Source organism: Pacificoceanicola algae (assembly GCF_049341065.1).
In the GTDB taxonomy this organism is placed as follows: domain Bacteria; phylum Pseudomonadota; class Alphaproteobacteria; order Rhodobacterales; family Rhodobacteraceae; genus Pacificoceanicola.
The window spans coordinates 1-224,869 of sequence record NZ_JBMPIX010000006.1 but is presented as its reverse complement, the minus strand read 5'-3'; the positions used below and the strand labels follow the sequence as shown (position 1 = coordinate 224,869).

Annotated in this window: 222 protein-coding genes, 2 tRNA genes, 1 pseudogene, 1 CRISPR repeat array and 1 riboswitch (1 of these 227 cut by a window edge); of the genes and pseudogenes, 133 read left to right on the top strand and 92 right to left on the bottom strand. The window is 60.3% G+C overall.

Annotated features, from left to right (window positions below):
• The 9 genes from ACOYQJ_RS11645 to ACOYQJ_RS11605 all read left to right on the top strand — a co-directional run.
• On the top strand, positions 1–44 hold the 3' portion of the coding sequence (locus ACOYQJ_RS11645) for a hypothetical protein (RefSeq protein ID WP_422906189.1). It extends 943 nt beyond the left edge of the window; the window shows 44 of its 987 coding nt (coding positions 944–987); its start codon lies off the left edge, out of view; the stop codon is at positions 42–44.
• A 220-nt stretch (positions 45–264) separates the two neighbouring features.
• On the top strand, positions 265–714 hold the full coding sequence (gene rplK / locus ACOYQJ_RS11640) for a 50S ribosomal protein L11 (RefSeq protein WP_422906188.1): 450 nt from the start codon (positions 265–267) through the stop codon (positions 712–714).
• A gap of 1 nt (position 715) precedes the next feature.
• A complete protein-coding gene (gene rplA, locus ACOYQJ_RS11635) occupies positions 716–1,414 on the top strand; it encodes a 50S ribosomal protein L1 (protein WP_422906187.1) in 699 nt (232 codons plus the stop codon).
• A gap of 124 nt (positions 1,415–1,538) precedes the next feature.
• Entirely contained in the window at positions 1,539–2,039 is a 501-nt protein-coding gene (locus ACOYQJ_RS11630) for a putative pterin-binding protein (protein ID WP_422906186.1), read from the top strand.
• Positions 2,040–2,374: 335 nt separating this feature from the next.
• A complete protein-coding gene (rplJ, locus tag ACOYQJ_RS11625) occupies positions 2,375–2,887 on the top strand; it encodes a 50S ribosomal protein L10 (RefSeq protein ID WP_422906185.1) in 513 nt (170 codons plus the stop codon).
• 75 nt (positions 2,888–2,962) lie between these two features.
• Positions 2,963–3,343 carry a 50S ribosomal protein L7/L12 gene (gene rplL, locus ACOYQJ_RS11620; RefSeq protein ID WP_422906184.1) on the top strand — a complete coding sequence of 127 codons (381 nt, stop codon included), beginning with the start codon at positions 2,963–2,965 and terminating at the stop codon, positions 3,341–3,343.
• A 669-nt stretch (positions 3,344–4,012) separates the two neighbouring features.
• Positions 4,013–8,149: a DNA-directed RNA polymerase subunit beta gene (gene rpoB, locus ACOYQJ_RS11615; RefSeq protein WP_422906183.1), complete on the top strand. Its 4,137-nt coding sequence runs from the start codon at positions 4,013–4,015 to the stop codon at positions 8,147–8,149.
• An 80-nt stretch (positions 8,150–8,229) separates the two neighbouring features.
• Positions 8,230–12,477, top strand: coding sequence for a DNA-directed RNA polymerase subunit beta' (rpoC, locus tag ACOYQJ_RS11610; RefSeq protein ID WP_422906182.1), 4,248 nt, complete (start codon positions 8,230–8,232; stop codon positions 12,475–12,477).
• Positions 12,478–12,600: 123 nt separating this feature from the next.
• Positions 12,601–13,497, top strand: a complete 897-nt coding sequence (locus tag ACOYQJ_RS11605; protein ID WP_422906181.1) for a DMT family transporter — start codon at positions 12,601–12,603, stop codon at positions 13,495–13,497.
• Here ACOYQJ_RS11605 and ACOYQJ_RS11600 read toward each other — a convergent pair.
• A complete protein-coding gene (locus ACOYQJ_RS11600; RefSeq protein ID WP_422906180.1) occupies positions 13,473–14,273 on the bottom strand; it encodes a putative rhamnosyl transferase in 801 nt (266 codons plus the stop codon). The genes ACOYQJ_RS11605 and ACOYQJ_RS11600 overlap by 25 nt on opposite strands.
• 371 nt (positions 14,274–14,644) lie before the next feature.
• Between ACOYQJ_RS11600 and rpsL the strand changes: the two genes are divergently transcribed.
• The 28 genes from rpsL to rpmD all read left to right on the top strand — a co-directional run bounded on the left by rpsL (position 14,645) and on the right by rpmD (position 31,905).
• Entirely contained in the window at positions 14,645–15,016 is a 372-nt protein-coding gene (gene rpsL / locus ACOYQJ_RS11595; protein ID WP_008883423.1) for a 30S ribosomal protein S12, read from the top strand.
• Between the two features lie 12 nt (positions 15,017–15,028).
• On the top strand, positions 15,029–15,499 hold the full coding sequence (gene rpsG, locus ACOYQJ_RS11590; protein WP_422906179.1) for a 30S ribosomal protein S7: 471 nt from the start codon (positions 15,029–15,031) through the stop codon (positions 15,497–15,499).
• Between the two features lie 21 nt (positions 15,500–15,520).
• A complete protein-coding gene (gene fusA / locus ACOYQJ_RS11585; RefSeq protein ID WP_422906178.1) occupies positions 15,521–17,638 on the top strand; it encodes an elongation factor G in 2,118 nt (705 codons plus the stop codon).
• Positions 17,639–17,728: 90 nt separating this feature from the next.
• The gene (tuf, locus tag ACOYQJ_RS11580; protein WP_422906177.1) at positions 17,729–18,904 is read left to right on the top strand and encodes an elongation factor Tu; all 1,176 of its coding nucleotides are present in this window, start codon (positions 17,729–17,731) and stop codon (positions 18,902–18,904) included.
• A gap of 109 nt (positions 18,905–19,013) precedes the next feature.
• Entirely contained in the window at positions 19,014–19,469 is a 456-nt protein-coding gene (locus tag ACOYQJ_RS11575; protein WP_422906176.1) for a hypothetical protein, read from the top strand.
• A 349-nt stretch (positions 19,470–19,818) separates the two neighbouring features.
• A complete protein-coding gene (rpsJ, locus tag ACOYQJ_RS11570; RefSeq protein WP_121631216.1) occupies positions 19,819–20,124 on the top strand; it encodes a 30S ribosomal protein S10 in 306 nt (101 codons plus the stop codon).
• Between the two features lie 13 nt (positions 20,125–20,137).
• A complete protein-coding gene (gene rplC / locus ACOYQJ_RS11565; protein ID WP_422906175.1) occupies positions 20,138–20,980 on the top strand; it encodes a 50S ribosomal protein L3 in 843 nt (280 codons plus the stop codon).
• The gene (gene rplD / locus ACOYQJ_RS11560) at positions 20,977–21,594 is read left to right on the top strand and encodes a 50S ribosomal protein L4 (RefSeq protein ID WP_422906174.1); all 618 of its coding nucleotides are present in this window, start codon (positions 20,977–20,979) and stop codon (positions 21,592–21,594) included. The genes rplC and rplD overlap by 4 nt, the downstream gene beginning before the upstream one ends.
• Positions 21,591–21,887, top strand: a complete 297-nt coding sequence (locus tag ACOYQJ_RS11555; RefSeq protein WP_422906173.1) for a 50S ribosomal protein L23 — start codon at positions 21,591–21,593, stop codon at positions 21,885–21,887. Before rplD ends, ACOYQJ_RS11555 begins: the two co-directional genes overlap by 4 nt.
• 760 nt (positions 21,888–22,647) lie before the next feature.
• Positions 22,648–23,073, top strand: a complete 426-nt coding sequence (locus tag ACOYQJ_RS11550) for a hypothetical protein (RefSeq protein WP_422906172.1) — start codon at positions 22,648–22,650, stop codon at positions 23,071–23,073.
• A 188-nt stretch (positions 23,074–23,261) separates the two neighbouring features.
• On the top strand, positions 23,262–24,104 hold the full coding sequence (gene rplB, locus ACOYQJ_RS11545) for a 50S ribosomal protein L2 (protein WP_422906171.1): 843 nt from the start codon (positions 23,262–23,264) through the stop codon (positions 24,102–24,104).
• A 3-nt stretch (positions 24,105–24,107) separates the two neighbouring features.
• Positions 24,108–24,386 carry a 30S ribosomal protein S19 gene (gene rpsS / locus ACOYQJ_RS11540; protein ID WP_005980699.1) on the top strand — a complete coding sequence of 93 codons (279 nt, stop codon included), beginning with the start codon at positions 24,108–24,110 and terminating at the stop codon, positions 24,384–24,386.
• Between the two features lie 3 nt (positions 24,387–24,389).
• A complete protein-coding gene (gene rplV, locus ACOYQJ_RS11535) occupies positions 24,390–24,770 on the top strand; it encodes a 50S ribosomal protein L22 (protein ID WP_282301848.1) in 381 nt (126 codons plus the stop codon).
• Entirely contained in the window at positions 24,770–25,492 is a 723-nt protein-coding gene (gene rpsC, locus ACOYQJ_RS11530; protein WP_422906170.1) for a 30S ribosomal protein S3, read from the top strand. The genes rplV and rpsC overlap by 1 nt, the downstream gene beginning before the upstream one ends.
• Positions 25,493–25,494: 2 nt before the next feature.
• Positions 25,495–25,908 carry a 50S ribosomal protein L16 gene (rplP, locus tag ACOYQJ_RS11525; RefSeq protein WP_422906169.1) on the top strand — a complete coding sequence of 138 codons (414 nt, stop codon included), beginning with the start codon at positions 25,495–25,497 and terminating at the stop codon, positions 25,906–25,908.
• A 123-nt stretch (positions 25,909–26,031) separates the two neighbouring features.
• Positions 26,032–26,721, top strand: coding sequence for a hypothetical protein (locus ACOYQJ_RS11520; protein WP_422906168.1), 690 nt, complete (start codon positions 26,032–26,034; stop codon positions 26,719–26,721).
• Between the two features lie 62 nt (positions 26,722–26,783).
• Entirely contained in the window at positions 26,784–27,407 is a 624-nt protein-coding gene (locus ACOYQJ_RS11515) for a 2OG-Fe(II) oxygenase family protein (protein ID WP_422906167.1), read from the top strand.
• Positions 27,408–27,602: 195 nt separating this feature from the next.
• On the top strand, positions 27,603–27,809 hold the full coding sequence (gene rpmC, locus ACOYQJ_RS11510; RefSeq protein ID WP_422906166.1) for a 50S ribosomal protein L29: 207 nt from the start codon (positions 27,603–27,605) through the stop codon (positions 27,807–27,809).
• Between the two features lie 3 nt (positions 27,810–27,812).
• Complete coding sequence (gene rpsQ, locus ACOYQJ_RS11505) at positions 27,813–28,043, top strand: 30S ribosomal protein S17 (protein WP_422906165.1); 231 nt, start codon at positions 27,813–27,815, stop codon at positions 28,041–28,043.
• Between the two features lie 83 nt (positions 28,044–28,126).
• The gene (rplN, locus tag ACOYQJ_RS11500) at positions 28,127–28,495 is read left to right on the top strand and encodes a 50S ribosomal protein L14 (protein ID WP_419412380.1); all 369 of its coding nucleotides are present in this window, start codon (positions 28,127–28,129) and stop codon (positions 28,493–28,495) included.
• A gap of 1 nt (position 28,496) precedes the next feature.
• Positions 28,497–28,802, top strand: a complete 306-nt coding sequence (gene rplX, locus ACOYQJ_RS11495) for a 50S ribosomal protein L24 (RefSeq protein ID WP_422906164.1) — start codon at positions 28,497–28,499, stop codon at positions 28,800–28,802.
• Complete coding sequence (gene rplE / locus ACOYQJ_RS11490; RefSeq protein WP_422906163.1) at positions 28,802–29,380, top strand: 50S ribosomal protein L5; 579 nt, start codon at positions 28,802–28,804, stop codon at positions 29,378–29,380. The genes rplX and rplE overlap by 1 nt, the downstream gene beginning before the upstream one ends.
• A 12-nt stretch (positions 29,381–29,392) precedes the next feature.
• On the top strand, positions 29,393–29,698 hold the full coding sequence (gene rpsN / locus ACOYQJ_RS11485; RefSeq protein ID WP_422906162.1) for a 30S ribosomal protein S14: 306 nt from the start codon (positions 29,393–29,395) through the stop codon (positions 29,696–29,698).
• Between the two features lie 15 nt (positions 29,699–29,713).
• A complete protein-coding gene (rpsH, locus tag ACOYQJ_RS11480) occupies positions 29,714–30,106 on the top strand; it encodes a 30S ribosomal protein S8 (protein WP_422906161.1) in 393 nt (130 codons plus the stop codon).
• A gap of 10 nt (positions 30,107–30,116) precedes the next feature.
• Positions 30,117–30,650, top strand: a complete 534-nt coding sequence (gene rplF, locus ACOYQJ_RS11475) for a 50S ribosomal protein L6 (RefSeq protein ID WP_422906160.1) — start codon at positions 30,117–30,119, stop codon at positions 30,648–30,650.
• Between the two features lie 11 nt (positions 30,651–30,661).
• Complete coding sequence (rplR, locus tag ACOYQJ_RS11470; RefSeq protein ID WP_422906159.1) at positions 30,662–31,021, top strand: 50S ribosomal protein L18; 360 nt, start codon at positions 30,662–30,664, stop codon at positions 31,019–31,021.
• Between the two features lie 111 nt (positions 31,022–31,132).
• Positions 31,133–31,711 carry a 30S ribosomal protein S5 gene (gene rpsE, locus ACOYQJ_RS11465; RefSeq protein ID WP_422906158.1) on the top strand — a complete coding sequence of 193 codons (579 nt, stop codon included), beginning with the start codon at positions 31,133–31,135 and terminating at the stop codon, positions 31,709–31,711.
• A gap of 5 nt (positions 31,712–31,716) precedes the next feature.
• Positions 31,717–31,905: a 50S ribosomal protein L30 gene (gene rpmD, locus ACOYQJ_RS11460; RefSeq protein ID WP_419412388.1), complete on the top strand. Its 189-nt coding sequence runs from the start codon at positions 31,717–31,719 to the stop codon at positions 31,903–31,905.
• A 75-nt stretch (positions 31,906–31,980) separates the two neighbouring features.
• Here the strand turns inward: rpmD and ACOYQJ_RS11455 are convergent, their stop codons facing one another.
• Complete coding sequence (locus ACOYQJ_RS11455) at positions 31,981–32,811, bottom strand: Stf0 family sulfotransferase (RefSeq protein ID WP_422906157.1); 831 nt, start codon at positions 32,809–32,811, stop codon at positions 31,981–31,983.
• Between the two features lie 449 nt (positions 32,812–33,260).
• On the opposite strand from ACOYQJ_RS11455, the gene ACOYQJ_RS11450 reads away from it, so the two are divergent.
• The gene (locus ACOYQJ_RS11450) at positions 33,261–34,046 is read left to right on the top strand and encodes an MBL fold metallo-hydrolase (protein WP_422906156.1); all 786 of its coding nucleotides are present in this window, start codon (positions 33,261–33,263) and stop codon (positions 34,044–34,046) included.
• Positions 34,047–34,150: 104 nt separating this feature from the next.
• Complete coding sequence (locus ACOYQJ_RS11445; protein ID WP_422906155.1) at positions 34,151–35,359, top strand: cytochrome P450; 1,209 nt, start codon at positions 34,151–34,153, stop codon at positions 35,357–35,359.
• Between the two features lie 52 nt (positions 35,360–35,411).
• Here the strand turns inward: ACOYQJ_RS11445 and ACOYQJ_RS11440 are convergent, their stop codons facing one another.
• The 4 genes from ACOYQJ_RS11440 to ACOYQJ_RS11425 all read right to left on the bottom strand — a co-directional run bounded on the left by ACOYQJ_RS11440 (position 35,412) and on the right by ACOYQJ_RS11425 (position 38,562).
• A complete protein-coding gene (locus ACOYQJ_RS11440) occupies positions 35,412–35,876 on the bottom strand; it encodes an SRPBCC family protein (RefSeq protein WP_422906154.1) in 465 nt (154 codons plus the stop codon).
• Positions 35,836–36,213 carry an ArsR/SmtB family transcription factor gene (locus tag ACOYQJ_RS11435; RefSeq protein ID WP_422906153.1) on the bottom strand — a complete coding sequence of 126 codons (378 nt, stop codon included), beginning with the start codon at positions 36,211–36,213 and terminating at the stop codon, positions 35,836–35,838. Before ACOYQJ_RS11435 ends, ACOYQJ_RS11440 begins: the two co-directional genes overlap by 41 nt.
• Positions 36,214–36,346: 133 nt before the next feature.
• Complete coding sequence (locus ACOYQJ_RS11430) at positions 36,347–37,618, bottom strand: DEAD/DEAH box helicase (protein ID WP_422906152.1); 1,272 nt, start codon at positions 37,616–37,618, stop codon at positions 36,347–36,349.
• A gap of 305 nt (positions 37,619–37,923) precedes the next feature.
• On the bottom strand, positions 37,924–38,562 hold the full coding sequence (locus ACOYQJ_RS11425) for a hypothetical protein (protein WP_422906151.1): 639 nt from the start codon (positions 38,560–38,562) through the stop codon (positions 37,924–37,926).
• Positions 38,563–38,691: 129 nt separating this feature from the next.
• Between ACOYQJ_RS11425 and rplO the strand changes: the two genes are divergently transcribed.
• From rplO to ACOYQJ_RS11330, 19 genes are all read left to right on the top strand, one after another.
• Complete coding sequence (gene rplO, locus ACOYQJ_RS11420; protein WP_422906150.1) at positions 38,692–39,156, top strand: 50S ribosomal protein L15; 465 nt, start codon at positions 38,692–38,694, stop codon at positions 39,154–39,156.
• 111 nt (positions 39,157–39,267) lie between these two features.
• Complete coding sequence (gene secY / locus ACOYQJ_RS11415) at positions 39,268–40,629, top strand: preprotein translocase subunit SecY (RefSeq protein ID WP_422906149.1); 1,362 nt, start codon at positions 39,268–39,270, stop codon at positions 40,627–40,629.
• Positions 40,626–41,273, top strand: coding sequence for an adenylate kinase (locus ACOYQJ_RS11410; RefSeq protein WP_422906148.1), 648 nt, complete (start codon positions 40,626–40,628; stop codon positions 41,271–41,273). Before secY ends, ACOYQJ_RS11410 begins: the two co-directional genes overlap by 4 nt.
• Positions 41,274–41,691: 418 nt before the next feature.
• Positions 41,692–42,060, top strand: coding sequence for a 30S ribosomal protein S13 (gene rpsM, locus ACOYQJ_RS11405; RefSeq protein WP_422906147.1), 369 nt, complete (start codon positions 41,692–41,694; stop codon positions 42,058–42,060).
• Between the two features lie 15 nt (positions 42,061–42,075).
• Entirely contained in the window at positions 42,076–42,465 is a 390-nt protein-coding gene (gene rpsK, locus ACOYQJ_RS11400; RefSeq protein WP_422906146.1) for a 30S ribosomal protein S11, read from the top strand.
• 114 nt (positions 42,466–42,579) lie between these two features.
• Positions 42,580–43,596: a DNA-directed RNA polymerase subunit alpha gene (locus ACOYQJ_RS11395; protein ID WP_422906145.1), complete on the top strand. Its 1,017-nt coding sequence runs from the start codon at positions 42,580–42,582 to the stop codon at positions 43,594–43,596.
• Between the two features lie 127 nt (positions 43,597–43,723).
• On the top strand, positions 43,724–44,143 hold the full coding sequence (gene rplQ, locus ACOYQJ_RS11390) for a 50S ribosomal protein L17 (RefSeq protein ID WP_422906144.1): 420 nt from the start codon (positions 43,724–43,726) through the stop codon (positions 44,141–44,143).
• A 52-nt stretch (positions 44,144–44,195) separates the two neighbouring features.
• The gene (locus ACOYQJ_RS11385; RefSeq protein WP_422906143.1) at positions 44,196–44,516 is read left to right on the top strand and encodes a hypothetical protein; all 321 of its coding nucleotides are present in this window, start codon (positions 44,196–44,198) and stop codon (positions 44,514–44,516) included.
• Between the two features lie 16 nt (positions 44,517–44,532).
• A complete protein-coding gene (locus tag ACOYQJ_RS11380) occupies positions 44,533–44,655 on the top strand; it encodes a hypothetical protein (protein ID WP_422906142.1) in 123 nt (40 codons plus the stop codon).
• Between the two features lie 44 nt (positions 44,656–44,699).
• Positions 44,700–46,073: a trypsin-like peptidase domain-containing protein gene (locus ACOYQJ_RS11375; RefSeq protein WP_422906141.1), complete on the top strand. Its 1,374-nt coding sequence runs from the start codon at positions 44,700–44,702 to the stop codon at positions 46,071–46,073.
• A gap of 3 nt (positions 46,074–46,076) precedes the next feature.
• Positions 46,077–47,390 carry a replication-associated recombination protein A gene (locus tag ACOYQJ_RS11370; RefSeq protein WP_422906140.1) on the top strand — a complete coding sequence of 438 codons (1,314 nt, stop codon included), beginning with the start codon at positions 46,077–46,079 and terminating at the stop codon, positions 47,388–47,390.
• A gap of 98 nt (positions 47,391–47,488) precedes the next feature.
• A complete protein-coding gene (gene crcB, locus ACOYQJ_RS11365) occupies positions 47,489–47,863 on the top strand; it encodes a fluoride efflux transporter CrcB (RefSeq protein ID WP_422906139.1) in 375 nt (124 codons plus the stop codon).
• On the top strand, positions 47,860–48,921 hold the full coding sequence (locus tag ACOYQJ_RS11360) for an RluA family pseudouridine synthase (protein ID WP_422906138.1): 1,062 nt from the start codon (positions 47,860–47,862) through the stop codon (positions 48,919–48,921). The genes crcB and ACOYQJ_RS11360 overlap by 4 nt, the downstream gene beginning before the upstream one ends.
• Positions 48,918–49,589 (top strand): HAD-IA family hydrolase, encoded by a 672-nt coding sequence (locus ACOYQJ_RS11355; RefSeq protein ID WP_422906137.1) that lies wholly within the window; start codon positions 48,918–48,920, stop codon positions 49,587–49,589. The genes ACOYQJ_RS11360 and ACOYQJ_RS11355 overlap by 4 nt, the downstream gene beginning before the upstream one ends.
• Positions 49,590–49,591: 2 nt before the next feature.
• Positions 49,592–50,299, top strand: a complete 708-nt coding sequence (locus tag ACOYQJ_RS11350) for an ATP12 family chaperone protein (protein WP_422906136.1) — start codon at positions 49,592–49,594, stop codon at positions 50,297–50,299.
• Positions 50,300–50,512: 213 nt separating this feature from the next.
• Positions 50,513–51,529, top strand: coding sequence for an amino acid ABC transporter substrate-binding protein (locus tag ACOYQJ_RS11345; protein ID WP_422906135.1), 1,017 nt, complete (start codon positions 50,513–50,515; stop codon positions 51,527–51,529).
• A 130-nt stretch (positions 51,530–51,659) separates the two neighbouring features.
• On the top strand, positions 51,660–52,880 hold the full coding sequence (locus tag ACOYQJ_RS11340) for an amino acid ABC transporter permease (RefSeq protein WP_422906134.1): 1,221 nt from the start codon (positions 51,660–51,662) through the stop codon (positions 52,878–52,880).
• Between the two features lies 1 nt (position 52,881).
• Positions 52,882–54,180 carry an amino acid ABC transporter permease gene (locus tag ACOYQJ_RS11335; RefSeq protein WP_422906133.1) on the top strand — a complete coding sequence of 433 codons (1,299 nt, stop codon included), beginning with the start codon at positions 52,882–52,884 and terminating at the stop codon, positions 54,178–54,180.
• Between the two features lie 47 nt (positions 54,181–54,227).
• The gene (locus ACOYQJ_RS11330; protein ID WP_422906132.1) at positions 54,228–55,013 is read left to right on the top strand and encodes an amino acid ABC transporter ATP-binding protein; all 786 of its coding nucleotides are present in this window, start codon (positions 54,228–54,230) and stop codon (positions 55,011–55,013) included.
• 24 nt (positions 55,014–55,037) lie between these two features.
• Here the strand turns inward: ACOYQJ_RS11330 and ACOYQJ_RS11325 are convergent, their stop codons facing one another.
• The 16 genes and pseudogenes from ACOYQJ_RS11325 to rpmH all read right to left on the bottom strand — a co-directional run bounded on the left by ACOYQJ_RS11325 (position 55,038) and on the right by rpmH (position 68,751).
• Positions 55,038–55,526, bottom strand: coding sequence for a SixA phosphatase family protein (locus ACOYQJ_RS11325; protein ID WP_422906131.1), 489 nt, complete (start codon positions 55,524–55,526; stop codon positions 55,038–55,040).
• Entirely contained in the window at positions 55,523–56,185 is a 663-nt protein-coding gene (locus tag ACOYQJ_RS11320) for a 4Fe-4S dicluster domain-containing protein (RefSeq protein ID WP_422906130.1), read from the bottom strand. The genes ACOYQJ_RS11325 and ACOYQJ_RS11320 overlap by 4 nt, the downstream gene beginning before the upstream one ends.
• Positions 56,182–57,066: an acetylglutamate kinase gene (gene argB, locus ACOYQJ_RS11315; RefSeq protein ID WP_422906129.1), complete on the bottom strand. Its 885-nt coding sequence runs from the start codon at positions 57,064–57,066 to the stop codon at positions 56,182–56,184. Before argB ends, ACOYQJ_RS11320 begins: the two co-directional genes overlap by 4 nt.
• Positions 57,067–57,120: 54 nt before the next feature.
• Positions 57,121–57,774 carry a ribosome biogenesis GTP-binding protein YihA/YsxC gene (gene yihA, locus ACOYQJ_RS11310; RefSeq protein WP_422906128.1) on the bottom strand — a complete coding sequence of 218 codons (654 nt, stop codon included), beginning with the start codon at positions 57,772–57,774 and terminating at the stop codon, positions 57,121–57,123.
• On the bottom strand, positions 57,771–58,145 hold the full coding sequence (locus ACOYQJ_RS11305; protein ID WP_422906127.1) for an MOSC domain-containing protein: 375 nt from the start codon (positions 58,143–58,145) through the stop codon (positions 57,771–57,773). Before ACOYQJ_RS11305 ends, yihA begins: the two co-directional genes overlap by 4 nt.
• Positions 58,142–59,965 carry a membrane protein insertase YidC gene (gene yidC, locus ACOYQJ_RS11300; protein WP_422906126.1) on the bottom strand — a complete coding sequence of 608 codons (1,824 nt, stop codon included), beginning with the start codon at positions 59,963–59,965 and terminating at the stop codon, positions 58,142–58,144. The genes ACOYQJ_RS11305 and yidC overlap by 4 nt, the downstream gene beginning before the upstream one ends.
• 184 nt (positions 59,966–60,149) lie before the next feature.
• Positions 60,150–61,658 carry a putative bifunctional diguanylate cyclase/phosphodiesterase gene (locus ACOYQJ_RS11295; RefSeq protein ID WP_422906125.1) on the bottom strand — a complete coding sequence of 503 codons (1,509 nt, stop codon included), beginning with the start codon at positions 61,656–61,658 and terminating at the stop codon, positions 60,150–60,152.
• A 95-nt stretch (positions 61,659–61,753) separates the two neighbouring features.
• Positions 61,754–62,620: a tRNA 2-thiocytidine(32) synthetase TtcA gene (gene ttcA / locus ACOYQJ_RS11290; protein WP_422906282.1), complete on the bottom strand. Its 867-nt coding sequence runs from the start codon at positions 62,618–62,620 to the stop codon at positions 61,754–61,756.
• 344 nt (positions 62,621–62,964) lie between these two features.
• Positions 62,965–63,359: direct repeats of the CRISPR family, unit length 29 nt; unit sequence CGGTTCATCCCCGCGTGGGCGGGGAACAG.
• 405 nt (positions 63,360–63,764) lie between these two features.
• The gene (locus ACOYQJ_RS11285; RefSeq protein WP_422906124.1) at positions 63,765–64,718 is read right to left on the bottom strand and encodes a site-specific integrase; all 954 of its coding nucleotides are present in this window, start codon (positions 64,716–64,718) and stop codon (positions 63,765–63,767) included.
• A gap of 309 nt (positions 64,719–65,027) precedes the next feature.
• Positions 65,028–65,348, bottom strand: a complete 321-nt coding sequence (locus tag ACOYQJ_RS11280; RefSeq protein ID WP_422906123.1) for a site-specific integrase — start codon at positions 65,346–65,348, stop codon at positions 65,028–65,030.
• A 403-nt stretch (positions 65,349–65,751) separates the two neighbouring features.
• Positions 65,752–66,783: an IS110 family RNA-guided transposase gene (locus ACOYQJ_RS11275; protein WP_055296358.1), complete on the bottom strand. Its 1,032-nt coding sequence runs from the start codon at positions 66,781–66,783 to the stop codon at positions 65,752–65,754.
• 94 nt (positions 66,784–66,877) lie between these two features.
• Positions 66,878–67,603, bottom strand: coding sequence for a hypothetical protein (locus tag ACOYQJ_RS11270; protein WP_422906122.1), 726 nt, complete (start codon positions 67,601–67,603; stop codon positions 66,878–66,880).
• A gap of 136 nt (positions 67,604–67,739) precedes the next feature.
• Positions 67,740–67,916: pseudogene (locus tag ACOYQJ_RS11265) on the bottom strand (tRNA 2-thiocytidine(32) synthetase TtcA); the annotation flags it as partial.
• 42 nt (positions 67,917–67,958) lie between these two features.
• Entirely contained in the window at positions 67,959–68,195 is a 237-nt protein-coding gene (gene yidD / locus ACOYQJ_RS11260) for a membrane protein insertion efficiency factor YidD (protein ID WP_422906121.1), read from the bottom strand.
• On the bottom strand, positions 68,192–68,584 hold the full coding sequence (gene rnpA / locus ACOYQJ_RS11255; protein WP_422906120.1) for a ribonuclease P protein component: 393 nt from the start codon (positions 68,582–68,584) through the stop codon (positions 68,192–68,194). Before rnpA ends, yidD begins: the two co-directional genes overlap by 4 nt.
• A 32-nt stretch (positions 68,585–68,616) precedes the next feature.
• Positions 68,617–68,751, bottom strand: a complete 135-nt coding sequence (gene rpmH, locus ACOYQJ_RS11250) for a 50S ribosomal protein L34 (RefSeq protein ID WP_012177012.1) — start codon at positions 68,749–68,751, stop codon at positions 68,617–68,619.
• A gap of 284 nt (positions 68,752–69,035) precedes the next feature.
• Between rpmH and ACOYQJ_RS11245 the strand changes: the two genes are divergently transcribed.
• From ACOYQJ_RS11245 to ACOYQJ_RS11235, 3 genes are read left to right on the top strand one after another with little or no spacing between them, the layout of a single operon-like run.
• Positions 69,036–69,770 carry a TVP38/TMEM64 family protein gene (locus ACOYQJ_RS11245; protein WP_422906119.1) on the top strand — a complete coding sequence of 245 codons (735 nt, stop codon included), beginning with the start codon at positions 69,036–69,038 and terminating at the stop codon, positions 69,768–69,770.
• A 3-nt stretch (positions 69,771–69,773) separates the two neighbouring features.
• Positions 69,774–71,192 (top strand): dihydrolipoyl dehydrogenase family protein, encoded by a 1,419-nt coding sequence (locus ACOYQJ_RS11240; protein WP_422906118.1) that lies wholly within the window; start codon positions 69,774–69,776, stop codon positions 71,190–71,192.
• 23 nt (positions 71,193–71,215) lie between these two features.
• Positions 71,216–72,598, top strand: a complete 1,383-nt coding sequence (locus tag ACOYQJ_RS11235) for a sensor histidine kinase (RefSeq protein WP_422906117.1) — start codon at positions 71,216–71,218, stop codon at positions 72,596–72,598.
• Positions 72,599–72,693: 95 nt separating this feature from the next.
• On the opposite strand, the gene ACOYQJ_RS11230 is transcribed toward ACOYQJ_RS11235, so the two are convergent.
• Positions 72,694–72,987 carry a hypothetical protein gene (locus ACOYQJ_RS11230; protein WP_422906116.1) on the bottom strand — a complete coding sequence of 98 codons (294 nt, stop codon included), beginning with the start codon at positions 72,985–72,987 and terminating at the stop codon, positions 72,694–72,696.
• 549 nt (positions 72,988–73,536) lie between these two features.
• Between ACOYQJ_RS11230 and ACOYQJ_RS11225 the strand changes: the two genes are divergently transcribed.
• Both ACOYQJ_RS11225 and ACOYQJ_RS11220 read left to right on the top strand, forming a co-directional pair.
• Positions 73,537–73,613: transfer RNA gene (locus ACOYQJ_RS11225), tRNA-Arg, on the top strand.
• Between the two features lie 145 nt (positions 73,614–73,758).
• The gene (locus ACOYQJ_RS11220) at positions 73,759–74,220 is read left to right on the top strand and encodes an NUDIX hydrolase (protein WP_422906115.1); all 462 of its coding nucleotides are present in this window, start codon (positions 73,759–73,761) and stop codon (positions 74,218–74,220) included.
• On the opposite strand, the gene ACOYQJ_RS11215 is transcribed toward ACOYQJ_RS11220, so the two are convergent.
• Positions 74,217–75,524, bottom strand: a complete 1,308-nt coding sequence (locus tag ACOYQJ_RS11215) for a cytochrome-c peroxidase (protein WP_422906114.1) — start codon at positions 75,522–75,524, stop codon at positions 74,217–74,219. The genes ACOYQJ_RS11220 and ACOYQJ_RS11215 overlap by 4 nt on opposite strands.
• Between ACOYQJ_RS11215 and ACOYQJ_RS11210 the strand changes: the two genes are divergently transcribed.
• Positions 75,516–76,007 carry a tetratricopeptide repeat protein gene (locus ACOYQJ_RS11210; protein ID WP_422906113.1) on the top strand — a complete coding sequence of 164 codons (492 nt, stop codon included), beginning with the start codon at positions 75,516–75,518 and terminating at the stop codon, positions 76,005–76,007. The genes ACOYQJ_RS11215 and ACOYQJ_RS11210 overlap by 9 nt on opposite strands.
• A gap of 206 nt (positions 76,008–76,213) precedes the next feature.
• Here ACOYQJ_RS11210 and ACOYQJ_RS11205 read toward each other — a convergent pair whose 3' ends face one another.
• The 6 genes from ACOYQJ_RS11205 to ACOYQJ_RS11180 form a co-directional block, all read right to left on the bottom strand.
• Positions 76,214–77,272 carry a TRAP transporter substrate-binding protein gene (locus ACOYQJ_RS11205; protein ID WP_422906112.1) on the bottom strand — a complete coding sequence of 353 codons (1,059 nt, stop codon included), beginning with the start codon at positions 77,270–77,272 and terminating at the stop codon, positions 76,214–76,216.
• Positions 77,273–77,319: 47 nt separating this feature from the next.
• Positions 77,320–78,609 (bottom strand): TRAP transporter large permease, encoded by a 1,290-nt coding sequence (locus tag ACOYQJ_RS11200; protein WP_422906111.1) that lies wholly within the window; start codon positions 78,607–78,609, stop codon positions 77,320–77,322.
• On the bottom strand, positions 78,609–79,193 hold the full coding sequence (locus ACOYQJ_RS11195) for a TRAP transporter small permease (protein WP_422906110.1): 585 nt from the start codon (positions 79,191–79,193) through the stop codon (positions 78,609–78,611). Before ACOYQJ_RS11195 ends, ACOYQJ_RS11200 begins: the two co-directional genes overlap by 1 nt.
• A 53-nt stretch (positions 79,194–79,246) precedes the next feature.
• Positions 79,247–79,753, bottom strand: coding sequence for a flavin reductase family protein (locus tag ACOYQJ_RS11190; protein ID WP_422906109.1), 507 nt, complete (start codon positions 79,751–79,753; stop codon positions 79,247–79,249).
• 72 nt (positions 79,754–79,825) lie between these two features.
• Positions 79,826–80,713, bottom strand: a complete 888-nt coding sequence (locus ACOYQJ_RS11185; RefSeq protein ID WP_422906108.1) for an aldo/keto reductase — start codon at positions 80,711–80,713, stop codon at positions 79,826–79,828.
• Positions 80,713–81,867, bottom strand: coding sequence for an LLM class flavin-dependent oxidoreductase (locus ACOYQJ_RS11180; protein ID WP_422906107.1), 1,155 nt, complete (start codon positions 81,865–81,867; stop codon positions 80,713–80,715). The genes ACOYQJ_RS11185 and ACOYQJ_RS11180 overlap by 1 nt, the downstream gene beginning before the upstream one ends.
• 83 nt (positions 81,868–81,950) lie before the next feature.
• On the opposite strand from ACOYQJ_RS11180, the gene ACOYQJ_RS11175 reads away from it, so the two are divergent.
• From ACOYQJ_RS11175 to ACOYQJ_RS11150, 6 genes are all read left to right on the top strand, one after another.
• Positions 81,951–82,652, top strand: a complete 702-nt coding sequence (locus ACOYQJ_RS11175; protein ID WP_422906106.1) for a GntR family transcriptional regulator — start codon at positions 81,951–81,953, stop codon at positions 82,650–82,652.
• Positions 82,633–83,760: a Gfo/Idh/MocA family protein gene (locus ACOYQJ_RS11170; protein WP_422906105.1), complete on the top strand. Its 1,128-nt coding sequence runs from the start codon at positions 82,633–82,635 to the stop codon at positions 83,758–83,760. The genes ACOYQJ_RS11175 and ACOYQJ_RS11170 overlap by 20 nt, the downstream gene beginning before the upstream one ends.
• 201 nt (positions 83,761–83,961) lie before the next feature.
• Entirely contained in the window at positions 83,962–87,747 is a 3,786-nt protein-coding gene (locus tag ACOYQJ_RS11165) for an Ig-like domain-containing protein (protein WP_422906104.1), read from the top strand.
• An 87-nt stretch (positions 87,748–87,834) separates the two neighbouring features.
• Positions 87,835–89,142 carry a TolC family protein gene (locus ACOYQJ_RS11160; protein ID WP_422906103.1) on the top strand — a complete coding sequence of 436 codons (1,308 nt, stop codon included), beginning with the start codon at positions 87,835–87,837 and terminating at the stop codon, positions 89,140–89,142.
• Positions 89,143–89,183: 41 nt separating this feature from the next.
• The gene (locus ACOYQJ_RS11155) at positions 89,184–91,355 is read left to right on the top strand and encodes an ATP-binding cassette domain-containing protein (protein WP_422906281.1); all 2,172 of its coding nucleotides are present in this window, start codon (positions 89,184–89,186) and stop codon (positions 91,353–91,355) included.
• Entirely contained in the window at positions 91,356–92,537 is a 1,182-nt protein-coding gene (locus ACOYQJ_RS11150) for an HlyD family type I secretion periplasmic adaptor subunit (RefSeq protein ID WP_422906102.1), read from the top strand. It abuts the gene before it with no gap.
• 10 nt (positions 92,538–92,547) lie between these two features.
• Here ACOYQJ_RS11150 and dtd read toward each other — a convergent pair whose 3' ends face one another.
• Together dtd and ACOYQJ_RS11140 are read right to left on the bottom strand one after the other, a co-directional pair.
• Positions 92,548–92,991, bottom strand: coding sequence for a D-aminoacyl-tRNA deacylase (gene dtd, locus ACOYQJ_RS11145; protein ID WP_422906101.1), 444 nt, complete (start codon positions 92,989–92,991; stop codon positions 92,548–92,550).
• Positions 92,988–93,884, bottom strand: a complete 897-nt coding sequence (locus ACOYQJ_RS11140) for a carbohydrate kinase family protein (RefSeq protein WP_422906100.1) — start codon at positions 93,882–93,884, stop codon at positions 92,988–92,990. The genes dtd and ACOYQJ_RS11140 overlap by 4 nt, the downstream gene beginning before the upstream one ends.
• A 151-nt stretch (positions 93,885–94,035) precedes the next feature.
• On the opposite strand from ACOYQJ_RS11140, the gene ACOYQJ_RS11135 reads away from it, so the two are divergent.
• Positions 94,036–94,449, top strand: a complete 414-nt coding sequence (locus ACOYQJ_RS11135; RefSeq protein ID WP_422906099.1) for an Hsp20/alpha crystallin family protein — start codon at positions 94,036–94,038, stop codon at positions 94,447–94,449.
• 35 nt (positions 94,450–94,484) lie between these two features.
• On the opposite strand, the gene ACOYQJ_RS11130 is transcribed toward ACOYQJ_RS11135, so the two are convergent.
• Complete coding sequence (locus ACOYQJ_RS11130; protein WP_422906098.1) at positions 94,485–95,570, bottom strand: TFIIB-type zinc finger domain-containing protein; 1,086 nt, start codon at positions 95,568–95,570, stop codon at positions 94,485–94,487.
• 101 nt (positions 95,571–95,671) lie between these two features.
• Between ACOYQJ_RS11130 and ACOYQJ_RS11125 the strand changes: the two genes are divergently transcribed.
• Positions 95,672–96,226, top strand: a complete 555-nt coding sequence (locus ACOYQJ_RS11125) for a hypothetical protein (protein WP_422906097.1) — start codon at positions 95,672–95,674, stop codon at positions 96,224–96,226.
• A 66-nt stretch (positions 96,227–96,292) separates the two neighbouring features.
• Here the strand turns inward: ACOYQJ_RS11125 and ACOYQJ_RS11120 are convergent, their stop codons facing one another.
• From ACOYQJ_RS11120 to ACOYQJ_RS11090, 7 genes are all read right to left on the bottom strand, one after another.
• The gene (locus ACOYQJ_RS11120) at positions 96,293–97,390 is read right to left on the bottom strand and encodes an SPFH domain-containing protein (protein ID WP_422906096.1); all 1,098 of its coding nucleotides are present in this window, start codon (positions 97,388–97,390) and stop codon (positions 96,293–96,295) included.
• Positions 97,391–97,411: 21 nt separating this feature from the next.
• Complete coding sequence (locus ACOYQJ_RS11115; protein WP_422906095.1) at positions 97,412–98,389, bottom strand: DUF2927 domain-containing protein; 978 nt, start codon at positions 98,387–98,389, stop codon at positions 97,412–97,414.
• Between the two features lie 2 nt (positions 98,390–98,391).
• A complete protein-coding gene (locus ACOYQJ_RS11110; RefSeq protein ID WP_422906094.1) occupies positions 98,392–99,591 on the bottom strand; it encodes a toxic anion resistance protein in 1,200 nt (399 codons plus the stop codon).
• 25 nt (positions 99,592–99,616) lie between these two features.
• Positions 99,617–100,513, bottom strand: coding sequence for a 5-bromo-4-chloroindolyl phosphate hydrolysis family protein (locus ACOYQJ_RS11105; protein ID WP_422906093.1), 897 nt, complete (start codon positions 100,511–100,513; stop codon positions 99,617–99,619).
• Positions 100,514–100,687: 174 nt separating this feature from the next.
• Positions 100,688–101,518, bottom strand: coding sequence for a hypothetical protein (locus ACOYQJ_RS11100; protein WP_422906092.1), 831 nt, complete (start codon positions 101,516–101,518; stop codon positions 100,688–100,690).
• A gap of 11 nt (positions 101,519–101,529) precedes the next feature.
• Positions 101,530–101,727 (bottom strand): hypothetical protein, encoded by a 198-nt coding sequence (locus ACOYQJ_RS11095; RefSeq protein ID WP_422906091.1) that lies wholly within the window; start codon positions 101,725–101,727, stop codon positions 101,530–101,532.
• A gap of 74 nt (positions 101,728–101,801) precedes the next feature.
• A complete protein-coding gene (locus tag ACOYQJ_RS11090; RefSeq protein ID WP_422906090.1) occupies positions 101,802–102,617 on the bottom strand; it encodes a pseudouridine synthase in 816 nt (271 codons plus the stop codon).
• An 85-nt stretch (positions 102,618–102,702) separates the two neighbouring features.
• On the opposite strand from ACOYQJ_RS11090, the gene ACOYQJ_RS11085 reads away from it, so the two are divergent.
• Complete coding sequence (locus tag ACOYQJ_RS11085; RefSeq protein ID WP_422906089.1) at positions 102,703–103,152, top strand: nucleoside deaminase; 450 nt, start codon at positions 102,703–102,705, stop codon at positions 103,150–103,152.
• Between the two features lies 1 nt (position 103,153).
• Positions 103,154–103,720 (top strand): rRNA large subunit pseudouridine synthase E, encoded by a 567-nt coding sequence (locus ACOYQJ_RS11080; RefSeq protein WP_422906088.1) that lies wholly within the window; start codon positions 103,154–103,156, stop codon positions 103,718–103,720.
• A gap of 7 nt (positions 103,721–103,727) precedes the next feature.
• Here ACOYQJ_RS11080 and hemF read toward each other — a convergent pair whose 3' ends face one another.
• Genes hemF through clpS form a run of 4 tightly spaced genes read right to left on the bottom strand, consistent with a single transcriptional unit; the run spans position 103,728 to position 106,836 of the window.
• Positions 103,728–104,618, bottom strand: coding sequence for an oxygen-dependent coproporphyrinogen oxidase (gene hemF, locus ACOYQJ_RS11075; protein WP_422906087.1), 891 nt, complete (start codon positions 104,616–104,618; stop codon positions 103,728–103,730).
• A 37-nt stretch (positions 104,619–104,655) separates the two neighbouring features.
• On the bottom strand, positions 104,656–105,456 hold the full coding sequence (locus tag ACOYQJ_RS11070; protein ID WP_422906086.1) for an SDR family NAD(P)-dependent oxidoreductase: 801 nt from the start codon (positions 105,454–105,456) through the stop codon (positions 104,656–104,658).
• Between the two features lie 42 nt (positions 105,457–105,498).
• Positions 105,499–106,488, bottom strand: coding sequence for a class I SAM-dependent methyltransferase (locus ACOYQJ_RS11065; RefSeq protein WP_422906085.1), 990 nt, complete (start codon positions 106,486–106,488; stop codon positions 105,499–105,501).
• Between the two features lie 18 nt (positions 106,489–106,506).
• Positions 106,507–106,836, bottom strand: coding sequence for an ATP-dependent Clp protease adapter ClpS (clpS, locus tag ACOYQJ_RS11060; RefSeq protein ID WP_422906280.1), 330 nt, complete (start codon positions 106,834–106,836; stop codon positions 106,507–106,509).
• Positions 106,837–106,962: 126 nt separating this feature from the next.
• Between clpS and ACOYQJ_RS11055 the strand changes: the two genes are divergently transcribed.
• Positions 106,963–107,661 carry an HAD family hydrolase gene (locus ACOYQJ_RS11055; protein ID WP_422906084.1) on the top strand — a complete coding sequence of 233 codons (699 nt, stop codon included), beginning with the start codon at positions 106,963–106,965 and terminating at the stop codon, positions 107,659–107,661.
• Between the two features lie 249 nt (positions 107,662–107,910).
• Positions 107,911–109,407 (top strand): D-alanyl-D-alanine carboxypeptidase family protein, encoded by a 1,497-nt coding sequence (locus ACOYQJ_RS11050; protein ID WP_422906083.1) that lies wholly within the window; start codon positions 107,911–107,913, stop codon positions 109,405–109,407.
• Positions 109,408–109,569: 162 nt separating this feature from the next.
• Here the strand turns inward: ACOYQJ_RS11050 and rpsU are convergent, their stop codons facing one another.
• Positions 109,570–109,776 carry a 30S ribosomal protein S21 gene (rpsU, locus tag ACOYQJ_RS11045; RefSeq protein WP_007118112.1) on the bottom strand — a complete coding sequence of 69 codons (207 nt, stop codon included), beginning with the start codon at positions 109,774–109,776 and terminating at the stop codon, positions 109,570–109,572.
• Between the two features lie 161 nt (positions 109,777–109,937).
• Here rpsU and ACOYQJ_RS11040 point away from each other — a divergent pair, with 161 nt between their 5' ends.
• Both ACOYQJ_RS11040 and ACOYQJ_RS11035 read left to right on the top strand, forming a co-directional pair.
• Positions 109,938–110,609 carry a COQ9 family protein gene (locus ACOYQJ_RS11040; protein WP_422906082.1) on the top strand — a complete coding sequence of 224 codons (672 nt, stop codon included), beginning with the start codon at positions 109,938–109,940 and terminating at the stop codon, positions 110,607–110,609.
• 60 nt (positions 110,610–110,669) lie between these two features.
• The gene (locus tag ACOYQJ_RS11035) at positions 110,670–111,653 is read left to right on the top strand and encodes an NAD(P)H-quinone oxidoreductase (protein ID WP_422906081.1); all 984 of its coding nucleotides are present in this window, start codon (positions 110,670–110,672) and stop codon (positions 111,651–111,653) included.
• A gap of 35 nt (positions 111,654–111,688) precedes the next feature.
• Here the strand turns inward: ACOYQJ_RS11035 and ACOYQJ_RS11030 are convergent, their stop codons facing one another.
• Complete coding sequence (locus ACOYQJ_RS11030; RefSeq protein ID WP_422906080.1) at positions 111,689–112,543, bottom strand: DUF2189 domain-containing protein; 855 nt, start codon at positions 112,541–112,543, stop codon at positions 111,689–111,691.
• 162 nt (positions 112,544–112,705) lie between these two features.
• Positions 112,706–113,662: a hydroxymethylbilane synthase gene (gene hemC, locus ACOYQJ_RS11025; RefSeq protein ID WP_422906079.1), complete on the bottom strand. Its 957-nt coding sequence runs from the start codon at positions 113,660–113,662 to the stop codon at positions 112,706–112,708.
• Positions 113,663–113,747: 85 nt separating this feature from the next.
• On the opposite strand from hemC, the gene hemE reads away from it, so the two are divergent.
• A complete protein-coding gene (gene hemE, locus ACOYQJ_RS11020) occupies positions 113,748–114,776 on the top strand; it encodes a uroporphyrinogen decarboxylase (RefSeq protein ID WP_422906078.1) in 1,029 nt (342 codons plus the stop codon).
• A 37-nt stretch (positions 114,777–114,813) separates the two neighbouring features.
• On the opposite strand, the gene ACOYQJ_RS11015 is transcribed toward hemE, so the two are convergent.
• Both ACOYQJ_RS11015 and ACOYQJ_RS11010 read right to left on the bottom strand, forming a co-directional pair.
• On the bottom strand, positions 114,814–115,017 hold the full coding sequence (locus ACOYQJ_RS11015) for a hypothetical protein (protein WP_422906077.1): 204 nt from the start codon (positions 115,015–115,017) through the stop codon (positions 114,814–114,816).
• Between the two features lie 90 nt (positions 115,018–115,107).
• Entirely contained in the window at positions 115,108–116,085 is a 978-nt protein-coding gene (locus ACOYQJ_RS11010) for a DMT family transporter (RefSeq protein WP_422906076.1), read from the bottom strand.
• A gap of 132 nt (positions 116,086–116,217) precedes the next feature.
• Between ACOYQJ_RS11010 and ACOYQJ_RS11005 the strand changes: the two genes are divergently transcribed.
• Positions 116,218–117,156 (top strand): ABC transporter ATP-binding protein, encoded by a 939-nt coding sequence (locus ACOYQJ_RS11005; RefSeq protein WP_422906075.1) that lies wholly within the window; start codon positions 116,218–116,220, stop codon positions 117,154–117,156.
• Positions 117,153–117,914 carry an ABC transporter permease gene (locus ACOYQJ_RS11000; RefSeq protein ID WP_422906074.1) on the top strand — a complete coding sequence of 254 codons (762 nt, stop codon included), beginning with the start codon at positions 117,153–117,155 and terminating at the stop codon, positions 117,912–117,914. The genes ACOYQJ_RS11005 and ACOYQJ_RS11000 overlap by 4 nt, the downstream gene beginning before the upstream one ends.
• 30 nt (positions 117,915–117,944) lie before the next feature.
• Here ACOYQJ_RS11000 and ACOYQJ_RS10995 read toward each other — a convergent pair whose 3' ends face one another.
• Complete coding sequence (locus tag ACOYQJ_RS10995) at positions 117,945–119,006, bottom strand: YeeE/YedE family protein (RefSeq protein WP_422906073.1); 1,062 nt, start codon at positions 119,004–119,006, stop codon at positions 117,945–117,947.
• 212 nt (positions 119,007–119,218) lie between these two features.
• On the opposite strand from ACOYQJ_RS10995, the gene ACOYQJ_RS10990 reads away from it, so the two are divergent.
• The 4 genes from ACOYQJ_RS10990 to ACOYQJ_RS10975 all read left to right on the top strand — a co-directional run bounded on the left by ACOYQJ_RS10990 (position 119,219) and on the right by ACOYQJ_RS10975 (position 122,327).
• The gene (locus ACOYQJ_RS10990; protein ID WP_422906072.1) at positions 119,219–119,641 is read left to right on the top strand and encodes a cupin domain-containing protein; all 423 of its coding nucleotides are present in this window, start codon (positions 119,219–119,221) and stop codon (positions 119,639–119,641) included.
• Between the two features lie 66 nt (positions 119,642–119,707).
• The gene (locus tag ACOYQJ_RS10985) at positions 119,708–120,937 is read left to right on the top strand and encodes an MFS transporter (protein ID WP_422906071.1); all 1,230 of its coding nucleotides are present in this window, start codon (positions 119,708–119,710) and stop codon (positions 120,935–120,937) included.
• Between the two features lie 62 nt (positions 120,938–120,999).
• Positions 121,000–121,875: a 50S ribosomal protein L11 methyltransferase gene (locus tag ACOYQJ_RS10980; protein WP_422906070.1), complete on the top strand. Its 876-nt coding sequence runs from the start codon at positions 121,000–121,002 to the stop codon at positions 121,873–121,875.
• A 107-nt stretch (positions 121,876–121,982) separates the two neighbouring features.
• The gene (locus ACOYQJ_RS10975; RefSeq protein ID WP_422906069.1) at positions 121,983–122,327 is read left to right on the top strand and encodes a hypothetical protein; all 345 of its coding nucleotides are present in this window, start codon (positions 121,983–121,985) and stop codon (positions 122,325–122,327) included.
• A 109-nt stretch (positions 122,328–122,436) separates the two neighbouring features.
• Here the strand turns inward: ACOYQJ_RS10975 and ACOYQJ_RS10970 are convergent, their stop codons facing one another.
• Complete coding sequence (locus ACOYQJ_RS10970) at positions 122,437–122,643, bottom strand: DUF1127 domain-containing protein (protein ID WP_422906068.1); 207 nt, start codon at positions 122,641–122,643, stop codon at positions 122,437–122,439.
• A gap of 315 nt (positions 122,644–122,958) precedes the next feature.
• On the opposite strand from ACOYQJ_RS10970, the gene ruvC reads away from it, so the two are divergent.
• The 4 genes from ruvC to ACOYQJ_RS10950 all read left to right on the top strand — a co-directional run bounded on the left by ruvC (position 122,959) and on the right by ACOYQJ_RS10950 (position 125,888).
• Positions 122,959–123,447, top strand: coding sequence for a crossover junction endodeoxyribonuclease RuvC (gene ruvC, locus ACOYQJ_RS10965; RefSeq protein WP_422906067.1), 489 nt, complete (start codon positions 122,959–122,961; stop codon positions 123,445–123,447).
• The gene (gene ruvA, locus ACOYQJ_RS10960; protein WP_422906066.1) at positions 123,444–124,115 is read left to right on the top strand and encodes a Holliday junction branch migration protein RuvA; all 672 of its coding nucleotides are present in this window, start codon (positions 123,444–123,446) and stop codon (positions 124,113–124,115) included. The genes ruvC and ruvA overlap by 4 nt, the downstream gene beginning before the upstream one ends.
• Before the next feature lie 3 nt (positions 124,116–124,118).
• Positions 124,119–125,150 (top strand): Holliday junction branch migration DNA helicase RuvB, encoded by a 1,032-nt coding sequence (ruvB, locus tag ACOYQJ_RS10955; protein ID WP_422906065.1) that lies wholly within the window; start codon positions 124,119–124,121, stop codon positions 125,148–125,150.
• A gap of 114 nt (positions 125,151–125,264) precedes the next feature.
• Complete coding sequence (locus ACOYQJ_RS10950; RefSeq protein WP_422906279.1) at positions 125,265–125,888, top strand: hypothetical protein; 624 nt, start codon at positions 125,265–125,267, stop codon at positions 125,886–125,888.
• 85 nt (positions 125,889–125,973) lie between these two features.
• Here the strand turns inward: ACOYQJ_RS10950 and trpS are convergent, their stop codons facing one another.
• Positions 125,974–127,002 (bottom strand): tryptophan--tRNA ligase, encoded by a 1,029-nt coding sequence (gene trpS / locus ACOYQJ_RS10945; RefSeq protein ID WP_422906064.1) that lies wholly within the window; start codon positions 127,000–127,002, stop codon positions 125,974–125,976.
• A 74-nt stretch (positions 127,003–127,076) separates the two neighbouring features.
• Between trpS and ACOYQJ_RS10940 the strand changes: the two genes are divergently transcribed.
• The gene (locus ACOYQJ_RS10940; protein ID WP_422906063.1) at positions 127,077–127,763 is read left to right on the top strand and encodes a rhomboid family intramembrane serine protease; all 687 of its coding nucleotides are present in this window, start codon (positions 127,077–127,079) and stop codon (positions 127,761–127,763) included.
• Positions 127,764–127,766: 3 nt separating this feature from the next.
• Here ACOYQJ_RS10940 and ACOYQJ_RS10935 read toward each other — a convergent pair whose 3' ends face one another.
• The 5 genes from ACOYQJ_RS10935 to ACOYQJ_RS10915 form a co-directional block, all read right to left on the bottom strand.
• Positions 127,767–129,254: a phospholipase D family protein gene (locus ACOYQJ_RS10935; RefSeq protein WP_422906062.1), complete on the bottom strand. Its 1,488-nt coding sequence runs from the start codon at positions 129,252–129,254 to the stop codon at positions 127,767–127,769.
• Positions 129,251–130,816 carry a murein biosynthesis integral membrane protein MurJ gene (gene murJ / locus ACOYQJ_RS10930; protein ID WP_422906061.1) on the bottom strand — a complete coding sequence of 522 codons (1,566 nt, stop codon included), beginning with the start codon at positions 130,814–130,816 and terminating at the stop codon, positions 129,251–129,253. Before murJ ends, ACOYQJ_RS10935 begins: the two co-directional genes overlap by 4 nt.
• 95 nt (positions 130,817–130,911) lie before the next feature.
• On the bottom strand, positions 130,912–131,505 hold the full coding sequence (locus ACOYQJ_RS10925) for a LysE family translocator (RefSeq protein WP_422906060.1): 594 nt from the start codon (positions 131,503–131,505) through the stop codon (positions 130,912–130,914).
• 44 nt (positions 131,506–131,549) lie between these two features.
• Complete coding sequence (locus tag ACOYQJ_RS10920; protein WP_422906059.1) at positions 131,550–134,363, bottom strand: [protein-PII] uridylyltransferase; 2,814 nt, start codon at positions 134,361–134,363, stop codon at positions 131,550–131,552.
• The gene (locus ACOYQJ_RS10915) at positions 134,323–135,510 is read right to left on the bottom strand and encodes a penicillin-binding protein activator (RefSeq protein ID WP_422906058.1); all 1,188 of its coding nucleotides are present in this window, start codon (positions 135,508–135,510) and stop codon (positions 134,323–134,325) included. The genes ACOYQJ_RS10920 and ACOYQJ_RS10915 overlap by 41 nt, the downstream gene beginning before the upstream one ends.
• Before the next feature lie 95 nt (positions 135,511–135,605).
• Here ACOYQJ_RS10915 and rsmI point away from each other — a divergent pair, with 95 nt between their 5' ends.
• The 4 genes from rsmI to ACOYQJ_RS10895 are packed head-to-tail and all read left to right on the top strand — an operon-like array spanning position 135,606 to position 138,795.
• The gene (rsmI, locus tag ACOYQJ_RS10910) at positions 135,606–136,475 is read left to right on the top strand and encodes a 16S rRNA (cytidine(1402)-2'-O)-methyltransferase (RefSeq protein ID WP_422906278.1); all 870 of its coding nucleotides are present in this window, start codon (positions 135,606–135,608) and stop codon (positions 136,473–136,475) included.
• Positions 136,476–136,491: 16 nt separating this feature from the next.
• On the top strand, positions 136,492–136,905 hold the full coding sequence (locus tag ACOYQJ_RS10905; RefSeq protein WP_422906057.1) for a YraN family protein: 414 nt from the start codon (positions 136,492–136,494) through the stop codon (positions 136,903–136,905).
• Between the two features lie 58 nt (positions 136,906–136,963).
• A complete protein-coding gene (gene gshB / locus ACOYQJ_RS10900) occupies positions 136,964–137,899 on the top strand; it encodes a glutathione synthase (protein WP_422906056.1) in 936 nt (311 codons plus the stop codon).
• Positions 137,896–138,795: an alpha/beta hydrolase gene (locus tag ACOYQJ_RS10895; protein WP_422906055.1), complete on the top strand. Its 900-nt coding sequence runs from the start codon at positions 137,896–137,898 to the stop codon at positions 138,793–138,795. The genes gshB and ACOYQJ_RS10895 overlap by 4 nt, the downstream gene beginning before the upstream one ends.
• Here ACOYQJ_RS10895 and ACOYQJ_RS10890 read toward each other — a convergent pair.
• Both ACOYQJ_RS10890 and ACOYQJ_RS10885 read right to left on the bottom strand, forming a co-directional pair.
• On the bottom strand, positions 138,765–140,279 hold the full coding sequence (locus ACOYQJ_RS10890; protein ID WP_422906054.1) for a YifB family Mg chelatase-like AAA ATPase: 1,515 nt from the start codon (positions 140,277–140,279) through the stop codon (positions 138,765–138,767). The two genes, ACOYQJ_RS10895 and ACOYQJ_RS10890, sit on opposite strands and share 31 nt — an antisense overlap.
• 143 nt (positions 140,280–140,422) lie before the next feature.
• The gene (locus ACOYQJ_RS10885) at positions 140,423–141,286 is read right to left on the bottom strand and encodes a glutathione S-transferase N-terminal domain-containing protein (protein ID WP_422906053.1); all 864 of its coding nucleotides are present in this window, start codon (positions 141,284–141,286) and stop codon (positions 140,423–140,425) included.
• A gap of 214 nt (positions 141,287–141,500) precedes the next feature.
• On the opposite strand from ACOYQJ_RS10885, the gene ACOYQJ_RS10880 reads away from it, so the two are divergent.
• From ACOYQJ_RS10880 to ACOYQJ_RS10855, 6 genes are all read left to right on the top strand, one after another.
• On the top strand, positions 141,501–142,379 hold the full coding sequence (locus tag ACOYQJ_RS10880) for an RNA polymerase factor sigma-32 (protein WP_422906052.1): 879 nt from the start codon (positions 141,501–141,503) through the stop codon (positions 142,377–142,379).
• Positions 142,376–143,170 carry a ChaN family lipoprotein gene (locus ACOYQJ_RS10875; RefSeq protein WP_422906051.1) on the top strand — a complete coding sequence of 265 codons (795 nt, stop codon included), beginning with the start codon at positions 142,376–142,378 and terminating at the stop codon, positions 143,168–143,170. The genes ACOYQJ_RS10880 and ACOYQJ_RS10875 overlap by 4 nt, the downstream gene beginning before the upstream one ends.
• A 55-nt stretch (positions 143,171–143,225) precedes the next feature.
• Complete coding sequence (coaBC, locus tag ACOYQJ_RS10870; protein WP_422906050.1) at positions 143,226–144,431, top strand: bifunctional phosphopantothenoylcysteine decarboxylase/phosphopantothenate--cysteine ligase CoaBC; 1,206 nt, start codon at positions 143,226–143,228, stop codon at positions 144,429–144,431.
• 55 nt (positions 144,432–144,486) lie between these two features.
• Positions 144,487–144,948 (top strand): dUTP diphosphatase, encoded by a 462-nt coding sequence (dut, locus tag ACOYQJ_RS10865; protein ID WP_422906049.1) that lies wholly within the window; start codon positions 144,487–144,489, stop codon positions 144,946–144,948.
• Positions 144,948–145,988 carry a HesA/MoeB/ThiF family protein gene (locus tag ACOYQJ_RS10860; RefSeq protein WP_422906048.1) on the top strand — a complete coding sequence of 347 codons (1,041 nt, stop codon included), beginning with the start codon at positions 144,948–144,950 and terminating at the stop codon, positions 145,986–145,988. Before dut ends, ACOYQJ_RS10860 begins: the two co-directional genes overlap by 1 nt.
• 174 nt (positions 145,989–146,162) lie before the next feature.
• Entirely contained in the window at positions 146,163–148,184 is a 2,022-nt protein-coding gene (locus ACOYQJ_RS10855) for a M3 family metallopeptidase (protein ID WP_422906047.1), read from the top strand.
• 6 nt (positions 148,185–148,190) lie between these two features.
• On the opposite strand, the gene ACOYQJ_RS10850 is transcribed toward ACOYQJ_RS10855, so the two are convergent.
• Positions 148,191–149,210: a TraB/GumN family protein gene (locus ACOYQJ_RS10850; RefSeq protein ID WP_422906046.1), complete on the bottom strand. Its 1,020-nt coding sequence runs from the start codon at positions 149,208–149,210 to the stop codon at positions 148,191–148,193.
• A gap of 33 nt (positions 149,211–149,243) precedes the next feature.
• On the opposite strand from ACOYQJ_RS10850, the gene ACOYQJ_RS10845 reads away from it, so the two are divergent.
• Positions 149,244–149,936 carry a DUF2161 domain-containing phosphodiesterase gene (locus ACOYQJ_RS10845; RefSeq protein ID WP_422906277.1) on the top strand — a complete coding sequence of 231 codons (693 nt, stop codon included), beginning with the start codon at positions 149,244–149,246 and terminating at the stop codon, positions 149,934–149,936.
• Positions 149,933–150,316: a nuclear transport factor 2 family protein gene (locus ACOYQJ_RS10840; protein WP_422906045.1), complete on the top strand. Its 384-nt coding sequence runs from the start codon at positions 149,933–149,935 to the stop codon at positions 150,314–150,316. Before ACOYQJ_RS10845 ends, ACOYQJ_RS10840 begins: the two co-directional genes overlap by 4 nt.
• 3 nt (positions 150,317–150,319) lie before the next feature.
• Here ACOYQJ_RS10840 and ACOYQJ_RS10835 read toward each other — a convergent pair whose 3' ends face one another.
• Complete coding sequence (locus ACOYQJ_RS10835; protein WP_422906044.1) at positions 150,320–151,237, bottom strand: DMT family transporter; 918 nt, start codon at positions 151,235–151,237, stop codon at positions 150,320–150,322.
• A 351-nt stretch (positions 151,238–151,588) separates the two neighbouring features.
• Between ACOYQJ_RS10835 and ACOYQJ_RS10830 the strand changes: the two genes are divergently transcribed.
• From ACOYQJ_RS10830 to ACOYQJ_RS10810, 5 genes are all read left to right on the top strand, one after another.
• Entirely contained in the window at positions 151,589–151,876 is a 288-nt protein-coding gene (locus tag ACOYQJ_RS10830; RefSeq protein WP_422906043.1) for a co-chaperone GroES, read from the top strand.
• A gap of 63 nt (positions 151,877–151,939) precedes the next feature.
• Positions 151,940–153,580 carry a chaperonin GroEL gene (gene groL, locus ACOYQJ_RS10825; protein WP_422906042.1) on the top strand — a complete coding sequence of 547 codons (1,641 nt, stop codon included), beginning with the start codon at positions 151,940–151,942 and terminating at the stop codon, positions 153,578–153,580.
• Positions 153,581–153,790: 210 nt separating this feature from the next.
• A complete protein-coding gene (locus ACOYQJ_RS10820; RefSeq protein ID WP_422906041.1) occupies positions 153,791–154,636 on the top strand; it encodes a diguanylate cyclase domain-containing protein in 846 nt (281 codons plus the stop codon).
• Positions 154,637–154,674: 38 nt separating this feature from the next.
• Entirely contained in the window at positions 154,675–155,304 is a 630-nt protein-coding gene (gene rnhB, locus ACOYQJ_RS10815) for a ribonuclease HII (RefSeq protein WP_422906040.1), read from the top strand.
• A gap of 88 nt (positions 155,305–155,392) precedes the next feature.
• Complete coding sequence (locus ACOYQJ_RS10810; RefSeq protein ID WP_422906039.1) at positions 155,393–156,508, top strand: site-specific DNA-methyltransferase; 1,116 nt, start codon at positions 155,393–155,395, stop codon at positions 156,506–156,508.
• Positions 156,509–156,624: 116 nt separating this feature from the next.
• Here ACOYQJ_RS10810 and ACOYQJ_RS10805 read toward each other — a convergent pair whose 3' ends face one another.
• Positions 156,625–157,080 carry a YbjN domain-containing protein gene (locus ACOYQJ_RS10805; RefSeq protein ID WP_422906038.1) on the bottom strand — a complete coding sequence of 152 codons (456 nt, stop codon included), beginning with the start codon at positions 157,078–157,080 and terminating at the stop codon, positions 156,625–156,627.
• A gap of 163 nt (positions 157,081–157,243) precedes the next feature.
• Here ACOYQJ_RS10805 and ACOYQJ_RS10800 point away from each other — a divergent pair, with 163 nt between their 5' ends.
• On the top strand, positions 157,244–158,116 hold the full coding sequence (locus ACOYQJ_RS10800) for a DMT family transporter (RefSeq protein WP_422906037.1): 873 nt from the start codon (positions 157,244–157,246) through the stop codon (positions 158,114–158,116).
• A gap of 127 nt (positions 158,117–158,243) precedes the next feature.
• Complete coding sequence (locus ACOYQJ_RS10795; protein WP_422906036.1) at positions 158,244–160,205, top strand: methyl-accepting chemotaxis protein; 1,962 nt, start codon at positions 158,244–158,246, stop codon at positions 160,203–160,205.
• Between the two features lie 21 nt (positions 160,206–160,226).
• Here ACOYQJ_RS10795 and aroC read toward each other — a convergent pair whose 3' ends face one another.
• Positions 160,227–161,333: a chorismate synthase gene (aroC, locus tag ACOYQJ_RS10790; RefSeq protein WP_422906035.1), complete on the bottom strand. Its 1,107-nt coding sequence runs from the start codon at positions 161,331–161,333 to the stop codon at positions 160,227–160,229.
• Positions 161,334–161,426: 93 nt separating this feature from the next.
• A riboswitch (TPP riboswitch) is annotated at positions 161,427–161,537 on the top strand.
• Between the two features lie 39 nt (positions 161,538–161,576).
• Between aroC and thiB the strand changes: the two genes are divergently transcribed.
• Genes thiB through ACOYQJ_RS10775 form a run of 3 tightly spaced genes read left to right on the top strand, consistent with a single transcriptional unit; the run spans position 161,577 to position 164,744 of the window.
• Positions 161,577–162,557 carry a thiamine ABC transporter substrate binding subunit gene (gene thiB / locus ACOYQJ_RS10785; protein ID WP_422906034.1) on the top strand — a complete coding sequence of 327 codons (981 nt, stop codon included), beginning with the start codon at positions 161,577–161,579 and terminating at the stop codon, positions 162,555–162,557.
• Positions 162,533–164,050, top strand: a complete 1,518-nt coding sequence (locus tag ACOYQJ_RS10780) for an ABC transporter permease family protein (RefSeq protein ID WP_422906033.1) — start codon at positions 162,533–162,535, stop codon at positions 164,048–164,050. The genes thiB and ACOYQJ_RS10780 overlap by 25 nt, the downstream gene beginning before the upstream one ends.
• Positions 164,037–164,744: a thiamine ABC transporter ATP-binding protein gene (locus ACOYQJ_RS10775; protein ID WP_422906032.1), complete on the top strand. Its 708-nt coding sequence runs from the start codon at positions 164,037–164,039 to the stop codon at positions 164,742–164,744. The genes ACOYQJ_RS10780 and ACOYQJ_RS10775 overlap by 14 nt, the downstream gene beginning before the upstream one ends.
• A gap of 112 nt (positions 164,745–164,856) precedes the next feature.
• On the opposite strand, the gene ACOYQJ_RS10770 is transcribed toward ACOYQJ_RS10775, so the two are convergent.
• From ACOYQJ_RS10770 to petA, 3 genes are read right to left on the bottom strand one after another with little or no spacing between them, the layout of a single operon-like run.
• Positions 164,857–165,708 (bottom strand): cytochrome c1, encoded by an 852-nt coding sequence (locus ACOYQJ_RS10770; RefSeq protein WP_422906031.1) that lies wholly within the window; start codon positions 165,706–165,708, stop codon positions 164,857–164,859.
• 18 nt (positions 165,709–165,726) lie between these two features.
• Entirely contained in the window at positions 165,727–167,064 is a 1,338-nt protein-coding gene (gene petB / locus ACOYQJ_RS10765; RefSeq protein ID WP_422906030.1) for a cytochrome b, read from the bottom strand.
• 12 nt (positions 167,065–167,076) lie between these two features.
• Complete coding sequence (gene petA / locus ACOYQJ_RS10760) at positions 167,077–167,640, bottom strand: ubiquinol-cytochrome c reductase iron-sulfur subunit (protein WP_422906029.1); 564 nt, start codon at positions 167,638–167,640, stop codon at positions 167,077–167,079.
• 212 nt (positions 167,641–167,852) lie between these two features.
• On the opposite strand from petA, the gene ACOYQJ_RS10755 reads away from it, so the two are divergent.
• Complete coding sequence (locus tag ACOYQJ_RS10755) at positions 167,853–168,506, top strand: outer membrane protein (protein WP_422906028.1); 654 nt, start codon at positions 167,853–167,855, stop codon at positions 168,504–168,506.
• 39 nt (positions 168,507–168,545) lie between these two features.
• Here ACOYQJ_RS10755 and ACOYQJ_RS10750 read toward each other — a convergent pair whose 3' ends face one another.
• The 4 genes from ACOYQJ_RS10750 to ACOYQJ_RS10735 form a co-directional block, all read right to left on the bottom strand.
• Positions 168,546–169,148 carry a glutathione S-transferase gene (locus tag ACOYQJ_RS10750; RefSeq protein ID WP_422906027.1) on the bottom strand — a complete coding sequence of 201 codons (603 nt, stop codon included), beginning with the start codon at positions 169,146–169,148 and terminating at the stop codon, positions 168,546–168,548.
• Positions 169,149–169,203: 55 nt separating this feature from the next.
• Positions 169,204–170,136, bottom strand: coding sequence for a tyrosine recombinase XerC (locus tag ACOYQJ_RS10745; RefSeq protein ID WP_422906026.1), 933 nt, complete (start codon positions 170,134–170,136; stop codon positions 169,204–169,206).
• 12 nt (positions 170,137–170,148) lie between these two features.
• On the bottom strand, positions 170,149–170,859 hold the full coding sequence (locus ACOYQJ_RS10740) for a DUF484 family protein (protein WP_422906025.1): 711 nt from the start codon (positions 170,857–170,859) through the stop codon (positions 170,149–170,151).
• Between the two features lie 148 nt (positions 170,860–171,007).
• Positions 171,008–171,700 carry a winged helix-turn-helix transcriptional regulator gene (locus ACOYQJ_RS10735; protein WP_422906024.1) on the bottom strand — a complete coding sequence of 231 codons (693 nt, stop codon included), beginning with the start codon at positions 171,698–171,700 and terminating at the stop codon, positions 171,008–171,010.
• A gap of 253 nt (positions 171,701–171,953) precedes the next feature.
• Here ACOYQJ_RS10735 and ACOYQJ_RS10730 point away from each other — a divergent pair, with 253 nt between their 5' ends.
• On the top strand, positions 171,954–172,367 hold the full coding sequence (locus ACOYQJ_RS10730) for a universal stress protein (RefSeq protein ID WP_422906023.1): 414 nt from the start codon (positions 171,954–171,956) through the stop codon (positions 172,365–172,367).
• Positions 172,368–172,397: 30 nt separating this feature from the next.
• Positions 172,398–172,949 (top strand): hemerythrin domain-containing protein, encoded by a 552-nt coding sequence (locus ACOYQJ_RS10725; protein WP_422906022.1) that lies wholly within the window; start codon positions 172,398–172,400, stop codon positions 172,947–172,949.
• Here the strand turns inward: ACOYQJ_RS10725 and ACOYQJ_RS10720 are convergent.
• From ACOYQJ_RS10720 to ACOYQJ_RS10710, 3 genes are all read right to left on the bottom strand, one after another.
• Complete coding sequence (locus ACOYQJ_RS10720; RefSeq protein WP_422906021.1) at positions 172,946–173,332, bottom strand: VOC family protein; 387 nt, start codon at positions 173,330–173,332, stop codon at positions 172,946–172,948. The genes ACOYQJ_RS10725 and ACOYQJ_RS10720 overlap by 4 nt on opposite strands.
• A gap of 169 nt (positions 173,333–173,501) precedes the next feature.
• The gene (locus tag ACOYQJ_RS10715) at positions 173,502–173,687 is read right to left on the bottom strand and encodes a PLD nuclease N-terminal domain-containing protein (RefSeq protein WP_422906020.1); all 186 of its coding nucleotides are present in this window, start codon (positions 173,685–173,687) and stop codon (positions 173,502–173,504) included.
• Between the two features lie 87 nt (positions 173,688–173,774).
• Positions 173,775–174,110 carry a hypothetical protein gene (locus ACOYQJ_RS10710; protein ID WP_422906019.1) on the bottom strand — a complete coding sequence of 112 codons (336 nt, stop codon included), beginning with the start codon at positions 174,108–174,110 and terminating at the stop codon, positions 173,775–173,777.
• Positions 174,111–174,425: 315 nt separating this feature from the next.
• Between ACOYQJ_RS10710 and ACOYQJ_RS10705 the strand changes: the two genes are divergently transcribed.
• A complete protein-coding gene (locus ACOYQJ_RS10705) occupies positions 174,426–174,638 on the top strand; it encodes a hypothetical protein (protein WP_422906018.1) in 213 nt (70 codons plus the stop codon).
• Positions 174,639–174,697: 59 nt separating this feature from the next.
• Here ACOYQJ_RS10705 and ACOYQJ_RS10700 read toward each other — a convergent pair whose 3' ends face one another.
• Positions 174,698–175,318 carry a hypothetical protein gene (locus tag ACOYQJ_RS10700; RefSeq protein ID WP_422906017.1) on the bottom strand — a complete coding sequence of 207 codons (621 nt, stop codon included), beginning with the start codon at positions 175,316–175,318 and terminating at the stop codon, positions 174,698–174,700.
• Entirely contained in the window at positions 175,315–177,507 is a 2,193-nt protein-coding gene (gene uvrB / locus ACOYQJ_RS10695; RefSeq protein ID WP_422906016.1) for an excinuclease ABC subunit UvrB, read from the bottom strand. The genes ACOYQJ_RS10700 and uvrB overlap by 4 nt, the downstream gene beginning before the upstream one ends.
• Before the next feature lie 371 nt (positions 177,508–177,878).
• Between uvrB and ACOYQJ_RS10690 the strand changes: the two genes are divergently transcribed.
• The 8 genes from ACOYQJ_RS10690 to ACOYQJ_RS10655 all read left to right on the top strand — a co-directional run bounded on the left by ACOYQJ_RS10690 (position 177,879) and on the right by ACOYQJ_RS10655 (position 190,582).
• On the top strand, positions 177,879–178,319 hold the full coding sequence (locus ACOYQJ_RS10690; protein ID WP_422906015.1) for a SpoIIAA family protein: 441 nt from the start codon (positions 177,879–177,881) through the stop codon (positions 178,317–178,319).
• A gap of 276 nt (positions 178,320–178,595) precedes the next feature.
• Positions 178,596–178,907, top strand: a complete 312-nt coding sequence (locus tag ACOYQJ_RS10685; RefSeq protein WP_422906014.1) for an ETC complex I subunit — start codon at positions 178,596–178,598, stop codon at positions 178,905–178,907.
• 304 nt (positions 178,908–179,211) lie between these two features.
• Positions 179,212–181,452 carry a 1,4-alpha-glucan branching protein GlgB gene (gene glgB / locus ACOYQJ_RS10680; protein ID WP_422906013.1) on the top strand — a complete coding sequence of 747 codons (2,241 nt, stop codon included), beginning with the start codon at positions 179,212–179,214 and terminating at the stop codon, positions 181,450–181,452.
• A 21-nt stretch (positions 181,453–181,473) separates the two neighbouring features.
• Positions 181,474–182,730, top strand: a complete 1,257-nt coding sequence (gene glgC / locus ACOYQJ_RS10675) for a glucose-1-phosphate adenylyltransferase (protein WP_422906012.1) — start codon at positions 181,474–181,476, stop codon at positions 182,728–182,730.
• Entirely contained in the window at positions 182,727–184,151 is a 1,425-nt protein-coding gene (glgA, locus tag ACOYQJ_RS10670; RefSeq protein ID WP_422906011.1) for a glycogen synthase GlgA, read from the top strand. The genes glgC and glgA overlap by 4 nt, the downstream gene beginning before the upstream one ends.
• Before the next feature lie 2 nt (positions 184,152–184,153).
• Complete coding sequence (gene glgX / locus ACOYQJ_RS10665) at positions 184,154–186,235, top strand: glycogen debranching protein GlgX (protein WP_422906010.1); 2,082 nt, start codon at positions 184,154–184,156, stop codon at positions 186,233–186,235.
• 51 nt (positions 186,236–186,286) lie between these two features.
• Positions 186,287–188,167, top strand: a complete 1,881-nt coding sequence (locus tag ACOYQJ_RS10660; protein WP_422906009.1) for an alpha-amylase family glycosyl hydrolase — start codon at positions 186,287–186,289, stop codon at positions 188,165–188,167.
• 18 nt (positions 188,168–188,185) lie between these two features.
• Positions 188,186–190,582, top strand: coding sequence for a glycogen/starch/alpha-glucan phosphorylase (locus ACOYQJ_RS10655; protein WP_422906008.1), 2,397 nt, complete (start codon positions 188,186–188,188; stop codon positions 190,580–190,582).
• Between the two features lie 44 nt (positions 190,583–190,626).
• Here ACOYQJ_RS10655 and ACOYQJ_RS10650 read toward each other — a convergent pair whose 3' ends face one another.
• Positions 190,627–192,243, bottom strand: a complete 1,617-nt coding sequence (locus ACOYQJ_RS10650; RefSeq protein ID WP_422906007.1) for an alpha-glucosidase — start codon at positions 192,241–192,243, stop codon at positions 190,627–190,629.
• Positions 192,244–192,514: 271 nt separating this feature from the next.
• On the opposite strand from ACOYQJ_RS10650, the gene ACOYQJ_RS10645 reads away from it, so the two are divergent.
• The 3 genes from ACOYQJ_RS10645 to ACOYQJ_RS10635 all read left to right on the top strand — a co-directional run bounded on the left by ACOYQJ_RS10645 (position 192,515) and on the right by ACOYQJ_RS10635 (position 205,393).
• Positions 192,515–192,922 carry a hypothetical protein gene (locus tag ACOYQJ_RS10645; protein ID WP_422906006.1) on the top strand — a complete coding sequence of 136 codons (408 nt, stop codon included), beginning with the start codon at positions 192,515–192,517 and terminating at the stop codon, positions 192,920–192,922.
• Between the two features lie 112 nt (positions 192,923–193,034).
• Positions 193,035–196,100 carry an FG-GAP-like repeat-containing protein gene (locus tag ACOYQJ_RS10640; RefSeq protein ID WP_422906005.1) on the top strand — a complete coding sequence of 1,022 codons (3,066 nt, stop codon included), beginning with the start codon at positions 193,035–193,037 and terminating at the stop codon, positions 196,098–196,100.
• 197 nt (positions 196,101–196,297) lie between these two features.
• Positions 196,298–205,393: a DUF7933 domain-containing protein gene (locus tag ACOYQJ_RS10635; RefSeq protein ID WP_422906004.1), complete on the top strand. Its 9,096-nt coding sequence runs from the start codon at positions 196,298–196,300 to the stop codon at positions 205,391–205,393.
• Positions 205,394–205,466: 73 nt separating this feature from the next.
• On the opposite strand, the gene ACOYQJ_RS10630 is transcribed toward ACOYQJ_RS10635, so the two are convergent.
• From ACOYQJ_RS10630 to gspG, 7 genes are all read right to left on the bottom strand, one after another.
• Positions 205,467–205,961: a type II secretion system protein M gene (locus ACOYQJ_RS10630; RefSeq protein WP_422906003.1), complete on the bottom strand. Its 495-nt coding sequence runs from the start codon at positions 205,959–205,961 to the stop codon at positions 205,467–205,469.
• Positions 205,958–207,157, bottom strand: a complete 1,200-nt coding sequence (gene gspL / locus ACOYQJ_RS10625) for a type II secretion system protein GspL (protein WP_422906002.1) — start codon at positions 207,155–207,157, stop codon at positions 205,958–205,960. Before gspL ends, ACOYQJ_RS10630 begins: the two co-directional genes overlap by 4 nt.
• 69 nt (positions 207,158–207,226) lie before the next feature.
• Positions 207,227–208,210, bottom strand: a complete 984-nt coding sequence (gene gspK, locus ACOYQJ_RS10620) for a type II secretion system minor pseudopilin GspK (protein ID WP_422906001.1) — start codon at positions 208,208–208,210, stop codon at positions 207,227–207,229.
• Positions 208,207–208,857, bottom strand: coding sequence for a type II secretion system protein GspJ (locus ACOYQJ_RS10615; protein WP_422906000.1), 651 nt, complete (start codon positions 208,855–208,857; stop codon positions 208,207–208,209). Before ACOYQJ_RS10615 ends, gspK begins: the two co-directional genes overlap by 4 nt.
• Positions 208,854–209,231 (bottom strand): type IV pilus modification PilV family protein, encoded by a 378-nt coding sequence (locus ACOYQJ_RS10610; protein WP_422905999.1) that lies wholly within the window; start codon positions 209,229–209,231, stop codon positions 208,854–208,856. Before ACOYQJ_RS10610 ends, ACOYQJ_RS10615 begins: the two co-directional genes overlap by 4 nt.
• The gene (locus tag ACOYQJ_RS10605) at positions 209,216–209,680 is read right to left on the bottom strand and encodes a prepilin-type N-terminal cleavage/methylation domain-containing protein (protein ID WP_422905998.1); all 465 of its coding nucleotides are present in this window, start codon (positions 209,678–209,680) and stop codon (positions 209,216–209,218) included. Before ACOYQJ_RS10605 ends, ACOYQJ_RS10610 begins: the two co-directional genes overlap by 16 nt.
• Complete coding sequence (gspG, locus tag ACOYQJ_RS10600; protein WP_422905997.1) at positions 209,665–210,129, bottom strand: type II secretion system major pseudopilin GspG; 465 nt, start codon at positions 210,127–210,129, stop codon at positions 209,665–209,667. The genes ACOYQJ_RS10605 and gspG overlap by 16 nt, the downstream gene beginning before the upstream one ends.
• Before the next feature lie 110 nt (positions 210,130–210,239).
• On the opposite strand from gspG, the gene ACOYQJ_RS10595 reads away from it, so the two are divergent.
• From ACOYQJ_RS10595 to ACOYQJ_RS10585, 3 genes are all read left to right on the top strand, one after another.
• Positions 210,240–211,013 (top strand): prepilin peptidase, encoded by a 774-nt coding sequence (locus ACOYQJ_RS10595; RefSeq protein WP_422905996.1) that lies wholly within the window; start codon positions 210,240–210,242, stop codon positions 211,011–211,013.
• Positions 211,014–211,118: 105 nt separating this feature from the next.
• A complete protein-coding gene (locus ACOYQJ_RS10590; protein WP_422905995.1) occupies positions 211,119–212,660 on the top strand; it encodes a tetratricopeptide repeat protein in 1,542 nt (513 codons plus the stop codon).
• Complete coding sequence (locus ACOYQJ_RS10585) at positions 212,657–213,883, top strand: tetratricopeptide repeat protein (protein ID WP_422905994.1); 1,227 nt, start codon at positions 212,657–212,659, stop codon at positions 213,881–213,883. The genes ACOYQJ_RS10590 and ACOYQJ_RS10585 overlap by 4 nt, the downstream gene beginning before the upstream one ends.
• A 1-nt stretch (position 213,884) precedes the next feature.
• Here ACOYQJ_RS10585 and ACOYQJ_RS10580 read toward each other — a convergent pair whose 3' ends face one another.
• Positions 213,885–214,397 (bottom strand): tetratricopeptide repeat protein, encoded by a 513-nt coding sequence (locus ACOYQJ_RS10580; protein ID WP_422905993.1) that lies wholly within the window; start codon positions 214,395–214,397, stop codon positions 213,885–213,887.
• 110 nt (positions 214,398–214,507) lie between these two features.
• Here ACOYQJ_RS10580 and ACOYQJ_RS10575 point away from each other — a divergent pair, with 110 nt between their 5' ends.
• A complete protein-coding gene (locus tag ACOYQJ_RS10575; RefSeq protein WP_422905992.1) occupies positions 214,508–214,984 on the top strand; it encodes a type II secretion system protein N in 477 nt (158 codons plus the stop codon).
• A 33-nt stretch (positions 214,985–215,017) separates the two neighbouring features.
• Here ACOYQJ_RS10575 and ACOYQJ_RS10570 read toward each other — a convergent pair whose 3' ends face one another.
• From ACOYQJ_RS10570 to ACOYQJ_RS10560, 3 genes are read right to left on the bottom strand one after another with little or no spacing between them, the layout of a single operon-like run.
• Positions 215,018–216,229, bottom strand: a complete 1,212-nt coding sequence (locus ACOYQJ_RS10570) for a type II secretion system F family protein (RefSeq protein WP_422905991.1) — start codon at positions 216,227–216,229, stop codon at positions 215,018–215,020.
• Complete coding sequence (locus ACOYQJ_RS10565; RefSeq protein WP_422905990.1) at positions 216,226–217,752, bottom strand: GspE/PulE family protein; 1,527 nt, start codon at positions 217,750–217,752, stop codon at positions 216,226–216,228. The genes ACOYQJ_RS10570 and ACOYQJ_RS10565 overlap by 4 nt, the downstream gene beginning before the upstream one ends.
• The gene (locus ACOYQJ_RS10560; protein ID WP_422906276.1) at positions 217,688–219,541 is read right to left on the bottom strand and encodes a secretin GspD/PilQ domain-containing protein; all 1,854 of its coding nucleotides are present in this window, start codon (positions 219,539–219,541) and stop codon (positions 217,688–217,690) included. The genes ACOYQJ_RS10565 and ACOYQJ_RS10560 overlap by 65 nt, the downstream gene beginning before the upstream one ends.
• A gap of 386 nt (positions 219,542–219,927) precedes the next feature.
• Here ACOYQJ_RS10560 and ACOYQJ_RS10555 point away from each other — a divergent pair, with 386 nt between their 5' ends.
• Positions 219,928–220,389, top strand: a complete 462-nt coding sequence (locus ACOYQJ_RS10555; protein WP_422905989.1) for a GNAT family N-acetyltransferase — start codon at positions 219,928–219,930, stop codon at positions 220,387–220,389.
• A 44-nt stretch (positions 220,390–220,433) separates the two neighbouring features.
• Positions 220,434–220,510 (top strand) — tRNA-Arg (locus ACOYQJ_RS10550).
• Positions 220,511–220,721: 211 nt separating this feature from the next.
• Here the strand turns inward: ACOYQJ_RS10550 and ACOYQJ_RS10545 are convergent.
• The 5 genes from ACOYQJ_RS10545 to ACOYQJ_RS10525 all read right to left on the bottom strand — a co-directional run.
• Complete coding sequence (locus ACOYQJ_RS10545) at positions 220,722–222,566, bottom strand: TniQ family protein (RefSeq protein WP_422905988.1); 1,845 nt, start codon at positions 222,564–222,566, stop codon at positions 220,722–220,724.
• A gap of 271 nt (positions 222,567–222,837) precedes the next feature.
• A complete protein-coding gene (locus ACOYQJ_RS10540) occupies positions 222,838–223,239 on the bottom strand; it encodes a hypothetical protein (RefSeq protein ID WP_422905987.1) in 402 nt (133 codons plus the stop codon).
• Entirely contained in the window at positions 223,229–223,579 is a 351-nt protein-coding gene (locus ACOYQJ_RS10535) for a hypothetical protein (RefSeq protein WP_422905986.1), read from the bottom strand. The genes ACOYQJ_RS10540 and ACOYQJ_RS10535 overlap by 11 nt, the downstream gene beginning before the upstream one ends.
• A gap of 260 nt (positions 223,580–223,839) precedes the next feature.
• Positions 223,840–224,235, bottom strand: a complete 396-nt coding sequence (locus ACOYQJ_RS10530; RefSeq protein ID WP_422905985.1) for a hypothetical protein — start codon at positions 224,233–224,235, stop codon at positions 223,840–223,842.
• A gap of 496 nt (positions 224,236–224,731) precedes the next feature.
• Positions 224,732–224,869 (bottom strand): transposase (locus ACOYQJ_RS10525; protein WP_422906275.1); only part of this gene is annotated, 138 nt, incomplete at its 5' end.

Genomic DNA, 224,869 nt, shown 5'->3' with positions numbered 1-224,869 from the left:
GCAAACAGCGCCTTGCGCGGTTTTGGCCGAAATTCCTGCGCTAGCGATGACCGGCGTGCCAGGACACCGCCAAAACCCGTTGCTTTTGCCTATGCGGGGTTGATCGCTTTCCAAAGCTGCGATATGCGCCGGGCTTCGGTGGTCTGCGATGAGTCGCAGGCCGTCGCCATCGTGGGAGGCGAGGGTATCGCGATATCCGGACCTGACCACGCAACTCACCAGCCCCAAGAACGCGTTCGCGGGGTGTTGTAAAGGAGACAGCCAATGGCCAAGAAGCTTGCTGGCAAGATGAAGCTGCAGATCCCTGCAGGCAAAGCCAACCCCTCGCCGCCCGTGGGCCCCGCCCTGGGTCAGCGCGGCATCAACATCATGGAATTCTGCAAGGCGTTCAACGCCAAGACGCAGGAAATGGAGCCCGGCGCGCCGTGCCCGACCGTGATCACCTACTATCAGGACAAGTCCTTCACCATGGACATCAAGACGCCGCCCGCGTCTTACTACCTGAAGAAAGCCGCTGGCCTGAAGCCCGTGGGCAAGCGTAACCGCCCCCGTGGTGCCGAGAACCCCGGTCGTGAGACAATCGCATCCGTGACCGTCAAGCAGGTCCGTGAAATCGCCGAAGCCAAGATGAAAGATCTCTCGGCGAACGACGTGGAAGCGGCAATGAAGATCATCGTTGGCTCTGCCACGTCGATGGGCATCGAGGTTAAGTAATATGGCAAAGCTTGGAAAACGTACCCGCGCAGCCCGCGAAGCTTTTGCTGGCAAAGAAGACATCACCGTCGAAGAAGCCGTCGCACTGATCAAGGGCAACTCGAACACCAAGTTCGACGAGACCGTTGAAATCGCGATGAACCTTGGTGTTGACCCGCGTCACGCTGACCAGATGGTTCGCGGCGTTGTCGGCCTGCCGAACGGCACCGGCAAAACCGTGCGCGTTGCGGTCTTTGCCCGTGGCCCGAAAGCAGACGAAGCTCTGGCCGCTGGCGCAGACATCGTTGGCGCAGAGGATCTGATGGAAACCGTTCAGGGCGGCACCATCGACTTTGACCGCTGCATCGCAACCCCGGACATGATGCCGATCGTCGGTCGTCTGGGTAAGGTGCTTGGCCCGCGCAACCTGATGCCGAACCCCAAGGTTGGCACTGTGACCATGGATGTCGCCGAGGCCGTAAAGGCTGCCAAAGGCGGTCAGGTTCAGTTCAAGGCCGAGAAAGCCGGCGTGGTTCACGCAGGCGTTGGCAAGGTCTCCTTCGACGAGGCCAAGCTTGCCGAAAACATCCGCGCATTTGTCGCGGCGGTTTCTGCAGCCAAGCCGACCGGCGCCAAGGGCACCTACATGAAGAAGATCGCTCTGAGCTCTTCCATGGGCCCGGGGGTTTCCGTCGACGTGTCCAACGCGACCGGCAACTGATCAACGATCACAATTTTTCGGAAAAGGCAGGCCCGCGTGGCCTGCCTTTTTCTTTGTTTGAAAGACTGCGTTAGGGTTTCGGCGGGAGAACAAACAGAGTGTGTCCATGCGATAGGGTCTTTTTATGCTTCGGTTTCTCGTACTTGGGTTTGTCTTGGTCACCGGTTCATTTGGAACGGCGGGCTTGGCGATGGAAGGCCTCAAACCCCCGGCAATTCTGACCGTATCCGGTGCGCTTCCCGCGCGGATGAACACCAACTTGCTGCGGTTTGACCGGGAAATGCTGGCAAGCCGCGGTTGGCACGAATTCCAGACAATCACGTCGCTCGACACTAAAGAGCGTCGGCTTTCCGGAGTGACCCTTGGCGCTTTCTTGTCATCGCTTGGCATTGACGGAGGCACGTTGCGCGCGGTCTCGGCCCAGGATGACGTTCTGGAAATAGCGTTTTCTGATGCCCTGCAACAAAGCGCCCTTTTGGCGTTGGACCTGAATGGACGACCGCTGGGTGTGCAGGAGATGGGTCCGATCTGGCTGGTCTTTCCTGTGACCAAGGAAGAGGCGGCAGAGCGAAATTTCGTCAACCAGACGGTTGTTCAACTGGTCCGGATTGAGATCGCACGCTAGAGGCTGTGCATCAAAGGGGGCGGGGCTAAGAGCGCCCGGTTTCCATCATTTCAAAGTGCTCGTGCCAACCGCCGCAGGAGATGGGTTGGCAAGCTATCCAAAAACAGGTAGCCAGCGCTCTGAGGGCACCTGCGTGATTCGTCGGTGTCCTCTATTTCGTCCGAGACGGTGGGTTGGCCCTGGCCTGTAATTCCTGCCTGAGACGGGAAGAGACATCTCTCCGGGTGCATTCGTGCGCCGGGCTCAAGTGATGCGACGCCCCTCGGACTTCTTGGTTGGCAATTGCCAGCTGGAATGAGCCGGAGGGTCCGCCCTCCACAATTTGGAGTGAAACTGTGGATAGAGCCCAGAAAGAGAAATTGGTCGAGGAACTCGGCCAGATCTTCGAAAGCTCTGGCGTCGTGGTGGTTAGCCGCTACGAAGGTCTCACAGTTGCCGAGATGCAGGATCTTCGGGGGCGTGCACGCGCTGCCGATGCTTCGGTCCGCGTCGCCAAGAACAGGCTCGCCAAGATCGCCCTCGAGGGTTCGCAGTGCGCAAGCATTGCCGCTCTTCTCGATGGCATGACCGTACTGACCTATTCCGAAGACCCCGTGGCAGCTGCCAAGGTGGTCGAGGATTTCGCCAAGGATAACAAGAAATTTGAGATCCTCGGCGGGAACATGGGCGGAACGGCTCTGGACCGGTCCGGTGTCGAAGCCGTGTCGAAAATGCCGTCGCGCGAGGAGCTTATTGCTTCCATCGTCGGCTGCATCGGCGCACCCGCATCGAACATCGCCGGCGCTATTGGCGCACCTGCATCGAACATCGCTTCCATCCTCTCCACTATCGAGGAAAAAGCGGCGTAAGGCAGCTGAAAGGATCTTCGCAGGGTTTAGGCCCACGCGTTGGAACACATCTTATATAACGGAAAGAGTCTCAAAATGGCTGATCTGAAAGCACTTGCTGAGCAAATCGTCAACCTGACGCTGCTTGAAGCACAAGAACTGAAAACCATCCTCAAGGACGAGTATGGCATCGAGCCCGCCGCTGGCGGCGCTGTGATGATGGCCGGCCCCGCAGGCGACGCCGGTGGCGACGCTGCTGAGGAGCAGACCGAATTTGACGTGATCCTCAAGTCGGCTGGCGACAAGAAGATCAACGTGATCAAAGAAGTCCGCGGCATCACCGGTCTTGGCCTGAAAGAAGCCAAAGACCTCGTCGAAGCCGGTGGCAAGGCCGTCAAAGAAGGCGTTTCCAAGGACGAAGCCGAGGAAATCAAGAAGAAGCTCGAAGAGGCAGGCGCCGAAGTCGAGCTCAAGTAATTCCGGCCTTCGGGCTGTTTTTGCAAGGCAAGCGCTCCCGGTCGGGGGCGCTTGTTTTTTTGTGCGATGCCTTTTCAGGGAAGGGGAATTTCCAAGCGACGCTCAACTTTTCGAGAGGCTGGCGGGGTTCGCCCCGAAAAGACGGATTTTGGCGGTGGCCTGAAATGGCGGCTTTGTTCATTGTAAACGCTCTGTTTATCCTGTCTGCATCGCAACTTGACCTTTTGCGCGACTTTTGCCATTGTCTACTAACGGCAAAAGTCAGCAAATCCCCGTAGGGGGACTTGCGTTCTTGTTGTTCACCGAATATTCGGAAGTCTCCCGCGGGTTCGAGCGATTCGAAGCCGCTTTTTGTCTGTTGCAGGCTGTGAGGTGGCTCCGAAGCACTATTGAAACCGCATCCCATAGCCTCCACATCCGGTAATCACACCAGAACATGATGGAAACGCCGAATTTTGGCGTATGGCGCGGACCCGATCAACACTGTCCTGTGCTTGGCAAGCTCCTCTGCGGAGGGTCTTTCCAAGGTAGGAACTTCCGGATCGAGAGACAGGCGGTGGGACGCCCGTCGAGAATGGACCTGAGTTCGTATCGTCACTGACGAGATGCGTCGCTGTGGCCCGACAGCAGAAGTATCCAGGCAGAGAAATGAAAAGGGTGGCCCCACTCATGGCGCAAAGCTTCCTCGGACAAAAACGTCTTCGCCGCTATTATGGCAAGATCCGCGAAGTGCTTGAAATGCCGAACCTCATTGAGGTTCAGAAATCTTCATACAAGCTTTTCCTCGACTCGGGGGATCAGCCCCAACCGCTGGACGGCGAAGGCATCAAGGGTGTCTTCCAATCGGTTTTCCCGATCAAAGACTTCAACGAGACCGCAGTTCTCGAATTCGTCAACTACGAGCTGGAAAAGCCGAAGTATGACGTCGAAGAGTGTATGCAGCGCGACATGACGTACAGCGCTCCGCTCAAGGTGACGCTGCGCCTGATCGTGTTCGATATCGACGAAGATACCGGCGCCAAGTCGGTCAAGGACATCAAGGAACAAGACGTTTTCATGGGCGACATGCCCCTGATGACCCCCAACGGGACGTTCATCGTGAACGGCACCGAGCGCGTGATCGTGTCCCAGATGCACCGTTCCCCCGGCGTGTTCTTTGACCACGACAAGGGCAAGACGCACTCGTCCGGCAAACTGCTGTTCGCCTGCCGCATCATTCCCTATCGCGGCTCGTGGCTGGATTTCGAATTCGACGCCAAGGACATTGTCTTTGCCCGCATCGACCGTCGCCGCAAACTTCCGGTGACCACGCTTCTGTACGCGCTTGGTCTGGACCAAGAGGCGATCATGGACGCCTATTACGACACGGTGACCTACACCCTGCGCAAAGGTGAAGGCTGGGCCACCAAGTTCTTCCCCGAGCGTGTGCGCGGCACCCGCCCGACCTTTGATCTGGTCGATGCCGACAGTGGTGAAGTCATTGCCGAGGCAACCAAAAAGGTCACGCCCCGCGCGGTCAAGAAGCTGATCGACGAAGGCAAGGTCAAGACGCTGCTGGTGCCGTTCCAGGCCATCGTCGGCAAGTTCGCCGCCAAAGATATCATCAACGAAGAAACCGGCGCGATCTACGTCGAGGCTGGTGATGAGCTGACTTGGGAAGTGGACAAGGACGGTGACGTAACCGGCGGTACGCTCAAAGAGCTGGTTGACGCCGGTGTGACCGAGATCCCTGTTCTGGACATCGACAACATCAACGTCGGTCCCTACATGCGCAACACCATGGCGCAGGACAAGAACATGGGCCGCGACACCGCGCTCATGGATATCTATCGCGTCATGCGCCCGGGTGAGCCGCCCACCGTCGAAGCCGCGTCGAACCTGTTCGACACGCTGTTCTTCGATAGCGAGCGTTATGACCTGTCCGCCGTTGGCCGCGTGAAGATGAACATGCGCCTCGCGCTGGACAAGGAAGACACGCAGCGCACGCTGGATCGTGACGACATCGTTCAGTGTATCAAGGCGCTGGTGGATCTGCGCGACGGTCGCGGCGACATCGACGACATCGACCACCTCGGCAACCGCCGCGTGCGCTCGGTCGGCGAGCTGATGGAAAACCAGTACCGCGTTGGCCTGCTCCGCATGGAGCGCGCGATCAAGGAACGTATGTCCTCGGTCGAGATCGACACGGTGATGCCGCAGGATCTGATCAACGCGAAACCGGCAGCTGCCGCTGTGCGCGAATTCTTCGGCTCCTCGCAGCTGTCGCAGTTTATGGACCAGACCAACCCGCTGTCGGAAGTGACGCACAAGCGTCGCCTGTCGGCGCTTGGGCCGGGCGGTCTGACCCGCGAACGCGCTGGCTTCGAAGTGCGCGACGTACACCCGACGCACTATGGCCGGATGTGCCCGATTGAAACGCCGGAAGGCCCGAACATCGGTCTGATCAACTCGCTCGCCACCTTCGCGCGCGTGAACAAGTATGGCTTTATCGAGACCCCATATCGCGTGGTCAAGGACCGTCAGGTCACCGACGAAGTGCATTACATGTCCGCGACCGAGGAAATGCGTCACACCGTGGCGCAGGCCAACGCGACGCTGGACGAGAATGGCAAGTTCATCAACGATCTGGTCAGCACCCGGAAATCCGGTGACTACACGTTGTCGCCCAGCGAAAACGTCGATCTGATCGACGTTTCGCCTAAGCAGCTGGTCTCGGTCGCGGCATCGCTGATCCCCTTCCTTGAAAACGACGACGCCAACCGCGCTCTGATGGGCTCGAACATGCAACGTCAGGCAGTTCCGACCCTGCGCGCCGAGGCGCCTTTGGTGGGCACCGGGATCGAAGAAATCGTGGCACGGGACTCGGGCGCGGCCGTCATGGCCAAGCGTGCGGGCATCATCGACCAGGTCGATGCGCAGCGTATCGTGATCCGGGCAACCTCGGATCTGGAACTTGGCGATGCCGGCGTTGACATCTACCGGATGCGCAAATTCCAGCGTTCGAACCAGAATACCTGTATCAACCAGAAGCCTTTGGTGAAGGTGGGTGACACGGTTCAGAAGGGCGAAGTGATTGCCGATGGTCCCTCGACCGATATGGGCGAATTGGCCCTTGGCAAGAACGTGATCGTCGCCTTCATGCCGTGGAACGGTTACAACTACGAAGACTCGATCCTGATCTCCGAGCGTATTTCGCGCGACGACGTGTTCACTTCGGTGCACATCGAGGAATTCGAAGTCGCCGCCCGCGACACCAAGCTTGGGCCGGAAGAGATCACCCGCGACATCCCGAACGTCGGCGAGGAAGCCCTGCGCAACCTCGACGAAGCGGGTATCGTCTATATCGGCGCTGACGTCGAGCCGGGCGATATCCTTGTCGGCAAGATCACTCCGAAGGGCGAAAGCCCGATGACGCCGGAAGAAAAACTCCTCCGCGCCATCTTCGGTGAAAAGGCCTCGGACGTGCGCGATACCTCGCTGCGTGTGAAGCCGGGTGATTACGGTACAGTTGTCGAGGTGCGCGTCTTTAACCGCCACGGTGTGGAAAAAGACGAACGTGCACTGCAGATCGAGCGGGAAGAGATCGAAAGCCTCGCGCGCGACCGCGACGACGAGCTGGCGATCCTTGACCGCAACATCTATGCGCGTCTGCGCTCGATGATCGAAGGCAAGACTGCGGTCAAAGGCCCGAAAGGTGTGAAGCCGAACTCGGAAATCAACGAGGAACTGCTCAGCTCCCTGACCCGTGGTCAGTGGTGGCAGCTGGCCCTCGGTGAAGAAGAGGACGCCAAGCACGTCGAAGCCCTGCACGAACAGTACGAAGTGCAAAAGCGCGCTTTGGATGCACGGTTCGAAGACAAGGTCGAAAAGGTCCGTCGCGGCGACGATCTGCCCCCGGGCGTGATGAAGATGGTCAAAGTCTTCATCGCCGTGAAGCGCAAGCTTCAGCCGGGCGACAAGATGGCTGGCCGTCACGGCAACAAGGGCGTTATTTCCCGCGTTGTTCCGATGGAAGACATGCCGTTCCTTGCGGACGGGACCCCGGTCGACTTCTGTCTGAACCCGCTGGGCGTGCCGTCGCGGATGAACGTCGGTCAGATCCTTGAAACCCACATGGGTTGGGCCGCGCGTGCCTTGGGCGTCGAGATTGACGAAGCCCTGCAGGACTATCGCCGTACTGGCGATCTGACTCCGGTTCGCGAAGCCATGCGCATCGCTTACGGTGACGAGGTCTATGAAGAAGGCATCAAAGGCATGGACGAAGGCCAGCTTGTTGAAGCTGCCGGAAACGTCACCGGCGGTGTGCCGATCGCGACCCCGGTCTTTGACGGCGCGAAAGAGGCTGACGTCAACGACTCGTTGCGTCGTGCTGGCTTTGACACCTCTGGTCAGTCGATCCTGTTCGATGGCCGTTCGGGTGAACAGTTCAGCCGCAAGGTGACCGTGGGTATGAAGTATCTGCTGAAACTGCACCACCTTGTGGACGACAAGATTCACGCCCGTTCGACCGGACCTTACAGCCTCGTTACGCAGCAGCCGCTGGGTGGTAAGGCGCAGTTCGGTGGTCAGCGTTTTGGGGAAATGGAGGTCTGGGCTCTGGAAGCTTACGGCGCCGCCTACACCCTGCAGGAAATGCTGACGGTGAAATCGGACGACGTGGCAGGCCGGACCAAGGTCTATGAATCGATCGTCAAGGGCGAGGACAATTTCGAAGCCGGCGTGCCGGAATCGTTCAACGTTCTCGTCAAAGAGGTCCGCGGCCTGGGCCTCAACATGGAACTCCTGGATGCGGAGGAGGATGAGTAAGGCACCCACTGCCGACACTCACGCAGGGCGGCCTTGCCGCCTTGCACTCCCCCGCTTCCCTCTGAATTTGTGAGGAACACATGAACCAGGAACTTACCAACAACCCGTTCAACCCTGTTGCACCGGTCAAAACATTCGACGAGATCAAGGTCTCGCTCGCGTCCCCCGAACGGATCCTTTCGTGGTCTTTCGGCGAGATCAAGAAGCCCGAAACCATCAACTACCGTACGTTCAAGCCCGAGCGTGACGGTCTGTTCTGCGCGCGTATCTTTGGCCCGATCAAGGATTACGAATGCCTCTGCGGCAAATACAAGCGCATGAAATACCGCGGCGTTGTCTGCGAAAAATGCGGTGTCGAAGTCACGCTGCAAAAGGTCCGCCGCGAGCGGATGGGCCACATCGAACTGGCCGCGCCCTGCGCCCACATTTGGTTCCTCAAGTCGCTGCCCTCGCGCATCGGCCTGATGCTGGACATGACGTTGCGCGATCTGGAGCGGGTTCTCTACTTTGAGAACTACGTGGTGATCGAGCCGGGTCTGACCGATCTGACCTACGGTCAGATGCTGAACGAAGAGGAATTCCTCGACGCGCAGGATCAGTATGGCATGGACGCATTCACCGCCAACATCGGCGCCGAAGCGATCCGCGAAATGCTGGCTGCCATTGACCTCGAGTCCGAAGCCGATCAGCTGCGCGCGGACCTCAAGGAAGCCACCGGCGAGCTGAAGCCCAAGAAGATCATCAAGCGTCTCAAGGTCGTGGAATCCTTCCTTGAATCCGGCAACCGCCCCGAATGGATGGTTCTGACCGTGATCCCTGTGATCCCGCCGGAACTGCGTCCGCTGGTGCCGCTGGATGGTGGCCGTTTTGCGACCTCCGATCTGAACGACCTGTATCGCCGCGTGATCAACCGGAACAACCGCCTCAAGCGCCTGATTGAGCTGCGCGCGCCGGACATCATCGTTCGGAACGAAAAGCGGATGCTTCAGGAATCCGTTGACGCGCTGTTTGACAACGGTCGCCGTGGCCGCGTCATCACCGGCGCGAACAAGCGTCCACTGAAGTCGCTGTCCGACATGCTCAAGGGCAAGCAGGGTCGCTTCCGTCAGAACCTTTTGGGTAAGCGCGTCGACTTCTCCGGTCGTTCGGTCATTGTGACCGGTCCGGAACTCAAGCTGCATCAGTGCGGCCTGCCCAAGAAGATGGCGCTCGAACTGTTCAAGCCCTTCATCTACTCGCGTCTGGAGGCCAAAGGCCTGTCCAGCACCGTGAAGCAGGCGAAGAAGCTGGTGGAAAAAGAGCGTCCCGAGGTTTGGGACATCCTCGATGAGGTGATCCGCGAACACCCGGTCATGCTGAACCGTGCGCCGACGCTGCACCGTCTTGGCATTCAGGCGTTCGAACCCACGCTGATCGAAGGCAAGGCAATCCAGCTTCACCCGCTGGTCTGTTCGGCCTTCAACGCGGACTTCGACGGCGACCAGATGGCCGTGCACGTTCCGCTGAGCCTTGAGGCCCAGTTGGAAGCGCGCGTGCTGATGATGTCGACGAACAACGTTCTGTCGCCTGCCAACGGCAACCCGATCATTGTTCCGTCGCAGGACATGATCCTTGGTCTCTACTATGTCACCATCATGCGCGAAGGCATGAAGGGCGAAGGCATGATCTTCTCGTCCATCGAGGAAGTCGAGCACGCCCTGACCGCTGGCGAAGTGCACCTGCACGCCAAGATCCAAGCCCGCGTCAAGCAGATCGACGACGAAGGCAACGAGATCGTCAAGCGTTTCGAAACGACGCCGGGCCGCGTGCGTCTGGGTGCGCTTCTGCCGAAGAACGCCAAGGCACCTTTCGATCTGGTCAACCAGTTGCTGCGCAAGAAAGACGTGCAGCGGGTCATCGACACGGTCTATCGCTATTGCGGTCAGAAAGAGTCGGTCATCTTCTGTGACCAGATCATGACCATGGGTTTCCGCGAAGCCTTCAAGGCGGGCATCTCTTTCGGCAAGGACGACATGGTCATCCCCGAAAGCAAATGGCCTATCGTCGAGGACACCCGCGATCAGGTGAAGGACTTTGAACAGCAGTACATGGACGGCCTGATTACCCAGGGCGAAAAGTACAACAAGGTTGTCGATGCCTGGTCGAAGTGCAACGACAAGGTCACCGAAGCCATGATGGCGACGATCTCGGCCGAGCGCCGCGATGCGGACGGTTCCGAAATGGAACCGAACTCGGTCTACATGATGGCGCACTCCGGTGCCCGTGGCTCGGTTACGCAGATGAAGCAGCTGGGCGGGATGCGCGGCCTGATGGCGAAGCCGAACGGCGACATCATCGAAACGCCGATCATCTCGAACTTCAAGGAAGGTCTGACCGTTCTTGAATACTTCAACTCGACCCACGGCGCCCGTAAAGGTCTGTCGGATACGGCTCTGAAGACGGCGAACTCGGGTTATCTGACCCGCCGTCTGGTGGACGTTGCGCAGGACTGCATCGTTCGTCTGGACGATTGCGGCACCGACCGTGCGATCACCGCCGAAGCGGCTGTGAACGACGGCGAAGTCGTGTCGCCGATCTCGGAACGTGTTCTTGGCCGTGTGGCTGCGGATGATGTTCCGGTTCCGGGCACCGACACCATTCTGGTACGTCAGGGCCAGCTGATCGACGAACGCATGGCGGACGCGATCGAAGAGGCGGGCGTGCAGTCGATGCGCATCCGGTCGCCGCTGACCTGTGAAGCCGAAGAGGGCGTCTGCGCCACCTGCTATGGTCGTGACCTCGCGCGCGGCACGAAGGTGAACACCGGCGAAGCTGTCGGTATCATCGCGGCGCAGTCGATCGGTGAACCGGGCACGCAGCTGACCATGCGGACCTTCCACATGGGCGGTGTTGCGCAGGGCTCCTCGCGCTCCTTCCAGGAAGCCAGCCAGAACGGTAAGATCGTGTTCGCCAACCCGGGCACCATCACCAACGCGGCGGGCGAGTTGATCGTTATGAACCGGAACATGACCGTCATGATCATGTCCGATCAGGACGAAGAACTGGCCTCGCACAAGATGGGCTACGGCTCCAAGCTGTTCGTCAAAGAGGGTGACACCGTTGCCCGTGGCGACAAGCTTTATGAGTGGGACCCCTACACGCTGCCGATCATCGCCGAGAAGGACGGTATCGCCAAGCACGTCGACCTCGTGAACGGCCTTGCCGTGCGCGAAGAGACGGACGATGCCACCGGCATGACCCAGAAGATCGTGATCGACTGGCGGGCCGCGCCGAAGGGCAACGAGCTCAAGCCGGAAATCATCCTGATGGATGCCGATGGCGAGCCGGTGCGCAACGATGCGGGCAATCCGATCACCTACACCATGTCGGTGGACGCGATCCTTTCCTGTGAAGACGGGCAAGAGGTCAAGGCCGGTGACGTTGTGGCGCGTATCCCGCGTGAAGGTGCAAAGACGAAGGACATCACCGGCGGTCTGCCGCGTGTGGCCGAACTCTTTGAGGCACGTCGTCCGAAGGATCACGCGATCATCGCGGAAATCGACGGTTATGTGCGCTTTGGCAAGGACTACAAGAACAAGCGCCGCATAACCATCGAGCCGACCGACGAGAACCTTGAACCGCGGGAATACATGATCCCCAAAGGCAAGCACATCCCGGTGGGCGAAGGCGACTTCATCTCGAAGGGTGACTACATCATGGACGGCAACCCGGCCCCGCACGACATTCTGTCGATCATGGGGATCGAGGCTCTGGCGAACTACATGATCGACGAAGTCCAGGACGTCTATCGACTGCAGGGCGTGAAGATCAACGACAAGCACGTCGAAGTGATCGTTCGCCAGATGCTGCAGAAGTGGGAAATCCTCGACAGCGGCGACACTACGCTGCTGAAGGGCGAGCACGTCGACAAGGCCGAATTCGACCTTGCCAACGAGAAGTCCGAGAAGAAGGGCGGGCGTCCTGCCAAGGGCGAACCGATCCTGCTGGGCATCACAAAGGCATCGCTTCAGACCCGTTCGTTCATCTCGGCGGCGTCGTTCCAAGAGACCACCCGCGTTCTCACCGAGGCATCGGTGCAGGGCAAGAAAGACAAGCTGGTTGGTCTTAAGGAAAACGTCATCGTGGGTCGCCTGATCCCGGCGGGCACCGGTGGTGCCACGCAGGACATGCGCCACATCGCGCAGACCCGCGACAACGTGGTGATTGAAGCCCGCCGCGAAGAGGCCGAGGCCGCAGCTGCTCTGGCAGCGCCGGATATGGTCGATGACGTGGTTGGCGGCGACGCCTTTGACACGCTGATCGTCGATACGCCGGAAAGCCGCGAATAAATCGCGGTTCTCGTTGAGACTTCAAAACGCCCCTGCCGAAAGGTGGGGGCGTTTTTCTTTTGATCGTCAGGGAATGTCGCAAATGGCGTGGCTGGCTTTGCGCGGTGCTGGTACAGCGGCCTCATGACCAGTCACTCGGATAACAATCGCGGCGCGATATTGATGATCGCCTCCATGGCGGCTTTCACCTTTGGCGACATCTGCGTGAAAGGGATCGGCACCGCCATGCCGCTTTCGCAATTGCTGACGCTGCGAGGGATGGTATCGACCCTGTTCATCGGGGTGTTGGCGTGGCGGGCAGGGGCTTTGCATTTCCGGTTCCCGGCTCGCGACCGGGCGCTGGTTGCCCTGCGTGCCGTGGCCGAGGTCGGCGCGGCGCTGTTCTTCTTCACCGCGCTGTTCAACATGCCGATTGCCAACGTCTCGGCCTTGTTGCAGATGCTGCCCTTGACCATAACGCTGGGCAGCGCGCTGTTCTTTGCCGAGCCCGTGGGCTGGCGGCGCTGGTTGGCCATTGCGGCGGGGTTCTTCGGGATGCTGCTGATTGTCCGACCGGGTACCGAAGGGTTCAACGTTTACGCCCTATCGGCCTTGGCTGCCGTGGTTTGCGTGACAGTGCGCGACCTGACCACGCGGCGGATCTCGGCGGCGGTGCCGTCATTGTCGGTCACCTTCGTGACCTCGCTGGCGGTCCTGGTCTTTGCCGCGCTCTGGTCGCTCGGACAGGACTGGGTGCCGCTTACGCAGCGCACCACGGCGTTGCTGGCGGGGGCGAGCCTGTTCATCGTTGCAGGCTACACCCTAAGCGTCATGGTCATGCGGGTGGGCGAAGTCGGCTTCATCGCACCGTTCCGCTATACGAGCCTTGTATTGTCCTTGATCCTCGGACTGGTGTTCTTCGGGGAATGGCCAAAGCCTGTTGCACTGCTGGGGGCGACGATCATTGTCGGCACCGGGTTGTATACGCTTTGGCGGGAAACTCGGGTCAGGCGCCGTCAGGCAAAGATGCGTCTGACCTGATCGGCGTCAATCGCAAAACGGTCCCGGAACAAGGTTTCGCCCAAGGCATCGAGGCGCGGCAGTTGGGCGGGTTTTACATGCTTCTTCTGTCGTGAATCGTTGTGCTCGTTATGGCCGCGCACATACATATCCGGCGTGGTAAAGGTTACCGTCGGCATGAACTGATTGATCTTGTTGTGGGCAAAGTTGAGCACCGTCTGCCTGACGCGCGGCTGCACAGCCATGGCCTGGGCCACTCCCCAATAGGGGGTCACTGTCGGCTCGGCGCAAAGGCCCTGCGCATCGGGGCGCGCAACATACCCTCGGTTCCAGTCAAATCCCACCAGCCGGTGTTGATCGACCAGAGCCGCACAATCCCGGGCGGCTTTGCGCAGCAGAGCCACGAAGTCCACCGCGATGGCGTCATCGTCATCGTGGCGAAATTGAAGGCAGGGGCGGTCCATGTCGCGGACCGAATTCATCACTTCCTGACAGACCTGTCGGTGCGGTCCGGGCGGGCGGGCCTCGATCCGGGCCTGTGGAAAATCTTCGGTCAGTTGCAGTAGTCGTGCGATCCAGCGCTCAGGCATCTCTTCGCCGATCAAGATGACAAAGGTGAAATCCGGGTCGGTCTGGGCCTTCAGACCGGGCAGGCAGATGGTTTCGAAGTGGCGAAATCGCTCCTCCATCCGGGCGTCGGACCACAGGTAGGCCATGCGGTCGGCGACCTCTTCATGCTCGACCTGAAAACCGCCCTGCGCTGGGTAGGAAAAGCGACAAAACCCAATGACCTGCATGCTGAATTTCTCTATTGAGGGAAGGGCAAATACACGGCACAAGATTGGCACTGCGCAGCACCCCGCACAATATGAAGATGCGGTTGACATGCTGGGCGACTCCCCATATACGCCAGCCCATCCGGCGGGGGAGACCCTGTGCCGAATTCAGAAGTATTGTGGTCAAGATCCGGGCGACTTAACTGCTCCGATCCTCTGAGAACCCGCCGCGTCGTTCACCTCGGAATGGGAGCGAAGCGGCTTTTTGCTTGTTGCAGGACCGCAACTTGCAGTGAACCCGGTGACCTGCGGACGCGTAGGGCGCCTTGAATTGAACCTCGTCGGGAAGGTCCCGGCGGCACATATGTGAGAAGCACGGGGAACCTTACCTAATGCCCACGATCCAACAGCTGATCCGCAAGCCGCGGCAGCCGAAAGTCAAACGCTCCAAGTCGCAGCACCTGGAGCAATGCCCGCAAAAACGCGGCGTCTGCACACGCGTCTACACCACTACGCCGAAGAAGCCGAACTCGGCTATGCGTAAAGTTGCCAAGGTCCGTCTGACCAATGGCTTCGAGGTGATCAGCTATATCCCGGGCGAAAGCCACAACCTTCAGGAGCACTCGGTGGTTCTGATCCGTGGCGGCCGTGTAAAAGACCTTCCCGGTGTCCGTTACCACATTCTCCGCGGTGTTCTGGATACCCAGGGCGTCAAAGACCGGAAGCAACGTCGCTCCAAGTATGGCGCGAAGCGTCCGAAGTAAGAGGAATTACAGATGTCTCGTCGTCACGCCGCCGAAAAACGCGAAGTCCTGCCCGACGCCAAATATGGTGACCGGGTTCTGACAAAGTTCATGAACAACCTGATGCTCGATGGTAAGAAATCGACCGCCGAGCGTATCGTCTACAACGCGCTCGATCGCGTTGAGAGCAAGGTCAAGCGCGCTCCTGTTGAGCTGTTTCACGAAGCACTCGACAACATCAAACCGTCGGTCGAGGTTCGCTCTCGCCGGGTTGGTGGTGCCACCTATCAGGTGCCTGTCGAAGTGCGCCCCGAGCGCCGCGAAGCTCTGGCCATCCGCTGGCTGATCAACGCCTCGCGCGCCCGCAATGAAAACACCATGGAAGAACGCCTTGCCGGCGAGCTGCTTGACGCAGTTCAGTCGCGCGGCTCCGCCGTGAAAAAGCGCGAAGACACCCACAAGATGGCAGACGCGAACAAAGCGTTCAGCCATTACCGCTGGTAACCCCCGAGAGGTCCTGACCAAATGGCACGCGATTATCCGCTCGACCGGTACCGCAACTTCGGTATCATGGCGCACATCGATGCAGGTAAAACCACCTGCTCCGAGCGTATCCTGTTTTACACCGGCAAATCCCACAACATCGGTGAGGTGCACGATGGTGCAGCCACCATGGACTGGATGGAGCAGGAGCAGGAACGCGGCATCACCATCACCTCGGCTGCGACGACCACGTTCTGGGAACGCACCGAAGATGGCGAAACTGCTGACACGCCCAAGCACCGCCTGAACATCATCGACACCCCCGGCCACGTTGACTTCACCATCGAAGTCGAGCGTTCGCTGGCCGTTCTCGACGGCGCCGTTGCCGTTCTGGACGCCAACGCAGGTGTTGAACCGCAGACCGAAACCGTGTGGCGTCAGGCTGACCGCTACAAGGTTCCGCGCATCGTTTTTGTCAACAAGATGGACAAGATCGGCGCTGACTTCTTCAACTGCGTACACATGATCGAAGACCGCACCGGCGCCCGCGCCGTTCCCGTCGGTATTCCGATTGGCGCCGAGAACGAGCTGGAAGGCTTGATCGATCTCGTCACCATGGAAGAGTGGCTGTGGCAAGGTGAAGATCTGGGTGCGTCCTGGGTCAAGGCGCCGATCCGCGACAGCCTCAAGGATATGGCCGATGAATGGCGTGGCAAGCTGATCGAAGCCGCCGTCGAAGAAGACGACGACGCGATGGAAGCTTACCTCGAAGGCGAAGAGCCTGACGTTGCGACGCTGCGCAAGCTGCTCCGCAAGGGGACGCTGGCCATGCACTTCGTGCCGGTTCTGGGCGGTTCCGCGTTCAAGAACAAAGGTGTCCAGCCGCTGCTGAACGCCGTGATCGACTATCTGCCCAGCCCGCTGGACGTTGTCGATTACATGGGCTTCGCCCCCGACGACGAAACCGAAACCCGCAACATCCCGCGCCGCGCGGATGACAACATGCCGTTTGCGGGTCTTGCGTTCAAAATCATGAACGACCCCTTCGTCGGCTCGCTCACCTTTACCCGCATCTACTCGGGTAAGATGAACAAGGGTGACTCGATCCTGAACTCGACCAAAGGTAAGAAAGAGCGCATCGGTCGTATGATGATGATGCACTCCAACAACCGCGAAGAGATCGAAGAAGCCTTTGCAGGTGATATCATCGCGCTGGCGGGTCTGAAGGACACCACCACCGGTGACACGCTTTGCGACGCCAAAGAGCCGGTTGTTCTGGAAACCATGACCTTCCCCGATCCGGTTATCGAGATCGCGGTTGAGCCCAAGACCAAGGGCGACCAGGAAAAGATGTCCCAGGGCCTTGCGCGTCTGGCGGCAGAAGATCCCTCCTTCCGTGTTGAAACTGACCTCGAGTCCGGTCAGACCATCATGAAGGGCATGGGCGAACTTCACCTGGACATCCTGGTTGACCGTCTCAAGCGGGAATTCAAGGTTGAGGCCAACATCGGTGCCCCGCAGGTTGCTTACCGCGAGACCATTGGTCACGAGGTCGAGCACACGTACACCCACAAGAAACAGTCGGGTGGTTCGGGTCAGTTCGGCGAAGTGAAAATGATCATTTCTCCGACAGAGCCGGGTGAAGGCTATTCCTTCGAGTCCAAGATCGTCGGCGGTTCCATTCCCAAGGAATACATCCCCGGTGTGGAAAAGGGCGTGAAATCGGTCATGGACAGCGGCCCTCTGGCTGGCTTCCCCGTGATCGACTTCAAGGTTACCCTGATCGACGGTAAGTTCCACGACGTTGACTCCAGCGTTCTGGCCTTCGAAATCGCTGCACGTATGTGTATGCGCGAAGGTATGCGGAAAGCGGGCGCCAAGCTGCTGGAACCGATGATGAAGGTCGAAGTGATTACTCCGGAAGAATACACCGGCGGAATCATCGGCGATCTGACATCGCGTCGCGGTCAGGTGTCCGGACAGGAAACTCGTGGCAACGCAATTGCCATCGAAGCCTTTGTCCCGCTCGCCAACATGTTCGGCTACATCAACACGCTGCGTTCCATGTCGTCGGGCCGCGCGAACTTCTCGATGCAGTTCGACCATTACGATCCGGTTCCGCAGAACATCTCCGACGAGATCCAAGCGAAATACGCATAAGCCGGGTGGCGGGCCTTGGGCCCGCCCTACCCAACACCGTAGGGTGGGGTTGACCTCACCGCCTGACACAAAACTTAAGGAGCCAATACCATGGCAAAGGAAAAGTTTGAACGCGGCAAGCCGCATTGCAACATCGGCACGATTGGTCACGTTGACCACGGCAAGACGACGCTGACGGCGGCGATCACCAAGTATTTTGGTGACTTCAAGGCCTACGACCAGATCGACGGCGCGCCGGAAGAAAAAGCCCGCGGGATCACGATCTCGACCGCGCACGTGGAATACGAGACCGATGCGCGTCACTATGCGCACGTCGACTGCCCCGGCCACGCCGACTACGTCAAGAACATGATCACCGGTGCTGCCCAGATGGACGGCGCGATCCTGGTTGTGAACGCTGCTGACGGCCCGATGCCGCAGACCCGCGAGCACATCCTGCTGGGCCGCCAGGTGGGTATCCCTGCCATGGTCGTGTTCATGAACAAGGTTGACCAGGTCGACGACGAAGAGCTGCTCGAGCTGGTGGAAATGGAAATCCGCGAGCTTCTGTCGGCCTATGACTACCCCGGCGACGATATTCCGATCATCGCGGGCTCGGCTCTGGCCGCAATGGAAGGCCGTGATCCCGAGATCGGCGAGAACAAGATCCGTGAACTGATGCAGGCCGTGGATGACTACATCCCGCAGCCGGCACGTGCGGTTGACCAGCCCTTCCTGATGCCGATCGAAGACGTGTTCTCGATCTCGGGTCGTGGTACGGTTGTGACCGGTCGTGTTGAGCGCGGCGTTGTGAACGTTGGCGACGAGATCGAAATCGTCGGCATCCGCGACACCACCAAGACGACCTGCACGGGCGTTGAAATGTTCCGCAAGCTGCTGGATCGCGGTGAAGCGGGCGACAACATCGGCGCCCTGCTGCGCGGTGTTGACCGTGAAGGCGTTGAGCGTGGCCAGGTTCTGTGTAAGCCGGGTTCGGTCAAGCCGCACACCAAGTTCGAAGCCGAGGTCTACATCCTGACCAAGGACGAAGGTGGCCGTCACACGCCGTTCTTCGCGAACTACCGCCCGCAGTTCTACTTCCGCACGACGGACGTGACCGGCACGGTTCAGCTTCCCGAGGGCACCGAGATGGTGATGCCGGGCGACAACCTGAAGTTCGAAGTCGAACTGATCGCCCCGATCGCGATGGAAGACGGCCTGCGCTTCGCCATCCGCGAAGGCGGCCGCACCGTCGGCTCCGGCGTCGTCTCGAAGGTCATCGAGTAATCAGGACGCCTCTGGCGCTTGCCTGCAAACGCCACACGACGAAAAAAGGAAGGGCGCCTCCAAGCGGAGGCGCCCTTTGTGTATTGAGAAAACCGTTTAAGCTGATGGTATGGAAACATTCTCACTCGACACTAATTGCATCATCGACGTGGCAGACGACCGCCCGGGAAAGCAGGCAGTGTTGAACTTGGTGAATTGTCATCGGTTGGGCATGGCCGATGTCGCACTCATTGCTGTTAGCGCATCTGAGCGACAGAAAAGCGGTGGATTTCTGGCATCCTACGCAGACTTCCTAAGGCGGGTTAGGGAACTCGGTCTACAGGGCCTCTCTCACATCGCCGGGATCGGCCACCTTGATATCGGTTTTTTTGACTTTTGTCTTCTTGCAGATGAAACCATGTTGAGTAGGGAAAAAGAACTGCACGACACACTATTTCCACAGATAGCCTTTCTGTCCTCTGACTATCTGGCCGCCTTTGAACCAAAGGGGCTGGACGCGGTTCAAAAAGCTGAACGCAAGTGGCGCAATGCGTGGTGTGATCGTCAGATGACCTGGGCGCATTAAAATTCCGATAGGGACGTATTTGTTACCAGGGATGGAAACTACCAAAAGCGACTTGGTGCTGATCCCCGGTTTGCAAATTTGACCATCGCAACGCCGGAAGAGGCTTTGGCTCAAATCCGGCCTGCAGGGCTTCGCCCGTTCGTGACTTGAAAGGTCTCCGGCACCTTTCATCCGGATTTGCCGAAACCGTCACTCACCTCTTGCCACACCCCCACCCCACAGGTATACGCGCGCAACGGCTCAATGGCCGTTCCAGGGCGGGGTGATTCTCCGCCCTTTAGGTTCGATGAGGGTTTGCGATGGTCGCTGGTCCTCCTCTCAACCTCAATGCCAAAAGTAAGGCTGTTCAATGAACCAGAACATCCGTATCCGGCTCAAGGCGTTTGACTACCGTGTGCTGGACGCCAGCACTCAGGAAATCGTCAACACCGCCAAGCGCACCGGTGCAACTGTTCGTGGGCCCATCCCGCTCCCGAACAAGATCGAGAAATTCACCGTTCTGCGTGGTCCCCACGTGAACAAGAAGTCGCGCGACCAGTTCGAGATCCGTACGCACAAGCGTATGCTCGACATCGTCGATCCGACTCCGCAGACCGTAGATGCCCTGATGAAGCTCGACCTCGCCGCCGGCGTGGATGTCGAGATCAAGGTATAAGGAGGGCACCGGAATGTTGCGCTCTGGAGTAATCGCAAAAAAGGTCGGCATGACCCGTCTCTTCATGGAAGACGGCAAGCAGATCCCCGTCACTGTTCTTCAGCTGGACAAGCTGCAGGTGGTGGCTCAACGCACGAATGACCAGCACGGCTACACCGCCGTTCAGCTGGGCGCGGGCACGGCAAAAGCCAAAAACACCTCGAAGGCCATGCGCGGCCACTTCGCAATTGCGAAAGTGGAACCCAAGCGCAAGGTTGCCGAGTTCCGTGTTGATGCCGATGCAATGATCAACGTTGGTGAGGAAATCACTGCTGACCATTACTTTGAAGGTCAGTATGTGGACGTTGCTGGCACGACCATTGGTAAAGGCTTTGCCGGTGCCATGAAGCGTCACAACTTCGGCGGTTTGCGCGCCACGCACGGCGTGTCGATCAGCCACCGTTCGCACGGTTCTACTGGTCAGTGTCAGGATCCGGGCAAGGTTTTCAAAGGCAAGAAGATGGCCGGTCACATGGGTGCCGCCCGTGTCACCACCCAGAACCTGCAGGTCGTCAGGACCGATGCCGATCGTGGTCTGATCATGATCAAAGGCGCCGTTCCTGGCTCCAAAGGTGGTTGGGTGACCATCAAGGATGCGGTCAAAAAGCCGTTCCCTGAGAACGCCATCATCCCCGCCGCGTTGAAATCCGCCGCTGAAGAAGCCGCCAAAGCCGCTGAAGAAGCCGCTGCAGCCGCTGCCGCCGAGGCCGAAGCCGAAGCCAAGCGTCTGGCCGAAGAGCAAGCCGCCGCCGAAGCCGAAGCGCTGAAGGCAGCCGAGGCCGACATCGAGGCCGAGAAGAAGGAAGGCGACGAATGAAACTCGACGTGATCAAACTGGACGGCGGCAAGGCCGGATCGGTCGATCTGACCGACGAGATCTTTGATCTCGAGCCTCGCGCCGACATTCTGCACCGCGTTGTCCGCTGGCAGCGTAACAAGGCGCAGGCTGGCACGCACAAGGTCAAGACCCGGTCCGAAGTCAGCTACTCGACCAAGAAGATCTATCGCCAGAAGGGCACCGGCGGCGCACGCCACGGCTCCCGCAAGGCGCCGATCTTCCGCAAGGGTGGCATCTACAAGGGCCCGACCCCTCGTTCGCACGCACATGACCTTCCCAAGAAGGTTCGCGCGCTGGGTCTCAAGCACGCTCTGTCGGCCAAGGCCAAGGCAGGCGCGCTGGTGATCATCGAGAACGCGGAAGCCGACGGCAAGACCGCCGCACTGGCCAAGCAGGTCAAGGATCTTGGCTGGAAGCGCGCGCTGATCATCGATGGCGCAGCTGTGAACGAAGGCTTTGCCGCCGCTGCACGCAACATCGAAGGTCTGGACGTGCTGCCCTCGATGGGCGCAAACGTGTTTGACATCCTCAAGCGTGACACTCTTGTGCTCACCAAGGCGGGTGTCGAAGCTCTGGAGGCTCGACTGAAATGAGTGCAAACGCAACGCATTATGATGTGATCCGCAAGCCGATCATCACCGAGAAATCCACCATGGCGTCTGAAAATGGCGCAGTGGTGTTCGAAGTGGCAATCGACAGCAACAAGCCGCAGATCAAAGAGGCCGTCGAGGCTCTGTTTGGTGTGAAGGTGAAGGCCGTGAACACGACCATCACCAAAGGCAAGGTCAAGCGCTTCAAAGGCCAGATGGGCCGTCGCAAAGACGTCAAGAAGGCCTATGTGACCCTCGAAGAGGGCAACACGATCGACGTATCGACCGGTCTTTGAACGGGCGTTGGGTTGTAAACCCACACTACGAAAATTTGAAAGGCCCTCGCAGGGATGCGAGGGCCTTTTTCATTTGCTCGGTTCGCAGGAGCGAAGTTGAGTAATCGACCCTCGCGCCATAGAGGACGCACTCATCTCCAAGTTTTATCTGATACTGTTTCACAAAGTGCTCTGACGGGAGGGAAACTTGGAAGTTGTGTACTTCTTGAGAGAATGGGACTTACCGCAATACTTTGTTGGTCGCGTTTTCGATGGTCCCATCCGGTTTGTTGATCCGAACAGCGATTTTCAACTAAAGATCTTGTAGCAGCCATTATCTCGGCCACGCTTTGGCGTCACCATTTCTGCGACAATCCGGCTGACTTCACCGGACACATCCCAGAAAAAAGCTGCGATCGATGCAATCCAGAAAGCGGATCATCACGCAATTCGGTGGGAGGACTTATCACCGGACAACCAGTGCCTGTGTAATAGGGCGGACGAAAAGCTTCGCAAGAAAAGTCGGCGTTGTCTCTCACTCTGGCGCTGGAAAGACGACGCTGGCGGCAGCCTTAGTTTAGACGACGAAGGCAGTTCGCAAGATGGGCTTTACTGGCGTTTGACAGACGCGGGAAGCTATTGTCATGTACCCAGCCCAAGGGTGCAAACTGTCTCGATGCGGGGAGGCTTCCCAAGGGGGTTGGATCCACAATCTTTGTTCAGCGATTGTTTCCAAGAACTTTGGGCGTCGTATGAGCAAGGGGAACCACTGGCGCATCAAATGCTTCGTGAAGCGCGGCAGATCGCAGGACATAGTCCGCGAGCGGCCTTGCTTATTGCATTCTCTGCTTTTGAAATTGGTATCAAGCAGCACGTTGCAGCCCAAGTGCCAGAGGCATCTTGGCTGATAACGAACGCGCCAACGCCGCCGGTGGACAAAATCTTTAACAAATATCTGGCCGAGTTGCATAAAACCGTTCCTTTTCCGGAAGCTGTGCAGAAACTTCGGCTCGGCAAGCAACTTCAAGAATTTACTAAGGTAAGAAATGCATTAGCTCATCGCGGTGTGTTGGGTCAGGGCGAATTGGTCCGGTATTTAAGTCTCACTCGGAATGCGCTGTATCTCTTGGATTGGTTGCAGGGATGCGAGTGGGCCAAAGATCGATTGGACAACGATTTTCGTGAAGCTTTCTGTCAAAGCGCGTGACGCCCTTGACCCCACCCCCTCAAACCCCTAACAGACCCCATCCGCAGTGCCCCGGGATTCGTTCCGGGGCTTTGCTGTTGTGCCGGGGCCAAGGCCCCAAGGCGCATTCTCCACCGGGGACCTTCGGGGCCCTATACTCGAAATAGGCAGGCCGCAGGGTCTGCCGATGCTAACGGAAGACAGAAAGCATGGCACTCAAGTCGTACAAACCGACGACGCCTGGCCAGCGCGGGCTGGTACTGATCGACCGTTCGGAGCTGTGGAAAGGTCGTCCTGTCAAAGCCCTCACCGAGGGTCTGACGAAAAAGGGCGGACGGAACAACACCGGACGGATCACGATGCGTCGCAAGGGCGGCGGGGCAAAGCGCCTCTACCGCATCGTCGATTTCAAGCGTAACAAATTTGACGTGGGCGCAACCGTTGCCCGTATCGAATACGACCCCAACCGCACAGCCTTTATCGCACTGGTCCAGTACGATGACGGCGAACAAGCCTACATCCTGGCCCCTCAGCGTCTTGCCATCGGCGACCGCGTGATCGCCAGCGCCAAGGCTGACGTGAAGCCCGGTAACGCAATGCCCTTCTCGGGTCTGCCGATCGGTACAATCGTTCACAACATCGAACTCAAGCCCGGCAAAGGTGGCCAGATCGCACGCGCCGCTGGCACCTATGCCCAGTTCGTTGGCCGTGACGGCGGGTATGCTCAGATCCGTCTGAGCTCGGGCGAGCTGCGTCTGGTGCGTCAGGAATGCATGTGCACCGTCGGTGCCGTGTCGAACCCCGACAACAGCAACCAGAACTTTGGTAAAGCGGGCCGTATGCGCCACAAGGGCATCCGCCCGAGCGTTCGCGGTGTCGTCATGAACCCCATCGACCACCCCCATGGTGGTGGTGAAGGCCGGACCTCGGGTGGTCGTCACCCGGTTACGCCTTGGGGTAAGCCGACCAAGGGTAAGCGCACGCGCAACACCAACAAGGCATCGCAGAAGCTGATCATCCGCTCGCGTCATGCCAAGAAGAAGGGTCGCTAAGATATGTCGCGCTCTGTATGGAAAGGTCCGTTCGTTGACGCCTATGTCTTGAAAAAGGCAGAAGCGGCCCGCGAATCCGGCCGTAACGAAGTTATCAAGATCTGGTCGCGCCGCTCGACGATCCTGCCCCAGTTCGTGGGTCTGACGTTTGGCGTTTACAACGGCCAGAAGCACATCCCCGTGAACGTCTCTGAAGACATGATCGGCCAGAAGTTCGGCGAATATAGCCCGACCCGTACCTACTACGGTCACGCTGCCGACAAGAAAGCCAAGAGGAAGTAAGCCATGGGCAAGGATAAGAATCCCCGCCGCGTGGCGGACAACGAAGCGATGGCCAAACTGCGCATGCTGCGCACTTCGCCGCAAAAGCTGAACCTCGTGGCGCAGCTGATCCGCGGCAAGAAAGTGGACAAAGCTCTCACCGATCTGACCTTCTCGAAGAAGCGGATCGCGGAAGACGTGAAGAAATGCCTTCAGTCCGCCATTGCAAACGCCGAGAACAACCACGGTCTGGATGTTGACGAGCTGATCGTCGCAGAAGCATTCGTGGGCAAGAACCTTGTGATGAAGCGTGGCCGTCCCCGGGCACGTGGCCGCTTTGGCCGCATCAACAAGCCGTTCTCGGAGCTCACCATCAAGGTGCGTCAGATCGAGGAGCAAGCCTAATGGGTAACAAGACCAATCCGATCGGTATGCGCCTTCAGGTGAACCGCACCTGGGACAGCCGCTGGTACGCCGACACCAAAGACTATGGTGATCTGCTGTTGGAAGATCTCGCGATCCGCGATTTCATCAACAAAGAGTGCAAGCAGGCCGGCATCGCCCGTGTGATCATCGAACGCCCTCACAAGAAGTGCCGTGTGACCATTCACACCGCGCGTCCGGGCGTGATCATCGGCAAAAAAGGCGCCGACATCGAAGTTCTGCGCAAGAAGCTGGCGGCAATGACCGACAGCGAACTGCACCTGAACATCGTTGAAGTACGCAAGCCGGAGCTCGACGCTCAGCTGGTTGGCGAGAGCATCTCGCAGCAGCTGGAACGCCGTGTGTCCTTCCGCCGCGCCATGAAGCGTGCAGTGCAGAACGCCATGCGTATGGGCGCCCTGGGTATCCGGGTGAACGTCGCTGGTCGTCTGGGTGGCGCTGAAATCGCACGTACCGAATGGTACCGCGAAGGCCGCGTGCCCCTGCACACCCTGCGTGCCGACATCGATTACGCGAATGTCGAGGCGGAAACGCCTTATGGCATCATCGGGATCAAGGTCTGGATCTTCAAAGGTGAGATCATGGAACACGACCCCGCCGCGCGTGACCGTAAGGCACAGGAACTCCAGGACGGCCCCGCACCCCGTGGTGCAGGTGGTGGCCGTCGCGATGACCGGAGGTAATCATGCTTCAGCCAAAGCGTACTAAATTCCGCAAGATGCACAAAGGCCGGATCAAAGGCCTTGCAAAGGGCGGTTCTGATCTGAACTTCGGGACATATGGCCTCAAGGCCGTTCAGCCCGAGCGTGTGACCGCACGCCAGATCGAAGCAGCCCGTCGTGCCATGACGCGTCATATGAAGCGTCAGGGTCGCGTCTGGATCCGCATCTTCCCGGACACTCCTGTGACCTCCAAGCCCACCGAAGTTCGTATGGGTAAGGGTAAAGGTTCCGTGGATTACTGGGCCTGCAAGGTAAAGCCGGGTCGCGTGATGTTCGAAATCGACGGCGTTGCCGAAGATATCGCACGCGAAGCTCTGCGTCTTGCCGCGATGAAACTGCCGGTGAAAACCCGCGTGGTTGTTCGCGAAGACTGGTAAGGTGTAGCGAGGTTGCCCTCGCTGTTCCCAACCGATGAATAAAGGCCCCCGGCGCGTGCGTCGGGGGCTTTTTGCATTAGGCCCAAGCGGGTAGTGTTGACCTGATCAAATGAAGGACGTCGCATGTTTTCATTCCTCCGCCGCAAGCTCTTGCTGGGTGTGAAGTCTGCTGCCGAGCGCGGTAATCCGATTGCCAAAAGCCTGGTTGCCCGCGAGATGCGGCAGGTTCTGGACGCCCTGCCGCCGCAATCCCCGATTGTCCGGGGCGAGTACATGACGCCAGACCTGAGCCGTCCGCTGCCAGAAGAACAGCGCAACGAAATTGTCGGCGAATACGAGATGACCCCGCTAAACCCGGCCAAGATTAGTCCAAAGGCTTTGATTGGCCGCCGGGTCGAAACTGTCATGACCAACCTGGGGAGCTATGGCATGGGGGGCTATGGTTTTTTCGGTCTGTCATTGGGCGAGGACTGGTTGGTTATCCCGCTGGTCGGAGCGGCAGAGTGGATCGAACTCGATGGTCGGATTTTGCAAGATCCGCAGGCCGAAGGGGCGGGGGGAAAGACAGCGTGGATTGTTGGCGGCGACGAAAGCGCCCTGACCGACCGCCTGACCGGTGCGCTGATCCGGTCCGTTGATCTGCGCCGGCATGGTTTGACGATGTCTTTCGGGAACGGGGCCGTTCTGCACATCGACGAAAATCCGAAAACACGGCCCGTTCAGGCAGGCAGCGGGCAACTCCGTGCCTTTCTTGAACACGATGATCTTGCCTCGGCGGTCTTTCTCAGCCCATCGGCCGAGATTTACGTCTGAATGCCACCAGGGCGCGAAAATTCCTGTTCCACGGCTGCCCTTGGCCGTCTACAAGGCGCGATATGACCCAGATACGTTCTCTCTTTGCGACCCGCCTGTACCGCGCCAGCCTTTCCGAGCTTGGCGACCCCATTGACACCGATGAGATGGAGGCCTCCTGCTATTCCATCGCCGAAGATGATGAGGCAGGGCAGGAGTGGTGTGAGAACAACGCCTATCCGGGGTATACGTCTTATGCCTCGCTGACTGATCTGCCCTGGCGCTTTCCGATCTTCGCCGATCTGGTGAAATCGTTGGATCTGCACGTCGCCGCCTTTGCCGAGGATTTGGAGTTTGATCTGGGTGACAAGGCGTTGGTTCTCGAAGATCTGTGGATCAACATCCTGCCCCCGGGTGGCACCCATTCCAGTCATATTCACCCGCATTCGGTCATCAGCGGCACCACCTATGTGGCCATGCCCGAGGGCGCCAGCGCGCTCAAGCTGGAAGACCCGCGGCTTGCCATGATGATGGCCGCGCCGACCCGCCGCAAAAATGCCCGCGAAGAACTGCGCAGCTTCATCTACGAGGCGCCCAAGCCCGGCGATGTACTGCTTTGGGAAAGCTGGTTGCGTCACGAGGTGCCGATGAACATGGCCGAAGACGACAACCGGATTTCCGTCAGCTTCAATTACAAGTGGGACTGACAAAAGCCGCTGCCTTGTCGCCTTTGGCGGCAGCGGGCGCTGGATCGCGCATGGGCCGCCGAAAACCCCTTGCGGCATAGACCCATCACGTCTATAGGGGCGCTTCATCTACGGACTCCACCGGACACAGGGTGACCCTCGCGATTCGCAAAATGGGAGGGGCCTGCCGGTGATGTTGCAACAAAGGAGAGGCGCATGAACGCCCAGGAACTCCGTGACAAGACCCCGGACCAGCTCCGGGACGACCTTGTCCAATTGAAAAAAGAGGCCTTCAACCTGCGTTTTCAGCAGGCCACTGGTCAAATGGAAAACACCGCCCGCATGCGTCAGGTTCGCCGCGACGTGGCACGCGTGAAAACCATTCTCAACGAAAAGGCCGCGTCCGCGGCATCGGAGGCGTAACTCATGCCCAAGCGTATCCTGTCCGGCACCGTGACCTCCACGGCCAACGCCCAGACCGTCACCGTTCTCGTTGAGCGTCGCTTCAAGCACCCCGTCATGCAAAAGACGGTGAAGCGCACCAAGAAATACCGCGCTCATGACGAGGCGGAAAAGTTCGCAATCGGCGATACCGTCCGCATCATCGAATGCGCACCCAAGTCGAAAACGAAACGTTGGGAAGTGATCGCCGAATAATTTTGGCGGTTCCTTCCTGATCATCGAAACCCCGAGGTCAATGTCCCAAGGATAGGGCGGCCTCGGAAGTCGGGAGAAACCATATGATCCAGATGCAGACCAATCTGGATGTGGCTGACAATTCCGGTGCCCGGAAAGTTCAGTGCATCAAGGTCCTCGGCGGCTCGCATCGCCGCTATGCATCGGTCGGCGATATCATCGTCGTATCGGTGAAAGAGGCCATTCCGCGTGGTCGCGTAAAAAAAGGTGACGTCCGTAAGGCCGTCGTCGTGCGCACCGCCAAGGAAGTTCGTCGTGAAGATGGCACCGCCATCCGCTTTGACCGTAACGCAGCTGTCATTCTCAACAATGCGAATGAGCCTGTCGGCACCCGTATCTTCGGACCGGTTGTGCGCGAACTGCGTTCGAAGAACTTCATGAAGATCATCTCGCTCGCCCCGGAGGTGCTGTAAGATGGCTGCCAAGTTGAAAAAAGGCGACAAGGTCGTCGTGCTTGCTGGCAAGGACAAGGGCAAGACCGGTGAAATCACCAGCGTCGATCCCAAATCCGGCAAAGCTGTTGTCGATGGTGTGAACATCGCCATCCGCCATACCCGCCAGTCGCAGACCGCCCAGGGCGGCCGCCTGCCCAAGGCTCTGCCGATCGATCTGTCGAACCTCGCAATCGTTGATGTCAATGGCAAAGCGACCCGCGTTGGCTTCCGTATGGAAGGCGACAAGAAGGTCCGCTTCGCCAAGACCACAGGGGACGTGATCTGATGCTTGATGCTGCAACTTACACCCCGCGTCTCAAGGCCCAGTTTGCCGATGTGATCAAGCCCGCTCTGAAAGAAGAGTTTGGCTACACCAACGACATGCAGATCCCGCGTCTGGACAAGATCGTCCTGAACATCGGCTGCGGTGCAGAGGCTGTGCGCGACTCCAAAAAGGCCAAATCGGCCATCGAGGATCTCACCAAGATCGCCGGTCAGCAGGCTGTTGGCACGATCGCCAAGCATTCGCACGCGCCGTTCCGTCTGCGTGAAGGCATGGTCATCGGTACGAAAGTCACCCTGCGTGACGTGCGTATGTATGAATTCCTTGACCGCCTCATCACCATCGCGATGCCCCGCATCCGCGACTTCCGTGGTGTGAAGCCGTCCTTCGATGGTCGTGGCAACTTTGCCATGGGCCTAAAGGAACACATCGTCTTCCCGGAAATCGATTTTGATAAAGTCGACGAAGTCTGGGGCATGGACATCATCATCACCACCAACGCGCAGCAGTTCGGGGATCACTCGGCCGATGCGCAAGCCAAGGCGCTGTTGAAGCATTTCAACATGCCCTTCAACGCTTAAGGAGCGATAGACATGGCCAAGAAATCCATGATCGAGCGCGAGAAGAAGCGTCAGCGTCTGGTGGAGAAATATGCCGCCAAGCGTGTTGCGCTGAAAGAAATCGCAAACGATGAATCCAAGTCGATGGAAGAGCGCTTCAAGGCGCGCCTCGATCTTGCAAAGCTGCCGCGCAACTCTGCGCCCAGCCGCCTGCACAACCGCTGCCAGTTGACTGGCCGTCCGCACGCCTACTATCGCAAGCTCAAGATCTCCCGGATCATGCTGCGCGAGCTGGGCTCGAACGGTCAGCTGCCCGGCGTCGTAAAGTCCAGCTGGTAAGGGAGGGTATAGATTATGAACGATCCTATCGGCGATATGCTCACCCGTATCCGTAACTCTCAGATGCGTGGCAAATCCACCGTATCCACCCCGGCGTCCAAGCTGCGGGCATGGGTTCTGGATGTACTGGCGGACGAAGGTTACATCCGTGGCTACGAAAAAGGCACCGATGAGCGCGGTCACCCGACGCTTGAGATCAGCTTGAAGTACTTCGACGGCACCCCGGTGATCCGTGAAGTCAAGCGCGTCTCCAAGCCCGGCCGTCGCGTTTATATGGGTGTGAATGACATTCCGCAGGTCCGTCAGGGTCTGGGTGTGTCGATTGTCAGCACGTCTCGCGGCGTGATGTCGGACGCAAATGCACGCGCAGCCAACATCGGCGGCGAAGTGCTTTGCACGGTGTTCTAAGGAGGGCCTCATGTCTCGCATTGGGAAAAAACCGGTCGAGCTGCCCTCGGGTGTGTCTGCCTCGCTTTCGGGCCAGACCATCGAGGTAAAGGGGCCGAAAGGCACCCAGAGCTTCACCGCAACCGACGACGTCACCATCACGATTGATGGCCAGGTTGTTACAGTTGCGCCGCGCGGCAAGTCCAAGCGCGCGCGTCAGCAGTGGGGGATGTCCCGCACCATCGTGGCCAACATGGTTCACGGTGTGTCGGATACCTTCAAGAAAGAGCTTGAAATCCACGGCGTCGGCTATCGTGCCGCCGTTCAGGGACAAACGCTCAAGCTGAACCTTGGCTACAGCCACGATGTGGATTTCGCCATTCCGCAGGGGATCTCTGTTGTCTGCCCCAAGCCCACGGAAATCGTGGTCGAAGGTCATGACAAGCAGGTGGTCGGTGAAGTCGCGGCAAATATCCGCGATTGGCGCCGCCCGGAGCCCTACAAGGGGAAGGGTATTCGCTATAAGGGCGAATACATCTTCCAGAAGGAAGGCAAGAAGAAGTAAGGACGCGATAGATGGCAAACAGCAAACGAAGCCTGTTCCAGAAGCGCCGCATGCGCGTCCGGAACAAACTCCGCAAGGTCAACGCAGGTCGCGTTCGTCTTTCGGTTCACCGTTCGAACAAGAACATTTCGGTTCAGCTGATCGACGACGTTCAGGGCAAGACCCTGGCGGCGGCCTCGACCCTCGAAAAGGATCTGGGCATGGTTGGCAAGAACAACGTCGAAGCCGCCGCCAAGGTGGGCGCAGCGATCGCCGAGCGTGCCAAGGCCGCTGGCGTGACCGAAGCCTACTTCGACCGTGGTGGGTTCCTCTTCCACGGCAAGGTGAAGGCTCTGGCCGACGCCGCGCGTGAAGGTGGTCTGAAGATCTAAAGTCTGAAGGGGGCCTTTTGGGGCCCCCTCGATGATCCGGGGGGCGTTCTGCTCCACCAGGATTGAGAACAACCGGTGCCGCAGCGGCGCCACTGAATAAGGGATGCCAAAATGGCAGAACGTGATAACCGCCGGGGCAACCGTCGCGACCGCGACGAAGCACCGGAATTTGCAGATCGCCTTGTCGCGATCAACCGCGTCTCCAAGACCGTGAAAGGTGGCAAACGCTTTGGCTTTGCCGCTCTCGTGGTTGTTGGCGACCAGAAGGGCCGCGTCGGCTTTGGTAAAGGTAAAGCCAAGGAAGTTCCCGAGGCGATCCGCAAGGCGACCGAGCAAGCCAAGCGTCAGATGGTCCGCGTGCCTCTGAAAGAGGGCCGTACCCTGCACCACGACATCGAAGGTCGTCACGGCGCTGGCAAGGTGGTTATGCGTACCGCCCCGACCGGTACCGGGATCATCGCCGGTGGTCCGATGCGTGCCGTTTTCGAAATGCTGGGTGTTCAGGACGTCGTCGCCAAGTCGATCGGCTCGCAGAACCCCTACAACATGATCCGCGCCACGCTGGACGGCCTCTCGAAAGAGCAAAGCCCGCGCAACGTTGCACAGCGTCGCGGCAAGAAAGTGGCGGACATCCTGCCCAAGCGTGATGAAGCGCCCCAGGAATCCAGCCAAGTCGCTGAGGAGGCCTGAGATCCATGGCAAAAACCATCGTCGTCAAGCAGATCGGCTCGCCGATTCGTCGCCCCGCCAAGCAGCGTGAAACGCTGATCGGCCTCGGCCTGAACAAGATGCACAAGACCCGGGAACTGGAGGACACCCCTTCCGTTCGTGGCATGGTCCGCTCGATCCCGCACCTCGTCGAGATCGTCGAAGAGCGCGGATAATCTTGCAAAGCTCGTTTTGTGAGTACTGACTTTTAAGCGTCCTCCGGAGTTTCCGGAGGACGCTTTTTTTGCGCTCTATCGCCCGCGAATTTTGTGCAGAACGCGTGCCATGCCTTTGGACCCAAATTCCATCAGGTCGTTTCGAGAAAGGCACTCTTCGGCGAACTGTCGTTTCCATTGAGAATTTAGATCCGACCCCTGCCGTTTGAGCCGAGTCCCTATCTGGATGTCCGCCAAATTGGCGAAAGCGGGAATTTTCCGCAATGTCTGTTCGGTATCGGCCACCAGATCTTCATAGGAGATGTCTGCCGCCGCGCCCCCCCGTGCGTTGGCAAATGCCTGCGTCAAAAGGTTTTGGCGTTGCAGATTTCGGACTCGCGCAAGGATGGCGTCAAAACGATATTCCGGCTTTCCGCTGCTCGCAAAAGCTGAACTCCAACGTTGTGTTTGGCCCGCAATTTCGTGAGAGATCGCCTGAGCGATTATGTCTCTTCGTTGAACGACTACGAAGTCGACCGGAAGCCCGGCGAGCAATGGTTCGAAGTGTAAAAATCCAGCCAGGTGGCTTCCGTGCAAATTGATCCCAAGAGTGCCATCCGAGCTGGTTCGGTATCGAGTAAGGGCTTGGACATACGCTTCGCCGTCTAAGTCTTCGCCCTTCCTGCACCCCCAGCGGTCTGCCAGCAAAGGAAGGTATTCCTGCGGTTGGAAGTATTCATGCGGGAGGCAAATCCCATTGATATGAAAAAGATCGCATAAAAAAGTGCTGCCAGAACGCGGCGAACTCAGAATAATAATAATCTTGGCCAGCGCTCCGGGGTTGTCTGTGTCATAGCGAGCCCCGGCAAAGTCTTCTTGTGGTATCCGGGCCTTGGCACGCGCCACGCGCTTTTCACTTAACTTCATTCTGACCTGTTCCCGAAATCACTCAAAATCAATTCTGTTTTCATATATTCTGGGGTTGGCCGCAACGACCAGTGAAAGAATGAGGCGTTCGAATTGCGCGTAGTCCACGTCGTTACGCTCACTTTATTTTTCGCCTAACTTCTATGCATCCACTGCATCGCGGGATTGTCCAAACGGCTTTTGTGATTCCAGCCCTATCGGCGTATCTGCACGGCAACGCACTATTGCAAACGGATACACCGACATGACACTTTCCATTCGTACCCTCGTCGCCCGCCTGAAACTGGCCTTCCGGGCGCATCCCGCCCCTTGCTGGACCGAATATGTCCGCCAGACTGGCGGTTTCCGCGGCTAAACATTTCCGGCATTCCCGCACAGGGGCTGTGCGGGAATTGCCGCGGGGACTTCCCAGCCTACCTCTCTTCTTAAAGCAACAAAGGAGAGAACCTATGAGACAGACACGCCGTACCTTCCTTGCCACAGCCTCCGCCGTCGGCGCCGTCACGATCCTGCCTTTTCAGGCCCGTGCTGCTGCCCATAGTGGCGACATGTTCGAAACCGACATGGGCCCGGTGACGGTCCACCCGGTTGCACACGCGTCCTTTGTGATGGAAACGCCTGCCGGCACGATCTTCTCCGACCCGGTTGGCGACGCTGCGCAATATGACGGCTTCCCAGATGCAGATCTGATCCTGATTACGCATGAGCATGGGGATCACTACAACGAAGAAACGCTGACCGCCTTGACCAAGGACGGTACGCAGTTGATCACCAACCCCGCCGTTTACGACATGCTGCCCGAGGCATTGAAGGCCAAGGCCACCAGCCTTGCCAATGGCGACAGCCACACATGGGGCGACGTCGGTATTGACGCGATCCCGGCTTATAACACCACCGAAGGCCGCGAGAATTTCCATCCGCAAGGGCGGGACAACGGCTATGTCCTGACCATGGGGAATTTCCGTACCTATATCTCGGGCGATACCGAAGATATCCCCGAGATGCGTGCGCTGACCGATATCACGCTGGCGTTCGTGTGCATGAACCTGCCCTTTACGATGGAGGCAAGCGCCGCCGCCGATGCCGTCAAAGAGTTCGGACCCAGCTTTGTCTATCCCTACCACTATCGCGGACGTGACGGTGGCACGCAGGATCCGGAGGAATTCGCCAGCCTTGTCGGCGATGCGGCCGAGGTCAAGATGGGTCCGTGGTACAAGCCCGGTGAGCTGGGTTAATCCAACGTAAATACGCACTCAGAGGCGCCCAGTCACGGGCGCCTTTTTCTATGCTTGCAGCTGTCTTCTCCTTGGCCCACCATGAGGGCGGGAGGACGGTAAGCGTGCATATTGATCTGGACGATTTTGATCTGAACCGCATCGACATGGGGTTCATCGAGAACCCGCACCCTGTCCTGCATGCGTTGCGGCGTGAACGACCTGTGTTTCACAACGCTGATGGCTCGGTCTACCTGACGCGCTATGATGATGTGCTCAAGGTCTACCAGTCACGCGATATGCTGTCCGACAAGACCGAAGCCTTTGGCGAGAAATTTGGTCGCTGTCCTTTGCACACCCATCACACGACCAGCCTGATTTTCAACGATCCGCCCTATCACACCGTGGTGCGCAAGCTTATCTCGGGTGCCTTCACGCCGCGCAAGCTGGCTGAATTCGAGCCGCTGATCGAAGGCATCGTTGGCAGGCTTCTGGATCGTGTCGAAGACTTGGGTGAGCTCGATTTGATCGAGGATTTCGCCAAGGTTCTTCCGACCGAGATCATCAGCTTTATGCTGGGTATTCCAGAGGAGTACCGCGCGCGCCTGCGGGATTATTCGCTGGCCATCCTTGGGGCGCTTGACCCTGTTGTACCCCAAGACCGTCTGGACGCAGGCAACACGGCGGTTGAGGAATTTGGCGAGATCCTGAACGAACTGATCAATCATCGCCGCGCCAATCCGGAAGGGGCCCATCAGGGCGAAGTGCTTGAGGCGCTGATTTTTGGTGAGCACGAAGGTCGCCGTCTGACGCAGGAAGAGCTGATCCAGAACTGTATCTTCCTGCTGAACGCGGGCCACGAGACGACGACCAGTTTTGTCGGCAACTCAATGGGCATCCTGTTCGACAATCCCGCACAGCACAAACTGCTGCTGAATCAGCCTGAGCTTATCGGCTCGGCGGTCGAAGAGTTCCTTCGCGTCGAAAGCCCGCTTCAGATTGGCAATCGGCTGGCGGGTGAAGACATTGCTCTGTCCACCGAGACGATTCCCAAAGGCACCTATATCCACACTTCGATCGCTGCGGCGAACCGCGATCCGGCGGTGTTCGAGAATCCTGATGTCGTAGATATCACACGCAAACCAAACCGACACATCGCCTTTATCACCGGCATCCACGTCTGTCTTGGCGCCACGCTTGCGCGGGTCGAGGGGAAGATTGCGCTTGGAGGGTTGGTCCAGCGGTTCCCGAAGATCCGCCAGACGGGTGAGCGCAGCCATGTGCCGCTGGCGCGGTTCCGCGGCTTTGCAACGCTGCCGGTATCGGTGCGCTAAGCCACCTGTCGGCTCTTGATGGGTGGTTTGGGCGCGCTGGTGTTCGACCGGGTCAAAGGGATTTTGCGTAGTCAATCAGCTGGTCGACAACCGTGCCCCACCCATCGAAGAAGCCCATCGCTTCATGCTTGCTCTTCGAGTCCTCAGAGCGATGGCGCGCCGTTGCGGTGTAGATTGTTCCCCCTTCGCCGTCGTCCTGTAGTTCGATGATCGCAGTCATGAAAGGGTCAGCGGCGGGCTTCCAGCCTTCGCTGAAGAAATCCGTGAATACCAGTTTCTTGCTGTCAATGATCTCAAGATACACGCCATTGTTCTGCATCCGCTGGCCGTCAACGTCAAAGCTTGTGTTGAAGCGCCCGCCAACACGAAGATCGATTTCGCACGCCGCGACTGAATGCGGCTTTGGTACGAAGAAATGCTTGATATGTTCCGGCGTGGTCCAGCATTCCCACACCAAGGCGGGGGGAACGGGCAGCCTACGTGTAAAGGTCAGGTCGGTTTTCGGGTCCAGGTCCATTTTCGCGCTCCTTGTTGAGAGTGATGGCATAGTCATCCAGTTGGTTCAGGCGGCTTTCCCAAAGGGCGCGTTGTGCGCTGAGCCAATCTTGTGCTGGCACGAGGGCCTCTGGGGTCAGTGAATAGATGCGGACCCTGCCGGTCTTGGTTGAGCTGACCAAGCCAGCCTGCTCGAGCCGTCGCAGGTGGCTCATGAAGGTGGGCAGCGCCATGTCATGCGGTTCGGCCAGTTCGCTCACGCTGGCCTGGCCGCGGGCAAGGCGCGTCAGGATCATACGGCGCGTGGGATGGCCAAGCGCTGAAAACAAATGATCTAGGTCGGGATGAAACTTAGCCATATTTCTAAGTAACGGGGCGGCGTCCGTGTGGCAATCATAAACTTAGAGAGTTTGCTTACTATTGGCTGTCGATAATAAGAGACGACCCTACGAATGAAAAACGCCCCGGTGATGAACCGGGGCGTTTTTAGATTTATGCGGCGCGGGATTTGCCGCCACCGGAGCGGCGATTGCGCTGGGGGCGTCCGTTGCTGGCGCCGCCACCCGGGCGGCCGCCCTGCGGTTTGCCACCGGGACGACCACGACCACCGCCGCCGGATTTCTTCTTGGGCACACCTTCCCAGGCTTCGCCGCTGGCTACGTCGATATCGCGATTCATGACCTTTTGGATGGCTTTGAATTCGCCCATCTCATCGGGTGCGCAATAGGCGACGGCAGTGCCATCGCGGCCCGCACGTGCCGTACGGCCAATGCGGTGAACGTAGTTCTCGGCGACATTGGGCAGGTCATAGTTATAGACGTACCGCACCGCCGGAATGTCGATCCCGCGTGCAGCGACGTCGGTCGCGACGAGCACTTTGAGCTCACCATCGCGGAACGCTTTGAGGGCGCGGTCACGCTGTCCCTGGCTTTTGTTGCCGTGGATGGACCCGGCCGCAAAGCCCTGCGCTTCGAGGTTCTTTTTCAGACGCTCGGCGCCGTGCTTGGTGCGCGCAAATATCAGCGCAGCATCTTCGCGGTGCCGGTCGAGGTGGGTGATCAACAGCTTGGGCTTGTGCGGCTGTTCCACGAAGTGAACGGACTGAGCGATCTTTTCGATCGGCTTGCCCGGAGGCGACACTTCGATCCGGATCGGATCTTTCAGATAGGCCTGCGCCAATTCGTTCATCTGCTTCGGCATGGTGGCCGAGAACAACATGGTCTGGCGATCCTTGCGCAGCAGCGGCGCAATGCGGCGCAATGCGTGGATAAAGCCCATGTCCAGCATCTGGTCAGCCTCGTCCAGCACCAGGAAACCAGTCTGGTCAAGGCGGATCGCCTTGCGTTCGATCAGGTCGATCAGGCGACCGGGCGTGGCGACAAGCAAATCGCAGCCCTTGCCCAGCTTTTGCGCCTGCGCGTTCAGCGATTGACCGCCAACGACGAGGTTGACGCGCACCTGGGTGCCATCAGCATAGGCGCGCAGGTTGTCGACGATCTGTTTGGCCAACTCGCGCGTGGGCGCAAGAATCAGGCCACGGGTCGTTTTCGGTGCAGCGCGGCCTTCGATGCGCAGCAGGGCGGCCAGCAGCGGCAGGCCGAAAGCGGCGGTTTTGCCGGTGCCGGTTTGCGCCAGGCCCATCACGTCGCGGCCATTCATCGCCTCGGGGATGGCTTTGACCTGGATCGGTGTCGGCTCGGAGATGTTCAGGTTGGCCAGGTTGGCCAAAAGGCGGGGCGGCAGCCCCAGCGTTTCAAAAGACAAAAGATATTCCTTATTCGGCAAGGCAAAAACCTTGCACGTCCATGCGCCTGCCCGGTCTTGGGCAGATCGTCACGTGGGTTACGCCGCAAGCTCGGGTTTATGGGCTGGATTGCCGCACAGACCGCCAAGGCGCTGGCCCCCCGCGTGAATTGGGTACCGGTTGAGAAAACTGCCTGCGGGCGCAGATCGTATGAAAAGCCCAGCGGCCCCGCTCACGCGGCGGGTGCGGCAGTTGAGGGTCATATGGGGGAAGCGGGGGATTAAGTCAATGGTTTCTCTAAGGGCTTCGACGAACCATCGTGTCGTCAGATGGTTGATCGAGAGGTCATGTGCCATTTTCCGTTACGCAAAACTGGTCGTGGAAACGATGCAACAAGGTCTTCCACGAGCCACAAGTTGGATCTGAACGGCGTCTCAACCGAAGAACCGGGAAATTTCACAATTCTGACTGTGTCGAAAGTTGGCTTGTAGTACCGAAATATGCTGCCTTTAAACTTGTGACGCTTTGAAAGCCACTCAAGGTCTGCCATTGGGTCGGGCGCCTGTGACCCAATGTCCTCGTTGGAAATGTAGCCCGGCATCCCACTTTCGGCGGATGACCCAAAGGTCAGATCGCGTTTTTCCCTCAACTCCGTGATCCATTTCCGCCGCACATTTTTTTCGGCAGTTTTTATGACATCAGGCACTTTCTGTCCGACGGCGTCATAGAGCGTCTTCAGATCGTGTTCGTACGCTTCCACATACGTAACTTTCTCGCCCAAAGCCAAAAGGTAGGCTTTCAAAACGAGTTCCAACGCGTGTGCCAACAGCAAGTGTTGCGGGGCATCTGTACAGAGTTTGAGTTTCACCTCACAGAGATGCTTTGCGGACGTTGCAAAGTCTTGTGCGCGGGTGAAGAAACCCACCGAGAGTTCCAACGGATCGGTTTTCTGATCAGTGCTCATTCAACTTGCGCCCCGCGCTGCATTTTACTATATGCCCCGAGTGCTGTAACAGCACGATTCATCAAAACCAAGAAAAGCCGTGGTTGCCCCATACGCTTCGGGGGGCACATCCGGCAAAGGAGAAGCGTTATGAAACTGCATGAACTGCACGACAATCCCGGCGCAACCAAGCGCAAAAAGCGTATCGGCCGTGGCGCCGGTTCGGGCATGGGTAAGACCGGTGGCCGTGGTATCAAAGGTCAAAAGTCGCGTTCGGGTGTGGCCATCAATGGCTACGAAGGCGGCCAAATGCCCCTCTACCAGCGTCTGCCCAAGCGTGGCTTCAACAAGCCGAACCGCAAGGCCTATGCTGTGATCAACCTCGGGATCATCCAGAAATTCATCGAAGCCGGCAAGCTTGACGCGGCCGACATCACCGAAGACAGCCTGATCGCTTCCGGCGCCGTGCGCCGCAAGCTGGACGGGATCCGCATCCTCGCCAAGGGCGAGCTGACCACGAAGGCCACCATTTCGGTCACCGGCGCCTCGAAGGCCGCGATCGACGCCGTCGAAAAGGCGGGTGGTGCCCTTACCGTGAAGGCGGCTGCCGAATAACGGGTTGTGAGCGGCCTCTGTGCCGCTTACATACGACCCAGTTTTCCTTATAGCGCCGCCCGATGCTGGAAAACGCATCCGGGCGGCGTTTGAATTAAAAGAGAGACCCGCATGGTATCCGCAGTAGAGCAGATGGCCGCCAACACCAGTTGGGCGGCGCTAGGCAAAGCCACCGACCTGCGCAACCGCATCCTCTTCACCCTTGGCCTGCTGATCGTATATCGCCTTGGCACCTTCATTCCCGTACCGGGGATCGATGGCGCGGCGCTGCGCGACTTCATGGAGCAGGCCGGGCAGGGGATCGGCGGCATGGTGTCGATGTTCACCGGCGGGGCGCTTGGGCGCATGGGCATCTTTGCCCTTGGCATCATGCCCTACATCTCGGCCTCGATCATCGTTCAGCTTCTGTCTTCGATGGTCCCCGCGCTTGAGCAGCTGAAAAAAGAGGGCGAGCAGGGCCGCAAGAAGATAAACCAGTACACCCGGTTCGGCACCGTGGCGCTGGCGCTGTTTCAGGCTTACGGTCTGGCCGCGTCGCTGGAAGCCGGCGATCTGGCCCATGAGCCGGGCTGGTATTTCCGTGCGTCGGTTGTGATCACCCTTGTCGGCGGCACCATGTTCCTGATGTGGCTGGGCGAGCAGATCACCGCACGCGGCATTGGCAACGGCATTTCACTGATCATCTTCGTCGGCATCATCGCCGAGGTTCCCGCCGCTTTGGCGCAGTTCTTTGAATCTGGCCGCTCGGGGGCGATCAGCCCTGCTGTCATTGTCGGCGTTATGCTGATGGTGGTGGGCGTGATTGCCTTTGTGGTCTTTATGGAGCGCGCGCTCCGCAAGATCACCATTCAGTATCCGCGCCGTCAGGTCGGCATGAAGATGACCGAAGCGCAGAACAGCCACCTGCCGATCAAGGTGAACCCGGCGGGCGTAATCCCGGCGATCTTTGCCTCGTCGCTGCTGCTTCTGCCGATCACGATCTCGACCTTTTCCGGGTCCGATGCAGGCCCGATCATGTCGACGATCCTTGCCTACTTTGGTCCCGGCCAGCCGCTCTACCTGTTGTTCTTCGCGGCGATGATCGTCTTCTTCGCCTATTTCTATACCTTCAACGTGTCCTTCAAACCCGACGAAGTTGCAGAAAACCTGAAGAACCAGAACGGTTTTGTTCCCGGCATCCGCCCGGGCAAGCGCACCGCCGAGTACATGGAATACGTGGTCAACCGCGTGCTCGTTCTGGGTTCGGCCTATCTTGCGGCGGTTTGCCTTTTGCCGGAAATTCTGCGCGGTCAGTTCGCAATTCCGTTCTATTTCGGCGGCACCTCGGTGCTGATTGTGGTCAGCGTTGTGATGGACACGATCCAGCAGGCGCAAAGCCATCTGCTGGCGCACCAGTACGAAGGTCTTATTCAGAAATCGCAGCTGCGCGGTAAGGGTAAGGCCCGCAAGAAAAAGGGGCCCGCACGGCGATGAACATCATTCTTCTTGGACCGCCGGGCGCGGGCAAAGGCACTCAGGCGCGGATTTTGGTGGAAGAGCGGGGCATGGTCCAGCTGTCCACCGGAGACATGCTGCGCGAAGCCAAGGACAGTGGCACCGAGATGGGCAAGCTGGTCGCTGACGTGATGGCCAAAGGTGATCTGGTCACCGACGAGATCGTCATCGGTCTGATCCGGGAAAAGCTGGAGACGACCGAAGCTACCGGCTTTATCTTTGACGGCTTCCCACGCACGCTCAAGCAGGCGGATGCTCTGGGCGAGCTGATGGCAGAGATGGGCAAGACCCTCGACAAGGTGATCGAGCTGCGTGTCGATGATGAGGCACTTGTGGCAAGGATCACGGCGCGGTCGACCTGCGGCAATTGCGGTGAGGTCTACAACGACAACACCAAGCCGGTCCCGGCGGATGGCGTCTGCACTTCTTGCGGGGAAAAGGCGGAATTCAAGCGTCGCGCCGACGACAACGAAGACAGCCTGCGCACGCGCTTGATGGCCTATTACAAGATGACATCGCCTCTGGTGGGCTACTACTATGCCAAAGGCATGTATGCGCGCACCGACGGCATGGGCGAGATTGATGCCGTCAAGGCTGGGGTCGCTGATCTGCTCGACAGCTGATCCCTTTGCTTTGATGTCTCCAGAAAAGGCCGCGTTTTCGCGGCCTTTTTCGTTTCGAGCTGACGTGGCTGCACGCTTTGCTCCGCAACCATTTTCGATGCTGCCCGACGTCGCACAAACCTCAGAGATGTCTTTGTTGGGATGTATTTGAACACGGTCGGGTTGTGGTGTATCAGAAGGGCACCTTAGAGCCGGAAATTGACCATCATTGCCGAGGCTCGGCTTGGGGTCTTGACGTCCTGTCGAAATGCCCCTACCCACCCCTATCTCTTCACGAGAATCACCGACGCTATCGGGGTCGCACCCAGTTAGCAGACCACCTGATCAGCTTTGGCCCGGCGGCACAAAATGCCTCGGGCCTCATGTTGTGAAAAAAGGGCCTGGCATGACGGGCTCGCAACGAAAAGGAATATGACACGTGGCACGTATTGCCGGCGTTAACATCCCGACCCATAAGCGGGTGCCGATCGCACTCACCTATATCACTGGTATTGGCCACACGTCTGCTGCGCAGATTTGTGAAGCCGTGAACATCGACGTTTCGCGTCGCGTGAACGAGCTGAGCGATGCCGAAGTTCTCGCCATTCGCGAGCACATCGATGCCAACTTCACTGTCGAAGGCGACCTTCGCCGTGAAGTGCAAATGAACATCAAGCGCCTGATGGACCTTGGCTGCTACCGCGGCCTGCGCCATCGTCGCAACCTTCCTGTGCGCGGTCAGCGTACGCACACCAACGCACGCACGCGCAAAGGCCCCGCAAAGGCCATTGCCGGCAAGAAGAAGTAAGGGAGGGTTCGACCAATGGCACGTGATACTCGTCGCGCTAAGAAGAAGGTCTCCAAGAACATCGCAGCTGGCGTTGCGCATGTGAACTCGACCTTCAACAACACCAAGATCCTGATCTCTGACGTTCAGGGCAACGCAATTGCATGGTCCTCCGCTGGCACCATGGGCTTCAAGGGCTCGCGCAAGTCGACCCCTTATGCTGCTCAGCTGGCTGCGGAAGATGCAGGCAAGAAAGCCCAGGAACATGGCGTCAAGACGCTGGAAGTCGAAGTGCAGGGTCCCGGTTCGGGCCGTGAATCTGCACTGCGCGCTCTGGCGGCTGCCGGGTTCAACATCACCTCGATCCGCGATGTGACCCCGATTGCACACAACGGTTGCCGTCCGCCGAAGCGCCGTCGCGTCTGATCTGAGTATTGTTACGCGGGGCCGGGCATTCTGTCCGGCCTCGTTTACGTCTTTCTGAAACCTCGGGAGTCTGCGCCTTAGGACATGGGGCACGGGCAAGCATGGAGGGACTGCATGATCCATAAGAATTGGGCCGAACTGATCAAGCCGACACAGCTTGACGTTAAACCGGGCAACGATCCTGCCCGCAAGGCCACTGTTGTAGCCGAACCGCTCGAGCGCGGCTTTGGTCTGACCATGGGCAACGCCCTGCGTCGCGTGCTGCTGTCCAGCCTTCAGGGCGCGGCCATCACCAGCGTTCAGATCGACAACGTCCTGCACGAGTTTTCTTCGGTTGCTGGCGTTCGTGAAGACGTGACCGACATCGTTCTGAACCTCAAGGGCGTGAGCCTGCGGATGGAAGTCGAAGGGCCCAAGCGCCTGTCGATTTCTGCAAAAGGTCCGGGCGTTGTCACGGCTGGCGATATCTCGGAATCCGCTGGCATCGAAATCCTGAACCGCGATCACGTGATCTGTCACGTGGACGAGGGCGCCGAAGTCTACATGGAGCTGACGGTCAACACCGGCAAGGGCTATGTGGCTGCGGACAAGAACAAGCCGGAAGATGCGCCCATCGGTCTGATCCCGATCGACGCGATCTATTCCCCGGTCAAAAAGGTCGCCTATGACGTTCAGCCCACCCGTGAGGGCCAGGTGCTGGACTATGACAAGCTGACCATGAAGATCGAAACCGACGGTTCTGTTTCCCCTGAGGACGCAATCGCTTACGCGGCGCGAATCCTTCAGGATCAGCTGTCGATCTTCGTCAACTTCGACGAGCCGGAATCGGCCAGCCGTCAGGACGACGACGATGGTCTCGAGTTCAACCCGCTTCTGCTCAAGAAGGTGGACGAACTGGAGCTCTCTGTGCGTTCGGCGAACTGCCTGAAGAACGACAACATCGTCTACATCGGCGATCTCATCCAGAAGACCGAAGCAGAAATGCTGCGCACCCCGAACTTTGGCCGCAAGTCCTTGAACGAAATCAAGGAAGTGCTGTCGGGCATGGGTCTGCACCTTGGCATGGACGTTGAGGACTGGCCGCCGGACAACATCGAAGATCTGGCCAAAAAGCTTGAAGATTCGTTCTGATTTGGAGGGGCGGGTTTCGGCCCGCCCAACCGCACGATGGGCATGACGCCCCAAGGAGAGCCGGTGACACGCATCGCCGGTCAGACAAAGCAAAACCGCCCGTAGAGGGTATCTAGGAGTAAGACACATGCGTCACGCAAAAGGCTACCGCCGCCTCAACCGCACCCACGAGCACCGCAAGGCGCTCTTCTCGAACATGGCTGGCTCGCTCATCGAGCACGAGCAGATCAAGACGACCCTGCCCAAGGCCAAAGAACTCAAGCGCGTCATCGAAAAGCTGATCACCCTTGGCAAGCGTGGCGATGTGCACGCGCGCCGTCAGGCCGCCGCTCAGCTGAAGGAAGACAAGGACGTTGCAAAACTGTTCGAAATCCTCGGCCCGCGCTACGCCGAGCGCAACGGTGGTTACACCCGCGTTCTGAAGGCCGGCTTCCGTTACGGTGACATGGCGCCCATGGCGATCATCGAACTGGTCGACCGCGACGCCGACGCGAAAGGCGCCGCTGACAAAGCCCGCGCCGCAGCCGCAGAAGCTGCCGAAGGATAAATTTTCCGCGTTCCTGAATTGCGAAAGGCCGATCCGAAGGGATCGGCCTTTTTTGTTTGGTTCAACGAACTCAGTTCGAGATGGCGACCGCCATCCGGCGAAACCGCATGTCCTCAAGCCGGCGGGCAAGGATTGCGGCAACATCAGATTTGGTGATCTTGAGCTTGAGGCCGCGCTCGCCTGGTCCAAAGCCCACCTTGAAATCGCCTGTGGCCGGATCTGCATCGCGGCATGGGTCGGCTACATCTCCGAGATCTACGGTGTTGGTCGTGCCTTGATGGCGTTGATGGACAGCGATGCCGAGGCGCGCTCAATGCGCCACAGCTGCAAGGCCACTGGCCAAGGACGGTCATCTCGATCCGGTGTGGAGTGAAGAGGCGGCGACCGACATGTTGTGGACGCTCCTTTCGGTCCGCCAATGGGAACAGTTGCGCCATCAGTGCGGCTGGACACAGGCCGACTATCTGGATCGCATCACCCTGACGGCCAAACACGCGCTCTTGCGTTCGTGATCCCAGAGTCACATATCCCTGACATCACAATCAGGAGGTCTCTCATGCGCCGTACTGCAACGATTCTGCTTTGCCTTTTTCTGCCGCTTCAGGCCGCAGCCGAGCAAGTTCCGCAAAGTCAGGCGCAAATTTCGCTGAGCTTCGCCCCCTTGGTGAAAGAGGCCGCCCCGGCGGTGGTCAACATCTATGCCAGCCGTGTCGTGCAGGATCGTAGCCCCTTCGCGGGCGATCCTTTGTTCGGCGGGCTGTTTCGCGACTTTCAGGCCCGACCGCGGGTGCAGAATTCGCTTGGTTCCGGGGTTATTCTGTCTGAGGACGGGTATGTCGTTTCGAACTACCACGTGGTGGGGCAGGCGACTGACATTCGCGTGGTGCTGAACGACCGCCGCGAATTCGAAGCCGATGTCCTGCTGGCAGACGAAGAGGCGGATCTGGCCATCTTGCAACTAAAAAATGCCAAGGACATGCCGTTCCTCGATTTGCGCAACAGCGAGACCGTCGAAGTCGGTGAACTGGTTCTGGCCATCGGCAACCCCTTCGGCGTTGGCCAAACAGTGTCTTCGGGCATCGTTTCGGGCCTCGCGCGCACCGGCACGGCCACCGGCAACGGTCGCGGGTACTTCATCCAGACCGATGCGCCTATCAACCCCGGCAACTCTGGCGGGGCTTTGATCGACGTCTCGGGGCGGCTGATCGGGGTGAACACCTCAATCCTGACGCGCTCGGGCGGATCAAACGGGATCGGGTTTGCCATTCCTTCGGCGCTTGTGCAGCAGTTCGTCCAGCAGGCCCGCGACGGGCAGACCGGTTTTCAGCGCCCTTGGGCCGGGATGACAGGACAACCGGTTGACGCGGATTTGTCTGACAGTCTTGGCCTTGGTGTGCCCGGCGGTGTGGTGGTCGTGCAGATGCACCCCGCCAGCCCCTTTGCCGCGTCAGGGCTGACGCCCGGTGATGTTGTTTTGGCGGTGGACGGTGAGCCGGTGAACACACCGCCCGAGATGATTTATCGAATGTCCGTGCGCGGTATCGGCGCCGAGGCCGAAATCACTTATGTCCGCGACGGCAAACAGGAAATCGCCAAGGTCGCGATGATCCCTCCGCCGGATGAACCGCCCGCCGAGCGTACCGTTATTGATCAAGACGGCGTTCTTCCCGGCCTCAGCCTTGCACGGATCAACCCGGCTGTGAGCGCGGAAATGGGCCTGTCCACACAGGCCAAGGGAATTGTCGTCCTCGACCCCGGCCCGTTCGGCGCCCGTGCGGGTTTGCAACAGGGTGATATTCTGAACGCCATCGACGGCGTGGATATCGTCAGCCCGACCGAAGTTGACGCGTTGCTGCGCGACGCGGCCCCTCGAATCCAGATCGATGCGCAGCGCGGCAACCGCAGGCTTGTCCTGCGTTTCCGGATCTGAGCCTTGGCCGATCTGTTCGACAGCGCTGATCCGGGCGCGCCTGACACCGCACCCCGGCCCTTGGCCGATCGCCTGCGTCCGAAATCCCTCGGCGATGTCATCGGGCAAGAGCAAGTGCTTGGCCCCGAGGCCCCTTTGGGCGTCATGCTCGACTCTGGCGCCCTTGGGTCGATCATTTTCTGGGGGCCGCCGGGGGTGGGCAAGACCACCATCGCGCGGCTTCTGGCGGATGAAACCGACCTGCATTTTGTCCAGATCAGCGCCATCTTCACCGGCGTGCCCGAGCTGCGAAAAGTCTTTGAGGCCGCCAAGCTGCGCCGCCGGACCGGGCAGGGCACTTTGCTGTTCGTCGACGAAATCCACCGGTTCAACAAGGCCCAGCAAGACGGTTTTCTTCCCCATATGGAGGACGGCACGATTCTGCTGGTCGGGGCGACCACGGAAAACCCCTCGTTCGAGCTGAACGCGGCCTTGCTGTCGCGCAGTCAGGTCCTGGTGCTGGAACGCCTCAGCCTTGGCGATCTGGAGCGCCTCGTACAACGCGCCGAGCAAGAGTTGGATCGCGCTCTTCCGCTGGACGGCGTCGCGCGCGAGGCGCTTCTGGAAATGGCGGACGGCGACGGGCGCGCGCTTCTCAATCTGGTCGAACAGGTGATGTCATGGCGCACGCAGGACAAACTCAACACCGATCAGTTGACCACCCGCCTGATGAAGCGTGCCGCGCAATACGACAAGGGCGGGGACGGGCATTACAACCTGATCTCGGCGCTGCATAAATCGGTGCGTGGTTCAGACCCTGACGCCGCGCTTTACTGGTATGCACGCATGCTGGAGGCGGGCGAAGACCCCCGCTATCTGGCGCGCCGCATCACCCGCATGGCGGTCGAAGATATCGGCCTTGCGGACCCACAGGCGCAGGCGGTCTGCCTGCAGAGCTGGGAAACCTATGAACGGCTCGGCAGTCCCGAAGGGGAATTGGCCATCGCCCAGGCGCTGGTCTACCTCGCCCTCGCCCCCAAATCGAACGCGGCCTATGTCGCCTACAAGTCGGCCCGCGCGGCGGCCCGGAAAACCGGCTCCTTGATGCCTCCGAAACATATTCTCAACGCCCCGACAGCGCTGATGAAGGATCAGGGATATGGTTCGGGCTATGCCTATGACCACGACGCTGAAGATGGCTTTTCCGGTCAGGACTATTTCCCCGACGATATGGCGCGCGAGGCCTATTACGACCCGGTCGAACGCGGATTTGAGCGCGATTTGCGCAAGCGCGTCGATTACTTCACCCGTCTGCGGCGCGAACGCAACGCAAAGTAGTCCGCGACCTGGCTTCTTTGGGCCCAAAATACCTCGGGGGTCCGGGGGCAGAGCCCCCGAATCTTGACAACCTGCGCCACACGCGCGACAGCAGCCCAATGACACCCCTTCTCCAAGTCGCCCTCGGCGGCGCCATCGGCGCCAGCGCCCGTTATCTGACCGGTCTCACGGCATCCCATCTTCTTGGAAGGGGGTTCCCCTGGGGCACGCTGATCGTGAATGTCGTCGGCTCTTTCGCCATGGGCGTTCTGGTCGTCGCGCTAGCCCATTTGGGCGGCAACCGCTATGCGCCTTTCCTGATGACGGGCCTTCTCGGCGGTTTCACCACCTTCTCGGCATTCTCTCTGGATGCCATTACACTGTACGAGCGCGGCCAGATCGTCACTGCCGGCACCTATGTCGCGGCCTCGCTTGTCCTGTCTCTGGCCGCGCTTGTCGCTGGCCTTCTCATCGCCCGGAGTATCGCCACATGAGCCGCGTTCAGACCATCACAGTCGGCCCCGGCGACGGGGATCAGCGCCTTGACCGCTGGCTCAAACGGCTTTTCCCGCACGTTTCGCAGGGCCGCATCGAAAAGATGTGCCGCAAGGGCGAGGTGCGTGTGGACGGCGGCCGCGTCAAGGCCTCCAGCCGCCTTGAGGTTGGCCAGCAGGTCCGTATCCCGCCACTGCCAGAACCCGAACAGGTCGCCGCGGAACAAGCCGCCAAGGCCAAGCCTGAGGCCAAGATCAGCGCCGCCGATGCCGAGATGATCCGCAATTGTGTGATCTACAAGGATGACTTTGTCATTGCGCTGAACAAACCACCGGGCCTCCCGACCCAAGGTGGCAGCAAGCAGGTGAAGCATGTTGACGGCCTTGCCGAAGCGCTGCGATTTGGCCTTGAGGAAAAGCCGCGCCTTGTCCACCGGCTGGACAAGGACACCTCTGGCGTACTTCTTCTGGCCCGCACGCGCGAGGCAGCAAAAGGCCTGACAGCCTCGCTCCGCCACCGCGAAACCCGCAAGATCTACTGGGCGCTCGTCGCTGGGGTCCCCACGCCTTACCTTGGTGAAATCCGCTTTGGTCTGGTCAAGGCGCCGGGTCATGGCCACAAGGGCGAAGGCGAAAAGATGATTGCCGTGCATCCGCGCGAGATGAACGCGACGCCGGGCGCAAAGCGGGCTCATACGCTTTATGCCACGCTCTACCGCGTCGCCAGCCGTGCCGCATGGGTGGCGATGGAACCACTTACGGGACGTACCCACCAATTGCGCGCCCATATGGCCGAGATCGGGCACCCGATCATCGGTGACGGTAAGTATGGTGGCTCCGGTCAGGAAAACCTTGGCGATGGCTGGGGCGCGCAACTGGGTGGCGTGATCTCGAAAAAGCTGCATCTGCACGCGCGGTCGATGACCTTCGAACATCCGATCACCCACAAAGAGATCACCGTGACCGCCGCCTTGCCAGAGCATATGGCCCACAGCTGGGACACGCTTGGCTGGGAAGAAAGCTTTGCCGCTGACGATCCCTTCGAGGCTTTGCAATGAGCGAGCTGAAACTGGTGGTCTTTGACGTTGACGGCACGCTTGTCGACAGTCAGGGCGATATCCTTGGGGCAATGGCGGCGGCTTTTGCCGCGGTTGACCAGCCCGCGCCCACCCGTGCCGAAATCCTTGGGATTGTTGGCCTTTCTCTGCCTAAAGCCGTTGCGGCTCTGGCGCCTGAGCAGGATGAACACGCTCTCGGGCAGATGGTCGAAGCCTACAAGCAGCGCTATTTCGAGCTGCGCCAAAGCGGTGGCGCCGGGGCTTCACCGCTGTATCCCGGGATCGCCGCGCTGTTGGAGCGTTTGCACCAGCAGGACGAATTGCTGCTGGGGGTCGCGACAGGCAAGTCCCGCCGCGGGCTGGACGCGCTTCTGGACAGCCTCGAGTTGCGCCGTTTTTTTGTCACGACGCAAGTGGCAGATGATCACCCCTCGAAACCGCACCCCTCGATGCTGATGACGGCACTGTCCGAAGCCGGGGTCGCGCGCGAACATGCCGTGATGATCGGCGACACCTCTTATGATATGGACATGGCCCGTGCGGCGGGCCTGAAGGCCATCGCCGTTGGCTGGGGCTATCACCCGGCACAGGCGCTTGCTGGCGCGGATCGTCTGGTGCAGGACGCCGTTGCCCTCGAGGCCGCGATACTTGAGTTACTGGAGCACTGACCATGAGCGAATGGGCCCCGAAACGCTTTTGGCAAAATACGGACATTCATCCCGCAGAGGGCGGCTATACCGTTCTTCTGGATGGGCGCGGCGTCAAGACGCCGGCCAAGACCCCATTGGTTGTTCCGACCGAAGCGCTGGCCAGTGAAATTGCGGCCGAATGGCAGGCCCAAGAGGACAAGGTCAACCCGGCGACCATGCCCTTTACCCGCACGGCGAATTCTGCGCTCGACAAGGTTGCGACGCAACACGCCGAAGTGGCAGAGATGTTGGCCGCCTATGGCGACGCAGATTTGCTGTGCTATCGCGCCGCGCATCCCGAAGAATTGATTGCCCGGCAGGCACATGCCTGGGATCCGGTTCTTGATTGGGCCGACGAGGCGCTGGGAGCCCGGCTGGAACCCAGAACCGGTGTGATCCACGCGCCGCAGTCGCCCGAGTCGCTGACCCGGCTGGCCGCGCAGGTGCATGACCTCAGTCCATTTGAGCTCGCTGCCTTTCACGACTTGGTGTCTTTGTCCGGCTCTTTGGTGCTGGGGTTTGCCGCCGCTCATGCCTACCTTCCGGCCGGGGATATCTGGCTGCTTTCGCGCGTCGATGAGACCTGGCAAGAAGAGCAGTGGGGCAAGGATGATGAGGCAAGTCAATTGGCTGAGTACAAAAGGGCCGAATTCCTGCACGCTTCCCGGTTTTACCACTTGGCACGCTGATCCAAGGGCAGAACCGAGTGGAAATCGGGCGATTGACCTTTGGGCAATCAGGTTATTAGCGCCAGTTTACTAGGCATCTTGGGTTGACCTTACAGCAGGAATCCGCCCAAACTCTTGCCTATTGGACGATTTTGTCTGTCCTTTGTTAATGAGCGCCTGCGATGCAGGCATCCAAAACCGCCCTTGAGGTGGGAAAAACAGGAAGAGGTTAACATGAAAAGAACCGTAATCCTTGGCGCACTGACCGTTGCAGGCCTTGCCGCCACTGCGGCTTCTGCTGCGACGCTGGACGATGTGAAAGCGCGCGGCAAGTTGAACTGCGGTGTGACGACTGGTCTGGTCGGGTTTGCCGCGCCGGATGCGAATGGCGAATGGGATGGATTTGACGTTGGCGTCTGCCGCGCAGTCGCCGCTGCCGTGCTGGGCGATGCGACCGCTGTTGAATTCGTTCCGACCACCGGCAAAACGCGTTTCACCGCACTCGCCTCGGGCGAGATCGATCTGCTGGCCCGTAACACGACTTGGACTTTCTCGCGCGACGTGGACCTGAAGTTCGAATTCGTCGGGATCAACTACTACGACGGTCAGGGCTTTATGGTGCCCAAGGCGCTGGGTGTTTCCTCTGCAAAGGAACTTGATGGCGCGACCGTCTGTATCCAGACCGGCACCACCACCGAGCTGAATCTCGCGGACTTCTTCCGCGCCAACAACATCAGCTACGAGCCGGTTCCGATCGAAACCAACGCCGAAGCTCAGCCGTTGTACCTGGAAGGTGCCTGCGACGTGTACACCACGGACGCCTCTGGCCTTGCAGCGACCCGCGCCGCCTTTGAAAACCCGAGCGAGCACGTGGTTCTGCCCGAGATCATCTCGAAAGAGCCGCTCGGCCCGCTGGTCCGTCATGGCGACAATGAGTGGGGCGACATCGCACGCTGGACGCTGAACGCGCTGATCGCAGCCGAAGAGCTGGGCGTCACCTCGGCCAACATCGACGAGCTGAAGGCTGGCACGCAGAACCCCGAGATCAACCGCCTTCTTGGCACCGAGGGCAACCTTGGTGAGATGCTTGGTCTTGATTCCGATTGGGCCGTTCGTGCCATCAAGGCCGGTGGCAACTACGGCGAACTGTTCGAAAAGAACATCGGCGAGAACACCCCGATTGGTCTGTCGCGCGGCCTGAACGCGCTCTGGACCGAAGGCGGCCTGCTTTACACTCCGCCGTTCCGTTAAATTGACCAAAGAAAAGGGCGCGGGTCATCCGCGCCCTTTTTCTCTTTAAGAACAACGAGAATTCCGCCGTGACACGCAGAGCGGGGCAACCGCAGGTTACGATAATTGCGGACGAAACAGGGATTAACATATGTCGACGCTCACCGACCCACCGGTCGAGTCGTTTCGGCTTTCTCAGCTGATAAACGACACCCGCTACCGTTCCTATACTTTCCAGTTCATCGCACTGTTCTGCCTGATTGGCCTGATGTCCTATCTGGGTTTGAACCTGATCGAGAACCTTGCCGCTGCCGGTCTGAACATCAGTTACGGATTTCTTGGCGAGCCTGCCGGCTATGACATCAACCAGCGCCTGATCGAGTACGATAGCCAGTCTACGCATTTGCGGGCCGCGATGGTCGGTGTGCTCAATACGTTACTTGTCGCTGTTCTGGGCTGTTTCTTTGCCACGGTCATCGGTGTGATTGTCGGCGTTCTGCGCCTTTCGAAGAACTGGCTGATCTCCAAGCTCATGGCCGTCTATGTCGAGATCTTCCGCAATGTGCCGGTGCTGATCTGGATCCTGATCATCTACTTCGTGATGACCGCAGTCATGCCCTCTGCGCGGGATTACCTCGGCGAAGATCCCGAACGGAACCTGATATTTGGCATGATCGCCTTTACCAACCGCGGTGTCTATGTTCCGGCGTTGGTGTTCGAACCCGCCGGATGGGTGGTGCTTGGGGTCTTTCTCGCGTCCATCATCGGTGTTTTTGCCTATCGCCGCTACGCCACGAAGCTGCTCTATGACACAGGCAAGCTGCTGCCGATGGGGTGGCCGTCTCTGGCGATCCTCATCCTGCCGGCGCTCGTCGTCTTCTTAATTCTCGGCCAGCCGATCACGCTGGACCGGCCCGACCCGCTCGCCAACCGCTTCAACCTGCAGGGCGGCACCGCGATCCTCGGCTCGTTTGTCGCGCTTTGGCTGGCGCTTTCGATCTATACCGCCGCCTTCATCGCCGAAAACGTGCGCGCCGGTATCCTCGCGATCAGCAGTGGGCAGACCGAAGCCGCAGCCAGCCTTGGTCTGCGTCCGGGGCGGATCATGAACCTCGTGATCTTGCCGCAAGCGCTGCGCGTCATTATTCCGCCGGTCATCTCGCAGTACCTGAACCTGACCAAGAACTCCTCGCTGGCCATTGCCGTTGGCTACATGGATCTGACCGGGACGCTGGGCGGCATTACGCTGAACCAGACCGGCCGCGCCATCGAGTGTGTGCTGCTGCTGATGCTCTTCTATCTGATCATCAGCCTGTCGATTTCGACAATCATGAACGTCTACAACAACACCGTTCGGTTGAAGGAGCGCTGACATGAGTGACACGCATGCACAAACTGTCGCTTACGTGCGCGACACCATTCTGCCGCAGCAGGCGCCGCCTGCCTCCGAGGCGGGAGCCGTCAAATGGGTGCGGTCCAACCTGTTTCCTGACTGGTTCAATGCGATCCTGACGCTTGTGGCTCTGTTCCTGATCTACAAGATCCTCGCAGGTTTCCTGCCGTGGTTCCTTGGCGGTGTCTGGTCAACCGACTCGCTCGCTGAATGCCGCGAAATTCTGGATGGTGCGACAGGGGGCTGTTTCTCGGTTCTGACAGAACGCTGGAACCAACTGCTGTTCGGGTTCAAGTATCCCGAGACACAATACTGGCGTCCGACGCTGGCCTTTGTTCTTTTGTTTGTCGCCGCGGCCCCGCTGCTTTTCGCGATGTACGTCCCGCGCAAGGTGCTGCTGTTCACGGCGCTCTATCCCTTTCTGGCCTTCTGGCTGATCTGGGGGGGCACGGTCCTGACACCGATCATAGCGCTGGTTGGCTTTATCGTCGGCTATATGTTCTTCAAAAAGATCGAGCCTAATAGCTTTGCCGGGGCCCTTTTCGCAGCGGTCTTCTCGGCCTTTGTGGTTTGGTTCATCGGCGGCTTTATCTCGGGCGCCATGTCCGGTTTCCTTGCGCTTGAACCGGTGCCCTCGCGCGACATGGGCGGGTTCATGCTGAACTTTATCCTTGGCGTGGTCTGCGTGTCGTTGTCGCTGCCCATCGGCATCCTGCTGGCGCTGGGCCGCCAGTCGCACATGCCGATCATCAAGTGGATTTGCGTCGTTTTTATCGAATTCATTCGCGGCGTGCCGCTGATCACCCTGCTTTTCGTGGCAAACGTGGTTCTGGCCTACTTCCTGCCCCCGGGCACCAACTTTGACTTGATCCTGCGGGTGATCATCATGATCACGATGTTCTCATCGGCCTATATTGCCGAGGTGATCCGTGGGGGCCTGGCAGCACTGCCAAAGGGCCAGTACGAAGCCGCAGACAGCCTTGGCCTTGATTACGCGCAATCCATGCGTCTGATCATCATGCCGCAGGCGCTGAAGATCTCGATCCCCGGCATCGTGAACGTCGCTGTTGGCCTGTTCAAGGACACCACGCTTGTCTCGGTCATCTCGATGTTCGACCTCGTAGGAATGATCCGCGGGCCGATCCTCGCCTCGACCGAATGGAACGGCGTCTACTGGGAGCTTTGGGGTTTCGCGATCCTGATGTTCTTCCCGGTCTGCTACGGCATTTCGCAATATTCGCAGTGGCTGGAGCGTCAGCTTGCCACCGATCATCGATAACGCGCTCAAGCTGCGAAAGCGGTAGCGCTAGAAAAGGAGTGGAAGATATGAACGAAGTTCTTCCCGATACGCACAACGTCCAGATGCAGGTGTCCGACGAGGTCGCCATTTCCATCCAGAACATGAACAAGTGGTACGGCACCTTCCACGTTCTGCGCGACATCGACCTGACCGTCTATCGCGGTGAGCGGATCGTCATCGCCGGGCCGTCCGGGTCGGGCAAGTCCACGCTGATCCGTTGCATCAACGCACTGGAGGAGCACCAGAAAGGCCGGATCGAGGTCGATGGAACGGTGCTGTCCTCGGACATCAAGAACATCGACAAGATCCGATCCGAGGTCGGCATGTGCTTTCAGCACTTCAACCTCTTTCCGCATCTGACGATCCTTGAAAACTGCACGCTGGCTCCGATCTGGGTGCGCAAGACACCCAAGAAAGAGGCCGAGGAAATCGCGATGCATTTCCTTGCCAAGGTGAAAATCCCGGAACAGGCCGACAAATATCCCGGTCAGCTTTCTGGTGGTCAGCAGCAGCGTGTGGCCATTGCCCGCTCGCTTTGTATGCGCCCGCGCATCATGCTGTTCGACGAACCGACCTCAGCGCTGGACCCGAAGATGATCAAGGAAGTTCTGGATACCATGGTGGAACTGGCCGAAGAGGGCATGACCATGCTCTGCGTGACGCACGAAATGGGTTTTGCCCGTCAGGTGGCAAACCGCGTGATCTTTATGGATCAGGGCCAGATTGTCGAACAGAACGAACCCGAAGAGTTCTTCAACAACCCGCAGAACGAACGGACCAAGCTGTTCCTAAGCCAAATCCTCGGCCACTGACAGGGGCTTTCGGGAAACCCGCCCCTACGACAGCAAGTCGCGTGGTACGATAAAATTCAGAGCCCGGCCCGTGCCGGGCTCTAGTTTTTCCCATGTGTCGATATCAAACTCGGCAACCAGCGTCGCGCCGGTGGGGCAGTCATCAAACCGGTCGTGTACCGGCTTTTCGCGCAGCAGGTCATGCGCGACGGCGCAGGTGCCGGGGTTGTGGGCGATCATCATCACGGTGCCTCCCGAGGCATCCCGCAGCGCGTCCACCATGGTGCGCGTATCGGCCAGATACAGCGCGGGGCTGTATTCGGTTGGTGCCTCGATTCCCGTCAGCGTCAGCGTTTCGCGCGTGCGCTGGGCGTCCGAACACAGAATCTGGTCCGGTATGTATCCCTGCGCCCGCAACCAATCCCCCAAGGCTTTGGCTGACCGTTGGCCTCGCGCGTTCAGCGGGCGGGCGTGATCCTCAAGGTTGAAGGACCAGTCGGATTTAGCGTGACGCATGAGGATAAGTCGTTTCATGGGCGCCACTCTCCCAGAAAGGCGTCCATGTGGAAAGCGGATTGCTCGGGCAATCTTTGGAAGGCGCGGACGACCGGACAGGCGCGCCGGACAAGGCAGCCATCTCGGCAAGCGGTCCCGTCAGGGCTGCGCAGATGCGCCATGCAGACCGGAACATCGTAGGGCTTGCCAGGTCTCAATGCGCCCACCGGGCAAGCGCTGGTGCAGGGTTGAGGGCAGGTGTCACAAGGACGAGCGCCGCGCGGGTCAAGCTCCACCCGTTCCGGCAAGGCGATGGCACCGCGATAGCTGATGAACAGGCCCGCCGCGTCATGTACCAAAAGCCCGACAGGCGAAGGCCAGGCCTGCCCCGAGCGGTCGGCCCAGCGGATAAACGGCGGGTAGGGCGGCCCGTCCGAGGGGAAGATTGCTGTCCCACCCCAGTCGCGGGCCAAATGCCCCAGAACGCGTTGTGACCAACGGTCCAGCGGGTCGGCGGCCCCGTCAGTATATTCTGATGAGGCGTTGAATATGGCCCAGAAGGCCGGTTCGTCAGGGCCAAGCAGGATCAGCGTTTCGCAGCCGTCGGGCGCGACATCTGCCTTGTCCGGGTGCAACGCGCCGCGCAGGCGCAGACCAAACTCCTGCGCGTGCTCGTTCAGCCGATGCAGCGTGGTCATCCCCGAGGGGGCAGGTTGGTCGATCGGATCAGCGACCCCGAGCCGTGTTCGGTGAACAGCTCGAGCAGGCAGGCATTTGATACCCGTCCGTCGATGATCACCACGCCGCGAACGCCATCCTCGATGGCCTTGAGTGCGGTCTCGGTCTTGGGGATCATGCCGCCGGCGATCACGCCCTCGTCGGTCATGCGACGAACGTCATCAGGGGTCATTTCAGTCACGACCTCGCCTTCGGCGTTCTTGACGCCCTGCACGTCCGTCAGCAATAGCAACCGGTCGGCTCGGAGGGCGCCTGCGATTGCGCCCGCCGCAGTATCGCCGTTGACGTTGAAGGTTTCGCCTTCATTCATGCCGGTGGCGACAGGGGCAACAACGGGGATGATCCCGGCGTTGAAGAGGTCGCGCAGCACCTGCACGTTCATCTCGACCGGTTTACCGACGAAACCCAATTCCGGATCGTCGGCCTCGCAGACCATCATGTCGTCGTCCTTGCCGGACAGGCCCACGGCGCGCCCGCCCTGGTCCATGATCGCCTGTACGATTCGTTTGTTCACAAGGCCTGTCAGAACCATCTCGACAACTTCGACGGTGGCCTGGTCGGTCACACGCTTGCCGCGCACGAAATGCGATTCGATGTTCAACCGTTTCAGCATTTCATTGATCATTGGCCCGCCGCCGTGCACGACCACGGGGTTCACTCCGACTTGCCTCATCAACACGATGTCGCGGGCAAATTCAGCCATGGCGTCATCATCGCCCATGGCATTGCCGCCGAATTTCACGACGACCACGGCCCCAGTGTACCGTTGCAGATAAGGGAGCGCCTCGGACAGGGTCCGGGCGGTGGCGATCCAATCTCGGTTCATGCTTTGCTTTCTCATGTTCCTGTCCCGTCGGGGGTCATGAGTGACTTTGCCCCGGTCTTGCCCGGAATTCTAGGCCAACCCGGCGATGATCGCGCGCAAAGTGGCGATCCCGTCGCCTTTTTCGCTGCTGGTCACGACGATCTCGGGGTAGGCGGCAGGGTGCTTTGAAAGCTTTTCGCGCACTTGATCCAGGATCTTGGCGCGGTCCTTTTCCTTGACCTTGTCCTCTTTGGTCAACACCACCTGAAACGTCACAGCCGAGCGGTCGAGGAGGGTCATGATCTCTTCGTCCACCGGCTTGACCCCGTGACGGTGATCCACCAGCACAAAGGCGCGGCGCAGGTTGACCCGGCCCGAAAGGTACTGTTTCAGCAAGCGCTGCCATTTCTCGACCACGGCCAGCGGCGCGTTGGCATAGCCATAGCCGGGCAGGTCGACGAGAAACCGCAGGTCGCCCAATGTAAAAAAGTTGATCTCCTGCGTGCGGCCCGGCGTATTCGAGGCCCGTGCGATTCCCTTGCGGCCGGTCAGCGCGTTGATCAGGCTGGATTTGCCAACATTTGAGCGGCCCGCAAAGCAGACCTCGATGCGATCATCGCCGGGCAAGCCGTCCATGCCGACAACGCCTTTGAGGAATTCGACCTCGCCAGCAAAAAGCAGGCGGCCGGTTTCAAGGGCTTGATCATCCGGCGCTTCGGCCAGCGGGAAAGGAAGGGATGTCATAGTGGAATTACCTTGTCGCCTTGGGACACGCGCCCATCGCGGATCACCTCTGCCCGGACGGAAAAGTCCCGGTGTCCCCATGTGTCGAGCGCGCGCAATACATCGTGGTCGCGCAGGCCCGTCTCGGGGTTGTTATGTGTGGCAAGGCAGCGATCAGTGCGTTCGCGGACGCGCAGGACGGCCTCACCGATCTGGATCTCTTTGTCGATCCAGTCGAATTCTTCCCAAGCTGCCGCGCCATCGAACCAGATGTTGCCGCGCCACCGCAGCGGCGACAAGGCATGCCCGGCGCTCAGATTGACCGAAGCCACGGACTCTCGCCCGTGGCTTTTGATCGGAAACCGCCAGATGTCCGTGACGCTGATGGTCATTTCTTGTCCGAGGTACCGGGCTTTGGTGACTTGCCCGTGATGTTGCCCAGCAGGTCAGGCTTGTACCCCTGGCTGCGCATGATCAGGTACTGCTGTGTAAAGGTGATCGTGTTGTTCGCGATCCAGTACACCACAAGTCCGCTGGCAAACCCGCCAAGCATGAACATGAAAACCCAAGGCATCCATGCAAAGATCATCTTTTGCGTCGGATCGGCAGGTGCCGGGTTCAGCTTTTGCTGGAGGAACATCGATACCCCCAGAAGCAGCGGCAGAATGCCGATAAAGGCCAGCGCAAGGATGCTGCCCGGTTCCGGCGCGGCCCAGGGCAGCAGACCGAAAAAGTTGAACAGGCTGGTCGGGTCCGGACTGGAAAGATCCTGAAAGGGGCCGAAGAAGGGCGCATGACGCAGTTCAAGCGTAACAAAGATCACTTTGTACAGCGAGAAAAAGATTGGGATCTGCATCAGGATTGGCAAACAGCCTGCGGCGGGGTTTACCTTTTCCTTCTTATAGAGCGACATCATTTCCTGTTGGACCTTTTGACGGTCGTCACCGGCGCGCTCTTTGATCTTTTCCATCTCGGGCTGCAATTCCTTCATCTTCGCCATCGAGACATAGGACTTGTATGCCAATGGGAAGAGCAGCGCCTTGAGGATCAGGGTCAGCGCGATGATGGCGATGCCCATGTTGCCGATTACGCCATGCAGCCAATGCAGGACGGCAAAGATCGGCTTGGTCAGGAAGAAGAACCAGCCCCAATCAATCGAGTCGACAAAGCCCTGAATGCCAGCTTTCTGGTATTTGCGAATGGTCTCCCACTCCTTCGCCCCGGCGAAAAGTTGGGTAGTGACCTCCTGGCTCTGGCCTTGGGCCAGCTGCATCGTGGGCAAAACGGTTTCGGTCTGATAAATGTCGCGGCGCTCGTCATATTTCGCGACCTGTTTGAATGCGTTACCAGCAGTCGGGATCAGGATCGACATCCAGTAGTGATCGGTGAACCCGATCCAGCCGTTTTCCGTGACCTGAGTGACCTCGGCGCGCGCGCCTTCACTGGGCAAGACGCTGAAATCGGGCATGTCCTGGTAGTCTATTTCCGACAGGGTGCCGTCCGCCATGCCGACCACACCTTCGTGCAGAACGAAGAATTTCTTGCGGTCTTTCGGCTCACCATGGCGGGCGATAACGCCATATGGCGCCATTGCGACAGTGCCGGCACCGGTGTTTTCGACGGCCTGGGTGATGGTGAACAGGTAATCCTCATCCACTGCGATTGTGCGGCGGAACGTCAGGCCTGCGGGGCTGTCCCAACGCAGAGTGATCGGAGTGTCAACCGTCAGGCTTTCGCCGGTTTCGACTGTCCACGCGGTGTTCGCACCGGGTACGTCGTCAGCCGACAGGCCAGCGCCGGGCGCCCAGCCGTAGAGAGCATAGTACGGTGCGTCACTTCCGACCGGATCCAACATTTGCACAATCTCGGAGTCTTTTTGCACAGAGACGCGGTAATCTTTCAGGCGCAGATCATCGATGCGCCCCCCGGTCAACGAGATCGACCCCGCAAGACGCGGTGTATCCAGAGCCACGCGAGGCGTCTCGGTGGTGTCGGTGGTGACAGCGCCGGTCTCGGGCGTGGCAGCATCAGCAGGGGCGACTGCAGGAGCAGCGGCCACATCTGTGCCTTCTGCGGCCTGCGTTTCGACGGCCGCAGGAAGATTGGGATCCTGAACCGGTTGTTCGGGTGGTGGGAACAGTAGGAACCATACCAGAATGACCGCGAAGCTTAGAGCCGTGGCGAGGATGAGGTTCTTGTTCTGATCGTCCATGGGGACAGCCGCCTTTGCCTTTCAAGAATACTCGCCGGGTTCAAACGCCCCGGGGGCCAAAGGTCAAGCGGATTCGGGGTTGGGGAGCGGGAATGACGCGCAAGAACGCCCTTTCAGCCGTTCAAAGAGTCGTGTTGCGGGTCTGGACCGCGCTGAAATTTCGCTGGTGTCTCCAAACCGGAGATCAACCGGACTTCCGGCCAATCATCTGTGCCTCGGCAATTTTGACCGCGTATTCCTTTGCCCATTCCACCAGTTGATCTGTTGGCATCGGACGGGCAATGCCAAATCCCTGGACGTGATCACAGCCCAATTGCGACAGCAAGGCATGCTCGCCAACGCTTTCGACCCCCTCGGCCAGTGTCTCAAGGCCAAGCCGGTCGGCCATGCCGAGGATCGCGGCAAGCATACGGTGCTGGTCTTCGTCGCGGTCAATCCGGGTCACAAAACTGCGGTCGATCTTGAGGCGGTGAACCTTGAACCGGCGGAGTGCGGCAATCGAGGCGTGGCCTGTCCCGAAATCGTCAAGGTCGATGTGGCAGCCAAGTTTGCCCAGTTCGACGATATTGCGGGCGACGATGCCCTCCGGCGAGCTGGCAATCACGGTTTCCAACACTTCGATGCCAAGCCGCTGGGGCGTCAGACCAAAACGATCCATCTCCCATTGGATACGCTCGGACAGGCGCGGATCACGCAATTCGACCTCGGAAAAGTTGACGCTGACCCGCGGGATATCCAGCCCGGCCTGATCCCAACTGCGCAAAGCTGTCATACTGTGCTGCAAAATTACTTCGTTCAGGCGGTCCATCCTGCCCGATTCCTCGAGACACCGCAGAAACTGCGCTGGTGGAACAATGCCGCGTTCGGGGTGAATCCACCGCGCTAGCGCCTCAACGCCGCTAATGTTCCCGGTCGAGGTGCAGACCTGAGGTTGAAACCAAGGTTGGATCTGGCCATTGTCGAGAGCCTTATCGACTTCCGACTGCAGGGACTTTTGGGCCGAATGCGCTGCGCGCATATTGTCCGACCAGGCGCGAATGGCAGAGGGGCCGTTGGCGACCGCTTCGGCCAAAGCGACCTGCGCCGCTTCGATCATCTGCTCGCCAGTGGCGCCGGATTTCAGCCGTGGACTGCCACAAAACCCGATCGAGGCCGACAGGTAGCGCATGGAGTTGTCAACCGACGCGGGTTCTTCAAGTGAGGTTTGCAGGCGCGTCGACAGTTGCAACAAGGCTTCAAGGTCGAGTCTGAGTGAGGGGGCCAGAAGGGCCATGTATCTGGTATCGCTCACGCGAACCGCACGGTCATCGCGGCGCAATGTGTTCCGCAGGCGGGTCAACGTCAGGTCTCGCAGGGTTTCAGCGGTCGCTTCGCCGGCACGTTGCGTAATTTCATCCAGACCATCAATCTCAATTAAAACGCAGGCGGTTGCGAGGTTCGCACTTTGTGCGCTTTCAAGGGCATCGTTTGCCATGGCATTGGCCACGGAGCTATTGACGAGATCGACCTGCGCCCTGCCAATATCCGACGCATCGGGCGATCGGGAATAGCCGCCGGAAAGGAAAAAAACCAGGGGAAGACCCAGCGCGGTGGCCAGCAACAAAGCCTCACCACCAAGCCAGAAAGCAGCCAGCGCAATGGCTGGAAGAAAGGCAAGCGCCTGAGGCCCGTACAGCCCTCTTCGAAGAGCCATACGCGTTCTGCCGAGGTGTGCGTTGAAAGCGGCCTTCATCAAGCGTCCTTTCCAATATCTTGGGAGGAACCTAGGCCAAATGGGTAACTCGGCTCTTAACGCGGATCGCAGTTTTCTAATGAATTTTCATCGCCTTTGTCGCGCATTAGCCCGGCAAAGTCGAAAAGCTTGGGGTCAAGCATGTGCGAAGGTCGGATGTTCATCAGGGATTTGAACATTACCTGACGGCGACCGGGCGAATTTTTCTCCCATCCATCAAGGATTTGCTTGACCTGTTGGCGCTGCAAACCGTCCTGACTTCCGCACAGATCGCAGGGGATGATGGGGTAGTTCATCGCGGTGGCAAACCGTTCGCAATCGGCCTCGGCCACATGGGCGAGGGGGCGATAAACGAAAAGATCCCCTTCTTCGTTCACCAATTTTGGAGGCATGGTCGCAAGGCGCCCGCCATGAAAGAGGTTCATGAAAAAGGTTTCGAGGATGTCGTCGCGGTGATGGCCCAGCACTACCGCGTTGCAGCCTTCCTCGCGCGCAATGCGATAGAGGTTGCCACGCCGCAGCCGCGAACAGAGCGCGCAGTAGGTCCGACCCTGCGGGACCTTGTCTACGACGATGGAATAGGTGTCCTGGTACTCGATTCGGTGCGGCACGCCCATCCGTTCGAGGAACTTGGGCAGCACCGTCGCCGGGAACCCAGGCTGCCCCTGGTCGAGGTTACAGGCGAGAAGGTCTACCGGCAAAAGGCCACGCCACTTCAACTCGATAAGGATCGCCAAAAGCGTGTAACTGTCTTTTCCGCCAGACAAGCAAACAAGCCAGCGCGCATTGCTGCCTTCCACCATGCCGTATTGTTCCACTGCTTCGCGAACGTTGCGAACTATCCGCTTGCGCAGCTTTCGGAACTCCGTTGTCTGCGGAGCTCCCTGGAAGATGGGATGTATTTCATCGAGATTATCGGTCATAGCAATCGGTATACGGCAGAGTCTCTTCCGGCGGAAACCCCTTCTCGCCGACAGACGCTGTCCGAGCAATAACATCGACTGTGAGGAAGTGACCACCCTTCCCTGCGCAATCCGGCCAAAACAATTCGGATCTTCTCCTCCGCCGAGTAGGTCTGGCGGGTTTTGCGGCGGATGTTATTGACCAGCTTGTCAGCTGCGTCTTTCGATGTTCCGGGCTTCTTGTTCATCTTCGCTCCTTAAAGGCTACGATGAACCAGAAACCCTCCGTTGTTCAAATCCCCAAATCTGTCCCACAGGTGCTGACGTCAGACACCCGGCACCCGTTCCCAGAGGCGGGAAAGCGCCGGTTCATCCCCGCGTGGGCGGGAAACAGTTCCCCGTGCCGTTTGACGCGACAGTGGCAGACGGTTCATCCCCGCGTGGGCGGGGAACAGGCCTTTAGCTTGTGCGCATGGTTTGAGGGCGTCGGTTCATCCCCGCGTGGGCGGGGAACAGGGGAAGATTTTGAATTGGGTCATGGCTGTGCGCGGTTCATCCCCGCGTGGGCGGGGAACAGAATCGCGGCGTTGCCTTGTATCGGATGAGCAACGGTTCATCCCCGCGTGGGCGGGGAACAGGCGACCTTTTCGGGCGCAGTAGCGTTTACAGCCGGTTCATCCCCGCGTGGGCGGGGAACAGTCGGTTTCGGTTCCGTGATCCATTGCCGCGCTCGGTTCATCCCCGCGTGGGCGGGGAACAGAGCGGAAAGCGGAACTATGTCTAACACACAGACGGTTCATCAACAGACCTCTCCTTCCGTAACTGTGTTACGCTCTGCCTCGACCTCCTGTCGTCGCCTCGAGCGAGATGATTGGCGTGAGGTCTTGTTCAATCTCCGCATGAGAGACGACTGGATTCGTGAAGACTGAACCTACGTCGTCCATCATATGTAAGAAGTGAGGATTGCGCATCTGCATGGCCATGCGTGCGAGATCGACATAGGCTGTGCAGCTGTCGGAGCTCTTGTGGCCAAGTCGCAAGGCGATCTGAGGTGCCGAGTAACCTTTTAGAGCGAGGCGTGTTCCAACCGTATGGCGCTCCCGGTATGGGTTGAAGGTCATGGGTTCGGGCTTGCCGCTGCGGTGCGTCAGAAGACCGAGAGACGTCATGGTGTTTGTAAAGCGTGCTCCCCGCGGGCACTCATCGGGTGCCCCTCATACCCAGGTTCCCTGTTGGGTTTCGGCTTTTTTGACCCTCGCCAGACGCCCGGAAGACCCTCCGGCGTGAAGAGAGGCAGCCTCTCTTGTTCGCTCCTTGGGATGCCATCAAGGCGCAAATCAAAGTAGGCTTCCAACGCTGGCAGCAGTGCGCCGCCGAGGGGCCACCAGAGTGCCTGCGCAGCCGTAAGGTCATTTTTGGCGAACGGCCACCGAATCTCGGCTTTCGCATGGCCTGTATGGCGACACCGTACATCCGCTATCTTCATGTTTGCGACTTGCTCGGGGCGTACGCCGTAGAAACGAAAGAGCTGAACCAGAACGTATTTTTCCACGTGCCATGCTCCACTCGTGTAGGCTTGCTCGATAGCACGATCTTGATCCAGCACCTCGCGCTCGAGCCATGGCCCCTTTTTCGGGTCGAGCGATAAGATGTGCTGGACCTCCTTCTGCGGCCTCTTCAGCGTCCTCATCACCTTGTTCGTCACGTTTGGGAAGGCTTTTGGTTCGCGGGCACGGACAGCGATGATGAGCGACTTTAATGTGTACGGATAGCCGCGTCCTGACGCTTCGTCGCGCCACTCCGATATCATGGCGCTGCTTAGAGCATTCACCTTCACGCCTGTCCCGCGGAAAGAGAAATGAATGCAGTCTTTGAGTGCAATAAAAAAGGCTTGAAAGGAAGAATCTGCATGCTTATGAGTCTGCATCACGGTCGCGAACTGATGCTTGATTTCTTTCAGAAAGCCTTCCGTAACCGCGTCGGCGAGAAGTCCATAATCGATCTGCCGTCCGCGCAACTCCCAAATGTCCGATTCAACTTGATTAACGTATCCTGATTGTGATTGCACAGTTGTTGGACGGGCGACGACGTCAAAGAAACTTTTCTTGTTCGCGACCATTTACATCTCTTCGCAGAATCGTGCGTCTGTGAGCATATCCGCGTAAATCGCAGCATGGTCTTCGTTGGCAGTGTAGTAGGATGGCATGTTGCTGGTCGTGGACCAACGAAAGAATTCGCGCATGCCCTTCTCGATGGCATCCGCGGGTTCATTTCTCTGACGTCGGCGGCGGACATATCTCATAGCTGATAGGTGACGGAGCGCATGTGAAGTGAGTTCGCCCTTAGCGATTCCGCAGCTCAAGCAAAGCTTCTGACTGGCGGCATTGAATCCGGAGAGGCTAAGGGGGGATCCAAAAAGGTCAGGGCGTCACCTCGTTGTAGTTACGAAGACGAATGTGTGGTCCATGTTATTCTCGACGCCGATCTCCTCGGCGAGGTCGTAGATGTCGTCCCAAGCCTCTCGCCATACTTCTTCAAGCTGACGAAAGACCTCGTTCGGAACCGTAACTACGCCGGAGCCGGTCTTTGCCTCTGGCTTGTGCTTTCTGGGGTCTTCAGGATCGTTACGGCGGGCGGCGACGTGAATCTCCGGAGGATAGTTTGTGCCACGGCCAGGCTTGATGTCCTCCCATTTTAACGCAAGCAACTCTGAACGCCTGAAGCCACCATAGAATTGCAGTGCGAACATTGTGGAGTTTCTGAGCGCTGTTAGGCTATCTTCCGTAATGGGGCGGGCCTCTGTCAAGGGTTTCGGGCAAGTCAAAAATCCCGGCGAGGATCTCATTCCTCACCAAGTTTAAGACACAAATTCAAAAGCTTACTTTTCCTTTATCACTGCAACCGCACATCAGGACTGAGGGACACCCCTACCCGGGCTTCGTTCTTCCGTCCGTAGTCAGCCTCATAGCTGCCACTCTATGCCTGGTCCAAATCTGGTCCAGGGTGCCCATCTTTCCCGCGTATTCAGCATTTGCTGATAACTTGCGGGCCTTCGGCATCTCCAGGAACCTCGTCCCGGCAAGGGACCTCGACGTACCTGTCATGAGGCGCAGCTCAACCCTCCGCTCTGAATTGTCCTTGAAGCTTCCCGCTCATGCAGTCGCGCCGGAGTTCTGCGTGTAGCGGAACGGCGTGCCGTCTATCCACATGCGGTGCAAGACGACGCCAATGCGTCGAGCAAGTGCAATCATGGCCCTCTTCGCCCCACGCCTGTGCGCTACTTTAAGTGCCCAAGATTGCAGCCAGTTCGGGGCACCACGGTGCATCAGGATCATCGCTGCCTGATACAACGCGGTTCGAAGCCCGCGATCACCGGCTCGCGTGATTTGTCCAACGATGTCCATCTCTCCGGATTGCGTGCGCCTTGGCGTAAGCCCCGCCCACGGTCCGACATCCTTCGACCGCGCAAAGCGGGTCGGATCATCAATCGCAGATTTGACTGTCAGGGCGACGATCGGACCGACACCTGGCATCGTCATCATCAAACGGCAAACATCGTCGTGTTTTGCCAGACCCGCGATTTTGGCATCCAAGTCAGCCAACTCGGCGCGCAACTGGGAACGCGCGCGCAGAAGAGCCTCAGTCGACGCGGACAGGATCTCATTCTGCTCAACCAGTTCCCTCACCCGGGCCTCGTACCTAATCCTGGTGACATGCCCCAGCTTCATGCCAAAGTTTCGCAGAACACCCCGCATCGAAAGCTCAAGGTTGATGATGGCCTGCTGAACTGACTTGCGCGCCGTCAGCAACGCGCGGATTTCCTGGGAGGACACAGATTTGCGGTGCACGGGCCTGTACCATCCCATTTGAAGCAAGCGCGCAATGCCCTGGGCATCGCGCCTGTCGGTCTTGATCGGCATGGCTTTCAAGGCTGCCTTCACTAATCGTGTTTCCATCATGACCACGTCAAAGCCAGCTTCTTCCATTCCCTTGCTCAGCCATTGGGACAAAGGTCCGGCTTCGAGCCCGATCGCATCGATCGAATATGACAATGACGCTATTGCACGTACCAATGCCTCAGGCTCGCTCTCCGCCTGTAATTCTTCAACGATCCTCCCCTGCGGCCCCAGCACACAAATCGCAGTGCTTGCCAGAGATACATCCAATCCGATAAATACATTCATGTCGTTGCCCTTCTATTCTTAGGAATTGAGGCGCATGGAAACATACGACCTCGTAGACGCGCTGCAGGCGCATCAAGGGCAACGGCACTTCAGATCATACCGACAAACAAGCGAAACCTGTCCGATTCGCCGAAAGCCCCATTACGGCATCTTTCCAAATGGCACTCGGAATATAGGTTCCCATGTGCTCTTCAAGCATGCTGAGTGCGTATCCCGAAAAAGCATTGCGCTTGGTCCGCCCTGGCTTAGTCGGCTTCGTAATGCACTGCCTGATTGACTCAAAAGCTTGACGACGCATCCGGATGTCGCTGTCGGGCACAACGTACCGACTCAGAACGCCATCGCCTGTTTTCATCAGCCACTCAAGATAGTCGATGACATAAGTGGCCCGGAGGTGGTGCGTCGTGGCTGCGGCGGGTTTGAGTTTGGAAAGGGCGAGCTCCAGATTTAAGAAGTCAATTCCTTTTTTCTTCTCTTCGACAAGGTCGCTGAGAACTGCATGAGTGTGCCGGATCAGCAGGTTGATCGCGCGGAGTTCTGGCTCGGTTAGGCCTGTTTCGTAGCTGAGGCGGTGCTCAGGCCGTTGGATGTCGCCCACGATTGCTGCCAACCGTAAAATAGCCAGCGACTGAAACCGCGCATCGCGGGTGTTCACTGGTTCCTCGTGATGGGCGGCCAAGTATGCTGTCCCGAAAAGGTCTGCCTTGTAATCAGGGGTAATTGGAATTTGGACCGTGTTCCCTTCCGACTGCATTTTCCTGAGTTGGAGAGGTTCCAGAGAGCGCAGCCCGTTCGGCGTCATTTGTGCATCATTGCTCATGACTGCCAATAATATGTTTCAAACACGACGATGTCGAGAACTTTGATGCGGCATAAAATGTCGCTGTGGGATTTTTTTATATTTTAATAACAATGCCTTATCTTATCTTTTCGTGCGTGACAGTCTGAGAGTGAACATAACTGTCCTTGCCGCCCGAAAGACAGACCAGCCAGCGGGCGCCGGGTTCGATCATGCCATATTGGTCAACCGCCTCGCGCACATTCTGAACCAGCCGCTTGCGCAGTTTCTTGAACTCGGTGCTCTTGGGGGCGCCGTGAAACAGCGGGTGAATGTCGTCAGTGTCGTCCAGCATGAGGATCAGTTACCTGTTTGAGCGGTTTCGGGCAACCGTGCGTCAATGATCATGTTTGGACGGCGGCACGTTATCTATCCCGGACCCGCCCCATGGATGGCAGCGCAGGATGCGGCGCGCGGCAAGATAACTGCCCTTGATGCCACCATGCTTTTCCAACGCCTCAAGCGCATAGGCCGAGCAAGTCGGTTGATAGCGGCAGCCATGGCCAACCCACGGAGAAAAGAACAACCGATAGGCGCGAACGGGCAGGGCGGCGATATGGGCGAGGGGGCTCATTTCAGGGCTCCGTGCACCTTGTCGAGGGCGCGACGCAGATCTTGTTGCATGTCGATGAAATCGCGCGTGGCGGTGGCCTCGGCGCGCCCGATCAGGACATAATCCCAGCCGGGTTTGCCCGCGCCCGGCAATATCAGTCGCGCAATCTCGCGCAGGCGCCGTTTCGCCCGGTTTCGCGCCACGGCGTTGCCGACCTTTTTGGAACAGGTAAAGCCGACGCGAATGCCCTCCGCCTCGGAAGCATGGCGCCGACGTGCCTGCAACAGGAACGCAGGTGCAGGGGCGCGCCCGGCGCGGGCCGCCTTTAGAAAATCGCTGCGCTTTTGCAGAACGCGGAAAGGCAAAAGGACCGCCTCAGAGCAATCCGGGGCGGTCTTTTTGGTCTTCATCCCACGCTCCGCCTCAGGCGAAGCGGCCAAGCTTATGCGCTCAGGCTCTTGCGGCCGCGGGCGCGGCGCGCGTTCAGGATTTTGCGGCCTGCTTTGGTGGCCATGCGCGCACGGAACCCGTGGCGGCGCTTGCGAACAAGGTTCGACGGCTGAAAGGTGCGTTTCATCGCGGCTACTCCGTAAACGTGGCCCAAGCGATGGATTCGCGGACCAGTGCATCTCGAAGCCCGTGCTATAGGGGGGGCTTGGCCACATGTCAAACGCAGATCGGACCAGAAATGCAACATTTCCATAGGTCTTCTCGGCGGCAAATGTTTCAGTCTGGCAATAACCCCCATCTTTTCTCACGCTGAGGTACACCCGCGATCAAGCGGGCGTGAAGAGCCTGTTGCAGGGATGGGAGGCAGCGCATCTGTGGTCCATGTTTGTTAAAACAAAGGCCCAAGAGACAATGAGCGATATGACCCAACCAGCGCCCCCGGCGGGCGTGAAACGCCACCTGCCCCTGATCACCATACTTGCGATGGCGGTTATCGGGTTTTTCACCCTGCGCGACTACCTGACCTTCGACACGCTGCGCGACAACCGAGAGGCGCTTTTGCTGTTTCGCGATTCGAACTATGCGCTGATGGTATTGGGGTTCGTCGCGATTTACGTGACCATCGTGGCATTCTCTCTGCCCGGCGCCGCGGTTGCCTCGGTCACGGGAGGCTTTCTTTTCGGGCTTTGGGGCGGCACAGCCTTCAACGTCCTTTCGGCAACCATTGGCGCGACAGCGATCTTTCTGGCGGCGCGTGCCGGGTTGGGGCGCGCCCTTTCCGCCAAGCTGGAGACCTCGGAAGGCACGATGAAACGCCTCATGGAGGGGCTGCGTGAAAACGAGGTCAGCGTCTTGTTCCTGTTGCGCCTTGTGCCGGCCGTGCCGTTCTTCGTGGCCAATCTCTTGCCCGCGCTGGTCGGGGTGAAGTTTCGCAACTTTGTCTGGACCACGGCGCTGGGCATCATCCCCGGCGCCATTGTCTATACCTCGATCGGTGTCGGTCTGGGCGAAGTCTTTGACCGCGGTGAAGACCCTGACCTGTCGCTGCTTTGGGCGCCGCAAGTGATCGGGCCGATCCTTGGTCTGGCCGCGCTTGCCGCATTGCCCATCGTCATCAAAGCCCTGCGCGGCAAAAAGGACTTCTGAGTCATGAACACCCTCAAGACCGATCTTCTGATTATTGGCGCAGGCTCGGGCGGGCTGTCGGTGGCGGCGGGGGCCGCTCAGATGGGCGCCGACGTGACCCTGCTCGAAGGCCACAAGATGGGCGGAGATTGCCTGAATTATGGCTGTGTCCCCTCCAAGGCTCTGATTGCCAGCGCCAAAAGCGCCTATGTCATGTCTCATGCGGCCCGCTACGGTGTCGCGAATATGGTGCCCGAGGTGGATTATGCGGCTGCCAAGGATCATGTGGCTGATGTCATCGCCACCATCGAACCCGTCGACAGTCAGGAACGCTTTGAAGGGCTGGGCGTGCGGGTGATCCGCGAGTATGGCACGTTTATCTCGGAGACCGAGGTGCAGGCGGGCGACACCCGGATCAAGGCGCGGCGCATCGTGATCGCTACAGGATCGTCACCCTTTGTGCCGCCGATCCCGGGCTTGGATCAAGTGCCCTATCTGACCAACGAAACCCTTTGGGATCTGCGGGATCGCCCCGACCATTTGCTGGTCATTGGCGGCGGCCCCATTGGTATGGAGATGGCTCAGGCGCATCGCCGTCTGGGCAGCAAGGTGACCGTCATCGAAGGCGCCAAGGCGTTGGGTAAGGACGATCCCGAGATGGCCGAGGTGGTGCTTGAGGCGCTGCGCGGCGAAGGCATCGACATCGCCGAAGAGGCGCTGGCCAAGAAAGTGCGCGGTCAAGCGGGCGCGATCGAAGTGGAGGTGCAGGATGGCCGGGTCTTCAAAGGCTCTCACCTGCTGGTTGCCGTGGGGCGCCGCGCCAATATGGACAAGCTGAACCTTGAGGCCGCCGGGATCGAGACCACCAAGACCGGCATCAAGGTCGACGACAGCCTCAAAACCACCAACAAACGCGTCTATGCGATTGGCGACGTGGCGGGCGGGCTGCAATTTACCCATGTGGCAGGGTACCACGCCGGGATTGTCATCCGGTCCGCGCTGTTCGGGCTGCCCGCCAAGACAAAGACCGCGCATATTCCTTGGGCCACCTACACCCAGCCCGAACTGTCCCAGGTCGGCATGACCGAGGCGCTGGCCCGCAAGGAACATGGGCCACGGCTTGAGGTCGTGCGCTTTCACTATTCCCACAACGACCGCGCTATCGCGGAACGCAAAACGCGCGGATTGATCAAGGTGATGGTGGTCAAAGGCAAACCCGTCGGGGTCTCGATCGCGGGCTATCAGGCTGGCGAGTTGATCAATCTTTGGTCGCTTGTCATCGCCAATGGTCTGAAAATGAGCCATGTATCCAACATGGTCGCGCCCTATCCCACCATCGGAGAGCTTAACAAACGGGCTGCGGGTGCTTATTTCTCCCCAAGGCTGTTCGAAAACGATACGGTCAAGAAAGTCGTCCGGCTGGTGCAACGCTGGCTGCCCTGATGTGCAAGGCGCGTGCTTAGGTTATGTTGAACTCCCTCTCAGGCCGTTTCCTGATTTTGACGACGATCTTCGTCATGCTGGCCGAGATCCTGATCTTTGTCCCCTCGATCGCGCGGTTCCGCGAGGATTACCTGCTTGCGCGTCTGGAACGCGCGCAGATCGCCTCGCTCGCGCTTTTGGCCGACGACATGATCAGCCCCGAATTGGAGGCCGAGCTGCTGGACAACGCCGGCGTGTTCAACGTGGTGTTGCGGCGCGACGAGATGCGGCAGCTTGTGCTGTCCTCGCCGATGCCAGAGGCGATCAGCGCCAGCTTTGATCTGCGCAGCGCGACGCCTTTGCAGTTGATCGCGGATGCCTTGACGCGTCTGACCGACCCCGAAGACCGGATGATCCGGGTGATCGGCAACCCGTTCCGCGACGCCGGTCAATTGATCGAAGTCACCATGGACACGCAGGGATTGCGCATGGCGATGATCGACTACGGTGTGCGCATCCTTATCCTCTCGGCGGTGATCTCTGTTTTCACCGCCGTGTTGTTGTTCCTTGCGGTGCGGGTGCTTCTGGTCAAGCCAATCAAAGGTGTGGTCAGCCATATGCAGGCCTATGCGGAGGCGCCCGAAGATGCCCGCCGCATCATCAAGCCTTCGGCCGGGGTCAAGGAACTGCGCGAGGCGGAAGATGCCCTGCAACTTCTGCAAACCCAGCTGACGCAGGCGCTCAAACAAAAGGAACGTCTGGCGCAACTGGGGGGGGCCGTTGCCCGTGTCAGCCACGATTTGCGCAATATCCTGACCTCGGCGCAGCTGTTCACCGACCGGATCGAGATGTCGGAAGATCCGGCGGTCATGCGGATGGCGCCCAAGCTGGTGAATTCGATCACCCGCGCCGTCAGCCTGTGCGAAGGCACATTGGCCTTTGGGCGCGCCGAAGAACCCGCGCCGCGTCTGACCCTGTTCAACCTTGCCGAACTGACCGGCGAGGTGCTTGAGGCCGAGCGCCTCGCGATTGGCGAGGGTGAAATCAGCCTTTCCGAAGATGTGCCTGCTGGCATGATGGTGCGCGGCGATCCCGAACAGATCTACCGTGTCCTGTCGAACCTGATACGCAACGCGCGACAAGCCCTTGCGGCCACAAATCAGCCCGGCGAAATTAATATTGCCGCCCATGTCGAAGACAGCAACTGGCTGATCACCGTCACTGACACCGGGCCCGGTCTGCCGCCCAAGGCACGTGAACACCTGTTCCAGCCATTTCAGGGCGGCGTGCGCAAGGGCGGCTCTGGCCTTGGCCTTGCCATCGCGGTGGAACTGATCCGTGGCCACGGCGGCGACCTGTCCCTCAAAAGCAGTGATGAAACAGGCACCTGCTTTGAAATCCGTCTGCCGATGGGGGACGTGGGCTAGACTTGGATAAACAGAGCCAGGTTTCGCGTCGACTTTGCCACGATCACTTGCTGGACAGTCCATCCCATGCGTGACCGACCTTGGGGCGGAGAACTTCAAAAAACATTGCAAGCGGAGAGGGCGTTAACCTTTCGGGAATTCACAAACCGTTTTCTCATCAACGGATTTAATGAATGCGCCGTTTCTTGCCCGCCGTTCTGTTGACCGGCCTTCTGCCTGTCACAGCCACCGCCCAGACCGTTCTGTCGGGCGATCACAGCGTAGATGGTAACCTCTGAGTGGGGACGAGTTGCGCCCGCAGCGACTCCTTTGGCGCTTTCGACGATGTTGCGATCAAGAATTCGGGAACCGGCGTCTTTTTCGATGATACTGGCGGCACCTTGGCCCATGACTGGCGCATCCGGACCAACGACACCATCGACAACTCCTTCTGGGTCGAGGATGTCACCAACGCCACTGCGCAGTTCAAAATTTCGGTTCGGCCCTCGTCAACACCGCTACTAGCAACGAATGCTATTTTGTGCGTGAAAAAAACACGCAAGGGCGCTTCGTCATCAATCACTGTGACGGCGGGCTGCAAATGGCCTGACGAAGACCGGCGATCTGCCCAGCCTCGGCTCCATCTACGAGGATGGCCCGTTCAACCTTTCGTCCATGTCCAGGGGTATGCTCAACGAGCTGGAAAAGGCGTATCTGTATATTGTGGCCTTGAAGACACCGCACGAGAGGCAAACCGCCGAGGTTACGGCAGGTGGCCGCCTTGACCGAATTGGCGCAAGGCATGGCTGCAATGACGCCAGAAAAGGATAAAGGAAGAAATATAGGTATTGCTTTCGGGCGCTTAGGGCGGAAACTCTTGGTCGGAAAACGAAGTTCGCCAAGAAATCCGAAATACCCCCTTGCGCTCTTCCTGCAGCATCGCTAAATCCCGCCCCTACGGACCGATAGCTCAGCTGGATAGAGTACTTGACTACGAATCAAGGGGTCGGGGGTTCGAATCCTCCTCGGTCCGCCAGAATTTAAAGGCCGCGCAGCGAAAGCAGCGCGGCCTTGTTCTTTCAAGACGCCCGTGTCCGTTCGGACCGCAACCTTCTGTCATAATTGGTTAGTTTGGCGTTTACGAATTTTGGCGTATATTAAAAGAAAACTGGAGCAGAAGAATGCCCAAGGTTGCTGAGCAGATTGCAGCGCTTCCTATGCGCTGGGACGAAAACGGTGAATTGCAGGTCTTGATGGTCACATCCCGCGACACCGGTCGTTGGGTCATGCCCAAAGGCTGGGAGATGGATGGCAAAAAGCCGTGGGCCGCGGCCGAGATCGAAGCCCTCGAAGAGGCCGGCGCCAAGGGCTACATCTCGCATGAAGTTATAGGCACCTACACCTACCGAAAAAAGCTCGACAAGAAGCACATCGTGCCCTGCGAGGTGCGTGTCTATCCGATGATCGTCGAAAAGTTGAAGCGCACTTGGAAGGAACGCCACGAACGCACCCGCCGCTGGTTTTCACCGAAATCTGCCGCCAAGCGGGTCAAGGAGCCTGAACTGGCCGATCTTCTGATGAGCCTGTCGAAAAAGCCCAAGAAAGAACCGATCATTCGCGAGCTTCTGAAAAAGGCGTCCTAGTCGACAGGCAAACCGCTGGGCACGGTCTTGGGGATGCCCAATGGCAAATTGCGGGCCGACGCCCCGGTGAGCGCGTTCAAAAAGGCTTCGATGTCGTCGATCTCTTCGGTGGTTAGGGTCACCTTGGGAATGTCGATTGCCTCGGCTTGCCGCGCCATTTCAAAGCGGTCATCGGCAATTACGAAATCATAGTCGTCCAGCCAGGGAATGCGCGGCAGATGCGCCATTTTCGGCTGCCAGCGTTCGCGCTCGGCCACCGGGTTCGCCATGTGCCGGATCATGCTGTTCAACGTCGGGAAGGCGCCGTTATGGCCATAGGGCGCAGTGAGGGCGACATTGCGCAGGGACGGAGTGCGGAATTTATAGGCATCTGCGATATCATCGGTCACTGCCATGCGGCCGACATCGCGCGGGATCAGATCAAACCTCCTCGTCCTTCCGGGGCCGAACTGCGGCAAGCCAGCAGCGTGAAAATCCTGATCGCTGAACAGGGGGCCGTTGTGGCATGACTGGCATTGCGCCTTGCCGAAGAACAGTTTTCGCCCGCGCTCGGCATCCTCGGGTAAGGGCGTGCCATCCCGCAGCCAGTCGTCATACGGGCTGTCGTAGCTTTGCCATTCCGTACCGATGAAAGCGGCGATGGCATTGGCGATCTCGGTGATCGTCACATCTTCGGGGCGTTCGATATGTGCAAAGGCCTGAACGAACATCTCGCCATATTCCGGCACCGTCCGCACCCGCTTGGCGATGATCGGCCAGCCTTTGTCGATCCGCGAATGCACCGCGCCCGTGACTTCATTTTCGCCCGGCTGACCGGCCATTTCGGCCGAAGAGGTCATCGGGAACAAGGCCTGCGCCGCGAGGATCGAGTTCAGCCCCTTGGGCAGATATGCTTTGGCCGGCGTGTCGAAATCCCACGCCTTGTCGTCTCGTATTTCGACCCGCCCATCGTGAAACAGTGCCCGAACGCCCTTGTGACCGAGGTTCCAAAGCGCCGGTGCGTTGCGCGGAATGCGTTTTCGGATCTTCGTGGCGCCGTCGCCCGCAGTGCGCCTTTGACCCAGTCCAACCCCGCCTTCACCGATCCCAAGGCTCAGCCCGTCAGTTCCGGCCAACGAGTGGTGATGGCAGGTGCCGCAACTGATATTGCGGTTGCCAGAGAGGATCTTGTCATAGAAAAGAAGCTGCCCAAGCTTGGCCTGCGCCGCGTCAAAGGGCAGGAAATCAGCCTCTGACATGGTCTCGCCCGATGCGGGCAGGGCCAGACCAAGGGAAACGAACAGGACCGCGATCCCATGACCCATCTTCGGACCTTGCGCGCGCTTTGCCTTGTGATTTGCGCTGCCTTTGCCACGCCAGCGCTGGCCAACCTCGACGCGGCGCGCGATCTGATGGAGGCGGGCCAGTTCCAAGAGGCGCGCGAGGCGCTTTGGCCACTGGCGATATCCGGAAATGCCGACGCCGAAGAGCTGATCGGCGTCATGTATGCGCTTGGCCTTGGGGTTGAGCAGGACCATATCCGCGCCTTTGACTGGTACCTGCGCAGCGCCATGAAGGGCCATCCCGGCGCGCAATCCGGGGTTGGCTGGTATTACGAGCTTGGCCTCGGAATGCCAGCCCCCGATCTGGTGCGTGCCTACCTGTGGTACCGTCTCAGCACAATCGGAGGTGACCCGGACGCAGCCCATTCGGTTGAAGAAGTGGTCAAGAAGATGAGCGGTGAAGAAATTGAAAAGGCGCATGTGCTGGTCGATGACTACCGGGTCTGGATGTATCCGTTTCGCTAAACATGACTCGGCTTTGGGCCGTTTGGCAAATCCGGAACTGAAGGGACCGTCTAACCTGTGACTTGTTCCCTGTCTTGGGTGAAATCGCGGGCTTTGACACGGGTTGTTTCCGGTCTGGGTGTCTTGCCCTGCATGCCCGCGCGATTCGCCAGAAAGAAAGGGCTGCGCAGTCACCTGCACAGCCCGAATTTACGCCAACAATCGGATCAGTTGAGGTCCGATTTGTACCCTTCGGCCAGATCGGCCTCGGCTTTGGCCACCGCATCGGTCAGCGCCTTGAAGATCACGTCGCCGCCTTTGACGTTTTCCTGGAACCAGTCATAGACCGGCGCCGCGGCTTCGCGGAAAGCTTCCTTTTCCTCGGGGGAGGGGACATAGAGATCGCCGCCTGCCGCTGCAAAATCCTGATAGGCTTGAATCGACTTGCGCTTGGGGCTGGCAAAAGTCGCCTGCTGAAGCGCCGCAAAGCCATCGACCACGACCTTGCGCATCTCTTCCGGCATCGACAGGAACTTGTCGTTGTTCATCGTCCAGATCGCACCCATGTAGGCGTGCCCGTCCAGCGTGACATACTTCAGGCCGGCTTCGGGGAACTTCATGTTCATGATGTCGGTGATGCCGTTCTTCGATCCCTCGACAACGCCGGTCTGGAAGCTGGTGAACAGTTCCGGCCAGCTGATCGGGGTGGGCGACGCGCCCAAAGCCTTGACGAGTTCCTGCGGCAGATCAGCGACCACGGTGCGGATCTTGAGGCCCTCAAGATCCGAGGGCATCTGCACCCGGCGCTTGGTATTGGCAAAGTTGCGCCAGCCACCGGTATTGCCGATCGTCATGATGCGGATCATCCCGCCGGAATCCTCCAGCGCCATTTCGCGCATTTTCCGGGTGAAATCGCCCGACAGCACAGCCTCGGCCACGCGGTCATCAGACATCAGGTAAGGCAGGTCCAACACCTGCACATAGGGAAAGATGCCAGCCGCGCCGCCCGACGTGGTCACAAAGACATCAATCGACCCGTCCGCTACGCCCTGCAGGCACTCGGCCCCGCCCGAGCACAGCTGCGTACCGATGAACAACTCGACCGCGATGGCGCCGTTCGAAGCCTTTTCGACAAAGTCCTTGAAGACCACGAGGCCGTCATAGTCTTCGTCGTTCTCGTTGGAATTCGCGGTGGCGCGAATGGTATACTCCTGCGCTGCGGCGCTGATTGCGCTGCCCGTCAGAAGCGCCGCAACCATTGCGGCTTTGGTCAGACCTTTAAGCATATTTCTCTCTCCCTGTTGCTGTGTCGGTCGGTGGGGCCGAAGCCCGGTTAATTGGCAAACCCCGTAAGGCGGGGAATGGTCATGGAAATCTCGGGGATGAAGGTGATCAGGAAGATCACGATCACCTCGACCAGAAGAAACGGCAGGATCGCCTTGGCGATGGTTTCGACCTTTTCGCCGCTGACCGATGAGGCCACGAAAAGCACCAGCCCCATGGGCGGTGTCGCCAGTCCGACGGTCAGGTTGACGCTCATGATGATGGCGAAATGGATTGAGTCGATGCCGAGGTTGGTAAAGATCGGCGCGAGGATCGGACCAAGGATGATGATGGCTGGGCCTGCGTCCAGGAACATGCCGACGATGAAAAGCAGCAGGTTGATCAGGAACAGCAGGACCAGCGGATTTTCCGACAGCGACAGGATAAAAGCGGCCAGCGCTTCTGGGGCGTGCGACAAGGAAACCACGGTCTTGAAGGCCATGGCCGCGCCCACCAGCAGCAGCACGACCGCGCTGGTCATCGCGGCGCGCATCAGGACATCTGGCAGGTCCTTCAGCCGGAGAGTGTGCAGGACAAACATCCCGATGAGGATCGCATAAGCCACGGCGACCGCTGCGGCCTCGGTCGGTGTGAAGACGCCGCCAAGGATGCCGCCAAGGATGATCACCGGGGTCAGCAACGGGAAAAACGCCTTGATTGACGCCTGCCCACGCTCGCCCCAAGTGGCCTTGCTGCGCGAGGCGGGGAAATCATAGCGGTCGGCCATCAGCTTGACGGCGATCATCAGGCCCAGCCCCACCAGAATACCCGGCACGATGCCCGCAAGGAACAGCGCGGCCACGCTTTCGCCCATGACATAGGCATAGATTATCATGATCCCGGACGGCGGAATGATCGGCCCGATCACCGAACTGGCCGCCGTGATCGCAGCGGCAAAGCGGCGGGTATAGCCTTCGCGCTCCATCGCCGGGATCAGCATGGACCCCAGCGCCGAGGTGTCGGCCACGGCCGATCCCGACAACCCGGCAAAAAGCATCGAGGACAGGATATTAACATGCGCCAAGCCGCCGCGCAGATGCCCCATCATCGCCTGGCTGAATTCGACCAGCCGCATGGTGATGCCGCCGCGGTTCATCAGCTCGCCCGCCAGCATGAAGAACGGGATCGCCATCAAAGGGAAACTGTCCATGCCGTTATAGACGTTGCGATACAGCAGCGACAGGTCGCGCTCTTGTCCGTTGAGGTAAAGCAGCAGACCGGGCGCCGCGAGCATGCCGAAGAACACGGGCAGACCAATCATCAGGAACAGCAGGAAAAGCGGAAGGAACCAGACCAGCATTATTCCACCACCAGATCTTCATGGATCAGCGGACGCAGGCGGTCTTCGCCGCCAAACAGGCTGACCAGCGCGCGCAGCACCAGTTCGGCGTTGACCATCAGCAACAGCCAAAGGCCGACGTACAGCGACATGTACATCCAGGCCAGTTTGATCTTGTAGCCCTTCTGGCCGATCACTTCCAAAGGCAGGTACAGCGACGATGAAGCGAACATCCAACCGGATTTGATGTGCTTCTGTCCCAGCTCTAGCCCCATGATCAGCACCAGCATCGACAGTAGCAGCAGGCACAGGCTGAGCACCGCCCCGATGCTTCGCGGCAGCAAAGCCGAGATCATGTCGATCGCTACAAAGCCGCCGCGTCGGTAGGCGCTGGGCGCGATCAGCCCGGTCATCCAAAGCATGAGGAAACGCGCGGCTTCTTCCGGCCAGGGCAGGGCGTTGTTCAGAACGTATCGGAAAAAGACCTGCACAAGGATGCAGACCACCATCAATCCAATTGCAATGGTTGCGAAACCTCGTCCGAATTTCAGGACGATATCGTTCACCACCTGCAGCGGACGCAGCAGCGCCAGCAATGCGGCCATTGGCCTTCCCCCTCCCAAGTGCCCCTTCGCGTTATCGCTGTTTTAGGGGCGGATTATGACGTCTGTTCAAAGCTCCCGAATTTGCCGCTGACAAACAACAAAGGATCGCCCGGACGAGTTGTGACGCGCTCCACTCGCCCCACAACAATCGAATGATCCCCGCCGTCATGCGTGGCATGGGTCTTGCATTCAAAGCGCGACAGGCAGCCATTGAGCAAAGGCACGCCTTCGGGGCTCAGCTCCCAGTCGAATTGGTCAAAGGCGTTGCCGTCGCGCGCAAAAGCCTGACACATGCCGGTCTGCTCGGAGCCGATCACATGGATCGCGAACCGTTCGGCCGCCATGTAAAACGGATAGCGCGAGGACGATTTCGCCGGAGCCCACATCACCAGCGGCGGGTCAAGCGATAAGCTGGAAAAGCTGTTCGCGGTGATCCCCAAAGGGCCAGTGCCGGTGTCACAGGTGATCACGGTCACTCCTGTGCCAAACCTCCCCAGCGCTTCGCGAAAGGCGCGGCTGTCTACATCGGCGGGGTCAAATATCTTGTGCAAAGCGTTCATAGCCTCACCGATACAGGAGGTTTATGCGGATTTTCGGACGCAAACCCGGCATAGGAGCGGTGGCGATCCGTCTCATGGGACTTCGTGGCCAAGGGCCTCAGTGTAAAGCTCAAACCATGTCTCCCGGTCGAGGTGAACCTTGGCAGCATCCCCGATGCGTGCGATCCGGTCCAGATTGTTCGTACCAAGCACAGGTAGAATGCGCGATGGGTGTGCCAAGAGCCAAGCCACGGCGACCGCGGCGTCATCAACGGCGAATTGCGCTCCGATTTCGGAAAGCTTGGCCCGCAGTCCTGCGTTCGAAGCGTCAAACAGCGCTCCGCCGCCCAGCGGCGACCAGGCCATCAGTGGCTGGCCGTGCCTTTGGTGAAAGGCCACGTCGCCATTGGTCAAGGGCGCGGGACACAGCAGGCTGATCTCGATCTGGTTGGTGGCCAGTGGTGTTTTCATCGAGGCTTGCAGCAGCTTCCAGTCCCAAGGGCGGAAGTTGGAAACGCCGACGGCGCGGACCTTGCCGCTGTCGATCAGCTCATCCAGCGCCGCACCGGTTTCGCAGGCGTCCATCAGCGGATCGGGGCGATGGATCAGCAGCAGGTCGATATGGTCGATCTTCATCAGGCGCAGCGAATGATCGACCGACCTGATCAGATGCGCGCGTGAGGTGTCATAATATTTTACCCGCTTGCCGGCATAGCGCCCCGCGGGCGCCACAATGTCACATTTGGTGACGATCTCGATCTGGTTGCGCAGTTCGGGCGTCAGGGCGTTGCCTAGGATTTCCTCGGCCTCGTAGCCGCCATAGATGTCGGCCTGATCCATGGTTGTGATGCCCTGATCCAGACAGGCTTCGATCTTGGCGCGCACATGATCGGGCGCGGTGTTGTCGTCATCGCCAATGCGCCACATGCCATAGACAAGGCGGCTCAGCTCCAAGGTGTCATTCAGCGCGATACGGTCCATCAGCGTCTTTCTCCTGCGCCGAGCGGCGTCATCGGTGTTTCGCCCGGCACCCGGCCATAGGCGACCGGAAGCGAGCAAGTCTTCATCTTTGGCAGCACCCGGCTGCCGAAATGTTTGCATTCCTCAAGGTGCGGATACCCCGAAAGGATAAAGGCGCGAATGCCCATCTTCTGGTATTGCTCCAACTCGGACAAGACCTGATCGGTCGAGCCAACCAAAGCCGCGCCGCACCCTGACCGAGCCCGGCCGACGCCGGTCCAAAGGTGCGGTTCGATGAACCCATCCATATCAGCCAATTCGCGGTTCTTCGCCTGATGCGACACACCCAAAGACCCTGCGTCCAGCGCCCGTTCGCGGATGGCGCGGCCCTGTTCGTCGTCCAGCTTGCTGGTGATATGCTGCGCCCATTCGCGCGCCTCGGCTTCGGTGTCGCGCACGATGACATGCACCCGCAGGCCATAATCCAGCGTGCGATTGTAACGCTCGGCCACGACGTTCACCGCCTTCATGCGTTCCGCCAGAACGTCGCGCGTTTCCGGCCACATCAGGTAGACGTCGCAATGTTCGCCGCACAATTCCAGCGCGTCGGGCGAATAGCCGCCAAAATACAGCAGCGGACCGCCGGTCTGGTACGGCTTGGCCGGGTCGGTCGTCAGGCCTTCGAAATTGTAGACTTCGCCTTTGTGGTTGATCTCATCCTGCGTCCAGGCCTGCTTGAGGATTTCCACAACCTCGCGAGAGCGTTGGTAGCGAAAGGCGCTTTCGGCTTTTTCGCCGGGAAAATCGCTGCTGATGATGTTCACCGTCAGGCGCCCTTCCAGCATGTGATCCAGCGTCGCGATTGTCCGGGCCAGCATGATCGGCTGCATTTCCCCGCAGCGCACCGCGGCCAGCATGTTGATCTGTGAGGTAATCGGCGCGCAGCCGGCGACAAAGCTCAGCGTGTCTTGCCCAACCTGATAGGACGACGGGCAGAGGATATTGCGAAAGCCCTGGCGCTCGGCCTCTTGCACGATCGAGGAGCAATGTCCGAACGAAGACCGCAGCCGCCCCTCTGGAACCCCCAGAAATTCGTAATCATCCGAGCACAGCGCCGCGAACCAGGACACCTCGGCTGCATCCAGATCAGGAGAGGTAATGGGGACAACGGTCATAACATGCGCCTCCGATGCATTTTCTCTTGCGTAGCATTGCATTTGATGTAGATCAATAGTGTATCAATTTTCGGACAGAAGAAATGCCCGACCGCCACGCCCTGCCGCTTTATGTCCAGATCAGCGAAATGCTGATCCGCGACATTCATGCGGGCCGCTTGCTGGACGGTGAACGGCTGCCGCCCGAGCGCGAGATGGCCGACCGGCTGGGCATTTCCGTTGGCACCCTTCGCAAAGCTCTGGGCGATCTGACCGACAAGGGGATGCTGGAGCGGGTTCAGGGGTCTGGCAACTATATCCGCGCCAAAAGCGATGCGCAGTCTGTCTATGCCTTTTTTCGGGTCGAACTGCTGGAAGGCGGCGGGCTGCCGACTGCCGAGGTGCTCTCGGTTCAGCGGGTCGTAAAAGCGGCGGAGCTGCCCCAGTTTGGCACCTCGGACGAGGCCCATCGCATCCGCCGTTTGCGCCGTTTGAACGGCCAGCCCGCGGTGCTTGAGGAAATCTGGCTGGACGGATCCTTTGCCCCGCAGATTGCCGAAGGTGACCTGCGCGAGTCCCTCTATTTGTATTACCGCGAGGCGCTGGGCCTTTGGATCAACCGGGCCGAGGATCGTCTGGGCCTTGCCCCGGTTCCAGATTGGGCCCCCGAGACCTTTGGCCCAAAATCCGGCGAAAACACCCTGCAGGCCAGCCGGATCAGTTGGGGGCAGGATGGCACCCGCGCCGAGGTTTCGTTCAGCTGGATAGACACGACCATCGCGCGCTATGTTTCGCGCATCGCTTAAAGGAAGAGCTGACGTGGCACAGGACATCATCAACTACGGCATCATCGGTTGCGGCATGATGGGGCAAGAGCACCTTCGTAACATCGCCCTGTTGCCCGGCGCTCGCGTCGCTGCGATCTTTGAGCCGAACGAGTTGATGGCCAACGCTGCCAAAGCCATCGCCCCCAATGCTAAGCTCTGCGGGTCGATCGCGGAACTGCTGGCGCAGGAGGAACTGGATTGCCTGCTGGTGGTCAGCCCGAACCACACCCATGTGGATCAATTGGAAGAGGTGGCGCGCCTTCGCCCGCTGCCGATGCTGATGGAAAAGCCGCTTTATACAAGCGAAGCGCAGGGCGCCCGCCTGGAGGCGCTGCGCAGCACATACCCGGCGCCGATCTGGGTGGCGATGGAGTACCGCTATATGCCGCCCGTCGCCACCTTTGTCGAGCAGTTGGAGCGCGCGACTGGCGGCGTTACCATGTTCTCGATCCGCGAACATCGGTTTCCGTTCTTGCCCAAGGTCGGGGATTGGAACCGCTTCAATCGCAATACCGGCGGGACACTGGTCGAAAAATGCTGTCACTTCTTTGACCTGATGCGCCTTGTCTTGCAATCCGATCCGGTGCGCGTCATGGCGAGTGCCGGGCAGGTGGTGAACCATCTGGACGAAACTTATGACGGTGAAACGCCGGATATCTGGGACAGCGGCTATGTCATTGTCGATTTCGCCAGCGGCGCCCGAGCGATGCTTGAATTGTGCATGTACGCCGAAGGGTCCACCTATCAGGAAGAGCTTTCAGCCGTCGGGCCAAAAGGCAAGATCGAAGCCTTTGTTCCCGGGCCGGGGCGATTTTGGCCGACCCATCTGGGATTGCCGCCCACCGCCAAGGTGATCGTCAGCCCGCGCCAGCCAAAGGGCCCGCAAGCCGTGGAAATTCCAGTCGATCCGACGCTGCTTGAAGCGGGGGATCACAACGGATCCACCTTTTATCAGCATCAACGCTTTTTGTCCGTGGTGCGCGGCCAGGCCCGCCCTGACGTGACCCTGGACGACGGCGCATGGGCTGTTCGCATGGGATTGGCGGCGCAGAAATCAGCATCGAGCGGGCAAGCCGTCGAATTGTAATCAGACGGAATTGGGGCAAATTTGCCACAAAGTTGCCGCAATCCGGGGCCGATTTAGTGGTAAACACGGGAAAACACACCCTATTTTCCTACCCCGTCAATTTTCCGTCTAGCGAAATTTACGATTATGCGATAATTCCAAATCACAAAAAAAATTGACGGCGGCAAAAAACTGCCGTCGCAGAGGTAGAGCGGTGTAACTATGAACGCGATCGATTTCGTGATCCGTACCCGTACGGGTGCAGTAGAGCGTGGGTCTGTGGCTGGTGAAGATCAGGGATTTCTGATCAAGGCAGGTTCCGACAACGATATTTCCCTTAACATCAATCAGGCGGACCTGCGCGGATATGATCGTGCAGCGGATGACCTGCTGATTACACTCGCTGATGGCCGGGTGATCGTGCTCGAGGGATATTTCGCCGGCGACGACGATAACCGTCTTTTCCTCAGCTCCGAAGGGCAGCTCAATCAGGTCAGCTTTGTCGAGGCCGAGGGCGGCGCCCTTTATGCGCAGTACGGACCGACCGAAACCTGGGGCAAATGGAGCCCCTCGGACGAGCTGATCTTTCTCGATGAACCGGCCGTGGTTGCCGACGTCAGCGCCTATGGTGATGACGAAGTCAGCATGTTGGGCGCGGGCCTTCTGGGCGGTGTCACGGGCCTTGGCGGCCTTGGCGCGGCTGGGATTGGCCTTGGTGGCCTTGGCCTGCTGGGGCTGACCGGCGGCGACAACGGCGGCGATGGCGGCACGGGCGTGACAACTGGCCCCGCAACGCCCACCGTGGATGATCCGGATGCCAGCATCGACATCGGCGGAAGTGACGACCCAACACTCGAGATCACCGGCACCGGTGAGCCGGGCGACGATGTTGCGATTACCATCGACGATGTGACCGTCACGACCGTCATCAACGACAGTGGCCTTTGGAAAGTGATCTTCGAGGGCGAAGATTTCCCCGAAGATGGCGTCTACGAAGATGTGGTTGTCGTGGTGACCCATCCGGACGGCAGCACAACCGATCTGGACGGCCCAAGCTTTGAGATCGACACCACGCCTCCGGCGATTGCGATCGAAGATGGCACCGTTTCGCTGGGCGATCTGTTCAACGCGGACGACTACGCTGACGGCGTGGGCGTGAGCGGTACAGCCGAAGTCGGGTCGACCGTGGTGATGGTCGTGGGCGACTATGAACAAAGCGTCGTAGTCGGCGAAGGCGGCACCTGGTCCTTCTCCTTTGACGGCACGGTTTTCCCCGAGGGCGAATACACCACCGACGTGACGGTCACGGCGACCGACAGCTTTGGCAATTCGACGGTTCTGATCGACAGCGTGCAAGTTGACACCATCGGTCTGGTCAGTCTCGACAACGCTCCGCTGACGGGCGACGATCTGATCGGTCAGGGCGAATACGACGCCGGCGTGACTCTGTCGGGCACGTCGCAGTCCGGCTCGACCGTCGAGGTCACCATTGAAGGCGTGACCCATTCCGCCATTGCAGGCAGCGACGGCAGCTGGAGCGTCAGCTTCGGCGCAGGCGATCTGCCCGCTGGCACCTATACGACCACCGCGTCCATTGTGGCCACTGACGCGGCGGGCAATGTTGCGACAACCTCGCACAGCTTTGACGTCGATACCGAAATCTCGCTGTCGATCAAAACCTCGACCGTTGGCGGCGATGGCATGGTCAACGCGGGTGAACGTGCTGCAGGTGTTGTCCTGACCGGAACCGCCGAGGCGGGCTCTTCCGTCGAAGTCATGGTTTCCGGCACCGCCTTGACCGCGTCGGTTGCCGCTGATGGCAGCTGGTCCGTGAACATCCCCGCAGGCCTTATCCCAGAAGGTGAAACCAGCCTTGCGGTTTCGGCCACGGCGACCGACGCGGCGGGCAACAGCACGACATCCTCGGGCAGCATTGCGGTCGATACCACAACCTCTGTCACGGTGCAGACCGCTGGCGTCGAAGGCGATGGTGTGGTCAACGCGGCGGAACATGCCGACGGCGTGACACTGACCGGCACGGCCGAGCCGGGGGCCGCCGTGATGGTGACCCTTGGGGCTGTGACCAAAGCGGCCTCGGTTGCCGCAGATGGCAGCTGGACTGCCAACTATGGTGCCGCTGAAATTCCGACGGGTGAGAAAACCCTGCCGGTTAGCGCGATCTCGACCGATGCGGCGGGCAACACGGCTACCGCGACGGGTGATCTGGACGTTGACACGCTGGTGCGCAACTTCACCAACACCTCGACCCCGGGCGGCGCGGATGGCGTGCTGAACGCCCAAGAGGCGGCGCAGGGCCTGACCCTGACCGGCACGACCGAGCCGGGCGCCACCGTTCAGGTGACGCTGGGCGGCGTGTCCCTGCCGGCCTCGGTCGATGCCAATGGCAACTGGACCGTGACCTACAACAGTGGGCAGCTCCCCTCGGGTGAAACCAGCGTGACTTTGACGGCAGTCTCGACCGACGCGGCGGGCAACACCGACACGCTGACGCAATTGGTTCGCGTCGATACCGATGCAGGTATCCTGACCATCAGCCCGGCCCCGGTCGAAGGCGATGATATCGTCAACTTCGCCGAAGCCTCGGACGGAGTTGTCCTGACGGGCACCTCGAACCCGGGCGAAATGGTCACTGTCACCATGAACGGCGTCAGCCACACGGTGCAGACAGGTGCCAACGGTGTCTGGACCGCGCCCTATAGCGCGGGCGAGATTGCCCCCGGCACCTATACCGCCGAAATCACCGCGACGATCACTGACAGCGCGGGCAATACACTGACGCGCACGGACTCGGTTCGTGTTGATACCGAAGTTCTGAACTTTGCGCCCAGCAACGCACCGATCGAAGGCGACGGAGTGATCAACCATGTCGAGGCCGCCAACGGGGTGACCCTGACCGGCACCACCGAAATCGGCGGTTCGGTTCAGGTGATCTTTGAGGGCATGTCCTACGCAGGCGTCGTGGACGGCGCTGGCAACTGGTCGGTGGATCTTCCGGCCAGCGCGATGCTGTCGGGCGAAATCTCGGCCCCGGCCAAGATCGTCACCACCGACAGTGCAGGCAACACGGCGAACACTGCGATCACGCTGACCTTCGACACCGAAGTGAGCGTGCTGAACATGTCCGACGCGCCAATCACCGCCGACAACGTGGTGAACGCGGCCGAAGCGGCCGAGGGCATCACCCTGAACGGTCAGGTCGAAGCGGGTTCGACCGTCATGGTCACCCTTGGCGGCATGATCCACGAGGCAGCCGTCGACAGCGCTGGCAACTGGAGCCTTGATGTTCCGCCGTCGTCGATCCCGACGGGAACGCTGAACGCAACGGCGTTGATCGAAGCGACTGACGCGGCTGGCAACACCGCCTCGATCATTGAAACCATCGCAATCGACACCGATGCACCGGGCGCGCTGGGTTGGGAAGGCTATGGCCGTAACCACCTGGGAATCGACGAAATCCGCACCGAGATCACCGACAATACGGTCGAAATCGGCGTGGTCGTAAACCCGGACACCGCCCCGACGGTTGTGGACGTGGCACTGGACAGCTCCATCGATGTGGCCCCTCTGGGGGTGACCTATCACAGCTTTGCCACTGCGGTTCCCGATGGCTCGCATCTGGTCGTGACCTCCACGGATGCGGCGGGCAACACCTCGGGCAACTATCTGGTGACGGACGATCCGACCACCAACGAGGTGGTGATGACCGATATGCTGGCGGACGCCCTGTCCGAATTCCAGATCGAAAGCATCGACCTTGGGTTCGCAGAAGACACCAACCTGACCATCACCGAGGCGCAGATCACCGCCCTGTCCAGCAACACCGACACCCTTGTCGTGCACGGTGGCAGCGATGACAGCGTGACGATCACCGGTGCCATCCATACCGGAACGACCATCGTGGACGGAGAAGGCTTCAACACCTATTCGCTTGGCGATGCGACGCTCTTTATCGATGACGACATCACCAACGTGAACGGGCTGGTATAAGATTATACGAGTAACGTCCGGAGGCCCGGCTGAACCGGGCCCCGGATCCCGACATAACTATAATTCGCGCCGATACGGGGGCACGACATGAGCACGAGCAGGCGGAACCTGGGCTTGATCATCGCTTTTGCGATGTTACCCGGATGTATGAAAGACATGGGCGAGGGTACGGTCACTCGCTTTATGGGCGTCGAACCCAAGGCTCAGGCCCCTTCGGGCGGGGCAACGAAAGCTGTGGTCAAACCGGCTGACGCTTCGGAAATCATCCATGCTTTGCAGATTCGCCCTTCGGTTCTGATGTCCGGCACGCCCTATGCGCGGGTGGCTGATGCGGTGATCGCTTCTGACGCGCGCGTCGCCGAGGCCGAGCTGCGTGTTGCCCAGATGCGTGCCCAGGCCGCCAAGTACAACTGGATGCCGCGGATCGGGCCGCGCGTGTCGCTGAACTCGCTGGGGGATTTCGTCGCTGATCTGGTGATCAATCAGGTGCTCTTTGACAATGGCCGCAAGGTGGCCGAGCGCGATCTGGCCAAGGCCAACGTCGAGATCGCCGCCGTGACCTTGGTCGAGGACGGCAACCGCCGGGTCGCTGATGCGCTGGCGCTGTATGTCAAGGCGCAGGAAAATATTGAACTGTCCGGCCATCTCAATACCGCGCTCAAAGACATGGCGCATTTCGAATGGGTCATGCAGGAACGCGTCAATGGCGGCGTATCGGACATGTCAGACCTAAATGTGTTGCGCCAAAAATTGTCGGCGATGCGTGCCCGATCAAGCGAAGCGCATGAAGCCACCGTCACGGCAATGGCCGAACTCAACGCCATGTCCGCGCGCCCGCTGGATACGCTCAGCGGTATTGGCGGGTTGCGTGACAGTACGGCAGGCGAGGCGCTGGGGGTGATCCGCGCCCGTGCTGAACGTGAACGCACAATCGCCGAGGCCAAGATCGCCCGCGCTGGGCACCTGCCGGGGTTGGCCGCCAGCGCCAGCAGCAACGGCAGCTATGGGTTGGATGTCACCACGGATTCGCTGTTCAGCCTCGGCACGATGGCCGAGTTCAAGGCCATCGAGGCCACCAGGGAAACCGCTGACCGCAAGGTCGCCGAAGCCCGCGAAGTGGCCGAGCGCCGCATTCAGGCGCAGTCCCGCCAGATGGAGGCTTTCAAGCGTCAGGCGGGGGAGGCAGGGACATTGACCGCGCAGGCCAAGCAGAACCTTGATTTGTTCCGCGCCCAATACGAAGGCGGCCAGCGTCAGGTGATGGATGTTGTCGGGGTCTATGAAACCTATGCGCAGGCGTTGGAGACCGAGATCGAACTGAAATACAAAGCCGCCCGGGCCGAGCTTGAACTGGCGCGGCTCAAGGGCGCCTTGGCGGAAGGGGCCAGCATTTGACATCGCAACCGCTGTCCGGACTTGCTGGAAAAGCGCGCGCCATGTTGCGCGCCGTCCCCGCGCCGCAGGCGGCCAACGCGGCACGCCGCGCGCCGCGGTATTCCGAGCGCGCCAAATCCCGGGCAGATCTGATCAATGTGCTTGCCGGGCGTCTGGGGGTCGAAGCCAAATCCGCCGACATCCTCGAGGCGCTGTCGCAGAACGCTGGCTGCGATGACAGCTATGACAGTTACGCCCTGCAAGCCGGGGTTCAGGCTGCAGGTCTGATCGCGGAAACCCGCGAGACGACCACATTGCACCCCGATCTTTGGCCAGCGCTTGCGCTGATGTCGAACGGGCAGGCGGTTCTGATCCTGTCGCAAGAGGACTGGGGGCTGTCGATCTATGACGTCGCCGCCCCCGACCGCCGCTCCGAAGTCGCCCTGGCCGAGTTCGAGCCTTACTTTTCCGGGCAAGTGATCCACGCCGAGGCCCCGGTCAAGACGCTTTCGGAAACGCACGCAAGCCATGCAGTCCAATCACATTGGTTCTGGGGGCAATTTGCCCGTTTCAAACGCCATTTCCTTGAAGTCGCGCTTGGCTCTTTCGTGGCCAATCTGCTGGCGGTTTCGGTCGCGCTGTTTTCCTTGCAGGTCTATGACCGCGTGATCCCGCACCAGTCAGAAGCCACCCTTTGGGTGCTGGCTGCGGGCGCAGTGCTGGCCTTGTTGCTGGAGGCGTTCCTCAAGGTTGCGCGTTCGCAACTGCTGGACGGGGCTGGCCGCCAGATTGAAATGAGCATCCAGAAGTCCCTGATGGACCGGCTTTTGGGCATGCGGTCGGACACGCCGGGGCGCTCACCCTCGCAGCTGTTTTCCTCGATGCGCGAATTCGGCTCGGTGCGGGAATTTTTCACCGCCTCGACTGTCGGCGCGCTGGCGGACATCCCCTTTATCTTTGTCTTCCTGTTTCTCGTTTGGTCGATTGCGGGCAGCGTCGTCTGGGTGCTGGTTGCGGGCGGCATCCTGATGGTCGTTCCCGGGTTTTTCCTGCAAAAGCGCATGATCCGGCTGACCCGCGAAATGCAGGGCGCGTCGTCCAAGCAATCGCGGCTTTTGCAGGAAACCGTGGTTGAGCTGGACACCATAAAAACCCAGCGCGGCGAAGACCGCTTCCGCCGCATGTGGGAGGAATTGACCGCCGTTCAGGCGCTGAAATCCTCGGAGCAGCGCCGCCTTGCCTCGATCCTGACTTTCTGGAGCCAAGGCATCCAGCAAGGCACCTATGTGGCTGCGGTCATCACCGGGACCTACCTTGTGTTTGCCGGTGAATTCACCGTCGGCTCCATCATCGCCACCGGCATCCTGACGTCGCGGACCCTTGCCCCGCTGACGCAGCTTTCCGGCATCCTTGCCCGCTGGGGCAACGTCAAATCCGCGCTCGACGGGCTGGACGGGCTGGCCCATGCCGCGCAAGACCGCGCCCCTGAACGCACTCACCTGCGCCGCGAAAAGCTGAACGGTCATTTCGAGCTGCGCGACGCCGCCTATCACTATGATCCCGAAGGCGCCCCGGTTCTGGACCTCAAGCAATTGGCGATCCAGCCGGGCCAGACTCTGGCCATTCTTGGCACCAATGGCTCGGGCAAATCGACCTTTCTGAAGCTTTTGACCGGTCTTTATGCGCCGACACAGGGCAAAGTGTTGATTGACGGTACAGAAATGAGCCAGATCGACCCGCGCGACCTGCGCCGTTGCATCGGCTATCTGGGTCAAGACGTGCGGTTGTTCCACGGCACCTTGCGCGACAACCTCAACCTGAGCATGCTGGAGCGCAACGACGACCGTCTGTTCGAGGCGCTGGATTTCGCGGGCCTTGGCCAGTTCGTCAAAGCCCATCCCAAGGGGTTGGATCTGGACATCCGAGACGGCGGTGAAGGCCTGTCGGTCGGCCAGCGCCAAAGCATCGGCTGGGCGCGGCTTTGGCTGCAGGACCCGGACGTCTGTCTGCTGGACGAACCCACCGCGGCGCTGGACCAGACGCTTGAAAAGACGCTGATTTCCCGGCTCGAAAGCTGGCTTGACGGGCGCACTACGGTCATCGCCACGCACCGCGTTCCGATCCTGTCTCTGGCCAGCCGCATGCTGATCCTGTCGGGTGGCCGCATGGCCATCGATGGGCCGCGCGATCAGGTGCTGGACCACCTTCGCAGCACGTCACAGGGAGCCGCGTAAATGGCGACAAGCAGCACGAACCTTTCCGCCCAGTTGGCGCGCGACCTCAAAGGCCCTTCGCTGACTATCTGGCTGTGCGCCGCCTCGGTCTGGATCTTCATCATCTGGGCCTCTTACGCTTGGCTGGATGAAATCGTCCGCGCCGAAGGCGAGGTTATTTCGTCCTCGCGCCCGCAGATCATTCAAAACCTCGAAGGTGGCATCCTTGCCGAACTGTTGGTCAAGGAAGGCGACGAAGTGCTGCGCGGTGACGTTTTGGCGCGGCTGCACGGCACTCAGTTCAAATCATCGGTCGAAGACCTGATGGATCAGATCGCCGCTCTCGAGATCCGCCGCCTGCGGCTCGAGGCCGAACTTGCCGGGGCATCCACCTTCGATGCCCCCGCATCTTTGGCGATGCGTTCGCCCGATCTGGTTCAGTCGGAGCGGGCACTGCTGCAAGCCCGTCAATCCGATTTTCAAAGCCGCAAAGCCGGTGCGAAGAGCGTTCTGACACAGGCCCAAAGCGAATTGGACTTGATGGAGAACCTTCTGAAAAAGAAGGTGGTGGCGTTGATCGAGGTCACGCGCGCGCGCCGGGCCCATGCGGATGCCAAAAAGCAGTTCGACGAGATCGTCACGCAAACCGAACTTGCCCGCGCCGAGGAATACTCGGAAACGCTCAAGGAACTGGCAACGCTGACCCAGAACCTCAAGGCCAGTCAGGACCAATTGAACCGCACGGTGCTGACCAGCCCCATGCACGGGATCGTCAATACGCTGTCCGTCACCACCATCGGCGGGGTCGTGCGCCCCGGTGAAGAGATCCTGCAAATCATCCCGGTGGACGAAGAGCTTTTCGTCGAAGCTCAGGTCAAACCCGAGAACATTGCCAATATCCGCCGGGGGCAGGAGGCAACCATCAAGCTGACCGCCTATGACTACACGATTTACGGCACCCTCAAGGGCCGCGTTGACGTGATTTCAGCCGACACCTTCAAGGACGAACGTCGCCCCGAAACCGAGGCGCATTACAAGGTCACGATCCGCGTCGACATGGATTCGCTGACCGACCGGCAAGCCTCGATCGAGATTCGTCCGGGGATGCTGGCGCAGGCGGAATTGCACACCGGGGAAAAGACCGTTCTGCAATATCTGCTGAAACCGCTTTACAAGTCGCGCGAAGCCTTCCACGAACCCTGATGACACGGCGTTACGCGTCGGTGTCCAGCCAGATCGTGACCGGTCCGTCATTGGTCAGGCTCACCGCCATGTCGGCGCCGAAGCGACCGGTGGCCACCGGGATACCCTGCGCTTGCATCTGGGCCGCGAAATACTCGTACAGACTTTCGCCAAGTTCGGGCGCAGCGGCGCTCGAAAAACCGGGCCGGTTGCCGCGCGAGGTATCGGCGGCAAGGGTGAATTGGCTGACCACAAGCGCGGCACCGCCGATATCGGCAACCGAGCGGTTCATGCGCCCCTCATCATCCTTGAAAATGCGCAGTTTTGTGATCTTGGCAGCCAGCTTGTCCGCCTGTGCCTCGGTATCGCCTTGCATTGCGCAGATCAGGATCAGAACGCCAGGGCCAATTTCGCCAACGGTAGCGCCTTCGATTTCGACGCGGGCCTGAGTGACCCGCTGGATCAAAGCCCTCAAAGCTCGTTCTCCCAAGGTGGGTTCGCGCCCGCGCGGCTGACCGTGATGGCTGCGGCGCGCGCCCCAAGCTCGGCTGCGGGAGCCAGCGTCTCAAGGTTGGCCGCGGTCAAGGCGCCGAGGTCAAGCAGTCCGTCCCGGCGAAGCCCGGCCAGAAAACCCGCGTTGAAGGTATCGCCCGCGCCAACGGTATCGACAACCTCGACCTTTTTCGCCGCGACGCGGGTGGTGCCTTCGGACGTTACCAGATCGACGCCGTCCGCCCCGCGTGTCACCAGAATGACGGTGCTATGCGCCAAGAGGGCCTCGGGTGTGGTCTTGAGCCAGTCCATGTCCTCGTCGGAAATCTTTATGATATCCGCCCGCTCCAGCATTTTTTCCAGACGGGCGCGATAGCGTGGTTCGTCGGTGATAAAACCGGGGCGGATGTTCGGATCAATCATCACCGGCAGATCGCCTGCACCGGCGCATAGCGCGGCATAGCTGTCTGCCTGCGGCTCGGACACAAGGGAAATTCCGCCAAAAAACAGCGCGTCCACCTTGCCTTCGAGATCCGGCAGATCCTCGATGGCCAACATGCGGCCAGCAGTGTTTTCGTCGTAGAAGGCATATTGCGCGTGCCCGTCCGTCAAGGTGACAAAGGCCAGCGTTGTCGGTCTGTCGCCGCGCGGGCAGAACCCGTGATCGACATTCGAGGCATCCAGCGTTTCGACCAGCTGCTTGCCGAACAAGTCACTCGACAATCCACCGAAATATCCAGATGGCGCGCCCAGTCGCCCAAGTGCAATGGCCGTGTTGAAAACCGCACCGCCCGCATAGGGGGCAAAGCATGGCTCATCCTTGGGGCTGGTCCGGGGCAGCATGTCGATCAGGGCTTCGCCGCAGCAGAGGATCATGGTCGGGCTCCTTGGGGATTGCGAAAATGTTTGCGCTAACTTGCACAAAGCCCTGACCAGCGGCAAGGGCGGATTGCTCGGGATCAATGACGAGGGCAGGCCGCCACGCCATAGTTGCCCTGCAATAGCAGAAATCCGAATGGAGGATAAGATGGTAGAGTCAAACCAACCCGGCCTTTGGCCAAACCTCTATGCACCGCTGCGCGGGCTTGGCACGCGGCTTAGCGAATGGCTGTCTCCGGCGTCCGACGCCTCGTCCGACGATGCCGCCTATCGCATCACGATGGAACTGCCGGGCGTGTCAGAAGATGCAATCGATCTGACGGTCGATCAGGGCATGTTGACCGTTTCGGGTGAAAAGAGCGAAAGCCGCGAGGACAAGGGCGATACATGGTATTTTTCCGAACGGCAGTTCGGGTCCTTTCGGCGGTCGTTCCGGCTGCCGGGGGATGCAGATGCCGATAAGGCCGAGGCGCATGTCAAGGATGGCGTGCTTGAGGTGACAGTTCCGCGGAAAAAGCCCGACAGCGGCGAAAGCCGCAAGATCGAGGTGAAAAAGAAATAGTGGTCAGGCGGGAGCATTCCCGCCTTTCCCCAATTTTACTGGTTCATCGCTGCGACGTACCCGACCGCCGCGGCGATGATCAGGCCAACCACCACGGCAAAGGCGATCTTCCACGCGGAATAGGGGCGTTCGCCCTGCACCCGGCCTGTGCGGCCGTTGACCACAAAGCGATAGCTTTTGCCGCGATATTTGTAAGCCGCCAGCCAGACCGGCAGTAGCACGTGTTTGAACGTGACATCGCTGATCTGCGTATTGATCGAATGAATCCGCTGCCGATCGCCGCCGATGTCGAATTTCACATCGCGCTGGATCACCCGGTCCATATGGCCCCGAGCTTCGTGATAGCCTTCGTCCAGATCGACCTGATACCCCTCGGCCCGAAAACCTGCCAGATACTCGGGGCTGTAGGGCTCCATTGCGGCCAGATCCCAGGGTTCAAGCGCGTCAGTGAACCGTTTCGGCAACGACCGAGAGGCCAGCACCAGTACATCGTCAAAAAAGCGCGCCACATGGCCCGATTTGGGAGACCAGCGGATTTTCTGGACGCGCTCGGTGGATGTCTGGCCGTTGCGTGTGACTTGCCGGGTTTCGTAATAGATCGTGCCGCGTTCGCCCCGATAATCGCTTTCGGTTTGCGCGTCGAAGGTCCAATACGGAACATAGATCCCGGTCATCTTGCGCCCCTTGCGGGCGTACTCCTGCAAACCGTTCGGTGCGAACCAAAGCGCGCCGAGCCATTTGCTCATCGCTTCACGGGCGCTGGTCTCTTCCATCGCAAAGGGCAATAGGCCGCGCGGTTTGATTTGCCGATGCCCGCCCGTATCTGTGACCAAGGGTGTCGCGCAAAAAGGGCATTCCACCGCATGTACGTCGGGGTCAAACTCGATCTGCGCGGCACAGTTGGGGCAGGTCGAAACACGGGTTTCCTCGATCTCTTGCAGGGGCAGAAGGTTGTCCATCGCCCGCTTGAAATCCAACTCGCGGATGCCGCCTGTCCAAGGGCCCGCTTCGGTGATTGCGCGCGTCGCCCCGCAATGATCGCAGACCAGTTGACCAGCGTCCGGATCAAACCTGTAATCCGACCCGCACTGGTCACAGGGAAAGCGGTGTTCCTCGGTCATGGCTGGCCTTTCAACTGCGTTGCGCGCAGACTAACCCCTGTGTTCGGAATGCAAAAGAGGCGGCGGTTCACTGAGCCGTGCCGATGTCATAAAACGGGATCATGATAAGAACGCTTACCCTTGCTACTGCCCTTTGTGCCGCTTTGCCTGCCCTGGCCGATCCGGTCAGCTACCGCTTTGTCTGGACGGGCGCCGATGGTTATTCGATGCGCGGCGCCATGTCCTTTGACAGCGCTTATCTGGCGCGACGGGTGGTGCGCGAAGGCGATGTCGCCTGCTTTCACATCGAAGGCTTTTACGAAGGCGAGTCGATTGGTCGCTGGGCGCTGACCATGCTGAACGAGCAAACCTCGTGGCGGCTGCATTTCATTCCCTCTGAACAGGCTTTTGTCGTCGAAGGACGCGGGATCGCGATGCCGCAGGCGTGGAATATGAATGGGGCAGGGGATGATTGTGGCAAGGGGGGCTTTGGCTTCAACCTAGGCAATTTGGGGCAGGACTTCTGCCGCGACGATGAACCCCTGTTCGCTTCGCGGATCGATCCCTTCACGCCCTTTCCCGTGGTGCGCGACGACGCTTACCAGTTTCCGCCCGATGCCTGCCCCGGTCCGCCGGTTTTGGGCCTTGGGCCAACGCAGGGCGATCCACCTGCCTGACCAGGCGCGAGACGACCAGGAAACGAAAAACGCCAGGCCATTGGCCCGGCGCCTTGGTTTCTTGTCTCAGCCCGCAGGGGGCGGCGGCGGGGGCGGCATCACTGTGAAGAGTTGCGCCAGTTCCGCTACATCGCTTGCCAGCTTCCAGCCATCCTGACCGGGCGTCCAAACGTGGGTGTCACGCTTCAACTCGCCGTTGCCCGCCATGCGGCCCAGATCGGCCTTGGAGAACGGACCCTTGGTCTGACCATTCTCGGCGATATGCCAGACATGCTCGACCGGTGGCGGCGGCGGTGCCATCCCGCCCTGAGCGGGCGCCATGGCGGCCCCCATCTGGTTGCCCATCTGCATGCCCATGGCCGCACCCATGCCCATGCCCATGCCTTCGGCCATTCCACCACCTGCGGCCATCGCGTCCGCGGCCTTGTATTTCATATAATCATCCAGATTGCCGGTGATGCCGCGGCTGGTGCGTTCGTCCAGCGCCTTTTCAACGGCGGGCGGCAGCGAGATGTTCTCGATGTACAGCTCGGGGATTGTCAGGCCGTATTGCGCTATGGTCGGGTCAATCGCCTGCGCGATCAGCTTGCCGACTTCGCCGGTGTTTGCCGCCATGTCCAGCACCGGAATACCGCTTTGCGCGATCGCCTTGCTGAAGTCCTGCACGATGATGTTGCGAATCTGGCTGCTGATCTCGTCCATGGTGAATTCACCATCGGTGCCGACAATCTCGCGCATGAACAGCGCCGGGTCAGCCACCTTGATCGTATAGGTGCCAAAGGCGCGTATGCGGGTCGGGCCGAACTCCGGATCGCGCAGCATGATCGGGTTCTTGGTGCCCCACTTTAGATCTGTAAAGCGGTTGGTGTTGACGAAATAGACCTCGGACTTGAACGGAGACTGAAAACCGTGGTCCCAGTGCTGCAGGGTCGTCATGATCGGCAGGTTGTTGGTTTCGAGCATGTAGAGCCCGGGCGTGAACACATCCGCCAGCTGCCCTTCGTGTACAAAAACAGCCGCCTGACTTTCCCGAACAGTCAGCTTGGCGCCATACTTGATCTCGTGGCCCTCGCGCTCAAAGCGCCAGACCATCGTATCGCGGGTATCGTCCGTCCATTCGATGACGTCGATAAACTGGCCCGAGAGGAAATCCAGAATGCCCATGTCAGTAAACTCCTTTTGGTGTCAGCTTGCCCCGGCGCCCACCAGTTCGGTCGCTTTTTCGGCAACGATCGGGCGGGCATCGTCGGCGCCCATTCCGGGGCGCAAACGGGGATCATAAAGTATTTTCAGCAGCATTTCGTCATGCGTCGTCAGCAGTGCGAATTCGTCATCGTCGTTAAAGATCGACGGCCGCGCGCGCGGGTCATCATTGCCAAGGCCCAAGCCCTGCGCCACCTCTTCGTGGATGCAGGAGCGTCGCAAGAGATCCGGGTGTTCAGTGCGGATCACTGCGATTGCTTCACCATAATCATAGCCGTTCGGAGTGTCGGAAAAGGCGATCACAAGGCAGTGGATCGAGCGCGGAAGATTGTCGAACAGCTCCAGCGAGGACGGGTTCACATCCGGCACCAGCGCCCGGATACGCGGCTTGATCTGGGCCTTGTCGTCTTCGGACATGAACAAAACATGGAAATTCGCGCCACTGGTCGTCATGGAAATCGGGTGGCCGGTAATCCGGCCCAGTTTGTTGACGTATTCGGTCAACCAGCGGCGATCCTCGGCGATCTGATTGCGCGGCACACGCTCACCGAACTCCACTGAAACGCGGACCGGTTTCGTCCATTTCTTGATTGCCCCGATATCGCCGCGCGACGGGGTCAGCCCGGCGCCGCGTTCATATTCTTCGGCAAGCGCAATACGTTCGAAATTGCGCGCCAGCATGGTGTCGGTGAACTGCGTGTCCGGCCCGCCGCCATCGGTGCGCAGCAGCCCGCGCACCAGCAGATCATTCTGAATCCGGGCGTAGTAGCGCTGTAGGTTCAGACTGGCCGCCGAGGGTGTGGGCTCGGCAGGTTTCGACTTGGCTTGTCCCAACGACGCTGGCCGCGTTTGCGGCAAGACACTGGTTTTGCGCGGGGCGAGCGCTGTGCTGTCACAGGCCGCAAGGCCCATGATCGCAATGCCGGCGGCCAAGGCCACCGCTTTCCCGCCCCAGCGCATGCTCAGGAGGCCGGAACCGAGGTCGCGGCGTTGTCGCCAACCCCGTCCTTGCGCGCCTTGGCGCTGGCCAGGGTGTCGCGCAGTTCCGCTTCCATCTTTTTCAGCTCGGCCTCTGCTTCGGCACGGCGCTTTTTACCTTCGTCAGCGATTTGCAGGCTTTCCTGAATGGTCCCGATCAGATCGGCATTGGCCTGCTTGACGGCTTCGATGTCAAAGACGCCGCGCTCCATCTCTTCACGGATCATCTTGTTGCTGTCACGAAGATTCTTGGCGTTCGAGGTCAACAACTCGTTCGTGAGGTCGTTCGCGTCGCGCACAGCGGCAGCTGCTTCGGCGCTGCGCTGGATGGTCACCGCCTGCGCCAGTTGGGTTTCCCAAAGTGGCACAGTGTTCACGAGGGTCGAGTTGATTTTAGTCACCAGCGATTTGTCGTTTTCCTGAACCAGACGGATCGAAGGCAGTGACTGCATGGTGACTTGACGGGTCAGCTTCAGATCATGCACCCGGCGTTCCAGATCGTCACGTGCGGCGCGCAGATCGCGCAATTCCTGCGCTTTGATCATCTGATCGTTTTCGGCGGCGGCCTGCACTGCGGCTTCGGCGGCGGGGATATCTTTTGCGTCCAGCACTTTCAGCTTTTCCTCGCCTGCGGCGATATAAAGCGCCAGCTCGTCATAGAACTGAAGGGTCTTTTCGTAGAGCAGGTCCAGCGACTTGATGTCCTTGAGCAGCTTATGCTCGTGCTCCAGCAGGTTGTCCGTCACGCGGTCGATCTGCTCCTGCACTTCTTCGAAGCGCGCGGTGAACTTGGCAAAGGGGGCGGCGCGACCGATGAGCTTTTCCCACCAGCTGCGTTCGCGGCGCACGTCCAGCTCAGACACGCTGAAACCCCGGATTGTCGTGACAATGCCGCGCAGGCTGTCGCCCGCCGGGCCAACGTCCTTGTTGCGTACGTCGGTCAGCATCGCCTGACTGATTTCCTGCAATTCCGCCTGCGCAGCCGAGCCGAAGGACACGATCGACTGGGTGTCGTTCATGTCGATCTCGTCCATGCGGGTGCGGATTTCCTCGCCGACTTCTGCATTGGCGTCGGACAGTGCGACAACCGCGTTTGCCTCTGCCGGTTCGGGCAGGATGATGGCGTTGACTTCTTCGACTTCGGCCAGCGCGGCCTGCGCCTTTTGACGAACATTTTCGGACATGTGGTCCCCCGTTTTTAAACTTCACTCATCTCGGATCGAGATGCACACCCTCACGCTGCAGGCGGTCACGCAGCACGTCGATTTCAACTGTCAGGTCGGCGTTGTTGTCCAACAAGAGCTTTTGTGTCTTCTTGCTGAAAGTCTCTTCGAGATCGGTCAGCAACATCATGAAATCGGATTTCGCCTTGCGATCCTGCGACCGCGAATAGATGTCGGCGAACTTGATCGCCGCGTCCCGCGCGCCCATCAGGTAGACGCCCAAAAACTTGCGCGCGGCGGACAGATCGCGCGGGTCTTCCTCGACCGTGCGGGTCATCTCGCGGACCTTGACCTGAAAGCGTTCCACCCGCGCTTCGACCTGCCGGTCGCCAGCACGCTTGATGGCGTCGCTCATCGCAACGAGGTGCTTTTCAGCCTCATCGACAACACGCGCAACGCGGTCCTGCTGGAAGGTATCAACCCCCTCCATGCCCTTGTCCTTCAAAGGATCAATGCCAAAGGCGCCCAGATGCAGCACACCGGCAGCGCCGCCAAAGATCAACGGAGCCAGCAGCCCCGGCTCGCCTTTCCATGCAGCAATGCCTGCACCGATGGCGCAAAAAACGGCAGCAAAAATCTTGCGCGGAATGCCCGGGCGGCGGGCCACGCGGCGTTCGTCATAGGCGGCCTGCGCTTGCAGCCCATCGCGCAACAGCCATGCGCCCAGTAGCAGCGATGCCGCCCCCGCAAGACCAATGCCAAGCCCTACGGCACCATCGTTCAGTGACATGGCGGCCAGAATGATCGGCGGAATGAACAAGACGTTCGAGCGCGCGCCAACCGGATCCACCCGCGCGCCTTTGTACGCAGGCGTATCCGGGCGATCCTCGGGGGTGACGGTGCTGCCGTCCGGGCTGAATTTGCCGCCGTAACGCTGCGCCATACTCAAAGTCCCCCAAGCCAGCCGGTCACGACTCCGAAAAGAAGTACGATCAAAAGCACGTAGGTCACTTTTTGCAGGGTGGTTGTGGACATAATACCCCCGTCCAGAACATCATTGTCCAAAACTTAAGGGCAAAATGCTGCACTTGCTAGGGGGAAGTGGCGCAAGTCTTTCTCAGGCGGCGTTTTCCTGCGGCATCCGCCCAAGAAGCATATCTGCCTCCATGTCGAAAACGTCACGCCCGGATTTCACGCCACCGCGGCGGGCACGCTCTTCGAAGCTTTCGGCAAGAATCTTGACCTTGGCCACATAGCGCCGGCGCGCGAAAAAATAGTCTTCGCCATGCCATGCCTCTTCAAGGCGAGTGATCTCGGTGCTCAGGATCTCGATGAACTTGGCCATCGGCTTGCGCAGCCGGGTCAAGTCCCGCGCGTCCGACGAAAAGGCCCGCGCGATGCGTGTGGCCAGATCGCGGGCGGCATCTGTCTGCAAGGTCAGGTCGGCATCGCCAAGCTCCGCCACCCGTTCGGACAGTTCGATTAGTGTGTCCTCGGTCTGGACGAGATACTCGGCCGCTTCGATCCGGGCCAAAACCTCGGGATTGTCCAAACCCTTGTCCTGCAAAGGATCAATGCCAAAGGATGTCAGGCTAAGACCCAAGGCAACACCGCCAATCATCAGCGGGAAAATCAAGGTGTCATAATGCATTCCGGCAAGGATCATCACCATAACGCCGATCAAAAGCGATCCGATCACCTTGCGCGGAACGCGCGGTCTGTGCGCCACTTCGGCAGCATTATAGGCATCCTGAATCTTTTGACCGCTCGAGATCAGCCGCAATGCGACCGCGAACAGCAACATCTCGATCAGCGCCGTAACGATTCCCAACGTCGAATCCTGAAACAGCCAAAGCACCAGCGGAAAGGCCGCGAGAAACAGTATATTCAGGCCGGGGTCGATCGCCGCACCGCCAAGGTTGGTCAGGTTTTTGCGTTTTTGCGTCATGGGCAGCTCTGTCACATATAACTCAGTGCGAAGATCATGAGCCAGAGCGTCGCAAACGAGGCGCGTGGGATCAGTGCTCCCGCTTTGCGTGCGCGCTCAGTTGCGAGTGCAATCGTTTGGTAAGTATCTTGTGCCAACGTGCGCAGGCCGCAGATGACCAAAAGCACGGAAACCCCAAGAATCGCAAATGTTAGCAGCGTCATCATCATGCTTCAGAAGTCGCTGCGAATCCGGGCGAAAACGGGGCAAGGCTCGGGAAATTCGAAGAATAGTTAAGGCGGGGTTAAGACTTACCGCGCTTCGGAGGTCGATTGCGCTGGACCTTCGGCTTGGCTTTTGCGGTGCCCTCGGGGTTGCCCATTTCCAGCCCCAACTGGTCGCGCAGGATCTTGCGGCGCACTTCCTCGACTTCACCCGGCTTGAGCTGTCCAAGCTGAAACGGCCCATAGGACACCCGGATCAGCCGGTTCACCGTCAACCCGATGTCGCTCATGGCGCGCCGGATCTCGCGGTTCTTGCCTTCGCGAAGTCCGATGGTCAGCCAGGCATTTGCACCTTGCTGGCGGTCGATGCTGACCACCATCGGCAAGAACCTTTGGCCATCGACGACAAGCCCTTTGCGCAATGGCTCAAGCACGGCTTCAGTCGGGCGGCCGTTGACGCGCACACGGTATCGCCGTAGCCAACCGGTCGAGGGCAGCTCCAGCTTGCGCTTGACGCCGCCGTCATTGGTCAGCAGCAAAAGCCCTTCCGAGTTCAGGTCCAGCCGTCCCACGCTCATCACGCGCGGCATGTCGTCGGGCAGGTCGTCATAGATCGTCGGGCGGCCCTGTTCGTCCTTGTTGGTCGTCACAAGGCCGGTGGGCTTATGGTACAGCCACAGCTTGGGCTCTTCCGGCGCGTCCAGCGGTTTGCCGTCGACGACGATCTTGTCCTTGTCGGTCACGTTCAGCGCGGCACGGTCGATTACCTTGCCGTTGACCTCGACCCGGCCCGCTTCGATCATGCGTTCCACCTCGCGGCGGGATGCGACACCGGCGCGGGCAATAACCTTGGCGATGCGATCGCCGGGCGGGGGGGAGGAAGGGTTCTGAGCCATAGCGCCCCTCTACCGCAAATCCGGCCCCTGTCAAAGCAGATGTCAAAACCCTTGGGCTTCGGCGCGCGCTTTTGTATGAGGGGCCATGACATTCACCTCACATATGGACCGCGCTTTGGTGCAGGCCCGCGCTGCCGCCGACCGGGGCGAAGTGCCCGTTGGCGCCGTGATCGTCGGGCCTTTCGGCCGGGTCGTTGCCGAAGCCGGCAATCGCACCCGCGAATTGAACGACCCGACCGCCCATGCCGAAGTGCTGGCCATCCGCGCCGCCTGCGCCGCTTTGGGCAGCGAACGGCTGAGCGATCACGATCTTTATGTCACGCTGGAGCCGTGCCCGATGTGCGCCGCGGCCATCTCATTCGCCCGCATCCGCCGCCTTTACTACGGCGCATCTGACCCGAAATCCGGCGGTGTCGCCCATGGCGCCCGGATATTTGCCCATCCGCAATGCCACCACCGACCCGAGGTCTATGACGGCCTCGCCGAAGACCAGTCCGCCGCCTTGTTGCGCGATTTTTTCGAAGGCAGACGCTAAGATGGCACGCGTTGTATTGTTCAACAAACCCTTCGGCGTGCTGTCACAGTTCACCGACAAAAGCATGGAAGGCAGCCCGCGCCCAACCCTGTCCACCTACATCGACATGCCCGGGGTCTATCCGGCGGGGCGTCTGGACCGTGACAGCGAAGGGCTGATGGTGCTCACCGATGATGGCCGCCTCCAGTCGCGCATTTCCTCGCCCAAGTTCAAACAGCCGAAAACCTATCTGGTTCAGGTCGAAGGCACGCCGTCCAAGGATCAGCTTGCCGCCCTTCGCAAGGGTGTCACCCTCAAGGATGGTCCGACCCGCCCTGCCAAGGTTCAACAGATCGATGCACCCGCTTTGTGGGAGCGTGATCCGCCAGTGCGTTTTCGCAAATCCGTGCCGGATGCTTGGTTGCGCCTGACCATCACCGAAGGCCGCAACCGACAGGTGCGCCGGATGACGGCGCATGTCGGTCTGCCCTGCCTGCGGCTGGTGCGCTGGTCGGTGGGGGAATGGAGCCTTGACGGCCTCGCCCCCGGACAATCGCTTCTGTTGCCCGAGGGGCGCAGTTGGATCTAGGCCCAGCCTAGACCCATTTCGCCAGCGGCGGCAGGCTCATCAGCACGGCGTTGGCGTCATGCCCGGTGGCCAGACCGAACTTGGTTCCGCGGTCGTAGACAAGGTTGTACTCGGCATACAATCCTCGATGGATCAACTGCGTGTCCTTGTCCGCCTCGGAAAACGCCTGCACCCGCCTCTTTTCCACCAGTGGTACGTAGGCGGGCAGGAAGGCGCGGCCGATATCCTGCGTCAGGGCAAAGTCTTTTGACCAGTCGCCGCTGTTCTGATCGTCCATGAAGATGCCACCAACCCCGCGCGCACGGTTGCGATGGGGGATGTAGAAATACTCATCCGCCCAAGCTTTCAGGCGCGGATATTCGGCTTCGCCATGTGGGTCGAGATGGGCCTTTTGGGTGGCGTGGAAATGTGCCGTGTCTTCGTCGTATTCGATGCAGGGATTCAGGTCAGAGCCGCCGCCAAACCACCACGCGCCCGGCGTCCAGAACATCCGCGTGTTCATATGTACGGCGGGGCAATGCGGGTTTTGCATATGCGCGACAAGGCTGATGCCGCTGGCCCAAAATTGTGGATTCTCGGCGATCCCCGGAACGCCGCGCGCGGCCATGGCCTTTTGCGCCGCTTCGCCCAAGGTGCCGTAAACCGTCGAGACATTGACCCCGATCTTTTCGAAAACCCGGCCACCGCGCATCACGCTCATCAGGCCGCCGCCAGCGTCGCTGCCATCTTCGGACTGCCGTTTGGTTTCGGTAACCTCAAAACGCGCCGGGGTGGCATCCGAAAAGGGGCCCGTGTCGTGGCTGTCTTCAAGCCCTTCAAAACTGGCAACGATCTCATCGCGCAGCTGGCGGAACCAGGCGCTGGCCAGTTGCTTTTCGCTTTCCATGGCTCCTGACATGGGCCCCTCCGTTTTGGTTGTACTTCTCAGGCGCGCGTTAGTGCGCAGGTGCGTTCACAGGGTCCAGAAGGCTGCGCCCGCCGTCAACTGTCATCACCTGCCCGGTGACAAACCCCGAGGCCTCCGAGGCCAGAAAATGCACCGCTTCGGTCAGTTCACTTGGGGCCGCGATGCGCCCAAGTGGCGTGTGGTTCTCGATCTCTTTGCGATACTCGGAATGTTCCTTGAGCGAGTGCTTCAGGCTGGCGGACATGACCGAGCCGAAGGCCACGCCGTTCACCCGGATCCGGTGCGGCGCAAGTGCCACCGACAGCGCTCGGGTCATTTGGTCCAGCGCGGCGCAGGATATCGAATACCCCAAAAGGTCCGGGTGCGTCAGCCGCGCGGCGATGGACGACAGGTTGACGATCGAGCCGACATGTCCGCCTTCTTGGCCCTCGGCTTGTTTGATCATCCGCTTGGCCACAACCTGGCTAAGCCGCAGCGATGTCATCAGGTTCTGCGACAACATCTGCTCGACCGAGCCGTCGTCCAGATCCAGTGGGTCCGAGACCAACATCTGCCGGGAGCCGTTCACCAGAATATCAACACGGTCAAAGGCATCCAGCGTGGCGGACAGAAGGTTGGCCATGGTCAGGCGTTCGCGAAGGTCGCCGGCAAAGTAACGAATGTTACCGTCTTCGCAGACCTCGCCACATTCCTTGACCAACCGGGTTTCGTCCATATCGGCAAAGACCACGTTGGCGCCTTTGTCGACAAAGTGCCGAGCGATGGCCAGTCCAACGCCATTGGCGGCGCCGGTCACGATTGCGGTCTTGCCTTCGATGCTGAAACTCATGGGGAAATCCCTTTCTTCAGGGTCAGGTCGGGCGAGGATCTGTCATCGCCGTTTGCGCAGAGGACGCGCGGCATGGAGGATCTTGAACTTGGTATTGCCGGTGATCTCGGAGTGGTCGCGGAACAGATGCGTCAGCGCAGTTTCATAGGGCAAATGCCGGTTGGCAACCATCCAGAGCTGCCCATGCGGCGCCAGCATCCCGGCGGCGGCGCTCACAAAGGCCTGCCCCAGCTTGGGATCGGCCTTACGTCCGACGTGAAAGGGCGGGTTCATGATGACCACGTCCAACCCGCGCGCGGCCTTCCATTTGGTGGCATCGGCCCAGTGAAACACCGCCCGCGGGTCGGTGACATTGATCTTGGCGCAATCCAGCGCTGTCAGTTCGGCCTCGACCAGATGCAAAGTCTTGATGCCATCGCGCTTGAGGATTTCGCGCGACAGCCATCCCCAGCCTGCGCCCAGATCGGCGGCTTCGCCCTTGAGCGTGTCGGGCAGAGCTTCGGCAAGCGCGACCGAGGCCGGGTCTGGCCCATCGGCGGAAAACACGCCGGGGGCGGTCATGTCGCCACTGGCGTTGCGCGCCATGGCAGGTCGGGCCCAGTCGCTCAGAGCGTCGGCTGCGGTGAACCACAGGCATTTGCCGTGCGCCTTGGAAATCTGACCTTCGATGCTGACCTTGGCCTTCAGCGCCTTGGCAATCGACTCGATCCCGTCAGTCTTGGCGCCATTCACCACGACCAACCCGCCCTTCGCGGCGGCTTCAGCGCGGGAGATCCAGGCCTCGGCCAGATCGCGGGCGCGAGGCAGGGTGACAATCACGGCGCCATAGGACGCTTCAAGTGCGGTGCGCAGGGGCGCGCCCTGCGCTTCCCATGCGTCTACCTCGGGGCGGAACGTCTGGATTACCTCACAACGGTCTGCCTCAAACGGCAGGCCCTCTTCGGCCAAGGCGCCGACAAGCGCGATGCGCCCCTCGGCGGGCAGGGTCAAACCGCCATTCTGAATGGCGAAACTGAGGCGTTCAACGCTCATGACGGGACGGGCGAGGCCCTATTCCTTTTCCATGGTGCATTGCAGCGGGTGCTGATGGCGCCGGGCAAAGTCCATCACCTGCCCCACTTTGGTCTCGGCTATTTCGTGGCTGAACACGCCAACCACGGCAACGCCTTTCTTGTGAACCGTCAGCATGACCTCGAAAGCCTGCGCATGTGTCATGCCGAAGAAGCGCTCCAACACGTGCACGACGAATTCCATCGGCGTGAAATCGTCGTTCAACAGCAGAACCTTGTAGAGCGGCGGGCGTTTTGTCTTGGGCTTGGTCTGAAGCACAACGCCCAGATCTCCCTCCCCGTCGCCGGGTTGGTCACTGTTGCCGGCCATAACAAAGGTCCGGGATATTTGGGCCTGCATCATTACGTCTGCCACGCTTTTGCGTTCCATCATCAGGGGCCTCTATATAACCTGTCAGGCGTCCGGGAAAAGGGGGCCAAGCCTGAGGGGGGCAGAATGGCGCAAAAATTGCAAACAATTGGCTTCGATGCGGATGATACGCTCTGGCATAACGAACGATTTTTTCATCTGACGCAGCAGCGATTCGCCGAACTGTTGGCCGATCACGCCGAGCGCGCGCATCTGGATGCCCGGCTGCTGGAGGCCGAGCGGCGCAATATCGGGCACTATGGCTTTGGCGTGAAGGGGTTTACCCTGTCGATGATCGAAACCGCCATCGAGGTGACCGAGGGGCGGGTCCCCGCCACGGTGATTACGCAGTTGCTGGAGGCCGGGCGCGACATGTTGGATCATCCGATGGAGCTGCTGCCCCACGCACGGCAGGCCGTCGCGGCGGTGGCCGAGACTCATCACCTTGTACTGATCACCAAGGGTGACTTGCTGCATCAGGAACGCAAACTGGCGCAATCGGGGCTGGGAGAGTTGTTTGACGCGGTCGAGATCGTCTCGGACAAACGCGCGGCGACCTATGCGCGGATTTTCAGCGGAACCCCCGGCGGCGCCCCAGGGGCGATGATGGTGGGGAATTCGATGAAATCCGATGTGATCCCGGCGATCGAGGTTGGCGGATGGGGCGTTTTCGTTCCGCACGATCTGGCGTGGGACCTGGAACATGCCGAGGCGCCGGACGCCCCGCGCTATCGAGCATTGGATGACCTGTCCGGGCTGGCCGATTTGGTCGAGAAAATCGGCTGAGGACTCCGGGATTTCGCGCCGAAACCCCCGCCACATTTTCGCCATATTTTGCCACATTCCCGCCACAATCGCCGGTCTTGGGGATGCGTGAACCTCCACCCCTAAATGTGCTTTGCGGCGTTAACTAAAATCACCGGAAATCAAGCCATTGCGGGGTTCTCTTGAAGCACCTTTCATGCTAGCATTACAGTAACCAAAAAATTAGCCCACCGAAAAATCGGGGGCCAGAGGCAGTATAATAGGCGGAACATGCAGACGGGACGTCGCAGGCACACGGGTCGTATTGGCCTGTATTTCATTACGTTGATTTGGCTTATCCTGTTGGTGCCGCTCAGCGCCATGGCAGCACCCTATGCGGCCTTGGTGATGGATGCGAAAACCGGCAAGGTTTTGCACGCCAGCAATGCAGATACGCGTCTGCATCCGGCGTCGCTGACCAAGATGATGACTCTCTACATCGCATTTGAGGCCGTAGAAAACGGCGAGATTACGATGGACACCCTTGTGAAAGTCTCTCGCAATGCCGCCTCGGAGCCGCCTTCCAAACTGGGCCTGCGCGAAGGGCAAAAGATCAAGCTGCGCTATCTGGTGCGCGCCGCCGCCGTAAAATCCGCAAACGATGCCGCCACCGCCATTGGCGAAGCGATCAGTGGGTCTGAAGCCGCCTTTGCCCGCCGGATGAACCGTACGGCCAAGGCGTTGGGCATGACCCGCACCACCTTTCGCAACGCCAATGGCCTGACCGAAAATGGCCATCTGTCAACGGCCCGCGACATGAGCATCCTCGGGCGGCACGTCATTTACGACTACCCACAGTATTATAACCTGTTTTCGCGCATCACGGCTGATGCGGGCGTGCGCACCGTAAGCCACACCAACCGCCGTCTGCTGAGCAGCTACAAAGGCGCCGATGGAATCAAGACCGGATATACCCGCGCAGCTGGCTTCAACCTTGTTGCCTCGGCCGAGCGTGGAAACGAGCGGATCATTGCGACGGTCTTTGGCGGGCGGTCGACCGCGTCACGCAATGCCAAGGTGGCAGAACTGCTCGATCTGGGCTTTCGTCGCAGCTCTGGCGGATCTTTCCGGTCACCTCAAAAGCCGCCTTACATGGGTAAGGGGGGCGGAGATGTCGTCGTGGCGAAGGGCAGTGACCCGGCCCCGGGCACCCGTGCGAAATCCATTCGCGTGGCCAGCGCCGCAGTGACTCGCAGTTTGCGCCCGCAGGCGCGCCGGAACGAATCTGGCGTCACCGCGGACGACATCGCGCCCTTGGTTGCGGGCCTCGAGGACGACATTGAAAATATGTTGAAAGAGGTCCAGACCGTCGCCGCTGTGGCACCCACCAAGCCCGATTTGCCAACCGCCAAGACGATCAGCGTTGCGCCAGCTGAGTCGATCAAACCGACGCCCCGGCCGGAAAATGTCGTCCTGGCCGCGAATGCCCCGAAGGAAGTCGCAACGCCTGCGCTCAAGGCAGAGGTGATAACGCGCCTGTCGACCTCGGGCGGGCGGCATTGGGGTGTGAACGTGGGCCGCTATCCCAGCCGGTTCGCGGCTGAAAAGGTTTTGCTCAAGACGGCATTGACGGAAACCGCGACGCTTGACGGCGCGCTGCGCAAGGTCAATCAGGGCAACCGCGGATTCGATGCCAATTTCATGGGGCTGACCCGCGATCAGGCAGATCTGGCCTGTCGGCGCCTTCAGGCGCGGCAGATCACCTGCTTTATGATTGGGCCAAGCTGACTTTGTTCGAGTTTGGAAAAGCAAAAAGCCGATGGGTCTGCCATCGGCTTTTTTGTTTGCGTTGGAAAACCGCCCCCAAGAAATGACAAACCCCCGAAAGGCAGGTGCCCCGGGGGTCGTCGTGTGACTTCAGTGGATAAAGTCGATCATGCGATGGGTGACTTACATCATACCTTCGCGCTGGGCCTTTTTACGGGCAAGCTTACGGGCGCGGCGGATAGCCTCGGCCTTCTCGCGGGCTTTCTTTTCCGACGGTTTTTCGAAATGCTGCTTGAGCTTCATCTCGCGGAAAACGCCTTCGCGTTGGAGCTTTTTCTTCAGAGCACGAAGTGCCTGATCGACGTTGTTATCACGAACACTGACCTGCATGTGGTTGTCACCACCTTTCTGGATAGAGTTGCAAGGATTTGCAGGAAGTGGCCGTATAGCGGCCTTCGCCCTATATGTCAAAGGGCACCGCGCGATTTGTCCGGTTTTCCACTGGCCTGCGCAGGTCTAACGTGACCAAGCCAAGTAAGAAGGAGGCTGCAATGCCCGAAACCCTGCAAAACCGTCTATTGGACGCCGCCCTGATGCACGTTCCTTTTGACGGCTGGTCTGAGGCGACCTTCAAGGCCGCGATTGCCGATACCGGTACCGATCCGGTGGTGGCGCGCAGCCTGTTCCCGCGCGGTTCGGTGGATTTGGCCGTGGCCTATCACAAACGCGGCGATGCGCTGATGCGCAAGAGGCTGGATCAGACCGACCTGACTGACATGCGTTTTCGCGACAAGGTGGCCTTTGCCGTGCGCGCGCGGATCGAGGCGGTCGATGACCGCGAAGTCGTGCGGCGCGGGACGACTTTGTTCGCCTTGCCGTTGTATGCGCCTGATGGGGCCAAGCTGATCTGGGGAACGGCTGACGCAATTTGGACGGCGCTGGGCGACACGTCGCGCGACATCAACTGGTACACGAAACGGATGACCCTTTCGGCTGTTTACTCCTCGACAGTGTTGTACTGGTTGGGCGACGATTCGCTTGAAAACCACGCGACGTGGGAGTTTTTGGACCGCCGCATCGAAGACGTCATGAAGTTTGAAAAGACCAAGGCGCAGGTGCGCAGCAACCCACTGCTGTCCAAGCTTTTCGCCGGACCTGCGAAATTGGCTGAGCGCGTGCATGCGCCCAAAGCTTCTGGCGCGGACCTGCCCGGGGGCAGCTAACGCTCGGTTGCTCCCGCCCTCCAGATCGGTCACTTTGCCCGTCAAACGACGGAGAGACCGATGACCGAAACAATGCGCGCCGTGGAAATCACCGAACCCGGTGGCCCCGAAGTCCTGAAACTCTGCGAGCGGCCCATGCCGCAGCCCGGCCATGGTCAGGTGGTGATCAAGCTGGCCTATGCCGGGGTCAATCGCCCCGATGCTCTGCAACGCGCGGGCAGTTATGCGCCACCGCCCACCGCCTCGGACTTGCCGGGACTGGAAGGCGCGGGCGAGGTTGTGGCGCTTGGCGCTGGGGTCGATTCGCTGAAGATCGGTGATCAGGTCTGTGCGCTGCTGCCGGGCGGCGGCTATGCCGACTACGTGGCCACCCCTGCGGCCCACTGTCTGCCCGTCCCCAAGGGCTTGGATATGAAACAGGCCGCCTGCCTGCCGGAAACCTATTTCACCGTCTGGTCCAACGTGTTCATGCGCGGCGGCCTGAAAGCCGGTGAGCGGTTTCTGGTCCACGGTGGCTCGTCCGGGATCGGCACGACCGCGATCCAACTGGCGCGCGAATTTGGCGCGCGGGTGTTCACCACCGCCGGTTCGGACGAAAAATGCGCCGCCTGTTCCGATCTGGGCGTCGAGCGCGCGATCAACTACCGCGAAGAGGATTTCGTCGAGATACTCAAGGCTGAAGGCGGCGCCGATCTGATTCTGGACATGGTGGGCGGCTCATACCTGCCGCGCAATGTCAGGTCGCTGGCCAATGACGGACGTCTTGTTCAGATCGCTTTTCTGACTGGTCCCAAGGTCGAGTTGAACTTTGCCGAGGTCATGATGCGGCGGCTGACCATCACCGGCAGCACTCTGCGCCCGCAAAGTGATCTGGCAAAGGCGCGGATTGCCGATGAACTGCGCGCCAAGGTCTGGCCGCTGCTGGATGCCGGCAAGATCGGGCCTGTGATGGATTCGGAATTCCCGCTTGAACAAGCCTCTGCCGCGCACGCACGTCTGGAAAGCTCGGGCCATATCGGGAAGATCGTCTTGAGTATGGGCTAGAAAAGGACGGCGGGGAAACTCCCCGCCCGCCCCAATTAACGCACGGCGCGGCGGTACAGATGCCAGGTGGCATGGCCCAGCACCGGCAATACGACCACCAGCCCCAGAAGCATCGGCAGCGCGCCCAGGATCAGCGCCCCGGCGACAATCGCCCCCCAGGAAAGGATCACGACCGGGTTCTCTCGGGTGACCTTGATCGACGTGGTGATGGCGACGGGCAGGCCAGGCTTGCGATCCAGCAACAGCGGGACCGAGACGACCGAAACCGCCAGCGTTACCAGCGCGAAACAAAAGCCCACGCCGCAGCCGATCACGATCAGCGTCCAACCGGCGCCGGTGGTCAGGACTTCTGTGACAAAGCTGCCCACGGATGTTGGCGACGCTGGACCCATGGTCATGCCATAGATTTCCGCCGCGACCAGCATCCAGACAAGAAACAGCGCCGCCATGTAGATCCCGAGCACAAGGATAGCGCCGAACGACGGCCGCTCGACCACCTTGAGGGCTGTGTACCAGTGGGTTTCTTCCCCCAGTTCGCGGCGACGGCTCAGCTCGTAGACACCGACCGCCGCGATCGGGCCAAGCAGGGCAAAGCCCATGACAAGCGGAAACAGCAAGGGGATCAGCGCCATTTTGAACCCGATGCCCATCAGCACCAGACCCATGACCGGGTAAAGCAAAACGATGAACATCACATCGCTGCGGCAGGCTATGAAATCCTGCCAACCGGCGCGCAGGGCATGGCGTAGATCCTCCATCTCCAATGGCCGGGTTTCCGGGACGGTCATGTCCTCGCTGCCCAGCCCTTGTGCGCTGTCTGCGACGTGATGCCCGGCCAACCCCAGAACGCGGGCAGTCCAGGATAGTGGGTTTCCGATTGTTTGGGGCATAAGCTTACTCCTTTTGGCGTCGCGCTGAGGCGCCAATCGGATCTGGCCTGAACACGCGCCCGGCCGGACCGATTGGCTGCGTACTGCGACAGAGTGTAGCACATGAAGGGCGCGCTTACCTATCACGCCTTTGCGATTCATCCGCAAAGGGCGTCTGGGCGCCTATTTCCAGTCGAAAAAGCCCTCGCCCGCGCGGGTCAAAAGCCGGTTGGCCAATTCATGGCCCAGTTGCGGACCGTCGGCAATATGGCCGCTGATCTCATCCGCGTGCGACTCGGAGCCATCTGGGCGCAGAATTTCACCGCGCAAACGCAGGCTGTCTTCGGACAGCTCAGCCAACGCGGCAATCGGCGTTTCGCAAGAGCCATCTAGCGTCGCAAGGAAAGACCGCTCGGCCGCAAGGCGCTGGCCGGTCTGAACATCGTGAATGGCGGCAAGCATGTCCTTGGCGCGGGTATCATCCGCGCGCCGCTCGATGCCGATGGCGCCTTGGGCGACAGCGGGCAACATGTCCTCGGGGGCGATGGCGGTTTTGGGCACTTCGTCCATGTTCATCCGGTTCAGGCCCGCCATGGCAAGAAACGTCGCCGCAGCCACACCATCGCCAAGCTTTTTCAGCCGCGTCTGAACATTGCCGCGAAATTCGACCACTTGCAGATCGGGGCGCCGGGACAGCAGTTGCGCCCGGCGGCGCAACGAGGATGAGCCCACCACCGCACCCTGCGGCAGATCATGAATGCTGCCGTATTGCGGGCTGATAAAGGCATCGCGCACGTCTTCGCGTGGCAGGTAGCAGTCCAAAAGCAAGCCCTGCGGCTGCTCGGTCGGCATGTCCTTCATCGAATGCACGGCAATATCGATGTCGCCCGCCAACATCGCCTCTTCGATTTCCTTGGTGAACAGGCCCTTGTTGCCGATTTCTTTCAAAGGCCGGTCCGCCTCGATCATCGAGCGGTTGTCGCCGGTGGTCTTGATGACGACGATTTCAAAGGCTTCGTCCGGCAAATCGAAGGCCGCGCCCAGACGCGCGCGTGTCTCATAGGCTTGGGCAAGCGCCAAGGGCGAACCACGGGTGCCGATTTTCAGCGGGGCGGCGGGGCTGGGAAGCTCATATGTCATGGACAAATCTTTATGCGGCGCAATGGATGGTGGCAATGGCAAGAGTTTTGACTTATTTCCTCCGCAAGTTTGTAAGGAGCCCCCGATGACCAAGACGATCCTGCGCGCGCTGGCTGGCGAAACACTCCCCACGCCCCCCATCTGGATGATGCGTCAGGCGGGTCGCTATCTGCCCGAGTACAAGGCGACACGGGCCGAGGCGGGAGATTTCCTGTCGCTGTGCTACAATCCGGACCTTGCCACCGAGGTTACTCTGCAACCGATCCGGCGCTATGGCTTTGACGCGGCGATCCTGTTTGCTGACATCCTGCTGCTGCCGCAGGCGCTGGGCGCCGATCTGTGGTTTGTCACCGGCGAAGGCCCGCGCCTGTCGACCATCACCACGATGGAAGAATTCAACAAGCTGGGTCGCGGCGAGATGGTCCACGACACCTTGAACCCGATCTATGAAACCGTGCGCCGTTTGCGCAAGGCGCTGCCCGAAGAAACCACGCTGATCGGCTTTGCGGGCGCACCGTGGACCGTCGCGACCTATATGATCGCCGGTCGCGGGACGCCCGATCAGGGCCCGGCCCATGCGCTCAAGGCGGAAAATCGTCCGGTGTTCGATGCGATCATCGACCGGCTGACCGAATCCACCATCGATTATCTTTCCGAGCAGGTCAAAGCGGGCGCCGAGGTGGTCAAGATCTTTGACAGCTGGGCGGGCTCGCTGGAGGGGGAGGATTTCGACCGCTACGCGATGCAACCGACCCGCACCATCGTGTCGGAGCTCAAATCGCGCTTCCCCGGCCTGCCGATCATCGCCTTCCCGCGCCAAGCGGGCGACAAGTACATCGGTTTCCACAAAGCAACGGGCGCGGACTGCGTGGCATTGGACGACAGCGTGACCCCAGAATGGGCGGCAGAGCACGTCCAGCCTCACGGTTGCGTTCAGGGCAACCTTGCCAGCAGTCATATGGTCACTGGCGGTCAGTCCCTGATCGACGAAACCCGCCGGGTGGTGCAGGCCTTCTCGAAAGGTCCGCACATCTTCAACCTTGGCCACGGCATCACGCCCGACGCCGACCCGGAAAACGTGCAACTGATGATCGACACGGTGCGCGGCGCCTGACGGATACCGGGTTTTTCGCAAAAACCCCTAATCCACCTCAGCCGAGGATGTCATCAAGGCCCCCGGGGACAAGGCCATCGTCTGAAAAGGTCAAGCGCTGGCTTTCTCCTGCGATATCGCCGATCTTCATGAAGTCCTGCGGCGTATAGCCAAAGCTGGGGTCTTTAAAGCTTTGCGTCTGGATGTCGCCATAGTCGGTGGTGGCAAAAGTTGTGGTCTTGAAAATGAATTGGTCGGCCATGGGTCAGCCCTTTCTTGAATAAATCGCGATGAAAAGTGGGCTCAAGCTATCCAAACGGGCCAATCGCGCTCAAGTCATGGAAACCTGCCTTTACCGCCGCCCCCAGCGCGCCCGCCGTCCGGGCATCGGGCGCGCCTTGGCCTGTTCGCGCAGGAACACGAACAATCCCGCCCCGATGATCAATGCGCAGCCGATCCATGTCGATACCGTTGGCCATTCGCCAAAGGTCAGCCAGCCCCAGAAGATTGCCATCGGCAAACCGATGTATTCAAACGGCGCGATCGTTGCAGCATTGGCCATGCGGTAGGCCGCGCTGAGACAATAGCCGATAAGCCCCGAGCAGACCCCCAGCCCGATGAACACGGGCCAGTCACCCGGCTGCGGCCAGACCCAGGCGCGCAGCAGAAAAAGCAGACTGTCGTTTGTGACACCCTCGGCAAACCGTCCATCCCCCGCAACCAGATAAAAGCCCATCGACACCACCAGAAAGGTGCCCTGGATATAGACCGCCAGCGCCGAGGCCCGCGTCGTCACACCCAGACGTCGGGTCATCACCTGCATCAGCGCATAAAGCGCAGCCGCGATCACAGGCAAAAGCAGCACAATGCGCGACACCTCCAGATCGTTCTTCCACGGTTGTTGCATGATCAGCACCCCGGCAAAGCCCACGATCACCGCTCCCATCCGCAAGGGCCCTACCTTTTCCCCCAGCATCGGGATCGACAGCAATGTGATGAACAGCGGCGCGACAAAGAACAGCGCTGTCGCCTGTCCCAGCGGAAGAACCGCGACAGCGGCATAAAACGTCATGTTGGCGAAGACCACCAGCGCCCCGCGCAGCATGTGCAAGAACGGTGTCTTGCTGCGCAGAATACCAAGCCCGCCCTCGTAGAACACGAATCCGAAGGTGAACAGCAAGCCGATGGCAGACCGCGCAAACACCATCTGGTGCAGCGGATAGCCCCCGGACAAGACCTTGATCAGCAGGTCGTTGATCGAAATGGCGACAACGCCGAGGCAAATCAACAGAATGCCAAGCCCGGCCTGATTGAGAGATGAGGATTGCATGTGCCAAGCCTTACGCTGACATGTTCGCCCGGACCATCCCGAAAGCGACATGCATGGGACTTGTGCATTTCTGTAGCTTTGCATTCTGAACCGATCGGTCTAGATAGAACACGCGAACAGGAAAGGTGACCCATGGCAATGGTAGACATCCGCGATGCGCGGAAAATTTACGATGGCGGGTTCGAAGCGCTCAGAGGCGTCTCGCTGCAGATCAAAGAAGGGGAAATCCTTGCGCTGCTCGGGCCAAATGGCGCGGGCAAGACAACCCTGATCTCGGCGATCTGCGGGATTACGCAGCCGACTTCGGGGGTTATCGAAGTAGGGGGTCACGACGTTGTCAGCGATTTTCGCGCGGCGCGGCGGCTGATCGGATTGGTGCCGCAGGAAATCAACCTTGAACCCTTCGAGACGGTATCGAACACGGTGCGCTTTTCGCGCGGGTTGTTTGGATTGCGGCGCAACGATGCGCTGATCGAACAGATCCTGCGCAAGCTGTCGCTGTGGGACAAACGCGACAACAAGGTGATGACGCTGTCCGGCGGGATGAAACGCCGCGTCCTGATCGCAAAGGCCCTGAGCCACGAACCACGGGTTCTGTTTCTGGACGAACCCACCGCCGGGGTGGATGTGGAACTGCGCCGCGACATGTGGGAAATCGTCGAGGAGTTGCGGCAGGACGGCGTGACCATCATCCTGACCACCCACTACATCGAAGAGGCCGAGGCCATTGCCGACCGTGTAGGCGTGATCAACAAGGGGCAGATCCTTCTGGTCGAAGACAAGGCCAGCCTGATGACACGCATGGGCCAGAAAGAGTTAAAAGTCGAACTGGACGATCCGATCACCGCGATCCCTGAGGCGCTGTCGGGGTACGATCTGCGCATCGAGGACGAAGGTCGGACCCTTGTCTATGGCTACGACACGGCGGCCGAACGCACCGGGATTGCCCGGCTGATGTCCGCATTCGGCGAAGCCGGTCTGGTGGTTCGGGATGTCTCGACGGCCCAAAGCTCGCTCGAAGATATTTTTGTCGGTCTTGTCTCGGACCAGACACAGGAGGATGCGGCATGAATTTCGGTGCTATCCAGGCAATTTACCGCAATGAAATGATGCGGTTCTTCCGGACACTTGCGCAGAGCTTCATCTCGCCGGTGATTTCGACCTCGCTGTATTTCGTCGTCTTCGGCGCGGCCATTGGCAGCCGTATCGATCAGGTCGAGGGGGTCAGCTATGGTGCGTTTATCGTGCCTGGGCTTATCATGTTGTCGGTCATCACGCAGGCCATTTCCAACGCTTCGTTCGGGATCTACTTTCCCAAGTTCATCGGCACGATCTATGAATTGCTGTCGGCACCGGTGAACTTCCTTGAAATCGTCATTGGCTACGTCGGGGCGGCGGCCACGAAGGCGCTGTTCATCGGCGTGGTGATCCTTGGCACGGCGTCATTGTTTGTCGACCTGACGATCATGCACCCCTTTGCGATGGTGGCGTTCCTCGTGCTGACCTGCGTCAGCTTTGCCCTCATGGGGTTCATCATCGGCATCTGGGCAGGTAATTTCGAGCAGTTGCAACTGGTGCCATTGCTGATCGTCACGCCGCTGATTTTCCTTGGCGGGTCGTTTTACTCGATCTCGATGCTGCCGCCGGTCTGGCAAACGATCACCCTGTTCAACCCGGTGGTCTACCTGATTTCGGGCTTTCGCTGGGCGTTCTTTGGCGTGGCGGATGTGCCGATCGGGCTGAGCCTTCTGGCGATCGCCGCCTTTACCGGTCTTTGCCTTGCCGTGGTCTGGTGGATCTTCAAGACAGGCTGGCGTCTGCGGACCTGAGCGCACGGCGGGGTTACCCCCGCCGCAGCCTCAGATATGGGCGGGCTGTCCGCGTCCGCCCAGAAGCACGTCCATGCTCATTCCGCCGATCCACATGCAGAACAGCGCGAGCCATGCGGTGCCTGCAAAGATCGAGCCCCCCGTGACGCCATTGCCGATCGCGCACCCCCCGGCCAGCATCCCGCCAAAGCCCATCATGGCCGCTCCGATCATCGCATTGCGCATCGGGGTCGGGCCTTCAAAACCTTGGAACTTGAGCTCTTTGGTCAGCAGCGCAGCCGTGAAAGAGCCGATGACAACTCCCGGTACAAGGCCCACGTCGAATTCAAGCAGGGCATTGCGATCAAGAAAGAACATCAGCGTGTTGGCCGAGGGGCCGGTGAAGGTCAGGCTTTCGACCTGAACCGGCTCAAAGGCGACCTGCGCCAGCGCATAGGTCAGCACCCATCCCAGTGCCACGGCAAATCCGACGCCCGAGGCAAAGACCAGCCGCGACCAGCCGATGTTGTTGCGACGCGACAGTTCAAGTGCGATCAGGGCGATCAGCAGGCCAATTACCAAACCCGTCTGTTCCGGCAGGTGCAGCGCCGTCAGCAGGTTTACGTTGCGCCCGCCCGGCGTGATCCAAAGGGCCGCCAGATAGTCGCGAACCGGTGCAAGCCAGCCGGACAGGCTCATTTGTGCCACGACGGCAAAAATCAGGCCGGACACGACCGAGCGTAAATTCCCTGTCGCCGCCAGTACCAGCAATCGGCCCGAACAGCCGCGCGCCAGCACCATGCCCGCGCCGAACACAAGCCCGCCGATGATGGCTCCGGACCAACTGCCGGGGACGGCCATCGTCCGCGCTTCGGATGTGTCGATCAGGCCCAGCATCTGCGCGCCCTGAACCCAGACCACCGCCGTGGAAAAGGTCAACAGCCAGACCGCGACCTTGTCTTGCATCATGCCGCGGGCAAATTCCACCGTTGCAGCCCGCAGGCAAAAGCGCGACCGCTGCGCCGCAACGCCAAAGGTGATGCCGGCGATCAGGCCAAACAGCGCCGCTGTCGGGCTTTCGCCAATTCGTTCAACAAGGGGGACGATGTCCATGCGCGTTCTCCTGATCCCTCAGTCTGCGCATTTGCATGCCGCATATTGAATGCGTCCGCTTTGATTCAGATCAGGATGGCTTGAGTGCGACAGCGGTGTCGCATTTTGGCCGCCCGATAACGAAGCGGCGCAGTCGGTTCTGAGCCAGCGCAAACAGGGTGGTTCGTCGCAAATATCCGAAAGACACTCTGGCGTGGAAAAGGAAGCGCGACATGGATCTGCAAATGGCCGAGGCGCTGGGCGCCGCTCTTGTGAAAATGCCCGTCATTGCCAATGCCGATCATGCGCCGCTGGAAGGCGGAGAGGATCCGGCCTTTGGCACAGTCCGTTGGCGGACCCTGTTTGACGCCGAGCGTAACGGCACAAGGGATATGGTGCTGGGGGTCGCGGAATTCGGCGCCTTTGGCACGCTCAAGGCGCATCGCCATGCACAGGCCGAGATCTATTTCGGCCTTGCCGGCTCGGGTATTGTGACGATCGACGGCGTGGCTCATGATCTTCAGCCCAATGTTGCGCTGTATGTGCCCGCCGATGCCGAACATTACACCGTTGCCGGAGAAGACGGGCTGCGCTTCCTCTATGTTTTTCCCAGCGACCGCTTTGCCGACGTGACATACCGGTTTTCACCCGAGTGAGCCCTGTGCGTTTTTGCGGGGACGAAAAGCTCGCCAAGGGGCGGAAATGGGCGTAAAGCACGCGCCATGAAAACGATCTCGCTGCAAGACGCACAATCCCTGCCGATCTGGCGCCGCCCTGTGACGCTTCTGTTCCTCATGGCTATTGCCATGCCGCTCAGCTTTGCCACATGGTCGGCCCTGTTGAACAATTTCGTCATCGAAGTGGCGCAGTTCGATGGCTCGGACATTGGCTGGCTGCATACGGTGCGGGAAATCCCCGGCTTTCTGGCCATCGGGGTGATCCTTGTGCTGCTGGTCATGCGCGAGCAGGTGCTGGGGCTTTTGTCCCTTGTGCTGTTGGGCGTGGCGACAGCGGTGACGGCATGGTTCCCGACAGTGGGCGGGTTGATGACGGTGACGCTGCTCAGTTCAATCGGGTTTCACTACTATGAAACCGTGAACCAGAGCCTTCAGTTGCAATGGCTGCCCAAGGACCGCGCGCCGCAGGTTCTGGGCCTGCTGCTGGCCGCCGGATCGGCGGCGACCTTGGTGGCCTATGTCCTGATCGTCATGACGTGGCAGGCGTTCGATCTGTCCTACAATTTCGTCTACATGGTCTCGGGGGGGCTGACGGTGGCGATCGTGGCCTATTGCGCACTGGTTTTCCCGCAGTTTGAATCTCCCAATCCGCAGGTGAAAAAGTTCATCCTGCGCCGCCGCTATTGGCTGTATTATGCGCTGCAGTTCATGGCAGGGGCGCGCCGCCAGATTTTTACCGTCTTTGCGGGTTTCATGATGGTCGAGCATTTTGGCTTTGAGGTGCACCATATTACCGCGCTCTACCTGATCAACCTCGTGGCCAATATGCTGATCGCGCCGGTCTTTGGCCGGGTGGTCCACCGCTTTGGGGAACGCCGGGCGCTGGTGTTCGAATACGTCGGGCTTGTGGTGGTCTTCGTGTTGTATGGCGGGGTCTATTGGTTTGGCTGGGGCGTCATTCTGGCAGCATCGCTGTATGTGATCGACCATATGTTCTTTGCCCTCGCGCTGGCGCTGAAGACCTATTTCCAGAAGATCGCGGATCCGGGCGATATCGCCCCGACGGCCGCCGTGGCCTTTACCATCAACCATATCGCCGCGGTCTTTCTGCCTGCCGCGCTTGGCTATCTCTGGCTGGTCTCGCCGGCAGCTGTCTTTGGACTTGCCGCGGCGATGGCCGGGGTCAGTCTGATCTTGGCCTTGATGATCCCGCGCCATCCCGAACCCGGGAATGAGACTGTCTTTTCGGCATTGGCTCCGGCCCCGGCCGAATAGGGTTCTGGTCAGGACCGCATAAACGCGGTATCGGAGCGCCATCCGACCTATAGGAGCGCGTCATGCCCACCACCTACACAGCCTTCACCAGACTGCCCGCCAAAGATCTGGCCGACGCCCTCAGCGAGGCCCTGGAAGAGCTGGAGCCTGAACCCACAGGGGTTGGCGTCTTCGAGATCGAGGACGGCTCGGGCACTTGGGAGGTTGGAGGCTATTTCCTTGAGCCGCCGAACGACATCGAATTGGCGCTTTTGGCAGCAGCCTATAATGCACGGCCCTTTGTCGTTTCCGAAGTGCCGGATACCGATTGGGTCGACAAGGTGCGCCGCGAACTGACCCCGGTCGTTGCTGGCCGCTTTTTCGTCTATGGCTCGCACGATGCGGAGAAGATCCCCGAAGGCTCTGTGCCGCTGTTGATCGAGGCCGCGATGGCTTTTGGCACCGGCCACCACGGCACCACGCAGGGCTGTCTCGAGGCGCTTGACCGTCTGGCCGCGCAGGGGTTCGAGGGCAAGTCCGTAGCCGATATCGGTTGCGGCACCGCCGTTCTGGCCATGGGGGCTGCCAGCATCTGGCCAAACCCTGTGATCGCCTCGGATATCGATGAGGTCGCTGTTGAGGTTGCCGAGGCCAACGTCTCGGCCAATGGTCTGTCGGACAAGCTGACCTGCGTCGAGGCCGCTGGCTTTGGCCATCCGGATCTGAGCGCCCGCGCGCCCTATGACCTGATCTTTGCCAATATCCTCAAACAACCGCTGATCGACCTTGCCCCGGATATGAGCACACATCTGGCACCAGGCGGATTTGCGATTCTTTCGGGAATTCTGACTCGGCAGGCGGACGAAGTTGTCGAGGTTTATGCACAAAACGGTATCAAACAGGTGCGCCGGGATGTGATTGGTGACTGGGTGACGCTGACCATGCAGAAATCAGAGTGATTTCAGGTCAGATTTAGGCAAAACTCGAGGCGTGTGCCCAAATCTTGCCTTATTTCATGGGTAATTGTGTCGAATATCCGGTGGGGGCCGGACATTCGGAGGCTGCCATGGATAGCACGCTTCAATCCTTTGACAAGCGCCAGAAAGCGCTGCGTCGCAAACACAAGCGCATGGCTCATGGCTATGTGAACAAGCTCGACAAGAACGGGCTGATCACCCAGCGCCCTGATAGCAAGGCCAGTGGTTTTGGGCTGCGTTTTCTGGTCTTGGCCGTGATCGGCTTTATGATCTTCAAAGCCTTCCTTCTGGGCGGCCTGGGCCAGGAAAAGTATCTGGCCCATGTGTCTCAGTTGCAATCCGGCTCTGGCTTTGAGCAGGCTGGCGCAATGCTGATGCAGATCGACCCTGTCACTGAAAAACTGGGCGCCCTGATTGGCCCCTATCTGCAATAGCCTCCGTTTCTGACGTAAACAGTTTTCTCTCTGCGCTCACGCAATGAAAAGGCCGCTCTCCTGACTGGAGAGCGGCCTTACTCATGTCTGGTAATTGCCAAAGGCGCGTTTAACCGCGGCGAGCAACCACGTCGATGTCGTTGCGGCACAGGCCGATATCGTCCAGCTCGCGGTCGGACAGCGATGCAAGGCTTTTGCGGGTCAGGCGCGCGTCGTTCCATGCGGAGAGCATCGAGACAGCGCTGACAAGGAAATAGCCCAGGCGGTTTGCGGTGTGGGCGGTGGCGTAGTGGCGGTTCACGTCATAGGTGGACATTTGCGGACTCCTTGGGAGGGAAGGATTGAATCATTTTCTGCACCGCAATTAGGCATATTATAAACGCCTAACAAGCGCGCAAATTGCATGGGTTTTATGCATTTTCTGCATGGCAGAAATTTCGGTTAACGTGTGGTAAATATTGCCAGAATTTCCCTTTCTGCGGTGTCGCATCCAAACCCCGGGGCGGCGGTTTCAGGCTTTGTGTGTCGTTTGTGGATAACTCGCGTCGCAAATAGGCCGTGGCGCCTTTTCGCTTGGCCAATGTTCGCCTTTCGTGCTAACCGTGGCGACAAAGCAACAATGGCGGGCAGCATGCGGATATTGGGCATTGATCCGGGGCTTCGAAACCTCGGGTGGGGCGTCATCGAAGGCGAACGCGGGCGATTTCGGCATGTTGCGAACGGGGTGATTCACTCGCCTGCGGGGGAACTGGCGCCCAGGTTGCTGTATCTGCACCAGCAGTTGACCGAAGTCTTTGAACGTTTTGCCCCCGATACAGCAGCGGTCGAACAGACCTTTGTGAATAAAGATGCGGTCGCCACGCTGAAACTGGGGCAGGCGCGGGCGATTGCCCTGCTGGTCCCGGCGCAGTTCGGGCTTGAGATCGGGGAATATGCGCCGAACAAGGTGAAAAAGACCGTGGTCGGGGTGGGCCATGCGGACAAGACCCAGGTCCAGCATATGGTCAAGCTTCAGCTGCCCACGGCGGTCCTGAACGGGCCGGATGCAGCGGACGCGCTGGCGATTGCCATCTGTCACGGGCATTACTTCGGGGCGCAGCAGCTAAGGATACGGGCATGATCGGGCGGATCGCGGGACGGATCGAATTCAAGGGCCTCGACAGCGTGCTGATCGACGTGCGCGGTGTGGGCTATGTCGTGCATTGCTCGGACAGGACCTTGGCCGGGCTTCCGGGCGTCGGTGAGGCGGTGGCACTTTGGACCGATCTGCTGGTGCGCGAGGATCTGCTGCAGCTGTTTGGCTTCCCCACGATGGTCGAAAAAGAATGGCACCGTTTGTTGATGAGCGTGCAGGGCGTGGGTGCGAAAGCCTCGCTTGCCATTCTGGGCGCGTTGGGGCCAGACGGGGTCGGCCGCGCCATTGCACTGGGCGACTGGAACGCGGTGAAGGCCGCCAAGGGGATCGGCCCAAAGACAGCGCAACGCGTGGTCAATGAACTTAAGGACAAGGCCCCGACGGTCATGGCGATGGGCGCAGCGGGCCAAAGCGCGCCCAGCCTGGACGATGCCGAGGTGATCGAAGCGCCAATCCCAAGGGCGCGCGCAACTGCCCCCGCCGCGAAGCCCAATGCCTCGGCTCAGGCCGAGGCGCTTTCCGCGCTTGGCAATCTTGGCTATGCCCCCGGTGAGGCCGCCGGGGCGGTAGCGCAGGCGGCGGGCGACGACCCCGAGGCCGAAACCGCGACGCTGATCCGCGCGGCTCTCAAATTGCTGGCGCCAAAGGGATAAGTCATGACGACCGAGCCAGATCCGGCGCTGCGCCCCGAAACCATGCCCGAGGATTTTGACCGGGCTTTGCGACCTCAGATGCTGGACGATTTTGTCGGACAGGCCGAAGCGCGATCCAACCTGCGGATTTTTATCCAGTCTGCGCGGTCGCGCGGCGAGGCGATGGACCACACGCTGTTCCACGGCCCCCCGGGGCTTGGCAAGACGACGCTGGCGCAAATCATGTCGCGCGAGTTGGGGGTAGGGTTCCGCATGACCTCGGGACCGGTGCTGGTCAAGGCGGGCGATCTGGCGGCGATCCTGACCAATCTTGAACGCAACGATGTCCTGTTCATCGATGAAATCCATCGTCTGAACCCTGCGGTGGAAGAGGTGCTTTACCCCGCGATGGAGGATTTTGAGCTGGATCTGGTGATTGGCGAAGGCCCCGCCGCGCGCACCGTCCGGATCGAACTCCAACCCTTTACGCTGGTCGGCGCGACCACGCGGCTGGGCCTGCTGACAACGCCGCTGCGGGACCGCTTTGGTATTCCGACGCGGTTGAATTTCTATACGACCCAAGAGCTTGAGATCATCGTATCAGGCAATGCCCGCAAACTGGGTGTGACGGTCGAGGGCGATGGCGCCTTGGAAATCGCCAAACGATCACGCGGGACACCGCGCATCGCCGGGCGGCTCTTGCGGCGGGTCGTTGACTTTGCCGTAGTCGAAGGCGGCGGGTTGGTGACGCAAAAGCTCGCGGACAATGCCCTGACCCGGCTGGGGGTCGACAGCCTTGGCTTGGATGGCGCAGACCGGCGGTATCTTCGCCTGATTGCCGAGAATTATGCTGGCGGGCCGGTGGGGATCGAAACCCTATCGGCGGCGCTGTCCGAAAGCCGCGATGCGCTGGAGGAAGTGGTGGAACCCTACCTGCTGCAGCAAGGCTTGATCCAGCGCACGCCGCGGGGGCGGATGCTGGCGCAGAAGGCTTGGGATCACCTTGGCATGGCCGCGCCGAAAGCCCCGGGTCAGGGCGACCTTTTCGGCAAATAGCGGCTGCACAGGCCGCGCAAGCGGTGTATCCAGCCCGCCGATCCGCAATTGGATAGATGGCGGACTTGGAGTAATTGGAAAATCAGGACACAAGGGGTGGTCATGTCCGAGAACCTGACACCAGCACAGATCGAAGACCTGTTCACGCGCAACGACGACAGTTTTCTGTTTGCACGCTGGGGGCGGCCAATCGTGCCTATCGTCTTTGGCGTCGAAGACAAGACGCTTGAGGTGGTCAAGGGCGCGTTCGAGGCGGTTTGCGTATTGGCGGGCCATAAGATGGCCGAGACGGACCCGGAACTGGGTGCCAATGTTATGGTCTTCTTCTTTCGCGATTGGGATGAACTGCTTGAGGTGCCCGACCTTGGCCGGATGATCGAGGGCCTTACCCCTCTCGTCGCGCGTTTGAAAGAGGCGGAGGCCAATCAGTACCGCGCGTTCCGCTTTGACCGCGAGGGGGCCATCATGGCGGCCTTTGTCTTTGTCCGCATGGATGCCGAGATGCAGAAAGTGCCAGCCGAGACGCTTGCGCTTAGTCAGGTGGTGCAGATCATTTTGCTCTGGTCGGATCGGGCGTTTCGCGAGCGGTCGCCGTTAGGCCAGATCGGTGACGGACAGGTGATCCTGCGTCCCGAGATCGCCGGGGTCATCCGCGCCGGCTATGACCCCTTGTTGCCATCCGTGGCGCGGGACCCGAGCATGGCCTTGAGGCTGTTCGCCAGAACCCAAACTCTGTGATTGCATTTCGCTGATGCGGCCTGCATCGGCAGGCCACCTCTGGACGCAAGGGCGCGGGGCGCAGATACCGCGCCCCGCAAAAGATTTACCGAACCATGCCGACGATTTCGTAGGTCCGGGCCAAAATCGGTGCCGCGATTTCCCGCGCCCGTTCCGAACCGCGATGCAGGATGGCGTCAATCTCGTCAGGGGCCTGCATCAGGCGGGCCATCTCGGTCGAGATCGGGGCCAACTTGGCCACCGCCAGATCCGAGAGCATCGGCTTGAATTCCGAGAATTGCTTGCCGCCGACATCGCGCAGCACCTCGTCCACAGTCATGTCCGCCAGCGCGGCGTAGATGTTGACAAGGTTGCGTGCCTCGGGGCGCTCGCTCAGGCCATCGGCTTCCGAGGGCAGGGCGTCGGGATCGGTGCGCGCCTTGCGGATCTTGGAGGCGATGGCGTCAGCGTCATCGGTCATGTTGATGCGCGCCATGTCCGAGGGGTCGGATTTCGACATCTTTTTCGATCCGTCGCGTAGGCTCATGACGCGCGTCGCAGCCCCTTCGATCACCGGCTCGGTCACCGGGAAGAAGTCGACGCCAAAGTCATGGTTGAACTTGATCGCAATGTCGCGGGTCAGTTCAACATGCTGCTTTTGATCCTCGCCCACGGGCACATGCGTTGCGTGGTAGATCAGGATGTCGGCGGCCATAAGCGCGGGATAGGCAAACAGGCCGAGCGAGGCATTCTGCTGGTTCTTGCCGGCCTTGTCCTTCCACTGGGTCATGCGCTGCATCCAGCCCATGCGGGCGACGCAATTGAAGATCCACGCAAGCTGCGTGTGCTCTGGAACCTGGCTTTGGTTGAACAGGATCGAATCTTCTGGGTCGATGCCGCTGGCGATATAGCCTGCACACAACTCGCGCGTGGCACGTTTGAGGTTTTCGGGGTCTTGCCAGACGGTGATCGCGTGCAGATCGACCATACAGTATATGGTCTGATAGCCTTGGCCCTGCATCCCGGCAAAACGCTTCATCGCGCCGAGATAGTTGCCAAGAGTGAGCCCGCCCGAAGGCTGGATGCCCGAAAAGACGCGCTTGGTGAAGGCAGAGTTGGTCTGGCCCTCCGTCATGATGCTTCTCCGTCTGGAAGTTTTGGTGCGGCTGGCTTACCCATGGCCCGTGATGCCGTCAAGGAAGCGCTGAAATGACCCACCCGCACAATGAAAGCCCCGTGAACCCTTTGCCGCCGGTTGTTGTCGCACTGGCGCTGGTTCTGGTGGGGATCGAAGTGGCTTTTAACATGGGCACCCGGGGCTTGATTGGCGGGCCGGGGGCGGTGGGCTGGCGGACGGAATATATCCAGAAGTTCGCCTTTTCCGACCGGGTGTTCGAATGGATGCGCGAGACCGGGCAATGGCCGGTCGAACACCTGCTGCGCTTTGTGTCTTATCCGTTCCTGCACTGGAGCTTTACCCAGGCGCTGTTCGCCGCCGTGATCCTGCTGGCGATGGGCAAGATCGTCGCCGAGGTCATGGGCAGCCTGCGGATGTTGGTCGTTTTCTTCGCCGCCAGTGTTGGCGGGGCGCTGGCCTATGCGCTGATCCTGAACGACCCGACGCCGCTGGTGGGGGCTTTCCCGGGGGATTACGGGTTGATCGGCGGGTTTACCTATCTGCTTTGGGTGCGGCTGGGCGGTGCAGGCGCGGCGCAGATGCGGGCTTTTTCGCTGATCGGCGTGTTGATGGGCATCCAGTTGGTCTTTGGCCTGTTGTTTGGCGGCAGCAACCTGTGGCTGCCCGATATAGCGGGTTTTGCCACCGGGTTTGTGCTGTCGGTGATCTTGGTGCCCGGCGGGCTGGTGCGACTGCGCGACAAGATGCGGCGCGACTGAAAGTCAGAACATGTCGTCCGGCAATAGCGGCAGGAAACGGCTGAACTTGCGCCCTGTTTTCAGCGGGAAAGGCAGCAGATAACTACGGCGATCATCGGGCGCGCGCTTGGCGTCGCTTTCGGCCACGGCGCTCCAGGTGCGGGCGCTGGTCAGCGGGTGATCCTTGGCCTTGTCACCCAACCAATATCCCGCCAGCATTGTCATAAGATCGGATGCGAATTCGGCATTGCGGATCAGGACCGAGGCTTCGCTGTCCCAACGCATGGACCGACCGTTCAGATTGGCCGAGCCGATCATGCAATGCAGCCCGTCCACGAGGGTCAGTTTCGAGTGCAGATAAACCGGACCCGCGCCGTGCATCTTGGGCGCGCCTTCAGGCGCGGGGCGTGGCTGGGCCGGGGTTAACAGCGCGATGCGGCCCTCAAAGCTGGCGCGCAGCCGATCCAGCGCCTTGATCTGAAGCCCATGTGCATGGCGCGCGTCCCAACCGTGATCGCCATCGAACATGACGCGTTCGGGGGCGGCGGGCATGATCGCCACCAGTTGCAGCTTCGGCGCGCTGGCTGCGGCGGCACACAGGGCATCGACCAACGGCGCGTGACGCAGGAATTGCGTTTCGATGTAGACGAAATCTTTCGCCTCTGAAAACAGCCGGATCAGCGTCTTTTCATGGTCGGTCACACTCGGGTTGGGTGCAAGGCGCATCGCCCCAGGGCAAGGCGCCGAAAAAGTGCGCACCAGGCGCAAATCGGAGCGGCTTTGCGAGCGGATCGACGTGTCGAAGCGGTCAGCCCTTTGCGCCAGAGAAGTCACACCGCAATCCAGCGCTGCATTCCAACATTCGGCGAAATGGCCACGCAGGGCACCAGCGAAATCATCGTCCTGCACCTGTACCGAGATGTCGTGCCAGGTGTCCTCGGGCGGGCGATCATGCTCAGCGGTGTCATAGCGGCGTTCATCCACGTCCAGACCGCCGATGATGCAGGCCTTGCCGTCTGCGATCGCGAACTTCTGGTGGATGGTGGCGGGGCGCAGCACCGGCCCTTTGACCAGCACCTCGCGCTGGACCGGGGTCAGGCGGGTGGGCTCCTCCTGGCGCAGCTGGCTCATCGCGCTTGCGACTTTGCCGCGCATGAGCGTTTTCCAGACGGCCCCGGCCCGCTGGCCATGCGGCGCGCAAAGAATCTGCGCATCGCCCTGCACCACATCGGCAAACCCAGAGGCTGAGGCCCATGCCTTGCGATGCAAGTCCGAGGTAAACAGAGGGTCGAAATCCGCCAGCAGCATACGGATTTTCACCCCGCGCCGCGATAGAAAGGCGATCAGATCGGCCCATGTTTCAAGACCACGCTCAGTCAGCGCCTGTTCGCGCAGCCGGGTTTCGGGATCAAGGATGCGAAAGGACAGGATCAGTTCATCCTTCGCCATGGCCGCCAGTCGTTCGAGGGCTGGAAAGCCCTGCGCGGCGGTGATCAGAGGGGTCAGCATCATGATGGAGAAGTATCCTTTTTGCCTCGGCGCCGCACCAGATTGCGGATTTCAGACAGGCTGAACGCCCCAAGAAGTTGCCCGGCGATGCCGTAAGCAACGATACCGATTGCGATCAACAGCGTCAGGGCCAAACCGCGCACCCATGGTTGCGCCAGCAATGGCCCAAGCAGCAGTTGCCCGGCAAAAAGCGTACCACCCATAAGGGCCGAGGCGGCACAGATCCGCCAGAGACGGGTAAAGAAGCGGTCGTCAAAGCTGGCGACTTCGCCCATCTTCCGTGCCCCGAAAAACAGTTGCAGCGCCATGCTCCAACCGGCAACGGTGGTGGCAATGGCAGGGGCGATCCAGCCGATAAAGGGCGCAAGGCCAATGGCAAGCACCGCGTTGATCAACATCGAGACAACAGCATAGTTGAAGGGCGTGCGGGTGTTCTCGCGTGCAAAATATAGCGGCTGAAAGACTTTTTGCAGCACGAATGACGGAAGCCCAAGGCCATAGATCGCCACCGCCAGCGCAATGGCGGCGCTGTCGCTGGCACCGGTCGCGCCGCGTTGAAACAGAACCGAGACCAACGGCAGCGGGATCACCACCAAGGCGACCGAGGCCGGGATTGTCAACGCCAGCGACAGCTCGCCCGAGCGGGACAGGGCGGCGCGCCCGCCGACATGGTCCTGTGCTTTGAGCTTGCGCGACAGGTCCGGCAGCAGCACCACGGTTACGGCAATCCCGACGACGCCAAGCGGCAACTGGTACAGCCGGTCAGCGGCGTAGAGCCAACCCACCGCCTTTTCATAACCGGAGGCGACAAACTGCCCAACGAGCAGGTTCAGCTGCATCACACCACCCGCCAGCGCGGCAGGGATCGCGGTGCGCACCAACTGCCGCATGTCGGGTGTCAGGCGCGGGCGGGCGGGGCGCACACGGATGCCTGCGCGCTCGGCGGCGATCCAGACCACGACCAGTTGCGCCGCGCCAGCGAAGGGAATGGCCCAGATCAGCCAAAAGATCGCCGCTCCGCCGACATAGGCGCCGATGACCATGAAAGAGATGACAAAGATGTTCAGCAGTACTGGCGCGGCGGCCGCGGCGGCAAAATGGCCGGTGGCGTTCAGCGCGCCGGAAAACAGCGCCGCCAGCGAGATCAGCAGGATATAGGGGAAAACGATGCGGCCATAGCCGACGGTCAGATCAAATCGGGCATCGCCGACAAAGCCTCCGGCGGTGGCATAGACCAGCGCAGGCATGAAGATCAGCGCCAGTGCCGTCAGGATCAGCAGGACAAAGGCCAGACCGGACAGCGCGTCGCGGGCAAAGACAAGCGGGTCTTCCTCGCCCTCGTATTTCTTTGAGAACATCGGCACGAAAGCGGCGTTGAACGCACCTTCGGCAAAGAAACGGCGGAACATGTTGGGCAGGCGGAAGGCCGCGACAAAGGCATCCATCAGCGGACCGGGACCGACAAAGGCAAGGATCATCACCTCGCGCACGACGCCAAGGATGCGGCTCATCAACGTCCAGAAGCCGACGGTGAGAACGCCGGAGATCAGCTTGATCGGTTTCATGTCTGCCCTGTGCCTTTGGTGCTCGCCCATGGCTTAGCGGAAAGGGGCAGGGGGTGGAATGCAGGAATTGCGCAGCTCACGTGCAGGCAAGCAGGTTAAAGAAGGGTCGCGGCAGCGACCGACAGCAGGAGAGCCGCGGCAAAGCTCAGGTTGATGGCTCGGGCGCTGCGCGGGTTCTGAAAAGCGCGGGTCAACGATGCGCCAACGGTCAGCCAGCAGATGTTGACGAAGAGGATCACGGCCATGACGGTAACGGTCTTGGCCAGCCCGTCTTGCAGTGGCGCGTCCGGGATGACGGTAAAGCCGGAAAAGACGGCGGCGGTTGCGGCATAGGCTTTGGGGTTGACCGTGGACAGCAGCGCACCCTCGAACCAGCGGGGTGGCATAGCGGCGCTATCGACCTTGTCGATCGGTGGCGCGGTGGCGATGCGCCAAGCCAGCCAGAGAAAATAGCAGACCGCCAACCCGGTGATGACCGGCGCTACGCCGGGCAGGGCCATCACCAGCGTCGAAACGCCAGTGCCCGTGATGGCGATGACCACCACCATGCCAAGCGTCAGCCCGGCCAGATAGGCCATGCCGCGCTGACGCCCGAAGGCCGCGCCCACGGCGGCCAGCGACAGGGTGTTAGGGCCGGGACTGCCCGCAAGCGCAAGCGCAGCCAGCGTAAGATTTCCAAGTTCGCTCATTTCGAGACGAGTTTAGCTGCGCTTTGAAAAATGTCGCGCCAAAACTAACCGTAAGCGCGTTCCGTGCCTTCGGTGATCGCGTCGCGCAGCTTTTTCTCGATCTGGTCACGTTTGACCTTTGAGTGCAGTTTCAGCCCGAACATATCCTTTACGTAGAAGGTATCGACCACCTGTTCGCCGTAGGTCGCGATCAGCGCCGAGGCGATATAGATGTTCTGGTTGGCCAGCGTCCGGGCCAGATCGAACAGAAGGCCGGGGCGGTCACGGGTGTCGACCTCGATGATCGTGAAGATCTCGGACCCTTCGTTGTCAAAGATGATATGCGTCGGAACCTTGAAGGCTTTTTCGCGCTTCTTCAGCTTGTCCTTGGGCTTGATCGCCTCGCGGGCGACGACTTCGCCCATCAGGGTCTTGCGGATCATGTCGCGCAGACGCGGGATGCGGGTGTCTTCGTAGGGATGGCCTTCGGAGTCCTGAATCCAGAAGGCGGCGGTGGCATAGCCGTCATTGGTGGTAAAGGTGCGTGCGTCCACGACGTTGGCCCCGACCAGCGCCAAGGCCCCGGCAAGCCGCGAGAAGATGCCGGGGTGGTCATGCAGGGCAAAGCAGACGCGGGTGGCGTCGCGGTCCTCATCCGGGTGGATGTCGATCTTGATCTCATCCTCGGCGATCTCGCGCAGCAGATTGGCAAATATCACATGCGCGGTGACATGCAGACCTTGCCAGTAGGGCGGATAATGGCGCCCGGTCTCAACCCGCAAGTCGGCCGCAGACCATTTCGCCAGCTTTTCACGCAGCAGCTTTTTGGCTTCGGTGCCGCGCAATTCGCGGTTGAGGTCTTCCATCCCGCCTTCAAGCGCGCGCCGGGTCTGACGATACAGCGCCCGGAGGAGCGCCGCTTTCCAGTTGTTCCAAGTGCCCGGACCAACGCCGCGAATATCGCAGACGGTCAGCACGCACAGCAGATCGAGCCGTTCCTTGGTTTTCACCGCCTTGGCAAAGTCGCGCACGGTGCGCGGATCGGCGATGTCGCGCTTTTGCGCCATGTCAGACATCAAAAGATGGTGCCGGACCAGCCATTCGACGGTTTCAGCCTCTTTCTTGGAAAGACCAAGCCGCGGCGCGACCTTGCGGGCGATCTGGGCGCCAAGGATCGAGTGATCTTCGTCCCGCCCCTTGCCGATGTCATGCAGCAGTAGGGCGACATACAGGATTTTGCGGTTTACCCCCTCTTCGAGGATGGTCGAAGCGACAGGCAATTCCTCGGTCAGGTGCTTGTGTTCGATCTCGGAGAGGTTCCAGATGCATTGGATGGTGTGTTCGTCCACCGTATAGTGGTGGTACATGTTGAACTGCATCATCGCGACAATCGGCGCGAATTCCGGAATGAACGCCGCCAGCACGCCAAGTTCATTCATCCGGCGCAGGGCGCGTTCGGGATTGCCGTGCTTCAGCAGCAACCCGAGGAACAGCTTCTGCGCCTCTTTGTCATTGCGCAGGCCGTCGTCGATCAGTTTGAGGTTGGCCTTGACCAGGCGCATGGCGTCAGGGTGGATAAGAAGACCGGTGCGCAGGGCCTCTTCGAAGATGCGCAGCAGGTTCAGCTTGTCGGCGAGGAACTCTGTCTTGTCCACGATCGCAAGGCGGTTGTTGACCACCGAATAGCCGTCCTTGACCTTGGGCTTGCGCTTGAAGATGCGTTCAAGAAGCGGGGCGCCCTTGGTGTGATCGGCCTCAAGCGAGGTCAGAAGGATGCGCGTCAGGTCGCCCACTTCGGTGGCGTTGCGGAAAAAGTCCTGCATGAACCATTCCACGGCGCGACGTCCGCCCTTGTCCTTATAGCCCATACGTGTGGCGACCTCGACCTGCGTGTCAAAGGTCAGCAGTTCATTGGCGCGCCCGGCGGATAGATGAAGATGGCAGCGCACAGCCCAGAGGAACCGTTCGGCCTGACAAAAGCCCTCGTATTCCTCGGGGCGGAAGACGCCCTTTTGCACCAGCTCTGACACGTCATCGGTGTGGTGCACATATTTGATGATCCAGAACAGCGATTGCAGATCGCGCAGCCCGCCTTTGCCCTCCTTTATGTTGGGCTCGACCATATAACGCTGGCCCTGCTTTTCATGGCGCGCGTCCCGTTCTTCCAGCTTGGCCTCGACGAATTCGCGTTCCGAACCGTCGAACAGGTCGCGCCAAAGGCGGTCGTCCAACTCTTTGGCCAGCGGCGCGTGACCAATCAGGAAACGGTGTTCCAGCATCGCAGTGCGGATGGTGAAATCCTCGGCGCCAAGGCGCAGGCAGTCCTTCACGGTCCGCGAGGAATGGCCCACCTTCAGGCGCAGATCCCACAGGATGTACAGCATCGATTCAATGACGCTCTCGGCCCATGGGGTGATCTTGTAGGGAGTGAGAAACAGCAGGTCGACGTCGGAAAAGGGCGCCATCTCGCCCCGGCCATAACCGCCGACTGCGATCACCGCCAGCCGTTCCCCTTCGGTCGGGTTGGGCAGGCGGTGCAGGTGCTGGGTGGCCACCTCAAAGGCAAGGCGGACCATGCCATCGGTCAGCCATGTATAGGACCGGGTGGTGCGGCGCGAGGCAAAGGGATCAGCCTCAAACGCCTCGGCAATGACCGCACGGCCTTTTTTCTGCGCCTCTGCCAGCGTTTGAACGGTGATCTTGCGGATCTCGCTTTCGCTGACGTCCGCCGGGAAGGAACCGAACAGGCTTGCCCGAAGGGCGGGTAGATCAAAAATGTCGGAGGCCGGAACGATAAGATCGTCCGGCATCCGGTCGGTGTTTTGTTCGAGGCTCGGCTCAGAAGCCAGCGCCGCCGAAGCTTGTTGGGGCAGGGTCAAGAATCACCACCTGTTTGTTGCGCACAGTCGCAACGGCCAGCCCACGCTGGTTGGTTCCGTCCGACATCAGGCGGAATACACCACTCACACCGTTAAAACCAGTTGAACGGGTCAACGCCTTGCCAGTCAATGCATCGCCCCGCCCCTGTGATGCCAAAGCGCCAATGGCAGCGATCCCGTCATAGGCAAGCCCGGCCAGCGGATGCGGCGCGGTGCTGTAGGCCGATGCATAGCGGTTGTTGAACGCCTCTTGCTGGGCTTTGTTGGGCAGGGTGAACCATGCGCCTTCCGCGCCGGGCAGATCGAACAGATCGGGGCGCACGTCCCAACGCGTGAGGCCGATATACTGGGTGGTGGTCGGGTTCGCGCCGCTGTCGGGCAGCATGTTCAACAGCATCGGCATTGCCGCGTTGGTCGCATCCGTCGTGATAAAGACAGATTCGGCGCCCGCCTGCTGGACGACACGGCCCGCCGCCTGCGCGGCAGTGGACACGCCCTCAACCGACAGGGTGTAGCCTTCGGAGCTGAGCACCTGAATGCCCGCCGAGGTCGCTGCCTGCTCAATCGCGCCTTTGCCAAACTGGCCTGGGACATCGTTGGAATGCACGATCACGACGCTGTCCTTGCCTTGCCGCTTGGCGAACCGCATCAGCCGCTGGGCGGTGTTGGCAAAGGTCGGGCCAAGCACAAAGACGTTGCCGCCTGCGATCGAGGGGTTGTTGGAAAAGCTGAGAACGTTGATGCCTTCGTCGGCGACGGCAAGGCCCGCCGCATTGGCGGCCTCGCCGAACAAAGGACCAAGGATCACCTTTGCGCCTTCGTCGACGGCGCGCTGCGCCTGCGCTGCGGCAGTGCTGGAGTTGCCTGCGGTGTCATAGACCTTCAGTTCGATTTTGGCACCGTTCAGCTCGGAAATCGCCAGACGTGTGGCATTTTCCAGCGCTTGGGCAACCGGCCCGGCCCCGGCATCAGACTTGGGAACCAAGAGCGCCACCCTAATGGGTTTGCTCGGGTCGATCTTGGGGCCACCCGCGCGCCCTCCCACCGAGGGAATCATCGTGGCATCACAGGCAGCAAGCCAAGCGGCGGCCAGAACTGCGACCGCAGGGCGTAACGCCTTGCGCATGGGGGTCAAAACAGCAAACATGGACGGTGAACTCCCTCGTTGTCGGGCGCGGGCGTGGATCGCCCGTGCGAGATTGCGTGCGAATATAACCGAGCCATGTGAGGGGTCCAGTGACGATTGAGGGGAAAAAGGGCGGTTTGACGCCGGGGTTGTATCTTGTGGCGACGCCCATCGGCAATGCGCGGGATATCACGCTGAGAACATTGGACATCCTGAGGGGCGCCGATGTTCTGGCCGCAGAGGATACGCGCAGCCTTCGGCGGCTTTTGGAAATCCACGGCGTCCCATTGGGCGAACGTCCGCTAGTGGCTTACCACGATCACAACGGCGCAAAGGCGCGACCGCGCCTGCTGGGCGCCTTGGAGGCAGGGCTTTCTGTGGCCTATGCCTCGGAGGCCGGAACGCCGATGATCTCGGACCCGGGGTTTGATCTGATGCGGGCTGCACAAGAGGCTGGCTATCCCGCCACCAGCGCGCCGGGCCCCTCGGCTGTGGTGACGGCGCTGACGCTTGCTGGCTTGCCCACTGACCGTTTTTTGTTCGCTGGTTTCCTGCCCAACGCTTCCGGCGCACGCAAAAGGGCGCTGGACGAATTGCGTGGCGTTCCCGCGACGCTTGTCTATTACGAGTCGCCAAAAAGGCTGGGGGCGATGCTACGCGACGCGGCCGAGACTTTGGGCGGCGACAGGCCTGCCGCCGTGTGCCGCGAGCTGACCAAGAAATTCGAAGAAGTCCAGCGAGGGACGTTAAACGAACTGTCCCAGATCTACACCGAAACGCAGGCACGCGGTGAAATCGTGGTGCTGATCGGCAAAGGCGATTCAGAAACTGTTAGTGAAACCGACATAGACTCGGCAGTGCGTAAAGCGCTGGAAACAATGTCGGTCCGCGACGCGGCGGATCTTGTCTCGGCCCAGTTGGGGGTCAAACGGCGCCCGGTTTACCAAATGGCCATGAAGCTTGCAGGTGAGCAAGGAGACGACTGAAGCGGGAGAATGGCAGATGATGATCGACCCGCGGAACGATGGCGCAAAACATCGCGGAATGCCGGTGCGGCAGGCGCGTGGGCAGACCAGCCATTGTGCCGGTCAAGCCGCCGAAGAAAATATCGCGCGCGATTATGAGCGCCGCGGTTTTCCGATATTGCATCGCAGGTGGCGCGGAAAAGGTGGTGAAATTGATCTGATCGCAAGAAACGACAACGGATTGATCTTTATCGAAGTCAAGCAGAGCCGATCGTTCGATACCGCAGTTCACCAAGTGTCACCGCGCCAGATTGCCCGATTGCAATGCACCGCAGAGGAATACCTTGGCACCCAGCCACTTGGTTCCCTGACCGATGTGCGCTTTGACGTGGCTCTTGTCGATGGTCGCGGTGACATCCGTGTGATCGAGAATGCCTTTGGTCAGATTTAACTGGCATTGAACCTCGCTCCGCCTTGCGCCATCTATGTAGGGCAACCGGGGAGTGCCCATGAAAATCGCATTTCAGATGGACCCGATCACAGGGGTCGATATCAACGCTGACAGCTCGTTCCGCATCGCCGAAGAGGCGCAGGCGCGTGGGCATGATCTGTTTTATTACGATCCCGATCAATTGGCCTATGAAGAGGGGCGGATCACCGCGCGCGGCCATTGGATGACGGTCCAGCGCGTCATCGGGACGCCTGCGGTTCTGAGCGATGAGGTCAAGGTCGACCTGGCCGAAATGGACGTGATCTGGCTGCGTCAGGATCCGCCATTTGACATGCACTACATCACGTCGACCCACCTGCTGGATCGCCTGAAGGGGCAGGTCTTGGTGGTCAACGATCCTTTCTGGGTGCGCAATTTCCCGGAAAAGCTGCTGGTCCTGAACTTTCCCGAATTGACGCCGCCGACTACCATCGCCCGTGATTTGCAGACCATCCGCGAATTCAAGCAACGCCATGGCGATATCATCCTCAAGCCTTTGTACGGCAACGGCGGCGCAGGTGTTTTCCGTTTGGATGCCAACGACAAGAACCTGTCGTCCCTGCATGAACTCTTTACCGGGTTCTCGCGCGAGCCGTTGATCGCGCAGAAATATCTGCCGGACGTCACCGCGGGCGACAAACGCGTGATCCTGGTCGATGGTGAACCCGTGGGCGCAATCAACCGCGTCCCCGCCAAAGGCGAAGTGCGGTCGAACATGCATGTGGGCGGGCGCCCCGAAAAGATCGAACTCAGCGCCCGCGACCGCGAGATTTGCGCCGCCATCGGGCCGAGCCTGCGCGACCACGGCCAGATATTCGTGGGGATCGACGTGATTGGCAACTACCTGACCGAGATCAACGTGACCTCGCCGACCGGCATTCAGGAACTCGAACGCTTTGACGGGATCAACGTGGCAGAAAAGATCTGGCTGGCGATCGAGGCCAAGCTGGCATGAGCTGGCAGCTGCGGCTGCTGAACATGCAGCTGCGGCTGACCGTCAAACGGCGGCTTGCAAAGGTGCCGGACGTGCCCACGGCGCGGCGCGAGTTTGATCGTATCGCGGCACTGACTTTTTGCGCGACCCCATATATGCGCCATCTTGAGCGCCCCGGCGGTCTGCATTGGATCGGCGCTGGGCCTGCGCAACGTGGCAAGGTCATCCTTTATTTTCATGGTGGCGGCTATATCGTTGGAAGCCCAAAGACCCATCAGCAGATGCTGGCGCGGCTTTCGCGCCTTGCAGGGGTCGAAGTCTGTGCGCCCAGTTACAGGCTTGCCCCGGACAATGCCTTTCCCGCGGCAATTGAAGATGCGCAGGCGGCTTGGGCGCGGCTGAGGGCGCTGGGCTATGGCCCAAAGGATATTGTGATTGGCGGAGATTCAGCCGGAGGCGGTCTGGCTTTTGCCCTGCTGGCCGATCTTTGCCAGCGCGGTGAACAGCCTGCTGCCGCCTTTGCCCTTTCGCCCTGGACCGATTTGGCCATGACCGGCTCCAGTCTGATGCAAAACGAGGCCTCTGACCCGATGTTGCCCGCCGCGCGGATCGAAGAACTGGTGGAGTATTACCTTCAAGGGCAAGACCGCCGCGATCCAAGGGCCTCGCCGCTTTATGCCAATTATCCCGGCTGTCCGCCGCTGCTGCTGCATTGTTCCAAGACCGAGATTTTGCGCGACGATACGTTGCGCCTGGCGGAAAAGCTGACGGGTGAGGGGGCTTTGGTCGAGGTCGAGACCGAAGACAACGCGCCGCACGTCTGGCACCTCTTCGACGGTTGGATCCCCGAGGCGCGCGCCAGCCTGCGCAGCGCGGCGCGCTTTGTTCAGGCCTCCTTTGAGGACACCAGCCGATAGCTGAGCGCCTCGGCCAGATGGGGGCGGCGAATGTCTGCGGAGGCGTCCAGATCGGCAATCGTGCGCGAGACGCGCAAGATCCGGTGATATCCACGCGCGGAAAGCCCGAAACGTTCGGCAGCCTTGTTCATCAAATCCCGCGTTTCACCGTCCAGCGCGGCAATTTCCTCGAGAGGTTGACCTTCGGCGTCGGCGTTTGTGCGCATGCCGGGGACCCCCTTGAACCGCGCGCTTTGCCTTTCGCGCGCCGCGGCGACCCGGGCGGCGACAGTTGCGGAGTTGTCACCGGATGGCGGAAGTTCAAGATCGGAAAATGCGACGGGGGGCACTTCGACGCGCAGATCGAAGCGATCCATCAGGGGGCCGGAAATGCGGCCAAGGTAATCCTCGCCGCAGATCGGAGCGCGCGAACAGGCGCGTCCGGCGTCCGAGAGATAGCCGCATTTGCAAGGGTTCGCCGCCGCAATCAGCATGAACCGGCTGGGGTATTTGATATGCGCATTGGCGCGCGCAATCATCACCTCGCCGGTTTCGATCGGTTGGCGCAGGGTTTCCAGCGTCGCGCGGGCGAATTCGGGGAATTCATCAAGGAAAAGCACGCCGTTGTGGGCAAGGCTGATCTCGCCCGGTTTGGCCGAGCGACCGCCACCGACAATCGCTGCCATCGAAGCGGTGTGATGCGGCTCTCGGAACGGGCGGGCGCGGGAAATCCCGCCTTCGTCCAGCAAACCGGCAAGTGAGTGGATCATTGAGGTTTCCAACGCCTCGATCGGCGACAGCGGCGGCAGAATGCCTGGCAAGCGCTTGGCCAGCATGGACTTGCCCGATCCGGGCGTGCCGACCATAAGCATGTGATGACGGCCTGCGGCGGCGATCTCCATCGCCCGCTTGGCGCGTTCCTGCCCTTTAACATCGCGCAGGTCGCGCGTGCTGTCGTTGCCGCCGACCTCGCCTGGTTTGGCGGGGTCAATTACACTCTGGCCGGTGAAATGCTGCACCACGTCAAGCAGGCTGCCGGCGCCGATGACGTTGCAGGCCGCGACCCATGCCGCCTCGGCGCCCGAAGCGCGGGGGCAAAGCAGTGCGCGGTCCTCCTGTGCGGCGGTCATGGCAGCGGGCAGGGCGCCGATCACCGGCACCAGAGTGCCATCAAGAGACAGCTCGCCCAAGGCCACCGTTTGCGCGACGGCATCGCGCGGGATGACATCGAGCGCGGCCAGTAGGCCAAGCGCGATGGGCAGATCAAAGTGCGAACCTTCTTTCGGCAGATCCGCCGGGGACAGGTTGATGGTGATCCGTTTGGACGGCAGGGCAATGGCCATCGAGGCCAGTGCTGTACGCACCCGGTCGCGCGCTTCGGACACCGCCTTGTCGGGCAGGCCAACGATTGAGAAAGCGGGCAGGCCCGGGGTGACAGCGCATTGCACTTCGACGGGGCGCGCCTCGACCCCTTCGAAAGCGACTGTATAGGCGTGCGCAACCATTCCCAAACCCTTGTGACCCCGAACAAATGGGACGTTGCGGTCAACGTGGTTAGGAAATGGTTAACGCTTGCAATGTTTTGGACCGCGTATGCGGGCGTTGCTTTTGTAACAACGCCCGCCGTGGTCGCGTCAACGCAGCACATTCAGGGTGTCAGCAGGGCCATGAAGGCAGGCCAGGCTTCGGGATCGGCAACGGTTTTGTCCCGGCAGAAGGCATTGCAGAACCCAAAAGTGCGTCCCTGGATCTGCATGAGGTGCGTGACCGGATCGCCGGAGTAGGGACAGCTGTCGTTTTCCGGAGTGCCGCCCTCGACGGGCTGCGCGGGCAGAGGCACCGGACCGGGCCAAGGTTTCTGAGTGTAATCGCGGGCATACCAAGGCAGCTCCGCCCCTTTGGCAAAGCCCATTGCGCGCCAGCGGCGGAAGGCCGGGTCGGCAAGGTGGCGGTCGACATAAGCCTGCGCCAGCGGAGAGACTTTGATGCCATATCCGGCAATCCGCGCCGCCACCGGGGCAAAGGCGGCATCGGCGGCGCTGTACGCATTGCACAGCCATGGACCGCCAGATTTTTCCAACGCGAAGGTCCAGATTGTTTCGATACGCGCGATGTCGGCAATGGTTTCCGCGGATGGCTGGAAATCCGAATATGCGGCGCGCAAGTTCATCGGGCATTCGGACCGCAGCGCGCCAAAGCCCGAATGCATTTCGGCCGCTAGGCTGCGGGCCATGGCCCGCAACGCCGGATCAACCGGCCAGATACCAGCTTTGGGGTGGCGGGTGGCCAGTTCCTCGGCCATAGCGAGGCTGTCCCAGATCACGGTTCCATCGGCGATGAGGGTCGGAACAGTCTTGGCTGGCGCGTGGGTTGCCATTTGCTCGGCCACCCCCTGCGCCATGAAGTCGACATGCCGGATTGTGGCCTCGATCCCGAACCTGCGAAACAATAGCCAGCCGCGCAATGACCAGCTGGAATAGGAGTAATCGCCAACAAAAAGTTCGTAACTCATGGAACGGTTTCCCTCGTAATGCGTTGAACAAGGTATCGCATTGACTGGCGAAGAGAAATTCATCTTTGAGAGCAGGGATATCACCAGATTTGATATCACTTAAAAATGACTTCTTGATGCACTTTTAAAAGTTAAAGTGATCCGAGGGAGATCACCGCTCGTATCGCTAGGTAGAAACAATAAAGCCAACGGGCGAAGACCAAAGGGAGCGAAGATGGCACTTGATGGATTCAACGACCAGACGCTGTCCCGCAAGGCCATGAAGGCCGAGTTGCTGGATGCCGAAACCGAACGACAGCTGGCCTACGCGTGGCGCGATCAGCGTGATGAGCAGGCTTTGCACCGGTTGATCACCGCCTACATGCGGCTTGCGATTTCGATGGCGTCCAAGTTTCGGCGGTACGGCGCCCCGATGAATGATCTCATCCAAGAAGCCGGGCTGGGTCTGATGAAAGCGGCGGACAAGTTTGATCCTGACCGCGGAGTGCGCTTTTCGACCTATGCGGTTTGGTGGATCAAGGCGAGCATTCAGGACTATGTGATGCGCAACTGGTCGATGGTGCGCACCGGCTCGACCTCCTCCCAGAAATCGCTTTTTTTCAACATGCGCCGGGTTCAAGCCCAACTAGAGCGCGAGGCGAGCGCGGCCGGTGAGACCCTGGACCGCCATCAGATGCGTGAGATGATCTCGAAAGAGATCGGCGTGCCGCTGCATGATGTTGAAATGATGGAAGGGCGGTTGTCCGGGTCCGACTTTTCGCTGAATGCAACGCAATCGGTCGAGGATGAAGGGCGCGAATGGATCGACACGCTCGAAGACGACAGCGCACAGGCCGATGAGCTGGTCGAAGATAGCCATGACCGCGAACAATTGCGCGAATGGCTGCTGACAGCGATGAGTTCTCTCAGCGATCGCGAACGCTTTATAGTGCGGGAACGCAAGCTGCGCGACGAAGCGCGCACTTTGGAGAGTCTGGGGAACGAACTGGGCCTGTCCAAAGAGCGGGTGCGTCAGGTCGAGGCGGCGGCATTCGCGAAGATGCGCAAGTCGCTTGAAACGCAGTCCGGCGAAGTGCAACACTTCCTTCTATGAAAATTCTGAGCGTTGCGATGATTTGTCTGGCCTCGGCTGTCTCAGCCGGGGCCGATTTGTCGGGGGATGTGGTGTTTCTGGGTGAACAGCATGACAACCCGGCCCATCACGCGCGGCAGGCGGATCTTGTTGGGCAACTGGCCCCCAAGGCCTTGGTCTTTGAAATGCTGACCGATGAGCAAGCGGCCAAGGTCACGCCCGATCTTGTGCCCGATGCCAAGGCGCTGGGCGAAGCGCTGGAATGGGAGGCCGCAGGCTGGCCGGATTTCGACTGGTATCATCCGATCTTTCTGGCGGCGCCCGATGCCGCGATCTATGGCGCGGCGGTCCCGCGCGAGGCGGCGCGCGGTCTTATGGGGCAAGGGCTGCCACAGGTTTTTGGCGACCGGGCCACCGAATTCGGGCTGACAGACCCCTTGCCCGAAGCACAGCAAGAGGCGCGAGAGGCGATGCAGCTTTCGGCGCATTGCGATGCTTTGCCCGCTGAAATGCTGCCTGTCATGGTCTCGATCCAGCGTTTGCGCGATGCCTCCCTTGCCCGCGCAGCTTTGCAGGCCTTTCTGGATTCCGGCGGCCCGGTGGTGGTGATCACCGGGAACGGCCATGCCCGAAAGGATTGGGGGGCACCTGCGGCCTTGGCTTTGGCAGCGCCTGACTTGGCAATAAAGGCGCTCGGGCAAGGTGAAGAGGGCAGCGGCGCTCCGACGGGTGCATTTGATCTGGTTGAATTCAGCCCACCCGTGCAACGCGACGACCCCTGCGAAGCGTTTCTAAAGCAGCGCGGCAATTGAGTTTCCGCCCCTGACCCCCTAACACTTGGCAGACTTGGCCTTTTGGGAGCGTGCGATGCTGACGGGCAAACGTATTCTATTGATCGTCGGCGGCGGGATTGCCGCCTACAAATGCCTCGAATTGATCCGCCGTCTGCGTGAACGCGGGGCGTCGGTCACGCCGGTCATGACCCGCGCTGCCGAGGAATTTGTCACCCCGCTAAGCCTGTCTGCACTGGCGGGCGAAGAGGTTCATCAAGACCTGTTCGATCTGACCAAAGAGGCCGAGATGGGCCATATCCAGCTCAGCCGCGTGGCCGATCTGGTGGTGGTGGCGCCTGCCACCGCGGACTTGATGGCGAAGATGGCGGGCGGGCATGCCAATGATCTGGCGACCACGCTTTTGATGGCGACGGATACGCCGGTGATGATTGTTCCGGCGATGAACGTGCGCATGTGGGAACATTCCGCGACGCAGCGCAATCTGGTGGTCCTGCAGGGTGACGGCGTGAAGGTCGTCGGCCCGAACAGCGGCGACATGGCCTGCGGAGAGTTCGGGCCGGGGCGGATGTCGGAGCCGATGGAGATTGTCGCCGCGATCCAGACAGCATTGTCCGACGGGCCGCTGACCGGCAAGCGTGTGGTGGTCACCTCTGGCCCGACGCATGAACCCATTGATCCGGTGCGCTATATCGCCAACCGGTCTTCGGGCGCGCAGGGCACAGCCATTGCCGAGGCGCTGCGGGATCTTGGCGCCCGGGTTGTTTTCGTCACCGGCCCGGCCGAGGCGGCGCGGCCCACGGGGGTCGAAATCGTAGAAGTCGAAACCGCGCGCGAGATGCGCGAGGCGGTTCTGAGCGCCTTGCCTGCCGATGCCGGGGTCTTTGCGGCCGCCGTGGCCGATTGGCGGGTGGCCAGTGAAAGCCGCAGCAAGATCAAGAAAGACAAGGGCGCGCTGCCGGTGCTGGAATTCGCCGAAAACCCGGACATTCTTGCCGAAGTTTCCAAGCTGCAAGAGCAGCGCCCAGGACTTGTGGTGGGCTTTGCCGCCGAGACTGACGATGTGGTCGCCCACGCTACGGCCAAGCGCAAACGCAAGGGCTGTGACTGGATTCTTGCCAATGACGTCAGCCCCGAGACCGGGATCATGGGCGGGTCCGAGAACGCGGTTGTGCTGATCTCGGACAGCGGTGCGGAGGAATGGCCGCGCATGGGCAAGTCCGAAGTGGCGCGGCGGTTGGCAGAGCGTATCGCCGAGGCTTTGGGACAAAGTGTTCCGTGACGTTTTCGCGACCGCTGCCCGCGGCAAATTTTGAGTATTTGGAAAAAGAAGAAGCATGAGCCAAGTGGAAATCGCCGTCATGTGGGACGAAGGGGCGGACCAGTCCCTTGGGTTGCCCGATTACGCCACCGCCGGAGCGGCGGGCGCGGATTTGCGGGCCAACCTGCCGGATCGCAAAGACCTGGTATTGCAGCCGGGAGCGCGGGCGCTCGTCCCGACTGGGATGCGGCTGGCCATCCCGGATGGGTTTGAAGTGCAGATCCGGCCCCGGTCAGGGTTGGCGCTGAAGCATGGGATCACGCTGCCCAATGCGCCGGGAACAATCGACGCGGATTATCGCGGACCTTTGGGGGTGATCGTGATGAACGCCGGGGATGAGGCATTTGTCATCGCACACGGCGATCGCATCGCTCAGATGGTTGTGGCGCCAGTTCTGCGGGCGGGTTTTGCGGTTGTAGAGGCCTTGCCGGAAACGACGCGTGGGGCGGGCGGCTTTGGCTCGACCGGGAGAAGCTGATGTTTCTGGTTCTTGCGTTTGCCATCGGGCTTTGGGGGATCGGTCATCTGATGGGAGCGCCGAAACGCGCGCGCCTTGTGATGATCGGCATTCTCTATCTTGGCGTCGTCCTGTTGCACCTGATCCTGCCGGGCGGGCATCCGCTGCGCATGGCAACGGGCGAGTCGGCGGCGCTTTGGCTGATCTTTGGCGGCTTTGTTGCGATCGGTCTGGTCTACGGCTCCGGTGTGCGGCGGCTGAAAGCGCGGGCCGAAGTGCGTGAGGCGGCAGAGGCCAAGCCGAAGTCCGGCCTGTTCGGGGATGGTGAATTGGAACGTTACGCCCGCCATATCGTTCTGCGCGAATTGGGTGGTCCGGGTCAGAAATTGCTGAAGGAAGCGCGCGTTCTGGTGATCGGGGCCGGGGGTCTTGGCTCGCCTGCGCTGCTGTACCTGGCGGCGGCGGGTGTCGGGACCATTGGCGTGATTGACGATGACCTTGTCGACAGCGGCAATCTGCAACGTCAGGTGATCCACCGCGATGCGACTATCGGAATGCCCAAGGTCTTTTCCGCCGAGGCCGCGATGAAGGCGATCAACCCCTATATCGACGTGCGCCCCTATCACCGCAAACTGACCGAGGACATCGCGGCCGACCTTCTGGCCGATTTTGATCTGGTGCTGGACGGGACCGACAACTTCGAAACGCGCTATCTTGTGAACCGGGTTGCCGTGGCTGCGGGCAAACCGTTGATCTCCGGCGCCCTTAGCCAATGGGAAGGGCAGGTCTCTGTCTTTCATCCGGCGCAAGATGGCCCGTGTTACCAATGCATTTTCCCCGAAGCGCCGGCACCGGGGCTTGCGCCCTCTTGTGCCGAGGCTGGGGTGCTCGGGCCTTTGCCGGGGGTGGTCGGCTCAATGATGGCGGTGGAGGCGGTCAAGCAGATCACAGGTGCCGGGCAGGTGTTGCGCGGGCAGATGTTGATTTATGACGCGCTGTGGGGCGAGACACGCAAGATCGGCTTGAAGCAGCGCGATGATTGCCCGATCTGCGGCGCGTAACGCCACTTCCGACCTCGAAATAGGGTATTTCGCGTCCAAAACCGGAGTTTGCCCGGTGCCGGGTTTTTAACCGCTGTCTGACGGCGGAGACAGTCTGACAAAAGAAGTATGGGGCGGGCGATTGAAGCCCCGCGTACGGAAGCCTAGCTTGCACAGGACATACAGGAGAACCCAATGACCAACCCGCTTCTCGCCGACTGGGACACGCCCTTTGGCCTTGCGCCCTTTGACCTGATTTCGGACGAGGATTTCGCGCCCGCTTTGGAAATCGCGCTGGCCGAGCATCTGGCCGAGATCGAAGCAATCGCCAACAACGAAGAGGCGCCGACTTTCGCAAACACGATCGAGGCGATGGAAGGGGCGGGCGAAGCTTTGGACAAGGTGCTTGGCACTTTCTTCAACGTGTCCGGCGCTGACAGCAATGAGGCGCGGCAGGCTTTGCAACGGGAGTTTTCGCCCAAGCTCTCGGCGCACTCCTCGGCGATCTATGCCAATGAGGCGTTGTTCGCCCGGGTGCGCGACCTTTGGGAGCGGCGCGAGGATCTGGGCTTGACTGACGAAGAAGCGCGGGTGCTGATGCTGACCCACCGTGGCTTTGTCCGGGCGGGCGCGGCGTTGCAAGGCGACGCGGCAGAGCGGATGAAAGTGGTCAAGTCGCGGTTGGCAGTCTTGGGGACAGAGTTCACGCAAAACCTGCTCAAGGACGAATCCGATTGGTTGATGAAACTGGATGAGGACGATCTTGAAGGGCTGCCGGACTTCGTGGTCGACACCGCCTGCTCAGCCGGTGAAGCGGCTGGCAAGTCGGGACCGGTGGTTACGCTGTCGCGGTCACTGATCGTGCCATTCCTGCAATTCTCGCCGCGCCGGGTGCTGCGCGAAAAGGCATGGCGCGCATGGACTCAGCGCGGTGCCAATGGCGGCGAGACAGACAATCGCGGTATTGCCGCCGAAATCCTTGGCCTGCGGGCCGAGCGGGCGCAGCTTTTGGGTTATCCCGATTTCGCGGCTTACAAGCTTGAGACCGAGATGGCTGGTACGCCGGACAAGGTGCGCGGGCTGCTGATGGACGTTTGGGGCCCTGCCAAGGCGGCCGCTGAAAGCGATGCCGCCGAGATGGAAGAGATGCTGAAAGCCGACGGTCAGACCGGGCCGCTTGAGCCTTGGGATTGGCGCTATTACGCAGAAAGGCGGCGCAAGGCGATGCATGACCTCGATGAGGCCGAGTTGAAGCCGTATCTTCAGCTGGACCGCATGATCGAGGCAGCATTTTCCTGTGCCGGTCGGCTGTTCGGGCTGGAGTTCGCGCCGCTGGATGTCCCGCTGTACCACGCCGATTGCCGGGCATGGGAGGTCACGCGCGGGGGCGAGCACGTGGCCGTTTTTGTCGGTGACTATTTTGCCCGCAGTTCCAAACGGTCGGGCGCATGGTGCTCGGCGTTCCGGTCGCAGGCGCGGCGGCCCCGGGTCGAAACGCCGGTCGTGGTGAACGTGTGCAATTTTGCCAAACCGTCCGCCGGTCATCCGGCGCTGCTGTCTTATGACGACGCACGCACGCTGTTCCACGAGTTCGGCCATGCGCTGCACCAGATGCTGTCGGATGTGGAATTCGGCTCGGTCTCTGGCACCTCTGTGGCGCGCGATTTCGTCGAATTGCCCAGCCAGCTGTACGAGCATTGGCTGGAGGTGCCCGAGGTTCTTTCGGAATTTGCCACCCATGCCGAAACCGGAGAGGCGATGCCGCAGGCGCTGCTGGACAAGGTTCTTAAGGCCGCGACCTTCGATATGGGGTTCCAGACGGTGGAATATGTCGCCTCGGCGCTTGTGGATCTGGAGTTTCACCTTGGCGCGCCTCCGGCGGACCCGATGCAGAAACAGGCCGAAGTGCTGGAGGGCATTGGTATGCCGCGCGCGATCACCATGCGCCATGCGACGCCGCATTTCGCCCATGTCTTTGCCGGGGACGGCTATTCGAGCGGTTACTACAGCTATATGTGGTCCGAGGTCATGGACGCCGACGCCTTTGCCGCCTTCGAAGAGGCGGGTGGCGCGTTCGATCCCGAGATGGCCAAGCGGCTGGAAAATTTCATTCTGTCCAAAGGTGGATCAGAAGAGGCCGCTGACCTTTACATGCAGTTCCGGGGCAAGATGCCCGGAGTCGAGGCGCTGCTGAAAGGCCGCGGCCTCGCGGCCTGATCCGCTTCAGAAGGGCTGCCGCGTCATGTGGTAGCCCTTCTTTGCGAGCAGGTTCAGCACGCCAAACTCGCCCGAAAGATGCGCCGCGCCAAAGCCGGCAACCACCGGGCCTTCGGTTTCGGACAGGGCTTGTTCCAGCACCGGTATCCAGTTTTTGTTGCGGTTGATCAGCAGGCTGTGTTCAAACGCAGCGGTGGCGGCCGCGGCGTCTTCGGGGCTTTGGTTCGCCTCGATCGGGCTGAGCAACGTGGTCACCAGCCAGCTTTCGGCATGATGCTGATCGACGTAAGCGGCCATCAGTGTTTCAAACAGATCGGCGCTGCCTTCGGGGTCGGCAAGCGCCGAGCGCATCAGCGTGATCTGATCTTCGATGGGCGTGTCACCAAAGACCTTCAGTGCGACATCAAAGGGTTCCAGCGCACGGGTGGGGATGTTGGCCGCGTCCGCTGCCGCTTCGATCCGGGCATCAAGGCCGTTCTGCTCGGCCAATTCCTGGGCAAGGCAGGGCGGCATTCCAAGCAGCATCGAAATGTACCAGGGCTGGAACTTGGCGGCCATGAAGGGTGGAATCCCGCGGGCGGACATGGCTTTGGACAAAAGCTGCCAATCATCCTCGGACATCAGTTCGGGCAGGGTGGTGTCCTTCAGAACAATCAGCCCCGGATCCGTTGCCATTGAGGAGGTCAGCTGATTGCGTTCCTTCGCGGTCATCTCGAGCAGGACCATGGATGCGCTTTCGACAACCGGGATCAGCCGGGCGATCGGCCCCGCCAGACGCGGGTCATCGAGATGCACGGTGCCGATCAGATGCAACACTTCGCCGTCTTTCTCGGCGGTCCAGTGGTTGCCGGTCGTGAAGGGGCGCGTGTCCAGCATGTCCGCCAGTTCGGCGCGTTGATCCGGTGACAACGTTGGGCGCAGGTCCTGCCCCTGACAGGCGGCATGCAGCGGCGCGGCGAAAGCCAGCAGGGCGAAGAGTGGGGCAATCAGTCGGAGCATCTTGGCCTTTCGGGTCAGTTTGGGCATTGTGGCGCAGTATCACGGGGAATGCTGGCGAACATGCGGCGGGAAAGCGATCTTTATGCACCGCTCAAGACCTACCTTGAAGCTCAGGGCTATGAGGTCAAGGGCGAGGTGGGCGCTGCCGACGTGATGGCGCGGCGCGGCGATGAACCCTTGGTGATCGTCGAGTTGAAATTGCGCATCACGCTGTCGCTGTTTCATCAGGCCGTGGCCCGGCTTTCGGTGACGGATCTGGTTTACGTCGCGGTGCCAAAACCCAAGGGCAAGTCGGCCCGGCGGGCATTGAAAGACAATCTGGCAATGTGCCGCCGCCTGGCGCTGGGGTTTATCACGGTCCGGGAGGATGGCACCGTCGAAGTACACTGCGATCCCGGCCCCTATGCGCCCCGCAAGAACAAGAAGAAACAGGATCGGCTGTTGCGCGAATTCGAACGCCTGCGCGGTGATCCCAACGATGGCGGCGCGACGCGCCACGGCATCGTCACCGGCTATCGGCAAGACGCGCTGGCCTGCGCGGCCTATCTGGCCAACAGCGGGCCGGAAAAGGGCTCGATCGTGGCCAAGGCAGCGCAGGTGCCAAAGGCCACGACGATCATGCGAGACAACCACTATGGCTGGTTCGAAAAGGTCGAAAAGGGTGTCTATGCCCTGACGCGCACGGGCCGCGACGGGCTGGCGCATTGGGCCTACAGTTGGGGCGAAGACAGCGCGGAAAAGGACGATACATGACCAATCTTGATCGCAACAAGAGCAACGTCACCGCCTTCTACGACCTGATGTTCAACCGATGCGCCCCGCGCGAGGCGATCGAGCGTTATGTCGGCGAGGTCTACATCCAGCACAACCCGCATGTGGTCAGCGGCAAGGATGGCTTCATCGACTATTTCGAGCGTATGGCCCGCGATTATCCCGGCAAGTCCGTCATCTTCAAACGGGTGATTGCCGAAGGAGACAAGGTCGTTCTGCACTGCCACCAGATCTGGCCCGAGGGTTTGGAATACGCCGGAATTGACATCTTTCGGCTGGATGAGAACGGCAAGATCGTCGAGCATTGGGATGTGCTTCAGCAGCTGCCCAAGGAGTCGGCCAATGACAACGGGATGTTCTGAGATTCAGGACTTGGCTGACTTTTTTGCCAGCCGTTCGCGGTGCAGCGTATATAGCCCCGAGGCGACGATGATCGCGCAGCCCAAAAGGGTCCAGCGGTCCGGTAAATCGGCGAACACCACATAGCCGTAGAAGGTGCCCCAAAGGATCATCGAATAGTGCAAGGGCGCCAGAACCACCGCCTGCGCGATGTCCAGGGCACGGATCACAAGGATTTCGCCAATGGCTGCTGTCCCGGCCAGACCAAAGATCAGGGCCCAGGTCTGCCAACCCTCTGGCGACTGCCAGACAAAGGGCTGGGCAAACGAGATCACCACTGTCGCGGTGATCGAAGTATAGGCCACCGTTGTCAAGGCGTCGTCGGTGCCGCTCAGCCAGCGAGACAGGATTTGCCGCGTGGCGAAAAGACTGGCCGCAATCACCACCAAAAGGATCGCGGGATGAAAGACGCCCATGCCGGGGCGGATCACGATAAGCATCCCGACAAAACCGATGGCGACGGCAATCCAGCGCCGCACCCCAACAGGTTCGCGCAGCAGCAAAGCGCCCAGCAGCGTGACGATGAAGGGGGCCACAAAGGTCACAGCGACCGCATCGGCCAGCGGCACATGACTCAGCGCAAAGATAAAACACGCGGCCGAGCCGACGGCGGCGACGCCGCGCGCGATCTGCAACTTGGGGTTCGGCGTGCGCAGAACATGTCCACCGCGCAGCGCGAGCAGCACCATGACTCCAAGGAACAGCCCGGACATCCGCAGAAAGACGATCTGAAGGGGGTGAAAGCTTTCGGTCAGCATCTTTGACTGCACGTCGCCGGCCGCAAAGAAGAAAAACCCAAGGCTCATCAGGATGATCCCGCGCAGATTATTGGGGCTCGCGGGGGAGGGCGCCGTTTCAATCGGCGTAGTGGTCTGCAGGGGCATGTCGGATTTCCGGTTTGTGCAGTTAGGCTTGGGCGATTGCCGGGCAGCCGTCAAGCCGGAAGGCAGCTGGCGGGAAAATACGTGCGCGTAAGGCCGTGCACGAAACGATTTTTGAGCAAAACGCCCGTTCCTATAAGGGTAATCGGCGACATGCAGGCAAAAGCGGCGCGGCTGGATAGGTGTGCCCCCGGTCCCGCAATCGGAGCGATCAAAATTTTTCCAAATTGAGCTGTTGACTCACTCCTTCCCGGTGCCTAGCTATGCGTCGTTAGCACTCGACCTAGATGAGTGCTAACGCCTCTTGGGCAACGAGAGGCTTTGGGACTTAACTTTGAGCAAGGAGACTCGAAGATGGCATTTAAACCGCTTCATGACCGCGTGCTGGTTCGCCGTACCGAGAGCGACGAAAAGACCAAGGGTGGTCTGATCATCCCCGAAAGCGCCAAGGAAAAGCCCGCCGAGGGCGAGATCGTGGCCTGCGGTGAAGGCGCACGCAAGGACAGCGGTGAGCTGATCGCAATGGCTGTTTCGGCTGGCGACAAAGTTCTCTTCGGCAAGTGGTCCGGTACCGAAGTGACCGTCGACGGCGAAGAGCTGCTGATCATGAAAGAGAGCGACATCCTCGGCATTATCGCCTGAAGGAAAGCGGGTTAATCCCGCTGTTTGCTTTCCCTATCCAACTAATTCTCAGGAGAGATCGATATGTCTGCAAAGGACGTCAAATTCGATACCGATGCCCGCAACAAAATGCTGCGCGGCGTTAACATCCTCGCCGATGCGGTGAAGGTAACCCTCGGCCCCAAAGGCCGTAACGTCATTCTGGACAAGTCCTTTGGCGCGCCGCGCATCACCAAGGACGGTGTCTCGGTTGCCAAAGAGATCGAGCTGGAAGACAAGTTCGAGAACATGGGCGCCCAGATGGTGAAGGAAGTCGCTTCCCGCACCAACGACGAAGCTGGCGACGGCACCACCACCGCGACGGTTCTGGCGCAAGCCATCGTCAAGGAAGGCCTCAAGCAGGTTGCAGCGGGTCTGAACCCGATGGACCTCAAGCGTGGCATCGATCTGGCCACCTCCAAAGTCGTTCAGGCGATCAAAGACGCGGCACGCCCGGTTTCGGACAGCGAAGAAGTCGCTCAGGTTGGCACCATCTCCGCCAACGGCGAATCCGAGATTGGCCGTCAGATTGCTGACGCCATGCAGAAAGTCGGCAACGAGGGTGTGATCACCGTCGAAGAGAACAAAGGCCTCGAGACCGAGACCGATGTCGTCGAAGGTATGCAGTTCGACCGCGGCTACCTGTCGCCCTACTTCGTGACCAATCCCGACAAGATGGTTGCCGAGCTGGATGACTGCATGATCCTGCTGCACGAAAAGAAACTGTCGTCGCTTCAGCCGATGGTTCCGCTGCTCGAGCAGGTGATCCAGTCGCAAAAGCCGCTGCTGATCATCGCGGAAGACGTCGAAGGCGAAGCGCTGGCGACCCTCGTTGTCAACAAGCTGCGCGGCGGCCTGAAAATTGCTGCCGTCAAGGCACCGGGCTTTGGCGATCGTCGTAAGGCCATGCTGCAGGACATCGCAATCCTGACCGGCGGTCAGGTGATTTCCGAAGATCTGGGCATGAAGCTCGAGTCCGTGACCATGGACATGCTGGGCACCGCCAAGACCGTCAACATTACCAAAGACGAGACCACCATCGTTGATGGTCACGGCGAGAAGGCCGAGATCCAGGCACGTGTTGCCCAGATCCGCACCCAGATCGAAGAGACCACCAGCGACTACGACCGTGAAAAGCTGCAAGAGCGCGTTGCCAAACTGGCAGGCGGTGTTGCCGTTATCCGCGTCGGTGGCATGACCGAAATCGAAGTCAAAGAGCGTAAGGACCGCGTTGACGACGCCCTGAACGCAACCCGCGCAGCCGTGCAGGAAGGCATCGTCGTTGGCGGTGGTACTGCTCTGGTTCAGGGTGCCAAGGCGCTTGACGGCCTGACCGGTGCAAACAGCGACCAGAACGCCGGTATCGCCATCGTGCGCCGCGCGCTGGAAGCTCCGATGCGCCAGATCGCCGAAAACGCAGGCGTTGACGGTTCGGTTGTGGCGGGCAAAGTCCGCGAAAGCGACGATCCCAAGTTTGGCTACAACGCTCAGACCGACGAATATGGTGACATGTTCAAGTTTGGCGTGATCGACCCGGCCAAGGTTGTGCGTACCGCTCTGGAAGACGCGGCCTCGGTTGCTGGTCTGCTGATCACCACCGAAGCCATGGTCGCCGACAAGCCGTCCAAGGACGGCGGTGCCGGCGGCGGCATGCCCGACATGGGCGGCATGGGCGGCATGATGTAAGACGGTTTCGCTTAGCGAAACGTGTCTAACTGGTGGCAGGTCTTGTGCCTGCTTCCCACCGCAGAAAATAATGAGGGCGTCCCATCTGGGGCGCCCTTTTTGTGTCTTTGCCGATTTGCCTAAAATCCTGACTGACTGTTCTGCCTGGGTTCACCGATCTTTAAGGCACCAAGTGATTTGCTGGGTATTGGACAGAAAGGGGTTTGTCCGATGTGGCTCTACCGGGCGCTGGATTTCGTCTTTCCGACGTCATTCGCGGCAAAACTTGTATTTGTGGCGCTCTGCGGCATGGCTTTGCCGCCGCTGCTTGTGGGCGTCTATTTGTTCGCTGAAGGCGGACTGCGGTCGCTTGCGCAGCCCAGCTATGTGCTGTTTCTAATCAGTTCTGGTATGGCGACGGCCTTGGTGATCCCCAGCTTGATCGCGCTTCTGGAGCCGTTGTCGCATATGGGCAAAGCCCTGTCCGGGATGGAGAAACGGCGCGAATTCACGCCGCTGCCCGAAGAGTATCGCGACTACCTTGGGCAGATGATGATGACGTCGAACGCGATTGCGCGGGCGATGGGCGCGCGAGTGGACCCTCGCTTTTCTAAAGGGCATTTGAATCCCCTGACCGGCGTTCTGGATCAAAATGGGTTTGAACTGGCGTTGAGGCGCCAGGGGCGCGGCACATTGGTTATGCTTCATATCGACAATATGCAGGGGATCAGGAGCGAGCATGGCAATGCCCTCGCCGATGCCTTGTTGGCACAGGCCGGGCAGGCGATCCGGACCGAGTTGCGCGATGGCGATCTGGTTGGGCATGTGGGTGACGCGGAGTTCGGGCTTTGGCTGAAAGGGGCAGGGCGGGTGGTGTCACGTCACGTTGCCGAACGTGTTTGTGCTGCGGTCAAACAGGCAACCGTGCACGAATTGCCTGGTGTGACCCTGTCGGCGGGGGCCGCCGTACGGGGCGAAAAGGAAACTCTGAAAGATCTCAGCGACCGGGCCGATACCGCCTGGCGCGAGGCCAGCGCCCGAGGGGACTGGGTGGAAGTGGCCCGTGGCGTCGGCTGACCCTTGCCTGTCGCGCGCCTTTGCTGTTTCACAGGGGGATGTTGCCGCTGAATACAAGTTTCGAGTCGCCCTTGTGGCGCAAAGGCCTGCGTGTCGCGGGGGTGGATGAAGTTGGCCGGGGGCCTCTGGCTGGCCCGGTGGTCGCTGCCGCGGTGGTATTGAACCCGGATGCTTTTCCAGATGGCCTGCGGGACTCCAAAACGCTGAGCGCCAAGCGGCGGAAGGCCATCACACTTTTGATCCGGCAACAGGCGGCTGTCGGGATTGGCGCGGCCACAGTTGAAGAGATTGACGAGATCAACATTCTGCAGGCGACCTATCTGGCGATGCGACGCGCCGTCGCTGACTTGCCGCATCCGCCCGACCATTTGCTGATCGACGGCAACCGTCTTCCGCCCTATTTGCCCTGCCCGGCGACCACAATTGTGCGCGGCGACGGCAAATCTCCGTCCATCGCCGCGGCCTCAATTGTGGCGAAAACGTGGCGGGATGATGTCATGAAGAAGATCGCGACACAGTTCCCGGGATATGGTTGGGAAACAAACGCCGGATATCCGACGAAGTGTCACAAATCTGCCCTCCAAAATCTTGGTGTGACCCCACACCATAGACGTTCGTTTAAACCGATCCACAATATCTTGTATCAAGATGAAATCGGAAGTGACTGATTTAAAAAAGAAATTGACCAAGAATCAGCTAAGCTACAGATTCGACGCCAAGGACAGAGCGCAAAAAGCGCCGGGACAGAGGCAGAGAATGACAAAGATGACCAAGCTGAAGAGCGTGGATGCGCTCCCACTCAATACGATTCTGGACGGGGACTGCATCGATGTGATGAACAGTCTTCCGGAGGCATCTGTGGACCTGATTTTTGCGGATCCTCCCTACAATCTTCAGCTGAAAGGCGATCTTCATCGGCCCGATAATTCCCGCGTCGATGCGGTCGACGATCACTGGGACCAATTTTCAAGTTTCGCCGTCTATGATAAGTTTACCCAAGACTGGTTGAAGGCGGCACGCCGATTGCTCAAGCCCGACGGGGCGATCTGGGTAATCGGTTCCTATCACAACATTTTTCGGGTCGGTACAGCGCTTCAGAATGAAGGCTACTGGATCCTGAACGATGTCGTCTGGCGCAAGGCCAATCCGATGCCGAACTTCCGCGGCAAGCGGTTCACCAATGCACATGAAACGATGATCTGGGCCTCCAAATCCGAGGGCGCCAAGTACACCTTTAATTACGAGGCGCTGAAATCGCTGAACGAAGGCATCCAGATGCGCAGCGACTGGGTTCTGCCGATCTGCAACGGCGGCGAACGCCTGAAGGACGCCAATGGCGACAAGGCGCATCCGACGCAGAAACCGACCAGCCTGCTGCACCGCGTACTGGTGGGCAGCACGAATCCGGGCGATGTTGTCCTTGACCCTTTCTTCGGCACGGGAACCACCGGCGCTGTGGCCAAGATGCTGGGCCGCGACTGGATCGGCATCGAACGCGAGGCGGCCTATCGCGAGGTTGCCAGCAAGCGGATCGCAGACATTCGTCCTTTTGACAAGTCGTCCTTGCAGGTCAGCACGTCGAAACGTGCAGAGCCGCGCGTGCCTTTCGGCCAGTTGGTCGAGCGCGGCATGCTGCGCCCCGGTGAGCAATTGTGGAGCATGAATGGCCGCCATAAGGTCAAGGTCCGCGCTGATGGCACACTGATTGGCGATGACGTAAAAGGCAGCATCCATCAGGTTGGCGCTGCGCTGGAAGGTGCGCCAAGCTGCAACGGTTGGACCTACTGGTGCTTCAAGCGTGACGGCAAGACCGTGCCGATCGACGTGCTGCGTCAGCAGATCCGCTCGGAAATGGAAGACCGCCCCAACTAAGCGTTCCCTTCGGAATTATCGAACACCGCCGGTGCCTTGTGAGTGTCATCCAAGGCATCAACTATCCCCGCCTGCGCGTCAGGCGGGGCTTTTTCGTCATTTGTAGGGCTGCGGTCTTACCAGTCTATGAAGTCTTCGAATTCGCCCATGACTTTGGTCCACATTTTGAAGTTGTCGAGAAAGTTCTCTTCGCTGACACCGTAGTCGATGTTGAGATCCATCTGCAAAAAAGGGTCCATTTCGTCATCCAGATAGACCACGGCATAACGCTTTTCAGCGTTCCAATTGTTGGCTTTGGAAAATTCCATGCCCTGGTTCAGATCAAATGCAACCTGGAACTGGATGGTGCGGCAATCGACGTTATCCGTGCAATCGTAAAAGTAGATCTGAAAAGCTGTGCCGTCGGATTTGCCTGAGATTTTCGGATCACCAAGCGAGTCGTTTCCGAGTTCAACCGCGTAACCTTCTGAGCGCAAAAGATCGTACAGGCGCGCGGGGTTGGAGGCGTCAACATCGGCCATGGCGCCAGAGGCCGCGGCGATCAGAACGGCGCCAAGAATGCTGTGCTTCATCGGAAATGTCCCCTTGTTGGCATTGGGCAACCCTAGCAAGGGCGCTTTATCGCGGCAACGGATGGTATGGCGCCGATCCGCAGTTTCAGGCCTGAACAAATGGCCAGTGAAAATCCGATGAAAACCGGTTTCCTCTGGTCAGATTGCGTTCTAATGCTTTGTCATGGATTTTCGCGCACTCATCATGGGACTGGCCTTCGCGGTCATGTGGTCCTCGGCTTTCACTTCGGCCCGCATCATTGTCGCATCAGCGCCGCCGCTGTCGGCGCTGGCGCTGCGCTTTCTGATTTCCGGGCTGTTGGCGGTCATCATCGCCAAAGCGATGCGGCAAAGCTGGCGCCTGACGCGGGCACAGTGGAAAGCGACGATCATCTTCGGGATCTGCCAGAACGCGTTGTATCTAGGGCTGAACTTTGTCGCCATGCAGACGGTCGAAGCCTCGCTCGCGGCAATCATCGCTTCAACCATGCCGTTGCTGGTTGCCTTGACCGGCTGGCTGTTTCTGGGGGACAAGCTGCGCCCGCTCAGCCTGCTTGGTCTGGTGGCGGGCGTCGCAGGCGTCGCGCTGATCATGGGCGCCCGGTTTGGCGGTGGGTTCGATCCGTACGGCGTTTCGCTGTGCGTGGTTGGGGTCGTGGCCCTTACGGTGGCCACTTTGGCACTGCGCGGGGCGATGACCGGGGGCAACTTTCTTATGGTCGTCGGCTTGCAGATGTTGATCGGAAGCGCGGTGCTCTGGCCCTTTGCACTAGGGCTGGAGACACTTCAAATTGAGTGGTCTTCAAAGCTGATCCTTGCCTTCGCCTATACGACGCTGGTCCCCGGTCTTGCGGCCACATTTGTCTGGTTTCTGCTGGTCAATCGCATTGGTGCCGTGCGCGCTGCGACCTTCCATTTTCTCAATCCTTTCCTAGGAGTAGCGATTGCGGCGGTCGTCATCGGCGAAGCTTTGCGGCCGCTTGACATGGTTGGCGTCGCTGTGATTGCGGCGGGTATTCTCGCGGTGCAACTGTCCAAACTTCCCGCCCAAAAGTAGAGGAAACAACTGAAATTTTAGGAATTTCCCCTGAACCCGGGCGACCGCTTGTTAACGCTGAGGCGCAATAACGGTGGCGAAGATGTGAGGTGCATGAGGCACCCGTCATTTTGGCTTGAGGTTAGAGATGGGCAAATTCCTGAGTTATTTCCCTGTACGCGTGCAGGTCCTTTTTTCGGCTTCAATTCTGGTGGTCGCCTTGGTTGTGGTCGCGGCAACGTCGTGGCTGGTGAAGGAGTCTATGGCGGACAACATCTCATCACTGACGCGGAATTTCGAAAAGAACGATCTTCTGATGCACACGGAATTGGAACTGACTGCGGCGGAAACCAATCTGCTTCGGTTCTCATCGAACATGGATTCAAGCTGGACGGCAGTGCAAAACGCCTTGGATGAGGTTGTGGGCCAACTCTCATCAACTGAGGATCTTGGCTGGAATGATGCGCGTATGTCTCAGGAACTGGGCCAGATCGCTCAGGGGCTGCGCAGTCTGGATAGCTTGGCTGGTAAGGCGGACGCGGCCGAAACGGTTGAGCAACGAGCAACTTTGGCTGCGTCTGCGGATAGCGCCATTCGGACAGCACTATTCAAACTTTCCGCAGTCTCAAAGCAAACCGACGCCGCCGCCGAGAAGGTCGCGGCCGAGGCGGTGGAGCAAACGACCCGTGCCAATACACTTCTCCTGACCGTCAGTCTGTCGGCGATCGCAGGCAGTCTTGTTGTAACCTTCCTGTTCGGGCGGCTTCTGACGGTTCCGATTTCCGCGCTCGGCGACTCTGTCGGCAGGCTTGCCAAGGAGGATTATGAGTCGGAAGTGCAGGGGACCCAGCGCAAGGACGAACTTGGAAGCATTGCCCGCAATCTTTCGGACCTGAGAAACTCCCTGGCGGATGCGCAGAAAGCGACAGCGCAGGAACGCGATGCGAACGAGCGCCGCGTGTCGCTGTTCCTCGGTCTTGGTCGCGCCATGAACCTGCTGAAAGACGGCGAGGTTGGTCAGCAAATGCCCGCTTCTGAATGGCAGGATTTGGGGGAGGAATACGTAGCGCTTTGCAGCGATTTCAACGCGCTGTCCAACGGCCTGAAAGAGCTTGTTGACCAACTGCGCCACAGCGGTGAAAGCGTCCAGCAAAATTCGCAGGATCTGTCGGACATGTCGTCCGAGATGTCCCGGCGCGCCGAGCTTCAGGCCGCCACGCTTGAGGAAAGTGCGGCCGCATTGGAAGAGCTCGCCAACAGCGTTCAATCGGCAGCCGAGCGCGCCCAAAACGCGGACGAAAAAGTAGTCATGGGCCGGGAACGCGCAGAACGCGGCGGCGAAGTCATGGCACGGGCGCAGGCGGCGATGGGGTCGATTGCCAAGTCCTCTGACCAAATTACGCAGATCATCGGTGTCATTGACGACATTGCCTTTCAGACCAACTTGTTGGCCCTGAACGCGGGGGTCGAAGCGGCGCGGGCGGGCGAGTCCGGCAAAGGCTTTGCTGTCGTGGCATCGGAAGTGCGGTCCCTGGCGCAACGCGCCTCGGAATCGGCCAGCGAGATCAAGGAGCTTGTCTCCAACAGTTCGGCGCAGGTCGAGGATGGCGAACGGTTGGTCGAAGAAACCTCCATCACGCTGAAAGAGATCGTCGACAGCGTGAACGAAGTCTCGGTCATGGTGTCTGACATTGCGACATCAGCCAAGGAGCAGGCAAGCGGCGTTCAAGAGATCAATATCGGGGTTGCCGAACTCGATAAGGTCACACAGCAGAACGCGGCAATGGTCAACCAGACCACGGCGGCCAGCCGCCAGCTCAGCGAAGAGGCGGGGCGCTTGTCCGGCCTTCTGGCGCACTTCTCGCGCGGAGACGAGACGCCGAAGCAGGTCGAGGTGACCCCAGAAGAACTGGAAGCCCCTCGTGCGCCGACAATTGCAGATCGCCCGGTAACGGCCCATGGCGCCAGTGATCTGGAGGTCGAGCCAGAGCCGCTAAGCCCTTCTGATGGCGGCTGGGCCGACACCGTTGTCGAACCCGCAACCCCGGCCCCTTCGGAAGCCAGATACGCCGCCAATGGACGCGATAGCGAGGTCTGGAGCGATTTCTAGGAACCGGCCCGCGTGATATCTTCACGCGGGCCCGATCCGCCCTCCGGCCTCGCCGATCTGACCGCGATGCAGCAGCAGATGGTCAAGGATCACGCAGGCCATCATGGCCTCGCCGACCGGGACGGCGCGAATGCCGACACAGGGGTCGTGGCGGCCCTTGGTGATGATGGTGGTCTCTTCGCCCGATTTGGTGATGGTCCGGCGCGGGTTCAGGATAGACGACGTCGGTTTGACGGCAAAGCGCACGACCACCTCTTGCCCGGTGGAAATGCCGCCCAGAATGCCACCCGAATGGTTCGAGCTGTAGACCGGGCCATCCGGCCCCATTGTGATCTCATCCGCGTTTTCTGAACCGGTCAGTGTCGCGGCCTCCATGCCTTCGCCGATCTCAACGGCTTTGACGGCGTTGATCGACATCATGGCTGCCGCAAGATCGGTATCCAGCTTGCCATAGACCGGCGCCCCAAGGCCCGCGGGCACGCCGCGCGCCACAACCTCGATCACCGCGCCCACGCTGTCGCCGCTTTTGCGCAATTGGCCAAGGTAGTCGGCCCAGTCCTCGGCGGCTTTCGCATCCGGGCACCAAAATGGGTTCTGCGCGATCTGGGTCCGGTCAAAACGGCTGCGATCAATCTTGTGCGGGCCGATCTGGACCATATAGCCCTCGACTTCGATGCCCGGCAGGGCGGCGCCAAGCGCGGCACGGGCCAATCCGCCAGCGGCAACCCGCGCGGCGGTTTCGCGTGCCGAAGACCGCCCGCCACCGCGATAATCGCGGATGCCGTATTTCTGCCAATAGGTGATATCGGCGTGGCCGGGGCGGAACTTTTCGGCGATATCGCCATAATCCTTGGACCGCTGGTCCGTGTTCTCGATCATCAATTGCACAGGCGTGCCGGTGGTCTTGCCCTCGAAGACACCGGACAGAATGCGCACCGCGTCCGGTTCCTTGCGCTGGGTGGTGAACTTGTTCTGACCTGGTTTCCGTTTGTCCAACCACTGCTGGATCATCGCCTCATCGATCGCAACACCCGGAGGGCAGCCATCGACCGTTGCGCCCAAGGCAGGCCCGTGGCTTTCGCCCCATGTGGTGACGCGGAAGAGGTGACCGAAACTGTTGAGGCTCATGGCTGTTGACTCCTTTGCGGCAGTCCTAGGCCAGCGCGCGCCGGCTCTCAAGCCATTTCCCGCTTGAAGGACGGTCCCTGTGGCCCTAGGTTCCGCCCTACCTCGGGGTGGCGGAACATGATCCGTCTGAGATTTGCGTGCGCGCATCAACCCGTTGAACCTGAACCGGTTAACACCGGCGGAGGGAAGGTTAGGTGGTGACACTCCAATCTTGCCCTCTCGCCGCAGATATGGAGATACGCCATGAAGGCACTCACATTTGCAGCGGGATTGTTTGCAGCCAGCGCAGCGCTGGCGGACGATGCCGTTCTTACGGTCTATGCCCCGGATTATTTCGTATCCGAATGGGGCCCGGGCCCGAAAATAGAAGAATTGTTCGAGGCGCGTTGTGCCTGTGATCTGCAATTCAAACCCGGTGATCTGTTGCCGCGCCTCTTGCTGGAGGGCGCGCGGACCGAGGCCGACGTGGTCATCGGCCTGAATACCGATGTGACCAAGAAGGCGCGCGAAAGCGGGCTGTTTGCGCCACATGGGGTGGACCTTGCGCCGTTGACCATGCCGATTGCGTGGACCGACGATGTCTTTTTGCCGTTCAATTATGGCCACACGGCCTTTGTCTATGACACGACACGGATCGACACGCCGCCCGCCAGCTTTGATGATTTGTTGAACGCGCCGGATGACCTGCGGCTGGTGATTCAGGATCCCCGCAGTTCGATCTCGGGGCTGGCCTTGGTGCTTTGGGTGCAGGCGGTCTATGGCGATCAGGCGCAGGCCGCATGGGAAAAGCTCGCGCCCAAGATCGTCACGGTCACGCGCGGCTGGTCGGAATCCTACGGGCTGTTCACCGATGGCGAGGCGGATATGGTGTTGTCCTACACAACCTCGCCTGCGTACCACATCATTGCCGAAGGCGATGAGACCAAGAAGGCCGCGATCTTTCCCGAAGGGCATTATTTCATGGTGGAACTGGCTGCAAAGTTGGCCGGGACGGATCAGCCTGAACTGGCAGATCAGTTCATGAACTTCATCCTGTCAGCCGATTTCCAAGGTATGATCGCCACAGGCAACTGGTCGATCCCTGCCGCCTTGCCAAAGGGGCAATGGCCCGAAGGGTTCAAGAAACTCGATCTGCCTGAAAAGGTGCTTTTCTACTCCGAAGACGAGGCGGCCAGCCTGCGGGACGAGGCCATCGAGGCATGGCGCCGCGCGCTCTCTCAATAATCGCGGCTCTGGCCCTTGCGCTTTTGACGCTGGGGCCAATTGCCGTGGTCCTGATCCGGGCCGAGGGCTTTGCGGCCCTGCGGCCCGGTGACCTTGAAGCCATCCGCTTTACACTTTGGCAGGCCTTGCTGTCGGCGTTGTTCAGCTGCCTGTTTGCAGTGCCGGTGGCGCGGGCCTTGGCCCGGCGAAACTTTCCGGGCCGCGCCATTCTGGTGGCCTTATTGGGCGCGCCCTTCATTTTGCCGGTGATCGTGGCGGTGATGGGCCTGCTTGCGGTCTTTGGCGGTTCGGGAGTGCTGAACAAGGGATTGGGGGCGCTTGGTCTGCCGCGATTGGACATCTACGGGCTGCACGGCGTTGTTCTGGCGCATGTCTTTTTCAATTTGCCCTTGGCGACGCGCATGTTGTTGCAAGGGTGGCTGGCGATCCCGTCGGAACGTTTCCGTCTGGCCGCCACGCTGGGGCTGACGACCCGCGCGCAGTTCCTGATGCTGGAATGGCCCTTGCTGCGGCGCATCCTTCCGGGGGCCTTCGCGGTGATTTTTGTCATCTGCCTGACCAGCTTTGCGGTGGCCCTTACACTGGGGGGCGGGCCGCGTGCCACAACGGTGGAACTGGCGATCTATCAGGCGATGCGCTTTGACTTTGATCTTGGCCGCGCGGCGGTGTTGGCGGTGATCCAACTGGGGCTTGCCTTGATCGCCGGAGCGATCGCCTGGCGTGTGTCGGTCGGGACCGGCTTTGGTGTGGGGCTGGACCGTGCGCAGCCGCGCTGGGACGGGCGAGGGCTTGGGGCGCGGCTTTGGGATGCGGGCTGGATTGCATTGGTCGCCTTGTTTCTGCTCTTGCCGCTGGGCTTGGTGATCTTGCGCGGCGGGCCGGGACTTGCCCTTCTCAGTGCCGACACCTTCCGCGCTGCCGGGCATTCTCTGATGGTTGCCTTGGGGTCCACGGCGCTCTGCATGTTCTGGGCCTTGCCACTGGCGCACCGCAAGGGAGAGTTGTTGTCATTGGCGGCGATTGCGATCTCTCCTTTGGTTCTGGGGACCGGGCTGTTCCTGATCCTGCGACCGTTCGTTAACCCGTTCAGCATGGCCCTGCCGGTCACGGGATTGGTCAACGCGCTGATGTCCTTGCCCTTTGCCCTGCGCATCCTGCGCCCCGAGGCCGAGGCGATCCGCGCCGATTTCGGTCGCCTCGCGGCAACCTTGGGACTGACGCCGCGAGCTTGGGCGCTGTTGGTGCTGCTGCCGCGACTCAGGCGCCCCATGGGCTTTGCGGCGGGGCTGACCGCAGCGCTTGCGATGGGCGATCTTGGGGTGATTGCGCTGTTTGCCGATCCGGACCGGGCGACTTTGCCCTTGCAGGTCTACCGGCTGATGGGATCCTACCAGATGGAAGCGGCTTCGGGCGCGGCGCTGTTGTTGCTGGGGCTCAGTCTCGGGTTATTCTGGGTGTTTGATAGAGGAGGGCGCGTTGGTGCTGGTGCTTGATGCAATGCGCGTGGTCATGGACGGCTTTACGCTGGAGGGCGAGTTTTCGCTGGCACCGGGCCGCCAGGTCGCGGTGATCGGGCCGTCCGGGGCGGGAAAATCGACCTTGCTGGATGTCATTGCCGGTTTTTTGACGCTGGATCAGGGGCGCGTGTCGTGGCAGGGCAGAGACCTTTCCGCTTTGCCGCCGCAAGACCGCCCGGTGTCCATGCTGTTTCAGGATCAGAACCTGTTTCCGCATTTGAGCCTTGTCCGCAATCTCGGGCTGGCCTTGCGGCCAGATGGCGGACGATTGCAACCCGAGGAAGCAGAGCGCGTCGACTCCGCGATCAGCCGAATGGGGCTGGCGGGTTTGGCAGGTCGCAAACCCGGCGCGCTGTCGGGTGGGCAGCAGGCGAGGGGGGCTCTCGCGCGGGTGCTGTTGCAGGCGCGGCCGATCATCCTGCTCGACGAGCCCTTTGCGGCACTTGGCCCGGCCCTGCGGGCAGAGATGCTGGAAGAGGTTACAATGGTGGCCAAGGCATCTGGCGCCCTGGTGCTTCTGGTCAGTCACGACCCCTCCGACGCCCGCAATTTTGCGCAGGAGGTGGTTTTCGTCGACCAGGGCAGGGTTCATGCACCGGTCGAGACGAAAGCATTGTTTGATGACCCACCAGAGGCGTTGCAGGCCTACCTGGGCGCGGGCGCGGGGTGAAAAGGACCTGAGTGGCCAAGTCGATCAGACCCGCAATCTGAAAACTTTTGGAAAACGAAAAAGCCCCGCCGAATAGGGCGGGGCTTTCCAAATCAGCGGTCATTGACGCGCCTTAGTCTTCTTTGGCTTTGCGCTTGACCGGCGTCCACAGACGCTTGTTTGTCAGGTAAAGCAGCACCGAGAGGATCACGAGGAACAGCACGCCGGTGAAACCGGCTTGCTTGCGCGCCATCATCTTAGGCTCGGCAGTCCACATCAGGAAGGCCGCGACGTCTTGCGCTTCGTGGTGCAGCTCATTCGAGTGGCCATCGGCAAACTCGACGTCTTCACCATAAAGCGGTGCTGCCATGGCAATCCAGCTGCCGGGGTACAGGTGATTGCCGTTCTCGTCCTTGCACTCGTCAGGGTAACCGCCGGCCGCAAACACCGTGTTGTAATAGCCTTCAAAATCTTCGGGCGCACATTCGGGAGCTTCGTGGTAACCGTTCAGCAGAGAAGCGATATACTCGGGGCCGCCCATGCCTTTGATGAACTGGTTGATGCCCAGACCATAAGGGCCGTGGAAGCCCGCGCGCGCCTTCGCCATCAACGACAGGTCAGGGGCGCCGACACCAGTGTTGGCAGGGAAGTGATCCGATGGTTTGGCCGGACGGAAATCATCCAGTTCGGCGTCAAAGACTTCGAAGTTCTGCTCGGCATAGGCGCGTACCTGATCTTCTGGCAGTTGCGGCCCGCCTTCATCGCTCAGCGTCCGGATCGGAACGTACTTGATACCGTGGCAGGCAGAGCAGACTTCGGTGAAGATCTGAAGGCCGCGCTGCAGCTGGTTCTGGTCAAAGGTGCCGAAGGGGCCTTCGAACGAGAACTGAAAGTCCTCGACGTGGGACTCGCCACCGGCAGCGAATGCGCCACCGGCAGAGAGCGTCAGGGCCGTCAGGGCCGAGAGGGTGAGTTTCTTGAACATCTCATACGGTCCTTTCGATTACTCAGCCGGGGTGCCGGCTGCGTCACCTTTGGCTTTGCCATAGTGATCGTTGAAGTCTGCCTCGATCGTATCCGGTGTCGGCAGCGGCTTCTCGATCACGCCCATGAGCGGCAGGATGACCAGGAAGTAGGCGAACCAGTAGGCCGCGGCGATCAGCGAGAAGCTGGCATAGGGCTCTTCTGCGGGCATTGCGCCCAGCCACATCAGCACCATGAAGTCCAGGGCCAGAAGCCAGAACCACCACTTCAGCATCGGACGGAAACGGGCCGAACGAACCGAAGAGGTGTCCAGCCAAGGCGCCAGTGCCATCACGGCAATCGCACCGAACATCGCCAGAACACCAAAGAACTTGGCGTCGATGATGCCGCCGGTCACGAAGGACGCGATCTGAACAACCCATACCTCAGAGGTGAATGCACGCAGGATCGCGTAGAACGGCAGGAAGTACCATTCCGGAACGATGTGTGCAGGGGTCGAAAGCGGGTTGGCCTCAAGGTAGTTGTCGGGGTGGCCCAGATAGTTGGGCATGAAGCCGACGACAGCGAAGAAGACAGCCAGAACAACGGCAAGGGCAAAGACGTCCTTGATCACGAAGTAGGGCCAGAACGGCAGGGTGTCTTTCTCGACCGAGGCTTTGGAGTCGCGGCGCACTTCAACACCGGTCGGGTTGTTGTTGCCCGTGGTGTGGAACGCCCAGATGTGAACGGCGACAAGCGCAGCGATCACGAAGGGCAGCAGGTAGTGCAACGAGAAGAAGCGGTTCAGCGTCGCGTTGTCGACGGCAGGTCCGCCAAGCAGCCAGGTCTGGATCGGCTCACCGATCAGCGGGATCGCACCGAACAGACCGGTGATAACCGTCGCGCCCCAGAAGGACATCTGACCCCAAGGCAGAACGTAGCCCATGAAGGCGGTGCCCATCATAGCAAGGTAGATCAGCATGCCGACGATCCACGTGATCTCGCGCGGGGCCTTGTAAGAGCCGTAGTAGAGACCGCGGAAGATGTGGATGTAGACGGCCACGAAGAACAGCGAGGCGCCGTTCGCGTGCAGGTAACGGATCATGTAGCCGCCGTTCACGTCGCGCATGATGTGCTCGACGGAGGCAAAGGCCATGTCCACGTGGGGGGTGTAGTGCATGACAAGCACAATGCCTGTGACGATCATGTGCACCAAGCAATAGGCCAGCACGATGCCCCAAATCCACCACCAGTTCAGGTTCTTGGGGGTGGGGATCATGATGGTGTCATAGACCAGCCCGAGAATGGGAAGCCGCTTGTGCAGCCACTTCTCGCCATTGGTCTTGGGTTCGTAATGGTCGTGCGGAATACCGGACATGTGCGCGTTTCCTTATCCCAGCAGAATTGTGGTGTCGTCGGCGAATGCCGCCTTCGGCACCGGGAGGTTGCGCGGCGCGGGCCCTTTGCGGATCCGACCGGCGGTGTCGTAGTGCGAGCCGTGGCAGGGGCAGAACCAGCCGTCGTATTCACCAGAGTTGTTGCCCAGTGGCACACAGCCCAAGTGCGTACACACACCCATCATGACCAGCCATTCGCCGGCTTCGTCCAGGGTGCGGTTCTCATCGGTGGCCGGTGCGGCTGCATCGATGTTGGCGTTTTCGGCATTCTGGTCGACCAGATCGGCCAGATTGACCGCGCGGCCTTCCTCGATCTCTTTTTCTGTGCGGCGACGGATGAAGACCGGCTTGCCCAGCCATTTCACCGTAAGCTGCGTGCCGGTATCGACACCGGACACATCAACCCGAATGCTCGAAAGCGCCCGGACGTCGGCCGAGGGGTTCATTTGATTGACAAGCGGCCAGACGGCCGCGCCCGTGGCGACGGCCCCGGCGCCAGCGGTGGCATAGTAGAGAAAGTCTCTACGGGTGCCTGCTTGATCTTCTGCGTGTGACACGAGATTTGCTCCATTGCTTCGGGGCCATTCGTCGGCCGCAATACAACCTGAGACCGTGGGATTCCACAGCCGTTCCGCGGCGGTATTTAGCGGGGCTAACCTGAGGCGTCCAGCACACAAAAGCCTTGCGGGACAATAAGCGCGGATGTGTCGCGGTTGAAACGCGGTTGTGCGGGTGATTAAGGTAGCGCCGAGACATTGAGGGCGCATCGATGCGACAACTGATTCTATCCACCGCTGTGCTTGCAGGCATGGCGGCACCCGCCGCAGCCGAAGTTGAACTGTCCTTCTACACGGGATGGCAGACATTGCCGCACAGCCGCTTGTCGGGGGAACTTCCCAATGGTGGCGGCAGTTACGACGAACTTGTCGGCTGGGACGGCAAGTCGTTTCAAATGCCGCCCTACTATGGCGCGCGTGCAACATGGTGGCGCAGCGAAACGCTGGGCTTTGGTCTTGAGTACACGCACACCAAGGCCTATGCGCCCGACAGCACCAAGAACGCGCTGGGCTTTTCCCGGCTTGAGTTTTCCGATGGCCACAACGTTCTGACCGCAAACGTCTTGCGTCGTTGGCCGGAGCGTTGGGGCGACCTGACCCCTTATGTCGGCGGCGGTCTTGGGATTGCCTTCCCGCACGTGGATGCAACCCACAACAGCGGCTCCCGCACCTATGGCTTTCAGGTCACGGGTCCGGCCATGCGGTTGCTGGCCGGTGTGAGCTATCCGATCAACGACCGGTTTTCGATGTTTGGGGAGTACCAGTTCACCTATTCCTCGAACGAAGGCGAATTTGACGGCGGCGGCACGTTTAACACCGACATCAAGACGAATGCTCTTAATATTGGCATTTCATTGAACTTCTGACGGGGAAGGCGGGGCAAAACCCCGCCCAACCCAAACATGTCACGCAGGATTCGTCGCCCTCATCGAATCGCGCTTGGCAAATTCTGCAAACCACTCTGACAAGCCGTCACGCCCGGTACGCCAGCCGCGCACATCATGGCGCAGGTCCAGATATCCCAGCGCGCAGGCCACGGCGATCTGTCCCATGTCCATCGGCCCTTGAAGATGGCTGAGCCAGCGGGTTTCCAGCGCATCAAGCGCGCGCGCGATTTTCCCCCATTGCCCTTCGATCCACTCCATCGAAACCTTTTCGGCCGGGCGAAATCGCTCTTCGTATACGATCAGCACGGCCGCCTCCATGATGCCATCGGCGGTTGCCTCAAGCGTCAGCGTGTCCCAAAGGCGCGCGTCCGGGTACAGGCCTGTTTCGGCGCGGTCGTCCAGATAGCGACAAATCACCCGGCTGTCATACATCGCCGGACCGTTGGGACGCAGCAGCGCCGGGATCTTACCCATCGGGTTGGCGGCAATCAGCGACGAATCCGGCGCCAGCGGCGTAGTCGAGACGTCGATCAGTTCGACCTCGGACAAAAGGCCGGTTTCATGCAGCGTCACCATGACCTTGCGGACAAAGGGTGAGGCGTCGGATTTCATCAACTTCATGGTGATTCCTTCAGGGAGTATGCTTTGGTTCGCCAGCCTAGCACAAGTTTGTGGCTCACCCAGCCTTGGGATGTGTGGCCTCATAGACCTTCATCAGGTGAACCTGATCCACCGAGGTATAGGCCTGTGTTGTCGAAAGAGACGCGTGGCCCAAAAGTTCCTGGATCGCCCGTAAATCTCCCCCGGCGGCCAGCAAATGCGTGGCAAAGCTGTGTCGCATGGCATGCGGCGTGGCCGTTGCAGGCAGGCCAAGCTGCATGCGGGCCTTTTCCGTCACCTTCTGGATCAGTCGCGGGTTCAAGGCTCCGCCACGTGCGCCGCGAAACAGCGGTTTGTCCGGTTCCATCGGATGCGGACAAAGCGCGATGTAGGTTTCCACCGCCCGTCGGGCGACTGGCAAAACAGGCACAATCCGCTCCTTGCGCCCCTTGCCAAGGATGCGCAGCGTTTCACCCAAGGGCAAATCGCGACCGGTAAGGCCCAAGGCCTCGGAAATGCGCAGCCCGCAGCCGTAGAGCAGGGTGATAACCGCCGAATCGCGTGCGCCGATCCAGCCTTTGGTGGCCTGCAATTCAACGGAATCGATCATCGCGCGGGCGGCATCTTCGGTCAGCGGGCGCGGCAGCTTTTTCTGAAACTTCGGCGCACGGGCAGACAAGACGGCGGTCGGCTCATAGCCTTCGCGTTCGGACAGCCAGCGGTAAAAGCTTTTGACCGCCGAAAGTTTCCGCGCCATGGAGCGCGACGCCGCCCCTTGCCCGCGCAGATGCGCCATCCACGACCGCATGTCCGAAGTCGTCACCCGTGACAGCGGCGCCAAACCCTGCGGTTCGGCGTGATGCGCTGTCAGGAAGGTGATGAAGTCGAGAACATCGACCTGATAGGCCTTGATGGTATTGTCAGATGCAGCCTTTAGTGCCTTGGCAGAGGCAAGCCAGCCTTGCAGGGCGTCGCGTGCCGCCGGGGAAATCTGGAAAGCCGCGGACATCCCGCCGCCGCCTCAGGACAGCCAGCGCCGCATAGCCCGTTCAAAAACACCGCCGAAAAAGGCCAAAAGGTCGGTTCCTTGCTGCGGTGTGAACATATGCGGATCTTCTGAACCCATGACCAGAAGGCCCGGCAGGCGGCCAGGGCCGAAGTCCAGCTTGAGGCACGCCTCAGAGCGCATCCATTCGGCTTTATCGCCGTAAATGCGGGGCTCGCCCTTTTCGATCTGGCGCAGGGTCACGGGACGAAGAGGGGCTTCGCGGCCGTCGGACACATAGGCGCCGACAAAGCCGGGTTCCGCCACCGACAGCACGTCGCCAAGGCGTTTGACCGCAGGCTCCCCCTCGGAATTGGCGGACTCGAGCACAAGACGCACCATGTCGACACGCAGGATCTGCGCCACTTCGCCGGCAAGGTCATGCAGGAAGGGTTCAAACTCGACCGGATCAAGCATGCGCAAAACCGCACGGTGAATTTGATTGGTCCCGGCAAGGTTTTCATATGCCGCGGCAATGACGGAACGATGGGTGTCCTCAAGCCGGTCAAGCCGCGCCTCAAGACGTTCCATCGCGATGCCGCGCAGGTCGATGATGTTGCCGCCCATGGCCCGTTCATTCGCTGCAATCAGCGCGTGCATCAAATCCTTATCGTCGAGGATGATATCGGGTTGGGAAATAATGGTTTCCCGAATCGAATCTTCGATGCGCTGGGTACTGCTGGTCATGGGCGTCTCATGCTGCTCGGGCCGCCCCTTTTTGAGGCGATCATTCCAATTGGTTGACCCTTGTTTGGCCCTGTGCGCCTGTTGGTGTCAAGAAAAAGGGGCGGGCCGGGCAAGAAACCCGGCAAGCGCGGACCCTTGGGCACAGACCTTATGCGGCGATGGCTGCAGCTTCGAAATCGCCAACCACAAAACGAAAGCCCGAGCCGCGCGCGGTTTCGATGTCCACCGCGCCACCCGAGGCCGAAAGCTGCGCGCGCAGGTTGCACATATAAACGTCAAAGACACGCGGATCCGGCTCATTCTCAAGGCCATAGATATGAGTTAGAAGGGTCTCTCGCGTGACAAGGCGGCCGGGGCGCAGGGCGATGAATTCCAGCAATTCATAGATCTTTGGGGTCAGCTTCAGCCGAACGTCGCCCAGATGGGCGCGGCGGTGCATCAGGTCAACACGCAGCGGTCCATATTGCAGTACCGGACGGCCAAGACCATGAGCGCGTCGCGCCACGGCTTGTAGGCGGGCGAGCATTTCTTCGCATGAAATTTGTGAATCAATCACTGTATCTGCTCCGGCCATAAGCCAGGCGGCTTTTTGCTCGGAACTGGCGCCGCGTGCGATCAGGGCAATCGGAGCACATGAGCGGACGTTCCGCAAATTCTCGAGCGTGACACCATCGCGGCCCAGTTGGCTTGCCGCCAGAACGACAAGATCGGCCTGACCAATCTGCATGTAGTGAGTCAGATCCTCGGGGCGGTCCGTCCGCGTCAGAAGGGTGCCATTGGTCACCAGATCCTGCGCCAAAGTCATCATGTCCCAGTTCGATTCTGCGATCAGGTAACGCATCCGCTTGCTCCTTGCTGTTTGAGCCGGGAACCCCCAAGGTCGGACGGCCCGAACAGGGGCCACCCACATGGCAATTCATGACCCTGCCGGATGTCTTCTGACGATCGACGGGATCGAAATGGGCGCGTTCTGTCACCAAAGTCAGGAATATAATTCAAATGTGGTCGAATTGAGGAACGAAAGCGGCATGACCTGCGTCAATGCGCACCCGGTTAGTCTGGAGCACTGTCACTTCAGATAGGAGGACCAGAAGATGTACAAAAACATTCTTGTACCCATCGCCTTTGAGGACGGTGGCGACGAAAAAGCCCGGGCGGCTTTGGAGATTGCGCAGGTTTTGGCAGCGGACGGTGCCAAGATCACCCTTGTCCACGTCATGGAGAAGGTGCCCGGCTACGCGATCAGTTATCTGCCCGCTGACTACTCGTCGCAGGCACGTCAGGCCATCGTCGGCGAACTCAACGATATGGCCTCGGGCATCGACGGCGCGAGTGGTCTTGTCATCGAGGGCCATTCAGGCCGGACGATCCTGGATTGGGCCGATGAGAACGCGGTCGATCTGATCGTCATTTCTTCGCATCGTCCGGGCATGCAGGACCTTCTCTTGGGATCGACGGCAACGCAGGTTGTGCGCCATGCCGCATGTGCTGTGCACGTACTGCGTTGACTTGTTCCGCGCGCCGCGCAACTTGCGGGTATGGATGACACTCTTGATTTGAAGTCCCGCAAGGGACTGCCCGATGCGCTGCGTGCTCTGCTGGAGGATTTCCCGCGGGACGAATGGCAGCAAAATGCCAATTTTGCCGGCCTGGTCGAATTCTGGCTGGACCGGCACATGATGTTCCGGCGGCTGTGCGACATGCTCGGAACCGATGCCGAAGCGGCGGTGGACGGACGGCTGGCGCCGGACCAGTTGAACCCAAGGATTGCGCGTTTTGGCGGGATGCTGGTGCAGCAGTTGCACGGGCACCACCAAATCGAGGATATGCACTACTTTCCGGTGCTCAGCCGCCGCGAAAGCGCTCTGGCGCGCGGCTTCGAGATTCTGGACAAAGATCACCACGCGATGGACGGGTTGCTGGACAGTTTCACACGTTCCGCAAATGGCGTGTTGCAAGGGCAGACCGAGGCGGGTGTCTTTCGAGAGGAGATTTTGTCTTTTGAAAACATGCTTCTACGGCATCTGGAGGACGAAGAAGACCTGATCGTTCCGGTGATTTTGAAACACGGGCCAGACGGGCTGCATTAAAGCCCGGCCATTTCATCCTTGTGGAAATCCACGTGGATGTGGTTGCCGTCTGGGTCTCTGAAATTCACCTGTACGATGGGAAACTCTGGCACGGGGTCGATGCTATGCTCGATCCCGGCCTCGTGCAGTTGGGTGATAAAGGCGGGCATGTCTTTGGCGCTAAAGGCAAAATGCTCTAACGTGCAATTGCCGCCTGCCTGTGTGTCGGTGTTGACTTCTACCAGATGGACATAAGGCTGATCTCCCAGGTAAAGCCAGGCCCCTCCGATCCGGAAAGGAGGGCGCGGCCCCGGGACAAGGCCTAAGATTTCGCCATACCAGTCGATCATGGTTGACAGATTGTTGGTGCGGACGTTGACGTGATCAAATGCGACGAGCGGCATGGTGCGGGCTTTCCTATCGGGATGCTGCGCCCGATGTTAGCGGAAAATCGAGGGGTTACAAAACAAACTGTATGTCTCGAGAGACGGAGCGCGGCCATGCCGGACAAAAGAATACGGGCCCCGTCAGGGGCCCGCCGTCGGCAAAATCAAGATAGCGCCCGAGCGCAGGTCACACTCGCGCCGCGCGCCCACGCGGGCCTGCCACCAGCCAGGCAATAAAGCCGAGAACTGGCAGGATAAGAATGGCGAGCGTCCAGACGATTTTGGACGCTGTCGAGGCGGTTGAGGTCAGAGTCTGGTAAATTGCGTAAAGGTCCGCAATCAGGACCAGAAGTCCGATAAGGCCATATTCCATTAACTGTACTCCCCTTGGGTGCGATGTAGTCTGATACATCAACCCGTTCGGGTGCCAGTGGTTCCCCCAAATCCCGAAGAGCGGCGGTTAACCGCCGCAGGCCTCGGGGATGACACTATGCCAGATCGGGCAAAATTCGTCCCAGAACCACCAGGCGTCGGTGGCGCCGATGGCGTGGTGCGTGGCCACCCAGACATTCCCAGATTTCTGAAGCAAGGCCTGCACGGTCGCACCATCGCCGACGGTGGGGTCAATCTCTTCGCGCCGCGCGGCAGGGGTCTGCGCCATGTCGATCACGCCGCCCCCGGGACGTTGTGCCATGACGCTGGCAAAAGCCACATCGCCGTCAACTCGCAAATCCCAGATCACAAACTCGACTGGGGCGCCGACCGCCCATTCGATATGCGGCCTGATCGCACTCATCAGGTCCTTTCGCGTCTGGGAGCCGCGCTGCGGCTCTTCCCAAGCTTGGACTGCTGTGGCGAGAAGAAGAAGGAAGGGGAGCAAGGCGCGCATTCGGGAGTTCCAGGTTTGGTTCGGAGGAGAGTGCGCCGACGTCCGTGGGTGGTCAATGGCGGTATGTTGGAACGGCGGCCCGGGCGCCGACCTTATCTAGGGCGGGTGATCCGGGGAAGAGGCGAAATCCTGAAAGGATTTCGGGACGCTTTCTTTTGAAGAAAGCGTAACCGGCGGTGGGGTCAGCCAACGGACAGGTGCGCGATTGCAGAAGATGATGAATTGGCCCGCGTTTTCGGCAACGTGATACCCTCGACGATGAATTTCGCGCATGAAACGGTCCATCCCCGCGAAACGCTCGATGTCCCGCGCTTTGCGGCGGATGACAGCGCCCTGTTGGACGGCTTTGGAATTGAACAAGTCGCGCAGCCAAACGTCTGGCGACAGGGGCGAATTACGGTTCTGCATCAAGATACGTTGCAGCGCAGGTACTAAATAGACGGTTAACGACGGTCGGTTGGGGTGGAATCCAGTTGAAATGTTGGCTTTTATGTTCAGTCAGCGACCGCCAATTGCCTGCGAAGACGAGAGGAGTATTTCGAAAGCTGCAGCTCTGAAAAGCGATTGTGTCTGTGGCAGTGTTTTTGCAGAGCGATCTCTTCGATCATGTCAACTGCGTCAGCCACCATGTCCGGAAGTCCAGCCATTTCGATGGACCAACTCCGAGGAACGAAATGCTGAAAGTCGTTTCGCATACTCAGGAGCATTCGAAGGCTCGTTTCTGTGCGCGTTTGCGCGGAAAACCAATCCTCACCGGAATTGAGATCAAGTTCAGGATAGAGGCGCCTTAGGAGTTCCCCGAACGGTGCGATCTTCGAAACGTCCATCACTTCTCCTGCTTGGGTGTAGTCTGGCACTTTGTGGTCTCCGTAGTAGGCTTTCCGGATGCTTTTCTCAGCATCTTTCTTCCATGGCCCGCTTCCATCGGTTTGAGTCAAGGCGCAGACTGCTGCGCCTTGCAATGCATTGTGGAGCCCGATCACGATCCATTTCCATCTTGTCGGCTCTTCGGCGACCAAAAGAAGGTTTTCGTACACCATCTTCAACGATGTCAGCACATCCTCGTATTCGTCAAAATGAACATGGTTGTCCCGATCAACGTTCCCGGCTGTCACCTTTTCCGTCTTTTCACGCCGCCCCTTTGTCCGGGCCTTCCCGCGGTGGACCGCCCTTTGGACTTCACTGCCTCAGCCGAGGCGCGTTCCACCGCTTGTTGCCGGGCCAGCGGGTCGTCGGACACGGCCAGATCGACCGCCTCCAACCGCTTGACCTCGTCCCGAAGCCGGGCGGCTTCTTCGAATTCGAGGTTCTCGGCGGCCTTGCGCATGTCGTTGCGCAGTCCTTCGAGAACCGCCTGAAGGTTGGAGCCCGAGAATTTGTCGTCGATCTTGGCGGTGACTCGGTTCATGTCCACGTCGCCTTTGTAGAGGCCCGCCAGAATGTCCTCGACGTTCTTTTTCACTGTCGCAGGGGTGATGCCGTGTTCCTCGTTGTAGGCGATTTGCTTGGCGCGGCGACGGTCGGTTTCGCCCAAGGCGCGCTCCATCGAGCCGGTGATACGGTCGGCGTACATGATCACGCGTCCCTCGGCGTTGCGGGCGGCGCGGCCGATGGTCTGGATCAGCGAGGTTTCCGATCGCAGGAAGCCCTCTTTATCCGCGTCGAGGATGGCGACCAATCCGCATTCGGGGATGTCGAGGCCTTCGCGCAGCAGGTTGATGCCGATCAGCACGTCGAAGGCACCAAGGCGCAGGTCGCGCAGGATCTCGATACGTTCGATGGTGTCGATATCCGAATGCATGTAGCGCACCTTGATGCCCTGTTCGTGCATGTACTCGGTCAGATCTTCGGCCATGCGCTTGGTCAGCACGGTGCAAAGCGTGCGGAACCCGTCAGCAGCGACCTTGCGGACCTCGTCCAGCAAATCGTCGACCTGCATCTCGACCGGGCGAATCTCGACCATCGGGTCCAGCAGGCCGGTGGGGCGGATGACCTGTTCGGTGAACACGCCGCCGGTCTGCTCTATCTCCCATTTCGCGGGGGTGGCGCTGACAAAGATCGACTGTGGGCGCATGGCATCCCATTCTTCGAACTTCAGCGGGCGGTTGTCCATGCAGGAGGGCAGGCGAAAACCGTGTTCCGCAAGCGTCATCTTGCGGCGGAAGTCGCCCTTGTACATGGCGCCGATCTGCGGGACCGAGACGTGGGATTCATCGGCAAAGACGATGGCATTGTCGGGGATGAATTCGAACAGGGTGGGGGGCGGCTCGCCGGGGGCGCGGCCGGTCAGATAACGCGAATAGTTTTCAATCCCGTTGCAGACGCCAGTTGCTTCAAGCATTTCGAGGTCGAAATTGGTGCGCTGCTCAAGGCGCTGGGCTTCGAGTAGTTTGCCTTCGTTCACCAATTGGTCGAGCCGGGTGCGCAGCTCTTTCTTGATGCCGATCACGGCCTGATTCATAGTCGGGCGCGGCGTGACATAGTGCGAGTTGGCGTAGATGCGGATGCGTTCAAAAGTGTCGGTTTTCTCGCCGGTCAACGGGTCGAATTCAGTGATGCTTTCCAATTCGTCGCCGAAGAAGGCCAGACGCCATGCGCGGTCCTCAAGGTGGGCGGGCCAGACCTCGAGGCTGTCGCCGCGCACCCGGAAACTGCCGCGCTGGAAAGCGGCGTCGTTGCGGCGGTATTGCTGGGCAACCAAATCGGCCATGACAGCGCGCATTTCATAGTCGCTGCCGGTGTGCAGATCGACCGTCATCGCGCCATATGTCTCGACCGAACCGATGCCATAGATACAAGAGACCGATGCGACGATGATCACGTCATCGCGTTCCAGCAGCGCACGGGTGGCCGAGTGGCGCATCCGGTCGATCTGTTCGTTGATCTGGCTTTCTTTCTCGATGTAGGTGTCGGAGCGCGGCACATAGGCCTCGGGCTGGTAGTAGTCGTAGTAGGACACGAAGTATTCCACCGCGTTGTCCGGGAAGAAGCCCTTGAACTCGCCATAAAGCTGGGCGGCCAGCGTCTTGTTCGGGGCCAGGATGATCGCCGGGCGCTGGGTTTCCTCGATCACCTTGGCCATGGTGAAGGTCTTGCCGGTGCCGGTTGCGCCCAGCAGCACCTGATCCCGCTCACCTTCATTGATGCCGCCCGTCAGTTCGGCAATTGCCGTCGGTTGATCCCCGGCAGCGCTGAACTCGGTGTGCATGACAAAGCGTTTGCCGCCCTCCAGCTTGTCCCGCTCGCGCACATCGGGGGCGGGGGCATGCAGGACGGGCATCGATTCGGGGTTGTTGTTGTGCATCGGGCGCCTCCAATCGTTCACAATATGTTCCCTGCTGAGGGGCAGGACAAGGGGGCGAGGGTTCTTGCGACTTTCCGCCATAAACCTGGCGCGTCCCAACTTTCGTTTGCCCCGCAAAAATGACTTCACGCATGTTTACCGACGCGATCCGTCATGGCCTTTTGGCAATTGCGGTCGGGCTTGGCGCTTCTGTCTCGTCTAGCCCGCTGCTTGCTGGCGCTTGCGCTGGGCGAAAGCAAGATCCTGGCCAAATCCAGTTGGAATGCCTTTATCAACCGAACTGAACGCAACGTAACAACGGCCGGACGACTTGAGATGTAATTTCAATTATGAGAGGACCGCAATGGGGATGCATCTTTAGGTAGAGCGACATGTCGAATAAAGGAGGCCCTGACCAATTCGGGGCGGACCCTTGCTGTGGTCTGATCAAAATGATTCGTGGGCGGTTGCCTGGCGGTCGCAGGATTGTTGAATTCCAACCCTATGGACAGCCTGCGATTTCAGACGTGATCGCGGCGCTTCACAGACTTCAGGATGATCCGGGATTCGAATCGACCATGCCAGCGCTTTGGGATTTTCGCGAGATTGATTTCGCCGATTACAGTCCGAGTTCTTGCAGAAACGACGCGTTTTTCCTGAACAGATTTCCCAACCGCAAAGGCATCAAACGGGCCTGCGTTGTTGGTAATGAACTGGGCTACGGGCATCTGCGCATGTTTCAGGAGGTCGTCGGGGGCTTTGGTCTGGATGACATGGACAAGTTCTTCGTCTGCTATTCGCGCGATGAGGCAATTGCCTGGCTTGACGGGTAAAGCGCAACTTTCACCTGCGCAGCGCCTGTTTCAAGGTGTTTGGGCGGGTCGCTTCGCAGCGCGGGCCGGGCCCTGTCAAAATTTCCGCGTTCCCAGCTTTGCGGTCTGTTGGCAAGAGGCGATGCTGGCTCTCAAGGTGGCAGTCGGCCCGGCGCTGATGGGTTCGGAGCGCGTCCGTTTGGTTCTTTGAGCCGACATGTGACAAATCACGCACAAGGGGTGCTTGCCCCTGCGGGACAAATCCCGGATAAACGGGCGAGTTTAAGGAGATGGGTCATGCGCGCACGAATCTATCAGCCGTCCAAAACGGCCATGTCGTCCGGTCAGGGCAAAACCAAGGTCTGGTTGCTGGAATTCGCGCCCGCCAGTGCGCGTGAGGTTGACCCGCTGATGGGATGGACCTCGTCCAGCGATACGCAGTCTCAGGTCCGTCTACGCTTTGACACTAAGGAAGCCGCGCTTGCCTATGCCAAGGAGCACGGCATCGAAGCGCAAGTCTTTGAGCCCAACAAGCGCCGCCCCAATGTGCGCCCCCGCGGGTATGCCGAAAACTTTGCGGTGGATCGCAAGGGCGCTTGGACGCACTAAGCGCCACAGCCCTCGGTCCCCTCGACCGCCAGCCCCGATGATCAAGCCCCTGCGCGTTGCGTTGGGGCTTTTGTTTTGCGGCGTCCCAGCGCGCCAGGGACCTGTGTTCGTGGCTCTTATATGTGGCATTTTGCAGTCCTCTGTGTTCCCATGCGCTTATCGGCTTTGTCCCTTTGGTGTCACACGCCGCAAGGAAAGCTGTGACTTGGCTTGAGATTACTGCTATCTGGAGAGTAATTGATAGCGCTAACAGTCAAGGCTTAGGCCGAAACAACAAAGCCTGGCGTCAGAGGAGAGATGTGAAATGGCGAAAAGTCGACCCGAGACACCCGGCAAATCCGGCGGCGCTGCGAAATCCTCTGGCGAATTCCCGGACTTCCTGACCCAAAGCGATGTCGAGGCGCTGAATGCAGGGCGCCACGCGGCGCCCTTTGATGTGCTGGGGCCGCACAAAAGCGGCACCCGCCGCTGGATCGCCACCTTTCAGCCCGGCGCGGTCGAGGTTGTTGCCTGCGTCGATGGCAAGGAAACCGCCTTGCCGCGCCTTTCGGGGGACGTTTTTGCCGGTCCGGTGCCGGGCAAGGCCTACACGCTGACGATGCGTTATGCCGACGGCGCTGACTATTCGACGCCCGACCCCTATGGCTTTGGACCCGTCCTGTCGGATTTCGATCAATATCTGATGGGCGAAGGCACGCACCGCGAGTTGTGGCGCGCCCTCGGCGCCCATGTGCGCGAACATGAAGGCGTGCAGGGCACCCATTTCGCAGTCTGGGCACCGAACGCGCAGCGGGTTTCGGTCGTGGGCGATTTCAATATGTGGGATGGTCGCCGCCATCCGATGCGCCGCGTCGGTGCGACCGGATCGTGGGAGGTTTTCCTGCCCGGTGTCGGCGAAGGTGCGCTTTACAAATACGAGATTCTTGGTGCGGACGGCGGGCTGCGACTCAAGGCTGATCCGGTTGGCTTTGGCTCGCAACATCCGCCCGAAAAGGCGTCGATTGTGCGGGATATTTCTGGCTTTGGCTGGAAGGACACCAATTGGATGAAGGCGCGGGCCGACCGTGCTGACCGCAAGGCGGCGATTTCCATCTACGAGGTACATCTGGGATCTTGGCGCCGCCGCTGGGACGAAGAGGGCAGGCCGCTGTCTTACAAGGAACTTGCCAAGGATCTGGTCAGTTACGTCAAACATATGGGCTTTACCCATATCGAACTGTTGCCGGTGTCTGAGTTTCCCTTTGACGGATCCTGGGGCTATCAACCCGTGGGCCTGTTTGCCCCGACCATTCGCTTCGGCCCCCCGCATGAATTCCGCGATTTCGTCGAGGCCGCGCACGAAGCCGATATCGGCGTGTTGCTCGATTGGGTGCCGGGGCATTTCCCGACCGACGACCACGGCCTTGCGCAATTCGATGGCACGGCGCTTTACGAACATGCGGACCCGCGCGAGGGGTTCCATCAGGACTGGAACACCCTGATCTACAATTATGGCCGGACCGAGGTGAAAAACTATCTTGTGTCCAATGCGTTGTACTGGATGGAGGAATATCATCTGGACGGGCTGCGCGTCGATGCTGTTGCCTCGATGCTGTACCGCGATTATTCGCGGGCCGAGGGGCAGTGGATTCCCAACAAGGACGGCGGCCGCGAGAATTATGAGGCCATCGACTTCCTCAAGGAAATGAACATCGCCGTCTATGGCGCGCATCCTGACGCGATGACCGTGGCAGAGGAAAGCACGTCCTTTCCCGGCGTCTCGCAGCCTGCGCATACTGGGGGGCTGGGCTTTGGCTATAAGTGGAACATGGGGTGGATGAACGACACGCTCAGCTATATCGAGCGCGATCCCATCCATCGCAAGTATCACCAAGGCGACATGACCTTTGGCATCCACTACGCCTTTTCCGAGAATTTCATCCTGCCGATCAGCCATGACGAAGTGGTGCATGGCAAAGGCTCGATGCTGGCAAAGATGCCCGGGAACGAGGCCGAGAAGTTCGCCAACCTGCGCGCCTATTACGGGTTCATGTGGACCCATCCGGGCAAAAAGCTGCTGTTCATGGGCTGCGAGTTCGCCCAGCCCGAGGAATGGAACCACGCAGGTGAGCTGAACTGGCACGCCGCCGGGCAGCCTGCCCATGCGGGCGTGCAAAACCTGGTGCGCGATCTGAACTATCTTTACCGCGACACACCCGCGCTGCACGTCAAGGATTGCCTGCCCGACGGCTTTGCCTGGCTGAACGGCGACGCTGACCAATCGACGCTGGGGTTCATCCGCTACGGTGAAAAGGGCGACGCGCCGGTGGTGGTGATGTGCAACTTTACCCCGGTCCTGCGCGAAGGATTCCGCATTGGCGTGCCCGAGATGGGGCACTGGGAAGAAGTGCTCAACACGGATTCAGAACTTTATGGCGGCGGCAACCGGGGCAACCTTGGTGGGCTGACCGCCGAAAAGATCGCTTGCGATGGGCAAGAGGCGTCGGTTCAGATGACTTTGGCGCCCTTGGCCACAGTGGTTCTGCGGCTACGTAAAGATACATAATTCAAGGGAGGAGGGGAGCTTATGGAAACCAAAAGACTTACTCAGAGGTCGATGGTCTTTGTTCTGGCCGGGGGGCGCGGTAGCCGCCTGAAAGAGCTGACGGATCGGCGGGTGAAACCCGCGGTCTATTTCGGTGGCAAGACCCGGATCATCGATTTTGCTTTGTCGAACGCGATGAACTCGGGCATTCGGCGCATGGCGGTTGCGACGCAATATAAGGCGCATAGCCTGATCCGGCACATGCAACGCGGCTGGAACTTTTTTCGGGCCGAGCGGAACGAATTTCTTGATATCCTGCCTGCATCGCAGCGTTCGGGGAATGAGAACTGGTATATGGGCACCGCCGACGCGGTGACGCAGAACATCGACATCGTGGACAGCTACGGCGTTGATTACGTTATCATTCTGGCGGGTGATCACATCTACAAGATGGATTACGAACTGATGCTGCGCCAGCATGTGGAAACCAGCGCGGATGTGACCATCGGCTGCCTGACCGTGCCGCGCATGGAAGCGACGGCCTTTGGCGTCATGGCCACTGACGACACCGGGCGCATCACCTCGTTCCTTGAAAAGCCCGCCGATCCGCCTGCGACGCCCGAAGATCCGACAAAGGCACTGGCCTCTATGGGGATCTACGTCTTCAAGTGGGATTTCCTGCGGGACCTGCTGACCAAAGACGCCGAGGACACCAATTCGAGCCATGACTTCGGCAATGATTTGATCCCCGAGATCGTCGCCAAGGGCAAAGCGGTGGCACACCGTTTTGACGAAAGCTGTGTGCGGGCCGAGGGCGCGCCGGCCTATTGGAAAGACGTCGGCACGGTCGACGCCTTTTGGGAAAGCAACATCGACCTGACCGACTTTACGCCGGAACTGGACCTTTGGGACAAAAGCTGGCCGATTTGGACCTATTCCGAAAGCACGCCGCCGGCGAAATTCATCCACGACGAACGCGACAGACGCGGCATGGCGATCTCGTCCATGGTGTCTGGCGGCTGCATCATTTCGGGGACCGAAGTTCGCAATTCGGTGCTTTTTACGAACGTGCATACCAATTCTTATGCAGTTCTGGACCATGCAGTGGTCTTGCCGCGGGTTGTGGTCAACCGGTCCGCGCGATTGCGGCAGGTGGTCATTGACAGCGGTGTGATCATCCCCGAAGGCCTTGTTGTCGGCGAGGATCCGGTCGAAGACGCAAAGTGGTTCCGCGTCACCGAGCGCGGCACCACGCTGATCACGCAATCCATGCTGGACCGGAGAGCCAATAGCCTATGACCCGTATCCTTTCCGTCGCTTCCGAATGTGCGCCCCTGGTCAAGACCGGGGGCCTCGCGGATGTGGTGGGCGCCTTGCCTGCCGCGCTCGCCGCGCTTGGGGACGAGATGAAAACACTTGTCCCGGGCTATCCGGGCGTGATGGGAAAACTGCAGGACACCAAAGAGGTCGCGCAATTCGACGATCTTTTTGGCGGCCCTGCGCGTGTGCTTGCGGCGATGGCGGCGGGGCTGGACCTGCTGGTGATCGACGCGCCGCATTTGTTTGAGCGGGCAGGCGGCCCTTATCTGGATGGCAATGGCCATGACTGGGCCGACAACCCGGAACGCTTTGCCGCGCTGTCTTATGTCGCGGCCCATATCGCGGCGCAGGGCGCGGGTGGCTGGACACCCGAAGTGGTCCATGGTCACGACTGGCAGGCGGGCTTTGTGCCCGAATACCTGCACGCGCTGGGCGCGGCGGTGCCATTTGTCTTTACCATTCACAACATCGCTTTTCACGGCAACACAGACGCTGGGCGGATGGCTGCGCTGCGTCTGGATTCCTGGCGCTTTACGCCGGACCATTTTGAATTCTGGGGGCAGATTTCCGCGCTCAAGGCGGGGTTGATGGGCGCCGCGCGGATCACCACCGTATCACAAACCTACGCCCAAGAGCTTTTGACCCCCGAATTCGGCATCGGCATGGACGGCGTTCTGCGTGACCGTCAGGCGGTTTTGACCGGGATCGTCAACGGCATCGACACGGATGTGTGGAACCCGGAAACCGATCCCAACATCACGCCCTACAAGACGCCGAAAGGCAAGGTCGCGAACACCGAAGCGCTGCGCGCCGAATTCGGGTTGGAGCCGTCGGACGGCCCCCTGTGCGTGCTGGTTTCGCGATTGACCGAGCAAAAGGGCATCGACCTGCTGATCAAGGCTTTGCCCGCGCTGCTGGACCGCGGGGGACAACTGGCGCTGCTTGGCTCGGGTGATCCCGCGCTTGAGGCGGAAGTTCAGGAGCTGGCAGCGGCGAACGCAGGTGTCGGCGTAAAGCTTGGCTATGACGAAAGCTTGTCGCACCGGATCATTGCGGGCGGTGACGCGATCCTTGTCCCGTCGCGCTTCGAGCCATGCGGGCTGACGCAACTATACGGACTGCGCTATGGCACCGTGCCACTTGTTTCGCTGACCGGGGGCTTGGCGGACACCGTGATCAATGCCTCTCCGGCGGCACTGGCGCGCGGGGTGGCGACCGGCGTGCAGTTCTATCCGATCACGGCTGAGGCGCTTGCCAATGCCTTTTCGCGGCTTTGCGATCTTTATGACGCGCCCAAGACATGGGCCAGCCTGCAACGCAACGCCATGAAGCAACCCGTCGGCTGGGAAACGTCGGCCCAAAGCTATCACACACTTTATTCTGATCTGCTGGCAGGCTGACCATGGCGGGCAATTTTCTGATCCAGGCCGGGCATCCCTTTCCGCTGGGCGCGACTTTTGATGGGGATGGCGTCAATTTCGCTGTGTTTTCACAGCACGCCACGCAGGTCGCCCTTTGCCTGTTCAACGAAAAAGGGGTCGAAACGCAGGTCGTGCGGCTGCCAGAACGCACCGGCCACGTCTGGCACGGCTATATTCCCGGCATGCGCCCCGGCCAGCAATATGGCTATCGCATGCACGGGCCATACAAGCCGGAAGAAGGGCATCGCTTCAATCCATTCAAACTTCTGATCGATCCCTATGCCAAGCGCCTGACCGGCCATCCCATCTGGAACGACGCGCTGTTCAGCTATACCGTGGGTGATCCGCTGTTGGATCTCAGTTTTGACAAACGCGACAGCGCCCCCTTCATGCCGCGCTCGGTCGTGGTGGACCCGGCCTTTACCTGGGGCAGCAAACCTGCGCCGCACTATCCGATGACCGAGACCGTGATCTACGAGGCGCATGTCAAAGGCCTGACCGCCGGACGCAAGGATATCGAGCACCCCGGCACCTATCTGGCCATGGCCTCGGACCCGATCCTTGAGCATCTCAACAAACTGGGTGTCACAGCGATTGAACTGCTGCCGGTACAGGCCTTTGTCGATGACCAGTTTCTGGTGGATAAGGGGCTGAAAAATTACTGGGGCTATATGACCTACGGCTTTTTCGCGCCCGATCCGCGCTATATGCAGGGCTGCGAGATTGCCGAGTTCCAGCAGATGGTCGCGCGCTTTCACACTGCCGGGATCGAGGTCATTCTCGACGTGGTCTACAATCACACCGCAGAGGGCGGCGAGACCGGGCCGACGCTGGCCTTTCGCGGGCTGGACAATGCCAGCTACTACCGTCTGGCGGAAAATCCGCGGTATTACATCAACGATACCGGCTGCGGCAATACGCTGGATTTTGACAATCCGTTTACGCTGCGCCTTGTCATGGATTCGCTGCGCTATTGGGTTGAGGTCATGCATGTGGATGGCTTCCGTTTTGACCTCTGTTCGACCCTTGGGCGCACCAACGGAGAGTTTGACCGCGATGGCCCGTTCCTGCGCGCCGTTCGACAGGATCCGATCCTGAACCGTGTCAAACTGATTGCCGAACCTTGGGATGTCGGGCATGGCGGCTATCAGTTGGGCGCCTATCCTGCGCCTTTTGCGGAATGGAACGACAAGTACCGCGATGACACGCGGCGGTTCTGGCGTGGCGACACGGGTATGGTGTCGGGCATGGCGGCGCGGCTGTCCGGGTCGGCGCAGTTCTTTGACCATGACGGGCGCGCGGCGACCTCTTCGGTGAACTTCATCACCGCTCATGACGGCTTTACGCTGATGGATACAGTCAGTTATTCGAGAAAGCACAACGAGGCGAATGGCGAGGGCAACCGTGATGGCCACTCGCATGATTTTTCGGACAATTTCGGGGTTGAGGGGGCCACCAGCGATCCCGCGATCAACAAGGCACGCACCCGGCGGCGGCGCAATCTGGTTGCGACGATGATGTTTTCCCAAGGCACGCCGATGTTGCTGGCGGGTGATGAATTGGGAAACAGCCAGAAGGGTAACAACAACGCCTATTGTCAGGACAACGCATTGGGCTGGGTCGACTGGGCGGGGGCAGACAAGGGGTTTGCCGAATTCTGTCAAAAGGCGATCGCCTTTCGCAAGGCGCATCCCATTCTGCATCAACGGCGGTTCTTGCATTCACGCTCGCGGTTGGTGGACGGCGAGACTGACCTGTTCTGGCGCCGCGACGACGGTGTGGCGATGACGCAGGACGACTGGGACGATCCCGATCTGAAGCTGATCGTGGCCGAGTTGCGCATGGCCTCGGGCACACCGGAATATGTTCAGCGCGAAGGGGCCTTGCTTGTGGTGCTCAACTCTGGCGACTCGGTCAAGATCACTTTGCCCGAAACGCCCGGCACCAAGACGTGGGTTCGTCGTTTCGACACCGCAGAAGAGGCGGCAGTTGGCCGGTTTACCGGTACGACGATCGCCGACAGTTCGATTGTGGTTTTCGTTCTGGAAGACGCGAAGGGATAGTTTTTCAATCCACCCTTGCGCGGGTGACAAGAACCAAAAAGGAAGTTGCGCATGTCAAAACCGACGCGCGAGCATGACATCTTTGACCTGCGTCTGTCGCGAAGTGCTGGCGATCTGTGGCCAATGCTGCATCAGCTTTACGGCGCGCATCCGGATTTTGTGCAGATGCAAAGCGATCTTCTGGCCGAGATGCGCAAGGCTTGGACGCAGCGCCCGGCTGATCTGAAAACCCTTGATCTGCGCCGCGATCTGGAACCAGATTGGTTCCAGCGCCCTGATATGGTCGGCTATGTCTTCTACATCGACCGCTTTGCTGGCGACATCAAAGGTATTCACGACAAGCTGGATTATCTGGAAAGCCTTGGCGTCACCTATGTGCACTTGATGCCCTGCCTGAAACCGCGTCCCGGCGACAGCGACGGGGGCTATTCGGTGATGGATTATCGAAAGGTCAATCCGGCCTATGGCTCGATGAAAGACCTTCAGGATCTCGCGGCTGCGCTGAGGGCGCGGGGCATATCGCTTTGCGTCGATATGGTGTTGAACCACACCGCGAAAGAACACGACTGGGCAAAAAAGGCGGTCAAGGGCGATCTGGCCTATCAGGATATGTACCTGATGTTCGACGACGACCGCCTTCCCAAGGCCTACGAGGAAACCCTGATCGAGATTTTCCCGGACAATGCGCCGGGCAGTTTCACCTATTACGAGGGTTTGGACAAATGGGTCTGGACCACCTTCAATGAACATCAGTGGGATCTGAACTGGGCCAACCCGCGTGTGTTCCTTGAGATCGCCAAGATCATGATGTTCCTCGCCAACAAGGGTGTGGATGTGCTGCGCCTTGATGCGGTGGCCTTCATGTGGAAACGCATGGGCACGCGCTGCCAGTCGGAGCCCGAGGTCCACGTGATCCTGCGCGCGCTGCGGGCCGTGACCCGGGTGGTGGCCGCATCCGTCCTGCATCTGGAAGAAGCGATTGTCGGCCCATCCGAGATGCTGACCTACTTTGGCAGGGGCGAACATGACGGGCGCGAGGGCAACCTTGCCTACCACAACAACCTCATGGTGCAGTTCTGGAGCGCGCTTGCGACACGCGACACCGCGATGATGACCCACGTCATGCGCACGCATTTCCCCGAGCTCCTGACCAATGCGACCTATGCCACCTATATTCGCTGCCATGACGATATCGGTTGGGCGATCACCGATGAGGACGCGGGCGCCATGCATCTGTCGGGCTTTGCGCACCGCGCCTTTCTGTCGGACTTTTACGAGGGGGTCTTTCCCGGTACTTTCGCGCGTGGCGCGCTGTTTCAGGTCAACGAAGAGACCGGAGACAAACGCATTTCAGGTTCCTTTGCCTCGCTTGCGGGATTGGAACGCGCGCAATCCGAAGGCGATCACGCCGGGATCGCCTTGGCGGTGCAACGTATCCTTCTGGGCAATGCGCTGATCGCTTCTTTCGGAGGGGTGCCGTTGATTTATATGGGCGATGAGATCGCCCTGACCAACGACTATGGCTATCTCAAGGTGCCAGAGCACGCCCATGACAGCCGCTGGGTGCACCGCCCCATGATGGATTGGGACCGGCAGGCCGCCGCCGAAACCGGCACCGGCCCCGCGGCGCAGGTGCTGCAAGGCACCCGCCATATTTATGCCCGCCGCAAGGCGACGCCACAAATCCACAGCGGCCATCCCACGCGCATTCTGGACAGTGCGCAGCCGTCGGTCTTTGCCTTCGCCCGCATGGCGCCGACGGGCAACCTTGTCTGCCTTTTCAATTTCTCGGAAACATGGCAACACCTGCCGCTTGACTGGCTGCGCGATCAGGGCGTGGTGCATTTTCATGATGCCCTGTCCGACGCTGCGGTGATGATCGACAACGACACCTATTCGCTGCCGCCCTATGGGCGCGTATGGATGACATAAGACGTACAGGACACTCCCATGAACGCAATGAACCCAATGTCCGCTGATGTTTTGCGGGTCCGCATCGCGCAGCATCTGACCTATACCATGGGCAAGGACAAGGCCCACGCCAGCACGTATGACTGGCGCATGGCGGTCAGCTATACGGTGCGCGATCTGATCGTGGACAGCTGGTTTGAGGCGACGCGCAAGACCTACGAACAAGGCGGCAAGCGCGTTTACTACCTGTCGATGGAGTTCCTGATTGGCCGCATTCTCGAGGATGCCGTGATCAATCTTGGCCTGCATGAGCAGATCGAAGAGGTCCTGAACGCCGACGGTGTTTCGCTGCTGGATGTTGTTGAAAATGAACCGGACGCAGCCTTGGGCAATGGTGGGCTGGGGCGGCTGGCCGCATGCTTCCTCGAAAGCATGTCAACGCTGGGTTGCCCCGGTTTTGGCTATGGCATTCGCTATGAACACGGCCTGTTCCGTCAGCGCTTTGAAGGCGGGCGGCAGGTTGAGGCGCCCGAAGATTGGCTCAACCAACCCCACCCGTGGGAGTTTGAGCGCCCCGAGGCCAGCTATACCATCCCCTTCAAAGGCTATGTGGAAACGCAGGGCGGCAAAGCTGTCTGGCACCCGGCGGAAACGGTCCTGGCCCGTGCCTATGACACGCCCGTTGTCGGCTGGAAAGGCAAGTGGTCGAACACCTTGCGCCTGTGGGGGGCGCATCCGACCGAACTGTTCGATCTGGAGCGGTTCAACTCGGGCGATCACACCGCCGCCGCCGCCCCTGAGGCATTGGCCCGAACCCTGTCGCGCGTGCTCTACCCCGAGGACACCACCGACAGCGGCAAGGAACTGCGGCTCAAGCAGGAATTCTTCCTGACTTCGGCGGCCTTGCAAGATATCCTGCGCCGCTTCCTGTCGGAATACGAGGATCTGTCGCTGCTGCCGGGCAAGGCCGCGATCCAGATGAACGACACCCACCCGGCGCTGGCCGGGCCGGAACTGATCCGCCTGCTGGTGGACGAACACGGGCTGGACTGGGCGCAGGCCAAGGATATCGCCTCGCGCTGTCTGAACTACACCAACCATACGCTTTTGCCCGAGGCCTTGGAGCGGTGGTCCACATGGCTCGTGGGGCGCGTTCTGCCGCGACATATGCAAATCATCGAACAGATCGACGCCGAACATCAGGCCGCAACAAAATGCGCGCCTGATCTGCGTATTGTGCACCACGATCAGGTTCATATGGGCACTCTGGCCTTCGTCATGGCGGCGCATGTGAACGGCGTCTCGGCGCTGCACAGCGATCTGATGAAGAAGACGGTCTTTGCCGAGCTGGACAAGGCCTATCCGGGCCGCATCCTGAACCAGACCAACGGCGTCACGCCGCGCCGCTGGATCCGCCTGTCGAACCCGGCTTTGTCGCGTGTCATCACGGAGACCATCGGCGCAGGCTGGGAGGACAATCTTGACCGCCTGCAAGAGCTGAACAGCCACGAAAGCCCCGAGTTGTTGGCCAATCTGCGCGCTGCAAAGCGCGCCAACAAGGTCGCCTTTTCAAACTGGGTGCAGGACAAGATGGGCATCGCGTTGGATCCGGACGCCATGTTCGATGTGCAGGTCAAGCGCATCCACGAATACAAGCGCCAGTTGTTGAATATCTACGAGACGATCGCCCGCTGGAATGCCATCCGCAAGAACCCGGGCGCCAACTGGACGCCGCGGGTCAAGATCTTTGGCGGCAAGGCCGCGCCGGGCTATTTCACGGCAAAAGAGATCATTCGTCTGATCAATGACGTCGCCAAGGTGGTGAACAACGATCCTCTGACCAGCCACCTGCTCAAGATCGTCTATCCGGCGAACTACAACGTTTCGATGGCACAACGCCTGATCCCGGCCGCCGATCTGTCGGAACAGATTTCCACGGCGGGCAAAGAGGCCTCGGGCACTGGCAATATGAAGTTTACCATGAACGGCGCGCTGACCATCGGCACGCTGGATGGCGCCAATGTCGAGATCCGCGAACATGTGGGCCCCGAGAACTTCTTTCTGTTCGGGATGACGGCGGATGAGGTGCAGGCGCGCTATCGCACGCCGGATCATGCGCGCAAGGCGATCATGCAAAGCCAGGAATTGCAGGACGTGTTGCAGATGTTGGTCGAAGGCCGCTTCAACCCCGAAGAGCCGACGCGCTATCACGGGCTGGTCGAGCACACCTGGAACCATGACCCGTTCCTTGTGGCTTCGGATTTTGTCGCCTTTCTGGCCTGCCAAACCAAGGTCGATGCGGCCTTTGCCGATCACGATCGCTGGGACAAGCTGGTGCTACGCAACATCGCCGGGTCAGGCTATTTTTCCTCGGATCGCACGATCCAAGGTTATATGGCCGACGTCTGGGACGTGAAAAGCTTGCTGGACAGATGAACAAGAAAGGCCGCGCCACTGCGAAGGGCGCGGCCTTAACTTTGTCAGGCGCGGGTCAGCTTTAGATCGCCTGCGTTTTCGATATAGGCAAAACCATTGCCGGGCAGGGTCAGGCCGGTTTTGGTCAGATGCGCGTTGCAGGGGCCCGTAAGGCTGCCCTTGCCTTTGACCTTCAAAGCCAGCGGTTTGGGCGACAGGTTGAACACGCAGGTCAGCACTTGTTCGTCCGCCTTTCGATGAAAGGCGAGGATCGGTTCGGGCAGGTTGAGGAACTCTGTCTTGCCCTGCGTCAGCGCGGGGCTGGCCTTGCGAAAGGCGATGACCTCTTTGAAAAACGCCAGAATGCCGTCCGGCGTCTGGGCATCGACCGCCTTGGCAGCCTGAGGCGGTTTGACTGGCAGCCACGGCTTGCCGGTTGAGAACCCGGCATTCGGCGCGTCCTTTTCCCAGACCATCGGCGTGCGGCAGCCATCGCGCCCTTTGACCGCAGGCCAAAACCGCAGGGCAGGGGGATCCGTCAGCTCTTCATAGACCAGTTCGGTTTCGGTCTGGCCCAGTTCTTCCCCCTGGTAGATGCCTATGGTCCCTTCGAAAGACATCAGCATGGCACAGGCAAAGCGGGCCATCGCATCTTCGCTGACCGCATGTTCCAGCCAACGGGTCACTTCACGCGGCACATCGTGGTTGCTGAACGACCAGTAGGGGTGGCCATCCGGCGCGCCCTGTTGGAAGCCTTCAATGCAATTGCGGAAATGTTCTGCAGAGAAATCAGGTCCAAGCATGGCAAAGCTGTAGGCCATATGCAGGCGCGACGATCCTTTGGTGTATTCACCCATGATCTCGATCGACCGGTGGCCCATTTCACCGACTTCGCCGACCATCATGATCTCGCCGTACTGATCGGTCAGGGCGCGCAGTTTTTCCAAGAACCCAAGGTTTTCGGGGCGGGTCTTGTTATAGATGTTCTGCTGCATCCCATAGAGGTCGGTTGCCATGACCTGCGGAGCCTGTTGCGCTGGCGGGTTCGAGCGCAGTTTCTGGTCATGGAAGTAGTAATTGACGGTGTCGAGCCGAAAACCGTCCAACCCGCGATCCAGCCAGAATTTGCAGGTCTCGAGGATTGCCTCAACGACTTCGGGATTGTGAAAGTTCAAGTCTGGTTGCGAGTCCAGGAAGTTGTGCAGATAGTACTGGCCGCGCTGCGGATCAAATTCCCACGCCGGGCCGCCGAAATGGCTGTGCCAGTTCGTGGGGGGCGATCCATCGGGCAGCGGATCGGCCCAGACGTACCAATTGGATTTGGGGTTGTCGCGGCTGGTGCGGCTTTCCTTGAACCAAGGGTGCAGATCCGAGGTATGGGACAGCACCTGATCCACGATCACCTTGAGGCCAAGCGCGTGCGCCTTTTCAATCAGCGCGTCGAAATCCTCAAGCGTGCCGAACAGCGGATCAATCGCCGTATAGTCCGAAACGTCATAGCCCATGTCCTTTTGCGGCGACATGAAGATCGGGGACAGCCAGATACAGTCTGCCCCAAGATCGGCCAAATGTGGCAGGCGGCGGGTGATACCTTTCAGGTCCCCGACACCGTCGCCGTCATCGTCCTGAAACGACCGGGGATAGATTTGATAGACGATCGCGTCGCGCCACCATTCCTGCATGAGAAACCCTCGCTGTTTTTTCCAGAATATAGATGTTAGCGGCAACGGAAAGCGGATATCGGCCAAAATTGGCAGGTTTGGCGGCAGGCAGGCTGACGCGCCATCAAAACGTGCGCCGCGCACCCAACAGAGCCGCGTCCCCGGACCCTTCAGAATAGCTTGACGCCGGGACAAAGATTTTGTGTTTTGCTGTGAAGAGAGTAAAATGCGCTTTCAAGAAGGCCGTCGCAATTTGGACGCGGCCCGCAGGCATTATTTCTGGAGGTAGATTATGCGCGTTCTTTCATTGATCGCGGCACTGGGGCTGAGCGTCGCTACGGCTGTCTCGGCCAACGCCGTGGACCCCATTCAACAGCACAATTCAAACGCGGTCTGGTTTGAGAACTGGATCGGCTTGACCCATGCGACCATGGTGGTCGCTGCGCCCAACGGAAAAATCTCTCAAATTTATGCCGAGTCGGGCACCCCGGTGTTCGAACTCAGCCGCGCCGACGCGATGGACGGGGTCTATCGGTATGAGCTGCGCGCGGCGACCGACGAAGACGTCGAAATCGTCAATCCGATCGACAATGGCCGGGGTGAGACCGCGACCACATCGAAAAAGCCCTACTACAGCACCGGTTTTTTCGTGGTTTCGCGGGGTGTCATCATCACACCCGAAGAGATCAAAGAAGAATAGACCGTGCGCTGGGGCGCAACTTGGCCCCGGCATGGCTGACAACAGGACATCGCTTTTTTGATGGGTCCTCGTGATTTTGTGTGAACATCCAATTACTTGCCGGGGAATCGCAATGGACTCGATCATTTCACCGCCGTACCAGAAACGCTTTTTCCTGGCGCTTCTGATCGTGGCAGTTCTGGCCTATCTGTTCTGGACGGGCTCGCGCTATCCAGCGCTGAACGAAAAGGCGATGATGTCCGGCGCGATCCAGCTTGAGGATCCATTGGGCTTTGAGGCCAAGTACCAGCTGACCGAAGCCATGGGCACGCTGGAGCGGATCTATTATTCCACGCTGAATTGGATCAACACCAACAAGAAGGGGATGACTTTCGGCATTTTCTTCGCGGCGGCCTTCATGACCGCAATCGGCTATCTTCAGCAGCGCAGTTTCCGGGGTGGTTTCGCCAATTCCTTTTTTGGGATGTTCATCGGCGCGCCACTGGGGGTCTGCGCTAATTGTGTCGCGCCGATCGGCAAGGGGATGTATTCCTCGGGCATGCGAGCGGAAACAACGCTGTCCGCCATGGTCGCGTCTCCAACTCTGAACATCGTTGTCTTGTCGATGCTTTTCTCTCTGGTGCCGTTTTACATGGCGGTCACGAAGATCGCACTCAGCCTGTTCGTCATCCTTGTGGCGGTGCCGCTGATCTGCCGGCGATTGCCTACCACCCAGATTGACGCGAGCGAGATCAGGCAGGTGCCCTGGGCGGCCAAGGATTTGGGTGCCGAGAGCGAGTCGATCTTTGCCGCGGTAATCGGCGTGATCATCGCCTACCTGCGCAACCTTTGGTACATCATTCGCCTCACCGTGCCCTTGATGCTTTTGGCGGGCTTTCTGGGCGCCGTGGTGGCCACGCTCTTGCCGCAGGATCTGATCACCGGGCTGGGCTTTGGCGTTCTGATTTTGCTGGGCGTGACCCTTGCGGGGCTTTTCCTGCCCGTCCCGATTGCCTTTGACGTGGTTCTGACCGGAGCGCTGATCGCGGCAGGGTTGTCACATGGCTACGTGATGGCGCTGCTGTTCACGTTGGGCAGTTTTTCGATCTACTCTTTCTTCATCATCTATCAGGCCATGGGGTTGCGCGCTGCCGTCATGATGGCGGCCACGATTGCGACGCTTGGCTTTGGCGCGGGCTATGGCGCCCATGCCTATCACGAATGGCGCACCGAGCAGGCTTTGAAGATGTTGACCGGACAGGTGGACGAAGCACCCGTCTGGGGGGCTGCCTATGCGGCTGGCGCCACCCCTTTGCCTAGCGTGACCAGCGAAGACGCGGGGCGGATTACGCTGGACAGTACGCCCTTCACCCCGCCCAGCCCCGCGGCCGAGACGATCTTTACCCGGATGGAGGCCAGCACCATCGGCATCGACAAGCCCGTCGAATTTACCATGCGCGACATGTGGCCGCCGTTCTGGGAAGGGCGCAGCCTGGCGTCCGGGGATATCGATGGCGATGGCGATATCGACCTTGCGGTCGCCTCGACCGAGGTGGGTCTGTATCTTTATGCCAACGACGGCACCGGTCATTTCACGCGGATCGAGGCGCCCTTGGGCGATCTGGCGGACAAGCCGATCTTTAACGCGGTACTGGCTGATCTGGACAATGACGGCTGGAAGGACCTGTTTCTTGCGACCTATCTGGAAGGCAACTATTGGTGGCGCAACGTCGAGGGCAGCTTTGGCGCAGAGCCGCCGCGCCCCGTCACCAATAACCCCGAATCCCCGCTCTCCATGGCGATCAGCTTTGCCGATATCGACAACGACGGGCATCTGGACGTGGCCTTGGGCAATTGGGCCGCTGGCTGGTATCGCCGTATCCCCGGCGAGGAATCCCGTAACGCCGTATTGCTGAACAAGACCGGCCAGCTGGACAGCGCCAAGGTTACGGAACTTCCGGGTATCCCCGGCGAAACGCTTTCTATCCTTCTGACCGATTTCGACGATGACGGCGCGCAGGATCTGATCGTCGGCAATGACTTTGACATTCCGGACTATTTCTACCGTGGCAACGGGCAGGGCGATCTTGTCATGATCCCGCAATCCGAAGGGATAATTCCCCACACCACGACGACCACAATGGCCGTGAAAACCGCTGATCTGTTCAATCAGGGGCGGCCTGCGATCTATCTTGCCCAGATCGCGGGGCGGTCTTCGGGCGTGTCGCGCAAGCTCAAGATGCAGCCCTTGGGGCGCTATTGCGACGCCATTCAGGATTCCGACGCCAAAGGGGTCTGTGAACGCAACATGGCGATCAAGGCCTGGTACAAGTCGGGAAACAGCTTTGATCCGACCTATGCCAGCCGCTGCCAGGATCTTGAGGGCCGGTATCAGGCGGAATGCAAGGCGATGTTGATCAAGGATCTTGCGATCCAGCGCCGCGATGCGACCCTGTGCGATCTGATCCCGGAGGATCAGCCCATTCCCAAAGCCTATTGCACATTGCATTTCAAACCGGCGCGTGAACTTCAGGCCGAAGAGGTCGCCCTGACCCATCAGCAAATCCTGCGCTCGAATGTGATGCTTGAATGGGACGGAAAAGCATTTGAAGACACGGCGGCAAAGCGGGGCCTCGATGTCGGCGGCTGGAGCTGGGACACCAAGATTGCCGACTTTGATCAGGATGGCTGGCAGGATGTCTATATCGTCAACGGCACATGGGTCCCGAACGAGGTGTCGCCGTCAAACCTGTTTTTTCACAACACCGGCGCGGACACATTCGAAGAAGCCTCGGCCGAGTTTGGGCTGGAAGACTACCAGATGACCGCCGCCGCGACGCGCTTTGACATGGACGGTGACGGCGATCTGGACATGGTCACCCATCCCGTCAATGGCCCGCTGGCCGTGTTCAGGAACAACACTCAAATGCCCGGTCTGGCGTTCCGCCTGAAAGATGGGGCAGGGAACCGCGACGGCATCGGTGCCAAGATCACCCTGATCGGCCAGGACGGCAGCCAACAGACCCGCGAATTGCAACTGGGCGGAGGCTTTATGAGCTTTGACGCGCCGGACGCACATTTCGGGCTGGGCGAAGCGAAAAGCGCCGCAGGCGCGCGCATTCGCTGGCCTGACGGAACCGAGACGGTTCTGACCGGTCCAATCCTGCCGGGGCAGCTCTATACCGTTGCGCGCAACTGAGGGCGCACCCGCCCCTGTGACCCAGATCACAATCTGACTGCGCATTTATACCACAGTCGCGGCAAAAGTGACGTCTGGGTAAGTGCCTTCTTTCGGGGGGCATGACGCAGACCTTAGGATGTTTTCAACGATGCGCGGGTAAACGCCGATGGGGCGCGATGCGCGCGCGAAAAAAACATTTCTTCGGGACAGCCAAAATGATCAGCCTCTTGAGCCGCCTCCTTGTTGTCTGCGTTCTTGTTGTTTTCCCCGGTCTCAGCCTTGCCCAAGCCCCCAACGGTTCTGGGGTCGATGTCACCATGGCCTTCTCGCCAAGCACGATCGTTGCGGGCACTCAGTCAAATCTGACCGTCACTTTCCAAAACTCGGACAACGGTTCGCCGGTTTCAGGGGTTGGGTTTGACGCCACCATGCCGGCGGGCATGACCATCGGCTACGGACCAACGGACAACAGCTGCGGCTTTGCGAATTTCAGCGCGCCCAGCGGCGGGACGACACTGTCCATGTCCGGGCTCAACCTGGCACCTGCCGCCAGCTGTACGATCACTGTCCCGGCGACCTCCAGCACAGCTGCGTCTTACACTTTGTCAAATACCACTTGGTTCTCGGACAATGGCGCCGGCTCTGGCGCGACGGCGATTCTGAATGTCAACGCGCCGTCCGGCAATCCATCCGTCTCCAAATCCCTGTCGCTGTCATCCCTTGATCCCGGCAGCGCCACGCGCGTGACCTATGATTTCATCACGACGTCCACCGGCTTTCTTCAATTCACTCTGAATGAGACTTTGCCTGCCGGACTGGAACTGGCGTCTCCGGCAAATGCGCTGACCACGTGCAATGGAGTTACGTTGCCTTTAACTGGGACGATCACAGCTGCTTCAGGTGGTTCATCCGTTTCCGCGATTTCGTATTTTTACGACACCGCTGCAGGCACAAAAACGTGTGAAGTCTCATTTGATGTCAAGGCGGTATCATCGGGATCCTACGGGCTGTCTGGCACTGTGAGCGGTGTGAGCGGGACATTTGTAGCGCCCTTGACGGTCAATGACTTGCCGTCTGGCACCATTGCCCTGCAAAAAACGTTTGGGGTCTCGCAGGCTGCCGCGGGCGATATCGTGCCCCTAACCTTTACCTTGAATAACAACACCCGGTCAGAGACCGGCACGGCAATCACGTTCAGCGATGATCTGGACGCGATGCTCTCCGGCACGACACTGGCCAATCCGGTCCCGGCAAACCCGTGTGGTGCCGGGTCCAGCATTACAGGGACAGCATCGAACATCATCCTGTCGGGCGGCACCTTGGCACCATCGGCAAGCTGTAGCTTTACGCTCGACGTTCAGCTTCCGGCCAGCGTCGCCACCACCGATACATACGTCAACGTGACAAGCGCCCTGTCCGGCCAGTTGGATGGAACACCTTTTACCAGCAACACGGCCTCGGCCACCCTGCGTGTCGCCGCAGATGGCGCGCTGCCCCTGGTCCTTACGAAAAGCTATGACGGCGACGCCGCCACTGCGGGCAGCCAGCCAGAAATTCTGCCGGGTAACGTGGTTGTTGTCAGCTATGAGATCTCCAACCCGAACACAGCCACGGGCGCCACAGCCGTCACGTTCACCGATCCGTTGGACGCGCCGGCCGGCTTGGTCGTTGATTCGTACCTCAGCAACACCTGCGGCGGCAGCAACGCCTATTCTCCAACTTCAGGCTTTTTTCTGGGCAACGGGACAGTTGCCGCGAACTCCAGTTGCACCGTTGAAGTTGCCTTTACCGTATCGACATCTACCGCGCCAGGAGATTACCCCTCTGTCACCGGGGCGATTTCAGCGACTTTGGGATCAACCTCCACCGTTGGGCAGGGCGCAACGGCGACCCTGACTGTTTTGGGTGGCGCACGGCTGAACATGGTCAAGGTCTTTACTGAATCCACCGTGGCCGCGGGCAGCGTTGCGGATGTGGTCGTGACCATCACGAACGCGCCCGAATCCGCGTCAACGGCCCAACAGATCATCTTTTTGGATGACCTTGATGCCTTCTTGACCGGTGCCACCTACAACGGAATTCTTGGCGGCAGTTGCAGCCCTACGACCAATGCCGTTTCCGGCGCCTCGGCCGTGGACATTCTGGTTGCCTCTCTGGCCGCTGGCCAAAGCTGTGACGTGACCTTTGGGGTGAACATTCCCGCCGCCACCAATGGCGAGTTCACAAATACCACAAGCGCATTGGTCGCGTCGGCGGGCGGGCAGGCCACGGTGGCTGCAGCGGCTTCTGCACCTCTCAAGGTCTTGCCGACCGAGCCTTTGGTCACGACCAAGCAGATCATCGGCTCTCCGGTCATTCCGGGTGATACATTCATTGCGCGGTACACGTTGACGAACCCGTCGACGGTGTTTGACTACACAAGCCTGTCCTTCATCGATAATTACCGTGTCATCAACAACGCGACCAACGCCACCACGCTCCCGACGGGCGCATTCTGCGGAGCGTCAAGTGTGGTGACCCAAGCGACAAGTGGCTTTCTGTCGTTCTCCGGGCTTAGCATCGCTGCCGGAACCAGTTGTACATTCGACGTGGAAGTGAGCGTGCCTGCCTCTACCGCCGATATGGTCTACAGCGTGAACACAGGTGTCCTGCAAGCCTCGGTTGGTGGCTCCACCGTCAACTTGTCGCCAATCACGGCGTCAGTGGAAGTGCTCAGCGATGCCTTCGAATTCGCCAAGAGCTATTCCGACACGGCAGTACAGTCCGGCGGGCAAATCTCTGCAGACTACGTCATAACCAATCCTCTGAACGCCGCTCTGGCCAACCTTGCCTTTAACGATCCCCTGAGCAATTTTCCAAGTGGTACGACACTGGCAAGTTCTTCGGTCGGGACCTGTGGTGGCACAATCTCCGAAGTGGGCGCGCAGTTCCAATATAGTGGCGGATCGCTCGCTGCGCTGGCGTCCTGTACGGTCTCGATGACGTTCGACATTCCGGCGGCCGCCGTTGCGGGAGAGTACAGCGGCGCCACCACGGCACCGACCGGCGAAATCAGCGGCCCGCCCGTTCTGGCCGTGAATGCCACCGCTGCAACGGCCAGTTTCACGGTACGCGCCTTCAGCTATCCGCAGGTCAGTTTGGTTTTGAGCCCGACCGTTGTCGGCGCTGGTTCGCAAATGTCGGCGACCTACCAGTTTCAAAACACCGATACCGCGACAACCTTGACCGATCTTAAGTTCAACGATGATCTTGACGCGGTCGTGAGCGGGATGACGATCGCACCCGGGTCGTTGGCGTCAACCTGCAGCGGCGCTGCTGTAACAGGTGAAGGCGGCGGCGATCTTTCGGTGCAAAGCCTGACTCTGGCGCCCTCGCAAACCTGTACGGTCAGCATGGATCTGTCAGTCCCGTCGGGCGCGGCATCCGGCGCTTATACAACGCTGAGCAGCCCGCTTACGGACGCTGGGATCCAACTGGCCGCTCCGGTCAGCCAGTCGTTCAATGTGGTGCCCGCTCCGGCCATCAGCGCGGCTTTTGGCCCCTCGATGATCGCACAGGGCGGGGTCAGTACCCTGACCTATACGATCGACAACACCGGCGCTGGTTTTGCGGCAACCGCGGTTGCCATCGCGGCGACTTTGGATACGGCACTCGAAGTGGCGACACCAGCGAATGCCTCGACAACCTGTACAGGTGGGACGCTGACCGCAGTCGCGGGCAGCACCGGCTTTAGCTACGCGGGCGGCACCGCCGCTGCGTCCAGTTCCTGCACCGTTGCCCTTGATGTTCGGGCACTGTCGGCGGGTAACGTCACGCAGCTAAGTGGCGACCTGACCTCAAGCTTTGGCAATTCCGGCACGGCTTCCGCCGCGCTGAACGTGACGGCCGCGCCAATCCCCGCGCTCACAAAAAGCTTTGCCGCGCCCAGTGTGTCCTACAACGGTACGACGACGATGACCCTGATCATCGACAATTCCTCGGCCCTGATCGAGGCAAGTAGTCTTGATGTCACGGACAATCTGCCTGCGGGCATGGTTGTAGCAGCGACGCCCAATGCGTCGAGCACCTGCACAGGCGGAACCCTGACCGCCGTCTCTGAGAGCAGTGTCGTGTCGTACACTGGTGGTACTGTCCCGGCCTCGGGCACCTGTGCGGTCAATGTCGATGTGGCCCTGACCACGCCTGGCAGTTTCGTCAACACAACCGGCAATCTTACCTCGTCGCTTGGATCCTCCTCCACCGCGAGCGCAGCGCTCAAGTTGCCTGGGGTCGGTATTTCGACGCCGATCGCTGGGGATGACATCATCACCACCACGGATGTGGGCCCAATTTACCTTTCGGGCGTCACGACGCAGGTCGAAGACGGCGAATTCGTGGATGTAAAGATCATTGAGCCTTCGGCGGCTTTTACCACCTACGCCGTCCCGGTTTCAGGCGGGACATGGACACTCGCGGTGGATCTGCAGGCGGGCGAGGATGGTGTTGTTCAAATCGAAGCACAGGCGACAGACGCCAATGGCGCGGTTTCGGCGCTCCAAACCGCGAGCGTGATCCGGGATATCACTGTACCAACCGGTCAAAGTGTCAGCTTTGACGTGCCCTTTGTGAACGCTGCCAACCAGACTTCGGTAGGGTTTTCCATGGCGGATGCCGAGCTTGCGGCTACTTACGCGTATTCGATCACCTCGTCCGGAGGCGGCGCAGCGGTTACCGGCTCGGGCACGATTGCGGTCGCCGCCGAGCAGATTTCGGGGCTCGATCTTTCCGGTCTTGGCGATGGCACCTTGACGGTCTCTGTCGTGCTCACCGATCCACGGGGCAACCCCGCGCCTGCCGTCACTGCGACGGTGGAGAAAGATACAGTTGCGCCCGGAGTGACCATCGACAGCCCGATTGCGGGGGATGACGTGGTGAATGCTGCCGAAGTGTCCGCGACCACGATTTCTGGCACCTCGACCGGCCTGCAAGACGGAGAATGGGTTTCCATCGATATCTCGGGAAATAGCGTTACGGTTCAAAATGGCGCGCAGGTAACGGGCGGGATCTGGAGCATCTTGCTGGATCTCAACGTCTTCTCGGAAGGCCCGCTAACCGTCACTGTCTATGCTACGGATACCGCAGGGAACCCCTCGGCGCAGCAGCAGACCACCATCCTCAAGGACACGATTGCCCCGGCGGGCGCGACGGTGGCCTTTGATCAAGGGGCGGTCAATGCAGCCAACCAGACTGCGATCAGCTTTGCCTTTACGGACGTAGAGGTGGGCGCAAGCTACAGCTATTCCATCGCCTCCGGTGGCGGTGGCGCGCCTGTCACGGGCACCGGCACTTTCGCGACGACCGCGGATCAACTGACCGGGCTGGATCTTTCCGGTCTTGGCGAAGGGGTCCTGACCCTTTCGGTGACCATCACGGACACTGCGGGCAACGCGGCTGGCATCATCACCGATACGATCAACAAGGATGTGTCTGCGCCGGGGCTTGCTTTTGACACGCCGCTTGCGGGTGACGATCTGGTCAATGCCTCCGAGGCGTCTTCGGTGGTGATCTCCGGAACCGCAGCTGATTTGCCGGATGGACGGACCGTCACAATAGCCGTCACCGACGGGGCGGCGGGCACTGTGCCCGGCACGGCCTTTGTTGCCGGTGGTATCTGGAGCACAACCCTTGATCTTTCGGGGCTGGCCGATGGTGCGCTGGCTTTGACAGCGGATACCTCGGACGTGGCCGGCAACCCGGCACCGCAGGCCACGGCCGCTCTGACCAAGGACACGGTTGCGCCTGTTGGCTATACGGTGGCGGTGGATCAGGCTTCGGTGAATGCGGCCAACGAAACGGCGATCAGCTTTGCCTTTACAGGTGCCGAAGTTGGTGCGGGTTACACCTACGCCTTTACTTCAACCGGCGGTGGCACTCCGGTCAGCGGAAGCGGCCTTGTCTTGTCCGCCACGGATCAGTTGACGGGAATTGATCTGTCGGGACTGGGCGATGGTGTGATCACCCTTTCGGTGACGCTTACGGATACTGCGGGCAATGCCGGGATCAGCGCCACTGATGAGGTGGACAAAGATGTTCTGTTCCCAGCGGTGGCTTTTGACGGACCCTTCGCCGGGGACGACATCGTTAACGCTGCCGAGGTCACCTCGGTTACGCTGGATGGCACCGTTTCAGATATTCCTGACGGCCAGAGCGTCTCTGTCATTTTGACTGACCAGTTCAGCGCCACGGTAAGTGGCACGGCGATTGCTGGCGGCGGTGTCTGGAGCCTGTCGCTGGACCTGTCCGGTCTGGCGGATGGACCATTGGCCCTGACGGCAGACGTATCGGATCTGGCTGGTAACCCGGCACCGCAGGCGACGGCGGCATTGACCAAGGATACGGTTGCGCCCACCGGCTATTCGGCCGTCATCGATCAGGATCCTGTGAACCTGTCGAATGTCACCGCGGTAAGCTTTTCCTTTGCCGGAGCCGAGGTTGGCGCGACCTATAATGTCTCGCTCAGTTCGTCGGGCTCGGCTATCGCCGCGACGCAATCGGGCATTGTTCCGATCGCGGCGGGCCAATTGACCGGCTTCGACCTGACGCCGCTGTCCGATGGCACTCTGACCTTGTCGCTTGCCCTGACGGACGCTGCGGGCAATGCGGGCGTCGCGGTCACCGACACGGCCCTCAAGGACACCGCGGTGCCTTCTGCCACGCTGACGGCACCGACTGATGCGCAAAGCGATCCATTCGAGATGACGGTGGTCTTTGGCGAACCGGTGACGGGCCTTGCTTTGGCTGGGTTTGACATCGACAATGGCACTGCGTCGGACCTGCTTGGCAGCGGCGACACCTATACATTTACGGTAACGCCGGATCATGACGGGGACGTGACCATCACCGTGCTGGCGGATTCTGCACAAGACCCGCAGGGCAACGGCAACGCGGCCTCGGACCCTGTGGTCGTGGTCGCAGACCTGACCGGCACGCCGGACCCGGCTGGCTCGCCAGATGCTGACGGAGACGGGGTTCCCGACGAATACGAAAGCAGCACGGCGGACCGTGACGGCGACGGCATTCCGGACGCCAGCGACTATGACCCGCAGGGCTATTTCTACTGCGAGGATGATGGTCGCATTCTAAGCGGCGGCGGCATCTCGGTCAGTGGCCCTGCTGGGACCAACAGTTCGGTTGGTCTGTCGAATGACATCAATATCGTGCAGGACGGCTCCAGCGGTTCCTTCCAGTGGTTCGCCACTCGTCCCGGCACCTACACGGTCTCCTACAGCTATCCGACCGATGAAGGCCTGCCCAGCACCACGCGCCTTTCTGCGGGTGCCGTGGATGTCACCAGCCTTCTGCCGTCCAACCCGGCGGTTCTTGGCTCAACCGAGGTGGGCAGCACTGGCATGCTGGCGGATGCCTCGCTTGCGGCCAACCCGGTCTTCTACAGCACGTTCGTGATCGAAGCCGGAGACCCGTATGTTCTGGCGAACAACATCCCGATGACGCAATGCGCCGAGAACCCGGTCCGCGTGACCGCTCCGGTGAACGGCGCCGAGGCCAATGGCGGAACTCCTGTGGACGCCGAATTCGTCATCACGCAGGATCGCCGCTCGTCCCTGCCGACGGTGGTGTCCTACACGATGGGCGGCACCGCGACGGCGGGCAGCGATTACACTGCGCCCAGCGGGACGGCCACGATTGCGGCTGGTGATCTGTCGGTGACGATTGCAGTGCCGGTGCTCGAGGACGGCGTGGTCGAAGGGCCCGAGACCTTGATCATGACGCTGACAGCCATAGCATCGGGCGATACCGCCACAATCCTCAGCACAACGGCCAGCGATCTGAGCGCAACTGCGACGATCACCGACGACGACTCGGCGGTGATCTCGGTGACTGATCTGGACCTGTCCACTTCGGAAAGCGGCAACGACGATGCCTCGATGAGTTTTGTTCTGCTGGGGCGGCCGACGGCGGATGTGGTGCTGAGCTTTGCCGGCGATGCGCAGTGTTCCGTTGCACCCGCGACGATCACGTTCACGTCCGCCAACTACGCTTCGCCGCAGCTTTTGACGATCCGGGCGCGGAATGACGAAAAGGTCGAAGGCTTGCACAGCTGTCAACCGACGGTGTCTGTCGGCTCCTCCGATGCTGCGTTTGACGGCTATGCCCTGGCGCTGTCGCCGGTGCAGGTGACGGATGATCTGGTGGATCAGATCCGCGATCCGCTGACCGAAATCCTCAAGAACGATCTGGAACAGACCGTGCGCACGCAGCAGCGCGGCTTCAGCCGGATCGCCAAGGGCGCCTTGGGCCGCTTGCAAGCGGGGCAGGACAATGTGCCTTGCGGGACGGTTTCCGCGCCGGACGTGGATGGCCGCCTGACCGTTCAGGACGGCGTTGGCACCAGCGAAGGCAAGTTCGGGTGGGATGTCTACAACTGTTACACCATGCGGCGTGAAATCCTTGACGGGACATTCTCGCTCAATTGGTCGGACAGCACGGGCACGCAGGCGATCCTGCAATTTGCGCGCCAAAGCGAAAAGTTCACCTCGGACAAGGCGCTGAGCGGGTACTTCTGGGGCGGTTACTTCAGCCGCAACAATGTCGACGGCCTCGCGGATGGAACGATCAATGGCTACGGCCTGAACGGCGGCGTCTATGGCGCGCGCGATCTGGGGACCGGTCTGTTCCTTGATTACTACGCGTCGGGCGCGATCGGGATGCACCGCTATGATCTGACCTTCAACGCGGCTCCGGCGAATATCGACGCGACCGGCAGCTATCGCTATGCTGCGATCTTCGGCGGGGTGGCGCTGAGCGGCACGCGTGAATACGAAAACTTCACGATGAGCCCGCGGGTCGGCCTGGACCTTGCCCATGCCTGGGTCAGCGATGCCGATGTCACGGCCAAGCAGCTTGGTCAGACGGACACCGGATCGATTGATCTGCCGGACTTCAGCGGTGGCCGCCTGTTCGCCGAGATCGAATTTGCCGGTCTTGGGACGCAGAAGGGCGCGGCCGAACTGGGCCAGATGCTGACCGAGACGACCTTTACACCGCGTGTGGCCTGCGAATTCTCTTCCTATGACAACGGGACCGAGTGCAGCGCCGGGATCAACCTTGCCGTCATGGTCACCGCGCCCACCAAGAACCTCAGCTACGGGTTCGAGATCGACTATGAGCGGATGAGTGAGATCAACCGCCTCAGCCTTGATTTCACGCGCGAACGCCGCTTTGCGCATGGTCAGGGCGCCGTGGTCACACGCCTGTCGATGCCTGCACCGGACTCGGTTGCGGTTGAGCACGGGGTCAAGCTGGACTGGTGATCCTGTGCCCCACAAACAAGAAAACCGCCCGGTCCAGGTGGCCGGGCGGTTTTTTATGACCGTGGCGTGGCGGCTAGTTTCCGGGCGGGCGCAATTCGATCCGGGCCTGAACTCGGCTGGGTGATCCGACTTCTTCCAACCGCAGGGTCTGCAACTCGTAGCCCCATTCGGGGTGTGCCGAAGACAGCCATGTGGCCAGTCGGACAAAGTCCACATTGTCAAACCGCAGGGCAATGACTCCGCCGCTTTCTGTTCCGATGGACCGCAGATCGGACCTCAGGTTTGCTGCGATCAAACCTTCTTCGATCCCACTCAGGCCAATAGGTTTGGTCTGGATCTCTGGTTCTTGTCGCGTCAGGTCTTGCGCTTCGGCGCTGCGATCCGCGACCCAAGATTGCAGGGCCAGGGCGTCTGCGCCGGCGGCTTCTGCGGCAGTGCGGGCCTGTTGCAAGGGCATGAGAACGGCAAATCCGATGCCCAGCGGAACGGCGACCCCGGCCATCAGGCCCAGCAAGCCCCGTTCCCTTGGGCTGAGTTTCAACAGCATATCAAGCAAGCGGTCGATCATTGGCTTGCCTCGTCTGCCGGGGCAATGGCAAATTCGGTGACGACCCCGGTCTCGTCTTCTTCCGAGCGCGAGTCGCGCAGGTCAACCGCCAATCCATCCGCCCGCAGCGCGGCGGCCAGTTTGTCTGCGGCGGCGAAATCGGGCAGACGGGCGATCAATCGCAAGCCTTCCTCGGCGCGATACTCCAGCATGTCAGGCGTCGCCCGCGCGCCTTTCAGTACTTCGGCGACACGGTGGATCAGGTCCAGCGGGTCCGTCGCCGTGGTCGAACCGGCGCTGGCCGATTGCATTTGCGCCAAGGCTCGGCTGACTTGCAGCCGCGCGTCCAGTACCGGGCCGCCTCCGGTGAAGTTTTGCTGCACAAGCGCGGTTGTAGCCTGGGTGATCGAGCGTGTCTGAGATTGCGCCCGTTGCAGGCCAACCACCTGCACCGAAGCCCAGAGCGCCGCAGCCAGAACCGCAGCCAAAGCCGTCCAGCGCCAAGGCAGAACCCGGCTGGCCAATCTGGCGCGCGCGGCCATGGGGTTCTTGCGCAGATCGCAGGCCAGTTCACCGTGGCCCAGAACAACAGGCGCAGACAGGCCCAGCCTTTTGATCTCGTCCAAGTTTTGAACGAGTGCGAGGTCGTGACTTTGCGCCATGTCGCCAAGCCCATCGGGCAGGCCCGCAGGCGCAAAGAGCGCTTTGGGTGCGCCGTCCTTGGCCAAAGCCCGGCGCATCGCCGCCAAGGCCAGCGCGGGTTGCGCGGTCAGGCCGTCCTGCGGTCCGAACCGAACCATCCATTGCGGGTGTCCGCCCTCCTCGATCGCCTGCACAGTCCAAAGCCCCTCGGTGGTGGGCAGCGACAGATAGTCCGGCAAAACGGCGCGGCCGGGCAGGGCGCGCAGGCTGTCAAGCCACCCTTTATCCGCCGTCAAAACCCTGTCCCAGGCATCGGCTTTGCCTTGGTTCGAACTGGGCACGAAAGGACGCATCGCGATCTGTTCGGGTCGCAGCCCCAGCCTGTCCGCCAGACGCCGGCGGGCAACCTGTTCACGCGCCTGCCCGCGCAAACGCTCGGGCAGGTCCAGCGCGATCAGGGGCACCGCGCCGCCGGGCACCAGCACGACCTGCCGTGCCCCGACACTGACCGCGCCTGGGCTGACAAAGCTTTGTGCCTCGTCAGGTCGTGCTGTGGATTGGCGCGCTTTGGCCACCTTGGTCCCCCATTCCTGAACAAGAAGAATGCACCGGCCATCCGTCCAAGTGCAATGGCGCAAACGGTTTCATGACCGAAAGCTGAGCCGCCATTTCAACTCGATCACGGCTGGCACACCCTTGCGTTGCAAGATTGTCCGGCGGCGCGCTGTGACGCCTTCGTATTCCGCCGAGGACTGCACCTCGAACCATTCGGATCCGACCGAGATCATGGCCTCCAGCGCCTCGGTGCGTCTGATGGCGGCCTCATCCGCAGCCTCAGTCTGGGGCTCGCCGTCTTCATCGACCTCTTCGGTGGGTTGCCTTTGGGCTTGTTCCGCTTCCGCCAGACCTACCGCGATCAGGAAAGCCTTGGACGATGGAAATGGCTCTTGTTGGCGCTGGCCGATCAGCCGGGCCAGTTCGGCGGGCGGCACATCTGGGAAAAACGCGGCCAGAATCTCGGCATCGGCGGTGTTGACGTTCAATTGGGTCATCCCGGTCAGCGCAGTGATGTAAGGCGCCAGCCGTTCAAGGTTGCGTTCGGAAATGCCGGGGATCTGGGCCAGTTGGCTGACGTCGAGGATCGCCCCCCCAGCAGGCGCAAGCGGGGGATCGAGTTGTAGCCAACGGCTGCGGTCCGAAGGGCCGCCGGGGCGCAAAAACAAACGCATCGCGGTGCCGGTTTCGGGCGCAATTCCGAGCCGGGCCAGCAGGATATCGAATGCCTCATCCGCCAAAGTGTTGCCGGGAATGGCCAGCCAGTTCAGGTTGAACCGCCCCTGAAGGTCTTGCAATTTCCCGGTCACCTTTCCGCGCGCCAGATCGACGGGCGGCAGAGGTTTGGCCCAGGCCTCCCCAGTGTGGTCGATCGCGCCGGTATCCTGAGTCAGCATGGTCATAGCCAGCGCGTCAAAGGCATCGAGGTTCAAGGTCAGTTGGTCCGTGCCCAGCCCGCTTTGCAGCCGCGCCTGCCCTGCTTCGGACCGAGCCAGAAGGAACGCCGCGACCGAGGCCAGCGCGGCGACAAGGATCAGCGCATTGACCAGAACAAATCCGTGATCCCCTTTCATCGAAAGCTCTCTATCAATGGGATGTCACCGTAAACCTGCGTCTCCACCGTAACTTCAATTGCGATGGGAAGCGCGCTGGAATAGGCCGAAGGGCCAGCGGCGCCCGAGTCCTCGTCGAAGCTGACGTTTGGATCGGAATTCAACAGTTGCAACCCGTCGACCCACCCCTGTTCGTCCACGTAGGTCCGCAGACGCAGCGCGCGCACGCCCTCCATGACGAGTTGTTCCGGACTGAGCGAAGACGCCAGCGCGGGATAAAGCGCGGGCCAGACGCGCCGCGTCAGACGTCCGTCGCGGATCTGCCATTCCACCCGTGTCAGCGGAATGTCGTCGGGGGCGCTGGTCAGCGAAGGTTGCGCGCCGACGGACAGGCCAAAGCGATCCTCGCGAAACCGGATTGAAGACTCAGGAAAGGGACTGCCCGGCGGATAGAACAACATAGGGACTGCGGCGGAAAGGTCGGATCGCAGCAGGCTGGTGGCTTTGGCCAGCGCGGCGGTGTGATCGGCCCGTTGGGTTACCCCGTCACGCATACGTAGCATTCCGGTCAGGGCCTGCGCGCCCATGATGGCGACCAAGGCAAAGATCGCCATTGCGATGACCAGTTCGATCAGGCTGAGCCCGGCATCTTTGTTGGCCCGGGTCATCTTGGGCTGATCTTTGGCAGATAGACCACCAGTTGCGCGCCTTCGCCGCTTTCGGCGCGCGCGGTAATGGTGGTCTGCGCCAGCCCTGCGGCGGTGGTTTCGGACACCGTGGACAGGGTAAAGACCTGCCCGCCAAGCGTGACTTGCGGCTTCAGCCCCGAGGTGTTGGGCGCCTGCATTTTCAGCTCTTCTGCGCGGTTGCGGGCGGCAATGCGAGCCAGAAGCCGGGGCATTTCACCGCCGACAACGCGGGCCGATTGGTCGGCGGCGCGCAGGGCGGCAATGCTGCCGATGGTCAATACGAAGATCGCAATGGCAAGCTCGATCAGGGTCATGCCACGCGTTGCGCTCCGCCGGGTCAGCCGCCTGAACATGTCAGCTCCGCCCATCCATCGCTTTCGCAGCGCCCCGAGGATCCAAAGGCGATGCGAAAGGCATTGGTCTGCCCGGTTGCCAGAAAGACGATTTCGGGGGCGGCCGATCCTGATGGGTCTGACGGCCGGGCCGACAGCGAGACGCGCCCGCGCCAACGTTGCATTCGGCCTGCCTCTTGCCAGCCGTTGCGATTACGGATCATGCCGCGCATCCCGTCCCGTGTAACTTCAAGCCCGCGGCTTTGTTGCCCGGTGATCGCCAATTGGCGGGCGGTCTCGTAGCGGGTCTGGAACAAGGCCATGTCGCTTTCGCTGCGATCAGTGGTGCGCGAAACCGCAAGGCTGGCTCCAACCGCCAGAACCGAGATGATCGCCACGCTGACCAGCAATTCGATCAGGGTAAAGCCCGCGTCGCGGGCGGGGGGTATATCGCTTATTGCAACGTCCATGAGCCGATGTCCGCATCAGGCCCGGTGCCGCCCGGAACCCCGTCCGCGCCATAGGTGAAGATGTCGAATTCTCCGTGCACGCCGGGCTCGAGATATTGATAAGGTTGGCCCCAGGGATCCACCGGCATCCGGTCCATATACCCGTTGGCCGCCCAGTTCGCGGGCACCGGATCGCTGGTTGGCTTGGTGACAAGGGCCGATAGCCCCTGCGCGGCGGTTGGATAGCGGTAGTTGTCCAACCGGTACAGATTGACCGCACTGACAATCGCGGCAATGTCCGACTGCGCCCGTGCGGCGCGGGCCTGATCCGGGCGGTCAATCACTCGAGGCACGATCACCAGCGCCAAAATGGAGAGGATCACCACCACAACCATCAGTTCAAGAAGGGAAAACCCTTCGTCCTGTGGCTTGGTGCGATGAGCTGTGCAAGACTGGTCTGGTGTCGTCATGGGATGCTTTCGTATGAATGAGAGCATGATAGAGGAGCGTCGCAACCCTTGTCCATTCTTCACGCCTTTGCAACGGCGATTGCCTGCGCTCTTATTCGGGACCGCCGTGGATGAGCTTTGATCCGCGTTTGTCAGCCTTGCTCCTGATCCTGACCGCGCCGGCTGTCGGCTCATTTCTGGGCGTTCTGGTTGACCGCCTTCCGCGCGACGAAGATGTCTTTCGTCGCGGTTCGGCCTGCCGCGGCTGCGGTCAAAGGCTGGGCGTCCTGGACTTGATCCCGATCCTGTCCTTTGCCTTGTCCAAGGGCCGCTGCCGTCATTGCGGGGCAAGCTTCGCGCCATGGCACCTGTATATCGAAATCACGGCGTTTGGCATGGCGGTTTTGGCCGCCGCGGCTGGGAAAACGGGGGCAGGGCTCTGGCTGGATGCGCTATTCCTTTGGACCCTTTTGGCGCTGTTCTTCAGCGATCTGATCTGGATGCGCCTGCCTGACAGCCTGACAGCCTCACTTTTTCTTGTGGCGATGGCGGCTGCGCTCTTGCCCGGCGGGCAGGGTGGCCAGACTGCGCTGCTTGGGGCCGCGCTTGGCTGTGGCAGCTTTGCGGCTTTGCGATTTGGTTACCGCGCCCTTCGGGGCCGCGAGGGGCTTGGGCTGGGGGATGTCAAACTGATGGCGGGGCTCGGCGCCTTTGCCGGACCCATCCATTTGCCGCTCATGGTGCTCATGGCGTCGGGCGGCGCACTGGCGCTGGTTGTTGTCCTGCATGGGCTGCGCGGCAATGGCACCCCGGCAGGCACAATGCGCATCCCGTTTGGCTCGGCGCTCTGCCTAGCAGGGGCGGCGCTGTGGGTGCTGCGGGCAGGTGCGGTGCCTTTGCCTTAGGACGTGATCTTGCGTTTGATATTGCTCAAGTAAGGCCATAGGCTCGGGTCAGATCGCTGGGGCAGATTTTGCCCCACGCGCGCCCATTTCATAACCGAGAGTCCCATGGCCTTTTCCAAATCCCTTTTACCTGTCTGTTTCCTTTTGGCGCTGTACGGTTTGCCTGCCGTGTCTCAGGACGCAAGTGATGGCCTGACAATGGCGCAGGTGGAAGAGGCGTGGTCTGCGGGCGATTTCGTCACCGTGCGTGAGGGGCTCAAGGCGCTGGCCGAAAACGAAGGCTCTCCCTTTGCCAAATACCGCTACGGGCGGGTGCTTTTGGAGGGGCGCGGCGGTCCTGCGGATCTGATGGCAGCGCGCGACTGGCTTGAGCAAGCCGCAGCAGACAATCAACTGGACGCCGCGGTCCTGCTGGCGCGGCTGTATCTGTCGCGTGCCGACGGCGGGCCTGACTATGCCCCCGAACGCGCGGCAACATTGCTGAAAACCGCTGCCGCGCGCGGCAATGCCGAGGCGCAGTACTATCTGGGCCTGCTCTATGGCAACGGCACCGGGCTTGAGCAAAGCCCCGAGGACATGCTGACCTGGATGCTTGCGGCTGCTGAAAATGGCCATGTCGATGCGATGTTCAAACTCAGCCAAGCCTATTCGCGTGGACTGGGTGGCCCTGTGGACGTGGAAAAGGCAGTGAAATGGCTGGAAAGTGCGGCCTCCAACGGGCACGCCGAAGCCCAGTATTACATGGCCTATGCCTTGGACACCGGGCAGGGCATGGCTCAGGATCGGGCCGGGGCCGCAAACTGGCTGCTGCGCTCGGCCGAGGCGGGCTTTTGGCAAGCGCAGGCGGCTTTGGGTCGCAAGTACCTTAAGGGGGACGGCATTGCGGCCAACCCCGTAGAAGGGCTGCGCTGGTTGCGCGCCGCTGCCGAGACGGGCAATCCTGCCGCGCTCGCGGATCTGGCCGAAGCTTATACCGGCACAACCGGCGCCACCGCGAACCCTGCATTGGCCATGCAGTTGTACGCGCAGGCCGCGGACGCCGGGCTGCCGCGTGCGATGATCGGTCTTGCTCAGATGCTGGAGCAAGGCGCCGGAGGGCAGCTCCCGGATATGGAGCAGGCCATCAGCCTGTATCGCAGAGCGGTCGAGGCGGGCAGCGAAGAGGCTTCGTTGAAGCTGGGCCAACTGGCCGGAGCAGGCCGGCTGGATGGTCTTCTTGCGCCGCACAGGGCGGTCCCTTGGGCCATGAGTGCCGCCGAGGCGGGTGATGAAGCGGCGCTGAACTGGCTCAGGGCGCGGGCGGACGAAGGTCTGCGCCCGGCCCTGACCGCGATGGCAGAATGGATGTTGAGCCACGAAGGCAGCGCAGACGAGGCGGCAGGGCTTTTGCGGACGGCGGCCGAGGCGGGTGACACTGATGCCCAGCATCAATTGGGCCTGCTGCTGATCAAAGGGCAGGGTGTCGAACAGGACTATGTTCAGGCGCACAAATGGCTCAATATCGCGGCCGCCGGGGGCAATCAGGCAGCGCTTGAAATGCGCGAGGTCGCCGCTGACCTGATGACCGCCGAACAGGTGGCCGAGGCGCAGAAAGCCGCGCGCACCTTCTTTGATCAGGCGCGCGCGCCGGTCGGGGCGGACAAATGACTCTGGCGCTTCCCAGGGTTTTTCAGGTTGGGGTCCTGTCCTTTTGCCTGCTGGGGGCGCCGGGCGCGCTTTGGGCTCAGCAAGGCAATGGCTGGACGGGCGCGGATCTGGCGCAGCTTCAGACGGCCTCGGATCAAGGCGTGCCTGAAGCGCAATATGCCTTGGCCATGCGCGTCGAACATGGTGACGGGGTCTTGCAGAACTACGCGCTGGCGGCGGAATGGCTGGCGCGCGCGGCCAAACAGGGGCATTCGGCGTCCGCCAATCGGCTTGGTCAGTATTTCCATGCCGGCCTTGGCGTCGAGCAAAACCGCGAGGCCGCCATTCAATGGCTGGAACAGGCCGCCGAGACCGGCGAGGCGCAGTATCTTTATGATTTGGCCGTCGTTCTTGAAGAAGGCCCCGAGGGGGTGGCAGACCCGGCCCGCGCTGCGGAACTGTACCAAACAGCTGCTGATCTTGGGCTTCTTGATGCGATGGTCAGTCTCGGCGTGCTGTACCAGAACGGCAACGGGGTGGAACAAGACTTTTCCCGCGCCAAGGCCCTGTACGAAGGACCGGCCGAGCAGGGGCATGCAAGGGCGCAGAATAACCTTGGCCTGCTGTATGTACGCGGTGAGGGCGTGCCGCAGGATTATGCCCGCGCCTTCGAGCTTTTTGATGCCGCTGCGGCGAAGGGGCTCAAGGTGGCCATGGGCAACCTTGGGGTCATGTATGAAAACGGTTTTGGCGTTGCCACGGATGAAAAGCGCGCTGCCGAGCTATACCGCCTTGCGGCCCGCGACGGTCAGGAAATCGACAGCGATGGCGGCGTGCCGCGCGCGGTGTTTGACCCGCGCCTTGCGGCGCCGGACACCAGTCCCGATGGCATGGCCCGGCTGCAAAACGGCGTCCGGGCGGGTGATCCTCTGGCGATGTACACGGCGGGTTGGCTGATCATGCAGGACCCGGAGCCGGGGCAGGAGGGGCTGCGTCAGGCGGCGCAACTGTTCCGCGCCTCAGCGCAGGCCGGTAATCCCGCGGCCATGGCCAATCTTGGGCTGATGTATTTTGACGGGCGCGCCGTGCCGCAGGATTTTGCGCTTGGCTATATGTGGTTGGTGCTGGCCGGAACCGCCGGGTTCACGCAGGCTTTGGACCTGAGCGCGGTCCTGGCCAGCCGCATGACGCCGGGCCAGATCTCTGAGGCGCAGCAGATGGCCGAAGCCCGCGCCGGGCAATAGACTACAGCGCGGCCAGCCGCACCTTAATGCTGGCAAGCCGACCGGCCATCGACCCGATCGGATCAAGATCGGGGTTGGTCTTGAGCACCTCGGCCAGCGCGCTTTGGGCGGCGGTGAGGTTCTCTTTGCCCGCCGCATTATTGCCTTGCGCCAAAAGCTGAAGACCCAGCTCGTGCTGCGCCGTTCCCTGCACCGAAAGGGCGGCCGCACGGGCCTCGCCGGTTTGCGAACGGGCGAGCGAATTGGCAATGTTTGCGGCTTCGGAATAGTTGCCGCTGCGCAACTCTGCGTGGGCATATTCCAGTTGCAAACGCGGCGCCAAGGGGCCCGCGTCTTTGATCAACACAAGGTACTGCCGTTTGGCGCGGTCATAGTGACCGTTTTCCAGCGCGTCGCGCGCGACGGCGTATTTTGTCTGGAAACCGGACCCGCCAACGGAAACCTGGTCACAGCTTCCAATGAAAACAAGGGCCAAGCCGGCAATCGCGGCCCGGGCTATAGGGAATGCCTGCATGTCTGCTCTCTTTTACGCTTGTTTTGATTGCGTATTATTCGCTCAGTATACCCATTGGCTGGTATCGCGTCTATGCTGCTGCCGGATTGGGTGTTGATTGGATGGGGCGCATGCGCTGGCTGGCCTGGATCATGACGATAGCTTTGCTGGCTTTGGCCGGTCAGTCGGGGTTTGCGCTGTGGTCGGAGCTGAATGCGCCCGCGGTCAAGATCGGTGTCGCCACCTTGCCCGAGGCCGCAGATGGCGAGGCGCCTCAGGCGCCCATGCGGCCGCCCCGCAACTGGCCCGCCCTGTTTGGCGAGCCACAGCCCCCGAAACCGCCCGCCCCGCCGCCCCAGGCGCCGCAGCCCGAACCGCAGCCGCCAAAGCCGCCCAAACCGCCGCTCGGGTCTCTGGGCTATGCGCTCAAGGGGATGGTGCAGACGGGCGATGCGACATGGGCGATGGTCTTTCACCCGACGGGGGAACAATTGGTGCGGACCGGTGACATGTTGGCCGATGACATCGAGGTGGTGCGGATCGACGACGATGGTGTCTGGATATCACGGCAGGGCGACGCGCCCGAGCTTTTGGGTTTTGAAGAATAGACCAGGGACTCGCCAGGGTGCGTCTTGATCGTTTCAGCCCGCGACAGCTGCCTGCAGGTCATAGACAGGCAGCAGGATCGCCAGAACGATTACCAGAACCAGCCCGCCCACCACCATCATCAGCATCGGTTCCAGCAGCGTGGCGATGCGTTTGCGTTCGGTCAGCAGGCGGTGCTCGGTCAGGGCGGCAGCGCGGTCAGTCATTCGCGCCAGTCGAACCGAAACCTCTCCGGCAGCGATCAACTGCCGCGCAACCGGGGGCAGGATGCTGAGATCTTCCAGCGCCGAAGCAAGGCTTTGCCCCTGCCGCACAGCGGTGGCCACGGCGCGGCCTTCGGTCTGGAACTGTTCGATCGTCAGCACGCTTGCGGCACTGTCCACCGCGCTGAGCACCGCATGGCGCGAGCCCAGAACAAGCGCCAGCGTGCGCATGTATTGCACCGCTTCGGACAGCCGGGCGAGGCGCCCGAAGATTGGCAGGCGAAGTACCACGCGATCACGCAGTCGCTTGAGCGTTGGCACACGCGGCACGGCAATGCCAAAGCCCACCAAAGCCAGCAACAGGACAAGGATCACAGGCCAGTTGGCGCGGATTACATCGGAAATCCCCATCACGAACACGGTCAGCGGCGGCAAAGAGCGCCCGGTCATTTCAAACATTGCGACGATCTCGGGGGCGACATTGACCATCAGGATGCCGCAGACCAACAGCGACACGGCGGCCACGAAGGCCGGATAAATCAGCGCGGTTGCGATCTGGGCCTTGCCGGTGTTCTGATCCTCAAGGTGGTCTGCCAACTCGTTGAAGACTGCAGCTAGCTCGCCCGCCTCTTCGCCCGCACGCAGGGCCGCGATGTAGTAGGGGGGAAAGCCCGCGCCCGAGTTTTCCAGCGCATCCGAAAGCGCCGCGCCATCCAGCAAAGCGGCGCGCGCCTGCGCGGCCACGGCTTCCAGCGCCGGGTGGCCACCAGTGCGCACAGCCTCCAGCGCGCCATCGACGGGCAGTTCGGCGGTCAGCATGACGGCCATTTGGCGGGTAAAGACCGCCTGCAAGTCGGGAACCAGCTTGCGGGCAAAGACCGCGCGACGGTTGCCGCTGGTCGCGCGCTTTGTCTCGGTCAGGTCCGAGGCGAAAAGATCCTGGCTGGCCAATTGCTCGGTCGCGTGGATTTCGGTTTCCGCCACGATTGTGCCGGTGCGGCGGCGCCCCGCACTGGTATAGGCGATATAGCTGTAGGCTTTCACGCGGTATCCCCAACGACGCGCAGCGCCTCGTCCAGGCTGACGCGGCCTTCGGCGACGGCTTGCAAGCCTTGCCCGGTCAGGGTGTCGCGCGGCGCGAGGGCCAGCGATTTGATCGCCGCTTCGCTTTCGCCCCGGTCAATGGCGGCGCGCAGGTTTTCGGTGACCTCGGTGATCTCGAAAATCCCCATGCGGCCCGCGTGGCCGGTTCCGGCGCAGACCTCGCAGCCTTTGGGGTGAAAGGTCTGTTTCGGCGCGGCGATTTTGTGGCGGTCGAACAGGCGTTTGTCGTCGCGGGAAAGCGGTTCGGGCGTGCTGCAGTCAGGGCAAAGCTTGCGCAGCAGGCGTTGCGCAATCACCCCGCGAAGGGTGGCGGCGATCAGGAAATTTTCCAACCCCAGATCGCGCAGACGCACAATCGCCCCGACCGAGCTGTTCGCGTGCAAGGACGAAAACACCAGGTGCCCGGTCAGCGCGGCCTGCGCGGCGGTGCTGGCGGTTTCTGCGTCGCGGATTTCGCCTACAAGGATAACATCCGGGTCTTGCCGTAGCGTGGCGCGCAGACCGGCGGCAAAGGTCATGCCGATCTCTGAATTGATCTGGGATTGCGACACGCCCGGCAGATCGTATTCGATGGGATCTTCGACGGTGACGATATTGCGCGCGTCTCGGTCGGCCAGTTGCAGCAGCGAATAAAGCGTCGTGGTTTTGCCCGCGCCGGTCGGCCCCGTCGCCAGAATCACGCCGTTCGGGAAGGCCGCCAGCCTGCGCAGCAACACTTGCTGCGTTTCCGACAGCCCCAGTCCGCCGAGTGGCATCAGACCCGTCGAGCGATCCAGAATCCGCAGGACGATGCGTTCGCCGTAGTGGCCGGGCAGAGAGCTGACGCGCGTGTCGATCACCCGGCCGCCCAGCGACAGGGGAATGCGCCCGTCCTGCGGTAGTCGCGTTTCGGCGATGTCGAGCCCCGCCATCACCTTGAGCCGCGAGACAATGCGCCGGACCGGTACATCGGGGCGGTTCATCACCTCTTGCAACACGCCATCAATGCGCATGCGCACACGCAGGCCACCTTCGTGCGGTTCGATATGCAGGTCAGAGGCGGCGCTTTGTACTGCGCGGCGCAGCAGCTGGTTGACCAGTTGGATCACCGGCGCATCGCCGGGTTCGTCCAGCAAATCGCGTTGGCGGCGGGCGAATTCAGCCTCTTCGAGGTCAAAACTGATGTCTCCGCCAGCGGCGGCGCGGCTGTGCTCGGCGTCGCGGTAAGCATCGGCCAGCGCCTTGTCAAAGGCGATCTGGTCGGCCTCGACCACCTCGATCGGATCGCTGCCGACGCGGCGCTGTACTTCGCGTAGACCCAGTTGCGTGGCATTGGGGCCCAAGGTCACTCGCGCACCTTCCAGCACGACCTGTTGGTCCTGCGCAAAGGCAAAGGGCAGGTGCCCCGTTACGCCGCCGCTATTTTCCGTTGAAACGGAGCCGTCCCGGGAGAGGGGGGAAGTTTCGGCTTTGGGCGACGTCATCAATAAATCCGGCATCAAAGGGTTGGTTCAGATCAACCCCGTCGAAGGGAAGGGCGCTGATCCGTGTCTGCGGGTACTTTCCATCATCCAGCGGCGCGATGGAAGCACCGACTGCTTGCGCCTTGCGCGCGGCCTCGCGGGTTATGCGGCGCGCCTCGTGGTCATTGGTGACGACCTGCGGGCGCATCAGAACCAGAAGAACGCGTTGATTGCGGTTGGCGCTCTTGCCGCGAAACAGACCGCCCAGCAGCGGCAGTTTCGACAGACCGGGCACGGCTTGCCTGGCCGACCCATTGCCGTTTTCCAAAAGCCCGCCCAACATGATGACCGCGCCGTCATCGACAAGCGCGGTGGTGGACAGCGACCGCTTGGTCGTGATCTCGCCACCAGAGGAGGCGTTGGAATTGGTCAGGTTTGACACCTCTTGCTTGATCAACAGGCGCACGGTGCGGTCGGCGTTGATCTGGGGCGTGACGTTCAGGGTCAGGCCCACATCCTGCCGCTCAATGGTCTGAAAGGGGTTCTCTACCGCGCTGTCGCCAACGGTGGAATAGCTGCCGGTCACGAAGGGCACATTCTGTGCCACGACGATCTCAGCCTCCTGGTTGTTCAGCGTCAGGATCGACGGTGTTGAAAGCAACCGGGTGGAATTGACGGAAGTGATCGCTGTCAGAAGCCCGACAAAGCCATCGTTCCCGCGTTGCCGGTTCAGCCCCAGAACGCCGCCTGCGCCTGGATCAGGTACATTGCCGGTGTTCAGCGTCGACACAAGGTTGGTCAGGCTGGTGCGCCCGGGAAGGGAAAACTGCGTCCCACCGATCAGGGCATCGTTCAGCACAGCGCCGAACTGCGCCGAGAGGTCCGACAGCCCCTCAACCGTCATTTCAAAAATCACCGCCTCGACCAGAACTTGCGTCGGGCGTTTGTCCAGATAGCGGACCATGTCGGCGATTTCGTTGATGCGCTCTTGCGGGGCGGAAATCAGCAAGGAATTGGTTTGAAGCTCGGGGATGATGCGGATCGGGGCGCGCACACCGGTGGGATCCTCGGTGCTGAGTGTGCGTGTAACGACATCGGCTATCGAAGCGGCATCCGCATAGTTCAGCGCAATCGCGCGCGAGACGACGGTATCGCGTTGCGTGTCCAGTTCCGAGACCAGAACCCTTACCCGGTGGCGCATCGATTCAGATCCCGACACCACCAGCGCGTTTGACCGCCGATCGACGCTGACCGCAGCATCGTCGTCAAGGATTTCCATCGACTGAACCACCTGCAACACATCTGCCGCGTTGGCATTGCGCAGGCGAATAATCTCGACCGGGGCCGTATTTCCGGGCTTGTCCAACTGGTCGATCAAGGCGGTGATCCGCGCGATATTGGCGGAGCGGTCCGACAGGATCAGCCGCTTGGAGCCGGGCACGGCGGAAATGATCGCCTCTGAGGGCAAGAGCGGACGCACCACCTCGATCACTTCCTGAGGAGAGATGTCGCGCACCCGGATCACCCGGGTTTCAAAACCGCCGGGCAGGGCACTGGCACCCGAGGCCAGTTCGCGCGCGGCGTTCATCGGCACGATCCGGTCTGCGCCCGCGCCTTCGACAATGGTCAGCCGGTTGAGTTCAAGAACGGAGAGAAAAACCTGATACAGGTCCGCGTTCGACATCTGATCAGGCGACAGAACCGTGACCGTGCCGCGCACACCCGGGTCCAGCACAAAGCTGCGCCCGGTCGCTTCGGAAACGATCTCGACAAAGTTTCGCAAATCCGCGTCACGCAGGTTCAAGGTCACCTGCGCACGGGCAGGCAGGCTGAGGGCAAGACTGATGAAAAGCGCTAAGGCGATAATAAGAAAGGGCTTTACCCATGGCAAACGCCCGAGCGGACTCGGGGCAGGGCCGGCGGATGCCGGGGATCGCAATGCTGGGTGCATCATGCTCTGCTCACTGTTTTTGGGGTTTAACGGCCGAAATCGGCCCCCCGCCTCATTTATTTTTTGTTATTATAGGGGAATTTTGCAGAAAACGCACGGTTTTCTGACGCCGTCACGGTAATCTGGGCAAAGCTGTGCCCAGAGGGCGCTGCAACAGGATCCTGCGGACGATTTTCGTGTTGCCATAAATCGGGATCAGGGCAAATCTGAACCGTATTCGGCACAGCACAAAAGGCAGCTTTTCGATGACTTCTGTCACCTTGGTTGAAGACATGAACCCCGCCGTCGAAGCAATCCTTGCGCGGCACCACGCGGCGATGTCCGAAGCCACCCCAGAGGAAAGCTGCCACGTCATGACCGCCAAGGCCTTGCGCTCCAGCGGAGCCAGCGTTTATGCGCTGCGCGATGAAACGGGGGAAATTTGCGCGGTTGGCGCGCTGAAACCCTTTGGCAGCGGCGCGGTCGAACTGAAATCCATGCATGTCGCCGCCGAGGCGCGCGGCCGGGGGTATGGCAAGCGCCTGCTCGACCACCTTCTGGCCGAGGCACGGCGCGCAGGTATGGCTGCGGCCTATCTTGAAACCGGTTCCGAAGCTGGGTTTGCCGCCGCACGCGCGCTTTATGAAGGGGCGGGTTTCGCCTATTGCGCGCCTTTCGGCGAGTACGTCCCCGACCGTTTGAGCGTTTTCATGTCGATCAAGCTTTGAAGACTTGCCCCGCCGGGTGAAAGTCTGCAAATACGGGGCCGTGCGGTCCCTTAGCTCAACTGGATAGAGCAGCTGACTTCTAATCAGCAGGTTGAGGGTTCGAGTCCTTCAGGGATCGCCATGTAAATCAATATTATTGCCAAGGGGGCATATGAGTGCGCAAAACGGCAGTATTTCGTGCGCACCCGTGTCAAGGAAATTCTCGATATTTCGAGAAAATTCCTGAAGGGCTCTTGTTTTTATGGGTTTTCATCCGATTCCGTTTGCGAGCGAAATCTTTCAGTTCGCGGAACGACGATCCATCCCTCGCCGATCGGATCGTCGGACAGCCGCTACCGGAGGGCGGCGATCGCTTCTTCACGCAAGAAGATTGCCCCAAAATTCTGATCGCCCGGGGCGAAGCGGGCGACGTGGGAGGCCTCGAGCAGGCTCTTGAGGCTGTTGCGATGACGCCCTGTCTCGTCAGACAGCGTGGTCAGCGTAACGAAGCGTTCGTGGTAGGACTCGATATATTCGGCGGACAGCCAGTATTGCTGGCGTCCTGTCTTGGGGTTCGTGTGTCGAACAGCCGGAGTATGGCCAGCTTCGATCAATGAGATGAAGTATCCATGATCTCGTAGCCCGACGGAGCGTCCGAATTCTGCGGCGCTCATCAGCCTGGGTTCCCCACTCTTGGCGTCGTTCTCAGGCTTGAGAAGGGAAGCGCGAAGGCGATCTACTTCGGATTTCCTGACGACAAGCCCATGAAGACCGCGCACCCCGCCTCGCTTCCCGAGTGCCAGCCGTTTGCCGTGGATGGCATCGAGCTGTTCCCGCAAGCTCACGCGGGTCCGCTTGCGGGCGAGCAGGAGTGTTTCCCAATCGCGGTCATTTTTTGCAATTGGCACCGCCTGCTCGGCAAGGCCCGCGACAAAATCGACACCGTCAGAGATTCGCCAAGGGTTCTTGACCTTGGCGACCCGCGTGCGCGGCACCAAGAGGCCTTCTTTTTCGAACGCATCCAACTCCTTCTTGGTCGCGCCGATGGCTTCACGCATGGCGATCGGCCCCACAAGGGTCGGGATTTCGTTTAGAAGATCGGCGTAGTCTTTGGCATCGAACAACCGGCGCCGGCGTGGGCGGTCATCATCGACGGGAAGCGCCCCAGCCTCGACCAGGAAGTGCTCGAGAACCCCGGGCCCGAGGCCTGTCTCTTGCGATGCCGTGGCAAGCGAGTGCACGCGGCGTTGTTCAACAACCTCTCCCAAGAGCTCCTTCCCGGCAGCGATCGGCCAGTGGTCGAGTATCACGTCTCGCAGCAAGCACCTGTAAGTCGCAAACCCCTCGTCCTCTGCGTAATCCCGGTTCAGGCTCGGAAACAGTGGTCCATAGGCCTTGTTGGGTTCGGCGTCACAGGCGCGCGCAATCCTTGCCAGGCTTGCGCGCACGGTATGCTCGCCCTGTCTGGCGATCTCGAAGTCAGCAACATGGTGCGCGCCGGCCGGCATATCGTCCCCGGCGCCATTGTCATGGAGAATCGCCTGCCCCAGAAGACGACAGAAAGTCGTCGCGGCAAACAACGGATGCCCAGAGAACCAGGTTTCGTCACGGCCATCCTCAAGGCGACCGTCGAGCCAGATGTCGTAGGGCGTGGGCTCAACAGGTGGCTGGTCGAAGTCGCCTGCGATGATTTTGGTTACGATCTCGGACAAGCGCGTTGCAATGTCGTATCGTTCCCTCGGATGATTGGACGTCCAGAGTTCTACAAGCCGGTGTTTGTGCCGGAGGCATACGTTGGCCTCGCGCATTTGCCAATCGCCGCGCATCACCATGGCTGCAGTCGTTGGGCCGTCCGATTGCATTGCGTCTTCACGCAGGCAGACGGGACACGCTCGCATCACCGGATTGCGAAGCGCACGGGACACGAAGATCTCCCCACGAAACATCAACCGCACGTTCCCTGCCCGAATTCCGGTCCAGGAAAGCATGTTTTCCAACTGAGTCGGATCGAGATCGGCCCACACTGCGAGGGCGTCGAACGCCTCTGGGTCCTGGGCGAGGAGCCGCTTGAACGATGTCCCCATGTCGTTTGCGATCTCGACGACGTCTGTGTCCCAGGTCGCGGCGAGGCGGGAAAGATAGGAGAATACCGTCTCTCGCGGCGCTGGCGGAGGATTGGAAATCGGTAAAAGAGTCATGTTCCGAATGATCGGTTCGGTGAGTTCCGGGATGGCTTGCCTTGATGGGCGTCGGGAGGCTTCTGACTGAAGTTGATACCAGCCGCACGTCCCATCGCATAGACCGTCTGACGTACTGGATTGACGACACATCGTCCGTCGATGTCAGCAGCATCTTGTCTTGGCCCCACGGGTAGGAATGGTGAGGCTTCACGAGGAGTTGCTGTTTCCCGATGCATCAATTCAGATATGGCCGTCGACCATCAGTGTCGAGGCGGTCAACGGCTGTCTGTCACTCCGGCGCCGCCGCCGCCTTGATGGCTGATTCAATCCGCCCGTAGGCGCGCAGTGCCTCATGACTCGAATGATGGCCATCGCAGTGCTGGTGACCGTAAATATCTGCGCGCGTATCTTCGATCGTGTAGCCGAGCGCGAGGAACGCCCGATGCGCCGCCTCGGACAGCTGCGCCGGATTTCTCGGCGCGGTCATGACGGTGACGCCGGCCATTTCCCGATCGACATGTATGTAATGCCGATCGACGTAAACCCGGACCCGAGACAGGCCATATTTTTCGACGAGCCAGAGAGTCACGTCGCAGATGTCCTGCTCCATCCCGAACCGATCGGGATATACGCTCAGTCGGCGCTTGCGCGCCGCCTGAAGGACACAGCGTGCCCCGGTCTCAATCGGCATGACGGAACCGCGCGAGAAGCTCGCTGACGCGCGCGCCGTGCCACCGCGTCATGTCGGAAGCCGGCAGACCGCGTTCATGACCGATCCGATCGAGCGACGATGGCGTCTGGTCGGCCAGGACGCGCTGGATGTCCTGCAGCGCGCCCTCGACGGCAACTGCATCCGGGATCGGCTGCCCGAAAGCGCCGTGCAGGGCGCAGAGCGCGGCGAACCCGCTTGGATCGTCGAGCGCGTCGAGCAGGTCGCAGAGACTCGCGCCGTGGCGACGGAGGTGCTGCTCCACCGCGTAGGCGGCGCCGAGACGGGCCTCGGCGGTGTCGAGGGTGGTCGTATTGAGCATGATGTTCTCCCTTCATGCGGTGGCGGAAACGTTGGTGTTGTTGCCTATTCTTCGGCTTCATGGTCCGTGCATCGCGGGAGATGGGTCGGGGGCAGCAGGGTTCTTTCGGTTAGTCGCCAAGGCTGTTCTTCGGTGTCGGTAACGGAGAAATCAGTCGTTCTTTTGGACGAGGAAGAAGAAATCTGCCGGTCGCGCGGTTTTGGTCGCCGGTTCTTGAGCCGCACCGCCGCGCGTGTTTCGCGGCGGTGCGGGGGCCGCGCTCAGGCTGAGTGCTGGTATGAGGCAGGGACGATCCCCGCCGCGCTCAGTGCATCGCTGAGACCATCTGCCAGCAGGCAGATCTCCGGCACGACGGGGTCGTCGGGCTCGAGAATTGAGAAACGGCCCACCTCATCCCAGACATCATCATGAACATGATCCAGGAATAGAACGCGATGCAGCTCGGCGAGCAGGCGATGCACACGGCGCGTCATCCGCCCAGGCTGGTCGAGTCCCTCGCGAATGGCATTGACCAGCCGCGCACCGTGCCGCCCCGCCAGCAGGACAGCCGCATGGCCGAGCGCTTCGTCGTGCCCGGATAGAAACGCCCGCAGCGCCTGTTCTCCGGTTGGAATGACACGGCATTCCGCGCCGCGATCGAATTTCGTGTGAAACATGGGTCCTCCTTTGGTTTCGTGGTCCCGGGTTTCGTCCCGGGGGTCAGGGAGGGTCGGAGGTCCTTGTTCTTTTCCGTCCGCGGCGTCTGGCGCCTGTTCAGAGAAGGCGCAAGACAGAGGCCGGAGGACTATGCGTTTCCTTTCGTCGGGTTGCCGCGCTGTCTGCGCCTTCGGATGCAAGGGACATTGGCCGAAGCTGTCGAGCGCGAAGCCTATTCCGCAAGATTTCCTGAGAAAGATACGTTCAGTCCGGCCGCCCGGCCCCGCGGAACAGGACCAGGCGCGCCATTAGACCCTTCCGAGGATATCGACTGACGACTCGAGACTACGCGGTTTTCCGCAGCTTCGCCTTGGCCATTTACCGAGTTGAAAAAAGGCATGGGACGCGCCGTGACAACGCCACTCTAAGCATCGAAAGGGATCAAAACTTCGAGGGAGCGAACGGCCCTCAACCGCCGTTTGTTCACCGGTCAAATAGCCCGTCTAGGGTCAGGATTCATAACCAGTAGATGACGACTGCTGCGAGGGCGATGGCCGAAAGGAAGACTTTTGGGCATCGGTCGTAGCGGGTTGCCACGCGCCTCCAGTCCTTGAGCCTGCCGAACATGATTTCGATGCGATTGCGCCGCTTGTA

Coding starts and splice junctions, on each gene's coding strand:
- rpsC (WP_422906170.1), top strand. CDS start 24,770: ATGGGTAACAAGACCAATCCGATCGGTATGCGCCTTCAGGTGAACCGC.
- ACOYQJ_RS11110 (WP_422906094.1), bottom strand. CDS start 99,591: ATGTCCGAAAATGTTCGTCAAAAGGCGCAGGCCGCGCTGGCCGAAGTC.
- ACOYQJ_RS11605 (WP_422906181.1), top strand. CDS start 12,601: ATGACCAGTCACTCGGATAACAATCGCGGCGCGATATTGATGATCGCC.
- hemF (WP_422906087.1), bottom strand. CDS start 104,618: ATGTCAGGAGCCATGGAAAGCGAAAAGCAACTGGCCAGCGCCTGGTTC.
- ACOYQJ_RS10660 (WP_422906009.1), top strand. CDS start 186,287: ATGTCAAAACCGACGCGCGAGCATGACATCTTTGACCTGCGTCTGTCG.
- ACOYQJ_RS10970 (WP_422906068.1), bottom strand. CDS start 122,643: ATGTCCACCTATGACGTGAACCGCCACTACGCCACCGCCCACACCGCA.
- ACOYQJ_RS11520 (WP_422906168.1), top strand. CDS start 26,032: ATGTTTTCATTCCTCCGCCGCAAGCTCTTGCTGGGTGTGAAGTCTGCT.
- ACOYQJ_RS11005 (WP_422906075.1), top strand. CDS start 116,218: ATGGCAATGGTAGACATCCGCGATGCGCGGAAAATTTACGATGGCGGG.
- ACOYQJ_RS11395 (WP_422906145.1), top strand. CDS start 42,580: ATGATCCATAAGAATTGGGCCGAACTGATCAAGCCGACACAGCTTGAC.
- ACOYQJ_RS11120 (WP_422906096.1), bottom strand. CDS start 97,390: ATGGGCATTCTGGATTTCCTCTCGGGCCAGTTTATCGACGTCATCGAA.
- ACOYQJ_RS10565 (WP_422905990.1), bottom strand. CDS start 217,752: ATGACGTCGCCCAAAGCCGAAACTTCCCCCCTCTCCCGGGACGGCTCC.
- ACOYQJ_RS11425 (WP_422906151.1), bottom strand. CDS start 38,562: ATGAGCACTGATCAGAAAACCGATCCGTTGGAACTCTCGGTGGGTTTC.
- ACOYQJ_RS11205 (WP_422906112.1), bottom strand. CDS start 77,272: ATGCTTAAAGGTCTGACCAAAGCCGCAATGGTTGCGGCGCTTCTGACG.
- ACOYQJ_RS11180 (WP_422906107.1), bottom strand. CDS start 81,867: ATGACCGTTGTCCCCATTACCTCTCCTGATCTGGATGCAGCCGAGGTG.
- ACOYQJ_RS11090 (WP_422906090.1), bottom strand. CDS start 102,617: ATGGCTCAGAACCCTTCCTCCCCCCCGCCCGGCGATCGCATCGCCAAG.
- ACOYQJ_RS10595 (WP_422905996.1), top strand. CDS start 210,240: ATGAGCTTTGATCCGCGTTTGTCAGCCTTGCTCCTGATCCTGACCGCG.
- ACOYQJ_RS10655 (WP_422906008.1), top strand. CDS start 188,186: ATGAACGCAATGAACCCAATGTCCGCTGATGTTTTGCGGGTCCGCATC.
- ACOYQJ_RS10710 (WP_422906019.1), bottom strand. CDS start 174,110: ATGAGTGCGATCAGGCCGCATATCGAATGGGCGGTCGGCGCCCCAGTC.
- ACOYQJ_RS10875 (WP_422906051.1), top strand. CDS start 142,376: ATGAAAATTCTGAGCGTTGCGATGATTTGTCTGGCCTCGGCTGTCTCA.
- rpsK (WP_422906146.1), top strand. CDS start 42,076: ATGGCACGTGATACTCGTCGCGCTAAGAAGAAGGTCTCCAAGAACATC.
- rplX (WP_422906164.1), top strand. CDS start 28,497: ATGGCTGCCAAGTTGAAAAAAGGCGACAAGGTCGTCGTGCTTGCTGGC.
- ACOYQJ_RS10635 (WP_422906004.1), top strand. CDS start 196,298: ATGATCAGCCTCTTGAGCCGCCTCCTTGTTGTCTGCGTTCTTGTTGTT.
- ACOYQJ_RS10840 (WP_422906045.1), top strand. CDS start 149,933: ATGACCAATCTTGATCGCAACAAGAGCAACGTCACCGCCTTCTACGAC.
- ACOYQJ_RS11305 (WP_422906127.1), bottom strand. CDS start 58,145: ATGACCATCAGCGTCACGGACATCTGGCGGTTTCCGATCAAAAGCCAC.
- ACOYQJ_RS10915 (WP_422906058.1), bottom strand. CDS start 135,510: ATGTTTGCTGTTTTGACCCCCATGCGCAAGGCGTTACGCCCTGCGGTC.
- ACOYQJ_RS11515 (WP_422906167.1), top strand. CDS start 26,784: ATGACCCAGATACGTTCTCTCTTTGCGACCCGCCTGTACCGCGCCAGC.
- ACOYQJ_RS11270 (WP_422906122.1), bottom strand. CDS start 67,603: ATGAGCAATGATGCACAAATGACGCCGAACGGGCTGCGCTCTCTGGAA.
- rplE (WP_422906163.1), top strand. CDS start 28,802: ATGCTTGATGCTGCAACTTACACCCCGCGTCTCAAGGCCCAGTTTGCC.
- ACOYQJ_RS10645 (WP_422906006.1), top strand. CDS start 192,515: ATGCGCGTTCTTTCATTGATCGCGGCACTGGGGCTGAGCGTCGCTACG.
- ACOYQJ_RS10855 (WP_422906047.1), top strand. CDS start 146,163: ATGACCAACCCGCTTCTCGCCGACTGGGACACGCCCTTTGGCCTTGCG.
- ACOYQJ_RS11100 (WP_422906092.1), bottom strand. CDS start 101,518: ATGACGCAAAAACGCAAAAACCTGACCAACCTTGGCGGTGCGGCGATC.
- rpsH (WP_422906161.1), top strand. CDS start 29,714: ATGAACGATCCTATCGGCGATATGCTCACCCGTATCCGTAACTCTCAG.
- rplK (WP_422906188.1), top strand. CDS start 265: ATGGCCAAGAAGCTTGCTGGCAAGATGAAGCTGCAGATCCCTGCAGGC.
- rplO (WP_422906150.1), top strand. CDS start 38,692: ATGAAACTGCATGAACTGCACGACAATCCCGGCGCAACCAAGCGCAAA.
- ACOYQJ_RS11600 (WP_422906180.1), bottom strand. CDS start 14,273: ATGCAGGTCATTGGGTTTTGTCGCTTTTCCTACCCAGCGCAGGGCGGT.
- glgB (WP_422906013.1), top strand. CDS start 179,212: ATGGCGAAAAGTCGACCCGAGACACCCGGCAAATCCGGCGGCGCTGCG.
- ACOYQJ_RS11455 (WP_422906157.1), bottom strand. CDS start 32,811: ATGAAGTTAAGTGAAAAGCGCGTGGCGCGTGCCAAGGCCCGGATACCA.
- yidD (WP_422906121.1), bottom strand. CDS start 68,195: ATGAGCCCCCTCGCCCATATCGCCGCCCTGCCCGTTCGCGCCTATCGG.
- ACOYQJ_RS11165 (WP_422906104.1), top strand. CDS start 83,962: ATGAACGCGATCGATTTCGTGATCCGTACCCGTACGGGTGCAGTAGAG.
- rpsU (WP_007118112.1), bottom strand. CDS start 109,776: ATGCAGGTCAGTGTTCGTGATAACAACGTCGATCAGGCACTTCGTGCT.
- rpsS (WP_005980699.1), top strand. CDS start 24,108: ATGTCGCGCTCTGTATGGAAAGGTCCGTTCGTTGACGCCTATGTCTTG.
- ACOYQJ_RS11215 (WP_422906114.1), bottom strand. CDS start 75,524: ATGGGTCATGGGATCGCGGTCCTGTTCGTTTCCCTTGGTCTGGCCCTG.
- rplL (WP_422906184.1), top strand. CDS start 2,963: ATGGCTGATCTGAAAGCACTTGCTGAGCAAATCGTCAACCTGACGCTG.
- ACOYQJ_RS10715 (WP_422906020.1), bottom strand. CDS start 173,687: ATGGAATATGGCCTTATCGGACTTCTGGTCCTGATTGCGGACCTTTAC.
- ACOYQJ_RS10780 (WP_422906033.1), top strand. CDS start 162,533: ATGGCGCCGCGCGCTCTCTCAATAATCGCGGCTCTGGCCCTTGCGCTT.
- ACOYQJ_RS11360 (WP_422906138.1), top strand. CDS start 47,860: ATGAGCCGCGTTCAGACCATCACAGTCGGCCCCGGCGACGGGGATCAG.
- hemE (WP_422906078.1), top strand. CDS start 113,748: ATGACCAAGACGATCCTGCGCGCGCTGGCTGGCGAAACACTCCCCACG.
- ACOYQJ_RS10845 (WP_422906277.1), top strand. CDS start 149,244: ATGCGGCGGGAAAGCGATCTTTATGCACCGCTCAAGACCTACCTTGAA.
- ACOYQJ_RS11355 (WP_422906137.1), top strand. CDS start 48,918: ATGAGCGAGCTGAAACTGGTGGTCTTTGACGTTGACGGCACGCTTGTC.
- fusA (WP_422906178.1), top strand. CDS start 15,521: ATGGCACGCGATTATCCGCTCGACCGGTACCGCAACTTCGGTATCATG.
- ACOYQJ_RS11055 (WP_422906084.1), top strand. CDS start 106,963: ATGGCGCAAAAATTGCAAACAATTGGCTTCGATGCGGATGATACGCTC.
- rpsL (WP_008883423.1), top strand. CDS start 14,645: ATGCCCACGATCCAACAGCTGATCCGCAAGCCGCGGCAGCCGAAAGTC.
- ACOYQJ_RS11340 (WP_422906134.1), top strand. CDS start 51,660: ATGTCGACGCTCACCGACCCACCGGTCGAGTCGTTTCGGCTTTCTCAG.
- ACOYQJ_RS11345 (WP_422906135.1), top strand. CDS start 50,513: ATGAAAAGAACCGTAATCCTTGGCGCACTGACCGTTGCAGGCCTTGCC.
- glgX (WP_422906010.1), top strand. CDS start 184,154: ATGGCGGGCAATTTTCTGATCCAGGCCGGGCATCCCTTTCCGCTGGGC.
- ACOYQJ_RS11010 (WP_422906076.1), bottom strand. CDS start 116,085: ATGCAATCCTCATCTCTCAATCAGGCCGGGCTTGGCATTCTGTTGATT.
- ACOYQJ_RS10575 (WP_422905992.1), top strand. CDS start 214,508: ATGCGCTGGCTGGCCTGGATCATGACGATAGCTTTGCTGGCTTTGGCC.
- ACOYQJ_RS10880 (WP_422906052.1), top strand. CDS start 141,501: ATGGCACTTGATGGATTCAACGACCAGACGCTGTCCCGCAAGGCCATG.
- rpmD (WP_419412388.1), top strand. CDS start 31,717: ATGGCAAAAACCATCGTCGTCAAGCAGATCGGCTCGCCGATTCGTCGC.
- ACOYQJ_RS11550 (WP_422906172.1), top strand. CDS start 22,648: ATGCTTCGTGAAGCGCGGCAGATCGCAGGACATAGTCCGCGAGCGGCC.
- ttcA (WP_422906282.1), bottom strand. CDS start 62,620: ATGACCGATAATCTCGATGAAATACATCCCATCTTCCAGGGAGCTCCG.
- rpsN (WP_422906162.1), top strand. CDS start 29,393: ATGGCCAAGAAATCCATGATCGAGCGCGAGAAGAAGCGTCAGCGTCTG.
- ACOYQJ_RS11080 (WP_422906088.1), top strand. CDS start 103,154: ATGGCACGCGTTGTATTGTTCAACAAACCCTTCGGCGTGCTGTCACAG.
- glgA (WP_422906011.1), top strand. CDS start 182,727: ATGACCCGTATCCTTTCCGTCGCTTCCGAATGTGCGCCCCTGGTCAAG.
- petB (WP_422906030.1), bottom strand. CDS start 167,064: ATGTCCGGTATTCCGCACGACCATTACGAACCCAAGACCAATGGCGAG.
- ACOYQJ_RS10885 (WP_422906053.1), bottom strand. CDS start 141,286: ATGAGTTACGAACTTTTTGTTGGCGATTACTCCTATTCCAGCTGGTCA.
- ACOYQJ_RS11230 (WP_422906116.1), bottom strand. CDS start 72,987: ATGGGCCAAGGTGCCGCCAGTATCATCGAAAAAGACGCCGGTTCCCGA.
- ACOYQJ_RS10980 (WP_422906070.1), top strand. CDS start 121,000: ATGCCCACCACCTACACAGCCTTCACCAGACTGCCCGCCAAAGATCTG.
- argB (WP_422906129.1), bottom strand. CDS start 57,066: ATGAGAAAGCAAAGCATGAACCGAGATTGGATCGCCACCGCCCGGACC.
- ACOYQJ_RS10745 (WP_422906026.1), bottom strand. CDS start 170,136: ATGTCCGCGGCTTTCCAGATTTCCCCGGCGGCACGCGACGCCCTGCAA.
- ACOYQJ_RS10990 (WP_422906072.1), top strand. CDS start 119,219: ATGGATCTGCAAATGGCCGAGGCGCTGGGCGCCGCTCTTGTGAAAATG.
- ACOYQJ_RS11085 (WP_422906089.1), top strand. CDS start 102,703: ATGACATTCACCTCACATATGGACCGCGCTTTGGTGCAGGCCCGCGCT.
- ACOYQJ_RS10830 (WP_422906043.1), top strand. CDS start 151,589: ATGGCATTTAAACCGCTTCATGACCGCGTGCTGGTTCGCCGTACCGAG.
- ACOYQJ_RS10590 (WP_422905995.1), top strand. CDS start 211,119: ATGGCCTTTTCCAAATCCCTTTTACCTGTCTGTTTCCTTTTGGCGCTG.
- rpmH (WP_012177012.1), bottom strand. CDS start 68,751: ATGAAACGCACCTTTCAGCCGTCGAACCTTGTTCGCAAGCGCCGCCAC.
- rpsE (WP_422906158.1), top strand. CDS start 31,133: ATGGCAGAACGTGATAACCGCCGGGGCAACCGTCGCGACCGCGACGAA.
- ACOYQJ_RS11125 (WP_422906097.1), top strand. CDS start 95,672: ATGATAAGAACGCTTACCCTTGCTACTGCCCTTTGTGCCGCTTTGCCT.
- yihA (WP_422906128.1), bottom strand. CDS start 57,774: ATGACATCCCTTCCTTTCCCGCTGGCCGAAGCGCCGGATGATCAAGCC.
- ACOYQJ_RS11140 (WP_422906100.1), bottom strand. CDS start 93,884: ATGATCCTCTGCTGCGGCGAAGCCCTGATCGACATGCTGCCCCGGACC.
- ACOYQJ_RS11555 (WP_422906173.1), top strand. CDS start 21,591: ATGAGTGCAAACGCAACGCATTATGATGTGATCCGCAAGCCGATCATC.
- ACOYQJ_RS11220 (WP_422906115.1), top strand. CDS start 73,759: ATGCCCAAGGTTGCTGAGCAGATTGCAGCGCTTCCTATGCGCTGGGAC.
- ACOYQJ_RS11330 (WP_422906132.1), top strand. CDS start 54,228: ATGAACGAAGTTCTTCCCGATACGCACAACGTCCAGATGCAGGTGTCC.
- ACOYQJ_RS10585 (WP_422905994.1), top strand. CDS start 212,657: ATGACTCTGGCGCTTCCCAGGGTTTTTCAGGTTGGGGTCCTGTCCTTT.
- ACOYQJ_RS10820 (WP_422906041.1), top strand. CDS start 153,791: ATGTGGCTCTACCGGGCGCTGGATTTCGTCTTTCCGACGTCATTCGCG.
- rplQ (WP_422906144.1), top strand. CDS start 43,724: ATGCGTCACGCAAAAGGCTACCGCCGCCTCAACCGCACCCACGAGCAC.
- ACOYQJ_RS10730 (WP_422906023.1), top strand. CDS start 171,954: ATGTACAAAAACATTCTTGTACCCATCGCCTTTGAGGACGGTGGCGAC.
- trpS (WP_422906064.1), bottom strand. CDS start 127,002: ATGACGGAGGGCCAGACCAACTCTGCCTTCACCAAGCGCGTCTTTTCG.
- ACOYQJ_RS10860 (WP_422906048.1), top strand. CDS start 144,948: ATGTTTCTGGTTCTTGCGTTTGCCATCGGGCTTTGGGGGATCGGTCAT.
- ACOYQJ_RS11175 (WP_422906106.1), top strand. CDS start 81,951: ATGCCCGACCGCCACGCCCTGCCGCTTTATGTCCAGATCAGCGAAATG.
- ACOYQJ_RS11115 (WP_422906095.1), bottom strand. CDS start 98,389: ATGCGCTGGGGCGGGAAAGCGGTGGCCTTGGCCGCCGGCATTGCGATC.
- rplV (WP_282301848.1), top strand. CDS start 24,390: ATGGGCAAGGATAAGAATCCCCGCCGCGTGGCGGACAACGAAGCGATG.
- groL (WP_422906042.1), top strand. CDS start 151,940: ATGTCTGCAAAGGACGTCAAATTCGATACCGATGCCCGCAACAAAATG.
- secY (WP_422906149.1), top strand. CDS start 39,268: ATGGTATCCGCAGTAGAGCAGATGGCCGCCAACACCAGTTGGGCGGCG.
- ACOYQJ_RS11325 (WP_422906131.1), bottom strand. CDS start 55,526: ATGAAACGACTTATCCTCATGCGTCACGCTAAATCCGACTGGTCCTTC.
- rpsG (WP_422906179.1), top strand. CDS start 15,029: ATGTCTCGTCGTCACGCCGCCGAAAAACGCGAAGTCCTGCCCGACGCC.
- ACOYQJ_RS11070 (WP_422906086.1), bottom strand. CDS start 105,456: ATGAGTTTCAGCATCGAAGGCAAGACCGCAATCGTGACCGGCGCCGCC.
- rpoB (WP_422906183.1), top strand. CDS start 4,013: ATGGCGCAAAGCTTCCTCGGACAAAAACGTCTTCGCCGCTATTATGGC.
- ACOYQJ_RS11130 (WP_422906098.1), bottom strand. CDS start 95,570: ATGACCGAGGAACACCGCTTTCCCTGTGACCAGTGCGGGTCGGATTAC.
- ACOYQJ_RS11195 (WP_422906110.1), bottom strand. CDS start 79,193: ATGGCCGCATTGCTGGCGCTGCTGCGTCCGCTGCAGGTGGTGAACGAT.
- ACOYQJ_RS10725 (WP_422906022.1), top strand. CDS start 172,398: ATGGATGACACTCTTGATTTGAAGTCCCGCAAGGGACTGCCCGATGCG.
- ACOYQJ_RS10925 (WP_422906060.1), bottom strand. CDS start 131,505: ATGAGCGAACTTGGAAATCTTACGCTGGCTGCGCTTGCGCTTGCGGGC.
- rpmC (WP_422906166.1), top strand. CDS start 27,603: ATGAACGCCCAGGAACTCCGTGACAAGACCCCGGACCAGCTCCGGGAC.
- ACOYQJ_RS11450 (WP_422906156.1), top strand. CDS start 33,261: ATGAGACAGACACGCCGTACCTTCCTTGCCACAGCCTCCGCCGTCGGC.
- ACOYQJ_RS10650 (WP_422906007.1), bottom strand. CDS start 192,243: ATGCAGGAATGGTGGCGCGACGCGATCGTCTATCAAATCTATCCCCGG.
- ACOYQJ_RS11245 (WP_422906119.1), top strand. CDS start 69,036: ATGAGCGATATGACCCAACCAGCGCCCCCGGCGGGCGTGAAACGCCAC.
- ACOYQJ_RS10740 (WP_422906025.1), bottom strand. CDS start 170,859: ATGACCAGCAGTACCCAGCGCATCGAAGATTCGATTCGGGAAACCATT.
- rpsQ (WP_422906165.1), top strand. CDS start 27,813: ATGCCCAAGCGTATCCTGTCCGGCACCGTGACCTCCACGGCCAACGCC.
- ACOYQJ_RS10895 (WP_422906055.1), top strand. CDS start 137,896: ATGAGCTGGCAGCTGCGGCTGCTGAACATGCAGCTGCGGCTGACCGTC.
- ACOYQJ_RS10530 (WP_422905985.1), bottom strand. CDS start 224,235: ATGTTTCACACGAAATTCGATCGCGGCGCGGAATGCCGTGTCATTCCA.
- ACOYQJ_RS10995 (WP_422906073.1), bottom strand. CDS start 119,006: ATGGACATCGTCCCCCTTGTTGAACGAATTGGCGAAAGCCCGACAGCG.
- rplC (WP_422906175.1), top strand. CDS start 20,138: ATGTTGCGCTCTGGAGTAATCGCAAAAAAGGTCGGCATGACCCGTCTC.
- ACOYQJ_RS11185 (WP_422906108.1), bottom strand. CDS start 80,713: ATGGACCGTATCGCGCTGAATGACACCTTGGAGCTGAGCCGCCTTGTC.
- ACOYQJ_RS11335 (WP_422906133.1), top strand. CDS start 52,882: ATGAGTGACACGCATGCACAAACTGTCGCTTACGTGCGCGACACCATT.
- coaBC (WP_422906050.1), top strand. CDS start 143,226: ATGCTGACGGGCAAACGTATTCTATTGATCGTCGGCGGCGGGATTGCC.
- rplB (WP_422906171.1), top strand. CDS start 23,262: ATGGCACTCAAGTCGTACAAACCGACGACGCCTGGCCAGCGCGGGCTG.
- ACOYQJ_RS11170 (WP_422906105.1), top strand. CDS start 82,633: ATGTTTCGCGCATCGCTTAAAGGAAGAGCTGACGTGGCACAGGACATC.
- ruvC (WP_422906067.1), top strand. CDS start 122,959: ATGCGGATATTGGGCATTGATCCGGGGCTTCGAAACCTCGGGTGGGGC.
- dut (WP_422906049.1), top strand. CDS start 144,487: ATGAGCCAAGTGGAAATCGCCGTCATGTGGGACGAAGGGGCGGACCAG.
- ACOYQJ_RS10935 (WP_422906062.1), bottom strand. CDS start 129,254: ATGATGCTGACCCCTCTGATCACCGCCGCGCAGGGCTTTCCAGCCCTC.
- ACOYQJ_RS11320 (WP_422906130.1), bottom strand. CDS start 56,185: ATGACCACGCTGCATCGGCTGAACGAGCACGCGCAGGAGTTTGGTCTG.
- rnpA (WP_422906120.1), bottom strand. CDS start 68,584: ATGAAGACCAAAAAGACCGCCCCGGATTGCTCTGAGGCGGTCCTTTTG.
- ACOYQJ_RS10755 (WP_422906028.1), top strand. CDS start 167,853: ATGCGACAACTGATTCTATCCACCGCTGTGCTTGCAGGCATGGCGGCA.
- ACOYQJ_RS11135 (WP_422906099.1), top strand. CDS start 94,036: ATGGTAGAGTCAAACCAACCCGGCCTTTGGCCAAACCTCTATGCACCG.
- ACOYQJ_RS11065 (WP_422906085.1), bottom strand. CDS start 106,488: ATGAGCGTTGAACGCCTCAGTTTCGCCATTCAGAATGGCGGTTTGACC.
- glgC (WP_422906012.1), top strand. CDS start 181,474: ATGGAAACCAAAAGACTTACTCAGAGGTCGATGGTCTTTGTTCTGGCC.
- ACOYQJ_RS10805 (WP_422906038.1), bottom strand. CDS start 157,080: ATGAAGCACAGCATTCTTGGCGCCGTTCTGATCGCCGCGGCCTCTGGC.
- rplD (WP_422906174.1), top strand. CDS start 20,977: ATGAAACTCGACGTGATCAAACTGGACGGCGGCAAGGCCGGATCGGTC.
- ACOYQJ_RS11295 (WP_422906125.1), bottom strand. CDS start 61,658: ATGGCTCTTCGAAGAGGGCTGTACGGGCCTCAGGCGCTTGCCTTTCTT.
- ACOYQJ_RS10795 (WP_422906036.1), top strand. CDS start 158,244: ATGGGCAAATTCCTGAGTTATTTCCCTGTACGCGTGCAGGTCCTTTTT.
- ACOYQJ_RS11000 (WP_422906074.1), top strand. CDS start 117,153: ATGAATTTCGGTGCTATCCAGGCAATTTACCGCAATGAAATGATGCGG.
- ACOYQJ_RS11440 (WP_422906154.1), bottom strand. CDS start 35,876: ATGGACCTGGACCCGAAAACCGACCTGACCTTTACACGTAGGCTGCCC.
- hemC (WP_422906079.1), bottom strand. CDS start 113,662: ATGACATATGAGCTTCCCAGCCCCGCCGCCCCGCTGAAAATCGGCACC.
- ACOYQJ_RS11380 (WP_422906142.1), top strand. CDS start 44,533: ATGTTGTGGACGCTCCTTTCGGTCCGCCAATGGGAACAGTTGCGCCAT.
- ACOYQJ_RS10800 (WP_422906037.1), top strand. CDS start 157,244: ATGGATTTTCGCGCACTCATCATGGGACTGGCCTTCGCGGTCATGTGG.
- gspK (WP_422906001.1), bottom strand. CDS start 208,210: ATGAAAGGGGATCACGGATTTGTTCTGGTCAATGCGCTGATCCTTGTC.
- gspG (WP_422905997.1), bottom strand. CDS start 210,129: ATGACGACACCAGACCAGTCTTGCACAGCTCATCGCACCAAGCCACAG.
- gshB (WP_422906056.1), top strand. CDS start 136,964: ATGAAAATCGCATTTCAGATGGACCCGATCACAGGGGTCGATATCAAC.
- ACOYQJ_RS10615 (WP_422906000.1), bottom strand. CDS start 208,857: ATGACCCGGGCCAACAAAGATGCCGGGCTCAGCCTGATCGAACTGGTC.
- ACOYQJ_RS11410 (WP_422906148.1), top strand. CDS start 40,626: ATGAACATCATTCTTCTTGGACCGCCGGGCGCGGGCAAAGGCACTCAG.
- ACOYQJ_RS11150 (WP_422906102.1), top strand. CDS start 91,356: ATGGCGACAAGCAGCACGAACCTTTCCGCCCAGTTGGCGCGCGACCTC.
- ACOYQJ_RS10580 (WP_422905993.1), bottom strand. CDS start 214,397: ATGCAGGCATTCCCTATAGCCCGGGCCGCGATTGCCGGCTTGGCCCTT.
- ACOYQJ_RS11435 (WP_422906153.1), bottom strand. CDS start 36,213: ATGGCTAAGTTTCATCCCGACCTAGATCATTTGTTTTCAGCGCTTGGC.
- ACOYQJ_RS11155 (WP_422906281.1), top strand. CDS start 89,184: ATGTTGCGCGCCGTCCCCGCGCCGCAGGCGGCCAACGCGGCACGCCGC.
- ACOYQJ_RS11630 (WP_422906186.1), top strand. CDS start 1,539: ATGCTTCGGTTTCTCGTACTTGGGTTTGTCTTGGTCACCGGTTCATTT.
- ACOYQJ_RS10985 (WP_422906071.1), top strand. CDS start 119,708: ATGAAAACGATCTCGCTGCAAGACGCACAATCCCTGCCGATCTGGCGC.
- rplN (WP_419412380.1), top strand. CDS start 28,127: ATGATCCAGATGCAGACCAATCTGGATGTGGCTGACAATTCCGGTGCC.
- ACOYQJ_RS10850 (WP_422906046.1), bottom strand. CDS start 149,210: ATGCCCAAACTGACCCGAAAGGCCAAGATGCTCCGACTGATTGCCCCA.
- ruvA (WP_422906066.1), top strand. CDS start 123,444: ATGATCGGGCGGATCGCGGGACGGATCGAATTCAAGGGCCTCGACAGC.
- ACOYQJ_RS10555 (WP_422905989.1), top strand. CDS start 219,928: ATGACTTCTGTCACCTTGGTTGAAGACATGAACCCCGCCGTCGAAGCA.
- ACOYQJ_RS11095 (WP_422906091.1), bottom strand. CDS start 101,727: ATGATGATGACGCTGCTAACATTTGCGATTCTTGGGGTTTCCGTGCTT.
- ACOYQJ_RS11015 (WP_422906077.1), bottom strand. CDS start 115,017: ATGGCCGACCAATTCATTTTCAAGACCACAACTTTTGCCACCACCGAC.
- ACOYQJ_RS11275 (WP_055296358.1), bottom strand. CDS start 66,783: ATGAATGTATTTATCGGATTGGATGTATCTCTGGCAAGCACTGCGATT.
- ruvB (WP_422906065.1), top strand. CDS start 124,119: ATGACGACCGAGCCAGATCCGGCGCTGCGCCCCGAAACCATGCCCGAG.
- ACOYQJ_RS11285 (WP_422906124.1), bottom strand. CDS start 64,718: ATGGTCGCGAACAAGAAAAGTTTCTTTGACGTCGTCGCCCGTCCAACA.
- aroC (WP_422906035.1), bottom strand. CDS start 161,333: ATGAGCCTCAACAGTTTCGGTCACCTCTTCCGCGTCACCACATGGGGC.
- ACOYQJ_RS11105 (WP_422906093.1), bottom strand. CDS start 100,513: ATGGCGCAGCGTTACGGCGGCAAATTCAGCCCGGACGGCAGCACCGTC.
- clpS (WP_422906280.1), bottom strand. CDS start 106,836: ATGGCCGGCAACAGTGACCAACCCGGCGACGGGGAGGGAGATCTGGGC.
- ACOYQJ_RS10685 (WP_422906014.1), top strand. CDS start 178,596: ATGCGCGCACGAATCTATCAGCCGTCCAAAACGGCCATGTCGTCCGGT.
- ACOYQJ_RS11160 (WP_422906103.1), top strand. CDS start 87,835: ATGAGCACGAGCAGGCGGAACCTGGGCTTGATCATCGCTTTTGCGATG.
- ACOYQJ_RS11375 (WP_422906141.1), top strand. CDS start 44,700: ATGCGCCGTACTGCAACGATTCTGCTTTGCCTTTTTCTGCCGCTTCAG.
- ACOYQJ_RS10535 (WP_422905986.1), bottom strand. CDS start 223,579: ATGCTCAATACGACCACCCTCGACACCGCCGAGGCCCGTCTCGGCGCC.
- ACOYQJ_RS10690 (WP_422906015.1), top strand. CDS start 177,879: ATGTCGAATAAAGGAGGCCCTGACCAATTCGGGGCGGACCCTTGCTGT.
- ACOYQJ_RS11040 (WP_422906082.1), top strand. CDS start 109,938: ATGCCCGAAACCCTGCAAAACCGTCTATTGGACGCCGCCCTGATGCAC.
- ACOYQJ_RS11280 (WP_422906123.1), bottom strand. CDS start 65,348: ATGTTCGCACTGCAATTCTATGGTGGCTTCAGGCGTTCAGAGTTGCTT.
- thiB (WP_422906034.1), top strand. CDS start 161,577: ATGAAGGCACTCACATTTGCAGCGGGATTGTTTGCAGCCAGCGCAGCG.
- yidC (WP_422906126.1), bottom strand. CDS start 59,965: ATGGACGATCAGAACAAGAACCTCATCCTCGCCACGGCTCTAAGCTTC.
- rnhB (WP_422906040.1), top strand. CDS start 154,675: ATGTTGCCGCTGAATACAAGTTTCGAGTCGCCCTTGTGGCGCAAAGGC.
- ACOYQJ_RS10890 (WP_422906054.1), bottom strand. CDS start 140,279: ATGGTTGCGCACGCCTATACAGTCGCTTTCGAAGGGGTCGAGGCGCGC.
- ACOYQJ_RS10835 (WP_422906044.1), bottom strand. CDS start 151,237: ATGCCCCTGCAGACCACTACGCCGATTGAAACGGCGCCCTCCCCCGCG.
- rpsJ (WP_121631216.1), top strand. CDS start 19,819: ATGAACCAGAACATCCGTATCCGGCTCAAGGCGTTTGACTACCGTGTG.
- ACOYQJ_RS10610 (WP_422905999.1), bottom strand. CDS start 209,231: ATGTTCAGGCGGCTGACCCGGCGGAGCGCAACGCGTGGCATGACCCTG.
- ACOYQJ_RS11210 (WP_422906113.1), top strand. CDS start 75,516: ATGACCCATCTTCGGACCTTGCGCGCGCTTTGCCTTGTGATTTGCGCT.
- ACOYQJ_RS10735 (WP_422906024.1), bottom strand. CDS start 171,700: ATGCGTTACCTGATCGCAGAATCGAACTGGGACATGATGACTTTGGCG.
- rplF (WP_422906160.1), top strand. CDS start 30,117: ATGTCTCGCATTGGGAAAAAACCGGTCGAGCTGCCCTCGGGTGTGTCT.
- ACOYQJ_RS11235 (WP_422906117.1), top strand. CDS start 71,216: ATGTTGAACTCCCTCTCAGGCCGTTTCCTGATTTTGACGACGATCTTC.
- crcB (WP_422906139.1), top strand. CDS start 47,489: ATGACACCCCTTCTCCAAGTCGCCCTCGGCGGCGCCATCGGCGCCAGC.
- ACOYQJ_RS10750 (WP_422906027.1), bottom strand. CDS start 169,148: ATGAAGTTGATGAAATCCGACGCCTCACCCTTTGTCCGCAAGGTCATG.
- ACOYQJ_RS10605 (WP_422905998.1), bottom strand. CDS start 209,680: ATGGACGTTGCAATAAGCGATATACCCCCCGCCCGCGACGCGGGCTTT.
- ACOYQJ_RS11350 (WP_422906136.1), top strand. CDS start 49,592: ATGAGCGAATGGGCCCCGAAACGCTTTTGGCAAAATACGGACATTCAT.
- ACOYQJ_RS11030 (WP_422906080.1), bottom strand. CDS start 112,543: ATGCCCCAAACAATCGGAAACCCACTATCCTGGACTGCCCGCGTTCTG.
- rpoC (WP_422906182.1), top strand. CDS start 8,230: ATGAACCAGGAACTTACCAACAACCCGTTCAACCCTGTTGCACCGGTC.
- ACOYQJ_RS11050 (WP_422906083.1), top strand. CDS start 107,911: ATGCAGACGGGACGTCGCAGGCACACGGGTCGTATTGGCCTGTATTTC.
- murJ (WP_422906061.1), bottom strand. CDS start 130,816: ATGAAACCGATCAAGCTGATCTCCGGCGTTCTCACCGTCGGCTTCTGG.
- ACOYQJ_RS10630 (WP_422906003.1), bottom strand. CDS start 205,961: ATGATCGACCGCTTGCTTGATATGCTGTTGAAACTCAGCCCAAGGGAA.
- ACOYQJ_RS10810 (WP_422906039.1), top strand. CDS start 155,393: ATGACAAAGATGACCAAGCTGAAGAGCGTGGATGCGCTCCCACTCAAT.
- ACOYQJ_RS11240 (WP_422906118.1), top strand. CDS start 69,774: ATGAACACCCTCAAGACCGATCTTCTGATTATTGGCGCAGGCTCGGGC.
- rplP (WP_422906169.1), top strand. CDS start 25,495: ATGCTTCAGCCAAAGCGTACTAAATTCCGCAAGATGCACAAAGGCCGG.
- rplA (WP_422906187.1), top strand. CDS start 716: ATGGCAAAGCTTGGAAAACGTACCCGCGCAGCCCGCGAAGCTTTTGCT.
- ACOYQJ_RS10640 (WP_422906005.1), top strand. CDS start 193,035: ATGGACTCGATCATTTCACCGCCGTACCAGAAACGCTTTTTCCTGGCG.
- ACOYQJ_RS10540 (WP_422905987.1), bottom strand. CDS start 223,239: ATGCCGATTGAGACCGGGGCACGCTGTGTCCTTCAGGCGGCGCGCAAG.
- uvrB (WP_422906016.1), bottom strand. CDS start 177,507: ATGCACAACAACAACCCCGAATCGATGCCCGTCCTGCATGCCCCCGCC.
- tuf (WP_422906177.1), top strand. CDS start 17,729: ATGGCAAAGGAAAAGTTTGAACGCGGCAAGCCGCATTGCAACATCGGC.
- ACOYQJ_RS10770 (WP_422906031.1), bottom strand. CDS start 165,708: ATGTTCAAGAAACTCACCCTCTCGGCCCTGACGGCCCTGACGCTCTCT.
- ACOYQJ_RS10975 (WP_422906069.1), top strand. CDS start 121,983: ATGGATAGCACGCTTCAATCCTTTGACAAGCGCCAGAAAGCGCTGCGT.
- ACOYQJ_RS10545 (WP_422905988.1), bottom strand. CDS start 222,566: ATGACTCTTTTACCGATTTCCAATCCTCCGCCAGCGCCGCGAGAGACG.
- ACOYQJ_RS11190 (WP_422906109.1), bottom strand. CDS start 79,753: ATGAACGCTTTGCACAAGATATTTGACCCCGCCGATGTAGACAGCCGC.
- ACOYQJ_RS11575 (WP_422906176.1), top strand. CDS start 19,014: ATGGAAACATTCTCACTCGACACTAATTGCATCATCGACGTGGCAGAC.
- ACOYQJ_RS11200 (WP_422906111.1), bottom strand. CDS start 78,609: ATGCTGGTCTGGTTCCTTCCGCTTTTCCTGCTGTTCCTGATGATTGGT.
- ACOYQJ_RS10905 (WP_422906057.1), top strand. CDS start 136,492: ATGATGATCGACCCGCGGAACGATGGCGCAAAACATCGCGGAATGCCG.
- ACOYQJ_RS10940 (WP_422906063.1), top strand. CDS start 127,077: ATGACCCACCCGCACAATGAAAGCCCCGTGAACCCTTTGCCGCCGGTT.
- ACOYQJ_RS11035 (WP_422906081.1), top strand. CDS start 110,670: ATGACCGAAACAATGCGCGCCGTGGAAATCACCGAACCCGGTGGCCCC.
- ACOYQJ_RS10720 (WP_422906021.1), bottom strand. CDS start 173,332: ATGCCGCTCGTCGCATTTGATCACGTCAACGTCCGCACCAACAATCTG.
- rplR (WP_422906159.1), top strand. CDS start 30,662: ATGGCAAACAGCAAACGAAGCCTGTTCCAGAAGCGCCGCATGCGCGTC.